Annotated in this window: 169 protein-coding genes and 2 pseudogenes (1 of these 171 only partly in view); 85 read left to right on the top strand and 86 right to left on the bottom strand. The window is 72.5% G+C overall.

Features of this window, described 5'->3' with window-relative positions:
- Positions 1-52 precede the first annotated feature (52 nt).
- Positions 53-532 (bottom strand): winged helix-turn-helix domain-containing protein, encoded by a 480-nt coding sequence (locus Voc01_RS33250; protein WP_203931564.1) that lies wholly within the window; start codon positions 530-532, stop codon positions 53-55.
- Here Voc01_RS33250 and Voc01_RS55105 point away from each other — a divergent pair.
- Both Voc01_RS55105 and Voc01_RS33245 read left to right on the top strand, forming a co-directional pair.
- Positions 474-890 carry a hypothetical protein gene (locus tag Voc01_RS55105; protein ID WP_507772765.1) on the top strand — a complete coding sequence of 139 codons (417 nt, stop codon included), beginning with the start codon at positions 474-476 and terminating at the stop codon, positions 888-890. The genes Voc01_RS33250 and Voc01_RS55105 overlap by 59 nt on opposite strands.
- Before the next feature lie 109 nt (positions 891-999).
- A complete protein-coding gene (locus tag Voc01_RS33245) occupies positions 1,000-3,024 on the top strand; it encodes an Hsp70 family protein (protein ID WP_203931563.1) in 2,025 nt (674 codons plus the stop codon).
- A 63-nt stretch (positions 3,025-3,087) separates the two neighbouring features.
- Here the strand turns inward: Voc01_RS33245 and Voc01_RS33240 are convergent, their stop codons facing one another.
- From Voc01_RS33240 to Voc01_RS33230, 3 genes are all read right to left on the bottom strand, one after another.
- Positions 3,088-3,450, bottom strand: a complete 363-nt coding sequence (locus tag Voc01_RS33240; protein WP_203931562.1) for a VOC family protein — start codon at positions 3,448-3,450, stop codon at positions 3,088-3,090.
- A gap of 86 nt (positions 3,451-3,536) precedes the next feature.
- Positions 3,537-4,076 (bottom strand): DinB family protein, encoded by a 540-nt coding sequence (locus tag Voc01_RS33235; RefSeq protein ID WP_203931561.1) that lies wholly within the window; start codon positions 4,074-4,076, stop codon positions 3,537-3,539.
- The gene (locus Voc01_RS33230; protein ID WP_203931560.1) at positions 4,073-5,653 is read right to left on the bottom strand and encodes a wax ester/triacylglycerol synthase family O-acyltransferase; all 1,581 of its coding nucleotides are present in this window, start codon (positions 5,651-5,653) and stop codon (positions 4,073-4,075) included. Before Voc01_RS33230 ends, Voc01_RS33235 begins: the two co-directional genes overlap by 4 nt.
- Positions 5,654-5,837: 184 nt before the next feature.
- Here Voc01_RS33230 and Voc01_RS54200 point away from each other — a divergent pair, with 184 nt between their 5' ends.
- Together Voc01_RS54200 and Voc01_RS33220 are read left to right on the top strand one after the other, a co-directional pair.
- On the top strand, positions 5,838-6,881 hold the full coding sequence (locus Voc01_RS54200) for a patatin-like phospholipase family protein (RefSeq protein WP_203931559.1): 1,044 nt from the start codon (positions 5,838-5,840) through the stop codon (positions 6,879-6,881).
- Positions 6,878-7,288: a helix-turn-helix domain-containing protein gene (locus Voc01_RS33220; protein WP_203931558.1), complete on the top strand. Its 411-nt coding sequence runs from the start codon at positions 6,878-6,880 to the stop codon at positions 7,286-7,288. Before Voc01_RS54200 ends, Voc01_RS33220 begins: the two co-directional genes overlap by 4 nt.
- Positions 7,289-7,345: 57 nt before the next feature.
- On the opposite strand, the gene Voc01_RS33215 is transcribed toward Voc01_RS33220, so the two are convergent.
- A complete protein-coding gene (locus Voc01_RS33215; protein WP_203931557.1) occupies positions 7,346-7,630 on the bottom strand; it encodes a hypothetical protein in 285 nt (94 codons plus the stop codon).
- Between the two features lie 207 nt (positions 7,631-7,837).
- Between Voc01_RS33215 and Voc01_RS33210 the strand changes: the two genes are divergently transcribed.
- The 3 genes from Voc01_RS33210 (at position 7,838) to Voc01_RS33200 (ending at position 9,628) form a co-directional block, all read left to right on the top strand.
- On the top strand, positions 7,838-8,656 hold the full coding sequence (locus Voc01_RS33210) for a universal stress protein (protein ID WP_203931556.1): 819 nt from the start codon (positions 7,838-7,840) through the stop codon (positions 8,654-8,656).
- A 401-nt stretch (positions 8,657-9,057) separates the two neighbouring features.
- Complete coding sequence (locus Voc01_RS33205; protein WP_239160635.1) at positions 9,058-9,423, top strand: sporulation protein; 366 nt, start codon at positions 9,058-9,060, stop codon at positions 9,421-9,423.
- Positions 9,424-9,466: 43 nt separating this feature from the next.
- A complete protein-coding gene (locus Voc01_RS33200) occupies positions 9,467-9,628 on the top strand; it encodes a hypothetical protein (RefSeq protein ID WP_203931555.1) in 162 nt (53 codons plus the stop codon).
- A 259-nt stretch (positions 9,629-9,887) separates the two neighbouring features.
- On the opposite strand, the gene Voc01_RS33195 is transcribed toward Voc01_RS33200, so the two are convergent.
- Together Voc01_RS33195 and Voc01_RS33190 are read right to left on the bottom strand one after the other, a co-directional pair.
- Positions 9,888-10,205: a hypothetical protein gene (locus Voc01_RS33195; protein ID WP_203931554.1), complete on the bottom strand. Its 318-nt coding sequence runs from the start codon at positions 10,203-10,205 to the stop codon at positions 9,888-9,890.
- A gap of 22 nt (positions 10,206-10,227) precedes the next feature.
- Positions 10,228-11,676, bottom strand: coding sequence for a DUF4389 domain-containing protein (locus tag Voc01_RS33190; protein WP_203931553.1), 1,449 nt, complete (start codon positions 11,674-11,676; stop codon positions 10,228-10,230).
- Between the two features lie 171 nt (positions 11,677-11,847).
- On the opposite strand from Voc01_RS33190, the gene Voc01_RS33185 reads away from it, so the two are divergent.
- The 3 genes from Voc01_RS33185 (at position 11,848) to Voc01_RS33175 (ending at position 14,097) form a co-directional block, all read left to right on the top strand.
- Entirely contained in the window at positions 11,848-11,985 is a 138-nt protein-coding gene (locus tag Voc01_RS33185; RefSeq protein WP_203931552.1) for a hypothetical protein, read from the top strand.
- Between the two features lie 37 nt (positions 11,986-12,022).
- Positions 12,023-12,886, top strand: a complete 864-nt coding sequence (locus Voc01_RS33180; RefSeq protein ID WP_203931551.1) for a universal stress protein — start codon at positions 12,023-12,025, stop codon at positions 12,884-12,886.
- 161 nt (positions 12,887-13,047) lie between these two features.
- Positions 13,048-14,097, top strand: a complete 1,050-nt coding sequence (locus tag Voc01_RS33175) for a magnesium and cobalt transport protein CorA (RefSeq protein WP_203931550.1) — start codon at positions 13,048-13,050, stop codon at positions 14,095-14,097.
- Positions 14,098-14,109: 12 nt separating this feature from the next.
- Here Voc01_RS33175 and Voc01_RS33170 read toward each other — a convergent pair whose 3' ends face one another.
- Together Voc01_RS33170 and Voc01_RS33165 are read right to left on the bottom strand one after the other, a co-directional pair.
- Positions 14,110-15,243 (bottom strand): site-2 protease family protein, encoded by a 1,134-nt coding sequence (locus tag Voc01_RS33170; RefSeq protein WP_203931549.1) that lies wholly within the window; start codon positions 15,241-15,243, stop codon positions 14,110-14,112.
- A gap of 5 nt (positions 15,244-15,248) precedes the next feature.
- Complete coding sequence (locus Voc01_RS33165) at positions 15,249-17,858, bottom strand: cation-translocating P-type ATPase (RefSeq protein ID WP_203931548.1); 2,610 nt, start codon at positions 17,856-17,858, stop codon at positions 15,249-15,251.
- A 134-nt stretch (positions 17,859-17,992) separates the two neighbouring features.
- Between Voc01_RS33165 and Voc01_RS33160 the strand changes: the two genes are divergently transcribed.
- Complete coding sequence (locus tag Voc01_RS33160) at positions 17,993-18,856, top strand: universal stress protein (RefSeq protein WP_203931547.1); 864 nt, start codon at positions 17,993-17,995, stop codon at positions 18,854-18,856.
- An 18-nt stretch (positions 18,857-18,874) separates the two neighbouring features.
- Here the strand turns inward: Voc01_RS33160 and adhP are convergent, their stop codons facing one another.
- On the bottom strand, positions 18,875-19,885 hold the full coding sequence (gene adhP / locus Voc01_RS33155; protein ID WP_203931546.1) for an alcohol dehydrogenase AdhP: 1,011 nt from the start codon (positions 19,883-19,885) through the stop codon (positions 18,875-18,877).
- A 180-nt stretch (positions 19,886-20,065) separates the two neighbouring features.
- The gene (locus Voc01_RS33150; protein ID WP_203931545.1) at positions 20,066-20,377 is read right to left on the bottom strand and encodes a hypothetical protein; all 312 of its coding nucleotides are present in this window, start codon (positions 20,375-20,377) and stop codon (positions 20,066-20,068) included.
- A 349-nt stretch (positions 20,378-20,726) separates the two neighbouring features.
- Here Voc01_RS33150 and Voc01_RS33145 point away from each other — a divergent pair, with 349 nt between their 5' ends.
- Genes Voc01_RS33145 through Voc01_RS33135 form a run of 3 tightly spaced genes read left to right on the top strand, consistent with a single transcriptional unit; the run spans position 20,727 to position 26,289 of the window.
- The gene (locus Voc01_RS33145) at positions 20,727-21,044 is read left to right on the top strand and encodes a hypothetical protein (RefSeq protein ID WP_203931544.1); all 318 of its coding nucleotides are present in this window, start codon (positions 20,727-20,729) and stop codon (positions 21,042-21,044) included.
- Positions 21,041-23,413: a PEP/pyruvate-binding domain-containing protein gene (locus tag Voc01_RS33140; protein ID WP_203931543.1), complete on the top strand. Its 2,373-nt coding sequence runs from the start codon at positions 21,041-21,043 to the stop codon at positions 23,411-23,413. Before Voc01_RS33145 ends, Voc01_RS33140 begins: the two co-directional genes overlap by 4 nt.
- Positions 23,410-26,289 (top strand): alkaline phosphatase D family protein, encoded by a 2,880-nt coding sequence (locus Voc01_RS33135; RefSeq protein WP_203931542.1) that lies wholly within the window; start codon positions 23,410-23,412, stop codon positions 26,287-26,289. The genes Voc01_RS33140 and Voc01_RS33135 overlap by 4 nt, the downstream gene beginning before the upstream one ends.
- An 8-nt stretch (positions 26,290-26,297) precedes the next feature.
- Here Voc01_RS33135 and Voc01_RS33130 read toward each other — a convergent pair whose 3' ends face one another.
- From Voc01_RS33130 to Voc01_RS33120, 3 genes are read right to left on the bottom strand one after another with little or no spacing between them, the layout of a single operon-like run.
- Positions 26,298-27,167 (bottom strand): universal stress protein, encoded by an 870-nt coding sequence (locus Voc01_RS33130; RefSeq protein WP_203931541.1) that lies wholly within the window; start codon positions 27,165-27,167, stop codon positions 26,298-26,300.
- 19 nt (positions 27,168-27,186) lie between these two features.
- Complete coding sequence (locus Voc01_RS33125; RefSeq protein ID WP_203931540.1) at positions 27,187-27,390, bottom strand: DUF1918 domain-containing protein; 204 nt, start codon at positions 27,388-27,390, stop codon at positions 27,187-27,189.
- Positions 27,387-28,232 carry a universal stress protein gene (locus Voc01_RS33120; protein WP_203931539.1) on the bottom strand — a complete coding sequence of 282 codons (846 nt, stop codon included), beginning with the start codon at positions 28,230-28,232 and terminating at the stop codon, positions 27,387-27,389. Before Voc01_RS33120 ends, Voc01_RS33125 begins: the two co-directional genes overlap by 4 nt.
- A 149-nt stretch (positions 28,233-28,381) precedes the next feature.
- Between Voc01_RS33120 and Voc01_RS33115 the strand changes: the two genes are divergently transcribed.
- Both Voc01_RS33115 and Voc01_RS33110 read left to right on the top strand, forming a co-directional pair.
- Positions 28,382-29,719, top strand: coding sequence for an alpha/beta family hydrolase (locus tag Voc01_RS33115; protein ID WP_203931538.1), 1,338 nt, complete (start codon positions 28,382-28,384; stop codon positions 29,717-29,719).
- Between the two features lie 15 nt (positions 29,720-29,734).
- Positions 29,735-30,235, top strand: coding sequence for a hypothetical protein (locus Voc01_RS33110; protein ID WP_203931537.1), 501 nt, complete (start codon positions 29,735-29,737; stop codon positions 30,233-30,235).
- 3 nt (positions 30,236-30,238) lie between these two features.
- Here the strand turns inward: Voc01_RS33110 and Voc01_RS33105 are convergent, their stop codons facing one another.
- On the bottom strand, positions 30,239-31,168 hold the full coding sequence (locus Voc01_RS33105; RefSeq protein ID WP_203931536.1) for a CE1 family esterase: 930 nt from the start codon (positions 31,166-31,168) through the stop codon (positions 30,239-30,241).
- Entirely contained in the window at positions 31,165-32,061 is an 897-nt protein-coding gene (locus Voc01_RS33100) for a universal stress protein (protein ID WP_203931535.1), read from the bottom strand. The genes Voc01_RS33105 and Voc01_RS33100 overlap by 4 nt, the downstream gene beginning before the upstream one ends.
- Positions 32,062-32,266: 205 nt before the next feature.
- Between Voc01_RS33100 and Voc01_RS33095 the strand changes: the two genes are divergently transcribed.
- A complete protein-coding gene (locus Voc01_RS33095; RefSeq protein ID WP_203931534.1) occupies positions 32,267-32,956 on the top strand; it encodes a DUF2202 domain-containing protein in 690 nt (229 codons plus the stop codon).
- A 47-nt stretch (positions 32,957-33,003) separates the two neighbouring features.
- Here the strand turns inward: Voc01_RS33095 and Voc01_RS33090 are convergent, their stop codons facing one another.
- On the bottom strand, positions 33,004-33,840 hold the full coding sequence (locus Voc01_RS33090) for a hypothetical protein (protein WP_203931533.1): 837 nt from the start codon (positions 33,838-33,840) through the stop codon (positions 33,004-33,006).
- A gap of 403 nt (positions 33,841-34,243) precedes the next feature.
- On the opposite strand from Voc01_RS33090, the gene Voc01_RS33085 reads away from it, so the two are divergent.
- The 10 genes from Voc01_RS33085 to Voc01_RS33040 all read left to right on the top strand — a co-directional run bounded on the left by Voc01_RS33085 (position 34,244) and on the right by Voc01_RS33040 (position 44,208).
- On the top strand, positions 34,244-34,747 hold the full coding sequence (locus tag Voc01_RS33085) for a hypothetical protein (protein WP_203931532.1): 504 nt from the start codon (positions 34,244-34,246) through the stop codon (positions 34,745-34,747).
- A 37-nt stretch (positions 34,748-34,784) separates the two neighbouring features.
- The gene (locus Voc01_RS33080; RefSeq protein WP_203931531.1) at positions 34,785-35,294 is read left to right on the top strand and encodes a hypothetical protein; all 510 of its coding nucleotides are present in this window, start codon (positions 34,785-34,787) and stop codon (positions 35,292-35,294) included.
- A gap of 92 nt (positions 35,295-35,386) precedes the next feature.
- Positions 35,387-37,480 (top strand): M48 family metalloprotease, encoded by a 2,094-nt coding sequence (locus Voc01_RS33075; protein WP_203931530.1) that lies wholly within the window; start codon positions 35,387-35,389, stop codon positions 37,478-37,480.
- Positions 37,481-37,630: 150 nt separating this feature from the next.
- A complete protein-coding gene (locus tag Voc01_RS33070; protein ID WP_203931529.1) occupies positions 37,631-38,590 on the top strand; it encodes an ABC transporter ATP-binding protein in 960 nt (319 codons plus the stop codon).
- Entirely contained in the window at positions 38,587-39,333 is a 747-nt protein-coding gene (locus tag Voc01_RS33065; RefSeq protein WP_203931528.1) for an ABC transporter permease, read from the top strand. The genes Voc01_RS33070 and Voc01_RS33065 overlap by 4 nt, the downstream gene beginning before the upstream one ends.
- 65 nt (positions 39,334-39,398) lie before the next feature.
- Positions 39,399-40,808 (top strand): ferredoxin reductase family protein, encoded by a 1,410-nt coding sequence (locus Voc01_RS33060; RefSeq protein WP_203931527.1) that lies wholly within the window; start codon positions 39,399-39,401, stop codon positions 40,806-40,808.
- A 19-nt stretch (positions 40,809-40,827) separates the two neighbouring features.
- Positions 40,828-41,289, top strand: coding sequence for an FMN-binding protein (locus tag Voc01_RS33055; RefSeq protein WP_203931526.1), 462 nt, complete (start codon positions 40,828-40,830; stop codon positions 41,287-41,289).
- Positions 41,286-42,092, top strand: coding sequence for an FAD:protein FMN transferase (locus tag Voc01_RS33050; RefSeq protein WP_203931525.1), 807 nt, complete (start codon positions 41,286-41,288; stop codon positions 42,090-42,092). The genes Voc01_RS33055 and Voc01_RS33050 overlap by 4 nt, the downstream gene beginning before the upstream one ends.
- A gap of 20 nt (positions 42,093-42,112) precedes the next feature.
- A complete protein-coding gene (locus tag Voc01_RS33045; RefSeq protein ID WP_203931524.1) occupies positions 42,113-42,820 on the top strand; it encodes a response regulator transcription factor in 708 nt (235 codons plus the stop codon).
- Positions 42,817-44,208, top strand: coding sequence for a HAMP domain-containing sensor histidine kinase (locus tag Voc01_RS33040; RefSeq protein WP_239160634.1), 1,392 nt, complete (start codon positions 42,817-42,819; stop codon positions 44,206-44,208). The genes Voc01_RS33045 and Voc01_RS33040 overlap by 4 nt, the downstream gene beginning before the upstream one ends.
- A gap of 63 nt (positions 44,209-44,271) precedes the next feature.
- Here Voc01_RS33040 and Voc01_RS33035 read toward each other — a convergent pair whose 3' ends face one another.
- Positions 44,272-44,934: a fasciclin domain-containing protein gene (locus tag Voc01_RS33035; protein WP_203931523.1), complete on the bottom strand. Its 663-nt coding sequence runs from the start codon at positions 44,932-44,934 to the stop codon at positions 44,272-44,274.
- 190 nt (positions 44,935-45,124) lie between these two features.
- On the opposite strand from Voc01_RS33035, the gene Voc01_RS33030 reads away from it, so the two are divergent.
- The gene (locus Voc01_RS33030; protein ID WP_203931522.1) at positions 45,125-45,970 is read left to right on the top strand and encodes an SAM-dependent methyltransferase; all 846 of its coding nucleotides are present in this window, start codon (positions 45,125-45,127) and stop codon (positions 45,968-45,970) included.
- Between the two features lie 271 nt (positions 45,971-46,241).
- Positions 46,242-50,708, top strand: coding sequence for a multicopper oxidase domain-containing protein (locus Voc01_RS33025; RefSeq protein WP_203931521.1), 4,467 nt, complete (start codon positions 46,242-46,244; stop codon positions 50,706-50,708).
- A gap of 37 nt (positions 50,709-50,745) precedes the next feature.
- On the opposite strand, the gene Voc01_RS33020 is transcribed toward Voc01_RS33025, so the two are convergent.
- Together Voc01_RS33020 and Voc01_RS33015 are read right to left on the bottom strand one after the other, a co-directional pair.
- On the bottom strand, positions 50,746-51,099 hold the full coding sequence (locus Voc01_RS33020) for a hypothetical protein (RefSeq protein WP_203931520.1): 354 nt from the start codon (positions 51,097-51,099) through the stop codon (positions 50,746-50,748).
- A 15-nt stretch (positions 51,100-51,114) separates the two neighbouring features.
- A complete protein-coding gene (locus Voc01_RS33015) occupies positions 51,115-52,512 on the bottom strand; it encodes a diguanylate cyclase domain-containing protein (RefSeq protein ID WP_203931519.1) in 1,398 nt (465 codons plus the stop codon).
- A 142-nt stretch (positions 52,513-52,654) separates the two neighbouring features.
- Here Voc01_RS33015 and Voc01_RS33010 point away from each other — a divergent pair, with 142 nt between their 5' ends.
- Entirely contained in the window at positions 52,655-54,085 is a 1,431-nt protein-coding gene (locus tag Voc01_RS33010) for an EAL domain-containing protein (RefSeq protein WP_203931518.1), read from the top strand.
- Between the two features lie 202 nt (positions 54,086-54,287).
- Here Voc01_RS33010 and Voc01_RS33005 read toward each other — a convergent pair whose 3' ends face one another.
- The 8 genes from Voc01_RS33005 to Voc01_RS32970 form a co-directional block, all read right to left on the bottom strand.
- Positions 54,288-54,560 carry a hypothetical protein gene (locus Voc01_RS33005; RefSeq protein ID WP_203931517.1) on the bottom strand — a complete coding sequence of 91 codons (273 nt, stop codon included), beginning with the start codon at positions 54,558-54,560 and terminating at the stop codon, positions 54,288-54,290.
- A 286-nt stretch (positions 54,561-54,846) separates the two neighbouring features.
- Entirely contained in the window at positions 54,847-56,838 is a 1,992-nt protein-coding gene (locus Voc01_RS33000; protein WP_203931516.1) for a hybrid sensor histidine kinase/response regulator, read from the bottom strand.
- Positions 56,839-56,880: 42 nt separating this feature from the next.
- Entirely contained in the window at positions 56,881-57,807 is a 927-nt protein-coding gene (locus Voc01_RS32995; RefSeq protein ID WP_203931515.1) for a sulfite exporter TauE/SafE family protein, read from the bottom strand.
- Complete coding sequence (locus Voc01_RS32990) at positions 57,804-58,382, bottom strand: rhodanese-like domain-containing protein (RefSeq protein ID WP_203931514.1); 579 nt, start codon at positions 58,380-58,382, stop codon at positions 57,804-57,806. The genes Voc01_RS32995 and Voc01_RS32990 overlap by 4 nt, the downstream gene beginning before the upstream one ends.
- Positions 58,379-59,716 carry an MBL fold metallo-hydrolase gene (locus Voc01_RS32985; RefSeq protein WP_239160633.1) on the bottom strand — a complete coding sequence of 446 codons (1,338 nt, stop codon included), beginning with the start codon at positions 59,714-59,716 and terminating at the stop codon, positions 58,379-58,381. Before Voc01_RS32985 ends, Voc01_RS32990 begins: the two co-directional genes overlap by 4 nt.
- A gap of 34 nt (positions 59,717-59,750) precedes the next feature.
- Positions 59,751-60,068: a rhodanese-like domain-containing protein gene (locus Voc01_RS32980; RefSeq protein ID WP_203931513.1), complete on the bottom strand. Its 318-nt coding sequence runs from the start codon at positions 60,066-60,068 to the stop codon at positions 59,751-59,753.
- Positions 60,069-60,182: 114 nt separating this feature from the next.
- The gene (locus Voc01_RS32975) at positions 60,183-60,467 is read right to left on the bottom strand and encodes a DUF302 domain-containing protein (RefSeq protein WP_203931512.1); all 285 of its coding nucleotides are present in this window, start codon (positions 60,465-60,467) and stop codon (positions 60,183-60,185) included.
- Positions 60,464-61,252 (bottom strand): universal stress protein, encoded by a 789-nt coding sequence (locus Voc01_RS32970; RefSeq protein ID WP_203931511.1) that lies wholly within the window; start codon positions 61,250-61,252, stop codon positions 60,464-60,466. The genes Voc01_RS32975 and Voc01_RS32970 overlap by 4 nt, the downstream gene beginning before the upstream one ends.
- 268 nt (positions 61,253-61,520) lie before the next feature.
- On the opposite strand from Voc01_RS32970, the gene Voc01_RS32965 reads away from it, so the two are divergent.
- Genes Voc01_RS32965 through Voc01_RS32955 form a run of 3 tightly spaced genes read left to right on the top strand, consistent with a single transcriptional unit; the run spans position 61,521 to position 63,559 of the window.
- Entirely contained in the window at positions 61,521-62,117 is a 597-nt protein-coding gene (locus tag Voc01_RS32965; protein WP_203931510.1) for a CBS domain-containing protein, read from the top strand.
- Between the two features lie 11 nt (positions 62,118-62,128).
- Positions 62,129-62,404 carry a GlsB/YeaQ/YmgE family stress response membrane protein gene (locus Voc01_RS32960; RefSeq protein ID WP_203931509.1) on the top strand — a complete coding sequence of 92 codons (276 nt, stop codon included), beginning with the start codon at positions 62,129-62,131 and terminating at the stop codon, positions 62,402-62,404.
- A gap of 3 nt (positions 62,405-62,407) precedes the next feature.
- Positions 62,408-63,559, top strand: coding sequence for an AI-2E family transporter (locus tag Voc01_RS32955; protein WP_203931508.1), 1,152 nt, complete (start codon positions 62,408-62,410; stop codon positions 63,557-63,559).
- On the opposite strand, the gene Voc01_RS32950 is transcribed toward Voc01_RS32955, so the two are convergent.
- The 6 genes from Voc01_RS32950 to Voc01_RS32925 are packed head-to-tail and all read right to left on the bottom strand — an operon-like array spanning position 63,485 to position 69,530.
- Positions 63,485-64,636, bottom strand: coding sequence for a lycopene cyclase family protein (locus Voc01_RS32950; RefSeq protein ID WP_203931507.1), 1,152 nt, complete (start codon positions 64,634-64,636; stop codon positions 63,485-63,487). The genes Voc01_RS32955 and Voc01_RS32950 overlap by 75 nt on opposite strands.
- Positions 64,633-66,126, bottom strand: coding sequence for a phytoene desaturase family protein (crtI, locus tag Voc01_RS32945; RefSeq protein WP_203931506.1), 1,494 nt, complete (start codon positions 66,124-66,126; stop codon positions 64,633-64,635). The genes Voc01_RS32950 and crtI overlap by 4 nt, the downstream gene beginning before the upstream one ends.
- Entirely contained in the window at positions 66,123-67,043 is a 921-nt protein-coding gene (locus tag Voc01_RS32940) for a phytoene/squalene synthase family protein (RefSeq protein WP_203931505.1), read from the bottom strand. Before Voc01_RS32940 ends, crtI begins: the two co-directional genes overlap by 4 nt.
- The gene (locus Voc01_RS32935; protein ID WP_203931504.1) at positions 67,040-67,498 is read right to left on the bottom strand and encodes a nitroreductase/quinone reductase family protein; all 459 of its coding nucleotides are present in this window, start codon (positions 67,496-67,498) and stop codon (positions 67,040-67,042) included. Before Voc01_RS32935 ends, Voc01_RS32940 begins: the two co-directional genes overlap by 4 nt.
- Positions 67,491-68,741 (bottom strand): hypothetical protein, encoded by a 1,251-nt coding sequence (locus tag Voc01_RS32930; RefSeq protein WP_203931503.1) that lies wholly within the window; start codon positions 68,739-68,741, stop codon positions 67,491-67,493. Before Voc01_RS32930 ends, Voc01_RS32935 begins: the two co-directional genes overlap by 8 nt.
- 9 nt (positions 68,742-68,750) lie before the next feature.
- On the bottom strand, positions 68,751-69,530 hold the full coding sequence (locus tag Voc01_RS32925; protein WP_203931502.1) for an SDR family oxidoreductase: 780 nt from the start codon (positions 69,528-69,530) through the stop codon (positions 68,751-68,753).
- Between the two features lie 216 nt (positions 69,531-69,746).
- On the opposite strand from Voc01_RS32925, the gene Voc01_RS32920 reads away from it, so the two are divergent.
- Entirely contained in the window at positions 69,747-70,628 is an 882-nt protein-coding gene (locus Voc01_RS32920) for a polysaccharide deacetylase family protein (protein ID WP_203931501.1), read from the top strand.
- A gap of 17 nt (positions 70,629-70,645) precedes the next feature.
- On the opposite strand, the gene Voc01_RS32915 is transcribed toward Voc01_RS32920, so the two are convergent.
- A complete protein-coding gene (locus tag Voc01_RS32915) occupies positions 70,646-70,813 on the bottom strand; it encodes a hypothetical protein (protein WP_203931500.1) in 168 nt (55 codons plus the stop codon).
- A gap of 193 nt (positions 70,814-71,006) precedes the next feature.
- Here Voc01_RS32915 and Voc01_RS32910 point away from each other — a divergent pair, with 193 nt between their 5' ends.
- On the top strand, positions 71,007-73,220 hold the full coding sequence (locus tag Voc01_RS32910) for an MMPL family transporter (protein WP_203931499.1): 2,214 nt from the start codon (positions 71,007-71,009) through the stop codon (positions 73,218-73,220).
- Positions 73,221-73,268: 48 nt separating this feature from the next.
- Here the strand turns inward: Voc01_RS32910 and Voc01_RS32905 are convergent, their stop codons facing one another.
- The 4 genes from Voc01_RS32905 to Voc01_RS32890 form a co-directional block, all read right to left on the bottom strand.
- Positions 73,269-73,655, bottom strand: a complete 387-nt coding sequence (locus tag Voc01_RS32905) for a hypothetical protein (protein ID WP_203931498.1) — start codon at positions 73,653-73,655, stop codon at positions 73,269-73,271.
- A gap of 96 nt (positions 73,656-73,751) precedes the next feature.
- Positions 73,752-76,118, bottom strand: a complete 2,367-nt coding sequence (locus Voc01_RS32900; RefSeq protein ID WP_203931497.1) for a glycoside hydrolase family 65 protein — start codon at positions 76,116-76,118, stop codon at positions 73,752-73,754.
- Positions 76,115-76,573, bottom strand: a complete 459-nt coding sequence (locus tag Voc01_RS32895; protein ID WP_203931496.1) for an SRPBCC family protein — start codon at positions 76,571-76,573, stop codon at positions 76,115-76,117. Before Voc01_RS32895 ends, Voc01_RS32900 begins: the two co-directional genes overlap by 4 nt.
- The gene (locus Voc01_RS32890) at positions 76,573-77,244 is read right to left on the bottom strand and encodes a hypothetical protein (RefSeq protein WP_203931495.1); all 672 of its coding nucleotides are present in this window, start codon (positions 77,242-77,244) and stop codon (positions 76,573-76,575) included. Before Voc01_RS32890 ends, Voc01_RS32895 begins: the two co-directional genes overlap by 1 nt.
- 201 nt (positions 77,245-77,445) lie before the next feature.
- Here Voc01_RS32890 and Voc01_RS32885 point away from each other — a divergent pair, with 201 nt between their 5' ends.
- From Voc01_RS32885 to Voc01_RS54775, 4 genes and pseudogenes are all read left to right on the top strand, one after another.
- A complete protein-coding gene (locus Voc01_RS32885; RefSeq protein WP_203931494.1) occupies positions 77,446-78,615 on the top strand; it encodes a hypothetical protein in 1,170 nt (389 codons plus the stop codon).
- 20 nt (positions 78,616-78,635) lie between these two features.
- Positions 78,636-78,920, top strand: coding sequence for a hypothetical protein (locus Voc01_RS32880; protein WP_203931493.1), 285 nt, complete (start codon positions 78,636-78,638; stop codon positions 78,918-78,920).
- Positions 78,921-79,236: 316 nt separating this feature from the next.
- Positions 79,237-80,055 (top strand): annotated as a pseudogene (locus tag Voc01_RS54780) (AfsR/SARP family transcriptional regulator); the annotation flags it as partial.
- Positions 79,947-80,402 (top strand): bacterial transcriptional activator domain-containing protein, encoded by a 456-nt coding sequence (locus Voc01_RS54775; RefSeq protein ID WP_373873902.1) that lies wholly within the window; start codon positions 79,947-79,949, stop codon positions 80,400-80,402. The pseudogene Voc01_RS54780 and the gene Voc01_RS54775, both read left to right, overlap by 109 nt.
- Positions 80,403-80,416: 14 nt before the next feature.
- On the opposite strand, the gene Voc01_RS32865 is transcribed toward Voc01_RS54775, so the two are convergent.
- The 7 genes from Voc01_RS32865 to Voc01_RS32835 are packed head-to-tail and all read right to left on the bottom strand — an operon-like array spanning position 80,417 to position 87,667.
- Entirely contained in the window at positions 80,417-81,808 is a 1,392-nt protein-coding gene (locus Voc01_RS32865; protein WP_203931491.1) for an NAD(P)(+) transhydrogenase (Re/Si-specific) subunit beta, read from the bottom strand.
- Positions 81,805-82,101 carry an NAD(P) transhydrogenase subunit alpha part 2 gene (locus tag Voc01_RS32860; protein ID WP_203931490.1) on the bottom strand — a complete coding sequence of 99 codons (297 nt, stop codon included), beginning with the start codon at positions 82,099-82,101 and terminating at the stop codon, positions 81,805-81,807. Before Voc01_RS32860 ends, Voc01_RS32865 begins: the two co-directional genes overlap by 4 nt.
- Positions 82,098-83,225: a Rossmann-fold NAD(P)-binding domain-containing protein gene (locus tag Voc01_RS32855; protein ID WP_203931489.1), complete on the bottom strand. Its 1,128-nt coding sequence runs from the start codon at positions 83,223-83,225 to the stop codon at positions 82,098-82,100. The genes Voc01_RS32860 and Voc01_RS32855 overlap by 4 nt, the downstream gene beginning before the upstream one ends.
- A 3-nt stretch (positions 83,226-83,228) precedes the next feature.
- Entirely contained in the window at positions 83,229-84,890 is a 1,662-nt protein-coding gene (locus tag Voc01_RS32850; protein ID WP_203931488.1) for an NAD(P)-binding protein, read from the bottom strand.
- The gene (locus Voc01_RS32845; RefSeq protein WP_203931487.1) at positions 84,887-85,885 is read right to left on the bottom strand and encodes a thiamine pyrophosphate-dependent enzyme; all 999 of its coding nucleotides are present in this window, start codon (positions 85,883-85,885) and stop codon (positions 84,887-84,889) included. Before Voc01_RS32845 ends, Voc01_RS32850 begins: the two co-directional genes overlap by 4 nt.
- Positions 85,882-87,120 carry a hypothetical protein gene (locus Voc01_RS32840; RefSeq protein WP_203931486.1) on the bottom strand — a complete coding sequence of 413 codons (1,239 nt, stop codon included), beginning with the start codon at positions 87,118-87,120 and terminating at the stop codon, positions 85,882-85,884. The genes Voc01_RS32845 and Voc01_RS32840 overlap by 4 nt, the downstream gene beginning before the upstream one ends.
- Positions 87,113-87,667, bottom strand: coding sequence for a 2-oxoacid:acceptor oxidoreductase family protein (locus Voc01_RS32835; RefSeq protein WP_203931485.1), 555 nt, complete (start codon positions 87,665-87,667; stop codon positions 87,113-87,115). Before Voc01_RS32835 ends, Voc01_RS32840 begins: the two co-directional genes overlap by 8 nt.
- Positions 87,668-87,867: 200 nt before the next feature.
- Between Voc01_RS32835 and Voc01_RS32830 the strand changes: the two genes are divergently transcribed.
- Positions 87,868-88,176 carry an STAS domain-containing protein gene (locus Voc01_RS32830; RefSeq protein WP_203931484.1) on the top strand — a complete coding sequence of 103 codons (309 nt, stop codon included), beginning with the start codon at positions 87,868-87,870 and terminating at the stop codon, positions 88,174-88,176.
- 151 nt (positions 88,177-88,327) lie between these two features.
- Here the strand turns inward: Voc01_RS32830 and Voc01_RS32825 are convergent, their stop codons facing one another.
- Positions 88,328-90,406, bottom strand: coding sequence for an MMPL family transporter (locus tag Voc01_RS32825; RefSeq protein WP_239160632.1), 2,079 nt, complete (start codon positions 90,404-90,406; stop codon positions 88,328-88,330).
- A gap of 626 nt (positions 90,407-91,032) precedes the next feature.
- On the opposite strand from Voc01_RS32825, the pseudogene Voc01_RS53355 reads away from it, so the two are divergent.
- Positions 91,033-91,362 (top strand): annotated as a pseudogene (locus tag Voc01_RS53355) (transposase family protein); the annotation flags it as partial.
- Positions 91,363-91,411: 49 nt separating this feature from the next.
- Here Voc01_RS53355 and Voc01_RS32815 read toward each other — a convergent pair.
- Together Voc01_RS32815 and Voc01_RS32810 are read right to left on the bottom strand one after the other, a co-directional pair.
- The gene (locus Voc01_RS32815; RefSeq protein ID WP_203931481.1) at positions 91,412-92,536 is read right to left on the bottom strand and encodes an amidohydrolase family protein; all 1,125 of its coding nucleotides are present in this window, start codon (positions 92,534-92,536) and stop codon (positions 91,412-91,414) included.
- Between the two features lie 567 nt (positions 92,537-93,103).
- A complete protein-coding gene (locus Voc01_RS32810) occupies positions 93,104-94,369 on the bottom strand; it encodes a ricin-type beta-trefoil lectin domain protein (protein WP_203931593.1) in 1,266 nt (421 codons plus the stop codon).
- Between the two features lie 772 nt (positions 94,370-95,141).
- Here Voc01_RS32810 and Voc01_RS32805 point away from each other — a divergent pair.
- The 16 genes from Voc01_RS32805 to Voc01_RS32735 all read left to right on the top strand — a co-directional run bounded on the left by Voc01_RS32805 (position 95,142) and on the right by Voc01_RS32735 (position 108,722).
- A complete protein-coding gene (locus tag Voc01_RS32805) occupies positions 95,142-95,471 on the top strand; it encodes a hydrogenase maturation nickel metallochaperone HypA/HybF (protein ID WP_203931480.1) in 330 nt (109 codons plus the stop codon).
- Positions 95,472-95,473: 2 nt separating this feature from the next.
- Positions 95,474-96,220, top strand: coding sequence for a hydrogenase nickel incorporation protein HypB (gene hypB, locus Voc01_RS32800; protein ID WP_203931479.1), 747 nt, complete (start codon positions 95,474-95,476; stop codon positions 96,218-96,220).
- An 88-nt stretch (positions 96,221-96,308) separates the two neighbouring features.
- Positions 96,309-97,364: an NADH-quinone oxidoreductase subunit B family protein gene (locus Voc01_RS32795; protein WP_203931478.1), complete on the top strand. Its 1,056-nt coding sequence runs from the start codon at positions 96,309-96,311 to the stop codon at positions 97,362-97,364.
- A gap of 34 nt (positions 97,365-97,398) precedes the next feature.
- Positions 97,399-99,195, top strand: coding sequence for a nickel-dependent hydrogenase large subunit (locus Voc01_RS32790; protein ID WP_203931477.1), 1,797 nt, complete (start codon positions 97,399-97,401; stop codon positions 99,193-99,195).
- A complete protein-coding gene (locus Voc01_RS32785) occupies positions 99,188-99,730 on the top strand; it encodes a NifU family protein (protein WP_203931476.1) in 543 nt (180 codons plus the stop codon). Before Voc01_RS32790 ends, Voc01_RS32785 begins: the two co-directional genes overlap by 8 nt.
- On the top strand, positions 99,727-100,317 hold the full coding sequence (locus Voc01_RS32780; protein WP_203931475.1) for a DUF5947 family protein: 591 nt from the start codon (positions 99,727-99,729) through the stop codon (positions 100,315-100,317). Before Voc01_RS32785 ends, Voc01_RS32780 begins: the two co-directional genes overlap by 4 nt.
- Positions 100,314-100,955, top strand: a complete 642-nt coding sequence (locus Voc01_RS32775) for a DUF6084 family protein (RefSeq protein ID WP_203931474.1) — start codon at positions 100,314-100,316, stop codon at positions 100,953-100,955. Before Voc01_RS32780 ends, Voc01_RS32775 begins: the two co-directional genes overlap by 4 nt.
- Entirely contained in the window at positions 100,952-102,358 is a 1,407-nt protein-coding gene (locus Voc01_RS32770) for a hypothetical protein (protein ID WP_203931473.1), read from the top strand. Before Voc01_RS32775 ends, Voc01_RS32770 begins: the two co-directional genes overlap by 4 nt.
- Entirely contained in the window at positions 102,337-102,456 is a 120-nt protein-coding gene (locus tag Voc01_RS54770) for a DUF6893 family small protein (RefSeq protein WP_373873898.1), read from the top strand. The genes Voc01_RS32770 and Voc01_RS54770 overlap by 22 nt, the downstream gene beginning before the upstream one ends.
- Positions 102,453-102,989, top strand: coding sequence for a hydrogenase maturation protease (locus Voc01_RS32765; protein ID WP_239160630.1), 537 nt, complete (start codon positions 102,453-102,455; stop codon positions 102,987-102,989). Before Voc01_RS54770 ends, Voc01_RS32765 begins: the two co-directional genes overlap by 4 nt.
- Positions 102,990-102,994: 5 nt before the next feature.
- Entirely contained in the window at positions 102,995-103,246 is a 252-nt protein-coding gene (locus Voc01_RS32760) for a HypC/HybG/HupF family hydrogenase formation chaperone (protein WP_203931472.1), read from the top strand.
- On the top strand, positions 103,243-105,528 hold the full coding sequence (gene hypF / locus Voc01_RS32755; RefSeq protein ID WP_203931471.1) for a carbamoyltransferase HypF: 2,286 nt from the start codon (positions 103,243-103,245) through the stop codon (positions 105,526-105,528). Before Voc01_RS32760 ends, hypF begins: the two co-directional genes overlap by 4 nt.
- Before the next feature lie 14 nt (positions 105,529-105,542).
- Positions 105,543-105,788: a HypC/HybG/HupF family hydrogenase formation chaperone gene (locus Voc01_RS32750; RefSeq protein WP_203931470.1), complete on the top strand. Its 246-nt coding sequence runs from the start codon at positions 105,543-105,545 to the stop codon at positions 105,786-105,788.
- Complete coding sequence (hypD, locus tag Voc01_RS32745; RefSeq protein ID WP_203931469.1) at positions 105,785-106,894, top strand: hydrogenase formation protein HypD; 1,110 nt, start codon at positions 105,785-105,787, stop codon at positions 106,892-106,894. Before Voc01_RS32750 ends, hypD begins: the two co-directional genes overlap by 4 nt.
- A complete protein-coding gene (hypE, locus tag Voc01_RS32740; RefSeq protein ID WP_239160629.1) occupies positions 106,887-107,960 on the top strand; it encodes a hydrogenase expression/formation protein HypE in 1,074 nt (357 codons plus the stop codon). Before hypD ends, hypE begins: the two co-directional genes overlap by 8 nt.
- Positions 107,961-107,963: 3 nt before the next feature.
- The gene (locus Voc01_RS32735; protein WP_203931468.1) at positions 107,964-108,722 is read left to right on the top strand and encodes a DUF6390 family protein; all 759 of its coding nucleotides are present in this window, start codon (positions 107,964-107,966) and stop codon (positions 108,720-108,722) included.
- 8 nt (positions 108,723-108,730) lie between these two features.
- Here the strand turns inward: Voc01_RS32735 and Voc01_RS32730 are convergent, their stop codons facing one another.
- Positions 108,731-109,273, bottom strand: a complete 543-nt coding sequence (locus tag Voc01_RS32730; RefSeq protein WP_203931467.1) for a helix-turn-helix domain-containing protein — start codon at positions 109,271-109,273, stop codon at positions 108,731-108,733.
- A gap of 233 nt (positions 109,274-109,506) precedes the next feature.
- Here Voc01_RS32730 and Voc01_RS32725 point away from each other — a divergent pair, with 233 nt between their 5' ends.
- The 5 genes from Voc01_RS32725 (at position 109,507) to Voc01_RS32705 (ending at position 113,610) form a co-directional block, all read left to right on the top strand.
- Positions 109,507-110,463, top strand: coding sequence for an NADH-quinone oxidoreductase subunit B family protein (locus Voc01_RS32725; RefSeq protein ID WP_203931466.1), 957 nt, complete (start codon positions 109,507-109,509; stop codon positions 110,461-110,463).
- A 14-nt stretch (positions 110,464-110,477) separates the two neighbouring features.
- On the top strand, positions 110,478-110,999 hold the full coding sequence (locus Voc01_RS32720; RefSeq protein ID WP_203931465.1) for a NifU family protein: 522 nt from the start codon (positions 110,478-110,480) through the stop codon (positions 110,997-110,999).
- Positions 110,996-111,649 (top strand): DUF5947 family protein, encoded by a 654-nt coding sequence (locus Voc01_RS32715; RefSeq protein ID WP_203931464.1) that lies wholly within the window; start codon positions 110,996-110,998, stop codon positions 111,647-111,649. Before Voc01_RS32720 ends, Voc01_RS32715 begins: the two co-directional genes overlap by 4 nt.
- 232 nt (positions 111,650-111,881) lie before the next feature.
- Positions 111,882-112,556 (top strand): hypothetical protein, encoded by a 675-nt coding sequence (locus tag Voc01_RS32710; RefSeq protein ID WP_203931463.1) that lies wholly within the window; start codon positions 111,882-111,884, stop codon positions 112,554-112,556.
- 100 nt (positions 112,557-112,656) lie between these two features.
- Positions 112,657-113,610 carry a DUF389 domain-containing protein gene (locus Voc01_RS32705; RefSeq protein ID WP_307781598.1) on the top strand — a complete coding sequence of 318 codons (954 nt, stop codon included), beginning with the start codon at positions 112,657-112,659 and terminating at the stop codon, positions 113,608-113,610.
- 12 nt (positions 113,611-113,622) lie between these two features.
- On the opposite strand, the gene Voc01_RS32700 is transcribed toward Voc01_RS32705, so the two are convergent.
- Genes Voc01_RS32700 through Voc01_RS32690 form a run of 3 tightly spaced genes read right to left on the bottom strand, consistent with a single transcriptional unit; the run spans position 113,623 to position 115,965 of the window.
- Positions 113,623-114,408, bottom strand: coding sequence for a MerR family transcriptional regulator (locus tag Voc01_RS32700; RefSeq protein ID WP_203931462.1), 786 nt, complete (start codon positions 114,406-114,408; stop codon positions 113,623-113,625).
- Between the two features lie 19 nt (positions 114,409-114,427).
- Positions 114,428-115,189, bottom strand: a complete 762-nt coding sequence (locus Voc01_RS32695; protein WP_203931461.1) for an ABC transporter permease — start codon at positions 115,187-115,189, stop codon at positions 114,428-114,430.
- Positions 115,186-115,965, bottom strand: a complete 780-nt coding sequence (locus Voc01_RS32690; protein ID WP_239160628.1) for an ABC transporter ATP-binding protein — start codon at positions 115,963-115,965, stop codon at positions 115,186-115,188. The genes Voc01_RS32695 and Voc01_RS32690 overlap by 4 nt, the downstream gene beginning before the upstream one ends.
- A gap of 148 nt (positions 115,966-116,113) precedes the next feature.
- Here Voc01_RS32690 and Voc01_RS32685 point away from each other — a divergent pair, with 148 nt between their 5' ends.
- Entirely contained in the window at positions 116,114-117,037 is a 924-nt protein-coding gene (locus Voc01_RS32685; RefSeq protein WP_203931460.1) for an NAD-dependent epimerase/dehydratase family protein, read from the top strand.
- On the opposite strand, the gene Voc01_RS32680 is transcribed toward Voc01_RS32685, so the two are convergent.
- Complete coding sequence (locus tag Voc01_RS32680) at positions 117,027-118,610, bottom strand: xylulokinase (protein ID WP_239160627.1); 1,584 nt, start codon at positions 118,608-118,610, stop codon at positions 117,027-117,029. The two genes, Voc01_RS32685 and Voc01_RS32680, sit on opposite strands and share 11 nt — an antisense overlap.
- A complete protein-coding gene (locus Voc01_RS32675) occupies positions 118,611-120,881 on the bottom strand; it encodes an aminotransferase class III-fold pyridoxal phosphate-dependent enzyme (RefSeq protein ID WP_203931459.1) in 2,271 nt (756 codons plus the stop codon).
- Positions 120,882-121,009: 128 nt separating this feature from the next.
- Between Voc01_RS32675 and Voc01_RS32670 the strand changes: the two genes are divergently transcribed.
- Both Voc01_RS32670 and Voc01_RS32665 read left to right on the top strand, forming a co-directional pair.
- Complete coding sequence (locus Voc01_RS32670) at positions 121,010-122,230, top strand: PucR family transcriptional regulator (RefSeq protein WP_203931458.1); 1,221 nt, start codon at positions 121,010-121,012, stop codon at positions 122,228-122,230.
- Positions 122,231-122,332: 102 nt separating this feature from the next.
- Complete coding sequence (locus Voc01_RS32665) at positions 122,333-123,160, top strand: AbfB domain-containing protein (protein ID WP_203931457.1); 828 nt, start codon at positions 122,333-122,335, stop codon at positions 123,158-123,160.
- Between the two features lie 156 nt (positions 123,161-123,316).
- Here Voc01_RS32665 and Voc01_RS32660 read toward each other — a convergent pair whose 3' ends face one another.
- From Voc01_RS32660 to Voc01_RS32640, 5 genes are all read right to left on the bottom strand, one after another.
- Positions 123,317-123,796: a hypothetical protein gene (locus Voc01_RS32660; protein ID WP_203931456.1), complete on the bottom strand. Its 480-nt coding sequence runs from the start codon at positions 123,794-123,796 to the stop codon at positions 123,317-123,319.
- Positions 123,797-124,026: 230 nt separating this feature from the next.
- On the bottom strand, positions 124,027-124,398 hold the full coding sequence (locus Voc01_RS32655; protein ID WP_203931455.1) for a hypothetical protein: 372 nt from the start codon (positions 124,396-124,398) through the stop codon (positions 124,027-124,029).
- 376 nt (positions 124,399-124,774) lie between these two features.
- Entirely contained in the window at positions 124,775-125,632 is an 858-nt protein-coding gene (locus Voc01_RS32650) for a ferredoxin (RefSeq protein ID WP_203931454.1), read from the bottom strand.
- A 19-nt stretch (positions 125,633-125,651) separates the two neighbouring features.
- Positions 125,652-126,404, bottom strand: coding sequence for a DUF4142 domain-containing protein (locus Voc01_RS32645; RefSeq protein ID WP_203931453.1), 753 nt, complete (start codon positions 126,402-126,404; stop codon positions 125,652-125,654).
- 310 nt (positions 126,405-126,714) lie between these two features.
- The gene (locus Voc01_RS32640) at positions 126,715-127,788 is read right to left on the bottom strand and encodes a hypothetical protein (protein ID WP_203931452.1); all 1,074 of its coding nucleotides are present in this window, start codon (positions 127,786-127,788) and stop codon (positions 126,715-126,717) included.
- Positions 127,789-127,913: 125 nt separating this feature from the next.
- Between Voc01_RS32640 and Voc01_RS32635 the strand changes: the two genes are divergently transcribed.
- Genes Voc01_RS32635 through Voc01_RS32625 form a run of 3 tightly spaced genes read left to right on the top strand, consistent with a single transcriptional unit; the run spans position 127,914 to position 131,941 of the window.
- A complete protein-coding gene (locus Voc01_RS32635) occupies positions 127,914-129,188 on the top strand; it encodes a sensor histidine kinase (protein WP_203931451.1) in 1,275 nt (424 codons plus the stop codon).
- Positions 129,181-129,843: a response regulator gene (locus Voc01_RS32630; protein WP_203931450.1), complete on the top strand. Its 663-nt coding sequence runs from the start codon at positions 129,181-129,183 to the stop codon at positions 129,841-129,843. The genes Voc01_RS32635 and Voc01_RS32630 overlap by 8 nt, the downstream gene beginning before the upstream one ends.
- 58 nt (positions 129,844-129,901) lie before the next feature.
- Positions 129,902-131,941: an MMPL family transporter gene (locus tag Voc01_RS32625; protein ID WP_203931449.1), complete on the top strand. Its 2,040-nt coding sequence runs from the start codon at positions 129,902-129,904 to the stop codon at positions 131,939-131,941.
- 6 nt (positions 131,942-131,947) lie between these two features.
- On the opposite strand, the gene Voc01_RS32620 is transcribed toward Voc01_RS32625, so the two are convergent.
- The gene (locus Voc01_RS32620; RefSeq protein ID WP_239160626.1) at positions 131,948-132,292 is read right to left on the bottom strand and encodes an Lrp/AsnC family transcriptional regulator; all 345 of its coding nucleotides are present in this window, start codon (positions 132,290-132,292) and stop codon (positions 131,948-131,950) included.
- Positions 132,293-132,319: 27 nt separating this feature from the next.
- On the opposite strand from Voc01_RS32620, the gene Voc01_RS32615 reads away from it, so the two are divergent.
- Positions 132,320-133,009: a hypothetical protein gene (locus tag Voc01_RS32615; protein ID WP_203931448.1), complete on the top strand. Its 690-nt coding sequence runs from the start codon at positions 132,320-132,322 to the stop codon at positions 133,007-133,009.
- On the opposite strand, the gene Voc01_RS32610 is transcribed toward Voc01_RS32615, so the two are convergent.
- From Voc01_RS32610 to trxA, 8 genes are all read right to left on the bottom strand, one after another.
- Positions 132,896-133,390, bottom strand: a complete 495-nt coding sequence (locus tag Voc01_RS32610; RefSeq protein WP_203931447.1) for a universal stress protein — start codon at positions 133,388-133,390, stop codon at positions 132,896-132,898. The genes Voc01_RS32615 and Voc01_RS32610 overlap by 114 nt on opposite strands.
- A complete protein-coding gene (locus Voc01_RS32605; RefSeq protein WP_203931446.1) occupies positions 133,390-133,902 on the bottom strand; it encodes a DsrE/DsrF/DrsH-like family protein in 513 nt (170 codons plus the stop codon). Before Voc01_RS32605 ends, Voc01_RS32610 begins: the two co-directional genes overlap by 1 nt.
- Before the next feature lie 13 nt (positions 133,903-133,915).
- Entirely contained in the window at positions 133,916-134,230 is a 315-nt protein-coding gene (locus tag Voc01_RS32600; RefSeq protein ID WP_203931445.1) for a TusE/DsrC/DsvC family sulfur relay protein, read from the bottom strand.
- 6 nt (positions 134,231-134,236) lie between these two features.
- Entirely contained in the window at positions 134,237-135,478 is a 1,242-nt protein-coding gene (sqr, locus tag Voc01_RS32595) for a type III sulfide quinone reductase, selenoprotein subtype (RefSeq protein ID WP_203931444.1), read from the bottom strand.
- A gap of 79 nt (positions 135,479-135,557) precedes the next feature.
- Entirely contained in the window at positions 135,558-135,827 is a 270-nt protein-coding gene (locus Voc01_RS32590; RefSeq protein WP_203931443.1) for a metal-sensitive transcriptional regulator, read from the bottom strand.
- A complete protein-coding gene (locus Voc01_RS32585; RefSeq protein ID WP_203931442.1) occupies positions 135,824-137,212 on the bottom strand; it encodes a HAMP domain-containing sensor histidine kinase in 1,389 nt (462 codons plus the stop codon). Before Voc01_RS32585 ends, Voc01_RS32590 begins: the two co-directional genes overlap by 4 nt.
- Positions 137,202-137,897, bottom strand: coding sequence for a response regulator transcription factor (locus Voc01_RS32580; protein ID WP_239160625.1), 696 nt, complete (start codon positions 137,895-137,897; stop codon positions 137,202-137,204). Before Voc01_RS32580 ends, Voc01_RS32585 begins: the two co-directional genes overlap by 11 nt.
- 71 nt (positions 137,898-137,968) lie before the next feature.
- On the bottom strand, positions 137,969-138,331 hold the full coding sequence (trxA, locus tag Voc01_RS32575) for a thioredoxin (RefSeq protein ID WP_203931441.1): 363 nt from the start codon (positions 138,329-138,331) through the stop codon (positions 137,969-137,971).
- Between the two features lie 176 nt (positions 138,332-138,507).
- On the opposite strand from trxA, the gene Voc01_RS32570 reads away from it, so the two are divergent.
- Both Voc01_RS32570 and Voc01_RS32565 read left to right on the top strand, forming a co-directional pair.
- On the top strand, positions 138,508-139,323 hold the full coding sequence (locus tag Voc01_RS32570; RefSeq protein ID WP_203931440.1) for a universal stress protein: 816 nt from the start codon (positions 138,508-138,510) through the stop codon (positions 139,321-139,323).
- Positions 139,324-139,543: 220 nt separating this feature from the next.
- Positions 139,544-139,708, top strand: a complete 165-nt coding sequence (locus Voc01_RS32565) for a hypothetical protein (RefSeq protein ID WP_203931439.1) — start codon at positions 139,544-139,546, stop codon at positions 139,706-139,708.
- Between the two features lie 289 nt (positions 139,709-139,997).
- Here Voc01_RS32565 and Voc01_RS32560 read toward each other — a convergent pair whose 3' ends face one another.
- From Voc01_RS32560 to Voc01_RS32550, 3 genes are all read right to left on the bottom strand, one after another.
- Positions 139,998-140,879, bottom strand: coding sequence for a class I fructose-bisphosphate aldolase (locus tag Voc01_RS32560; RefSeq protein WP_203931438.1), 882 nt, complete (start codon positions 140,877-140,879; stop codon positions 139,998-140,000).
- Between the two features lie 77 nt (positions 140,880-140,956).
- Entirely contained in the window at positions 140,957-142,372 is a 1,416-nt protein-coding gene (locus Voc01_RS32555; protein WP_203931437.1) for an MBL fold metallo-hydrolase RNA specificity domain-containing protein, read from the bottom strand.
- On the bottom strand, positions 142,369-142,923 hold the full coding sequence (locus Voc01_RS32550; RefSeq protein ID WP_203931436.1) for an SDR family NAD(P)-dependent oxidoreductase: 555 nt from the start codon (positions 142,921-142,923) through the stop codon (positions 142,369-142,371). Before Voc01_RS32550 ends, Voc01_RS32555 begins: the two co-directional genes overlap by 4 nt.
- Here Voc01_RS32550 and Voc01_RS54765 point away from each other — a divergent pair.
- Genes Voc01_RS54765 through Voc01_RS32535 form a run of 3 tightly spaced genes read left to right on the top strand, consistent with a single transcriptional unit; the run spans position 142,847 to position 146,807 of the window.
- Positions 142,847-143,662 (top strand): TetR family transcriptional regulator, encoded by an 816-nt coding sequence (locus Voc01_RS54765; protein ID WP_373873901.1) that lies wholly within the window; start codon positions 142,847-142,849, stop codon positions 143,660-143,662. The two genes, Voc01_RS32550 and Voc01_RS54765, sit on opposite strands and share 77 nt — an antisense overlap.
- Entirely contained in the window at positions 143,548-144,258 is a 711-nt protein-coding gene (locus Voc01_RS32540; protein WP_373873900.1) for an ABC transporter ATP-binding protein, read from the top strand. The genes Voc01_RS54765 and Voc01_RS32540 overlap by 115 nt, the downstream gene beginning before the upstream one ends.
- Positions 144,258-146,807, top strand: coding sequence for an ABC transporter permease (locus Voc01_RS32535; RefSeq protein ID WP_203931434.1), 2,550 nt, complete (start codon positions 144,258-144,260; stop codon positions 146,805-146,807). Before Voc01_RS32540 ends, Voc01_RS32535 begins: the two co-directional genes overlap by 1 nt.
- 97 nt (positions 146,808-146,904) lie before the next feature.
- Here Voc01_RS32535 and Voc01_RS32530 read toward each other — a convergent pair whose 3' ends face one another.
- From Voc01_RS32530 to Voc01_RS32520, 3 genes are read right to left on the bottom strand one after another with little or no spacing between them, the layout of a single operon-like run.
- Positions 146,905-147,324, bottom strand: coding sequence for a hypothetical protein (locus Voc01_RS32530; RefSeq protein ID WP_203931433.1), 420 nt, complete (start codon positions 147,322-147,324; stop codon positions 146,905-146,907).
- Positions 147,325-147,326: 2 nt separating this feature from the next.
- Positions 147,327-148,199 carry a universal stress protein gene (locus Voc01_RS32525; RefSeq protein ID WP_203931432.1) on the bottom strand — a complete coding sequence of 291 codons (873 nt, stop codon included), beginning with the start codon at positions 148,197-148,199 and terminating at the stop codon, positions 147,327-147,329.
- On the bottom strand, positions 148,177-148,665 hold the full coding sequence (locus tag Voc01_RS32520) for a hypothetical protein (protein WP_203931431.1): 489 nt from the start codon (positions 148,663-148,665) through the stop codon (positions 148,177-148,179). The genes Voc01_RS32525 and Voc01_RS32520 overlap by 23 nt, the downstream gene beginning before the upstream one ends.
- A gap of 143 nt (positions 148,666-148,808) precedes the next feature.
- Between Voc01_RS32520 and Voc01_RS32515 the strand changes: the two genes are divergently transcribed.
- Entirely contained in the window at positions 148,809-150,284 is a 1,476-nt protein-coding gene (locus tag Voc01_RS32515; RefSeq protein WP_203931430.1) for a CehA/McbA family metallohydrolase, read from the top strand.
- Positions 150,285-150,291: 7 nt separating this feature from the next.
- Here Voc01_RS32515 and Voc01_RS32510 read toward each other — a convergent pair whose 3' ends face one another.
- Entirely contained in the window at positions 150,292-151,701 is a 1,410-nt protein-coding gene (locus Voc01_RS32510) for a xylulokinase (protein ID WP_203931429.1), read from the bottom strand.
- Between the two features lie 113 nt (positions 151,702-151,814).
- Between Voc01_RS32510 and Voc01_RS32505 the strand changes: the two genes are divergently transcribed.
- Positions 151,815-153,005 carry a GNAT family N-acetyltransferase gene (locus Voc01_RS32505; RefSeq protein WP_203931428.1) on the top strand — a complete coding sequence of 397 codons (1,191 nt, stop codon included), beginning with the start codon at positions 151,815-151,817 and terminating at the stop codon, positions 153,003-153,005.
- A gap of 60 nt (positions 153,006-153,065) precedes the next feature.
- On the opposite strand, the gene Voc01_RS32500 is transcribed toward Voc01_RS32505, so the two are convergent.
- The 4 genes from Voc01_RS32500 to Voc01_RS32485 all read right to left on the bottom strand — a co-directional run bounded on the left by Voc01_RS32500 (position 153,066) and on the right by Voc01_RS32485 (position 156,428).
- Entirely contained in the window at positions 153,066-153,269 is a 204-nt protein-coding gene (locus Voc01_RS32500; RefSeq protein WP_203931427.1) for a hypothetical protein, read from the bottom strand.
- Positions 153,270-153,287: 18 nt separating this feature from the next.
- On the bottom strand, positions 153,288-153,851 hold the full coding sequence (locus Voc01_RS32495) for an RICIN domain-containing protein (protein ID WP_203931426.1): 564 nt from the start codon (positions 153,849-153,851) through the stop codon (positions 153,288-153,290).
- 148 nt (positions 153,852-153,999) lie between these two features.
- Entirely contained in the window at positions 154,000-154,650 is a 651-nt protein-coding gene (locus Voc01_RS32490) for a LuxR C-terminal-related transcriptional regulator (protein WP_203931425.1), read from the bottom strand.
- The gene (locus tag Voc01_RS32485; RefSeq protein WP_203931424.1) at positions 154,641-156,428 is read right to left on the bottom strand and encodes a sensor histidine kinase; all 1,788 of its coding nucleotides are present in this window, start codon (positions 156,426-156,428) and stop codon (positions 154,641-154,643) included. Before Voc01_RS32485 ends, Voc01_RS32490 begins: the two co-directional genes overlap by 10 nt.
- A gap of 7 nt (positions 156,429-156,435) precedes the next feature.
- On the opposite strand from Voc01_RS32485, the gene Voc01_RS54760 reads away from it, so the two are divergent.
- Complete coding sequence (locus Voc01_RS54760; protein ID WP_373873897.1) at positions 156,436-156,765, top strand: hypothetical protein; 330 nt, start codon at positions 156,436-156,438, stop codon at positions 156,763-156,765.
- Between the two features lie 127 nt (positions 156,766-156,892).
- Positions 156,893-157,381, top strand: a complete 489-nt coding sequence (locus Voc01_RS32475) for a hypothetical protein (protein WP_203931423.1) — start codon at positions 156,893-156,895, stop codon at positions 157,379-157,381.
- A gap of 196 nt (positions 157,382-157,577) precedes the next feature.
- Here the strand turns inward: Voc01_RS32475 and Voc01_RS32470 are convergent, their stop codons facing one another.
- The 4 genes from Voc01_RS32470 to Voc01_RS32455 all read right to left on the bottom strand — a co-directional run bounded on the left by Voc01_RS32470 (position 157,578) and on the right by Voc01_RS32455 (position 159,767).
- Complete coding sequence (locus Voc01_RS32470) at positions 157,578-157,973, bottom strand: HEAT repeat domain-containing protein (protein ID WP_203931422.1); 396 nt, start codon at positions 157,971-157,973, stop codon at positions 157,578-157,580.
- Positions 157,974-158,242: 269 nt separating this feature from the next.
- Positions 158,243-158,569, bottom strand: a complete 327-nt coding sequence (locus tag Voc01_RS32465; RefSeq protein ID WP_203931421.1) for a hypothetical protein — start codon at positions 158,567-158,569, stop codon at positions 158,243-158,245.
- A 35-nt stretch (positions 158,570-158,604) separates the two neighbouring features.
- The gene (locus tag Voc01_RS32460; protein ID WP_203931420.1) at positions 158,605-159,054 is read right to left on the bottom strand and encodes a DinB family protein; all 450 of its coding nucleotides are present in this window, start codon (positions 159,052-159,054) and stop codon (positions 158,605-158,607) included.
- Positions 159,051-159,767, bottom strand: coding sequence for a VOC family protein (locus Voc01_RS32455; protein ID WP_203931419.1), 717 nt, complete (start codon positions 159,765-159,767; stop codon positions 159,051-159,053). The genes Voc01_RS32460 and Voc01_RS32455 overlap by 4 nt, the downstream gene beginning before the upstream one ends.
- Before the next feature lie 83 nt (positions 159,768-159,850).
- Between Voc01_RS32455 and Voc01_RS32450 the strand changes: the two genes are divergently transcribed.
- Entirely contained in the window at positions 159,851-160,384 is a 534-nt protein-coding gene (locus tag Voc01_RS32450; protein ID WP_203931418.1) for a hypothetical protein, read from the top strand.
- Between the two features lie 7 nt (positions 160,385-160,391).
- Here Voc01_RS32450 and Voc01_RS32445 read toward each other — a convergent pair whose 3' ends face one another.
- Together Voc01_RS32445 and Voc01_RS32440 are read right to left on the bottom strand one after the other, a co-directional pair.
- Positions 160,392-161,000: a CBS domain-containing protein gene (locus Voc01_RS32445; protein ID WP_203931417.1), complete on the bottom strand. Its 609-nt coding sequence runs from the start codon at positions 160,998-161,000 to the stop codon at positions 160,392-160,394.
- 19 nt (positions 161,001-161,019) lie between these two features.
- A complete protein-coding gene (locus Voc01_RS32440) occupies positions 161,020-161,670 on the bottom strand; it encodes a CBS domain-containing protein (protein WP_239160623.1) in 651 nt (216 codons plus the stop codon).
- 206 nt (positions 161,671-161,876) lie between these two features.
- On the opposite strand from Voc01_RS32440, the gene Voc01_RS32435 reads away from it, so the two are divergent.
- From Voc01_RS32435 to Voc01_RS32410, 6 genes are all read left to right on the top strand, one after another.
- On the top strand, positions 161,877-162,563 hold the full coding sequence (locus Voc01_RS32435) for a CBS domain-containing protein (protein ID WP_239160622.1): 687 nt from the start codon (positions 161,877-161,879) through the stop codon (positions 162,561-162,563).
- A gap of 112 nt (positions 162,564-162,675) precedes the next feature.
- Complete coding sequence (locus tag Voc01_RS32430) at positions 162,676-163,236, top strand: DoxX family membrane protein (protein ID WP_203931415.1); 561 nt, start codon at positions 162,676-162,678, stop codon at positions 163,234-163,236.
- A 105-nt stretch (positions 163,237-163,341) separates the two neighbouring features.
- A complete protein-coding gene (locus tag Voc01_RS32425) occupies positions 163,342-164,451 on the top strand; it encodes a 4Fe-4S dicluster domain-containing protein (RefSeq protein ID WP_203931414.1) in 1,110 nt (369 codons plus the stop codon).
- A complete protein-coding gene (locus tag Voc01_RS32420; RefSeq protein ID WP_239160621.1) occupies positions 164,448-165,260 on the top strand; it encodes an FAD/NAD(P)-binding protein in 813 nt (270 codons plus the stop codon). The genes Voc01_RS32425 and Voc01_RS32420 overlap by 4 nt, the downstream gene beginning before the upstream one ends.
- Positions 165,260-166,027: an NADH-quinone oxidoreductase subunit B family protein gene (locus tag Voc01_RS32415; protein ID WP_203931413.1), complete on the top strand. Its 768-nt coding sequence runs from the start codon at positions 165,260-165,262 to the stop codon at positions 166,025-166,027. Before Voc01_RS32420 ends, Voc01_RS32415 begins: the two co-directional genes overlap by 1 nt.
- Positions 166,024-166,833: the 5' portion of a Ni/Fe hydrogenase subunit alpha gene (locus Voc01_RS32410; RefSeq protein ID WP_203931412.1), read on the top strand. It continues 489 nt past the right edge of the window; the window shows 810 of its 1,299 coding nt (coding positions 1-810); its start codon is at positions 166,024-166,026; the stop codon falls past the right edge of the window. Before Voc01_RS32415 ends, Voc01_RS32410 begins: the two co-directional genes overlap by 4 nt.

The following is a 166,833-nucleotide window of genomic DNA, read 5'->3' as shown; positions in this document are numbered from 1 at the left end:
CGAAAGGCCCGCCGCCCGAGACCGGCCCGCCGGCCAGCGTGGATTGGACGTGTCACCGTTCGTAGCGGTATCCGAGACCACGGACCGTCAACAGGTGCCGCGGCCGACGGGGGTCGGTCTCCAACTTCCTGCGAAGGTGGACGATGTACTGGCGGATGTAGGAGTCGCGGTTCGCTCCGGGCTCGCTCCACACGGCCTCCCGAAGCTCCTCGACACTGACCGTGCGGCCCGCGTTCCTCAGCAGAACTGCCAGCACCTGCCACTCGTTCGGGCTCAGCTGGAGCGACTGCTGCCTGCCCGCCTTCCAGACCCGTCGTTCGCGCCAGCTCACGGCGTTCTCGCCCAGCCACTCGACGGGTGCCAGCGCGCTGCCGGGCGCAGTACGCCGGAGGATCTTCCGGATCCGCGCCGCCAGTTCGACCATGTCGATGGACCCGTCGAGGAAGCCGTCGGCGCGGCTTGCGGGCTGACGGCTGGCCTGGCAGACCGTCGTACAACGGCAGATCGCCGGAATCGCCGCCTTCCTCGACATCACCCGTCAGGGAATGTCACTGACCGACGCCGACGACGATCGCGGCGACCGCATCCGGCAGGCACACGCCGCGTTCACATGGATTGGCCGACGTCTTCGAGTGCGCACCCACCATGATCAATGTGGCGGCGGCCCGGCTGGCTGGTTCGGGCAGCGCGCGGTTGGTGACCGAACCGCGTCTCCGCGAAGTTCCCCGTCCGGAGCAGGGCGATCCGTGACACCGGCCCCGACAGAGCAAACCCCACGAGAACAGCGGTCGGCCCCACCAGCGACAGTGCGATCACCCCGTTGCGGACTCTCCGGTCGGGCCCGGGCAGCACGTACTCGTCCATCCCACCCCCGTTCCGCGCCATCGTAAGGAGGTGCGGCGAGTCGGGCAGAGCGCGTCCTCTCGTCATCGCGCGCTCGCGCCGACCCGACGCCGCGCGGTGATGTCCGACCGGTCGGCCCGGCGTTACGGTGTGCGGGTGCATGGTCCGGTTCTGGGTATCGACTTTGGTACGTCCAACACCGCCGGCGTGCTCCGCCGCGCCGGGCAGCCGGCGGTGCCCCTGATCTTCGACGGGTCGCCGCTGCTCCCGTCCGCCGTCTTTCTGGACCTGGAGTCCGGCCTCATGGTCGGCCGCGACGCCGAGCGGAGTGCGGCGGTGGCTCCCGGCCGGTTCGAGCCGAACCCGAAACGACGTATCGACGACGGCACCCTCTGGCTCGGTGAGCGGGACGTGGCCGTGGCCGAGGCCGTCGCGGCGGTCCTGACGCGAGTGGTCCGCGAAGCGGAGCGGGTGGCCGGCGGGCCGGCCGAGAGGGTCGTGCTCACCTGTCCCGTCGGCTGGGGCGGGCAGCGCCTGCGGATTCTCGCCGACGCGGCGGCGCGGGCGGGTCTGTCCGACCCGCTGTTCGTCGCCGAGCCGGTGGCCGCGGCCTCGTACCTCGTCGACGTCCTCGACCAGCGGATACCGGTCGGTCGCAGTGTGGTGGTCTACGACCTCGGTGCCGGTACCTTCGACGTCGCCGTCGTCCGCCGTACCGGGGACGGATTCTCGGTGCTCGCCGCCGACGGCCTCGCCGATCTCGGCGGCCTGGACCTCGACGCCGCCGTCGTCGGCCGGGTCCGGGCAGCGACGGCCGGGTCCATCGACGCCTGGCAGCGACTCGAGCGGCCGGAGTCCACCGCGGACCGGCGCGCCCGGCGGTTGCTCTGGCAGGACGCCCGGGAGGCGAAGGAGCAACTGTCCCGCCATGCGACGGCAGCATTGCACGTGCCTCTGGTCGACACCGACTGGCACCTGACCCGCGAGGAGTTCGAGGCGGTTGCCCGCCCGCTGCTGGAGCCGACGGTCCGGGTGACCCTCGCGACCTTGCGGACAGCAGGTGTCGAGCCGGCAGCGGTCGGCGGGATCTTCCTGGTCGGCGGCTCGAGCCGGGTTCCGCTGGTCGCGACCCTGCTGCACAGTTCCCTGCGGATCGCGCCGACAGTGATCGAGCAGCCTGAGCTGGTGGTCGGCATCGGCGCCGTCTACGCCGCGACATCCGCGACCCCAGCTGCCCTGGTCCCCGATCCAGCGACGACGGAGCCGGGAGTCGTCGCGGAACGCCCCGCCGCCGGGCGGGCCCACGCGGCCGGCGCCGGGGTGAGCCGGGCGGCCCATCCCGTTGCCGCCCGCGGAACGGCCCCGGTGCGCTCGGCCGAGGCTCCTGCCCGTGCCGCTACAGGTCGCGGCGATCGGCTGCTGCGCTGGATCGGCCTGTGCGTCGCGGCGGTGGTGGCGGTCGGGGTGGCCGGGCGCGCTCTCCTGGTCCAACGGCGGGTCGAGGACGGCTACCTTCCCGGGGAGGATGCGATACGGATCGCCATCGGCGAGATCGCGTTCGACGTCGTCATCGCGGTGGCGGTCCTGTTTCTCACGTGGGTCGGCGGTACCCGTGCCCGCGCCGGGGCCGCCCTTCTCATCGGATATGCCGGGCTTCAGATCGCCGATCTGCCGACGTTCCTCGACGAGTCCACCGCTTTCGGTTCGATGAGCGCCGTGATCGGGATGCGGGCCGCACCGCTGCAGGGCCTGCTGCTCCTCACCCTGGCGGTACCGGCTCTGGTTGTCCTGCTGCGCACGCGATCACAGGGCGCACCGGCCCGCCGGCGCGACGGCCGGCTCACCACCGCGGTGGTGACCGGAGCGTTCGCGGTGGCGGTACCGCTCGCCGCGTACCGGGTCGACCCGGAGACCGCCGTCTCCGTGACGGCATGGGTCATGGTCGTCGCCATCGTCGTCGCGGCGCTGCCCGTGATCGCCGCGACCCGCCGATCGCGTGCGACCGTCACCGGCCTCCTGGTCGCATTCGCCACGCTCGTCCCGGCTCCGACGCTGTCTCCCCTGTTCCAGACCGGTGAGACCCCACCCGGTCAGGCACTGCTGATCGCCGCTGCGGCGACAGCTGTGGTGGTGACGGCCGCCCTTGCCATCCGCCGCCCGACCGAGCCGCAGAGTCCCTGAGAGAACGTCGTGGCGCACGCCCCCGGTGTGTAAGCAGAACGGGGCCAGACGGCGACGGGGCCGTCAGCCGGCGACCGGTCCGGTCGCCTGGAGCAGTCCGACGACGTTGCCCTCCGGGTCGCGGAACATGGCGAACGACGCCGCGTCGTTGATGGCCGTCGGTGCGACGAGCCGCGCACCACCGAGGTTCACGACCTGGTCGAGGGCGGCCTCCAGGTCGTCGACCTGGACGTAGACGGTGACGTACGGCGGGATGTCGGCGCGGGTCTGCATGAGTCCGCCGCCCAGGCCGCCCTCGACCGCCTGCACCAGGGCGTAGCGCGGCCCGGCGTCGTCGATCGTCCAGCCGAACGCCTTCGCGTAGAACTCGCGGAGCGCGGGCATGTCATGTCCGCCGATCTCCCAGTGGACCACGGGATGTGTCATGACAACCTCCGGAAAGCTCGACGCCTCCGACGCTAGGCACCCCCGCGGACGGCGGGCAGGGACCTAAGTCCCGCGGCCGGTCCGCGTCACTCGCCCACGCGGCCGTCGATGCGTTCCCGGAGCAGGTCGGCGTGACCGTTGTGCCGCGCGTACTCCTCGATGAGGTGCAGGACCACCTCCCGCAGCGTCACCGCGGCTCCGTGATGGTCGCCGACGACGTCGAGGTCCGCCGCGCGTGCGACGAACCCGTCGGTGAACGCGCACTCCGCGCGCCACACCCGCCAGGCCTCGGCGACCACGGCGTCGTCGGCCACGGCTCCGTCGAAGTCGCCGTCGTCGCGGGCGCCCCGGTACAGCCGGGGTGCGTCGAGCCCGGCCATGGTGCGCCGGAACCACGCCCGTTCGACGTCGGCGAGGTGGCGCACCAGTCCGAGCAGCGACATCGTCGACGGCGGCACCGACCGGCGGGCCAGCCGTCCGGCGTCGAGCCCGGCGCACTTGAGTTCGAGCGTGCGGCGTTGCCGACGGAGGAACTCCATCAGCGCGGCCCGCTCGTCACCGGGTGCGATCGCCGTCAGGCGCGGGTCCTCCGTCGGCTCGACGAAGCGGTCGGCCCGTCGGTTCATGCCGGGTTGGCACGGGAGGGCGCCTCGCCGCTCTGCTTCACCGGCCGGGCCCGTCGCGGCCGGCGGCCGGCGCCCGGACGCACCGCGGGCGACCGGGTCCGGGCGGCGGCCGGCGGCGCGGCGTCCGTGGGCGTCGCCGCCGTCGGGGTGCGGTCCGTCGGCGGCGCGGGCTCCGCGTCCGGTGGCGGCGGTTCCGGGACCGGCACAGCGGCGCCCAGCGCGGCGACCTCGTCGGCGATGACCGCGGCGAACAGGTCGGACTCGGGCACCGACGCGAAGTCGGTGGTGACCCCGAACACCGCCTGTCCCTCGAACGTGAACACCGACACGCCGATCCGCATCCGGCTGGCGATCGGCACCCACGGCAGGATCTCCCGGATGCGCCGGCCGAACGCGAACAGCGGCCCGGGCGGTCCCGGCACGTTCGTCACCACCGTCGTGAGCGCGCGTTGCGGCAACCGCAACCCCAGACGGACGCCGGCGTCGAGCACGGCGAAGGGCTCGTACGGGGCGACGGTGGTCAGGCTGGCGCCCGCCTCGATCTCGTGGCTCCCCTTGAGCTCGGCCACCCGCTCGTGCACCACGCGCAGCCGCTCCACGGGGTCGTCGACCTCGACCGGCAGGGTCGGCAGGAGCATCGACACGCGGTTGTCCAGCGCCGTCTGGTGGCTCCTGCGCACGTTGACCGGCACCAGCGTGCGCACGGAGTTCGCCGCGGCCGGTTCGCCACGTTCGATTAGCACCGCCCGGAACGCGCCGGTGACCGCGGCGAGAACCACGTCGTTGACGGTCACCCCGAAGCCCTTGGCGATCCGCACCAGCTCGGCGACCGGGACCCGGGCCACCGCGTACCGGCGGGCCTGTCCGAGCGGGCCGAGCAGCGACGTCGGGCGCAACGGGATCATGGCCGAGGCCAGCGCGGTGAGGCCCACCACCAGGTCGGCCACGTACCGGGACGCCCGGGCGGGCTCGCGCAGGGCCGTGGTGAACAGCCGCACCTGGTTGGCTGCCACGTGGGCGAGCTCGCCCATCGCGTCGCCGACGAGGGCGGCGTCTTCGGGAACGGCGCCCGGGTCCCAGGTGTCGGGGACCGCGTCGCGCGGCTCGGGCGAGGTGTCGAACATGAGCTGGTACAGCTTGTTGCCGGACAGGCCGTCGAGCATGCAGTGGTGCACCTTCGACAGCACCGCCCACCGGCCCTCGGGCAGCCCCTCGACGACCCAGTACTCCCACAGCGGGTGGTCGCGGTCGAGCCGCTGGGACATGAGCTGGGCGACCGTCCGGCACAGCGTCAGCTCGTCGCCGGGTGCGGGCAGCGCGACGCGGCGGAGGTGGAAGTCCAGGTCGATGTCGGGCTGGTCGACCCAGACCGGCCCGGCGAGGTCGAACGGCACGCGGCGCACCGTCTGCCGGTACCGGGGCACCAGCGGTAGCCGCTCCCGGATCGCCGCGACGAACTCCGCGTGGGTCGGAGCCGGCCCGTCGATGACGGCCAGCGACGCGATGGCGAGCGAGACGTGCGGGTCCTGGTCCTCCATGTCGAGGAAGGACGCGTCGAGCGGGCTGAGATGCTCCATGGTCGGCCTCTCCGGTGCGGTGTGCCTGGGGCCCTGCGACAGACTCTCGCGCGGGTGGCGACGCGCCCATAGGGACCAACGGCCCGGGTGTCGGGGTCCGGTGGCCCCGCGTGCATCCGGATCCGACGCTGGTCAACAGCGCCCTTGATCGGCACAATCGACGTAACGCCAGGGGGTGAACGGCATGGCACGCACGACCCCGGACCCGGACCGGCCGGGCCGACGTCGGCGCGTCGGCCTGGTGCTCGGCGCCGGTGGAACCCTCGGCGCGACCTGGATGATCGGTGCGCTCGGCGCCGTACAGGAGCGGATCGGACGACCGTTGGGCGAGGTCGACGTCCTGGTCGGCACCAGCGCGGGCAGCGTGCTGGCCGCGTCGCTGCGGTACGGCATGACGCCGGACGACCTCGTCGCCCATCAACGCGGAACGACGTCACCCGACCTGCCCGACCTGGAGGTGCTCGAGCGCGACTCGGGCCGGCTCCCGTCGGTGCCCCGGCTGCGGCTGGGTTCCCCGCGCCTGCTGGCCCGGGCGGTCAGGTCGCCGCACCTGGTCCATCCCCATGTGGCGATGAGTGCCTGGGCGCCGCGGGGTCGCAAGGAGCACCACGCGCTACGGCACTACATGCACCGCCTGGTGCAGACCCGCGGCACGCACGCCCACGCCCGGGTGGCACACGCCCACGCCGCGCACAGCACCGCGTCGCGGCTCTGGCCGGAACGGCACACCTGGATCATGGCGGTCGACTACGAGTCCGGCCGGCGGGTGGCGTTCGGGCGGCCCGGGACACCGGCGGTGCACCTTCCCGACGCGGTGGTGGCGTCCTGCTCGATCCCCGGCTGGCACGCGCCGAAGCGGATCGACGGGCGCGTCTACGTCGACGGTGGGGTGCGGTCGGCCGCCTCGGTCGACGTGCTGCACCGCGAGCGGCTCGACGAGGTGTACGTGCTGGCGCCGATGGCCAGCCACGAGACCGAGCGTCCGCGCTCACCGCTCGTGCGGGCCGAGCGGTTCGTGCGGCAGATGACCGCGCAGGCGCTGGAGCGCGAGGTCCGCCGGGTCCGCGCGGCCGGCACGACCGTCCACACGCTCATGCCCGGCCCCGACGACCTGGTCGCGATCGGCGCCAACCTGATGGACGGCCGGCGCCGCCAGCGGGTGCTGGAGACCTCGCTCGCCACGTCCGCGCATCGGCTGCGCGAGCCGGACACTATCCTCGACCGGTGACGAGCCGGCCGCACCTGCCGTCGCTGGGTGAGGTCATCCGGCGTCAACGCGAACGCGCCGAGCTGCCGATGCGCCAGCTCGCCGCGATGGTGGGCATCTCCAACCCGTACCTGTCGCAGATCGAACGCGGCCTGCGGGCGCCGTCGGACCAGGTGCTGCAGGCCATCGCCGCGTCGTTGCGTACCACGGCCGACGCCCTGGTCGACCTGGCCCACCGGCACGCCGAGCAGGCGCCACCGCGTCCGTCGGTGGTCGCGGCGATCGACGAGGATCCCGGTCTCACCGGACGTCAACGTCAGGCGCTCGCCGAGGTCTACACGGCGATGGTCGAGGCGACGGCGGCGCGTCGGCGCCGGGGCCGCGGCGGTGCTGGCAGTGCGGTGGCCGGAACACCCGACGGGGACTGATGTGCGGTGTCCGGCGCCGCCGTCAGCGACACCGGACACCGTGCCCGTACCGGACCGTCACCGCATCGCCGCGCGCGCCGTGCGCACGTAGACCGCGGTCAGGTCCGCGAGGAAGGTGGCGTGCAGGTTCAGCGCGGCCTTCGTCCGCTCCGAGGTGGTGACCTCGGCCGCCTTGTGCTCGAACTGGACGAAGTTCGCGACGGCCTGCTCGTACGTGTGGAGAGCCGCCTCGACGGCCTCGCCGACGAGCACCCGCCGGGTGTCGACGGCCGCCTTCTTCTCTGCCGGCTTGCTGATGGTGGTGGCGGGTCCGGTTTCCCGGGCCACCTTGGTGGCTGTCATGTCGTCCTCCATCGATCGACCCGTATTAGCAGATTAGCAGCTAATTAGCTACCGAACCGATGCCGGGCTCCTATGTCGCGCGCGTCACATCGACCCACGCCCGGCCCTGGATCGCGGGTCCCCTGACCGCTGCGACTCGGGCCATAAGCCCCTCCACGGCGCCCCTGCCGGTCCCTAGCGTTCGGGGTGGCACCGAAGGAGACGCACATGGAACGCACCCCGATCGTCGTCGGAGTCGACGGCTCACCGGCGAGCTGGGACGCCCTGCACTGGGCCGTCGGCGAGGCGCACCGGTGGCGGGCGCCGCTGGAGGTCCTGATCGTCGACGAGGGCCACGGCGCGTCCGGGGTCCGCACGAACGAGAGCCGTCTCGCGCAGATGGTGAGCGACGCGCGGCAGCTCGACCGGGCCGTCCGCATCACCGGCACGGTGGGCCACGGCCACGTGGTCCCGGCGCTGTGTGAGGCCGCCCGCAGCGCCCGGATGGTCGTGGTCGGTCACCGCGGACACCACGGGTTCGGCCGTCTGCTGGCCGGGTCGCTGAGCGGCCGGGTCGCGGAGAACGCGTCGGTCCCGGTCACCGTGGTCCATTCCGACGGGACCACCTCGGGCCCGGTCGTCGTCGGCGTCGACGGCAGTGCCGGGTCGGACACCGCCCTCGGGGTCGCCTGCGACGAGGCCGAACGGCGCGGCACCGGCGTCGTCGCCGTCCTCGCGTACTCCCACCCGGTCCACCCCTGGCTGACCAACGGTTTGGCGCCGCCCTCGGACCCGCAACTGCTGCACGCGTCGGCCTGCGCGGCCCTGGAGGCGACCGTCGCGCCATGGCGGAGGAAATACCCCGCCCTACCCGTCCGCACGGTGACGGCGGCGGCGCAGGCGGTGCCGTTCCTGACCGACCTGTCCCGACGGGCGCAGCTGGTCGTGGTCGGCGCGCACGGGCACGGTGGCCCGACCGGCCCGCTCGGGTCGGTGCCGGAGAAGCTGCTGGGCCGCGCCCACTGCCCGGTGCTGATCGCCCGCTGACCGCGCCTGCGCGCGGGAGACCTCCGGACGTCCCGGGGGCCGAACGGCCCTGCTGACCCGGGTGCGTTCCGGTGACCGTCGACTCGGACGGGTCGGCCGCCACCTGCCGGTCTCTGCCAACCCGAGGAGGCGATGGACATGACAGCGATCCACCATGAACCCGTCGACGAACCGACAGGGTCGAAGCGCCACCCTGCCTGTTGATCATCTGCTGGACGGGGCCGCAGGGCAGGGTCCAGGGTCCCGTGAACGGCCCGACGTCGGAGCCCGGGTCGATGGTCCCGTGCCCCGGGACGATCGACCCTGCGCCGCTCCACGGCGCGGTGTCACGGTGTGGGCGTGCACGGACAGCTTCTGCGCCCGAGAGGGGCGCGGGCAGGGAGCCGGACGGAGTGAGACCGATGATCGAGACGATGACCGGCGAACCGATGCTCGCCGACGCGATCCGCGACGTGATCGAGACCGCCGCCGTCGGCACGGTGTTCGGAACACCGGTGCGCCAGGACGGCGTCACGGTGATCCCGACGGCGGTGTTCAAGGCTTTCGGCGGCGGCGAGTCCACCGCGGAGGCGAGGGCGGGCCGGCCCGCGAGTGGGGTGCGGGTGATGACCCGGCCGGCGGGTGCCTTCGTGATCGCGGACGGTCGGGCGACGTGGCGTCCCGCCGTCGACGTCAACCGGATCATCCTGGGCGGACAGGTCGTGGCCGTCGTCGCGCTGCTGACCGTCCGCGCGATCATGCGTGCGCGCGGCGGGTGCCGCCGGTAGCCGCGCCTCCCCCACCGCCCACCATCGTCCCGTGGAGGATGCCATGTCGACAACCAGCTTCGACGCGTTCAACCGGGCCGGCCAGACCGCGCACAGCTGGCTGCGCGAGATCACCACCGCGCGCTGGACCTGTTGCCGCACCAGCTTCGCCGGGTCCTGCGGTACCCGGTCCTGCGGCGGCGCTCCGAGCTTGCCGGTTCCGTGAACGGCTGACGTCACGGCAGCGGTCCCACCGCCCACAGGGGCGACACGATCACGGCCGGGATGTCGTCGAGCGCCGGGACGCGGTCGACGACCTCGTCCCGGTTGATCGCCAGGCCGAGCGTCGCCAGCAGGAGGTCGGCGGAGGACGGTCACGATGACCGCTGCCGGAAAGTCCTGCGGCAGTGGAGCGAGCACCCGGGCTCACCGCGTCGAGTCCGCGGCCGAGCACACCAGCGCCACGACGGGGACCACCGGCGGGATCATGTCGAGCACCCGCCGGGGTCGTCCGGGAGCTGGACCGGCGGCGACGCGCCACCGGCCGCGAGGCCGGCCATGCCGGCACGGTAGCCCGCGCGGTCCAGCGTCCCGTCGAGGAGCTGCCGGACGAGTCGGCTCTCGACGGCGCACCGCTCGGCGTCGCGGGGGTCGGTGAACACCGGCGTGGTGGGCATCGGAGCCGAAACGGTGGGGCGGGGGTGTTCGGCCAGCGGCCCGTACCCCCGCTTCCCGGCCTGTTCGTAGCAGTAGACGACCCCCACCGGCACGAGCATGAGCACGATGGCAAGCACCACCCACATCGGTGTCACCTCCCCGCTGCGGTCACCCTCGGGTGACGACGGTCGGCGGTCCCACGTTCTCCGGTGCCGGACCGGGTGCGGGAGGCACGGGGCGGCGACCGCCGCCCGGGCCGCCGGCGAGACCGACGGCGCCCACGTAGATGAGCAGCAGGGCGACCAGGATGGCGACGACGCCACCGCCGATCAGTCCGTTGCCCAGCGGCCGCAACGCCGGGACCTTCGCACCGACGGTCGCCCCGGCGGTGACGCCGGTCGTTCCGTCGGCGTTGGTGAGCACCATGGCAAACCGTCCGTCACCGGGGGTCCAGCGCAGATCGAGCGTGCCGGTGCCGGTGGCCGACGCCAGCCAGAACGACTGTGCCGCCGGTCGGTCGATCGCCCGCACGGCGCCCGCCGAGCGCTGCGTCGTGACGTCGGAGGAGTCCTCGTAGACCCCGGTCACCTCGTCGTGCGCGGTCCCGGCGAGCCAGGCGTCGATCGCCGACTCGGGCCCGACGCCGACGAACATGGGCGAGTTGCCGGCGTCGATCCGGATCCGGACCGCGTCGAGCGCCGTCCGGTCCCGGCCGGGGAGGCGCAACGGATGGATCTCGATGCCCTCCACGGTGACCGCCGCCGTCGCCGTGGACAGCGACAGCTCGTCCGACGACACGAAGCCGGCCGAGTCGCGCGACGCGTGCACGGCCAGTGCGGTCACGCCGCCGGCCGCCGCGCCGAGACCGGCGACCAGCAGCAGCACCCCGGCCACGATGGACACCACCCGGCCCGCCGTTCGACCGGAGGTCCGCGGCGGGACGGGCTCACCCGCGGCCGGTCCCGACGGTGTCGGCGGAGGTGGCTGCGGCACCGGCTCCGCGCCGCCCTGGTCGAGGCGGAACGGCGGGTACCGGTCGGTGAGCAGCGCGACGTAGGCCACGGTGCGCACCGCCCACCGGTTGATGCCCACGACCAGGTTGAACAGGCCGCGCGGGTATCTGCCGGTGGCGAGCAGGACGATGCCGACGACGAGCACGAGGAAGCCGATCAGGCTCCCCCCGCCGCCATCGCGGTCGGGCCACCCGCCGCCGGTCAGCAGTCCGACGATGACCAGGTGCGGCACGGCGAACAGCCAGGCCACCAGCGGCAGCCAGCGGGGCAGCCGCTCCGGCCGGTCGGCTTCGATCCGGGCCGGGTAGTCCGGCACGTCGTCCAGCGTGAACGGCGGGTACCGGTCGGTGCCCAGCGCCGCGTAGCCGTAGTAGCCGACTCGCCACGTCCAGCGCAGCACGCCGACATTGAACTCGTGGATGCCGGCCGGGTACCGCCCGGTCAGCAGCACGGCGACATAGGCGACGAGCGTCAGCGCGACGAACGCCACCCACAGCACCGCCAGAACGATGTAGTGCGGGATCAGCAGCAGCCACTTGACCAGCCAGAGCCATCGCCCCGGTTCGTCGGGCCGCGCGGTCAACCGCACGGGGCTGGGTCGCATGTTCACCCTCCTCTTCCTTCCCCTCCAGCACACGGCCGGGACGACCGGCGGTAACGGGTCTTTCGGCCCGGTCGGGAGAGGAAAGCGGTCCTGATCAGTCGGGCCGTCCGGGCGCGAGCCTCGACACGTGCGGTACCTGACGGTGCCGATGTGGGAGCGAAGGAGCTCATCATGCGACGCCTACGCACACTCGCGTTGAGCTTCGACGATGCTCTCCAGCAGTGCGACACGGCGTTCGCTCCCGGCGGCGCGGACGGGTGGACCACCATCGCGGCGAACCGACGCCGGCACCGCGCCGCGATCGGCTGAGCCCGACACGGCCACACATCCACCAGAGGAGGTAGCCATGACGGCGGTTCAGCTCCCGGTGACCGTCCTCGTCACCGGGACGGTCGCGGACCGGACGGCGGTACGGCTCGCCGCGAACGAGGCTCTGCTCCACGAGCGTCCCATCCGCGTACTCACGACCTACACGCCACCGGATCCCACCGCCGGACCGATCGGCTGGGCGCCGCAGCTGACCACCGCCCAGCGGGCGATGGGAGCCGCGTTGAGATGGCTGCGAGAGTCGCACCCGGCACTGCCGGTGGACTACCGCGTGGCGCCCGGCGACCCGGCCGAGATCCTCATCGGCATGTCGCCGGATGCGGCGCTGGCAGTGGTCCCGGCGGTCACCCATGCCCGACCCGGGGCGGTCACCGGCGCCCCCACACTGCCAGAGCGGGTGGCCGCACACGCCCGATGTCCCGTTCTGATCAGCCACTCCGGTCTGGTCGCCGGCGGTGATGTCGTCGTCGGGGTCGACGGTGTCTCCTCCGCCGACCCGTTGCTGAGGTTCGGATTCCAGGCGGCAGCCGCCCGCGGGGTCCCGCTGCGGGCGGTTCTGGTGTGGGGCGCGCTGCCCGAGGCCGGGCTCGGCACCCTCGACCCGTTCGCGTTCAACCGTCCGAGTGCGAACGAGGACGCCGACCGCCTGCTGGCCGAGGAGCTGGCCGGCTGGGCGGAGAAACAGCCCGACGTGACGGTGCGCAGGCACGCGGTGTGCGGCTCCGACGTCGCGGCCACGCTCGCCCGCACCGCCTCCGACGCCGCGCTGCTGGTCGTCGGTGCCCGGAGCCGGCCGGCCCGCAGCGGCCAGGCGCTCGGTCCGGTCCCGCGCCGGTTGATCCGCGCCGCTCCGTGCCCGGTCGTCGTGCTCCAGCTGGACTGAGCACCCGGCCGTGCCATTGCGGTCCCGGGACCAAGGTCCCGGGACCGGCCGACTCCCGCCCCTCCCGCATGTGCTCCGCCGGCGCCACGATGGTCGTGCGGCAGCCCTCCCGGGTGCCGCCGCCCCGACGGCACAGGTACCGGCACCGAGGAGGAGAGCCGATGGACCGGACCGTGACGGCGCCGCACCCCGACGGTCTGGTCGCGGCGGTCATCTACCACGACGGTCGACGGGTGGAATGCCTGCCCACCGTCGCCGAGACCAACCGACGGCTGCGGCAACGCCCCGGCACCATGGCCTGGATCGGCCTCAGCCACCCCGCCGAGGCGCAACTGCTGGCGGCGGCCGACGAGTTCGGCCTGCACCACCTCGCCGTCGAAGACGCCATCAAGGCCCACCAGCGGCCCAAGCTCGACCGGTACCGCGACACGCTGTTCGTCGCCCTGCGCACCGCCCGCTACGTCGACGCCACCGAGGAGGTCCGCTTCGGCGAGGTGCACGTGTTCGTCGGTGACGGTCTGGTGCTCACCGTCCGGCACGGCGACGCACCGGACCTGGCGGCCGTACGCACCCGCATGGAGAACAACCCCGAGCTGCTTCGCCACGGCCCGGAGGCAGTGCTCTACGCGGTGCTGGACCACGTCGTCGACGGATACGCGCCTGTGGTCACCGGTCTGCAGAACGACATCGACGAGATCGAGACCGAGGTGTTCCGCGGCGACCCGAACGTGTCGCGGCGCATCTACGAGCTGACCCGGGAGGTCATCGGGTTCCAGCGCGCCACCCGGCCGCTGCTGGACGTCCTGAGCGCGCTGGTGGCCGGGTTCGAGAAGCACCGCATCCACGACGAGCTCCGCCGGTACCTGCGCGACGTCACCGACCACGCGACCGTCGTGGCCGAACGGGTCGACGGCTTCCGCCAGCTGCTCGACCACATCCTCACGGTCAACGCCACGCTGGTGTCGCAGGCCCAGACCGGGAAGATGGAACGGCTCACCGAGGCCAGCTACGCCCAGAGCGAGGAGATCAAGCGGATCTCCGCGTGGGCGGCGATCCTCTTCGCGCCGACGCTCGTCGGCACCATCTACGGGATGAACTTCCACCACATGCCGGAGCTGCTGTGGCGGGGCGGCTACCCGTTCTCGCTCGGGCTGATGGCGCTGATCTGCCTTGCCCTGTACGTCCTGTTCCGCCGGCGCCGGTGGCTGTGACCGTCCGGCCGGTCACGTCGCCGGTCGGCTCAGCGGGGCCAGCTCGACGGCGCGGTCCACGTCGTCGACGGTGACCACCCCGACCACCACCCGACCGTCGTCGACCACGACGAGCAGCGGGCTGCCCGGGCCGAGGGCCCGCGTCACGGCCGATGCCGGGTCCCACGGACGCACCGTGACCGACGCGGCGGCCGGCGCCGCGACGGCGGCGACGCGGAGCACCGCCCGGTCGGGCGGCGCGACGCGGGTCAGGCGCGCCAGGTGCAGGATGCCGACGAGCCGGTGCCCGCCGTCGACCACGGGGAACACGCGGTGACGGGCCGCGGATGCGACGGTGGCGACGAAGTCGTCGATGATCTGCCCGGCCGGTGCGCACACCGGCCGCGGGGTCATGATCTGCGCGACCGTCAGCCGGTCGAGCACCGCGCGGACGCGCGCCGACGCCCCTTCGGCGGTCGCCGCCCAGACCAGGTACCAGCCGAGCAGCACCAGCCAGAGCCCGGACAGGTCGCCGGCGACCAGGATCTGGACGATCCCGCCGACGGCCAGCAGGAGCCCCACCACCGACCCGGCCCGGTCGGCCGAGACCTGCGCGGCGTACCGGTCGCCGCGGATCCGCCACAGGACCGCCCGCAGGACGCGGCCGCCGTCCAGGGGTGCCCCGGGCAGCAGGTTGAACACCGCGAGGACCACGTTGACCCCGGCCAGCCAGGCCAGGCTCGCGACGACGAGGTCCCCGAGGCCGGCGGCGCGTGCCCACACCAGCCCCAGCGCGCCAGCGGCGCCCAGGAGCAGGCTCATCAGCGGACCGGCACCGGCGATGGCCAGTTCGGCCGACGGAGTCGGGGCCTCCTCGTCGAGCTCCGATACGCCGCCGAGCAGCCACAGGGTGATCCGCCGCACGCCGACGCCGAACCAGCGCGCCACGATGGCGTGGGCGAGCTCGTGGGCGAGCACGCAGCCGAAGAACGTGGTGGCGACGAGCAGACCGGCGGCCAGGTACGCGCCGGGCGGCTGCCCGGGAACGGCCGTCGGCAGCAGCGAGCCGGCGAGCCCCCAGGCGAGCAGCCCGACGATGACGAGCACCGACCAGTGGACACCCACCGCGATCCCGGCGACGCGACCCAACCGTATGGACTGACGCATCGTGCTCACCTCGTTTCCACGCGGCCGAACCGGCGCCGAAGGGCCGCTTTGAAGAGCGTGTCGGCCAGCAGGACCACCGGAACCGCCAGACCGGCGAGGGCCCAGCCGGACGCCGAGGGCCAGGCGCCGCCCAGCGCACCGGCGACCGGCCCCACCGCCAGGAACACGACGAGCAGCACCAGCTCGACGCCGACCGCCAGTGGCAGCAGGTGGTTGCTCCACAGCGGGATCCGGTACACCGGACGGACCTCGCTGCGGCACGCGAACGCGTTGGCGAGCTGGCCCAGGACGATGGCGGCGAACGCCGTCCCCGACGCCGTGGCGAGCAGGGCGCCGGACGGGTCGTCGCCCCACGTCCACCCGCCGGCCAGGAGCACGGCCGCGAACGCGCAGAGCGAGACGACCACCTCGGCGGGGCCGAGGACGCCGAACGCGCGGGTCAGCACCCCGGCGTCGATGAGCTGACCGGTCCGGGCCCTGCTGACCATGGTCCGCCGGCTCGGCGGCTCGCCACCGAGCGCGAGCGCGGGAAGCAGGTCGGTGCCGATGTCCAGGGCCAGGACCTGCAGCACGCCGATGGCGAGCGGGAAGCTGCCGCCGCTGAGCGCCCAGGCGAGGAACGGCGCCAGTTCGGCGACGTTGTCGGTGAGGTGGTAGGTCAGGAACCGGCGGATGTTGGCGAACGTGGCCCGGCCGAGCTCGACCGCCGACACGATGGTCGCGAAGCGGTCGTCGAGCAGTACCAGGTCGGCCGCCTCGCGGGCGACATCGCTGCCGGTCGCACCCATCGCCACGCCGATGTCGGCCTCCCGCAGGGCCGGTGCGTCGTTGACCCCGTCACCGGTCATCGCGACGACGTGGCCACGCTGCTGGAGGACGCGGGCGATCCGCAGCTTGTCCTCCGGAGAGACCCTCGCCAGGACGATGCCGTCCCGGTCGATCAGGTCGCCGAGCGCGTCGTCGTCACCGGGCAGGTCGGGTCCCTCGACCACCGGTGAGTCCACGGTGGACAGTCCGACCTCGAGGGCGACGGCACGGGCGGTGCCAGGGTGGTCGCCGGTCACCATCGCGAGCCGGATGCCGGCGCGGCGGCAGGCGGCGACCGCGCCGGCGGCGTCCGGCCGGGGCGGGTCGAGCAGGCCGACGATGCCGACGAGGGTCAGGTCGCGTTCGTCCCGGTCGCGGTCGCAGTCCGGGCCGAGCCCGCCGCGGTGCGCGACCGCGAGCACCCGCAGCCCGCGGTCGGCCATGTCGGTGGCGACCCTCGACGCGTCACCGGCGGACCGGCACCGGGCGAGCACGGCCTCCGGTGCGCCCTTGACGTACAGGTCCGGCCCGACCCGGGTGGCGGCGGTCAGCCGGCGCGGGTCGAACGGGAACCGGGCGGTCGTGGGTTCCGAGCGCTCCCGGCCGGTGACGTCGATCCTGGCGCGGCGGGCCAGGACGTGCAGCGCCACGTCCATCGGGTCACCGGAGGCGACCCAGCCACCGTCGCGCCGCGCGAGCCGGCCACTGGACGCCCGTGCGCCGGCGTACGCGACGTCGGCGACCGCCGCGCGCACCGGAGCGGCCGCCACCACCTCACCGGCGGGGTCGTACCCGACACCCGTCACCCGCGCGGAGCCCGCCGGCGTCCACACCTCGGTGACCGCCATCTCGTTGCGGGTCAGGGTGCCGGTCTTGTCGGTGCAGATGAAGGTGACGGAGCCGAGCGTCTGCACCGCCTCCAGCCGCTTGATCAACGCCTGCCGATCGGCCATCGTGTGCGCACCGCGGGCCAGCGACAGCGTGACGGTCGGCAGCAGCCCTTCCGGCACGAGTGCGACGGTGACGCCCAACGCGAACAGGAAGCCGTCCATCAACGGCATCCCGAGCAGCAGCGCGACGGCGAAGAACACCGTTCCCACACCGACCGCCGACGCGGCCACGATGCCGACGACGCGGTTGAGCCGCAGCGCCAACGGGCTCGTCGGCCGGCGGGTCCGCTGCGTCAGCGCGGCGATGGAGGCCAGCCGCGTCCGGGTACCGGTGGCGACCACCACCGCCTCGCCGGCGCCCTCCACCACGAAGGTGCCGGCGTGCAGCGGATCCCCGGTACCGGGGCGGCGGGGGACGGACTCGCCGGTCAGCAACGACTCGTCCACCGCCAGGCTCTCCAGCCGGACCGCGGTCAGGTCGGCGCTGACCCGGTCGCCGGCCTCGAGGATCACCAGATCACCGGGGACGAGGTCGGTGGCCGGCACGGTGTGGCGCCGCCCGTCCCGGCGGACGACCGCCGTGGCCGGCATGAGACCGCGCAGCCGGTCGGCGGCACGGTCGGCCCGGTACTCCTGCGCGAACGCGAACCCGCCGTTGACCAGCACCACGATCACGATCGCGATCGCCAACTGGGCCATCCCGGCGACCGCCGCAAGGCCGGCGGCGACCCACAGCATCAGCGCGAAGAAGTGGGTCAGCTGTCGTAGCAACGGCAGCCACACACCCGGACGCGACGCCTCGGGCAGCGCGTTGGGACCCACCGTCGCGAGCAGGTCCCGCACCTGTGCCGCGGTCAGCCCGGTGGCCGCCGGCACCTCGACGGCGGTCCCGGCCTCGACGCTGGAAGCTCCATCCACACCATCGACGCTGTCCCGACCGGCTGCGGACATGCAGGGCCAGGTGGCCCGTCGGTCCGTGCCGTCCGGCCCACCCGCCGCGCGGCCGCGGCGCGGTAGACATCGGAGAGTCCCCGATGCCTTCTGGAGGAGCCATGAGCACCGAGCAGATCGTCGTCGGCGTCGACGCCTCCGCGGTCAGCTGGCTCGCCCTGCGGTGGGCCACGGCCGAGGCGGTGCGGCGCGGCGTCAGCCTCCGCATCGTGCACGCGTTCCACGCGCATCTGCCCGATGTGGCCTACAACGTGCTGCAGGCTGAGGCGAACGCCCTCAAGCAGGCCACCGCGGTCGTCGACGACGCGGTCGAGGACGTCCGCCGGCGGGCGCCGGGGGTCGACGTGCGGACCGAGACGGTCTCCGGTGGCGCGGCGGCGGCGTTGCTGGAGGCGGCACGCCCCGGCGATCTGGTGGTCGTCGGCAACCGGGGTCACTCCGAACTCGCGGCGACGCTGGCCGGGTCGACGTGTCAGCAGGTCGCCATGCACGCTCCGGCGTCCGTCGCCGTGATCCGCCCGCAGATGAGGGCCGAGGCCGGACCGGTGGTCGTCGGCCATGACGGGTCCCGCACTGCGGAGGCGGTGCTGCTGACCGCGTTCGACCAGGCCGACGCCCGGGACTGCGGGCTGGTGGTGGTCCGGGCGTTCCGGCCCTCGACCCCGCCGTGGCCGGCCGGCGCGCCGTCACCGACGCTGTTCACCGCCGCGACGGCACAGGCGGCGCTGACCGTCGGACTCGAGCGGGTGGTCGCGCCGCTGACCGACAGGTACCCGAAGGTCAAGGTCGAGGTACGCGTTGCCGGTGGCGACCCGGCCCAGCTCCTCGTCGAGGCCTCGCGCACCGCGCGACTGGTGGTGGTGGGATCGCGGGGGCACGGTGGCTTCACCGGGCTGCTGCTCGGCTCGGTGGGACTGCACCTGCTCCACCACGCCCAGTGCGGGGTCCTGATCTCCCGCCCGTGACCGGCTGCGCGGCGGCCGCTACGGGGTGAGGACGACGCGTGCGGTCACCCGGCCGGCGAGAACATCGTCCATCGCGGCGTTGATCTCGTCGAGCTTGCGCACCTCGCACGCGACGCGGGTGCGGTTGTCGGCGTGCAGCCGGAACACCTCGGCGAGGTCCGCGCGGGTACCGACGATCGAGCCGACGACGGTGATGCCGCGCAGAACCGTCTCGAAGATGGGCAGCCGCATGACGTTGTCGCGCGGCAGCGCCACCAGCACCAGACGCCCGCCCGGGCGCAGGCAGGCGTGTGCCCGCTCCAGCACCGACGGGTCGGCGGCGAGGACCACCGCGACGTCGGCGCCGTCGAGGCGTTCCACCTCCGCGACGACGTCGTTGTCGGCAGCGTTGACCGCCCACCGTGCGCCGAGGTCACGGGCGAGCGCCAGTTTGTCGTCGGTGACGTCGACGGCGATCGTGTCCGCACCGAAGATCTGCGCGTACTGCAGCGCGAGGTGACCGAGTCCCCCGATGCCGAAGATCGCCGCACGCTCGCCGGGCCGGACGCCGGACACCTTGATGGCCTTGTACGTCGTGACCCCGGCACAGGTCAACGGTGCCGCCTCGACCGGGTCGATGCCCGCCGGAACGGCGACGGCGTACCGCGCATGCCCGACGGCGTACTCGGCGTGTGCGCCGTCGATGGAGTAGCCCGTGTTGAGCTGTGCGGGGCACAGCGTCTCGCGCCCGCTGACGCAGTAGCCGCACCGGCCGCACGCGAAGCCGAGCCAGGGCAGCGCGACCCGGTCGCCGACGGCGTGTTCGGTGACGCCGGGCCCGAGCGCCTCCACGATGCCGACCCCCTCGTGGCCCGGCGTGAACGGCAGCCGGGGTCGGACGGGCCAGTCACCGTGAGCGGCGTGGATGTCGGTGTGGCACAGACCGCTGGCCTCTACGCGGACCAGGACCTGGCCAGTGTCGGGCCGGGGAACGGCGACGTCGCGAAGCTCCAACGGTTCGGTGAACCCGGTGACAACGGTGGCACGCACGGGAACCTCCTCCACCTGTGGTCGGCTGGTGATCTGTCCGGTGATTGTGGGGAGTGTGCGCGCGTCGGTTCCCGTGCCGGCAGGCCGAAGCGCCCCACCGCGCCGGGACCTTCGGCCCGCGGTCGGCGGCCCGCACGGTTCCGCCGGCGCGTGGTCGCGCCGGCGGTGGCGGGACGGGCGTCAGTCTGTCGGGTAGAACTCGATCGGACCGGTCTCCGCGAATCCGGAGATCGCGCCATGGAAGCCGGCGTTGACATAGCTCAGGTTGACGGTGAGCTGGTAGACGCCGGGCTCGAACCGTCCCGGGGGCTCCAGGAACGTGTGGCTGTACTGCCGGGGCGTGGTCTTCGCCGACACGCTGTCCAGCGGAACGGACACCCTGTCGATCTCCCCGACGGTCGTGCCGACGCCGTCGGTGTCGCGGCACGTGAGCGTCAGCTCCCAGTCGCCTCCGACGTACGGCGCGAACTCACCGTCCAGTTCCCACACCACCCGCAGCTCCAGCGGGTTGCCGGTCCGGATGATGTGCGCGGTGGTGCCGCGGCCCCCCCGGGTCGAACGGTTCGACGCCGATCTTCCCGGTCAGGTTCCCGACCACGGCTTCGAAGTAGTTGTACGTGTACTCGGCCATGGCTCCTCCCAATGCCGATGCTGGCGGTGCGCCAGTCCTCTGAGTTCCACCATCCGCGCGGGTGGTTGTCCGATCTCGTCCGGTGACTTAACCGGCGGGATCCGCCCGTTAAGGCGACGGACCGGCCCAGCGCGCCGGGCCGAAGGACCCTCCCCGACCGTCCGGCACCCGTCCTAGCGTCCGGGGTGAACCGTTGGAAAGGGGTCGGGCATGTTCGCCTCACCACGCGACCGTCTCCTCCTCGGGCTCGTCGCCCTCACGGTGGTCGCCGGGCTGCTCGACGCGATCAGCGCCGGCATCTGGGATCTCGCCACAGTTCTGGCGTTGATCGCGGCGCTGATCGCCGCGGTGGTCCTCGGTCAGCGCACCGACCGCCGCGGCGTCACCGTCCGTCCCGACCTCGCGGCGTGGCTCCACCGGCACGCGGCGGCCACGGGTGAACCCGTCGACCGGGTCGTCGACCGGGCGGTGGCCGCCTACCTGACGGGCCTGACCGGCGCCGCCGACCGGGACGGGGACCGGCGGTGACCACCGTCGCACCCGCCACCGTGGTGATCCTCGGCGCCGGGGCGACGGCCGGTGCGGACACTGTCGGTGGCAAGGCCGCGATGATCGACCGGCTGGCGCGCGCCGGCTTCGACGTTCCACCGGCCGCCGCGCTCACCGCCACCGCCTACCGCGAGTTCGTCACCGATCCGGCCCTCGCCGACCTCGTCGGCCGCGTCGCGGGGGGCGTGCCGGTCCCGGCCGACGACGTCGACCGGGCGTTCCTCGACATCGCGATCCCCGACCGGCTCGCCACCGCGATCGTCGCCGCGGCCGTCCGGGTCGGCGCCGGCGGGCAGGTCGCGGTGAGGTCGTCGGCGACCGTCGAGGACCTTGCCGGGGCGTCGTCGGCCGGACAGTACCGGTCGTCGTTGAACGTGACCGGCCGCACCGCGCTGCTGCGGGCTGTCCGGCTGACCTGGGCGTCGCTGTGGCATCCCGCGCCGTGCGCCTATCGTCGTGCCTGGGGTCTGGCGCGGGCGGACCTCGCGATGCCGGTCCTGCTCATGCGGATGGTGCCGGCGCGGTGGGCCGGGGTGGTGTTCACCGTCGACCCCACCGACCCGGGGCGGTCGCGGGTGGAGGTCGTACCGGGACTGGGCGAAGCTCTGGTGTCCGGTGCCCGAACGCCGGAGGTCTGGCGCCCGGTCCGCGACGCACCGGACGCCGTACCGGACCGTGCCCTGCCCGTCGATACGGCGGGTGCGGCCCGCGCCGCGGTCGCGCTGGCGCTCCGGGTGGAGCGGTGGGCGGGACAGCCGCAGGACGTGGAGTGGGCGGTGGACGGCGACCGCCTGTGGCTGGTGCAGTCCCGGCCCATCACCACCGGATCCACTGTCGACGGTGATGGCTGCGACACCGCGGTCGACACCGACGAGCTCACCACGGCCGGGATCGCCGAGATGCTCCCCGGCGTCCTGCCACCGCTCGTCTGGGACATCGACGCGTTCCTCGTCGAGGAGGCACTGCGTACCGTGCTGGGCCAGCTCGGTGCGTACACCGCCGACCGGGCCGGCCCGCACGGGTTGGTACGACGGGTCCGCGGCCGGGCGGCGCTGAATCTCGACCTGCTGAAGACCGTAGCGGCGGCCCTGCCGGGCGGCTCGCCGGAGGACCTGGAACGCGAGTACTTCGGCGTCGTCGGCGCCCCGACGGACGACGCCACCCGGCCGGGGCGGCTGCGGCTGGCCCGCCACCATGCCCGGGTCGCCGCGGCGCGACGCAGGTCGGCCGCCGAGGCGGAGGTCGTCGTCGCCGCGGTGGAGGAGGTGACCGCACGGCCACCGGAACTGTCCACACTGGACGACGCGGCGCTCTCGGCGTACCAGCGCCGGCTCACCGACCTCGGCGCCCGCGCGATGGCCGCCGAACTCGCCGTCGCCGCCGCCGCTGCCGGGCTCTACCAACAGCTGGAGAGCATGTTGGCGGGCCATCTCGGCGCCGCCGAGGCCGCCACGGCCGTCCAACGGCTGACGACCGGTGCGGGACTCGCTCCCCCGCCGCCGGCCGGTGCGTCGCGATCGGTGTTCGCCGGCCCGACGTGGGCGGAGTCCGGTGGGCCGCCGCCCGTCGCGCCGACGACGCCGTCCGCCGACGACGCCGCCCGCCGCGCCGTCCGCAGACGTCTGCAGTCCGACCCGAAATGGCGACGGGTGCGGTGGCTCACCGGCCAGGTCGTCGACGTCCGGATCCACGTTCTCCAGCGGTTGGCCGACGACGTCACCGACGGGCTGAGCCGCCGGGAACGGGTCAAGGCCGCGGTGCTCGCGCTCGGCGGCGAGACCCGGCGCGTCCACCTGGACCTGGGACGCCGGCTGCACGAGCGTGGTCTGCTAAACCGGCCGGCAGACGTGGACCTGCTGCGCCGCACCGAACTCGACGCGGCGCTCAGCGGCTGTCCACCGGCGCCCGCCGAACTCGCGCGCCGACGCCGGTGGATCCGGCGGTGGACGGTCGATCCGCCGCTGCCGGAGCGGTTCGTCGGACGGCCGGCACCCGTGGAGGCCGTCGCGCCGTCCGGCGGCCGGCTCCGGGGCTGGGCCGCCGGCCCCGGCCGGTACACCGGCCGCGCCCACGCGGTCACCGATCCATTGACCACCTCCTTCGGCGACGACGAGGTCCTTGTCGCGACAGCGACCGACGCCGGCTGGTCGCCGCTGTTCATGCGGGCGGGCGCGGTCGTCGTCGAACGGGGCGGCCCGCTGTCGCACGCGGCCATCGTGGCCCGCGAACTCGGCGTCCCCGCGGTGCTGAACCTGCCCGGCGCCATGGCCGCCCTGGACGGCCGGCTCGTCACCGTCGACGGCACCGCCGGCGAGGTGACCGTCCACGAGGAGGCGCAGGCGCCATGACCGGGCAGCGGCACGAGAACTGGTACGCCGACTCCGACCTCGACCGCCTGCACATCTTCGTGCCGGCCGTCATGGGCGCCGGCATCGCGCTGTCGCTGTACACACTCGTCCGCGACGCGGTGCACGCCCGCCGGCGCCGCTCGTCGAGCCGCCGTGTCACGTTGGAGGCCCACGCCACCGCCCGGCAGGTGCTCACCGGCGGGCCCGCCGACGCCGGCCTGCTCGACGGGCTGCGACCCCGCATCAGCTACCTGGTGACCGCACTTGCGGCCGCGGGCCTCGCGGTGTACGTCGGGATCGGCGCCACCGCCAACTACCTGAACCCGGTCGGGTACATCCGGGACATCGCCTGGCTGTGGGCCGTGAGCCTGGCCGCCACGGCCCTGTTCGGGCTCGTCGCAGCCGTCGCCGGCATCAGTTTCGTCACGTGGCCACGGATCCCGCGATGGCAGCGGCCTCTGCTGGCGCGCACCCCGCTCGGACAACGCCCGCCGGCACCCCACGACGCCGACCTCCACCCGTCGTCGCTCCTGGGCTGGGCGGCCGCGACAACCGGCGCCACCGCCGCTCTGATGGTGCTCATGATGGCGCGGGCCCCCTACATGTTCGCCGCGGCGGACACCTGGTTCCACGACACCGCACGGGGATGGGACTGGGCCGACGACTTCGCGGCGCTGGATCTCTTCGGCCGCACCAGCGTGTCGGTGCTGCTCGTGGTCGTCATCGGCCTGGGCACGCTGCGGTGTGTGCCGTTCGCGCTGGCCTACCTCGGCAGTGTCGCGGCGGGGCTGCTGGTCGACGGTGCGGTCAAAGCGGCGATAGACCGGCCACGGCCGCCCAGCAGCGTTCTGGCGCACTGGACCGACTCGTTCCCCAGCGGCCACCTGATCCAGGCCACCCTGATCGCGGGCCTGGTACCGATGGCCGTGCTCGTGCTGTTCCGGCGACGGTGGCTTGCCTGGGGTGCGTTCGGGGTGCTCGGCTACGCCGTGGTGGCCACGACGGCGCTGCGGTTGTACCGCGGGGTGCACTGGTGGTCCGACGCGGTCGGCGGCGTCCTCATCGGCACCACGATCGTGCTGACCGTCCTGTGGATCCTCGGGCACGGACGCTGGCACCGGCACTGCGACGCCTGCCCGTGGCACCGGACGACCGGCCCGGCCGGGCAGCGGCACGCGCCCGCCGTGCTGCTGCCGATGCCGGTGCGCCGGCGGCTGGCGGTGCGCCGGGTCAGCCGGTTGTCGCTGCTGGCGGCCGTCGCCGTTCTGGCCGGGCTGGCGCTGACGGTCGGCGTGCCCCGCAACCCCGACGGCGACGGCCTGGTCAGCCAGCTGGAGCGGCCGGTGCAGCTGGGCCTGCTCCTGCTGGCCGCCGCGGCGTGGGCGGTGTCGTGGCGGTGGAACGCACCGGCCGCCGTCCTGCTGGCGCTGGTCGGCAACGCGTTGGGCGTGCTGTCGGCCCTGGCGTACCAGCCGCTTGTCAGCATGCTGGTCGCGGCCGCCTTTCTCCTGCCGGCGGCCGGGCTGTGGCTGGCGTGGCAGCACGGACGCACCCGCACCGCCCTCGCGGCCGTCGCGGCCGTCACCGTCGTGCTGTGCGCCGGGACCTGGGCCGGCGCGTCGGTCGCCTACGCACACTTCTTCGGGCCCGCGCATCCGGAGTCGACCGCGGCGGTGCTACCGGTCGACCGCGTGGTCTGGGTGTGGAGCGGAGGCGTCACCGGAACGTCGGCCACGGTCGTCGCGGAGCTCGCCAGGGGACACCGTTCGGCGCGGCTGGTCCTGCGCCCGGACCCCGGTGCCACGGAGGTGACCACGGAGGTCGTTCCCGCCGGACCGGGACGGGTGGTCCGGTTGACCGCTACCGGGCTACGGCCGGACACACCATACGCGTACGTCCTGGACGTCGACGGTTCGCCCGACCACAGCCGTGGCGTCGGGCGCCTACGGACGATGCCGACCGGCCCGGCCTCGTTCACCGTGGCACTCGGGTCGTGCGCCCGCACCGGGTCCAACGGGTCGGTGTTCGACGCGATCGCGGCGGTCCACCCGCTTCTGTACCTGCAGACCGGTGACCTCCACTACGGCAACCCGGCCGCGGCCGACCCGGCCCTGTTCGACGCGTTGTACCGGCGGGTGCTCACCGCTCCCGCCCAGGCGGCGCTGTACCGGTCGGTGCCCGTCTCCTATGTGTGGGACGACCACGACTACGGGCCGAACGACGCCGACTCCACCGCGCCGACGCGGGGCGTGGCGCGGGCGGCCTACCGCGGCCACGTGCCCCACCACCCGATGCCCGCAGGCGACAACGGTGCCATCTACCAGGCGTTCAGCGTGGGCCGGGTCCGGTTCGTGCTCACCGACACCCGGTCGGAACGCACCGCGACGACGATGCTCGGCGCCCCTCAGCTGGCCTGGCTGGAGAACGAGCTGGTGACGTCGGCACGCACGCACGCGCTCGTGGTGTGGGTGAACCCGGACCCGTGGATCGCCGCGCCGGACCCGGCCGCCGACAACTGGGGCGCCTACCCCGCCGAGCGTCGGCACCTCGCCGATGTGGTCGCCGGCGCCGGGATCCGCAACCTGGTCATGCTCGCCGGTGACGCGCACATGGTCGCGATCGACGACGGGAGTCACACCGGCTACAGCTCCACCGGGTCCGGTGGGTTCCCGCTGCTGCACGCGGCCGCGCTGGACCGGCCCGGCAACGTCAAGGGCGGGCCGTACAGCGAGGGCGCATTCCCGGGCGCGGGTCAGTTCGGGACCCTGTCGGTGACCGACGACGGCGGCCCGACGGTGGAGGTCGATCTGGCCGGCCGGAACTGGCGTGGCGAAACGCTCGTGGCCTACCACACGACGATCGCCGTGCCGACCTGAGCCGACCGTCAACTGTGGACGGACGGGTGGACGATCGCCACCGGGCACGGCGCGTGGTGCAGAACCTGCTGGCTCACCGATCCCAGGCGCAGGGCCTCGGCCCGGACGCGATGGGCACCGACGACGACGAGCTGTGCCTCGAACCCGGCGTCGACCAGGGCCGCGGCCGCACCCACCGGTGACAGGCGCTGCCGGACCGCGACCTCCGGGTGGCTGTGCCGCCAGGGCTTCAACGCGTCAGCCAGGTCCAGGCGCTCCGAGGTCTCCAGTTCCGCCACGTCAGCGACGAGCGGACGGACGTCGCTACGCCACGCCGGGGGCGGCGGCCGCCACGACCGGAGCGCCACCACCGACGTGCGACGCAGGCGCGCCTCGGTGAACGCGAAGTCCAGCACCGGCTCCAGGACAGGTGCCGGTGTTCCGTACGGCCCCGCTCCCACGACGACGGGCAGCGCGGACCTGTCGGGCGCCTCCGGGCCGGCCCAGCGCTCCCCGTGGTGGACCACGAGGACCGGGCATTCGGCGTGGGTCGCCACGTACGCACTGACCGATCCGAGCAGCAGGCCCGTGAACCCGCCGAGGCCGCGGCTGGCGACGACCACGAGCGTGGCGCCGGCCGCCGCCCGGCACAGCGCCGGTCCGGCGGGCCGGTCGTCGACGACGGCGTCGACCGCCAGATCGGGGCCCAGACCCCGGGCGAGCCGCAGGGCATCGTCGGCGACCTCCGCGGCCCGGTCCGGGTGCGCCTCCGACGCCGAATGCACCACCAGCAGCCGCGTGCGGCGGAACCGTGCCTCCCGCACCGCCCACCACACCGCCCCGCGACTGGCCGGGGACTCGTCGACACCGACCACCACGGGCTTCAACTCGCTGGACATCGGTTCCTCCCTCACGCGTTCAGGTACGGCTCTTCGCCCGTGGCGACTCGACCCTCGCCTCGGGTCCGGGGTAGACGAGCGTGACGTGGTCGTTGTCGAGCCAGCGGACCAGGTACGGCGGTGCACCGGCGATACCCCGGACCTCGGTGACGATCCCGACCCGCCGCGGGTCGCCGGCGTGGACGCCCTCCAGGACGAGCCGGTCTCCGGGTTGTGCCCTCATGACGTGCCTCCTTGAAGTCGGGTGACGGCGTTGGTGGGAACCACCATCACCGGGCAGGGCGCGTGGTCGACGAGCATCCGGCTGGTGCCGCCGACAAGCAAGCTGCGGAAGCCGCCGAGGCCCCGCGACCCCACGACCACGAGACCCGCGCCGACATCGCTGGCGAGCCTCGAGATGACCACCGCCGGTGGGTCGTCGGTGCGGACCTCGCGGTGGACCTTGACGTCCGGGTACCGCCCCACCAGGTCGGCGAGGTCGAGGTCGACGGGGTCACCGGTCGACCCGCCGACGCGGGCGTGAACGACGTACAGGTCGGCGTGGCGGCTGTCGGCCTCGGCGAACGCGTGCGCGGCGGCGGTGCGGGCCGGCGTCGATCCGTCGACCCCCACGACAACTGGCGCACCCGACGGTCCGGCGTCGCCGCGAACCACGAGGACGGGGCAGTGCGCGTGCGCAGCGACGTACACGCCGACCGAGCCGACGACGATCTCGGTCAGGCCGCCGAGCCCGCGGTGGCCGACGACAAGGAAGGCCGCGTGCCGGGAGGCGTCGACGAGCACACCGGCGGCGTTGCCGTCGACGGCGCGGGTGCCGATGGACAGGTACGGGTGGCGCTGGCCGACGGCCGTCGCCACGGTGCCGACGATCTCCGCTGCGAGCGGACGCGGGTCGAGGCCCTTGACGACCGACGGTGGCAGGAACGGCGGGTACATGGCCGGCCAGCTGAAGACGTGTACCACCTCCAGCGCCAGCCGGTGCCGGACGGCCAGCTCACCAGCGAGCTCGGCGGCGTGTGCAGCGGACGGCGACCCGTCCACTCCGACGATGACCGATGCCTCCATGACGGCACCTCCCACGTGCGGTTCCACCGTGATTGTGTGTCCGCGCCGGGAAGGGTCCCAGGGTCGACGGTCCCGCCGCGGTGAGTAGATCGGCCCTCCCCGACCCGGTCCTGCGGGCGCATGTTCTGCAGTACAAGGAGGTGACTGTCATGCGTTTCGTGAACCGGAGCGAGGCCGGCCGCCGCCTGGCTCGGCGGCTTTCCCACCTGCGTGGTCGCGATGTCGTCGTCCTGGGCCTGCCCTGTGGAGGCGTACCCGTGGCGTTCGAGGTGGCCGAGGTCCTCGAGGCGCCGCTCGATGTCGCCCTGGTGCGCAAGATCGGGGTGCCGTTCCAACCGGAGCTCGCGCTGGGAGCGGTGGGCGAGGACGGCGTGTACGTGTTCAACCCCGCCGTCATCCACGACGCGGGTGTCCGCACCGGCGAGCTCGACGCGCTGGACCGGGCGGCGCGCGCCAACCTGACCCGGCGTGCGGAGCGGCTCCGCAACGGCCGGCCGCGGCTGAAGCTGGCCGGCCGGACCGCGGTGATCGTCGACGACGGCGTGGCCACCGGTGCGACGATGCGGGCCGCGTGCCGGATCGCGTGGGCGCAGGGCGCCGCGGCCGTCATCGCGGCGACACCGGTCGCGGCGCCCACATCGCTGGAGGCGCTGCGACGGGTGGCCGACGAGGTCGTGTGCCTGGCGTCACCGCCGTCCTTCACGGCGGTCGGCGAGTGGTACGTCGACTTCACGCCGGTGTCGGACGAGACTGTCGGCGGCCTGCTGGCACGGGCCTCCGGCGAGCACGCCGCACCGCTGCCGGCGGTCCATCCACCGGGCACCGACGTCGACGTGACCGTCGACGCGGCCTCGGCCCGGTTGGCCGGGCACCTGTGTGTTCCGCCCGGCGCGGGCGGCCTGGTGGTGTTCGCGCACGGCAGCGGCAGCAGCCGGCACAGCCCCCGCAACCGGTACGTCGCCGGTCGGCTCTCCGACGCCGGTCTGGCCACTCTGCTGTTCGATCTGCTCACCCCGGCCGAGGAAGGGGACCGCGGCCGCGTCTTCGGCATCGGGCTGCTGGCCCATCGGTTGGCCGCGGTGGTCGACCACATCCGCCACCGCCCGGACCTCGCCGGCTTGCCGGTCGGGTTGTTCGGGGCCAGCACCGGCGCGGCTGCGGCGCTGCGGGCCGCGGCGGATCCGCGGTGCGGGCAGGTGGCGGCCGTCGTTTGTCGTGGCGGGCGGCCGGATCTCGGCGGGGAGCACCTGCGGGCGGTCGCGGCACCGACGCTGTTGATCGTCGGCGGCGCGGACACCGCGGTCCTCGACCTCAACCGCGCGGCGCAAGCCCGCCTGACCTGTCCGAACCGGCTCGTCGTCGTTCCCGGCGCCACTCACCTGTTCGAGGAGCCACGTGCCCTGGAGACGGTCGCCGACCTCGCGGTCACCTGGTTTTGGCGGTACCTGGTCCAGCCGGCGCGGTCACCGGAGTCGGTGGCGGCCTGACCGAAGGAGGTCACCATGGAAGACAACCCGTTCTTCATCGCCGTCTGGTTGGTGTGCGCCGCCGCGACGGTGCTCGCCGCGGTCTTCGCGCATCGCAGTGCGAGGGCCAGGTACGTCGGACGCGCCGCGGTGGCCGTCCTGTTCCTCGTCGGTGGCGCGCTGCTGCACGTCATCAACCTGGTGGACGGCGACGACTACTCCGGATTCGCCGATCCCGCCGTCTCCGGGTGGATCACCGACACCTGGGAGTCCGTCGTCGTTCCGAACGCTGTCGTGTTCATCGGCCTGCTGGCCGTGTTCGAGGCGGCGGTCGGCGTCCTGGCGGCCAGCGGTGGACGACGCACCCTGATCGCCTATGTCGCCGTCATCGCGTTCTACGGCGTCCTCTGGGTGTTCGGGCCGGAGATCCTTTTCGTGCTGGTGATGCTGCCGGCGATGGCGCTGCTGCTGCGGGCCGAGCACCGTGCCGCGGCCGCCGTGACGTCAAACGAACGGGAGCCCGCCGCGCGGGTGTGACCCTCACGGTCTGGCCCTGGCGAGGAGGAAGTCCAGCATCGCGGGCGTGAACGCCGGGGCCAGCCGGGGCACGTGCGCCCCACCGTCGATGGTCCAGGTGCGCACCGTGGAACCGCCGGCGCAGTCGGCGAATTCGCGTACCGCGGTCTCCGCACCCGGCAGGTCGGCGACGACGTCGAGCGCCGCCGTATCGGTGCCGGAACCCGTGCACCGGTTGAGGGTCACCCAGTCGGCGGCGGTCCGGTCGGCGGACGGGTAGGCACGGCTGAGGGAGCCGCCGCCGAACGCGATCGACTCGTCGTGGGTGCTGTGGATCGCGAGGACGCTGACCGGTGCCGACGGCCGGCACCTGGCCGTGTCCTGCCACATGGCGCCGTTGAACGCCGCTACCGCCGTGACCCGGTCGGCGTGGTCGCACGCCATGCGGAAGGCCATGAACGCGCCGTTGGAGTGCCCGACGAGATAGACGCGGCGCGGATCGACCGGGTAGGCGCCACGGAGCGCGTCGATGACGTCGCTGAGGTACCGGGAGTCGTCGACGCCGCTGCCGTAGAGGTCGCAGCAGGCGTCGGTGGCGTTCCAGAACCGGTCGCCGCGAACGTCCCGCGACCCGTCCGGGTAGGCGTACAGAAAGCCACGCCGGTCGGCCTCGGCGGCGATGTTCATGTACGACTCCATCTCGGCGCCGCTGGCGGTGTACCCGTGCAGGGCGATGACCAGCGGCAGCGCCGACGCGCCGGTGGACGTGTCCGGAACGTGGATGGCCACCGACCGGTCACCGACGCGCAGGGTCGTCGTTGCCGTGGGCGGTGCGGAGGTGTCCGCGGCGTCCCCGCCGCCCGGTGCTGTGCCGCAGGCTGCCAGCAGGAGGATTCCCGTCGCGATCGCCGTCACCCAGCGGGCCATGGTCGTCGACCCCTTCCGTGCCGTCATGCGGAGGGCACCACCACGACCGGTGGGACCCCGTTCCGGACCAGTGCGCCGCTGGTTCCGCCCAGCGCCGGCGTCAGCGGGCGGTGATGCCGACGGCCGACGACCACCAGTCGCGCGGCGGCGGTGGCCACGACGAGTCGCGCCGACGCGGACCCCGCGAGCACGCACAGCCGCACCGGCACGTGCGGGTGGCGGATCCGCAGCGGTTCCAGCACCCGGGCCAGCGTCGCGATCTGCGGCGGCTCGACGGCGAAGTGCGTCTCCAGGGTGTCCTCGTCGAACCAGAAGTCGCCAGGCCCCTCGGCGCTGACATGCACCGCGGCGACCGGCAGGTGATGGACCGCGGCGTAGCGCACCGCGAAGTCGGCGACCCGCGCGTCGCACGGCCCGCCACCCAGGGCGGCGACCACGTGACCGGCGAACGGGAGCCGCGGTTCGTCCTGGCCCGGTCGGACGATCACCACCGGGCGTCGGCAGGTGCCGGCGGTACGCGCTGCCGTCGACCGGGTCCCGCCGTGCAGGGGCGGGCCCACGACGACGAGGTCGGCGGCGGCGGTCTCGGCCGCCTCCGCGATCAGTCCCGCCGGGTCGCCGTCGGCGAGCCACAGGTCGACCCGTTCGCCGCCGATCCGCTGACGGACGTCGTGCACCGCGCGCGCCAACGGCGGATCGGCCAACGTCAGAGCGTCCATAGTGGACCCTCCGGCGGGTGGCGGTCCGGCGTGGCAGATCGTGATGCGCCCCGCGGTGGCGATCGCCTCGTCGCGGGCCCACGCCAGGGCCATCCATCCGCCGATTCCGCCGTCGACGCCGACCAGGATGTGCGGGCGTGGCTCGGTGGCGGCGCGTCCGACTCCAGGCGCGCTGCTGCCGGTGCTGGGTTGCGCCGTCATGGCGGTCACCCCTTCCGCTCGGCCTCCCCCGCACTGCATCATCCGCGCCGGATACCGGCGGATCAGGGGCCGTTGGTCCCACCGCCTACCGCCGTTCGGCCCCACGACCGCGGTCCGCGGCTCCATACCGTCTCCACATCACCTCCACCGCGAGCACACGGCACGGCGCGACGGTTGCCGGGTCCGATCGATGAAGGAGGACGCGATGGGGATCACGACACGACGGGCGGCGATCCTGGTGGCCGCCGGGGCGATCGCCCTCGGCGGGGTCGCGGTGGCCGCACCCGCGCTCGCCGGAGCGGGACCGTTCGGCGGTCCGACCGTCACCGCCACGTCCGGACCCGGCCCGGGTTGGCACGGCGGGATGGACGGTATGGGTGGCATGGGTGGCGGCGGCATGGGCACCGGGCACGGTGACGGCATGGGTCCCGGCGCCGGTGGCTGCCTGTCCACCGTGCCGGCCGGCACGTTGAGCGAGGCCCAGAAGACCACCCTGGCCGCCATGGCGCAGGAGGAGAAGCTCGCCCACGACCTGTACACCGCGTTCGCGACCCGGTACGACGCGGTCGTCTTCGACCGGATCGCCCGGTCCGAGACGCAGCACCTGGCCATGGTCCGCGCGCTGCTGGACCGGTACAAGCTGGCCGACCCGACCGCCGGAAAGGCCGCCGGCCAGTTCAGCGACAGCACCGTCCAGGCGACCTACGACCGGTTGCTCGCGCGGGGGTCCGCGAACCTGACCGCCGCCCTGCAGGTGGGTGCGGAGGTCGAACGCGCTGACATCGCCGACCTGCGCGCGGCCCTCGACGGCCTGACCGCCGCCGACGTCACGCATGTCTACACCATGCTGCTGCGGGCCTCCGAGCGGCACCTGGCCGCCTTCGGCGACCGGTGAGAACCGACGGCCGTGGACCCTTTCGGGGTCCACGGCCATGCCGTCGGTCAGGCTGCCGGCACGACGACGGTGACGTCCACGGTGTTGTCCGCGGGCGTCATGTCGACGATCGGAGGCGCGAAGTCCAGGGCCAACTCGGCATGGGCCTGAACGTGGTAGCTGCCCGCCGCGGTCTCCGGGGGCATGCGGACCAGCAGCGCGAAGTACCGAACCTCGCCCTTGACCAGCCACCGCTCGCCGGGAACCGGACAGACCGACGTGCACGGTGCGCTCGGATCGACGCCGGGAAGCACGCTCACCCCGTCGACAGTGGCTCCGACGTACGCGCCGTCGTTGGTGGCGTCGGTACGGTTCCGCGCGACGAGCGGGAGCCGGATGGTGACCGCCGAGGCGGCACGGGTCACCGTGTAACCGCCGTTGGCGGTCAGGGCCAGATCGTAGACGGTGGACGGCGTGTAGGGCCGTGGATGACGGACGGAGCCGAAGATCGAGCGGAGCACTCCGGCGTACCGGTCGGTCGCGCGGGCGTCCGGTGCCGCCTGGCCGTCGGTCACCGTCACGGTTGCGGCGGCGGTGATCCGCGCGAAGCGTTCCGGACCCGCGGACGAACCGAAGCTGAGGGTCACCGTCCGCCGCTCTCCCGCGGCGAAGGTACCCAGGCCGCAACCCCAGCCGTCGGACAGCACCAGGCACGGCACGCCGGCCCCGACAAAGCGCAGCCCGTCAGGCAACGTGACCTTCATGAAAGGGCTCGCCGCCGGATTGCCGCTGGCATTGCGCACGCTCACCGGCATCGTGCCCGTGTACCGTCCCGCGACGGACGACAGCACAAGGTCGCCGGTATGTACTACGAATCCCTTCGGCGCAGCGGACGCGGCGGCCACGCCACTCAGACCCACCACCGTCGCGAGTACCGTGCCGATCACGGTGCCGGCCCGCAGCCACGATCTCGACGCGCGTGAAGCGTTCATGACATTTCTCCTTCCTGGTCGCCCGACCGGCGGCGCGATGCGGCACACGCTCGATCGCGCCTCGATCGCGCGGAGAACCGTTCGGGTACGCGCCAAGTCGAGCGCTCCCGGCCTGCACCGGACAGGGACCAAAGTCCCGCGCTCGGAGACCCCGACCGCGTGTCGCCATGTGCAACTTCGGAAAACTGGACGGGACCAACGGCCCTGAACGCGTCATCGCCACGGCGGGAGTTTGACGGTAGCTGTTGTGAACAACGGATCCAGTGCGTGGGAGGTTCCCGTGCCAACACCGCGTCTGTACCTGTCACGGGTCGGGATGATTCTGCTGTCGGCCGCCCTCCTGCTTTCCGGGTGCGGCGGCGAGCCGTCCAGCGAGGGCGGTATCGACGGTGGCGGAGCGCCGGCCGCCACCGGCAGCGCAACCCGGCAACCTATCGCCAGGCCCAGCCCGACGGCCGGTACGACCGGCCGGGCGGACGTCGACATCGGCCGGGTCAACGCTGTCTGCCAACAGGCATTGGACTACTACCGGCAGAACAAGGACCGCGACGATCCGGTGCGCAGTCAGATCGCTTCGAACCAGGCGATAAGCGGAGCGGCGAGCGAGCTCGAGGCTCTGGGCTACGGTCCGCTCACGGCGCTGGTCGGTGCGCTCAACGACTACGCGGCGAACGGTGCGCAGCGGGCGGCCGCAATGGATCGCGGTGACTTCGACTCCGAGGACCGCCTGTACAAGGAGTCCCAAGGGATCGGGGCCCGGATCGAAGCCGCGGCGACCGAACTCGGTGCCACGACATGTGCCCAGCTTGCCGGTATCTGAAGCGACCGCCCCAATTCCGAGTCCGAAGGGCGTCATCATGGCTGTTCCTTCCGTTCCGCAACTGACCCGCGATCAGCGGATCCGGGCGGCGGAGTTGGCCCGGGCGGTCGTCGCCAGGGTGGATCCCGTCCAGGCGGAGACGCTGGAGGAGGACCTGGTCGACTACGTCCGCGATCCTGACCTGGTGCTGCGCCCGCCGCTGGAGCGGGACCATCGCGGCGGGTTCGACCTGGCGGAGATCGGTTCGGGGCTGGCCACCTTTGTGCTGCCGGTAGCGATCGCCGCCATCGAGTACCTCGCCGGCGCCGCGGTCGAAGCGGTTCAGCAGGAGACCCGGCCCCGGCTGATCGCATGGCTACGCCGGCTGTTCCATCGCGGCACCCCGGCGGCTGTCCCGGCCCGGCTGTCACCCGAGCAGATCGACGACGTATGGCAGAAGGTGTACGAGAACGCGCTTGCCCTGACCGGGAAGGACCGGAAAGCCCGAACGCTGGCGAACGCGGTCAAGGGCAGTCTGCAGCCATCCTCCGCCGGCGGCCGGCCATGACCTACGCCGGTCAAGCGAGTGTCGCGGCGCCGGGTCCGGACCCTCGTCCCCGCGTCCTCGCCTTTCCGGCACCGAGCCTGGCGCGGTTCGGAATGCTGGCCGTGGTACTGGTCATCACCGGTGCGTTCGCCGGGATCTGGCTACATCTGGAGTTGCGTCGCGACGCGTACCTGGCCCGCGCCGAGGCCTGCGAGCAGGAGGCCTCACGCACGCCCCTCACCCTGCCAGAGCCGCGGGCCACCGCACGCCGGATCCAGGTGGCCGACCGGTGCCGGGCACCGGCCGAACGGGAACGGGCCGGATACATGCTCGGCGGCGCGTTGACCGCCATGCTGGCCGGATCGGCGGTCGTGTTCCTCACCCCGCTCGTCGTCCGCCGGCGTTGGCGGCTGCGTCCCCTGACAGTCGCCTCGGTCGCGGTCGAGCGGCGTGCCGCCGAGCTTGCCGCCGGCATGGGCCTGCGCCGAACGGTGCGGCTCCGCCTTGGACGGTCGGATCTCGCCGACCCGTTCGCCTATGGTCGCCCGGGTGTGCACCGTGTCGCCCTCACTCGCGGCCTTTTGGCGGCGTACCGCAGCGATCCGGCCGTCTTCGACGCGGTGATGCGTCACGAGTTGGCGCATCTGCGGCACGGCGATGTCGCGTGGACGGCCGTGGCGAGTTCGGTCTGGTACGTCGTCGGACCCATGCTCGCTGTGCCGGTCGTGGTGGCGGTCACCGGCACCGGTCTCTCCCTGCTGCCGGGGTATCTGTGGCGGGTGACGGTCCTTGCCGTCGTCGTTCACCTGGTCACCGTGGCCACGCTTCGTACCCGCGAACACGACGCCGACCTCAGGGCCGCGGAAGGACGGTGGGAGGGCGCCCTTCGGTCCGCGCTCTCCCATGCGCGGGACGCCGGTGGCCGCCCCTGGTACCGGCGTGGGCCGTTGGCGCTGCACCCGTCCCCCGCCCGGCGCCTCGCCGTCCTGGATCGTCCGCAGACCGTCGCCTCCCTGTCGTTCGTCGATGCCCTCGTCGCCGGGTTCCTCGCCACCACCACCGTCGCGCTGGTCGTCGAGATCGGATGGACCGCGACGGTGGGGACCGCGGCGCAGGCCGGTGCGCGACTGGCGGGAGCCCTCGCCGCTGGTGCCCTGCTGGGGCCGGTCATCGGTCTGGCACTCATCCGCCAGGTTCTGGTCTGCCGCGTCGTCGGGCAGTCTCCGGTGCTGGCGCCAGCGGCGGTCGGCGTGGGGCTCGGCGTGGCGGTCGGCCAGATCGTGGCCGTTGCCGGAACCGGCACCGGCCGGCTCGCCGGGTTGGAGCAACCCGTGTGGCTGCTCGTCTCCGCCTCGTTCGCCATCGGCGCCACCATGGTCTGCGGCTCGGCCGCCGCCCTCCTGGCCGGGTACGCCGGCCGCACGCGACACGCACGAGCGGTCTGGATTCCCGCCGTGCTGGTGACTACGGCCGTGTACACCGTGGCACTCTGGATCGCCGGACAGGCGCAACTGCTGGCCGACGGTGCCGGTATGAGCTGGCTGCTGGCCTGGTCTGTCACCGGACTGGCCGCACCGGCGGTGCTGCTCGCCGGCGCGTCAGCCACCGCTGCGGCCGTCACCGCGCTGACCGGGCGCGGGTCGGATGTTCTGCCCGCCTGGCTGAGCGTCGGCCCGCCCGCCCCTGACCGGACGCCCGCCTCGCCGGGCGGTCTCACCGCCCTCGTCGTGGGACTGTCGGCGGGCAGCGGCGGCGCCGTTGTCCTGGCAGCGAACCGGGCACTGAGGGGTGCCGCGACCACCGAGGCGGCACAGGTCCAGCGGTTCTACACCGCGGTGTGGATCGCGGCTGTCGCCGCCGCCGCGGCGACCATGGCGCTGTCCGTCCGGTCGGCGTCGCGCGGCCCTGCCCTGGCGGCGGTGGCCGGACCGGTCGCGGTGGGTACGGTGGTGTGCGGCCTGGTGACCCTCAACCTCGTGCAGGGCACCATGCCGTCCTGGGACGCGATCTGGACGGTCAGCCGGCTCTCCGTCGCGCTGGGCGTCGCGCTCGGCCTGCTCGTCGCGGCCGCGGCGCTGTTCGGACACGAGGGCGGCCCGCGGCCGGTCGTCGTCGCCGGGGCGACGACGGTGCTCACCCTGGTCGTCGCGGCACTCATCGCAGCCTTTCCGGGCGCGATCGTTCCGACCATCCTGTTGACGGCATGACCGTGTCCGGCCGCCCGATGGTCGTGTCCGCCGGGACCAACGACCCGGACCGGTCGGACCAACGACCCGTCCCCTCGCGCACCGGCGCGGCCAGGCTCGGCATCGAAAGGGCCGGCCCGTCGGACCGGCGGCCCGGGAGGGGTGACAGCCATGGGCACGGGTACCGCGCTCGAGATCGTCGGCCTGCGTAAGCGGTACGGCCACCGGACGGCGGTCGACGGTGTGGACATCGTCGTGCCCGAGGGCGAAATCTTCGGCATCCTCGGCCCCAACGGCTCGGGCAAGACCACCACCGTCGAGTGCGCGTACGGGCTGCGCCGGTGCGACAGCGGCCGGGTGCGCCTGTTCGGAACGCTCGACCCGCAGGCACAACCGGACCGGGTGGCCGGGCTGGTGGGGGTGCAGCTGCAGGACTCCGCCCTGCCTGACCGGTTGCGCGTCGGCGAGGCGGTGCACCTGTTCGCGTCGTTGGCGCGTCACCGCGTCGACGAGGCCGCGGTGATGGCCGAATGGGGACTGACCGGCAGACGCGACGCGTCCTTCGGCAGCCTGTCCGGCGGGCAGCGGCAGCGGTTGTTCGTCGCGCTCGCGCTGGTCGCGCGGCCGCGGCTGGTGTTTCTCGACGAGATGACCACCGGGCTGGACCCGGCCGACCGGCGCGAGGTGTGGGATCTCGTGGGACGGGTCCGGGCCGAGGGCACGACAGTCGTGCTCGTCACCCATTTCATGGACGAGGCCGAGCGGCTCTGCGACCGGGTGGCGGTCATGGTCGGCGGCCGGGTGGTCGCCGAGGACACCCCAGGCGGGCTGGTCGACCGGTACGGCGGCGGGACCCGCGTGCGGTTCGCGTCCAACGACCTGGACGGCGACCGCACCGACGGCGACGGCATCGACCTCGACGGCATCGGCCGGCTGCCGGGCGTCGTGGAGGCCGGCCGGGTCGACGGGACGGTCGCGGTGCGCGGCACCGGCGCCTTCCTGACCGCGCTCGGACACCACCTCCACGTGACCGGGCACGCCGACACCGAGCTGTCCGTCGAACGGGTCGGGCTCGAAGAGGCATACGTCGCGTTGCTGGCGTCGGGCAACCACCCGGAGGAGGCGTCATGATCCGCGCTGTCCGGTCCGTGTCGTGGATCGAGCTCAAGCTCTTCCTCCGCGAACCGGTGACCGTCATCTTCACGCTCGCGCTGCCGCCCCTCGTGCTGTTCGTCCTGGCCCAGGTCTTCGGCAACACGCCGGACCCGTCGGTCTACGAGGGGGTCGGACCCATCACGTTCTACACCCCGGCCTACATCGCGTTGGTCGTCGCCTCGCTCGGGCTCATCGGGCTGCCCGTGCACCTCGCCTCATACCGGGAGCGCGGCGTCCTGCGCCGGCTGCGGGCCGCCCGCCTGCCGGTGCGGGTGCTGCTCGCGTCACAGCTGTTCGTGATGCTCGTGGGCGCGGTGGCGGGAGCCGTGGTCCTGCTCGCCATGGCCCGGGTCCGCTACGACGTGACGTGGCCGGAGTCGTGGGCCGGCGTGGGGTTCGCGCTCGTCCTCGGGGTGGTCGCGTTCGGGGCACTCGGCGTGCTCATCGGGGTGGCCGTCCGCACGGCGCGGGCCGCTCAGGGCATCGGCGTCCTGCTGTGGTTCCTGATGATGATGGTCTCCGGCAGCGGCCCACCGCCGGAGGTGCTCGGTGGCGCGCTCCGCGGGATCGCCACCGCGCTGCCGCTCAGGCACCTCGTCGTCGCGGTCCAGGACCCGTGGCTCGGACGCGGCGTCAACTGGGCCGAGACCGCCGTCCTGCTGGCGATCGTCGCCGTGGCGGGCGGTCTGGCCGTCCCCGCGCTGCGCCAACGGGCATAGCGGTTCTTACCGAATCCTTATCCTCCGCACCGGCCGCCCTTAGCCCGGCGGCCGATGGTGGACGCATGACCACGACCACCCACGCCCGGACGCCGGCCACGCACACCGGCGCTCCCCCGCGCCGGTCGACGCCCCGGTGGTGGGCCGACGCGGTCGGTGCCGCCGCCGGGGTCAGCCTGATCGTCGTGACCGCGCTGTGGGTGGCCAACGGCGGCCTGCGGCAGCTGTCCGCCGGCGGCCCGGAGGCGGTGACGGCGCTCGGTCGGCTGACCGGGCTGCTGGCGTCGGACCTGCTCCTCGTCCAGGTGCTGCTGATGGCCCGGGTCCCGGCGGTCGAGCGGGCCTTCGGGCAGGACCGGCTGGCCCGCTGGCACCGGTGGACAGGGTTCGCCTCGTTCCACCTGATGCTCGCCCACGTCGCCCTGATCACACTCGGCTACGCCGGGACGGCGCACACCGGACCGCTCGGCGAGCTGTGGGACATGATCGTGACCCTCCCCGGCATGCTGCTCGCCACGGCGGGCACGGCGGCGCTGGTGATGGTGGTGGTGACGTCGGTCCGGCGGGCCCGGCGGCGGTTGCGGTACGAGTCGTGGCACCTGCTGCACCTGTACGCCTACCTGGGCGTCGGACTCGCCCTGCCGCACCAGCTGTGGACCGGCGCGGACTTCGTCGCCTCGCCACTCGCCCGCGCCTACTGGTGGACGCTGTACACCGCCGGGGCCGGAGCGGTGCTGGTGTACCGGCTGGGGCTGCCGGCCTGGCGCAGCTGGCGGCACCGGCTCGTCGTCAGCCACGTGGTGCCCGAGGGCCCCGGACTCACCTCGGTGTACCTGACCGGCCGGCGGCTGGACCGGCTGCCGGTGCGTGCCGGCCAGTTCTTCCAGTGGCGGTTCCTGGACGGACCGGGATGGTCGCGTGCCCATCCGTACTCGCTGTCGGCGACACCGCGCACCGACCTTCTGCGCATCACTGTCAAGGACCTCGGCGACGGCAGCGCGCGGGTGGCCGCGCTGCGGCCGGGGACGCGGGCGCTGGTCGAGGGGCCGTACGGCAAGCTCACCGGCGAGCGCTACACGGGCGGGCCGGTGGTGATGCTGGCCTGCGGAATCGGCGTCACGCCGCTGCTGTCGCTGCTCGGCGAGCTGCCGTACCGACCGGGTGAGGCGACGGTGGTGTACCGGGCCCGCGGCGAGGCCGAGGTCGCCTTCCGCGACGAGCTGGAGTGGTTCGCCCGGCACCGCGGCGTGCGCGTCCGGTACCTGTACGGGCCGCGCGCCGACCGGACGTCCTGGCTGCCCGCCGGCCACGCCGGGCACGACGACGCCGCGATGCTGCGCCGGATCGTCCCGATGGTGCCGCACGCGCACGTCTACGTCTGCGGTCCGGACGGATGGGCCGCCGCCGCCCGCGCCGCCGCGGTGGCCGCCGGCGTACCCGAGAGGCGCCTGCACACCGAACAGTTCGCCTGGTAACCCACGGAAGGAACCCACAGTGCGACGGATCACCTGGTGGCTGCTGTCCACCGTCGCGGCGCTCACGCTGCTGTTCAGCTACCGCACCAGCACCATGGGCGCCGGGCCTGCGGTGGCCGGAGGCACCGCCGCGACGGATCCCGGTGCAGCCGTCGCGGCGGCGCCGTCCGCGAGTGCCGGATCCACCAGCGGCTCGGCGAACGGCGCCATCTACGAGGGCTCGGTCGTGCAGACCCGGTGGGGTGCGGTGCAGGTCACCATCACGGTGACCGACAGGAAGATCACCAGTGTGGCGGTGCCCCGGTACCCGACGGCCAACCGGCGCGACCAGGAGATCAATGCCCGCGCCCTGCCGATCCTCAAGCGGGAGACGCTCGACGCGCAGAGCGCCGACATCGACACCGTCTCCGGAGCGACCGTGACCAGCGACGGCTACATCGAGTCGCTGCAGGCCGCCCTCGACGCCGCCCACCTTTCGTGACGCCGCCCCACCGCGCCTGGGTCGAGCAGATCATGGGCCTGCCCGTCAGCGTCCACCTGCGCGGCACCGACCCGGACTCGCCCCGGGCCTACCGGCAGGTGGCGGCGGTGTTCGGCTACCTGCGGCACATCGACGCCGCGCTCAGCCCGTACCGCGAAGACAGCGACCTGTCCCGGTGGGAGCGCGGCGACCTCTCCCCCGCCGACGCCGACCCGGCGCTCGCCCGGGTCATCGCGTTGTGCGAGGACGCGCGCACCCGCACCGACGGCTGGTTCGACCCGCGCGGCCTGCCCGACCCGCGCACCGGTGCCCCGCGCTACGACCCGTCCGGCCTGGTCAAGGGGTGGGCGGTGCGGGAGGCCGCGGCCCACCTGGCCGACCTCGACGGGTACGGGTGGTGCCTCAACGCCGGCGGCGACGTCCTGGTGCGCACCCCGCCCGGACATCCGCCGTGGCGGATCGGGATCGAGGACCCCGACGACCCGGGCCTGATCCTGCACGTGGTCACCCTGCGCGCCGGTGCGGTCGCCACCTCCGGCACCGCGCACCGCGGCGCGCACATCCTCGACCCGCACACCGGCCGGCCGGCGACGGCGGTCCGGTCGGTGACCGTCACCGGGCCGGACCTGATGTGGGCCGACGTGTACGCCACCGCCGCCGCCGCCCGCGGACCGCACGCGTTGGCCTGGCTCGACCGCCTGGACGGGTACGACGCCCTGATGGTCGGCGCGTCCGGGCTGGTCCAGGTCACCGAGGGCTGGTCGGTCGGCGAACCGGGTCTCGCGGACGCGGCCGCGGGGTGATGCTGGTACCGGAGGCACGGATGCGGATTCTCGTGGTCGACGACGACACGGCGGTGCGCGACTCGCTGGCGCGCACGCTGCGGTTCGAGGGGTACCAGGTCACGGCGGTCGGTGACGGCCAACAGGCGCTCGACGCCGTCCACGCCGACGAGCCAGACCTGATGATCCTCGACGTCAGCATGCCGGTGCTGGACGGACTGGACACCTGCCGGCAGCTGCGCACCGAGGGGCGGCTGCTGCCCGTCCTGATGCTCACCGCCCGCGACAGCGTCGGCGACCGTGTCGCCGGGCTCGACGCCGGAGCCGACGACTACCTCGTCAAGCCGTTCGCGCTCCAGGAACTCCAGGCCCGGCTGCGCGCGTTGCTGCGCCGGTCCCTCATCGCCACGCAGCCATCCGCCGCGACGACGCCCGGCGACGACGGCTGGTTGGCCTTCGCCGACGTCCGGTTGCACCCGGATACCCGCGAGGTCCGGCGCGGCGACCGCCCGCTGCGGCTGACCCGCACCGAGTTCGCGATCCTGGAGGTGTTCCTCCGCCACCCCCGGCAGGTGCTCACCCGGTCGGTCCTGTTCGAACGGGTGTGGGGGTACGACTTCGGCGAGACGTCCAACAGCGTCCACGTCTACCTCGGGTACCTCCGTCGCAAGCTGGAGGCCGACGGCGGGCCCCGGCTGCTGCACACCGTGCGCGGCGTCGGGTTCGTCCTGCGGGAGGAGCCATTGTGAAGTGGTGGCACGGGCGGACGCTGCACGCCCGGCTGGCGTTGCTCGTCACCGGCGCGGTGGCCGTGGCGGTGGTGGCCGTCGCCGGGCTGGCGTTCGCCGCCGTCGCGCAGATCGAGCACCACCAGCAGGAGTCACAGCTGCGCACCGACGCCCGGGCCATTGCCGCGCACCCGGACCGTTGGCAGACCGCCGGCGCCGGGCGTCGCGACGACGAGGAGGACGACGACCATCACCACAACGTCGGTCCGCGCTGGCAGATCCTCGACCCGGCCGGCGCGGTCGTCAGCACGTGGGGCGGCGACCTGCCTGTCACCGATCAGGCCCGGCAGGTCGCCGCCGGCCGGCGGAGCCCGGTCCAGGAGACCGTCACCGTCGACGGCCACCGTCATCTCATGCTCACCGTCCCCGCCACCGGCGGCGGCGCGGTCCAGGTGGCGCTCGACCAGGACCCGGTCGAGGACACCCTTGCCCTGCTCGCGGTCCTCCTGGTCGTCGGCAGTGTCATCGGGATCTGCGTCGCGGCGCTGCTCGGCCGCGCGGTCGCCCGGGCCGGCCTGATGCCGGTCCAGCAGCTCACCGATGCGGTCGAGAAGGTCGCACTCACGATGGACCTCGACCGCCCGGTCCCGGTGCGGGGCGCCGACGAGATCGCCCGCCTGGGCCGCTCGGTCAACACGATGCTCACCGCCATCGGCACCGCCCGCCAGGCGCAGCGCGCCCTGGTCGAGGACGCAGGTCACGAGCTTAGGACCCCGCTGACCAGCCTGCGCACGAACATCGAGCTTCTGCTCGCCGTCGAGCGCCAGCCGGACCTGGCCCACCGCCTGCCCCCTGAGGAGCGGACCAGGCTCCTCGACGACCTCGACGCCCAGGTCGGCGAGCTTGCCACCCTCACCGCCGAACTTGTCGAGCTGTCACGTGAGGAGACCACCCGGGAACAGCTCGAGCCGGTCGAGCTCACCGACGTCGTCGATGCCGCGCTGGAACGGGTACGCGTGCGCGCCCCACGGATCGCCTTCGCGGCCGACCTGGACCCGGTGACCGTGCACGGCCGACCCGGCGAGCTCGAACGCATGGTCCTCAACGTCCTCGACAACGCCGCCAAGTGGAGCCCGCCCGACGCGACCGTCCACATCGGACTGCAGCTCGATGGTCCCGACCACTGCCGGCTGACCGTCACCGACACGGGCCCGGGAATCGACGCGGCCGACCGGCCGCACGTCTTCGACCGCTTCTACCGGGCGGCCGCCGCCCGCGGCCTGCCCGGCTCCGGTCTGGGCCTGGCGATCGTCGCGCAGACCGCCCACCAGCACGGCGGCACCGTCACCGCCACATCCCACACGCCACACGGGACCGTCATCACCATCCGGCTGCCCCGCCTGATCTGACGCATGTCGCGGCGGGTGCCGCACCGCCCGGGCGCCCGCGGGCGCCCGGGCGTGGAACGGTTGTTACGGCAGGTCGCTCGGGCGCAGTACGCGGTCGATGGCGTGGGCGATCTGCTTGTTGCCCTTGTTGATGTCGAAGGACGCGACCCGGGCGTCACGGTCGTTGGTGTCCTTGTCGACCAGGCGCACCACGTGCCAGTCCTTCACGTCGACCGTCACCGTCGATCCGGCGGCGGTGGTCAGGGCCGCGCCGTCGGAGCGGCGGGCGGTCTTCCCGTCGATGGTGGCGCCCGGCACGACGTGGTACAGCAGCACGGCTTCGACGGTGTCGATACCGAGTCCGGCGACGGCGGTGAAGGCCTGTTCCTCGGACGGGCAGCGACGCGAGTCGGTGATGTCCTGGACGAGGCGCTGGAACGCCGCGTCGTTCGGTACGAACGCGGTCAGTGCCACCGTCCCGTCGGTGAGGACCTTGACGGGCGAGGTCGGCTTGGCCGACAGGACCGCCAGGACGGCTGAGGTGAGGATGTCGAAGTCGTGCGGGCGGCGGTCGAAACCACTGGTGTCACTGGTGAGCACCGCCGCCAGCGACCGGGTGCCGGACGGGGCCGCGGAGCCGCCTGTGGCCCACGCGACGGAGGGTGTCGCTGTGAGGGTCAGGGTCGTGGCTGCGGAGGCTGCTACGGCGCCGACGAAGAGGCGGCGAGCCAGACGGGCAAGCTTCATGGCAGGGCCTTTCAGCGAAACGGTCAGGTGGGTGACGGCCGTCACGCCAGAAGATTCGCCGCGGACCCGCCCGACGGATGCAGAGGATGGCCATTCGGCCACCGCGCCCGGACTCCGCCGGGTCGCCAGGACACTCCACACAGGACCTTCGTCCCTCATCCCGGTCGCCGGACGGCGGTGGTATGTGCCCATGACGATGTTCACCCGGCTCAGGACAATGAACACCCGTCCACCGATCTTTGCCCACGACACCGTCGAGGAGCTGTGGACCGAGCCGCACCGCGCCGAACGCATGCTGCGGCATCATCTGGACGGGTCGAACGACCTCGCCTCGCGAACGACGGCGTTCATCGAGCGATCGGTGCGGTGGATGACCGGGACATTCGGGCTCGGTCACGGGACGGCGGTCGCGGATCTCGGCTGCGGCCCTGGCCTGTACACCAACCGCCTGGCGCGCACCGGTGCCGCGGTGGTCGGCGTCGACTTCTCGGTCGGCTCCATCGACCATGCCAGGAGGGTGGCCGACCGGGCCGGCCTCACCGTGGAGTACGTGGCGGCCAACTACCTGACCTACCGGACCTGTCACCGGTTCGATGTCGTCATCCTGATCTTCTGTGACTTCTGCGCGCTCGGTCCCGGTCAGCGCGGGCGACTCCTCTCGACCGTGCGCACTTTGCTCAAGCCCGGCGGATACTTCCTGTTCGACGTGTGGTCCCTGGCGGCCTTCGACGCCAGCCGGGAGTCGGCGACGTACGCCCCGATGCTCGACGACGGCTTCTGGTCGCCCCACCCCTACTTCGGCTTCCGCAACACCTTCCGGTACGAGCTCGAGAAGGTAACCCTGGACCGGTACGAGATCGTCGAGGAGAACCGGACATCGGTCTTCTGCAACTGGTTACAGCACTTCGACGACGCGGCGCTGATGACCGAACTGGAGGCGTCGGGGCTGCGATGCGACCGGTTGCTCGGTGACGTCGCGGGCACGCCCTACGACCCGTCGGCCCACGGCTTCGCGATCGTCGCCGGCCCCGCCTGAACGGTTCGGGCCACAAAGAGCGCAGACGCGGTTTGCGACTTCTCGCTTTCCGGTCATCGACGTCACTATCCAACTCCATCACCCATATGCATGGGTGGATATTCGGCACCAAACCGTCGATGTCGATTCCGGTAGGTCTTTGGTCCCGACGGCACAGGGCCGAACGTCTCTCCTTCACCCAACCGCTCACCCGGCGTACTGATGCCCACGACTCATCGCACCGGCCGGCGCGGAACTCCCTGCCCGGTCGGATGTCGTGGAGGGAGGAGCAGTGAACCGAAGACTCCTGGCGCTGTCGTCGGTGACCCTGATGCTGCCGATGCTGGCGGGCGCCGTCGTCGCGGGTCCCGCCGGAGCGACAGCACCGACGGGCGACGCCGCTGCCGCGGTATCCGCCGACCGGACCGACGGAACGGGCCTGGCCAAACCGACGCAAGGCGATGTCGCGGGCAGACCCGATCCCAAGGACCGGACCAAGCGCAAGCGTGTGACGCAGGCCGAACGCGAAGCGGCCGCCGCCCGGGCCGCCAAGCGCGGCTCGAAGCTGCCGACCAAGGGAACGCGTGCCGCTGTTGCGGGCCAGACCCCGCACTACTACGGGCCGTACCCGAACTACGCGAACAGCCCTCTGCCGACCGTCACCGGCGCCGTCCTCTCGGTCGGCAACCCGCTGACGGCGCGTACGTACGCGACCGACTACGCGAGCCCACCCGGTGAGTTGGCACCGGTGCTGGTCGTGGTGCCGGCCGCGCTACCCGACGGCCTCGTGCAGGGATTCCAGATCTTCAACCAGGCGACGGCGGGAGCGAGCCCGACGCCGTCCGCCGGCAACATGCTGCACGCCTACGTGCTGCGACCGACCGGCGTCGCCAACGAGTACCGGGTGGTGTTCGACAGCGGCGCGTTGACGGTGCCGTCGACCACCGATCCGGTGGGTCGGGTCGAGACGTTCGCGGTGCCTCCGGTCGCGGTCCAGGCCGGTGATGTCGCCGCATTCTACGGTCAGGGCGTCCCACTGGACATCGGTGCCGGAGCGGACGTGCTGAGCTACCCGGCGCCGACCGCGCCGACCGCCGACACCACCATCATGGTCGGTGGCACGGCGTACCCGCGGTACGACCAGCAGCGGACCTACTCGTTCGCGACCAGCGTGATCGACCTGTCGGGCAACGACCCCGTCGTCACCGGGGGCATCCGCAAGTTCGTCGACGGGTTGCCGATGCCGGACGCCGCCAACAACCTCGGTCAGTACATTCCGGTGGCCGTCCCGGACAGCACCACCTACCCGGGCTCGGACTACTACGAGATCGGGCTGGTGCAGTACCGCGAGAAGATGCACTCCGACCTGCCGCCGACGCTGCTGCGTGGTTACGTGCAACTGTCGACGGCCGCCGTTCCCGGACAGCGCGTCCCGTTGACCAACGCCGCCCTCGACGGCACCACCACACCCATCATGGACCAGGGGAACCCGGTGCTCGGTGTCACGCCGCCGCACCAGTTGGGTCCGCTGGTCTCCGCGACAAGGGACCGGCCGGTGCGCATCAAGTTCCGCAACCTGCTGCCGACCGGGCGCGGCGGTGAGCTGTTCCTGCCCGTCGACACCACCGTGATGGGCGCCGGCATGGGGCCGACCATGGGCGGTATGGAGGAGCCTGACCCGCAGAACCCGATGTGCGGCGCCGATCCGAAGCCGGCGGGCTGCTTCGCCGAGAACCGGGCGACCGTGCACCTGCACGGCGGAATCACCCCGTGGATCAGCGACGGCACACCACACCAGTGGATCACGCCGGCCGGCGAGAACACGCCGTACCCGAAGGGCGTCAGCGTCCGCAACGTTCCCGACATGCCGGACCCCGGACCGGGCGCGCAGACCTTCTTCTACACCAACCAGCAGTCGGCGCGGATGATGTTCTACCACGACCACGCCTGGGGCATCACGCGGTTGAACGTCTACGCGGGCGAGGCCGGCGGGTACGTCATCGCCGACCGCGCCGAACAGGCGTTGATCGACGCGGGCATCCTGCCCGGGGCCGCGGACACCCTTCCGCTGATCATCCAGGACAAGACCTTCGTGCCGGGACCCGCGCAGCTGGCCGCGCAGGACCCGACGTGGGACAGCGGGAAGTGGGGCGGCGAGGGCAACCTGTGGGCGCCGCACGTCTACATGCCGGCGCAGAACCCCGGTGACACGTCGGGCGTGAACCAGTTCGGCCGGTGGGCGTACGGGCCGTGGTTCTGGCCACCGACGGGCGGCATCAAGCACGGTCCGGTCGCGAACCCGTACTACGACCCGAACTGCGACACCGACACCGGCGCGTGGTGCGAGCCGCCACTGATCCCCGGCACACCCAACGTCTCCATGGGCATGGAGTCGTTCAACGACACCCCGTTGGTGAACGGCACCGCCTACCCGACGATGACCGTCGACCCGAAGGCGTACCGGGTCCGGGTGCTGAACGCGGCCAACGACCGGTTCTGGAACCTGCACTTCTACCAGGCCGACGCGACGGGTAAGGAGGTCGCGTTGAACCCGGCGGAGGTCGAGGCCGCGCAGACCGATCCGGCGGTGTTCCCCACCCCGGACCTCGCCCGCAGCCCGGCCGGGCCCAGCTGGATCCAGATCGGCACCGAGGGCGGTTTCCTGCCGGCGCCGGTGGTGGTTCCGCCGCAGCCGATCACGTGGGTGACCGACCCGACCGTGTTCAACGCGGGCAACGTCGACAAGCACTCGCTGCTGCTGGCGCCGGCCGAACGGGCCGACACCGTGGTCGACTTCTCGCAGTACGCCGGGAAGACCCTGATCCTCTACAACGACGCCCCGGCGGCGTTCCCGGCGCGGGACCCGCGCTACGACTACTACACCGGCGGTCCGAGCCTGGTGGACACCGGCGGCGCGCCCACGACTCTGCCGGGCTACGGGCCCAACACCCGCACCGTCATGCAGATCAAGGTGGCGGCCACGACACCGGCACCGGCGTACGACCTGGCCCGGCTGCAGGCCGCGTTCGCCCACAACGCCGGTGGCACCGGCGTGTTCGAGTCCTCCCAGGACCCGATCATCGTCGGGCAGGGTGCCTACAACTCGGCGTACGGCAGTGCGTTCCGCAACACCGCGCCGCGCGACGGGCTGGTGCGCATCAGCGACACGTCCCTGGCGTTCAACACGCTGCTCGGTCAGGGAGCGACGCAGACACTCACGATGCCGTTGCAACCCAAGGCGATCCAGGACGAGATGGGTGAGGCGTTCGATCCGGAGTACGGGCGGATGAGCGGCAACCTCGGGCTGGAGGCACCCAACGCGCAGGCGGGACAGCAGAACCTCATCCTCTATCCGTTCGTGAACCCGTCCAGCGAGAACCTGAAGGGAGTCGAACTGCCACCCGGTGCGTCGGTGACCCCGATCGCCAGTGCCGCCGACGGCACTCAACTGTGGAAGATCACCCACAACGGGGTGGACACGCACCCGATCCACTTCCACCTGTTCCACGTCCAGCTCATCAACCGCGTCGGCTGGGACGGCATCATCCGCAAGCCTGACCTGAACGAACTCGGCTGGAAGGACACCGTGCGGGTCAGTCCGTTGGAGGACACCATCGTGGCGATCCGGCCGATCGTCCCCCAGGCACCGTTCGGCATCGAGGACAGCACCCGGCCACTCAACCCGGCGATGCCGATCGGGTCGACGCTCGGGTTCAACAACACCGACGCCAACGGCAACCCGATCACCCCGCCGATCACCAACCAGGTGGTCAGCTTCGGCTGGGAGTACGTCTGGCACTGCCACATCCTCAGCCACGAGGAGATGGACATGATGCGGCCGATGGCCGTCAGCGTCTCGAAGACCCTCCCGCGGGCGCCGGTGGTCACCTACGCCCGGAACGGAGGTGTGGTCCTCAGCTGGACCGACGGCACACCCGTCACCCCCGACCTCGGCCCGACGTGGGGTGACCCGGCGGCGGAGGTGGGCTACCGCATCGAACGCGCCGACGTGGCGGCGGGTGGAACTGCCGGTACGTACGCCCAGATCGGCACCGCGTTGGCGAACGCGACGACGTTCACCGACACCGGGGCCGGCCCGACGACGCAGTACAGCTACCGCGTCACCGCCTACAACGCGGCCGGTGCCTCGGCGTCCCAGCCGGTTCTGGCCGGACCCGCCGGGGTAGCGGCGCCCGCGGCACCGACGGCGCTGACCTTCTCGTTCACCACCGGTGTGCGGTTGGTGTGGCGGGACAACGCCACGACGGAGACGGGCTTCGTGGTGGAACGGGCCACCAACGGCGGCGGTTTCCAGCCACTCGCCACGGTTCCGGCCCGCAACGCCACCGGAAACGTCGTGTACATCGACACCGCCGTCCAGGCCTCGGCCACGTACCTGTACCGGGTGAAGGCCGTCAACGGAGGCGGGTCGTCGGCGTACAACGGCCCGGTCCAGGTGACCGTGCCGGCGCCGCCGGTGGCACCGACGAACCTGGTGGGCAGCGCCATCGTCGGCACCACCGGCACCGACATCGTCAGTCTCACGTGGACGGACAACTCCCTCGACGAGACCGGGTTCACCATCCAACGCAGCACCAGCCCGGCCTTCACGACGGTCGTCACGTACACGGTGGCCGCGAACACCCCGACGTTCGAACAGACGGCCGCACGTAACCGGACCTTCTACTACCGCGTCCGCGCCAGCAACCCGGGCGGCGCGTCGGGATGGTCCAACGTCGTGGCGGTCACGACACCGTAGAACCACCTGTGACGGCGCCGGCCCAGGGTCGGCGCCGTCACGCCCGCGTCCTCGCCCGTGTGCGCTGCCACCGGGTGGAGCCCTGGATCCATGCGTGCCCGCTGTTGTCGATGACGATGACGCTGAGAACGTCCGGTGTGGACAGGCCGGGCAGGTCCCCTGTCGCCGCGGGCTCGGTCCACTCGTGCCCGATCCGGATCATCGCGCCGTCGTCGGGCGGAACTGTGACGCCGCGCGGAAGGACCAGCGGGAACCACCGGTCGAACTCGCGGTGCCGCCACTTGATCGCCAGGTCCTCGGCGTCGCACGTCGATCGCAGGATCACGCGGACCGGCAGGTTGCTGCGGTTGACCAGGTGGGCGTAGACATCGACCGACGGGTGGGAGGACAACCGGCTCCGGTGCTCTCACCCGGCGAATACCGGCCGGCCGTGCTCCTTCGCCACGTACATCGCGCGGTCGGCCGCGGCGAGCAACTGGTCGGGCCGGTGCGTTTCGGCGTCGGGGCGGCGCGCCACCGCCACTCCGACGCTCGGACGCACGGAGACGCTGTGGTCGCCGATCTCCATGGGAGCGCTGACGGACTCGACGATACGGTCGGCCACCATGCCGATGTTCTCATCGGTGCCGGCGTCCTCGAGGATCACCACGAATTCGTCTCCGCCCAGCCGGCCGATGGAGTCCGTCCGACGCACCGCTTTCACCAACCGTTGCGCGGTGATGATGAGAACGTCGTCGCCGACAGCGTGTCCGTACCGGTCGTTGATCGGTTTGAACCCGTCGAGGTCGATGAAGAGCACGGCCATCGTCCCCTCGGTGCGGCACGCGCGGGCGAACGCCTCGTGCAGCCGGTTGGTGAGCATCCGTCGGTTGGGTAGGCCGGTCAGCGCGTCATGTGTCGCGAGGTGCTCTTCGTGCCGCTGCGCGGTGATGTCGCGGTTGACCAGCACCAGGCCGCCGTGGTGCCCGCTGCGCCCGTCGGCCGCGCTGACCGAGGCCAGGATGACGAGCGGTGTGCCGGCCGCGTGGCGCTCATGCAGCTCACCGTCCCACCGACCGGTCTCGCTGATGGTTGTCAGCACGTCGTCCAGTGTCAGCGGCACCCCGTCGGTGGTGAAGTACTGCGAGGTGAGGAGCGCGGACAGGTCGCATCCGATGGCCTCACTCGCCGCGTAGCCGTAGATCTTCTCCGCCGCGGTGTTCCAGCTCAGAATCCGCAGATGCTCGTCGCAGGTGATGAGCGCGTCGGAGATCTGCTCGACGACCTCGGCCTGGGCCTGGAGCCCGTCCACGACGGTGGTGGTGTGCGCCAGCACCCGGCGGCCGATCGTGACGACTCCGACGATCGAGGCGACGACGGCCGCGAACGCGAGGTCCTCCCCGCTGAAGTCGGGACGGTCGGTGGTCCGGGTGACGACGAGTGCGCCGACGGACCGGTCGCTACCGGCGATGGGCACGACGGCGTACTGGCGCAGGCCGTGTTCGGGCAGCCAGTCGCCGAACGGGTCGTCTCCGGACACGACGATCTCGGTGGCGCGCGGCACGACGGTCGGATCCAGGGCGGCACGGTCGAGCATTGCCCGCACCGCGTCCGGGTGGCTGCTGACCCCGGTCCCGTCGGAGCCGTCGACGCCGGTCAGCCGAACGGTGCAGGAGTCTCCCCACTCGGCGAGAAAGAGGTCGACGACGGTTCGCAGGAGCCGATCGTCGGTCCAGCCGATGTCTATGGCTCCCGTGAGACCGGCGAGAGCGCGCAGTCTCCCCTCCGCGCCGGCGGACGGGGTTCGCGAGGCACCTGGCTCCACACCTCAATGTCGGCCGGCGCCGACCGGACCTGAGGACTCCACCGCCGCCACCCGGCGACCCGGTCGGGAAACCGCTCAGCTTCGCTCGGCGTCGGCCGATGACACCGATGGCCGGTAACCCGGGGGTGGGATGGAGGCGGCCATGGCGCGTCGATCAGGGTGGCTGCTGTGGTCTCGTGAAGGCTACGACGGCCGGGTGAACGAGCCGCAGACTCCGGAATCGCCCGGGCCGGCCGGCAACGGCTCCCGTGGCGTCACCGCGATCGCGGCCGCGGATCCTCACCACCGGTCGCGGCCGGCGCACCGGGGCGACACCCTGGTCGACCAGATCATCACCGACCGGGCGGTGGACGTCGAGTTCCAGGCCGTCGTCGATTCCCGACGGGACCAGATCGTGGCGTTCGAGGCGCTCGCCCGCGGACCGGAGGGTCCGCTGCGGTCCCCGCTGCAGTTGTTCAACGCGGCCCGTGCGGTGGACCGGCTCGGCGAGCTCGACTGGGTCTGCCGGGCCGAGGCCTTCCGCCGGATGCTGGCCGCCGACCTGCCGCCCGCGATGTCCCTGTTCGTCAACATCGAGGCCGACTCGCTCATCGAGCCGTGCCCCGACGACCTGCTCCCGGTGATGAAGAGCGCGGAGGACCGGCTGCGGGTCTTCGTCGACCTCACCGGACAGGCGCTGTCCCGCTATCCGTGCCAGGTCCTGGAGACCGTCCGCCGGGCCCGGGCGGCCGGCTGGGGGATCGCCGTCACCGACGTCGCCTACAGCAGTGCCGGCCTGACCCTGCTGCCGGTCATCGAACCCGACGTCATCAAGGTCGATCAGCGCATCCTGACCAACCGGGTCGGGCAGACCGCGGAGGCCATTCTCGCCTCGCTCGCCGAGAGCGAACACACCGGCGCGGCGCTGCTGATGGAGAGGGTGGAAAGTCGGGAGGACGCGATGACGGCGCGCGCGTTCGGCGCCACCTACAAGCAGGGACGGCTGCTCGGTCGCGAAGGTCCCCTTCCGACCACCGGGACGGTGCCGACAGCGCCCTTACCTCTGCTGCGCACCCACGAGATCGACGTGCCCCGTACCCCGTTCGAGGTGCTGCTGGACGGTGGCGCCCATCAGACCAGCGGCGTCACCCCGGAGGCGATGGGTCAGCTCATCCAGACGATCGCGAGCCAGGCCTGCGCCAGTCAGCGCGCACCGGTCGTCGCCGCGATCACCCCGGCCGGCTCGGCGATCGACGCCGCGACGGAGGCGATGTGGCGCATGCTGCTGGAGCGCTGTCCGCTGGTGGTCGTTCTCGGTCCCGACGTGTCGAGGTGGAACGACTGGCGGGTACGTGCCGCCGACGTACCGGAGGGCCATCCGTTCGGCCGCGAGCACTGTTTCCTGGCGCTGTCCCCGTCGTCGGCGATGGCTGTCGCCGCCCGGCCGCATCCCGGCGCCAACCCGCGCGATCCGACGTGGGACCTGGCAGTCAGCCAGCAGCAGTCGCTGTGCCGCGACGTGTTGCGTCACCTGCTGGCCACCGTCGACACGCTCGACGGTGGGGTTCACCACGGTCCGCGCGGCGCCTCCTGACATGTCCGCGGCCTGTCGTGGGGCGGCCCACCGCGTGGCAGCGCATGGCGCGCGCACGCCGACCCCCGTCCGGGAGCACTCCCGATTTCGCGTAACCCGCACGGCCGAGCCGGGTCGGGAATAGATTCGTGACACATCGGACGACCCTGTGTCGCCGAGCGTCCACGGGGGTTGACGTGTCTGGTGAACTCGAAATCCAGAGTCAGGGCCGTCGACGCCGCCCGGCCCGGGGAAGGACGATGCTGGCGAAGGTCCTGGTGACACTGGCCGGCGTGGTGAGGGCACCCGGGGCCGCCTTCGCGACGGAGCCGACCCCTGCACCGGGTGCCGCGAAGAGCGGCACGAGCACCAGGACCACGAAGGCGCCGGTGGTGACCACGGATCCGCCGGCCGCACCGCCGGCCGCACCGACAGCCGCACCGACAGCCGCCGCCGGCACCGGGGCCGCCGCAAAGACGACCGGCGGGAAGGTCATGGCCGGTCCGACGACGTCGGCGGGTCCGGGCGCCCGGCCTGCGCCGTCGACGGGCGTCGGCGCTGCGCGGACGCGCGTCCTCGAGGCCGCCACCCCGACGGTCACCTCGGTCTTTCCGCGGAAGTTCGCGTCGACCGACCCGGCCCCCAGTTCGTCATCAGCGGGACGGACCTCGCCTCGGTCACCCAGGTACGTTCCAACGGTGTAGCGATCCCGGGCAACACGTGGGAACTGCAGTCCGGCGACATCTATGTGACCCCGCCGAGCGCGAAACCGGGCGGCACCGTCAGTCGCGGGGCGTGTCGTCGAGGACGGCCCGGATCCGGTCGAGCAGATCGGGCTCGGTGAACGGTTTGCCGATGAGCACCACGCCCGGGTCGAGCGTGCCCTGGCAGGCAAGGACGGGTTGGGCGTAACCCGACATGAACAGGACACGCACGTCGGGTCGGCTCGATCGGAGCTGTGCGGCCACCTCTTTGCCGAGCATCTTCGGCATCACCACGTCGGTGAGGAGCAGGTCGATGTCGGCGGGGTAGGCGTCGGCGACCTTCACCGCTTCGGCTCCGTCGGCGGCGGTCAGGACGTGATAGCCGTTGCGGTCCAGGATGCGCCGGGTCACCTCTCGCAGCGCCTCCTCGTCTTCGACGACGAGTACCGTCTCCCCGCCCCGTCGGTCGCGCCGCTCCGGACACGGCGCCTCGGCTCTGGTGGGCTGGGCGTCGGTCACCGGGAACAGCGTGGTGATCTGCGTTCCAGCGCCCGGAACGGACGCGATGCGCATCGCTCCGCCGGCCTGGGACACGATGCCGTAGATCGTGGCGAGCCCCAGCCCGGTCCCCTCGCCCTTCGGCTTGGTGGTGAAGAACGGCTCACAGGCCCGTTCGATGACGTCCGGCGACATGCCGACGCCGGTGTCTGCGACCTGCATCTCGACGTAACGACCCGGTGGAAGATCGTGGAGCGAGGCCTCGCCGGTGGTCAGCGTCCGGTTCCGGGTCTGGATCTGCAGCGTGCCGCCGTCGGGCATGGCGTCGCGCGCGTTGACCGCCAGATTGACGATGACCTGTTCGATCTGGCCGGGATCCGCCAGCACCGGCCACAGGTCGACGGCCAGCATCGAATGCAGCCAGATGTGCTCTCCGAGCGTGCGGTGCAGCAGTTGTTCGACGTCGGAGAGCACGGTGTTGAGGTCCAGCACGATCGGGCGCACGACCTCCCGACGTCCGAACGCCAGTAGCTGGTGGGTCAGTTCGGTCGCACGCTCACCGGCACGGCGGATCTGGCCGATGTCGTTGAGAAGTCGCGTCCAGCGCTCGTGGGCGGTCTGCGACGGGCGGTCGTCGCCGGACCCGTCCCTGAGTTCGGCGACCTCTTCCGCGACGAACGCGGTGTAGTTGAGCATGACGGCGAGCAGATTGTTGAAGTCGTGCGCGACGCCACCGGCCAGCTGTCCCAGGCTCTCCAGACGTTCGGCCTGGTGCAGCCGGGTCTGCAGACGCTCGCGCTCCGCCTGGGCCTTGAGACGTTCGCGTTCAGCCTGCAACTCCAGTCGCTCCGTGATGTCACGGATGGCGGCTGACACGATCGTGTCGGGACCGGTGCCGAGTGCGGACAGGCTGATCTCCACGGGGAACTCCGTGCCGTCCCGGCGTCGGGCGGCCAACTGCAGGTGCGCACCCATGGGACGCGGCCGCGGGTCGCCGAAGTAGGCGTCCCGGTGCTGAGGATGGCCCTGACGGGCGGCCTCCGGCACCAGGATCTCGATGGGGCGACCGATCAGGTCGTCGCGACGGTAGCCGAACAGTCGGACCGCCTGGGCGTTGGCCATCACGATCAACCCCGCCCGGTCGACGCCCACGATCGCGTCCGGCGCCGCCTCCAACAACCCGACGAACCGGGCCTCGGCGCGCTCCCGGTCGGACACGTCACGCACCACGACGGCGGTCAGCCTGCCGGTGTCGGTCACCACCGGCGACAACGAGATCTCCGCGGGGAACTCGCCACCGTCCTTGCGACGACCCGCCAACTTGATGCCCGCGCCCATCGGACGCGCGTGTGGATCGGCCGCATAGGTAGCCCGGTAGGCCGGATGCCGATGCCGCGCCCCCTCGGGCACGAGGATCTCCACCGGTTGACCGATCAGTTCACTCAACGGATACCCGAACATCCGCACCGACTGCTCATTGGCCAGAACGATCGCGCCGCGCTCATCCACACCGAGAATGGCGTCGGGAGCCGCCTCCAGCAACGCCACCGACACCGACCAAACGGCGCTCATCACGTACCCCCGCGCCCACGAACGCCATAATTTGTCTCAACGCTACTCCGATGCTTCGGAGAGTTGGTCGGCTTCGCGGAACTGGTCAACCCGCTGACCAGCCGACCCGAACCGGCGGGCGGCGACGATGGCTGCCGTCCGGTGGTGCAGGAGCACGGCGCCGCCGGCCACGGCGATCGCGGACGTGCCGCCGACCGCCCACCACCAGGGGGTGCCGGGGAGTTGCTGCGCGAGGACGAGGACGCCCATGGCGAGGACGAACCAACCGAACGTCGCACGGAGGCGGTTCTCGGGGATACGACCGGCGAAGCGGGCGCCGACGAGGCTGCCGAGGATGGCGGCCGCGGTGACGGCGAGGGCGAGGGTCCAGTCGACGTGGACGTCGGCGAGGTAGCCGGCCAGGCCGGCGAAGGACTTCATCGCGATGACGAGGAGCGAGGTGCCGACCGCGACGGGCATCGGTAGGCCGCCGAGCAGAGCAAGGGCGGGGACCACGAGGAAGCCGCCGCCGGCACCGACGAGCCCGGTGACCAGGCCGACGACGACGCCGTCGAGGATGACGCGCGGAACCGGCAGCTCGTGCGGAACGGGCCGGTCGGGATCCGGGCGCCGGCCCCGGATCATCGCGACCGCGGTGGCGAGCATCATCAGCGCGAACCCGGCGAGCAGCACCGCCCCCGGGATGTAGGCGGCGAGCCGCCCGCCGGCGTACGCGCCGGTCATACCGGCCACGCCGAAGACCAGTCCGGTGCGCCAGCGGACCCGGTGGGCGCGGGCGTGCGGCAGCACCCCGACCGCGCTGGTGGCGCCGACGACGAGCAGCGAGGTGGCGATGGCCTCCTTGGCCGGCAGCCCGGCGACGTAGACAAGCAGCGGGACGGCGAGGATGGACCCGCCGCCGCCAAGCAGCCCGAGGCTGACCCCGATGCCGACGGCCAGCAGCACGGTCAATGCGACGGTGGTCGTCACGGGGTCGCCTCCCTCAGCTGACCGACGATGGTGTCGAGGTCGCAGCTGCCGCGGCGGTTGTACGGCAGCCTCGCCAGGAGCATCCCCATCGCGCAGGTGTTGGTCAGCGCCGCGACGGTGAGCCCGGCGCCCATCACGGCGGCGACCCACTGCAGGCCGGGAACGAGCAGCGAGGCCAGGACGCTCACGAGCACGATGCCGCCGGCTACGAGCCGGACCTGCCGTTCGAGGTCCCAGCGGGGCCGGCCCCGCGTGACCGGGGCGGCTGCCTGCTGCTGCCAGGCGAGCATCCCTCCGTCGAGCACCCGGACGTTGGGCAGCCCGACCTCAGCGAGCGTCTGCCCGGCCTGGGTCGCCCGGGCGCCGGAACGGCAGACCAGCACCACCTCGTCGTCGAGGTGGGCGCGCAGCTCGGCCCGGTGCTCACGGAGCAGGTCGAGCGGGACGTTGTAGGCGCCGGGAATGTGGACGGTCTCGAACTCGGCCGGGGTGCGCACGTCCAGCAGCCGTGGCCCGCGGCCGCCGGCGATCAGCTCGCGCAGGGTGGCCGCGTCCATGCCGGTTGGCGCGCTCATGCCACGGCTCCGGCGGGATACTCGTCGTCGACGGTGACCACGCGCCGGCCGGCGGCAGCCAGGATGGACGCGCCGATGGAGGACCGGTAGCCCGCGGCGCAGTGCACCCAGACCTCCCCGTCGGGGACCTCGTCGAGCCGGTCGAGGAGTTCGTGCAGTGGGATGTGCACCGCGTCGTCGAGGTGGCCGTCGGACCATTCCAGCCGGCGGCGCACGTCGAGCACCACGACGCGGCGGTGGTGGCGCACCTGGGCGAGGTCGGCGAAGGTGGCGCGGGGCAGCATCGCGGGTTCGCCGTCACCGACCCACTGCCACGGGCTGCCGGTGGCGTATGCGGCGGGACGGTCGATACCGATGCGGACCAGTTCCCGTTGGGCTTCGGCCACCTGCTCCCGCGTGTCGCCCAGCAGGGTGACCGGTGTGCCCCACGGGATCAGCCAACCGAGGTAGGTGGCGAAGCTGCCGTCGAGGCCGAAGTTGAGCGTGCCGGCCAGGTGCCCGGCCGCGAACGCGACCCGGTTGCGGAGGTCGACCACCCACTCGCCCGCGGCCAACCGTTTACGTAGCTGGTCCGCGTCCGCCCGCTCGGGCAGTGACAGGTCCGGCTCCTCCGGCCCGACGAGGTTCGCCGGGGCCATGTGCGCGTAGTACGCGGGCCAGGCGTCCAGGCCGGCCAGCAGTTCGGCGACGAAGGTCTCCTCGTCGCGCGTCAGCGCCGGGTTGCCGAGGCGTTCGGTGGCGATGGTCGAGGCGCTGGCCTCGGACTGGGTGGCCGAGCAGAAGCTGCCGAACCCGTGCGTGGGGTACACCGCGGCGGTGTCGGGCAGTTCGGTGGCCAGCCGCCGCGCGGAGGCGTACTGGTGGCGCACCAGCGCACCGGTGTGCGCGGGACCGAGCAGGTCCGGGCGGCCGACCGAGCCGTAGAGCAACGAGCCGCCGGTGAAGACCCCGACCGGCCGGTCGTCCTCGAACAGCGCATACGACAGGTGGGTGAACGTGTGGCCGGGTGTGGCCAGCACGCGCACGCGGATGGTGTCGCCGACGGCGATCTCGTCGCCGTCGCGCACGGCCACGCGCTCGAAGGTGACCGGGTCCTCGGCGTTGACGTGGTACGCCGCACCGGTCGCGCCGGCGAGTGCGGAACCGCCGGTGACGTAGTCGTTGTGGATGTGGGTCTCGAACACGTGGGTGATCCGCACACCCTCGGCGTCGGCCAGGGCCAGAATGCGGTCGATGTCACGCTGCGGGTCGACGACGAACGCCACCGACCCGTCGTGGACCAGATAGCCGCGGTCGCCGAGGGTCGGTGTGTCGATGGGCAGGATACGAAGCACGGACAAGCACTCCCTGTCGGAAAAGGTGTCGGTTTCAGCCGGCGTGCGGCCCGGTGACGACCGGGCGGCCGGCGCGCTGCCACGCGGCGGTGCCGCCGGCGACCGACCACGCGTCGACGCCGGCGCGGCCGAGAAGGTCCGCGGCGGTCAGGCTCCGGTTGCCGGTGGCGCAGATGACATACACCGGCCTGTCGCGGGGAAGTGTGGTCACCGTGGACCCGAGCCGAGCCATCGGAACCAACCGCGCGCCGGGCACGTGGCCGGCCGCGTACTCGAAGACCTCGCGGACGTCGATCACGAATGCACCATCGCGGTGGGCGGTGACGAACGTGCGCTGATCGACTTCTCGCATCGGTGTCTGCTCCTTCGGTTGCCGTATACCCCCGGGGGTATCTGGATCCGACGGTAGCGCACGTTTGCCGGTGCCGACAAGCGAGGTTCGTGTACCCCATGGGGTATACTCGGATCAAGCGGCAAGCCCGGCGAGGGCCTTCCGTAGCCGGGTTCCGGCTTCATCGGCGACCGGCTTGAGGTCGGACCGCACGGTCGCCTCCACCATGGTCTGCGGATCGAGCGCCTGGACGAGGCACACGTCGGGCCCGTCCGCACGCACGACGACATTGCAGGGCAACAGCAGCCCGATCTCCCGGTCGATCGTCAGCGCACGATGGGCCAGCGCGGCCCGCACCCTGTCGACGACGGCGACGGAGAACGGTTCAGCGCGATCGCACGGGTGGGCCACGCTGTTCACGACCCCTGTGGGACCACCGCGACCGGGCAGACGCCGTAACGGACCAGCTCTCCCGGCACCGGGCGGGTGGCGCCGGCATGCGGCATCCGGCCGACCACGAGCAGCTGGGCCGGGTGGGCCGCGGCGCGCAGCGCCGACGCCACCTCGAGGCTGTGCTTGGTGGTCCAGCAGACCTGCACCTCCGGGAACTTCAGCGACCACTCCTCCACGGCGTCGGCGAGCATCCGCTCGGCGTTGTCACGGGCCCGCGGGTAGTCGTACGCGGGCCGGTCGGACCGGGTGTCGGCCGGCCTCGACCAGACGTGGACCGCCAGCAGCGGCGCACCGCGCAGCGACGCCTCCTCGAAGGCGAAGCCCACCACGGGTTGCGAGCCGACGAGGTCCACCACCCCGACCACGACGGGCCTCGGCATGTCGTCCGGTGCCTCGCCCGCTCCGGCGTCGCGTGGATGGCGAACGACCACCGGAGCCGGTGACAGGTCGGCCACGCGGCCGGCGAACCGCGCGTCCGATGCGACGACCACCAGGCTGGCGCTGCCACCCATGGCGAGAATCACGTCGGCCTGCGGATCCGCGACCGCCGTGGCGGACACACTCAGGCCGGGGTGCTCGCACCGGGCCTCGGCCGCGAACCGGTCGGCCTCCGCGAGATCGCCACCCGTGTGGACGACGACCAACGGCGTCACCCGTCCCAGCGCCTCCTCGGCCGCCAGGTCGACGGCCGCCAGCGACCCGGGCGACCCGTCCACGCCGACGACGACGGGTCCGTTCGGCTGTGCGGACATCACGCACCTCCTTGTGTGGCCGGATCCGGGACGGCGTCGCCGCCCGCACCCGGTCACGTGCCGTTTCCCCCTCAGCTTTCGGCGCGCCCGCCGCGGATGGTCAGGGCCGAACGACTCGGGTGGACAAGGCCGGGCGACCCGACGGCCGGGCGACCGGTGCGCACGTCCCCGATGGGACCTTCGACCCTGTCAACGGACGGCGCCGCCGGGGAGGCTGGTCCTACGGCGTGGCGAGGAGTGTGCGTGGCGTCGGTCTGGAGGCCCTGCGATGGCCGTACCGCTGGTGCGTGACGTCATGTCCCCGAGCCACGTCGCGATCCGCCACGACGCCGCCCCGATGGAGATCATCGAGGCGCTGGTCAGACACGAAACCGCCGTCCTACCGGTCGTCGACGGGTCCGGGCGGGTCGTCGGGCTCTGCTGTGAGGCCGACGTCCTGCCGCACGTCGCCCGGACGGCACCGGCCGCCCGCATGCCCGTCAGGCAGGAGCGGCGCGCCTTGACCGTCCGGCCGGACACGCCGGTCACCGCGGCCGCGCAGCTCATGGACGCCGCCCGGGTGGACGGGTTGCCGGTCGTCGATCCGGCCGGCGGCCCCGTCGGTACGGTCGCGCGGCGCGACGTGCTGCGCGCGTCCCTTCAGCTGACCCCGGCGGTCCGCAACGAGCTCGCGGGGCCGCTCCTGCGGCGGGTACTGGCGCGCCGGGCCCCGCACGTACGGGTCGACGTCGCCGACGGAGTCGTCACGCTGACCGGGTGGACCGAGCGGCGAAGCACCGCCCGGCTGGCCGTCAACGTGGCCCGTGCCGTCCCCGGCGTCGTCGACGTGTCCGACCGGGTGACATACCGGCACGACGACGAGTGAGGTGGTTCGCCATGGAGATCTCAGGAATTGTCAGCGCCGTCTTCATCGGCCTCGTGATCGGCGGGTTGGGCCGGCTGGTGGTGCCCGGACGGCAGCGGATCGGGTTCTGGCTCACGCTCCTCGTCGGGGTCGTCGCCGCGCTCCTCGGCACGGTGGTCGCGGGCGTTCTGGGCGTGGCCGAGACCCGTGGCGTGGACTGGGTCGAGCTGATCCTGCAGGTCGGTTTCGCCGCCGCCGGAGTGACGATCGTCGACGGTATGCGCCACCGCCGTGCCCTGAGCAGGTAACCGGTGCGCGGGGACGCGGCGGAGTCCCGTCCGCTCGATCCGGGTTCGCGGGCGTGGACCGCGCTGCCGTGGGCGCTGCGCGTCGCGACGCTGTACGCGTCGTGCGTGATCGTGCTCGCGACCGGCGGATACCTGCTGCTCCGGGTTCTCGGGCGGATCGCGCCGCTGACCGTCGCCGTGATCGTCGCCCTGCTGCTCGCCGCCCTGGTGGAACCGCTAATGGGACCGGTTCTGCGGCTGGGCGCGTCCCGATGGCTCGCCGCGCTGCTCGGGGTGCTGGCTGTGGCCGTGGTCGTCGCGCTGCCGCTGATGCTGGGCTGGCGGGAGGTGATGGACCAGTTCGGTGAGCTCGGTGGCGCGGTCGGCAACGGGCTGGACAAGGTCGGCGACTACCTCGTCGACGGTCCGCCCGGGCTCGACCGCGCCCAGGTCGACCAGGCCCGCGACGGCCTCACCCGGATGCTGCCCACCTCCGGCGGCGATCTGCTGACCGGAGCGGTCACGGTGTTCGGAATCCTCACCCTCGGGCTGCTCACGGCGTTTCTGCTGTTCTTCCTCCTGAAGGACGGCCCGACGATGTGGGCGTGGCTGGTCGGGCGGCTGCCGGCCCGCAGGCAGGCCGCGATCGACGACGCGGGACGCGCGGGTTGGCGGGTGCTCGCCCGGTATACGCGGGGCATGGTCGTGGTGTCGTGCATCGACGCGGTCGGCATCGGGCTCGCGCTGCTGATCCTGCGGGTGCCGCTGGCGTTGCCGCTGATCCTGCTCACCTTCCTCGGCGGATTCGTCCCCTACCTCGGAGCGACCGTGGCCGGCTCGGCCGCCGTCCTGGTGACCCTCATGTCCAACAACCTCACCGACGCCCTGATCGTCCTCGCGACGGTGCTCACCGTGCAGAGCGTGGAGGGGTACCTGCTGGAGCCGTTGATCGTCGGGCGGGCGGTCCGGTTGCACCCCGTCGCGGTACTGCTCGCGGTGGTCGCCGGTGGTCTCGTGGGCGGTGTGGGCGGAGCGGTGATCGCCGTGCCGCTGCTCGCTTTCGGCTATCAGGTGACGGTGCGGCTCACCCGGTCACCGCAATCACCACCGACGCAGCGCACGCCTCGCGACGGAGCGCACATACGGCGCCTTCGGCATGGTGGCGATCAGCCTTAGCTGCTCGCCAGGCGGGCTGCACTCGTCGAGGAAACGCAGGACGCGGTCGGCCGGGTTGCCCAGGAACAGCCGGGCGAAGGTGCGTTCGATCTGGTGCGGATCGCGGTCGAGCACGTCCAGCAGCACGGAGTCGAGGAACCGGTACCACCGGGACGGCCGGGGCCGGTCGAACGGATGCCCGCCGCGGGCCAGCGAACGGGCGATCGCCGCGCTGTCGCGGTGGATGCGTTGGTAGGCATAGCCGGTGCTGGCCTTGACGATCCCTCCACAGGCACCGATGCGCAGCACGTGCCGACCGGACCGGGGCGGGGGCGACGCGCGGAGCGGCAGCACCGCCGACTCGGTCCGCCCGACCGTGTACCCGCTCCCGTCCAGCACGCCGGAGATGTACCCCGCGAGGAGAGCCGCGCGGCCGTCCGGCGGTGTGGGCCTCCCGTGGCGCGGCACGAACTCGGTCACCTCGACCAGGGCACGCCGGTCGCTGTGGGGAAGGACGTACACGAACCGGGCGGCGTCACCCTGCGGGACCCGGAAGTCGAACAGGGTGGGCACGTCGGGGTCGAACACGGGACGGGCGCACTCGATCTCCCATCCGGTGAACGCCAACCGCGCGTCCGCCGCACCGGTCGGCGGTGACGCGGAGACGCTGTCGAACACCCACCCCGCCCGGACCGCCACCCCATCGACGGTTATCTCCGCCTCGCGCTCCCCGTCGCGGACATCCCCGACGCGGCCCGGCGCCAGCGTGAAGGCCGGGCAGCGCCGTAGCAGCCCGGCGACGACGTGGCGCAGGTCCCGCCGGTGGACCACCTGGTACTCGAACGTGCGCAGAGCCACCACGGCGTCCGCACCGGCGGCGTGCACACCGAGCCGCCGGTACCGGTGCGAGACCGCCGCGTCGAGGAGAGCCGGAGCGGCCGCCCAGAACCCCCAGCACTGTGCTGCCGGACGCGCCACGGGATCGTCGACGACGAGCACCGAGCGGTTCCGCCACCCGGCGACGGCCAGATGGGCGGCCAACGACAGCCCGCTCGCCCCGCCACCGGCGATCACCGCGTCGAACCGGTCCGCGCTCATGACACGCCGGTGATCCGTTGCGCGGCGAGCTTGCCGGAGATCAGCACCATCGGTACACCCACGCCCGGCTGGGTCCCCGAGCCGACGAACACGACGTTGTCCAGGCCGGGGTGCAGCGTCGCCGGGCGGAACGGGCCGGTCTGCGCGAACGTGTGCGCCGCGGCGAACGGGGTGCCGGCCGCCATCCCCTCGGCCGCCCAGTCCGCGGGCGTGACCATCCGCGAGACCTCGATGCCCGCGCCGAACCCGACGTACCCCCGCTCCTCGAGCAGGGCCACCAGTTCGTCGGCGTAGCCCCGGGCCAGCGGACCGCGCCAGTCGAACGGGGCGACGGTCAGGTTCGGCACCGGCGCCAGCACGTAGTACGTGTGCCGGCCGGCGGGTGCGAGCCCCGGGTCGGCGCGGCTGGGGTTGCTGACGAACAGCGAGGGGTCGCTCATCAGCTGACCGTGGCGGATCACCTCGTCGAACGTGCGCCGCCACGACCGTCCGAAGTGGAGGTTGTGGTGCGCGATCCGGGTGTACCCGCGGGAGCTGCCGATGTGCAGCACCACCGCGGACGGCGAGGGCCGCAGGCGCCGGACCCGGCGCGGCGTGTGCGGCAGCAGGTCCCGGTACGCGACCGGCAGGTCCGGGTTCAGCACGACCACGTCCGCGGCGATGCGCTCGCCGTCGGTGGTGACGACCGCGGTGGCCCGGTCACCGCGGACCTCGACCCGCGCGACCTCGGTCGCGTACCGCAACCGCACGCCGTGCTTCTGCGCCGCCGCGGCCATCGCGACCGGTACGGCGTGGATGCCACCGACGGGGAAGTAGACGCCCTCGACCGAGTCGAGGTAGGCGATGACCGCGTAGATGCCGAGCGCGTCATGGGGCGCCAGCCCGGCGTACATGGCCTGGAACGAGAAGATGCGCCGGGTGCGCGGGTCGCGCAGGTGACGGTCCACTGTGGACTGCAGTCGCCGGAAGCCGCCGGCCGCGACGAGCCGCAGCAGGTTCACGGTGAGCAGGTCGCGTGGACTGTCGAGGTTACGCTCGACGAAGTCGGCCCGTTCCAGCCGCCAGAGCCGCCGCAGGTGCTCGACGAACCGCAGGTAGCGGTCGGCCTCCCGGGGCCCGCAGACCCCGCTGATCTCGGCCGCCATCCGTCGCGTGTCGGCGATGACGTCCACAGTGGACCCGTCGGGGAAGTGCGCGCGGTAGGCGGGATCGACCGGCCGCAGTGTGATCCGGTCGGCGAGCCGTTCACCGACGGCGGCCAGGCACTCCTCGACCAGGCCGGGCATCGTCAGCACGGCCGGGCCCGTGTCGAACCGGTAGCCGTCGAGGGTCAGCACGCCGGCCCGGCCACCGGGTACGGGTTGGCGCTCGACCACGGTCACCTGCCGGCCGGCACCGGCCAGGTGGAGCGCGCACGCCAGCCCGCCCAACCCGGCGCCGACGACCACGACCCGGTCGGTCGGACCCCGCACGGCCCGCCGGCCGGTCACCTCGACCCCTCCCCCGGCAGGCTGCGCACCGGGCGGCCCGGCGGTGTCAGCAGGCTCGTCGCCAGTCCCGCCACGCGTCGTCGCGTCGGCACCGTGGCGCGCCGCGAGAACACGTCGTACCCGGCGCGGACGACCTCGTTGAGAATCCCGCCGTACAGCCGGAACGCCGTGCGGATGCAGGCCTGCGAGGTGGGTGCCAGCAGCGGGATGCCCTCGGCGGCCAGGGCGTAGTGCCGCCGCGCCCGTCCGACCTCGAATGCGACGAGGTCGCGCACCGCCGGGGTCAGCGCCCGCGCGCGCAGCGTCCCGGGGGCGACGTGGAAGTGCGCCAGGTCCGCTATGGGCAGGTAGATCCGGCCGAGGTCGAGGTCCTCGCCGACGTCCCGGATGAAGTTGGTCAGCTGGAACGCCAGCCCCAGCTGGCGGGCCGGCTCCCGGGCCGCGTCGAGGTCGGACGCTCCCAGGATCGGCAGCATCAACGTCCCGACCGCGGCGGCGGAGCCGTCCATGTAGCCGAGCAGGTCGTCGTAGGTCGCATACGAGTCGATGGTCAGGTCCGCCTCCATCGACCGCAGGAACGCCACGAAGTCGGCCCGGTCCAGATCGAAGACCGCGATGGTGTGCAGGACGGCCGGAAGCACCGGGTCGTCCACCGGTGCGCCGTCGAGCGCGGCGAGGAACCGGTCGGTCCAACGCCGCAGCCGGTCGGCCCGGGTCGGGTCGTCGGGAGCGCCGTCGACGATGTCGTCGGTGCGGCGGGTGAACCCGTACAGGGCGTGCACGTGCCGGCGTTTCCACCGCGGCAGCAGGTGGGTGGCGAGGTAGTAGGTCCGGCCGTGCTCGCGGTTGACCGCCCGGCACCGCCGGTACGACCCGTCGAGATCGACGGCACCGGTGCGGGGCGGCCACACGGTCATGCCGCGGGCCCCGGCTCCAGCACCACCACGGCCGTCTCGGTCGGTCGCCGTGCGGCGAACGCGTCGAGGTTCCTGTCGATCTCCCGCCACCGGGCCCACAACCGCTCCCGTTCCGCACCCGTGGCGGCGTGACCGCGTACCCACCGGTGCGTGCCCGCGACGTCGACCTCCGCCTCCTCGTTCGCCTGGAGGTTGAGCCACCACGCCGGCTCGCCCGCACCCCACCCGTTCATCGCCATCGAGACCAGGTTCGGGCCGTCCTCGAAGTACCCCAGGATCACGCTTCGCGGCCGGCCGGTGCGCCGGCCCGTCGTCGTCAGCCGCAGGGCGCCCCAACCGTTCGGACGTGGCCGCCACAGTCCGACGCGGCCACGGGTGACGCGGTACAGGGCCCGGTGCACCGACCACGCCAGACGGATGAACCAGCGCGGCGGAAGCCGCGCGCTGTCAGTCATGACCAACCTCCTGCGCGGGGACGGGGGACGGCCGCATCGTGCGCAGCCAGGCCTCCAGCCGTGTGCGGTGGTGGCCCCGCACCACCACCACGTGGTTGCCCAGCGGCGCGGTCAACAGGTCGTCGATGGCGGTGGCGGGCAGCCGAACGGTCAGCTGGGTCCGGCACAGCCCTTCCCGGACGGGTCGTCGGACCGACTCACCCTCGGCGAGCCAGCACCGGTCCAGCCGGCGGCCACCGATGCGGACCAGGGTGACCGGGCCCGTGTGCAGGGTACCGTCGATCGCCGCGCCCAGGCCGGACTCGAAATGGGAGCGGATCCGGTACCCGGTGGTCAACGACCGGGCCACGGTGCAGTGGGCGAGTACCAGTTCGTGATCCGCGGTGTTCACCTGCGCGGGGTTGGCCATCCACGGCACCTCGTCGAGCAGCAGACGCGTCCAGACCATCGCGATGGTGCTGGGCAGGTCACCCTCGCAGCCCGCGGTGATCCCGGTGTCGTTGAGCTCGGCGAGCGCGAGGCAGCCGCTCGTCCGTAGTTCGCCGAGCAGGTCGAAGCAGCGCACGGTGACCGCGTCGAGACGATGGACCCGCACCAGGTCGGCGAGCGCGGGATGCACCCGGGCAGCGGCCGTGACCACCGCTCCGGACTCCCCGACCGCGGCCGCCCCGCCGGCCACGGACGCCGCCAGCGCGGCTGCCGTCCCGGGAGCGTCGCTGCGATAGGACGCCACCGCTTCCGCGATGTCGACGGGCACGACGCGCGGTCCCCACGCGTCGCGGACGACCTCCGGGGTCGGTGCACTGGCCACCAGCCAGTCCGAGGGCGAACCCACCAGCCCGATCCGCAGCCGGCGCAGCCGGCGGGCCACCGCCACGTCGTGGGCCGCCTCCGCGAGCGCCGTCTCCGCATGCGCCGTTCCGTCCAGGTAGATGACGCGGGCCGGGCGGCCGTCCTGATGCAGCCGCGCGACGGCCTCCAACGCGGCCGCGAGCGAGTTGTGCCACGGGTGGGCCGCGACGACCACCGGTTCGGTCTGCCGCCGCGCCGCCACCGCGTCGAGGACGAACCGCTCCGTCCCTCCGGTCAGGACGACAATGGCCAGGGGCGCATCGGCCGCTGGCGTGTCGGTGCGCCGCCCACCGGCAGCGGTCAGGGCGGTCGAGAGCCCGTCGAGCAGCCGCTCGACAGATGCCCCGTCGTGCAGAGCGGACGCGACCGGAAGGTAGGCGAAGCCGGACATGGGTCCACGTCACCAGACCGAGTCACCGCGGATGACCGCGTCGCTGCCGCCGTCGATGTAGATGACCTGACCGCACAGGTGGGTGTTCTCGACCCCGCCGAGCCAGGCCAGCAGGCGTGCCACGGTCACCGCCTCCGCGACGCCGTTGAGCGGCATCGGCACGATCTCCAGCAGTGCCGCCTTCTTCTCCTCGGTCGCGATCAGGTCAGCGGTCATCGGTGTCGCGATGACGCCGGGCCCGACGACGTTGAGCGGGATCGAGGCACCGGCCCACGCCGTGCCCGGCGCGTGGCGGCGTACCCATTGGGAGATCGCCCGCTTGCTGGAGCCGTAGATCCGTCCGGCGTGCTCCAGATCCTTCGCCAGCACCTCGGCGCGGGCGAGCGCCGCGATCTCGTCGCCCGCCGCGAGCGCCGCGACCAACTGGTCGTCGACCGGGTGCAGGGCGGCCATCGACGAGACCACCACGGCCCGCGGTGCCACCGAACCCAGCAGGAACGGGCGCAGCCCTTCGAGGGTGGCGACAGCGCCGAAGTAGTTCACGGCGACGGTCACCGGCGACGGCTGCGCGAGCCCGGCGACCGCGAACACCGCGTCGACGGTCCCACCGCAGAGGCGGCCCACGCCCTCCACCATCGCGACGCGACCCTCGGCGGTGGCCAGGTCGGCGACGACGTCCGCGTCGCGCAGATCCACCCCGATGACGCGCTCGCCGCGGCTCTCCAGCAGGTCCCTCGTCGCCCTGCCGATGCCTGACGCCGAGCCGGTGATCACAGATGTGCGTACCATGACAAGCCCTCATTCCCGACGCGATCCCCCGGTTGTTCCGATGGTCGTGCGACCGCGCACCGTCCGGCAGGGCCGAAGTCCCCGGTGCGCGCGGGACCGATGGCCGGGCCTTTCGACCCTGGCCGCCGCCTCGTCCACCGCGACGCTGGAGGTAGCGGTCACGTGCCGCCATCGCCGGGGTACCGGAGGTGCCGCCTCACGGGACGGGAGGTCGCCGTGCGCCGTCGTCTGCTCATCATCGGGGTTGTCGTCGCGATCGCGGCCGTGCTCGCAGGGGTGTACGTCGTCGCCCGCACGGCGGGAACCGGTTCGGACCGTGCCGGACGACCTGTACCGACCGCGTCGGTCGCCTCCTCCGTGTCCTCCGCCGCCGCGCCGGCGCCCGGCCCGGGCTCGCAATCCCCGACCCGGTCGGCCGCACCGCCCGCCCCCAGCCGGACACCCGGCGCGCCGGGTGTTCCCGCAGCCCTGCGCGGTAAGGACATCGAGGCGATTCCGACGTCGGACCGGGTGGTGGCGTTGACCTTCGACGCCGGAGGCAACGCCGACGGCCTGCCGGCGATCCTCGGAGCGCTCGCGGCCCGGGGCGCCCACGCGACGTTCTTCCTCACCGGAGACTGGGCCGGGCGGTACCCGGCCGCGGTGCGCTCGATCGCGGCCGCCGGACACCGGCTCGGCAACCACTCCTCGACCCACCCCTACTTCCGGCGCCTCACCGACGGACAGGTCCGGGCCGAGATCGCCCGGGGGGAGCGGGAGCTGACGGCCAATGGCGGAACCGACACCCGGCCCCTGTTCCGCTTCCCTTACGGTGACCGCGACGCCCGCACCATCGCGGCGGTCAACAGCGCCGGTTACGTCGCCGTCCGCTGGACCGTGGACACGGTCGGCTGGAAGGGAACCACGGGCGGCGTCACCGTCCAGCAGGTTGTCGACCGGTCGGTGGCGGGTGCGCGTCCCGGCGAGATCATCCTGATGCACATCGGCTCGCACCCCGAGGACGGCTCCACGCTGGACGCGGAGGCGCTGCCGACCGTCATGACCCGGCTGACGGCGCTCGGGTTCCGGTTCGTCACCCTCGACGCGCTGCTGCGGTGACGCCGGTCCGCTACGAGTCACAACCACAGCGGGGCGAGCCAGCCGAGCAGCACCGCACCGCCGGCGAGCATGCCCACCACGAGTCCGACGACCCGGCGCCGGGCGACCAGGAACAGGCCGGTGATCGCACCGACGCTGGTGCCCGCGCAAGTGACCAGAAAGGCGAGCGCCGGACCGGGGCCCATCCCGCCCACGCGACGCCGGGAGCGTCGCCTGCCACGGCCCTGATCTGACGGACAGACCCGAAGGTCCCGGGTCGGAGATCCGCTGCTGCCAACGTCGTTGCGGGACTTTCGGCCCGTGTCGGCACGGCCCGCGACCGCCAGCATGCGGGGGACGGCGACCGACGCCGGTCGCGGTCTCGGCTGGAGGTGTTCCATGGGCGACGGACGTAACATCGCGGCCGCGGTCGGCGGCTGGAGCGTGCGGCACCGGGTCGTCGCCATCGTCGGTTGGCTGCTGCTGGTCGTCGTGGCGACGGTGATCGGGTCCGCCGCCGGCCAGCGGCAGATGACCGTCGACGAGTACGCGCAGGGGGACTCGGCCCGCGCCATGCGCGTCCTCGACGACGCCGGGCTCACCCCGCCCGCCGGGGAGCTGCTGCTGGTCCACAGCGACCGCGCGACCGTCGACGACCCGGCGTTCCGCGCGGCCGTCGACGGGGTGGTGTCGGGGCTGCGCGCCACCGGTATCGTCACCGACCTCCGCGAGCCGTACGCCGCCGGCCTGATCTCGCGCGACCGGCACAGCGCGCTGGTGCGGTTCGCGGTGACCGGTGACTCGAATACGGCGTACGAGCGGGTGCAGCCGGTGCTCGACGCGGTCGGCGCCGCCCGGACGGCCCACCCGGACCTGACCTTCGACCAGTTCGGCGAGGCCAGTGCCAACAGGTGGTTCAACGACACGATCCTCGCGGACTTCCACCGCGCCGAGTGGACGGCGGTACCGCTCGCGTTGGGCATCCTGCTCGTCGCGTTCGGCGCGCTGCTGGCCGCCGTGCTGCCCGTCGGGCTGGCGATGACCGCGTTCCTCGCCGCCAACGGGCTTCTCGCGCTGGTGAGCCACCGCATGCACGTCGACAACTCGACCAGTTCGGTGATGCTCCTCGTCGGACTCGCCGTCGGCGTCGACTACTGCCTGTTCTACCTGCGCCGCGAGCGCGAGGAACGGGCGAAGGGGAACGACGCGGCCACCTCGCTGCGCATTGCGGCCGCGACCTCGGGACGGTCGGTGCTGGTCTCCGGTATGACCGTGGTCATCGCCATGTCCGGCATGTTCCTGTCCGGCATGCTGCTGTTCGACGGCTTCGCCGTCGCCACCATCATGGTGGTGCTCGTGGCCGTCGTCGGCTCGGTGACCGTCCTGCCCGCGCTGCTGTCCCTGCTCGGCGACCGGGTCGAGTTCGGCCGGATACCCGGCCTCGGCCGGCTGCGGCGGCCGCAGGGCGGGAGCCGCGTCTGGGGTGCGATCCTCGACCGGGTCCTCGCCCGCCCGGGTCTGTCCGCGCTGGTGTCCGGGGCCTTCCTCCTGGTGCTGGCCGTTCCGCTCCTTGGCATCCACACCGAGCGGCTGAGCCTGGACAAGCAGCTGCCCGCCGACTCCACGATCGTCCGGTCGTACGACCGCATCGCGGCGGCGTTCCCCGGTGGTCCGAGCCCGGCGCGGGTGGTGGTCCGGGCCGGCGACGTGCAGTCACCGGAGCTGCGTCGGGCGACCGAGGCGTTCCGCGCCGCCGCCCTGGCCACCGGGCTGGTGGCCGAGCCGATCCAGGTCACCACGCACGCCCCGCAGGGCATCGTCGAGATCGACGTGCCGTTGGCCGGCAACGGAACCGACAGCACGAGCCGGCGCGCCCTCGCTGCCCTCCGTGATGACGTGATCCCACGCACGTTCGGCTCGACGCCCGGAACGCGGACCTACGTCACCGGCGACCTGGCCTTCTCCGTGGACTTCAACGACCGGCTCCGGCGCGGGATCGCACCCGTCGTCGTGTTCGTCCTCGGCCTCGCGTTCGTGCTGATCCTGGTGGCGTTCAGGTCACTCACCATCGCGGCGGTGTCGGTCGCGCTGAACCTGCTGTCGGTCGCCGCGTCGTTCGGCGTCATCGTGGCGGTGTTCCAGCACGGCTGGGGCGCCGCGCTCGTCGGCACCGAGGGCGTCGGCGCGATCGAGTCGTGGCTGCCGCTGTTCGCGTTCGTCATCCTGTTCGGGCTGTCGATGGACTACCACGTCTTCGTCGTGTCGCGGATCCGCGAGGCGCACGACAACGGCGCGCCCACGCGCGAGGCGGTGTCGCAGGGCGTCCGGGCGTCGGCCGGCGTGGTGACGAGCGCCGCGGTCATCATGGTCGCCGTGTTCGCGGTGCTCGCCACCCTCTCGATGCAGGTGTTCAAGCAGATGGGGGTGGGCCTCGGCGTCGCCATCCTCCTCGACGCGACCGTGGTGCGGGCGGTGCTGCTGCCCTCGCTGCTCACGCTGCTCGGCGACCGGTGCTGGTACCTGCCGCGCTGGCTGTCGTTCCTGCCGCGGCCGGCCCCACCGCCGGGTGGGACCACGGCCCCGGTCCCAGAGACCGTCGACGCGCGGTCGTGAACACGCGACCGACCGGTCCGCTCCCGGACCGGTCGGTCTCGCGCGTGGTCACCCTTCGCCGTCGTCCGCGGGTGTGGGACCGGTGGCGGACGGCGTCCCGGTGCGGACCGCGACCCACACGCCGGCGCCGATGGCGGCCGCGACCGGCAGCGACACCGCGCCCATCGCCGTCAGGGCCGCCAGGCCTCCGAAGTAGACGACCCGCTCGCGACCCGACACCAGCCGCCCGAACGCATGGACGATCCTGCCGGCCCCGTCGAGCAGGTCGTCCGCGACGGCGCGCGGCTGCGGCAGGTCAGGGTGCGGGAGGTGCGGCGCGGCGAAGGTCACCCGACGCACGCCGACGGTCGGCACCGGCACCGTCACCTCCCACGTGCTCTCCTCCTGCGGTGCCTTGGCCACATCGGCCGCGGTCAGGTCGATCGTTCCGGTCATGGAGCTCACCCCTTCCGTCCCCCTGATGCTGCGCGCCGCCGGCCGCTGCGCCGCGAGCCGAAGGGCCCGTCCGGTGGGGTCCAACGACTCGTGGCGCTACAGCAGGTTCTGCCGGCGGATCGGCTCGCGTCCGGGCGGCTGCACCGGCTCCGGGGTCATCGGGGTCATCGGGGGGATCGGGAGGCTCACCGGCGCAGCGGTGGTCAGGACGAACGGTTTGCCGTGGTGCACCAGGTCGATGGTGGCGGCGCCGTCGCCGGTGCGCAGCGCGTAGACGGCCTCGTCGGGACCGACGGTGACCTGCAGGCGCAGACCGTGCCACAGCAACGAGAACGACAAGCGCCGGATGCGGGCGGGCAGCCGCGGCGCGAACGACAGCTGGCCGGTATGGTCCCGCATGCCGCCGAGCCCCGCGACCAGCGCCAGCCAGGCGCCGGCAAGCGACGCCACGTGGATGCCGTCGCGGGTGTTGCGGTGCAGGTCGTACAGGTCGGTCAGCGCCGCCTCGCCGAGGTAGTCGTGGGCCAGTTCCAGGTGACCGACCTCGGCGGCCAGCACCGCCTGCGTGCTCGCCGACAACGACGAGTCCCGCACCGTGCGGGCCTCGTAGTAGGCGAAGTTGCGCGCCTTTTCCCCGGTGCTGAACGCATCACCGCACCAGTGCATGGCGAGCACCAGGTCGGCCTGCTTGACCACCTGCGCGCGGTACAGGTCCAGATACGGGAAGTTCAGCAGCAGCGGGTACTCGTCGGGGCCGGTCGACGCGAAGTCCCACTCCCGCAGCCGGGTGAAGTCGCGGACCTGCTCGTGCACACCGAGATGCTCGTCGTAGGGCACGTGCATGGCGGCGGCCGCGGCCCGCCACGACGCGATCTCGTCGTCGCCGATGGCCAGGTCCCGGGCCCGGTCGGGGTGACGTTCGGCCGCGTCGGCCGCGGCGACCAGGTTCCGGCGGGCCATCAGGTTGGTGTAGACGTTGTCGTTGGCGACAGCCGTGTACTCGTCGGGACCGGTGACGCCGTCGAGGTGGAAGACGCCGTCGCGGTCGTGGTGGCCGAACGACACCCACAACCGGGCCGTCTCGGCCAGCAGCTCCAGGCCGCAGTCGCGTTCGAACGCCGCGTCACCGGTCGCGGTGACGTACCTGGTGACCGCGTCGGCGATGTCGGCTCCGACGTGGACCGCCGCGGTGCCGGCGGGCCAGTAGCCGGAACACTCGTGTCCGCGGATCGTCCGCCACGGGAACGCGGCGCCGCGCCAGTTGAGGGTCGCGGCCCGCTCCCGGGCCAGGTCGAGCGTCGCGTGGCGCCAGCGCAGGCCTTCGGCCACGGCCGCCGGCTGCAGGTAGGTCAGCACGGGGTGCACGAACCGTTCGGTGTCCCAGAACACGTGCCCGTCGTAGCCCGGACCGGTCAGTCCCTTGGCGGCGATGGGCCGCAGCTCCGCCCGCGCGCCCGCCTGCAGGACGTGGAACATGGCCAGCCGTACCGCCTGCTGGACCTCGGCGTCGCCGTCGATCTCGATGTCGGCGCCGTCCCAGAAGTCGTCGAGGTAGGCGCGCTGTGCGGCGACCAGCCCGTCCCAGGTCTCGAACCGGGCGCCCTCGATCGCGGCCGCGACCTGGTCGCGGACGGCCGGCTGCGACCGCCGGCTCGACCACCCGTACGCGACGAACTTCACCAGGGTCAGCCGCTCGCCGGGCGCCAGTCGGCACACCACCGTCGTGCGCGCCAGGTCGGGGTCGGCAACGCTGCCGCACCGCAGGTCCGACGGCCCGTCGATCAGGTGCTCCATCGCGGCGGCCATCCGCAGGCCGCTCTCGCGCGTGCGGTGCACGAGCAACGCGCCGGTGTCGTGGACCCGTCGGGCCTCGGCGACCAGCGGCTCGCCGAGCACCGCCGCCACCCTCGGGTCCTTGAGGGGACCGGGCAGCGCCTCGTTGGCGACCAGCGCGGACTGGACGATGACCCGCACCGGCGCGTTCACCGGCGTCACCTCGTACCGGATCGCGGCCACCGACCGCTGGTCGAACGAGACCAGCCGGGTCGAGCGGACCCGCACCGCGCGCCCGGCGCCGGACTCCCACTCGACCTCCCGGCGCAGTACGCCGGCCCGCAGGTCCAGCACCCGCTCGTGGTGACGCAGCCGTCCGTCGCGCACGTCGAAGGGCGCGTCGTCGACCAGCAGCCGGATCAGCTTGCCGTTGGTGACGTTGACGATCGTCTGGCCCGACTCGGGGTAGCCGTAGCCGCCCTCCGCGTAGGGCAGCGGCCGCAGTTCGTAGAACGAGTTGAGGTAGGTGCCCGGCATGCCGTGCGGGTCGCCCTCGTCGAGGTTGCCGCGCAGCCCGATGTGGCCGTTGGACAACGCGAAGACCGACTCCGACTGGGCCAGCAGGGCGGTGTCCAGATACGTCTCCCGGACCTGCCACGGCTCCACCGGGTACGCCGGGTGACGGATCATCCACGCCTCCGCTCGCCGGACGCCCGCGACTCCATGAAGGTCCTGAGGCCGACCCAGTTGCGACGCTCCCACGCCGGACCGACGACGGCAAGCAATGGAGACAGTATTTTCATCGGCCCGACCAGTGCGGTGTCCCAGTTCCAGCTCAGGCGGGTCCCACCCGGGACCTCCTGGAAGGTCAGAACCCCGTCGACCCGCAGGTAGGACGCGCGCACGGCGTTGTGCAGCCGCCGCGGCCGGTCGTACTCCAGGATGGTCATCGCCATCGCGCGCCGGTAGCCGCCGCCCCGCGGCTCGGCCATGAACCGGGCGCCCGGACCGACGGGTCCCGCGTTCACCTTGACGGCGCGGGAGATGCGGGGGTTGTAACGGGGTTCGTTGCGCTCGTCGGCGACGAGGTCGAACACGTCCTCCACCGGCGCGTCGATGGTGATCTCTCCCCTGATGCGCGTCATCACCGCACTCCGTTCCCGATGGCCTCACGGGTCAGCCGCTGGGCGGCGAACCCGGTGAGGACCGCCACGGTGCCCGCCATGAGCACACCGGCGAGTACACCGACCAGCACCGTCACGACCACCGGCTGGCCCGGTTGCCACAATGGGGTCGCGACGACCATGAAGACGCCGAGCCCGGCGAGCCACGCCGCCGCCGTGGTGAGGATCCACCACGGCCCGCCGTACCCGTGACGGCGCAGCACCAGCCACTGCGCCGTGCCGATGCTGGCCAGCAGCGCCAGGCCGCCGACGGTCGCACCGACCGCGACCACCGCGACCGGCAGCCGCGACAGGTCGCCCGCCGTCGACGGGAGCATGCCGATCGCGTACGCCACGACCGCGGCGCCGGCGGTGGCATGGGCGAAGGCCCTGCCGGACAGGCCGCGCAGCCGGCGACGCAGCACCCACTGCTGGGCGGAGCCGAGCACGTACCCCTCCACCCAGCCCGCCGCGAGCATCAGCGGGAACCCGACGGCGGGCGGCAGGTCCAGGCGGGCGGCGAGAACCCCGGTGAGGGCCGGGACGCAGAACCCGACCGACTCGCCCGCGGTCGTGACCAGGACCCACAGCCGCCACAGCGGCCAGTCGCGCCGGGTCCGCGGTGGTCGGACAACCGATGCCGTGTCACGCATGCCCTCAGCGTCGCCGCCGCGCCCACGGCGGCGGCAGTGCCGGGTGGCCGTCGGGCCGGGACTTTCGGCCCCCGCCACGCGGCGGCGGGCCCGGAGAATGGACGACGGGGTGGCCGGACGCCGTCATCCCGACTTCGACCGTCTCCTCAGGCCCACGAGCCGCGGAGCGCGTCACCGGTCACCTCCGCGAGGAGGTGTGTGATGTCCGAGTCGACGACCATCCAGTTGCCGCCCGTGCCTCCCGACGGTGGGTCACCGGAGCCGCCTCCGCACCGCCGCTGGATCCGGGTCGCTCTGATCACCGCGCTCGCGGTGCTTCTCGTCGCGGCGCCGCTCGCCCTGTACCTGCTGCTGAACGGGGAGGACTCCGGCGGCAGTGGTGGCGGTGGGCCGGTGCCGTCGGAGGTGCCGAGCGCCAGCGCTGTCCCGAGCGGTCAACCGTCGGCAACGACGGGTGTGCCCGCGCCCGACGGGCGCATCTCGCCGGATGTGCTCCGCAACGCGACGATCGACGTGCCGGCGTGGCCCACGGACAACCTGACCGGGCTGTCGGGTCGGGTCGCCTTCCACAACGGGCAGGTTCTGATCCCGCCCGACAGCAGGTTCCCGTTCGAGCGGCACATGGTCATCGGCGCCGTCACCTACGGCGACCTCGACCGCGACGGTGCCACGGAGACGGTCGTCCAGATCAGCGCCGTCATTCAGGGCGGCGGCGTACAGCTCGTCGCGCTCGACCGCAACCGGGCCGGCGCGATCGTCACCATGGGCACCGTGGTCGCGGCCACCGGTGCGATCAGGGACATCGACGGAGCCGCCGGCCGGGTGACCGGCGACGGTGTGGTCGAGGCCCGCGTCGCCGACTTCCAGCGCTGCTGCGGTGACGAGACCCCGCAGACCTGGCAGAAGCGCGGGTACACCTGGGACGGCAGCCGGTTCCGGCAGACCACCGGACCCGTCTCGTTCCCGCCCAACCCGTCGGTCACCGAGACCGGCTTCGACGCCGGTGAGCTCGTGTTCGGACCGGCCGTCGACGGTGTCCGGCACGGCACGCTCACGGTGACGGTCCGGCACGTGCGCGGAACCCGTCCGCACCACCTGGTGCTGCTGTTCGAACCGGCCCCCGGCATCGAGCGGGACGGCTCGTCCTGGCCGCCCGTCCAGGTGGCACCGAACGGGCACCTGACCGTCGAGCTTCCGACGCCCGCGACCGGCGCGAGCGCCACCTACACGTTCGCCTTCCGCCGCCCGGCGACCGCCACCGACGACGAGTTCGGCCTGGACCTGCGCGGCGCGACCGCCGGTGGCGTGCTGCTCAGCGAGTCGAACCCGTGGGACGGCCAGCACCGGGTCACCGTCCGGACGACCGACTGACCCGGCCGGTGGGAGACGGCATGTCCGCCGTGGTGAAGTCGCTGCCTCCCGCGGGTGACGCCCTCCTCGCCGACCAACCGTGGCTGCGCACGGCGGTGACCGGGCCGGTCAGCGTCGTCGAGGCGCCACCCGGATGCCTGCTGACCGAAGGGCTGGCCGGTGCGCTGGGCGCCGCTGGACGCCGTCCGCTGTGGCTCCGGCTCGACCCGGACCCGGTGCCGGCCTGGGCGGTGCCGCCGGTCGGCGGCGGACGTGCGGCTGTCCGGTCCGGCCGCCGCCCGGCTGGCCGGGGACGCGTGCGGTGACCCCGGGCTCCTGGACCGGTGCGGCGGGCGGGCCGCCGCGCTCGTCGCCGTCCGCGCCACCCGGGCGGCGTTCGGACCGGCGGCCGACCGCGTACTCGCCGCCGCAGGGTCGGTCGGGGACCTGCTCGTGCGGGCGGCCGGCCTCCTGCTGGCGACGGTGCCCGCCGACGGGCGGCGTCGGCTGGGCCTGGCGGTCTACCTGGAACACGGCGAGCGCGACGACGGGCCGTGGTGGCAGCACCTCACCGACGACGGGCACCCGGACGCGGCACCGGTCCGGCTGCGGATCGACGACCACGAGCGGGCGGCACAAGCCATGGCCGCGAACGCGGACCGGCTCATGGACCTCGGCCAGTGGCAGACGCTCGAGGGCTGGTTGGCCCGGCTGAACCGCGACGTGCTCGCCGACCATCCGGACCTGATCCGGGCCCGCGGCGAGATCGCCGCCGCGCGGGGTGACGCGCCGCACGCGCAGACCTGGTTCGACCTGGCCGCCGCGCGATCCGTGGCGCGCGGCGACACGGTCGGTGCCTGCTCCACGATGCTGGCGGCGAGCACCGTCGCGACCACGTCCCTCGACCTGGCCACCGCCCGCGTCCGGGCGGCCGGGGCCCGGTCGCTCGCCGACGTCGCCGACCGGCCAGCGTGCCAGCTGTGGACGGGCTGGCAGCTCGCGGCCGTGCACCTGCTCGGCGGGGACGACGCCGCGCTGCTCGCCTTCGCCCGCCTCGCCGAGGGTGACGGGCAGGGCGACAACGGGCAGAGCGACGAGGGGCTCATCGCCACGACGGCCCGGCTCAGCCGGCAGGTCCTGGATCTGCGACGCGACCGGGAACGGCACCGGCAGGCGCTGGCTGAGCGCGTCACCGGCCCTTCGCTCATCGTCCAGCTGCTCGGGCCGATCCTGGCCGCCGTCGGCGACACGCCGGTCGAGGAGCACCTCGGCAGCCGGGCGCGGTCGCTGCTGGCGTATCTGGTGACGCACCGCGATCCGGCGCCGGCCACCGAGGCGCTCGTGGAGGCCCTGTGGCCGGACGTCGCACCCGGCCGCGGCCGCAACAGCCTCCACGTCGCCGTACACGGTCTGCGACGGGCGATCCGTACGGCGACGGACGCACCGGTGGTCGTCCACGCCGGAGGCTGCTACCGCCTGCACCCGGCGGTGACGCTGTGGACCGACGTCGACGAGTTCGATTGCGGCTGGCACACATCGACGTCCTCGACCGGCTCAGCGGCCTGCAGTTCGCCGCCGGCCGGTATCCGCGGTGCGCGGACCTGTGCCGGCGGCTCATCGACGAGGACCCCTGCCGCGAGGACGCCCACCGCCGCCTGATGCGGTGCCACTGCCGGCAGGGACGGCCCCACCTGGCGCTGCTGCAGTTCCGCGCCTGCGTCCGCGTGCTGGCAACGGACCTGCGGGTGCGTCCCGACCCGGAGACGGTGGACCTGTATCACAGCATCCGCCGGCACGAGCGGGTGTGAGCGCGGCGTGCGCCTCACGACCCGACCAGGGTCTTGATCGCCGCGGCCAGCTCCGCCAGGCCCTTCTTCGCGTCGGCGAAGAACATTCCGGTCTTCGGGTCGGTGTACAGCTCGTTGTCGATGCCGGCGTAGCCGTGACCCATGGAGCGCTTGATGACGATGACGCCGCGGGCCCGGTCGACGTCCAGGATCGGCATGCCCGAGACGGGGTTGCCGGGCCGGCGCGCGGCCGGGTTCACCACGTCGTTGGCGCCGACGACCAGGGCCACGTCGGTGCGGGCGAACTCGGGGTTCACCTCGTCCATCTCCTTGAGCTGGCGGTAGGGCACGTTCGCCTCGGCGAGCAGCACGTTCATGTGACCGGGCAGCCGGCCGGCGACCGGATGGATGGCGTAGCAGACGTCCACCCCGCGCCCCTCAAGCAGTTCGGCGAGCTCGCGGACCTCGTGCTGGGCCTGCGCCGCGGCCAGCCCGTAACCGGGCACGATGACGACCCGGCCGGCGTAGGCCAGCTGGATCGCGGCGTCCTCCGCCGACACCGACCGGACCCGGGCGTCGGTCGAGACGGGACCGGCCGGGCCGTCGCCGGTCCCGAAACCGCCGACCACGATGCTGACCAGCGACCGGTTCATCGCCTCCGCCATGAGCATGGTGAGGATGCCGCCGGACGCGCCGACCAGCGCACCCGCGATGATCAGCACGGTGCTGCCGATGACGAACCCGGCCATCGCGACCGCCGTGCCCGTCAACGCGTTCAGCAGGGAGATCACCACCGGCATGTCGGCGCCGCCGATCGGCATCACCATCGCCACACCGGCGGCGAGGGCGGCGACGGCCAGCACGGCGAGGACGGCTGTGCCGCCGCGCCCCGCGACGAGCAGCCCACCGGCGCCGGCCATGACGACGGCGAGCGCCACGGCGAGGACGCGGGCGCCGGGGAACACCACCGGCCGGCTCGCCACCACACCCTGCAGCTTGCCCGCCGCGATCAGCGAACCGGAGAACGTGACGGCGCCGATCACGACGTCGACGGCGACCGCAAGAGCGGTGCCGGTCGCGCTGTCGTGGCGCATGAACTCGTGGACGGCCACCAGCATCGCCGCTCCGCCGCCCGCGGCGTTGAACAGGCTGACCACCTGCGGCACGGACGTCATGGCGACGGTGCGGGCCATGTACCAGCCGGCGGTGGTACCGACCATCGTGCCGGCGGCCAGCACTGTCCAGCCCGTCGCGGTCACCGTGCCCTCGCGCACGAGCACCACCACGGTCGCGGCCACCGCGGCGGCCATGCCGTAGGCCGACAGGAGGCTGCCGCGGCGGGCGGTCGGCGGCCGGTTCATCAGGTGCAGCCCCAGCACGAAGCACGTCGCGGCGGCCAGGTACACCAGTCCCAGGACGGTGGTCACGACGCGCCTCCCGTCGGCGGCCCGGGGCGGCGGTCGGCGAACATCGCCAGCATCCGGGCCGTGATCGCGTAGCCGCCGACCACGTTCATCGCGGCCAGCGTGACGGCGACGAAGGCGAGCAGGTAACCGATCCACGTGTCCGCGGTCACCGCGATCAGCGCCGCGCCGACCAGCACGATGCCGTGGATGGCGTTGGCCGCCGACATCAGCGGGGTGTGCAGCATCGCCGGGACCTTCGAGATCACCTCGTATCCGACGAGCACGCTGAGCAGGAAGATGGTCAGCTCGGTCACGACCGCACCTCACCGTTCCGCGTCGCCACGACGCTGGCGTGGATCTCGTCGGTCGGGTCGAAGGCGAGCTCGCCGTCGCGGAGCAGGTGGCCCAGCAGCGCGACCACGTTGCGGCTGTAGGCCGCCGACGCGGCCGCCGCCATCGACGAGGGAAGGTTGCCGGCGCCGATGACGGTGACCCCGTTGTCGGTGACGACCGTCCGGTCCGGCACCGACAACGCGACGTTGCCACCGAGCGGCCCCGAGGCCAGGTCCACGAGCACCGACCCGGGCGCCATCGCCTTGACGGTCTCCTCGTCGACCAGCAGCGGCGGGCGGCGGCCGGGAACCTGGGCGGTGGCGATCACGACGTCGTGCCGGACCACCCGGGCCGCCAGCTCGGCGGTCGCGGCGCGCTGCTCGTCGGCGGTCAGCTCGCGGGCGTACCCACCGGCGCCGGTCGCGTCGGCCAGCACGCCCGGGACGATCACCTCCGCGCCGACCGACGCCGCCTCCTCCCGGGCGGCGGCCCGCACGTCGTAGGCGCGCACGACGGCGCCGAGCCGGCGGGCCGTGCCGATCGCCGCCAGGCCCGCCACACCCGCGCCGAGGACGAGCACCTCGGCCGGCTTCGCCGTGCCGGCGGCCGTGACGAGCATCGGGAAGTACCGTTCGAACGCGTTGGCGGCCAGGATCACCGCCCGGTAGCCGGCGACGGTGGCCTGCGAGGTCAGCGCGTCCATCTCCTGTGCCCGGCTCAGTGTGCGCGGAACCAGGTCAAGGCTCACCGCGGTGACACCCAGCCCGGCGAGGTCCGCGACATACCCGTCGCCGGATCGACCGGCGAGCATGCCGACGACCACCTGCCCGGTCCGCAGCCGGTGCGGCGCCGGCCGCCCGACCGCCAGCACCAGGTCGGCCCGGGCGTCGAGCTCGTCGGCGGTGACGACATCGGCGCCCGCGGCGGCGTACGCGGCGTTGTCGTGCCGCGCGGCCCGTCCGGCATCGGCCTCGACCAGGACCACCGGCGGCGCGCCACCGCGCGCGGCCACCCGGGTGAGCCGGGCCAGATCACCGGGCACCAGCGCGACCCGGCGTTCGCCGGCCGCCCGTTCCCGTACCACACCCACGGTCAGCGGTGCCATGCCTCATCCCTTCGGCTCGGGAACTCTGCTCGATGCGCCCGCCTCCGCGGGCGCCGGCTCCGGGATCATGTCGATCGCGCCGGCGGGACACTCGGCGGCGCAGATGCCACATCCCTTGCTGTACTCGTAGTCGATGGCGAAGTTCGGTCCGCCGAGCTTGATGACGGCATTGTCGGGGCACACGCCGTAGCAGTTGTCGCACTCGAAGCAGTTGCCGCACGACAGGCAGCGGCGGGCCTCGAACAGCGCGGTCCCCTCGTCGAGGCCACCCACGACCTCGTCGAACGTCGACGTGCGCCGGGCGGCGGTCAGCTGCGGCTGCACGGTGGCCGGCGCGTCGCTGTAGTACCAGGTGTTGAGCCGTTCGTAGGTCGCTGTCGGCGGCACCGGCGCCGGCCCGTCGGTGTTGCCCCGCAGGTAGGCGTCGATCGCGCGGGCGGCGCGGTGGCCCTGACCGATCGCGTTGGTGACGGTGCGTTCGGCGCGCACGATGTCGCCGCCGGCGAACACGCCGGGGCAGCCGGTGGAGAGGTCCGGGCCGACGCGGACGTCGCCGCCGTCGAACTCCACACCGTCCACAGTGGACAGCAACGACAGGTCGGCCCGCTGACCAACGGCCAGCAGCACCGAGTCGGCGGCGAGCTCGGTGAACTCGCCGGTCGGCTGCGGGAACCCGGTGTCGTCGAACTCCATCCGCTCCACCATGACCCGTCCGCCGTCGAACGCGGCGATCGTCGACAGCCAGCGCACCGTGACGCCCTCGTCGAGCGCCTGGGTCAGGTCGGTCTCGTGCGCCGGCATCCGGTCCCGGGTGCGTCGGTAGACCACGATGGCGTCGGTCGCGCCGATGCGGCGGGCCGCCCGGGCGGCGTCCATGGCGGTGTTCCCGCCGCCGTAGACGACGACCCGCCGCCCCAGCTCCGGCGGGTCGTCGTCGGCCAACCGGTGCAGCACGGAGATGGCGTCGAGGATCCGGGCGGAGTCGCCGGCCGGGATGGCGGTGCGCTGGCCGAGCTGCTGCCCGACCGCCACGAACACCGCGTCGAAGCCGTCGCGTTCGGCGGCCAGGTCGGTGACGGGACGGCCCATCTCGAACGTGACCCCGAGCGCGCGGATCCGGTCGGTCTCGGCGTCGAGCACGTCGCGGGGCAGCCGGTAGGCGGGGATGCCGTACCGCATCATGCCGCCGGGCCGCTCCCCCGCGTCGCGGACGGTCACGTCGTGACCGAGCAGCCGCAGGTGGTACGCGGCCGTGAGCCCGGCCGGCCCGGCACCGACGACCAGGACGCGCCGGCCCGAGGACGGAGCGTCCACCGTGACCGTCCACTGTCGACGGATGGCCTCGTCGCCGAGGAAGCGCTCGACCGCGTTGATGCCGACCGCCTCGTCGAGCTGGGCGCGGTTGCAGACCGACTGGCACGGGTGGTAGCAGACCCGGCCGATCACCGCCGGGAACGGGTTGACCGCCATGACCGCCCGCCAGGCGTCCTCGTACCGGCCCTCCTCGGCGATGTACAGCCACTGCCGCGGGTCCTGCCCGGCCGGGCAGCCCTCCGCGCACGGCGGCCGGTTGTGGACGTAGACGGGGCGCTCCTGCCGCCAGCTGCCGGTGTGGTTGGCCAGGCTCGAACCCACGCCGAGCGTGATCGCGAAGGGCCGGTTCATGGTGTCGCCTCCAGCAGCCCGTACCTGTCGATGTTTCGTTGCGCCTCCGCCCCGATGCGGGCCAGCACGTCGTCGCGACGCTCGGGCTCGAACAGGTGCCGGTAGCGGGCCTGTGGCCGCAGGTACTCCTCGACCGGCACCCGGCGACGGATCGGGCGCACCCGCGTCACCTCGCCGTGTTCCGCCTCGAACACCGCGAACAGCCCCGACTCGGCCGCCAGCCGGGCCAGGCGCACGGTGTCGCGCGCGGCCGAGCCCCAGCCGAGCGGACACGGCACGAGCACGTGCAGGTACCGCGCGCCCCGCAACGACATCGCGTACTCGACCTTCGCCTCCAGGTCACGCAGGTCCGCGACGGTCGCCGTGGCGACGTACGCGATCCGGTGCGCCATCGCGATCTCCGGCAGGTCCTTGCCCTGGCCGAAGCTGTTGCCGGGGGCCGCACCGACCGCGGGGGTGGTCGCCGTCCTCGCGGCCGGCGGGGTCGCGCCGGACCGCTGGACGCCGGTGTTCATGTAGGCCTCGTTGTCGTAGCAGACGTAGAGCACGTCGTCGCCGCGCTCGAACATGCCGGACAGGCAGCCGAGTCCAATGTCGACGGTCCCGCCGTCGCCGCCCTGCGCGACGACCCGGACGTGTTCACGGCCCTGCGCCTTCAACGCCGCGGCCACGCCGCCGGCGACCGCCGGCGCGTTACCGAACAGGGAGTGCAGCCAGGCGATGCGCCACGACGTCTCCGGGTACGGCGTGGAGAACACCTCCAGGCATCCGGTCGCGTTGACCACGACCATGTTCCCGCGGGTCGCCCGGTTCGCGGCGTCGAGCACGTACCGCGCGCCCAGCGCCTCGCCGCAGCCCTGACAGGCGCGGTGTCCGGACGTGAGCGCGTTGGCCCGGTCGGGGTCGGCCTGCGCCGAGCGCTGCTCCGGACCGAGCAGCCGGTTGCCGACGGCCAGGCTGCCCACCTGGTAGAACTTCACCGGTTGCCGGGTCATCGCGCGCCTCCCCGCAGATCGGCCAGCACGTTCTCCGCCGTCGGTCCGCTCCGCCGCTGGGCCGCCACGCGGCCGAGCTCGCGGTCGACGAGCGGATGGTTGAGCCCCATGAACGTCAGTGCCGGCAGGTCGCCGCCCATCCCGGCGGTGAGCATCTCCTTCAGGCCGGCCGACGTCACCGGTCGGCCACCCAGCCCGGCGACCACCGTGTGCACCGGCAGGCCGGGCACCGCCGCGCGGAGGTCGGCGCTCACGATGCCACCGACACCGGTGGAGAACGCGCGCTCCAGCACGATGACGCGCCGGGCGTCGCCGAGCGCCTCGGCGACGTCCTCGACCGGGAACGGCCGGAAGGCCGTCAGCCCGAGCACGCCGATGCTGCCGCCCTCGGCGCGCATGCCGTCGACGGTGTCCGTCAGCGTGCCCAGCACCGATCCCAGCGCGACGACCACCGTGTCGGCGCCGGCGCTGCGGTACGGGTTCACGGCAGCGGGGACATGGTGACCGACGGCGTCGGCCCACTGGCCGGCGAGCCGCGGCAACGTGTGCAGCGCCTCGAGGTGACGGACGTGGGCGAGGTAACGCACCTCGGTGAACGCCTCGGGCCCGACCATCGCGCCGATCGACACCGGGTCGGCCGGGTCGAGGACCTGACGCGGATGGTACGGCGGCAGGTATCCGTCCACTGTGGACTGATCGGGCACGTCGACCGGCTCGACGGCATGGGTGAGCACGAAGCCGTCCATGCACACCATGACCGGCAGCGACAGCTCCTCGGCCAGCCGGAAGGCGACCACGTGCAAGTCGACCGCGGCCTGGTTGGAGTCGGCGTAGAGCTGGATCCAACCGCTGTCACGCTGGCTCATCGAGTCGCTGTGGTCGTTCCAGATGTTGATCGGCGCGCCGATGGCCCGGTTGGCGACGGTCATCACGACGGGCAGGCCGAGGCCGGCGGCGTTGTAGACCGCCTCGGCCATGAACAGCAGGCCCTGGCTGGCGGTCGCGGTGTAGGTGCGCGACCCCGCGGCCGACGCCCCGATGGCCAGCGACATCGCACCGAACTCGCTCTCGGCGTTGATGAACTCGCACGGCGCGACCGATCCGGTCCGCACCAGCTCGCTGAGCGCCTCCACGATGTGCGTCTGCGGCGAGATCGGGTACGCCGGGATGACCTGGGGCCGGCACCGGGCCACCGTCTCGGCGACGGCGCGGGAGCCTTCCAGCTGCCTACGCATGGGACGTCTCCTCCCGCTGGGCCCGGCCGAGCGCGAACGCCGCTCCGGCCGCGGCGATGTTGCCCGAGGCGAGCCGCCCCGGGAACCGCGTACGGATGGCCGTCTCGACCGACTCGAACCGCAGCATGCCGGTGAGGCCGGCGAAGGCACCGATCAGCGCGGCGTTGGGAACCGGCCGGCCGATGTGGCGCAGCGCCAGGTCGGTCGCGGGCACGGCCAGCACCCGGGCGGACGAGGACAGGGCCACCGGTACGGCGGAGTTCACCAGGACGCATCCACCGGGGCGCAGCCCGGCGAGCACGTCGACGTGGTCGCTGACCGTCGCGTCCTGGACGATCACACAGTCCGGTTCGGCGATCGGCTCCCGCGTGCGCACCGGTTCGTCGCTGATGCGGCAGAACGCGGCCACCGGGGCGCCGGTCCGCTCCGACCCGAAGCTGGGGAACGCCTGTGCCCAGGCGCCCTCGACGAAGGCCGCCATCGCGAGCAGCTCGGCCGCCGTGACGACGCCCTGGCCACCGCGGCCGTGGATACGGATCTGGTACACGCGGGTCTCCTTCCGCGCGGGGTACGACTCCGACCACGCTCGCACCGCCGGCCGCGTACCGGATGGGCCGAACGTCCCCCCTCCGGTGCCGCCCGGCCCCCGCCGGCCCGGCCCGGTCAGGGCCGAAAGACCCTTGCGCGCGACCCCGGGGCCGGTGACAGTCGGCCGGTACGCCCCACCAGCGACGGACGGTTGATGTGATGGACGGGCTGACCCTGCGGTACGAACTACGGGCGGGCACCACGACGGTGACCGTCGAAGGTTCCCTCGACGCGCGGAACTGCGAGACCCTGCGGGACGGGCTCGGCCTGGCGCGCATGCTGCGCCCGTCCGGGCCCATCGTCATCGACCTCGACCGGGTCGACGAGCTGGCCGTGGCCGCGCTGGTCATCCTCCGCGAGGCCAGCGCCGACGCCCGCCGCGACGGCCGCACGATGTCGCTGCGCAACCTGCACCAGGAGAACGTGACCGACCCCGGCAGCGTGCGGATCCTCGCCCGTACCGGGTAGTCGGCACGCCCGCTCCCGGAGCGCCGACCCCGTCCCGTGCCCGGGCGGGCCGGCCCGCCCGGGCACGAGCCCGGATCCCTGCACAGCACCGCAGTGGACCGGTCCGGGACGGGCCTGGGTCCCCGTCCCGGATCTCGTCCGTGCCGCGCGCTCACCGTTGCAGCACGAGCTCCTCGTCGTCGGGGAGCGAGTGTCGCCCGGTCGGCGGCTCCGCCGGCGCACGGGACAACCGACTCGGCCACCACATCCGCCGGCCGATCAGCAGGGTGAGGGCGGGCACCAGGACCGACCGCACCAGCAGGGCGTCGAGCAGCACGCCGAAGGCGACCAGGAACCCGACCTCGACCAGCATCACCAGCGGAAGTGAGACGAGGACCGCGAACGTGGCCGCCAGAACCACGCCTGCCGAGGTGATGACGCCACCGGTGGCCTTCAGAGCCTTGAGCATGCCCCCTGTGGTGCCCAGACGCACGGTCTCCTCCCGGGCCCGGCTGGTCAGGAAGATGTTGTAGTCCACGCCGAGCGCCACCAGGAACAGGAATGCCAGCAGCGGCACCGAATAGTCGATCCCCTTGAACCCGAGGATCGTGTCGAAGACGAACACGCTCCCGCCGAAGGCCGCGGCGAACGAGACAACCACGGTGGCCATCAGGATCAGCGGGGCCACGATCGCGCGCAGCAGCAGCCCGAGCACGATCAGGACGACGACGAGCACCAGCGGGATCACCAGCTTCTCGTCGCGCCTGGTGGTCACCTCGGTGTCGAGGTTCTCCGCACTCGGCCCGCCGACGATCGCCTCCGCCCCGCTCACCGCGTGCACGGCCGCGCGTACCCGCTTGATCGTGTCGTACTCCGCGCCGGTGTCCGGCGCGTCCTTCGGGAACACGGAGATGTCGACCCAGCCACCCTTGATCTCACCCGGGAATGCCTGCGCCACACCGGGGGTGCCCTTGACGACGTTGAGCACCCGCACCTGGTACGCCGGCCGCACGTAGATCGTCATCGGCATGCCGCCGAGCTCCGGGAAGTGCTGACGGAGAACGGTGAAGCCGGTGACCGACTCCGGCGCGGACAGGAACTGGTCCTGCTCCCGCAGGGGGCCGGTGTTGCCCGTCAGCCCGACGGTGAGCACGCCGAGGACTCCGAGCGAGGCGAGCGTCGCCACCCAACGTCGGCGGTTGATGGCGGCGCCGAGCCGTCCCCACAGGCCCGGCTTCTCCTGCTCGGTCGTGCTGAACCGCGGGATGGCCGGCCAGAAGATCCGCCTGCCGAGCACCACGAGCACCGCCGGGAACAGCGTCAGCATGGCCACCAGCGCGCACAGGATGCCCGCCGCACCGATCGGGCCCAACCCGCTGGTGCTGTTCAGGTCCGCGACGAGCAGGCAGAGCAGACCGGCGACCACGGTGGCCGCGGACGCGACGATCGCCGGCGCCGCGCCGCGCAGCGCGTGGACCATCGCGACCCGGACGTTCTCGTGGTGGTGCAGTGCCTCCCGATATCGAGCGATGAGCAGCAGCGCGTAGTCCGTGCCGACGCCGAACACCAGGATCGTCAGCAGCGCCGAGTTCTGGTTGTTGACCACGATGCCGAAGACCTTGACGAGCAGGTAGACCGAAGCCATCGCGGTCAATGCGGCCGCGCTCACGGCCATCAGCGGGATGAACCACAACACCGGACTGCGGTAGGTGAGGATCAGCAGGAGCGTGACGACGATGACGGTGGTGAGGAAGACCTGCAGGTCGATGCCGTCGAAGACGGCGTCCAGGTCGCCGTCGATCGCGGCTGGGCCGGTCACCTCGAGTTCCAGGCCGGCGGGGCGGTCCATCGCGGCGTCACGCAACGGGCCGACGAGATCCTCCGGTGCGCCGTAGGTCGTGCTCACGTCGAGGGTGAACATCATCGCCTTGCCGTCGGTGGAGCGGCTCGTCGGTGGGCCCTCGTCCTCCTCGTCGGCCGGGGCCTTCACCTTCGGCGGGTACCGCTTGGCAAGGGTGTCGTAGTGGCGCTCGACCGTCGCGCGGTCGGTGTCGGTCACCCCGCCGGCACGGTGGTACACGAAGACGAACGTGTTGTCCTCACCGCCGGGGAGCCTGTCCTCCAGCGCCGCCACCTTGGTGGACTCGGCACCTGCCGGCAGGAGGTCCACGGCTCTGTCGGTGGTGACCGAGCTCAACTTTGCGCTCAGCGGCATCATGAGTGCCGACAGCGCCACCCACAAGCCAATCACCAACCACGGTACCCACCGGCCTGCCAAGCGACCGGGCGGCGTTTCCCCGGTCGGCGCTGCGTTGACTTCCATCACTAGCCTCCTCGTGCGGGTCACATCGCTTATCTGATGACGAATTCGTACCGAGCGAATCTGAGAGGACCGTTAAAACCCGCTCAGGCTGGTTGGCCGAACCAGGTGCACGTACACACCGCTCGGCGGGTAGTGAATCCTGGCCGCGGCTTCTGACCGCAGCAGTGGCGCGCCGACGGTGCGGAAGCGTTGGTGTCACAGGGCCCAGATTCGGCCGCGTGAGCTTGATGCGATCGGTGAAACTCGCCAGGGGGTTCGGCCGGCCGTTCGACAGGACGGCGCCCGGCGAGTACGTCACCGACGCCCACCGGCCGGCGCTCACGCTGGCATAGGCGGGTTCGCAATGATCGATCTCCGGTATCGCCCGTGGCGACAGCGGTGGCGATTGGGCTCTCAGCCGGAAGCGGGGATCGAGCCGATAGCCGATGTCCGGTGTTGGCCCATCCCGGTTGTCGGCGCTTCACGCTGGCAAGGGTCTGCTACCGGGCCCCGCAGCAGACCCTTGCGAACCGCGCCGTCGATGAGCCGTTTCCATCCCGATGACGCTGGTCAGGATGGGCCTCTCGCATGCTGTCCCACCCGTAGGTGATCTCGTTGTCCCCCACAGTCTCCACCGCCTCGGCGATCTCATCCGGGCCCGCGGCACAGAGGTGCGGTCATGCTGGCGTCGCCGCTCAGCCGGCCAGCCGGCGCTGCTGGTGTTGGCACGCCTACGAAACGGCGACACCCCGGCCCAGTTGGCGGCCGGATTCGAGATCGGCGCGACAACGGCGTGGCGCTACGCCCGCGAGGCGTCCGATCTCCTCGCCGCGACCGCGCCGGCTCTGGCCCAGGCGGTGGCCTCGATCGCCCTGCTGGCGTACGCGATCCCGGACGGCACCCTGGAGCTTCGGCGCGCCACCTAGCAATGACAATTCTGCCCGCCGGGAGGTGTCAGACCTTTATCCCGAACAGCTTCTCCGCATTTCGGAATGCGATCTTTTCCTTGTCCTCGCGTGGCAATCTGACAGCCCGGAACCAGTCGGTTTGAGTTTTTATGTTCGCAAATGGGTAGTCGGTTGCGAACATCACTCGATCCACACTTATGCATATCAGAAGGAGGTCGAGCAGTTCGTCCTGGGGAAATGCGCTGGTGGTGAACCAGAGGTTGTCGTGGATGTACTGCTCGAACGGCTTCTTCAGGCTACTCTCGGTTACTTCGCTCATCTTCTCCACAATGCGCTTGTAGAAGAACGGAAGGCCTTCACCCATATGGCCGACGATGATCTGGAGCCTGGGATACCGGTCGAACACACCTGAGATGATCATTCGGACGCACTGGGTAACAACCTCCTGGTGCCATCCATACGCAGAAATGCTGAGAACCTGGTCCTGGAACTCCCTCTGATACTCCGGCCGCATGTTGCTGTAGTAGATCTGGAAAACCTCGTCGGGCGGCAGGCCCGGATGGATGTATATCGGCACATCAAGGGCTTCGGCGCGCGCCAGCAAAGGCTCGAAATCGGGATGGTCGAGGAACTTCTTCCCGATGATTCCGTTGGTCAGACATCCCAGGAAGCCATCCTCCCGAACCGCGCGTTCCAGTTCGTCGGCCGAGGCCTCCGGATTCTGCAGCGGCAAGGTTGCAAATGCCTTGAACCGCCCCGGGTAGGTAGCCATAGGTCCATCGACAAGCATCTTGTTTAGGCGATACGCGAAATCGATGCCCTTGTTGCCTGGGACATTCTGCACACCTGGCGTGTGTGCGGAGAGGATCTGGACGTTGAGTCCCCCCTCATCCATTGCGCCGATGCGGCGCGGGCCCATCTCGGCAAGGCCGGTGTCCTCGAGAAACAGCCTGTCGTTCAGCACCATCAGCTCACGGGTGGAGAAGGTCTCTTCCGTGCCGATGAAGGGCAGGTCCTGATCTCGCCGGAAAACATCCGAAGTCTCGTTCGCTGCCGCACGGGAGCCAATGGCATGCGTGGACAGGCCGGCGCCAATGCCAAGTGCCGTGCCGGTGAGGAAACCTCGGCGTCCCGTGGTGAGGTGCTTCAGAGGATGTGCGACGGACTTCATGTCGGTCTCTCTTCAGGTGTTTGTTCGGTGCGGTACGCCATCACTGGCCACCTGCACACGGGTTGCCTCCCTTGTACGGGCCACCCGTTTATCTGACGCCAACTTTGTACCGAGCGAATCTTAGAAGAACGTTAATGCGGCGGCTCGGGCCGTTTGCCGGCAGCAGTCCGCCGACCGGGTCACCGCGGAGACGATGTCCGGGTCGGACCGGTGATGCATGGTGGTGGCCGCTCGGTGTCCGTCTTCAGCGAAGCCTGAGCGGCGGTCAGGACGGGGCATCGCGTCGAGCCGGTGAGGACCGAACGGGCTTCCGTGTCGGTCCACCGCTGAAGGTCCCCACACTGCGGCGACGCAGCGTGGACGGGCCGCGCCAGGCGATCACCCCGCGTTGGACGGCGGCGGACAGCGGTCCTGTCGGCGGCCGTGCCCGGCTGACGGCCGAGGGGTTCCCGGCCGCCGACCGGGCCGGGAACCGCACGTCGGGATACGCATTGTCGGCAGGCAGTGACCACGCGGCGATCGCGGCCGCAGCCGTCGTCCGGACGGGCCCGTGAGCTCCGCCGTCGGTCAGGAACGGGTCCAGCGCTGGTTGCTGCCGCCGTTGCAGCCCCACAGCACCACAGCGGTTCCGTTGGCCGTTCCACCGCCGGTCACGTCCAGGCACAGGCCGGACTGGACACCGGTGACGGTGCCGTCGGCATTGAGCCGCCACTGCTGATTCGCTCCGCCGTGGCAGGACCAGATCTGAACCCGGGTGCCGGTGGCGGTACTTGACGCGTCGAGGCACTTCGTGCCGTAGACGGTCAGCTGGTTGCTCGACGTCGCCGTCCAACGCTGGTTCGCGTTGCCATGGCAGTCCCAGATCTGCACGAGCGCCCCGTCGGACTGGCTCTGGCCGCTGACGTCCAGGCAGCGGTTCGAACCCAGCCCGCGAAGCTGGCCGGTCTGATTCGGCGGTGCGCTGCTGGACGGCGGATCGCTCGGCGGGGTGCCGTCGAGCGTGAGGTTCTTCTGCTGCACCTGCCACTGGGTGCGGCACAGTCCGCAGTTGGACCCGACGAAATTCGTCCCGGCCGTCGTGTCACCCTTCAGGCGCCACTTGAGGTAGAGCACCGCCACACGGCCGAACTCGCCGCCGTTCGTCTGGCCGTACGTGCCGCCGTGCCCGACGTTGAGATTGCCCATGAACGCGGGCAGCCCGGCCGGCAGCTTGTTCCAGTCGTCGATGGCGTTGCCGTAGGCGATGTCGCTGGGACCGCCGATGAAGTAGGCGATCGGCTTGGTCAGCCGCCGGAGCTGGTAGTCGTCGGCGTCGTTGAGCAGGCCGCTGCTGAAGATGGCGGTGGTGGTGACCCGTGAGTCGTTGGAGACGGCGTAGGCCTCCAGCCCACCGCACGAGAAACCGGCAACGGCGATCTTCGAGGTGTCGATCTTGCCGTAGTACTTGCTACCTGTTCGGCTGTTCTCGGCTACGGCCCAGTCGATGGAGGCGGTGAGCATCGTCGAGTTGGTGCTGCCGGAACCACCCGGGGCGCCGTTCGCGATGGCCAGGAAGCCGTGCGAGGCGATCTCGCGCAGGAAGTTCTGCTGGTCCAGCCCGTTGCCCGAGCAGCCGCCATTTCCCCAGACGAACACGGGCAGGCGTTCGGCCGGAAGGTTCTGCGGGCGGTAGATGGTGTGGTTCGGCAGAGTGCCCGCCGTTTCGTAGTCGGCCGGGTAGGGCCCGGATCCGCCGACCGCGGCATCTGCCGAGGTCGGACCGAGCGCGACGACCGCGGTGGTGACCGCGACGAAGACGGCGACGAGCCCGGCGCCGGCTGTTCGTTTGCTCATTCCACTCTCCATGGTCATGCCGATGCGGCGATTCCTCGGGTGGGCGCATCGGCGGCGGCCCGTGCCGTCCGGGTGGCGGCGGCAGGCTACGGGCTCGGCGGTGGCAGCTCGACCGCATGGCTGTCGGCCACGGCGCCGACGGGAGCGATTCGCATCCACTCTTGTCAATACGGCGAAGATTGTCAATGTGGATACCATTTCCGGGCCGGAAAGGGCGTGGATACCATGCGCAAGATGGTGTCTTCCATCGAAAGTTTCCGGCAGGTTGTCAACTGCTCCGTCGCAATCAGTGCGTCCGCTTGCGCCCTCCCGGTTCGACAATCCGAATGCGGGTGCGTGACCGCGTCGGTGGTGGGAAATGGCGTAGACACGCCCACCGACCGGCGGCCTTCGAGCCGAGTTTCCGGGCCATGGTCAGACGTAGAATGTCGGACGCGGAAGAAACGCCGACGAACGGGACGACGACATCGTGGGCGAGGCGCTGATGATGCACGTCCGCGCGATGCTCGGCGGCACCACCGACGCCCGGCCGGCAGAGGATCGGTCGGGACGCCGGCGGTGTGGCGGAACGTGTCGGCGCGGAGGCTGCGGCGGTGGTTGTGAGGATCACCCTCCCGGGGGACCGGGAACGGGTCCGGGGTTTCACATCGTTGCCTCCGGTGCGGTCGGGCTCTAGCGTGGGTGCACGCCCGGTACCTCCGGGCGCATCGAGTCCGGGGCCCGAATCGGGCTCGAGTCGGGGCACGGGTCGGGGCACGAGTCGGGGCCACCGTTGCACGAGTTGTCGATCACCCAGAGCATCGTCGACGCCGTGACCGATCACGCGGCCGGCTCCCGGGTGGTCAGCATCCGTCTGACGGTGGGTCGGTTGTCGGGCGTGGTGCCGGACGCGATGCGGTTCTGCTTCGAACTGATCACCGAGGGGACGCCGTTGCAGGGTGCCCGACTGGACATCGACGAACCGGCGGGACGGGCGCACTGCGACTCGTGCGGTGCGGACTTCACCCTGCCCGACCTCGTTCTGTTGTGTGCGTGCGGCAGCGCCGACGTGAGACTCCTCGCCGGACGGGAACTGACGATCACGTCGCTGGAGGTGACCTGAGCATGTGTGCCGACTGCGGCTGCGGTGACACCGGTGCCCGGCTGACGGTGCTCGGCCGGTCCGAACGCCATAGTCACCCCGACCACGACGACCACGGCCACCCGCACACCCGGACGATCGCCGTCGAACAGGCGGTCCTCGCCGGCAACGACGTTCTGGCCGCGCGCAACCGGGAGTGGCTCGCCGCGCGCGGCATCACGGCCGTCAACCTGATGAGCTCACCGGGCTCCGGCAAGACCACGTTGCTGGAGCGCACGATCCGCGGGCTGCGCGGACACCGCGAGGTGTCGGTGGTCGAGGGTGACCAGGAGACGGTTCTCGACGCCGAGCGGATCCGCGCCGCGGGATGTCCCGTCGTACAGATCAACACCGGCGGCGGCTGCCACCTCGACGCCGGGATGCTCGCCGGTGGTCTACGCGCGCTCGACCCACCGGTCGGGTCGCTGCTTTTCGTCGAGAACGTCGGCAACCTGGTGTGTCCGGCGCTTTTCGACCTCGGCGAGACCGGGCGGGCGGTGATCGTTTCGGTGACCGAGGGGGACGACAAACCACTGAAATATCCGCACATGTTCGCGGCGGCGGATGTGGTGCTGATCAACAAGATCGACCTGCTGCCCTACGTGGAGTTCGACCCCGACAACTGCGCCGACCGGGCCCGGAGCATCCGGCCCGGCGTCGAGGTGCTGTCGGTTTCGGCCACGACCGGCGCGGGACTCGACACGTGGTTCCAGTGGCTTTCGCGGCGGTAGCGGATCCACCGTCGACGGACCACGTTGACAGTGTTCGGGCCGGAAGCGTATACCGAGATGTGCGTCACATCGGGTGAAGGTGGTGACGATGCCTGCTACCGAAGCGCTCGCGGCGGAAGAGACCCTCATCCACGTTCTGTGGATCAATGCCGGTCTCAGCTGCGACGGCGACTCCGTATCGCTGACGGCGGCGACCCAGCCGAGCATCGAGGAGATCGCGCTCGGCGCGCTTCCGGGGCTGCCGAAGGTCGCCGTGCACTGGCCGCTGATCGACTTCGAGTGCGGTCCCCGCGGTGGGGCCGACGACTTCCTCGACTGGTTCCTCAAGGCCGACCGCGGCGAGCTCGAACCGTTCGTCCTCGTCGTCGAGGGCTCCATCCCGAACGAGAGCCTGAAGGACGACGGCTACTGGTGCGGGTTCGGCAACGACCCCGACACCGGCCAGCCGATGACCACGAGCGAGTGGCTCGACCGGCTCACGCCGAAGGCGACGGCGGTCGTGGCGGTGGGAACCTGCGCGACGTACGGCGGCATCCACGCCATGGCCGGCAACCCGACCGGCGCCATGGGGGTACCGGACTACCTCGGGTGGACCTGGCGGTCCAAGGCCGGCGTTCCGATCGTGTGCGTACCCGGGTGCCCGGTGCAACCGGACAACCTCTCCGAGACGTTGACCTACCTGCTCTACATGGTCACGGGACAGGCGCCGATGATCCCGCTCGACGAGGCGCTGCGGCCGACCTGGCTGTTCGGCGCCACCGTCCACGAGGGCTGCGACCGCGCCGGATACTACGAACAGGCCGACTTCGCCACCGAGTACGGGTCACCGACGTGCATCGTCAAGCTCGGCTGCTGGGGTCCGGTCGTCAAGTGCAACGTGCCGAAGCGGGGCTGGATCAACGGGGTCGGCGGCTGCCCGAACGTCGGCGGGATCTGCATCGGCTGCACCATGCCCGGCTTCCCCGACAAGTTCATGCCGTTCATGGACGAGCCACCGGGCGGGCACTTCTCCACCGGTGCGATCGGCCTGTACGGCACGGCGATCCGCAACCTGCGGCGGATCACCACCCGCACCGTCGACAGGGAACCGAAGTGGCGCCGCCCCGGAAAGAAGCTCACCACCGGAGCCACGCGTACCTGGTGAGTCCGTTCACCGCACAGCGCTCGGAAAGGTTGCCATGACGTCGACCCGATCCGGTCCCTCCCACCGTGCCGCCGGAAGCGACGGCCTGGTCGAGATGGCCTGGGATCCCATCACCCGCATCGTCGGCAGCCTGGGGATCTACACGAAGATCGACTTCAAGCAGCGCGAGGTGGTCGAGTGCCGCAGCACCTCGTCCATCTTCCGTGGCTACTCGATGTTCATGAAGGGCAAGGACCCGCGCGACGCCCACTTCATCACCAGCCGGATCTGCGGCATCTGCGGCGACAACCACGCCACCTGTTCCTGCTACGCGCAGAACATGGCGTACGGGGTGAAGCCGCCGCACCTGGCCGAATGGATCGTCAACCTCGGCGAGGCCGCCGAGTACATGTTCGACCACAACATCTTCCAGGAGAACCTGGTCGGGGTCGACTACTGCGAGAAGATGGTCGCCGAGACCAACCCCGGGGTGCTGGAACGGGCGAACACCACGGAGTCTCCGCACGCCGGCGAGCACGGGTACCGCACGATCGGCGACATCATGCGGGCGCTCAACCCGTTCACCGGCGAGTTCTACCGCGAGGCCCTCCAGGTCAGCCGGTACACGCGGGAGATGTTCTGCCTGATGGAGGGGCGTCACGTGCACCCGTCGACGCTCTACCCCGGTGGCGTCGGCACGGTCGCCACCATCCAGCTCATGACCGACTACCTGACCCGCCTGATGCGCTACGTGGAGTTCATGAAGAAGGTCGTCCCGATGCACGACGACCTGTTCGACTTCTTCTACGAGGCGCTGCCCGGCTACGAACAGGTGGGCCTGCGGCGCACCCTGCTCGGCTGCTGGGGGTCGTTCCAGAATCCGGAGTTCTGCAACTTCGAGTACAAGGACATGACCGACTGGGGCCGCAAGATGTTCGTGACCCCGGGCGTCGTCGTCGACGGCAGGCTCGTCACCACCAACCTCGTCGACATCAACCTGGGCATCCGGATCCTGCTCGGGTCCTCGTACTACGAGGACTGGGACGGGCAGGAGATGTTCGTGCGCCGCGACCCGCTGGGCAACCCGGTCGACCGCCGGCACCCGTGGAACCAGCACACCAACCCGCGTCCGCAGAAACGCGACCTCGACGACAAGTACAGCTGGGTGATGTCACCACGCTGGTTCGACGGCACCGACCACCTGGCCCTCGACACCGGCGGCGGCCCGCTGGCCCGCCTGTGGACGACCGCCCTCGCCCAACTGGTCGACATCGGGTACGTCAAGGCCACCGGCACGAGCGTCCAGATCAACCTGCCGAAGACGGCGCTGAAGGGCCCGGTCACTCTGGAGTGGAAGATTCCACAGTGGAGCAACACGCTCGAACGCAACCGGGCCCGCACCTACTTCCAGGCCTACGCGGCGGCGTGCGCGCTGCACTTCGCGGAGAAGGCGCTGGCCGAGATCCGGGCCGGTAACACCAGGACATGGGAGCCGTTCGAGGTTCCCGACGAGGGCATCGGCTGCGGGTTCACCGAAGCGGTGCGCGGCGTCCTGTCGCACCACATGGTCATCCGCGACGGAAAGATCGCCAACTACCACCCGTACCCGCCGACCCCCTGGAACGCGAGCCCCCGCGACAGCTTCGGCACCGCCGGGCCGTACGAGGACGCCGTGCAGGGCCAGCCGATCTTCGAGGAGAACGACCGGGACTCCTTCAAGGGCATCGACATCATGCGCACCGTCCGCAGCTTCGACCCGTGCCTGCCGTGCGGCGTCCACATGTACCTCGGCGGCGGAAAGACGTTGGAGAAGCTCCACTCCCCCACCCAGTCGGTCACCGGCGATGGATGACGGCGTCGACCTCCGGGCGGTCGGTGAGCGCATCGACGCGCTGCTCGTCGCGAGCGCGGCGCACGGCGTCGTGGCCCGCGAACGGGCCGAGGAGCTGGTGCGCCTGGTTACCGACCTGTACGGCGCGGGCCTGGAACGCCTGCTGGAGATCCTGCACGACGCCGGCCGGCTCGACGCGGGCGTGCTGGACGAGATCGCCGGCGACGACGTCGTGGCGAGCCTGCTGCTCGTGCACGGGCTGCACCCGTACGACCTGCCGACCCGGGTGGAGCGCGGGCTGGACGCCGTACGACCGGACCTGCGGGCGCAGGGCGTCGACGCCGAACTGGTGTCGGTCGACGACGACGGGACCGTGCTGGTGCGGCTCGTCGGGTCCGTCGGCGGATGCTCCGTCGCCGCGCTGCGGCAGGCGGTCGAGGCCGCCGTCGACGCCACCGCGCCGGACGCGGCCGCCGTACGGGTCGAGGCCGCACCGACCCCCGCCGTGATTCCCGCGTCGGCGCTGCGGAGCAGGCTCACGCGGGTCCCCTCATGACGCCCTACGCCACGTTGCGGCGGATCGTCGCCTCGCGCCCGGCCCCGGTGACCGCCGAGCGGTGCGAGATGTGCGGGGTGACCGTCGAGGGGCGGCACCGGCACGTCGTGAACCTGCACAGCCGGGCGCTGATGTGCGCCTGCCGCGCCTGCTACCTGCTGTTCACCGACCCCGCCGCGAACCTGCGCTACCGGGCGGTGCCCGAGCGGTACCTGTCCTTCCCGGACCTCCGGCTCGACCCCGCGCGGTGGGACGAACTGCAGATCCCGGTGGGCCTGGCGTTCCTGTTCACGAACTCCACAGTGGACCGTACGGTGGCGTTCTACCCCGGGCCGGCCGGCGCCACCGAATGCACGCTGCCGCTGGACGCGTGGGAGGCGAACCCGGCGGTGCGGATGCTCGTCCCCGACGTGGAGGCGTTGCTGATCCGCGCGACCGACTGCCATCTCGTGCCGATCGACGTCTGCTACGAGCTCGTCGGGGTGCTGCGGCGCACCTGGCGTGGGTTCGACGGAGGGCAGGAGGCCCGCACCCGCATGACGGAGTTCTTCGCGATGGTCGCCGCCCGCAGCCGGCCGGCGTCATGACAACGTTGAGATTCGGCGTGCGCGACATCGTCGCGGAGCCCTACGCGGTCGCCCCGAACCTGTTGGCACGGCTGCGGATCGAGGAGACCACCGGCGCCACGGTCCACGCGCTGGCGCTGCGGTGCCAGGTCCGGATCGAGCCGAACCGGCGCCGCTACGACGACGCGGAGGAGCAGGCGCTGCTCGACCTGTTCGGGCCCCGCGAACGGTGGGCACAGACGCAACGGTCGTTCTCCTGGCTGCACACCACCGCGATGGTGCCCGGATTCACCGACGCCACCGACGTGGACCTGGTACTGCCCTGCACCTACGACGTCGAGGTGGCCGGTGCGAAGTACCTGCAGGTCCTCGACGACGGCCAGGTGCCCTTGACGTTCCTGTTCAGCGGAACCGTCTTCACCCGCGGCGCCAGCGGGTTCACCGTCGAACAGGTTCCCTGGCAGCACGAGGCGCGCTACCGGCTGCCGGTCCACGTGTGGCGCGGTCTCATGGACGTGCACTTCCCCGACCAGGGCTGGCTGCGCCTCGGCCGGGACACCCTCGCCGCTCTTGCCCGGTACCGCTCGACGCACATGCACACGAGCTGGGAGGAGACGGTGACCGCGCTGCTCGCCACCGCGACGGAGGTCGTCGAATGACCGACGCGCCCGGCGGGGTACGCGCGGTGGCCGACGCCGTGCTGTACGAGGGGTACCTGCTGTACCCGTACCGCTCGACCGCGACCAAGAACCAGGTCCGCTGGCAGTTCGGGGTGCTCGGGCCGCCGGGCGCCGCCGAGGCGGGGGTGGGCGAGGAACCCGGGCTCTCCGTACAGTGCCTGCTCGACCCGGCCGATGGTCCCGGGTCGGAGCTCACCGTCCATCTGCGGTTCCTGCACCTGCAACGGCGCGACGTCGAGCGCGTCGACCCCGCCGGTGGGTACGTCCCGGTCACGGACCTCACGGTGGCCGGGCGCACCTGGCTGACGTGGGACGAGGCGGCCGAACGGGAGGTGGCGCTCGGCCCGACCGCGTCGACGCCCGGGTCGCACCGGGAGCACCGGGTCGAGGTGGCCGGCGGCGAGGACGTCGAGATTCTCCGGGATCCGCACGGGCGTACCGTCGGCCGGCTGGTGCGCCGCCGGCGGCCGCTGTCGGCGCTGGTGACCGTCTCCACGCGGCCGGCCGGTCAGGGCCTGCTGCGCCTGGAGGTCGACGTCCGCAACGTGACGGCGTGCGCGCTCGACGGCCGCGACGACGCCACCGCGGCGTCCCTCCTCGGCGCGCACCTCATCCTGGTGGCCGACGGCGCGACGTTCCTGTCCCAGACCGACCCGCCGGACCGGGCGCGGGAGGCCGCCGCGGCCTGCGTCCAGCACCGCTGCTGGCCCGTGCTGGCCGGCGGCGCCGTTCTCGCGTCACCGATCATCCTCTACGACCACCCCGAGGTGGCGCCGGAGAGTGCCGGCGGCCTGTTCGACTCGACCGAGATCGACGAGATCCTGACCCTGCGGGTGATGACCCTCACCGACGGGGAGAAGGCCGCCGCCCGCGCCACCGACCCGCACGCCGCGGCGATCATCGACCGCTGCGACCGGCTCACCCCGGCCGACCTGCAACGCCTGCACGGCACCCTCCGCGACCCGCGCGCCGGCGGCGGAGGTCCGCGCCCCGCCGCGCCGATAGGCGGCGGGCCGTCGTGGTCGGGCCCCGCGGCGCCCGGCGCCGACAGCGGCGTGCCGTGGTGGGACCCGGCGGCCGACGCGTCGGTCGACCCGGCCACCGACCGCGTCGTCGTCGACGGCGTCGAGATCGGCCGCGACAGCCTCGTCCGCCTGCGGCCCAGCCGGCGGGCCGACGCCCAGGACCTGTTCTACGCCGGGCGGGTGGCCCGGGTGACCGCGGTACTCGGCGACGTCGACGGCGGCTGGCACGTGGCCGTCGTGCTCGTCGACGACCCGGCCGCGGACCTGCACGAGTGGTACGGCCGCTACCTGTACTTCGCTCCCGACGAAGTCGAGCCCTGGAAGGAAGGGCGATCGTGCGAACCATCGGAACCCTGACCACGATCCTCGGTGGGCTGCTGCTGGTCGCGGCCGTCGTGCTGGGCCTGAAGTCGATTCCCGACATCCAGCGGTACCTGCGGATCCGCCGGATGTGACCGGCGGCCGCACCAACCGAAGGAACCGACGACCCGGAGGCACGACCCTGAGAATCCTGATCGCCGGCACCGGCAACCTGTTCCTGCGCGACGACGCGTTCGGCACCGAGGTCGTGCGCCGGCTGGCCGCGGGCGGCCTGCCGCCGCACGTGCGCGCGGTCGACTACGGCATCCGGGGCACCCACCTCGCCTTCGACCTGCTCGACGGGTGGGACGCGCTCGTCCTCGTCGACGCGCTGCCGGACACCGGCGAGCCCGGCGCCCTGCGCGTGCTCGAGGTCGGCACAGACGACCTCGGCACAGACGACCTCGGCCCGGGCGGCCTCCCGGACGCCCACGGCATGGATCCCGGCTCCGTCCTGGCCGGACTCGGCGCCCTCGGCGGCCGGCTTCCCCGCACGGTCGTGGTCGGGTGCCAGGTGGCCGACGTCACCGAGGGGATCGGGCTGTCGGCGCCGGTCGCGGACGCGGTCGACCGCGCCGTGACCACCGTGCGTGCCCTGCTGCGGTCCATGGTCGTCGGGACGGGGTGAGCCACGTGTGCCTCGGAATCCCCGGACAGGTCATCGAGCTGATCCCCGGCTACGGCGGTCAGCTCGCGCTGGTCGACGTCCACGGCGCGCCCCGCAAGGTGAACATCGGCATGCTCGACGACGACCCGCCCGGGCCCGGGCAGTGGGTGCTGATCCACCTGGGTCTCGCCGTCGACCGGCTGAGTCCCGAGGCCGCCGCGGAGGCGCTGCGCGGCCTGGAACTGATGGGCCGCGGCACAGATCCGGAGGCGCCATGACGCGCGAGCGGAGGCGGTTCGACGTCAGCGGAGTGGTGCAGGGCGTCGGGTTCCGGCCGTTCGTCTACGTCACGGCGTCGGCGCTGTCACTGACCGGGTCGGTGTCCAACGACTCGGCCGGCGTCGTCGTCGAGGTCGAGGGCGAGGCCGACGCGGTCGCCGAGTTCGCCGTGCGGCTGCGGACGGACGCCCCGCCGCTCGCGGCGGTCGACTCGGTCCGGTCCCGGTCGCTGCCCGTGCGTGGCGGCACGGGGTTCACGATCGCGGCCTCCCGCCACGAGCCCGGCGGCACCCGCACCCTGGCCGCCCCGGACGTGGCGACGTGCGCCGACTGCCTGGCCGAGCTGACCGACCCGGCCGACCGCCGGTACCGGCACCCGTTCGTCACCTGCACCAACTGCGGTCCCCGGTTCACGATCATCACCGGCCTGCCGTACGACCGGCCGGCCACCACGATGGCCGGCTTCCCCATGTGCCCGGCGTGCGCGCGCGAGTACGCCGACCCGGCCGACCGCCGGTTCCACGCCCAGCCGATCGCCTGCCACGACTGCGGACCGACCGTATCCCTGGTGCGGCCGGGCGCGCCGGCGCGCACCGGTGCCGACGCGATCGCCGCCGCCCGCGCCATGCTCGCGGCCGGCGCGGTCCTCGCCGTCAAGGGTCTCGGCGGCTACCACCTCGCCTGCGACGCCGCCGACGGACGGGCGGTGGCGCTGCTGCGCCGGCGCAAGCGCCGCGTCGCCAAGCCGTTCGCCGTGATGGCGCGCGACCTCGACACCGCCCGGACGCTCGTCGCGGTCGGACCGGCCGCGGAGGCGTTGCTGTCGGGACCCCGCCGGCCGATCGTGCTCCTCCCCCGCCGGCCCGCCGACGGACTCGCCGACGCGGTCGCGCCGGGGAACCCGGACCTCGGCGTCCTGCTGCCCTACACGCCGCTGCACGTGCTGCTCTTCGGCCTGCCCGGTGACCCGGCCGGCCCGCCGGTCCTGGTCATGACGTCGGGCAACCTCGGCGGCGAACCGATCGTCACCGACGACGTCGACGCCCGGGAACGGCTGGCGCCACTCGTCGACGGCTGGCTCACGCACGACCGCCCGATCCACGTGCCGTGCGACGACTCGGTCGTGCGGATGGTCGGCGACGAGGAACTGCCGGTCCGCCGCTCGCGCGGGTACGCCCCGCTGCCGGTGGCACTGCCGGTGGAGGTGCCGGCGACACTGGCCGTCGGCGCCGATCTGAAGAACACCTTCGCGCTGGCCCGCGGCCGGTACGCCTGGCTCGGCCAGCACATCGGCGAGATGGACGACCTGGCCACCCTCGACGCGTTCACCCGGGCCGAGCGGCACCTGGAGGTGCTCACCGGGGTCGACCCGGCGCAGCTCGCCGCCGACGCCCACCCCGCCTACCGGTCCGCCGCCTGGGCCCGCCGCCACGCCGACGGACGGGCGGTGCATCCGGTGCAGCACCACCACGCCCACGTGGCGGCGGTGATGGCCGAACACGGCCTGTCCGGCGGCTCGCCGGTCATCGGCATCGCGTTCGACGGCACCGGATACGGCCCGGACGGCGCGATCTGGGGCGGCGAGGTGCTGCTCGCCGACTACAAGGGCTTCCACCGGTTCGCGCGGCTGCGCTACGTGCCGCTGCCCGGCGGCGACGCCGCGGTGGAGCGGCCGTACCGGATGGCGCTGGCCCACCTCGCCGCCGCCGGGGTCGCCTGGGACGCCTCGCTGCCGCCGGTCGCCGCCTGCCCGCCCGCCGAGCTCGCCGTGCTGCGCCACCAACTGGACACGGGTCTGAACTGCGTACCGACGTCCAGCATGGGCCGGCTGTTCGACGCGGTCGCCTCGCTGGCCGGCGTCCGGCATGTGGTCGACTACGAGGCGCAGGCGGCGATCGAACTGGAAGGGCTCGCCCGTGGGGCACCGCCCTGCGACGGCTACCGGTTCACCGTCACCGACGGGTGCGCCGACCCCGGTCCCGTGATCCGCGACGCCGCCCACGACGTGGCCGCCGGCGTCCCGGCGGCGGTGATCGGAGCCCGCTTCCACCGCGCGGTGACCACGCTCGTCGTCGACCTCGCGGTGCGGGCCCGCGACCACGGCGCCGGGACGACGGTGGCACTCACCGGCGGGGTGTTCCAGAACGCTCTGCTGCTCGCCGGTGCGCGCGACGCGTTGCGGGACAATGGTTTCACGGTGCTCTGCCACCGGCAGGTGCCGCCCAACGACGGCGGGCTGGCCCTCGGCCAGGTGCTCGTCGCGGCCAGCGGGCCGACATAGGAAGGGGACGCGGCATGTGCCTCGCCGTACCCGGCCGGATCATCAGGCTGGACAACCGCGACGACACCCTCATGGCGGAGGTGGACTTCGGCGGTGTCCGCAAGGACGTCTGCCTGGAGTACATCCCCGACGCCACCGTCGGTGAGTACGTCATCGTCCACGTGGGCTTCGCGATCCAGCGCCTCGACGAGGCGTCCGCAAAGAAGACGCTGGAGGAGTTCGAACGGATGGGCATCCTCGAGGAGGAGTTCGGGACATGAAGTACCTGGACGAGTTCAGCGACCCCGACCTGGCCCGGCACCTGCTCGACCAGATCCACGCCGTCACGACGAGGCCCTGGGCGATCATGGAGGTGTGCGGCGGCCAGACGCACTCCATCATCCGGCACGGCATCGACCAGCTGCTGCCCGAGGGCATCGAGATGATCCACGGCCCCGGTTGCCCGGTCTGCGTCACGCCATTGGAGATCATCGACAAGGCGTTGGCGATCGCGGCCCGTCCCGACGTGATCTTCTGCTCGTTCGGTGACATGCTGCGGGTTCCGGGCAGCGGCAGCGACCTGTTCCGGGTGAAGAGCGCGGGCGGCGACGTCCGCGTGGTCTACTCGCCGCTGGACGCCCTGAAACTGGCCCGGGACAACCCCGACCGCCAGGTGGTCTTCTTCGGCATCGGCTTCGAGACCACCGCGCCCGCCAACGCGATGACCGTCCACCAGGCGAAGCGCCAGGGCATCGGGAACTTCTCGCTGCTGGTCTCGCACGTCCTGGTGCCGCCCGCGATCGCGGCGATCATGCAGGCGCCGGCCTGCCGGGTGCAGGCGTTCCTGGCCGCCGGCCACGTCTGCAGCGTGATGGGTACGGCCCAGTATCCGCCGCTCGCCGACCGGTACGGCGTGCCGATCGTGGTCACCGGGTTCGAGCCGCTCGACATCCTGGAGGGCATCCGGCGAACCGTGCTCCAGCTCGAGAGCGGCCGGCACGTCCTGGAGAACGCGTACCCGCGCGCGGTCCCCGCCGAAGGAAACCCCACCGCGACCGCGATGCTGCGCAGCGTCTTCGAGGTGACCGACCGCACCTGGCGCGGCATCGGGACGATCCCCGCCAGCGGGTGGCGCCTGTCCGACGCCTACCGCGACTACGACGCCGAGGCCCGCTTCGACGTCACCTCGATCCGGACGGCCGAGTCGTCGGTGTGCCGGTCGGGCGAGGTCCTCCAGGGTCACCTCAAACCGCACGAGTGCCCGGCGTTCGGCCGCGAGTGCACGCCCCGCAACCCGTTGGGTGCCACGATGGTCTCCTCCGAGGGCGCCTGCGCGGCCTACTACCTGTACCGGCGGCTGGAGCTCGTGGAGGCCCCCCGTGGTTAACCTGCTGCCGGACCCGATCGAGGCCGAGGGCTGGGTGTGTCCGGCGCCGCTGCGCGACTCCCCCACCATCGTGATGGGCCACGGCGGCGGCGGGGCGCTGTCGGCCGAGCTGGTGGAGCACCTGTTCCTGCCCGCGTTCGGCGCGGCCGCCGCGGGCGCCGGGCTCGGTGACGCCGCGGTGGTGCCGGTCGGTGGCGTACGGCTGGCCGTATCGACCGACTCGTACGTCGTCAGGCCGCTGTTCTTCCCCGGCGGCTCGATCGGCGAGCTGGCCGTCAACGGCACCGTCAACGACCTGGCGATGGCCGGTGCGCGGCCGCTGGTGCTGTCGACCGCGTTCATCCTCGCCGAGGGCACCGCGCTCACCGAGCTGGCCCGGGTGGCAGAGGCGATGGGACGCGCCGCGGCGGCGGCCGGCGTGCGGCTCGTCACCGGCGACACGAAGGTGGTCGACGCCGGCTCCGGTGACGGCGTGTTCGTCAACACCACGGGTCTCGGCGTCGTCGACGACGGTGTCGACATCCGGCCGGAGCACGCCCGTCCCGACGATGTCGTGATCGTCAGCGGCGACATCGGGGTACACGGCGTGGCCGTGCTCAGCTGCCGCGAAGGGCTGGAGTTCGGCACCGCGGTGCGCAGCGACACGGCGCCGCTGCACGGCCTGGTCGCCGCGATGCTGGCCACCGGCGCCGACGTGCACACCCTGCGGGACCCGACCCGGGGCGGGGTGGCGGCCACCCTCAACGAGATCGCGCGCGCCGCCGGGGTGGGGATCGAGGTGACCGAACGGGCGCTGCCGATCCCGGCGGAGGTCCGCGACGCGTGCGGCCTCCTCGGTCTGGACCCGCTCTACGTGGCCAACGAGGGCAAGCTGGTGGCGTTCGTCGCGCCGGAGCACGCCGACCGGGTGCTCGCCGCGATGCGGGCGCACGAGCACGGGCGCGGCGCCGCCGTCGTCGGGCGGTGCGTGGCGGAGCATCCGGGGATGGTCGTCGCCCGGACCGGACTGGGCGGCACGCGCGTGATCGACATGCCGCTCGGCGAGCAGCTGCCCCGGATCTGCTGACCGGTGGACACCCCCGGCGACGTCCTGTTCGCCCGCTACGCCTTCCCGCCCAACGAGCTGGGCTACTGCGGACCGGACGATCCTGACGTGCTGCTGCGGCACGCGACGGCTGCCGGTGGAACAGACGGTGGGCCGGCGGACGAGATCGCCCGGCGGGCCCGGCTGTTCGACGGGGCCTGGGTCTACCTGGAACTGATCGCCGCGGCCGCGGGGATCACCGACCCGCTGGACGCCCGCGTCGTCGAGGCGTACTGGATCGGCAACGACCTGCTCGACGCCGTCGACCCCGACGTGTTCCTGTCGACGCTGCGCCAGCGCTTCGCCGGGCAGCTCGGCGGGCCGGTCGCCCACCGCTGGCGGGCGATGCCGCACGCGCACGCCCTGGCCCATCACAGCTTCCACGTGTTCGCCGTGTACCCGTGGACGGGCCTGCTCGCCGTCCGCAGCGCCACCGCGCTGTCCGTCCTGGACAGCTGCCGCATCCGCTGGGGAACGGTCACCGGCGTGGACGGCGCGCGGGTGCGGGTCCGGTCGCGGCCGCTGGACTGGGACGGCCGCCGGCTCCGGCTGGGCGCCGACCGCGTCGAGTCCGTCCGCTGGTCCACCGGCCCCGACTTCACGGATCCCGCCATTCGGCACCCGCCCGCGCCCGGCGACCTCGTGGCCTGCCACTGGGACTGGGTCTGCGACCGGCTGACGGCCGCCCAGCTCGCACAGCTCGCGACCCGCACCGAGCACCAGCTACGCGCGGCCGGCGGCTGACACCCGTCTCACGGAAAGGGCAGCTCCCCGAGCATCTCGCGGATGCGGGACAGGTCACGCAGCCGCGGCTCGGTCGACCCGCCGACCCACCGGCTCACCGTCTTGACCGACACCTGCAGGTGGCGGGCGGCAGCCTCCAATGTCATGCCCCGGGCCCGGAGCGCGCCGGCGAACCACTCGGCGAAGGGGACGCCGCCCGACCGGTCCGGCGCGGGAGCGGACGCACCGTTCCCCGCGACGGGTACGGACGCGCCGCCGCCCTCCGCCGTCACCGTCACCGGCGACGGGGCGAGAACCGCCGGGACCACGTCGATCTCGGCGTGTTCGGGGAAGATCCGCAGCGACACCTGGATCGCACCGGTCGGACCGGCGGCCTCCAGGAGCACGTCGAGCACCTGCTCGCCGAGCAGGCGCAGGTCCTCCTCGGAGAACGGCGTCTGGTTCAGCCGCTGGCGGACGAAGTCGCGGATGTCCGGCAGCGACGACGGCCGGGCCGGAAACTCCCGCACGACGACGACCAGCGGGAAGACCTCGATCGCTCCACCGTCCATAGGGCGAAACGCAGGCATCGCGCTCCCTTCGGCCGGCAGGCGGAAGCCCGCTGCCCCGAGCCTACGGGCGTAACGAACCACGGACGGTCCGGCGCCGGACAGCAGGTGCGACCCGCCTCATCGCGCACGCATAGGTTGGGTCGACATCACCCGGTAGGTCTCCCGATCGGGTGTTCGACGTGCGATTGGCGGGTTCGGTGTCCCCGGATGGCGAGGTTCTGCACATCCTCTGGATGAACGGCGGGCTCAGCTGCGACGGCGAGTCGGTCGCGCTGACCGCGGCTACCCAGCCGAGCATCGAGGACATCGTCCTCGGCTCACTGCCCGGCCTGCCGACGGTCGCCCTGCACTGGCCGTTCTTCGACCCCGAGTCCGGCCCCGACGGCGGCCCGGACAGCTTCATCGAGTGGTTCCACCGGGCCGCCCGCGGCGACCTCGACCCGTTCATCCTGATCGTCGAGGGCTCGGTGCCGAACGAGGCGAACAAGCCGGAGGGGTACTGGTCCGGGTTCGGCAACGACCCGGAGACCGGCCAGCCGGTCACCACCACGGAGTGGCTGGACCGGCTGGCGCCCAGGGCCACCGCGATCCTCGCCGTCGGCACCTGCGCCACGTACGGCGGCATCCACGCGATGGCGGGCAACCCCACCGGGGCGATGGGCGTTCCCGACTACCTGGGCTGGGACTGGCGGTCCAAGGCCGACCTGCCGATCGTGTGCGTCCCCGGCTGCCCGACCCACCCGGACAACCTCTCCGAGACGATCCTGCACCTGCTCTACCAGATGGCCGGACAGGCACCGATGATCCCGCTCGACGAGGCGCTGCGGCCGCGGTGGCTGTTCGAGGTGACCGTGCACAACGGCTGCGACCGGGCCGCCTACTACGACCAGAGCGAGTTCGCCTCCGCCTACGACGCGTCGACCTGCCTGGTCAAGGTCGGCTGCTGGGGGCAGGTGGTGCGGTGCAACGTCGCCAAACGTGGCTGGATCAACGGCGTCGGCGGCTGTCCGAACGTCGGCGGCATCTGCATCGCCTGCACCATGCCCGGCTTTCCCGACCGGTTCATGCCGTTCATGGAACCGCCGACGGACGCGGCGCCGGTCGCGACGGACCCCGGACTCGGCGGCATGGTCCGCACGCTGCGCGGCTTCACGGTGCGCAAGCAACGCGCGCCGGTCCCGACACCGTAAACGGGGGTGATCGCATGGACCCGACCCCGGACGCGCACGCGGCGGCCGCACGGGTGAACCGGCTGCTGGACCAGTTGCGCTCCGGGCCCGACCCACGCGCCGCCCTGGTCGCCGAGGAGCTGGTCCGGTGCCTGGTGCGGCTCTACGGCGCCGGGCTGGAGCGGATCATGGCGACCGTCGGCGCGGAGTACGGCGCCGACCTCGCGGCCGACCCGCTGGTGGAGAGCCTGCTGCTGGTCCACGACCTGCATCCGTCCGGTCCGGACGACCGGGTCCGGATGGCCATCGACCGGGTGCTCGCCGGATCGGCTTCCGGTGAGGCCTCGGGGGAGATCGAATACCTCGGCATCGACGGCGACGGGACCGTGCGGGTGCGCCTCGGCGGCGGCCGGGGCTGCGCGGCCCGGGCGCTGCGGCAGGCGATCACCACGGCGGTCCGGGACGCGGCACCGGAGACGACCGGCGTCGCGTTCGACGTGGCCGCCGCGCCACCCGTGCTGCTGCAGATCTCGCGGAGACCGGGCGCGGTCGCGTGAGCCTGGAGGGCCTGCGGCGGTTCACCCGCCCGGCGTCCGGCCAGGTCCCCGGCCCGCCGGCCGCGACGGAGCCCGCCGGGGAGCGCTGCGACCTGTGCGCGGTGCCGCTCGCCGCCCGGCACGGACATGTGGTCGCCCTGGACCAGCGCTCGCTGCGGTGCGCCTGCCGGCCCTGCTACCTGCTGTTCACCCGCGACGGCGCGGGCGGTGGCCGGTTCCGGGCCGTGCCGGAGCGCTACCTGCACGACCCGGCCCGTCCGCTCACCGACGCGGACTGGGACGCGCTGCGGATCCCGGTATCGACGGTGTTCTTCTTCGACAACAGCGAACTCGGCCGGATGGTCGCGTGCTACCCGAGCCCGGCCGGGGCCACCGAGTGCCTGCTCGACCTGGGCTCCTGGGACCGGCTGCGGCGCGCCCACCCGCTGCTGGCGGCACCGGCGCCGGACGTCGAGGCGGTGTACGTCACGCGGACCGGTACCGGGCCGGAGGCGTTCCTCGTGCCGATCGACGCCTGCTACACGCTGGTCGGCCGGGTCCGGATGGGGTGGCGCGGGATCGACGGCGGACCGGCGGTGCACCGCGCCCTGGCCGAGTTCGTCGCCGACCTCCGCCGGCGCAGCCGGCCACTGCCGTCCGGCCGGGCGTAAGTCCTTCTCGCGACCGGACAGATCTGTCCGGTCGCCCTGGTGGGGACCGACCTGACCGGCCCGCCGATCATGCATGACGGGGTCTCCGGGCCAGAACTGGCCGGACAGGACTGGGGCTGGTGGAGCGTCCCCATTCTGCGGCACGCTGAGTCACCGGACGGGTGCACCAAGCCGCCAGGCGCGATACCCCGCTGTGTAGCGCGGCACCCTCGACCACGGATGGATCACAACCATGACGTCTCTCGTGACTGAGCAGCCCCCTGTGCGCGCCGACGCCCCGGCACGCCGGTCGCCGGCGGCGGAGTTCCTCCACACGCTGGGCCACCGCACGATGCGGCGACTCGTCGCGGCGTTCGCTCCGCATGTCGGGCGGCGGCGGGCGGGCCGGGCGGCCGGGCGCGGACCGCTCGACAGCCGGCCCGAGCCACGCTGGTCACAGCTGCTGATCGGCACCACCACGACGGTGATGACCATCGTGGTCGTCGACGAGCGGGAGGCCCGCCAGAACGCGGCAGCTGTGGTGACCCGCCTGGCCGAGCTGGCCATCAACGACGAGCTGATCGTGGTCTGCGGATCGAACGAGCGCCGGTCCGGCCCCGACACGCCCCTCGTGACCGGCGGGCTGCGCACCCTCCTGCCGCGGCACGACGTCGTCGCGCTGCATGTCGCGGCGAACACCGGAACGCTGCGGCGCGACGCGGCCCTCGTCGGAGAGTTCCTGGAGATCGGCAGCCTGCCGGTCGTGGTGACGCCGACGGCGGCCGCCCGCGAGGTCGCCGGGCGCCTGCGCGCCGAGCTGGGCGCCGACCGCATCCTGACGGTCTCCTGCACGAACGGCGGCGCCGACCTGTACCCCGCGGCCGCGGCCGTGCCGGTCGCACCGCGTCCCGCCTGCCTGGTCCCCTGAGACCCCCGCCGGCCGGCCACCGCTCGGCCGGCCGGCGGTCCCGCTGTCCACGCCGGCCCGGCGCGGCCCGGACAACGGAGACGGCTGCGAGGATTCCGGCATGGACATGCTCCACGTGCGGGTCCTCGCACCTCCCGCCTCGACGGCGACCATCGAGGCGCTCCTGTGCGACGACGAAGCGGTCATCCACCTCGTCGTCCTGCCGGGCGCCGCCCGGTCGCCCGCCGGCGACCTCGTCGAGTTCGACGTGGTCCGCGAGGGCGCGACAGCGGTGCTCGACCGGCTGCGGTCCCTCGGCCTGGAGCGCGACGGCGCGATCGTGATGGAACACGTCGACGCGGCACTGTCGCAGTCGGCCCGGCGTGCCGCGAACCGCGTGCCCGGCCTCGGCGTCGACGCCGTCGTGTGGCACGAGCTCGAGGAGAAGACGGGCGAGGAGACCCGGCTGTCCTGGTCGTACCTGGTCTTCATGATCGTGGCCACCGTCATCGCGAGCATCGGCGTGCTCCTCGACCAGCCGATCCTCATCGTCGGCGCGATGGTCGTCGGCCCGGAGTTCGGCCCTCTCGCCGCGCTCTGTGTCGGCCTCGTGCGGCGCCGGCCCCGCCTCGTCGGCAGGTCCGCCACGGCCCTGCTCGTCGGCTTCGCCGTCGGGATGGCCGTCACCGTCGTGACGACGTGGCTGCTGACCGCCGCCGGCCTCGTCGACGAGTCGATGCTGCTCGCCAAGCGGCCGTTGACCGACTTCATCTGGCGCCCGGACGCCCTGTCCTGGGTCGTGGGCTTCCTCGCCGGCATCGCCGGCATGCTGTCGTTGACCTCGGCCAAGGCGGGCACCCTCGTGGGCGTCCTGATCTCGGTCACCACCGTGCCGGCCGCGGCCAACGCCGCCGTCGCCATCGCGTACGGCGTCGCCAACGAGGCCGTCGGGTCGACGGTGCAACTGGGCATCAACCTCGCCGCGATCGTACTCGCCGGCGTGCTGACGCTCCTCACGCAGATCGCGCTGGGGCGTCGCGCCGAACGACGCCGCCCCGACCGGGCCCGCACCTGACGCACGACGTCCTCAGGCCGGGGTTTCCGGCAGCCGGTCCAGTCGGGTCCACCGCGCCCACCCCCGTTCGCGCATCAGCTCCATCAACCGGCGCACCCGCGGGTCGGTCTCCAGAGCGAGCGCGTCCAGAAGGTCGAACGGCAGGTCGTCCTGCGCCGTCGTCTCCTCGACGGTCAGCTCGCCCGCGTCGTAGGCCTGCTGGGCCATGCGGGCCATGGTGTCGGCGAGCTCCTCCAGACGCGGGTCGTCGTCGTCCGGTTCGCACTCGCCGATCTCGGAGATCAGGCGGTAGAGCCGGGCGACGTGCGGATCGTCGAGTTCCGCGATCTTCCCCTGGACCCACTCGGCGACGTGCTCGGGCCAGCGGGCCGCGATGAGGATCCAGCCGTCCCGCTGGGCCAGCACCATCCGCTCGGACATCCCGATCCCCCGGAGGCGGTCGAGGTAGACGGCCACCTCCGGCGCGAGCCCCAGGCCGTCCCCGGCCGCGAGTTCCGCGATCTGCCGGCGGCTGGTCTCCAGCCGTTCGATCTCCTCGCGCAGGTGGGTGTCGATCCGGTGCACCGCCTCGGCGAAGGCCGACGCGTCGGCGTCGAGCAGCAGTGCGATCTGCGCCAACGGCACGCCGGCGTTGGCCAGGGTGCGGATCCTGATCAGGGACACGACAGCCTTCGCGCCGTACCGCCGGTACCCCGAGGCGTCCCGTTCCGGCTCGGGCAGCAGCCCGATCTGGTGGTAGTGCCGCACCGCCCGCACCGTGACGCCGGCGTACGCCGCCAGTTGGCTGATCGTCAGCATGGTCCGATCCTGCCGTGCCTCAGGAGATCTTCCGCCGGTACACGAGGGTGGCGACGGCGTAGGCGACGACGAGGATGCCGACGCACCAGGCGAGGGCGGCCCAGATGCCGGTGCCGACCGGTTGCCCGGTGAGCAGGTTCCGGATCGTGTCGACGATGGAGGTCACCGGCTGGTGCTCGGCGAAGGCCCGCACCGGACCTGGCATCGACGCGGTGGGCACGAACGCCGAGCTGATGAACGGCAGGAAGATGAGCGGATACGCGAACGCGCTCGCGCCGTCGACCGTCGTGGCCGTGAGGCCGGGAATGACCGCGAGCCAGGTCAGCGCCAGGGTGAACAGGACGAGGATGCCGGCGACCGCCAGCCAGTCCACCACCGGTGCGCCCGAGCGGAAGCCGATGAGCACGGCGACGCCGACGACGGCCACGAGCGAGACCAGGGTGGCGGCCAGCGACGTCACGACGTGCGCCCACAGCACGCCCGACCGGGCGATCGGCATCGACTGGAACCGCTCGAAGATCCCGCCCTGGATGTCGCCGAAGAGCCGGTAGGCGGTGTAGGAGACGCCCGACGCGATCGTGATGAGCAGGATGCCTGGCAGCATGTAGGTGACGTACGGGTCCGGGCCGGTGTCGATCGCGCCGCCGAACACGTAGACGAACAGCAGCATCATCGCCACGGGCGTGACCGCGGTCGTGATGATCGTGTCCGGGCTGCGGGTCACGTGGCGCATGGTCCGCCCGGTGAGCACGGCGGTGTCGACGAGGTGGTGTGCGCTCATCCCCGGTCCCGACCCTTCGCGCCGACGACGGCGAGGAAGACGTCCTCCAGCGTAGGCTGCTTCTCGACGTACTCGACCGTGGCCGGCGGCAGCAACCGCCTCAGTTCCGCCAGGGTGCCGTCGACGATGATCCGGCCCTCGTGCAGGATCGCGATCCGGTCGGCGAGGTGTTCGGCCTCCTCCAGGTACTGGGTGGTGAGCAGGACCGTCGTGCCGCCCTCCGCCAGCGTCCGTACGGCCTGCCACACCTCGAGGCGCGCCTCCGGGTCCAGCCCGGCCGTCGGTTCGTCGAGGAAGATCACCGGTGGACTCCCGATGAGGCTCATCGCGATGTCCAGCCGGCGCCTCATCCCACCGGAGTACGTCGCCACCCGCCGCGCTCCCGCCCCGGTCAGCGAGAACCGCGCCAGCAGGCCGTCCGCGACGGCGCCCGGCTCCCGCAGGTGCCGCAGCCTGGCGACCAGCACCAGGTTCTCGCGTCCGCTGAGGATCTGGTCGACGGCCGCGAACTGACCCGTCAGGCTGATGGACGCGCGGACCTCGGCACCCTGCGTCGCGACGTCGAAGCCGTCGACCCGCGCCGTTCCGGAGTCGGCCCGCAGCAGCGTGGACAGGATCCTGACGATCGTCGTCTTGCCGGCGCCGTTCGCGCCCAGGAGCGCGAAGATGCTGCCCGCGGCCACGTCGAGATCGACGCCGCGGAGCACCCGCAGGTCCTTGTACGACTTCTCCAGGCCCCGCACGTGGATCGCCGGGCCGGTCGAGGGAATGCTCATGCCGGCCAGCATGAAAGGTTGACGCTGCGTCATGGTCAAGCCGCCGTGCCCGGTGGACGCGTGTGTGGGCCGCCACACCGGCCGGCTGTCACACGGCCGGCCGGTTCGCCGTCTGCGTGTGGTGGAACCGCACGAAAGGGGAGAACGCATGAGGGTCCTGCTCGCCGGCGCCTCGGGCGCCGTCGGTACGCCGCTCACCCGTCAGCTCGTCGCCGCCGGCCACGAGGTCGTCGGCATCACCCGCAGCGCGGCGACCGCCGGGCGGCTGCGCGAGGGCGGCACGGAGGCCGTCGTCGCCGATGTCATGGACCGCGACGGCCTGCTCGCCGCGGTGCGCGGCGTGCGCGCCGACGCGGTCGTGCACCAGCTGACCGCGCTGGGCACCACGAAGATGCGCCAGGCGATGCGGGACACGAACGCCCTGCGCACCACGGGGACCGCGCATCTCCTCGCCGCCGCCCACGCGGTCGGCGCCCGCCGGTTCCTCACCCAGTCGATCGTGTTCGGGTACGGCTACCGCGACCACGGGTCGCACGTGATCACCGAGGACGACCCGTTCGGCGAGCCGACGACCGGCCTGGTCGGGCCGGCGGTCGCGGCCATCCGCTCGACCGAGGAGCAGGTGTTCGCGGCCGACGGGATCGAGGGTGTCGCGCTGCGGTACGGGTTGTTCTACGGCCGGGACAGCTTCGTCCGGATGATCGTCGACCTGGTCCGCAAGCGCCGGCTGCCGGTGCCGTCGTCGGGCGGCGGGTTCGCCGCGTTCGTCCACCTGGAGGACGCCGCCGCCGCGACGGTGGCCGCCCTGGAGAAGGGACGCCCCGGCCAGGCGTACAACATCGTCGACGACGAACCGGTGCGGTGGGCGGACTTCCTCGACACGCTCGCGGCCGAGCTCGGGGTTCGCCGGCCGCGGCGGGTGCCGACCTGGACGCTGCGGGCTATCCCGTACGTCCACACGCTCATGACCACCTCGATGCGCGTCTCCAATGCCAGGGCCGGGCGGGAGCTGGGCTGGACCCCGACGGTGCCGACCTACCGCGAGGGGATCCCGCTGGTCGTCAGCGGTTGAGGCGCCGGTACACCGGGGCGAGCCGCTTGTGCAGGTACCGGTAGACGTCGAACAGCTCGTCGTAGACGGCCCGGTGGGCGGCGGTGGGTTCGAAGACGTGGTCGCTCTTCATCAGGTCCGGCAGGTCGGCGAACGAGACCAGTCCGGTGCCCACCGCACCGATCCAGCCGGCACCGCGCACGTTGACCGCGACGGGACGGGCGTCGCGGCGGATCTCGACACCGAGGACGTCGGCGAAGATCTGGCACCACGAGTCGGACTGCGCGCCACCGCCGGTGATCGCCATCGACGTCACCGGTGCGCCGAGGAACCGGTCGACCGCGCGGGCCAGCCACCGGGTGTTGAGCGCGACGCCCTCGAAGACCGCCCGCAGCAGCTCCGACCGGGTGGTGTCGAGGGAGATGTTGACGAAGCCGGCCCGCAGGTTCGGGTCGTCGACCGGCGCCCGTTCGCCGTACAGCCACGGGGTGTAGAGCACGCCGCCGGCGCCCGGCGGCACGGTCGGGATGATGCGGTCGAACGCGTCGAAGATGGTGCCCTCGTCGCGGCTGATGTGGCCGGCGCTCAGCAGCGGGTCGTCGTACTCGACGACCTTGTCGCGCAGCCAGGTGAGGTTGGCGCCGGCCGTCGCCTGCAGCGCGGTCATCAGGTAGCGGTCCGGTACGGCGCACGGCACCGACGCGATCTGCGCGACCACGTCGGTCTTCTTGCGCGGGACGTGCGCGGCGATCCACGAGGACGTGCCGACGTACAGGTGCGGCTGGTTGTCGCCGGTGGTGCCGGCGCCGACGGCGGCCGCGGTGTTGTCGATCGCCCCGGCGACGACGCGCACCGACGCGGGCAGCCCGAGGTGCCCGGCGGCGGCGGGCGAGAGCGTGCCGATCACCTCGGTACAGGCGACGATCGGCGGCAGCTTGTCGCGGTCGATGCCGCAGTCGGCCACCAGCGCGGGCGAGTAGCGGATGTCGCCGGGGCGCCGGTTGTCGGTCACCCACGAGGTGAGGATCGAGTCGACCGTCGCCACCGTCCGCCCGGTCAACTTGAGGTTGATCCAGTCGAGCACGTTGAGGAAGGTCGCGGTGCGCTCGTAGACGTGCGGCAGCTCGTCGCGGACGAACAGCATGTGCGCGGCCGGGTCCTTGCCGGTCACCGACGGCATTCCGCCGGTGAGACGCAGCCAGCGCGCGATCCGGCGCACGGAGAACCCGCCGTGGGACGGGAAGCCGCCGAACTGCCGGCGCAGGTTGGCCGCCCCGCGCATGTCGAGCCAGCTGATGCAGCGGGTCAGCGGCTCGCCGTGGGCGTCGACGGCGATGGTCCCCTCGCCCTGGGTCGAGGAGCAGACGGTGGTGACCGCGCGCAGGTGGTCGGGGTGGGCGCGGCCGAGGTCGGCCACGACGGCGGCCAGCGCGTCCCACCACTCCACCGGGTCCTGCTCGGCGCCGCCGCGCGGCAGCACGTGCAGCGCCACCGCGCGTTCGGCCCACCCGGTGACCGTTCCGTCGGCCGCCACGAGGGCGGCCTTCATCCCCGAGGTGCCGAGGTCGATCGCGAGTATCTGCTCCGGCGGCAATCAGACTCCCTCGACGAGCGCGAACACCTGGTCGAACCGGTCGAGCGCCGTGTCGACGACCTCGTCGGTGTCGGCCATCGAGGTGTACATGCGCGAGCCCGCCAGCGTGATGATGCCGTGCGCGGCGTACGCGGCGCCCATCTGCTCCATCAGGCGCTTGCGGGCCTTGTTCTCCTTGAACAGCTTGATGGGGTTGCGCATGTCGAGCAGCATGACACCGCTGCACTCCAGGTGGACGATGGAGCCCTGGTTGTACGTCACGTACGGCAGGCCGTGCCTGTCGATGAGGCGTTGCAGGCCGCGGGTGAGCCGGTCACCGGCCCGGCCGGCGATCACCGGGGCGTTGGTGCGCGCCATCTCCTCGATCGCGAAGTAGCCGGCGGCGCATGACAGCGGGTTGGCCGACAGCGTGCCGCCCACCTGGATGTGCGCGCCGTTCTTGCCGTCGAGGCCGGATCCGAACACCGCCATGACGTCGGCGCGCCCGCCGACGCCGCCGGCCATCGGGTACCCGCCCGACACGGCCTTGCCGAACACGGTCAGGTCGGGGGTGACGCCGAAGTACCCGGCGGCGCCGCCGAGCCCGACCCGGAAGCCGGTGACCACCTCGTCGAAGATGAGCAGCGCGCCGAACTCGTCGCACAGCGCGCGCAGTCTCCGGTTGAAGTCGCGCGGTGCCGGGCGGGTGCCCGACTCCGGTCCGAGCGGTTCGACGACGACCGCGGCGGTGCCGCCGCGGGCCCGGTTCTCGACGAGCTTGCGCCGCAACGCGCCGAGGTCGTGCGGGAACGCCTCGCGGGTGTTGAGCGTGGCGCCGAACGGGATGCCCTTGGCGTTCATCCGGTACGTGCCGGGCACCCGCAGCCCGTAGACGAGCGTGTCGGACCAGCCGTGGTAGGCGCCGCCGACCTTGACCACCATGTTCTTGCCGGTGAAGGCGCGCGCGCCGCGCACGGCGGCCATCACCGCCTCGGTGCCGGAGCCGAGCGAGCGGTACATCTCGATGTGCGGCATGTACCGGTGGATGATGTCGGCGAGCTTCAGCTCGTACTCGTGGAACATGCCGGTCACCGGTCCCGACTCGCGGATCACCTCGGCGACCCGCTCGTTGACCGGCCCGTAGTTGCTGCCCAGGATCGTGGGCCCGCCGGCCTGCAGGAAGTCGATGTAGGTGTTGCCGTCGCGGTCGGTGAGGTAGGCGCCGTCGGCCCGGTCGATGGCGAGCGGGAACGGGTAGTTGAACGCGAGGTTGTGCTGGACCCCGCCGGGGATCCGCTTCTTCGCCCGGTCGGTCAGCTCCTGGCTGGCCCGGCACTTGGTGTCGAAGTAGCCGAGCACGTCGAGCAGCGCGTCGTGGCGCAGCCCGCGCACGGGTTGGGCCACCAGCGCCGCCAGCCGGCGCATCGTGTCGGCGACGTCCGGGTAGGCGCTGATGGCGTATCCGAGCTGGGCCGCCTCGCTGCCGGCCACCTCCGCGGTCGCGGCCACCGCCGGGGGCGAGGCCGCGATCTCGGCGGCCTTCGCGTCGGCGCTGGGAAGGTCCTCGGTGACCGGGACGCGCACCGGCGGCACCGACAGGCTGACCTGCGCGCCGATGCGCTTCTCGTCCTTGCGCAGCTTCGCGAACGCGATCTCCCGGATCGGCGCGGGAATCGTGTACACCTTGCCGGCCTCGGTCGTGAGCGCCATCAGGTAGGCGATGGACACCTTCTCCAGCAGCGCCATGTTGAACACGGCTCGGTCGGGGTCGGTGCCCAGGGCGACGATGCCGTGGTTGGCGATGATGAAGGCGTTGTCGCCGCCGGCGACCTTCTTCTGGACGTTGCGCGCCAGGAACCCGGTGCCGGACGGGGCGTAGTCGACGATGGCGACCTGCCGGCCGAGGAAGCGCACCTGTTCGTCGGTGAGCGGCGGGATCGGCTTGCGCAGGAAGGCGAGCGCCGAGGCGTAGGGCTGGTGGGTGTGCACGATCGCGTTGACGTCGGGGCGCTGGCGGTAGATGTTGGCGTGCATGCCGCACTCGATCGACGGCACGAGGCCATCGGCTGAACTGCCGTCAGGCCCGTCGGGGACGTGCTTGCCGGCGAAGTCGACGATGCATACGTCCTCGACGCGCATCCGGTCGTAGTCGTAGTTGCTCGGCGTCACCGCGTAGAGCCTGCGGCCGGGGACGCGCACCGACACGTTGCCCTCGGTGGCCTTGAGGTAGCCGCGTTCGAGCATGGTCCGGCACATGTCCACGACGTGTTGGCGCGAGGCGCGGTGCTGCATCACAGGTTCCCCCAGTCGGTGTCCCGCTTCCGAGTAGACCAATCGTCGGCCGCTGCGCGGGACGAAACACCGTCACCCGGCTCGTGGGAACCGGCCGCCTTTTTAGCACGACGTGACAAAATCGCGGGATGAACCCGGCGCCACTGCTCCCGACCCCGTGGCAACGCCTGCCCGTGGAGCTGTCCGAGGCGATGCTGCCCGACCTGCCGGCCACCGTCCGGACGGTCAGCGGCGCCGTCGCCGAGGCGGCACCGGCGTTCGCGTCGATCACCGACGCCAAGTTCGAACGCGACGTGCGGGCGGCCGCGCGGGTCGCACTCGAACGGTTCATCGAGCTGGTCGGCACGGACGCGGCGGCGCTGCCGCCGCGGCTGCGGGAGTTCTTCGTCGCCCTCGGCGCGGCCGAGGCGCGGGAGAACCGGGGACCCGATGCGGTGCTGGCCGCCTACCGCACGGCCGGCCGGTGCCTGCTGCGGGCGGCCTCGGAGGCCCTGGCGACGGTGCGGCCGCTCGACCCGGACGTGCTGATCGACCTGTCCGACGCGGTCACCGCGTTCGTCGACGAACTGGCCGCCGCGAGCACCGACGGGTTCGCCCGCCAGGTGCAGGAGCAGGCGGGCGAGGGTGACCGGCGCCGGCGGCTGGCCGAGCTGCTGCTGCGGGGCGGCGCACCGGAGACGGTCGTCGCGACGACGGCGGCCGGCATCGGGTGGAGCGGGTTCACCACGGTGGTCCCCATCGTGGTGCCCCTGGACCACGCCCGGGACGCGCGGTTCCGGTTCGGTGCCGACGGCGTCCTCCTTGAACGCCCCCGCGACGCGGTGCTGCTGGTGCGCGACGGCCCGCGCGCGACGCGGCCGCACCTGGCCGACATGCTCGCCGGCCGCGGTGCCGTGGCCGGTCCGGCGGTCGACTGGCCCCGGGTGCCGGAGGCGGTGCGGCTGGCCGAGCTGACCGCCGAGCTGGTGCCCGCTGCGGCCGGTCCGGTCTTCGCCGACGACCACCTCGGCACGCTGGCGCTGCGGGGTGAGGCCGGCGCGCTGGCGGTGCTGACGGCCCGCCGGCTGGCGCCGCTGGCCGACCTGCGCCCGGCCCAGCGGGAGACGCTGCTGGCCACGCTGCACAGCTGGCTGCGGCACTGGGGCGCGCGTTCGGAGGTCTCGGCCGAGCTGTTCGTGCATCCCCAGACGGTGAGCTACCGCATGGGACGGCTGCGGGAGCTGCTCGGCGCCGACCTCGACGATCCCGCCGGCAGGTTCGAGCTGCTTCTCGTGCTCGCCGCCCGCTTTCCCCGCCAGTATCCGCGCCCGGAATCGACGCCCCACCTTGCCGACATGCGGTTGGAGTGACAAGGTCTATCCGGTTCGTCTGTTTCCACTGTTTCCACTGATCGCGCAGATTCCGCAGATTCGGCTGATTCTTCCGCGACGGAGCGATGACGGGAGGGCCCGGTGCCTGGTGAGGGTCCCGCCGGGAGCGGACCACAGACGGGTACGCAGACGCAGACGCAGACGGCCGACGCGCCCGGGACCGTCATCGGGCCTGTCATCGGGCCGGGTGACGACCCGCCGCGCCGACGCCGGCTCCTGGTCGGCGTGGTCGCGGCGACGGTCCTGCTGCTGCCGGTCAGCGTGCTCGCCGGACAGTGGGGCGACGACCCGACCGCCACCGGGCTGCCGGCGGCCGTCCCGCCGCCCGGAGCCGTCACGCCGAGCCCGCCGGTGCCGACGGCGACCGTGCCCGGCGCGTCCGGCTCCAGCGCCCCCGCATCCGACGCTTCCGCACCCGGAGCCGGCGCTGCTCCCACGACGACGGCGCCGGCGCGCCCGCCGGAGGTGGCCGTCGGCATCCGGATCGGGCTGGAACCGGTGTCGGCCCCCGGTTTCCTGGTGCGCCACCGCGACTTCGTGGGGCGGATCGACCGCATCGGGCCGCACAGCCCGGGTCTCGACCGGGCCGACTCGTCGTTCATCGTGCGCACCGGCCTGTCCGACGCCCGGTGCGTCTCGTTCGAGGCGGTCAACTTCCCCGGGTTCTTCCTGCGGCACCAGGACTTCGCGATCCGCCTGCACCGGCGCGAGAGCACTCCACCGTTCGCCGCCGACGCGACGTTCTGCCCGGTCGCCGGGCTCAGCGGCCGCAACACGTCGTTCGAGTCGGTCAACTTCCGCGGTCGCTTCCTGGTCCACCGCGAGCAACGGCTGCAAATCGCGCCGGTCGACGGCACCGCCGCCACCCGGGCGGCGATGACCTTCGCCGTCCGCGCCGCCCTCGCCTGACCGGTGGCGGCCCCGTCGGTAACGAGCGCAAGGGATGCCGGTGGCGGCGAACACGGCGAGGATCTGTTGGCAGGCGGGACTCGTAAAGCATCGTGGACGCCCGCGGGGCGGGCCGCATGAGCGGCCCGCCCCTGGGCGTCGCACGGTGTGCAGGTGCTACTGGACCTGCAGCGAGTCCGAGGTGACCGGGCCGGTGTTGCCGACCCACGCGGTCGCCTGGTAGGCCCCTCTGGTGCGGGGGTACGCGCACTCGGCCGTCGGCGTTCCCTTGACCCCGCCGGCCGGCACTACGATCATCTCGTTGTCCTGCCAGCCATAGTCCTGCAGGCACCAGGCGTTGAACGATCCGGCGTGGTAGAAGCCGAGGTAGATCCCGGCCATCCGTTTGGCACTGGCCGTCGGGTTCTTGAAGTTGACGGTGAAGTAGACCTCGTTGTCGTCCGCCCACGCACAGGTCTGGAACCGCACGCCCGACGCCTGGTGGAGCAGGTATCCGGAACAGATGTTGCCCGAGCGGCCGGGCGGGACGATGACGTCGGCACTGGCCGGTGCGGCGACACCCAACATCGCGGCCAGGCCGACGAGGGCGGCGGCCGCCGCTCGCAGCAGTGTGTTTCTGCCAATTCGGTCAGACATCGATGCTCCCTGATGGTAGGCGGATCCGAAAGACGGGCCATGAGCCGCGATCGATCCTGCGCCATCGGATGCGTGCCGGTCGCGGATTCCATACGAATCCAAATGGCGGTGTGAGCCTCGGCGTCACCAGTCGAAAGCCGGGCGCCGAAGCCCACCCACCCCGCCGACTTCGGCGACGCGGTCACCATTGGCGGCGCGGGCAGCCGCCGCCGCGACAGCGTCCAACTCCGTCAGATGTCCAGGTGCTCCTCGATCAGGCGCAGCTGCCGGCGGGCCAGTGCGAGGTTGCCGCGGTTCTTGGACAGGGCGAGGTACAGGAACAGCCCCTTGCCCGACCGGCTCGTGATGGGCCGGAGGAGGTGGTACTGGCTGTCCAGCGTGATCAGGATGTCCTCGATCGCGTCCTGCAGGCCGAGCAGCTCGATGGTGCGCAGCTTCGCCCGCACCACGTCGGTGTTGCCGGCCGCCGCCACGCTCATGTCGAAGTCCCGGCCGCCGCCCGCCGTGCCGAGCGCCATCCCGCTCGTGTAGTCGACCAGCGCGACGCCCAGCGCGCCGTCGATCTGCATGGCGTCCTTGAGCGCGATATCCATTTCCGGCATGGCTTCTCCTTTGACGTTCCTCGATTCGAAGGCAGGCGGAACCCCGCGGCGGCCGGCTGCCGGGGACCCGCGCGAAGCATTGGCTTCTTCCGATGCGTTTAGGCAGCTCAGGCCGGGGACGGACCTGCGGCTGCACATACCCTAAGGACGCCCGGCGGCAACCGGCCCACCCCCGGACAGCCCGATCCCCCGGCTCAACGTCCATCGCGACCCCGCCCGGACGGACGATTCTCGACCCGTTCGGGTCACCCACTGGCTGCCGACCATCGCAGTTGCTAAAGTGCGCAACTGCGATCAGCAGCGATCCACGAAGGGACAGCGCAGTGGGTCAATTGCGACCACATCGTCGCCGAAAACCATTCCGGAGGGCATTTCCTCAGTATCCGCGGTGACCGTAATCCGACCGCTGATGCGGCGCCGGGCCAACCGGGTCGGCGGTCATGCGGAGCGGGATCACCCGCGGGTCACCGACGCGCCCGCCCTGCGCCACGGCGATGGCGCGGGCCGGACAGGCACGCGCGGCCCGCACGACCGCGTCGAGGTGTTCGTCGTCCACTGTGGACCGGTAGGCCAGCTGGCCGTCGCCCCGCAGGGTGAAGGTCTCCGGCGCCTCCTGCTCGCAGAACCCGAACCGCACGCACCGCACCGGGTCCACCTGAACCGAGGTGGTTCTGGCGCGGCTGCGGGCGAACATCGCGTCCTGACCGCGACCCCCGTCGCGCGGGCCCTTCAGCCACAGCACCATGGCGGCCGCCCACGGGGCGACGACCACGATCTGCACCCAGGTGAACCCGGTCTCGGAGCCGGAGACGAGCACGTGCACGGTCATCGCCGTGTAGGCCGCGTACACCGTGGCGTGCAGGGCCCGCCAGCGATGGAAGCCGATCAGCTTCTGGAACGACAGCGACACGGCCGCGGCGGTCATGACCTCCAGCGCGATGACCCCGGCGCCGATCCCCCACGGATCCACCTCGTTGGTGAAGGGAACGACGACGTCGACGAGCTCGACCGTTCCCGTCGGCGGGGTGAGCTGGGCGAAGCCGTGCACCGTGCCGAGGGTCAGCCCGAGCACGGCGAGGACACCGTGGATGGTGAGCATGGTGGTGTGCTTGAGCCGGGTCATGGTCCAGCCGCGGGCCACCATGAGCCCCGCGATGAGGGCCAGCCACAGCAGCGCGGCAGAGGAGAAGCCGACGGTCGCGGCGAGGACGTGGATCGGGTCGATGTCGTTCATCGTCGGTGCGGCTCCCGGGTCAGGCCGTGCCACGCAGGGCGCGGGTCACACCGACGACGCCGATGGCGCCGGTGAGCGCGAACAGGGCGATCATCGTCAGCGGATGGTTCTTCATGTCGGCGGCGCGGAGGTTTCCCTTCGGGACGTTGACCGGCGGCAGGCCGTCGAAGTCGACCTCGCCGGTGCTCTCCAGCAGCGACATGTGCCGGTGCACGAAGATCTCGCACTGTTTCGCGAACAGCCGCATCAGCGCGTTGCGGCTGTTGGCGCGGACGTTCGCGATGGCTCCGTACACCACGCCGTGTGCGTACCGCAGCCGTTGCGCGAAGGTCGCGTCGTAGTCCCGGCCGGTCGTCGCGTTCAGCTCCTTCAGCCACTCGCGCTGGTCGACGTTCGGCTCCGTCGGAAGGCGGTAGCCGAAACGCGCCGCGACGCGCTCGACGTCGTCGTCGAGCACCTTGTGGTCCGACGCGATGAGCCCGCCGACCTCCCTGACCCGCGGGCCGAGACCCTTGCGCGATGCCTGGTCGCCGGCCGGCATCTCCCAGAGGCCGGCCTGTTTCACCTTGTCCAGGAACACCTTGTCGGCGTCGGTGAAGTTGCGGAGGTCGACCTGCTCGGGCAGCACGAACCCGGGTGGCGCGGGGTCGTCCTCCGGCGCGGCCGGCGCGGGTGCGGCACCGAGCAGGACACCGCCGAGCACTCCCAGCGCGAGTACGGCGATGACGCGCCTCAGGGCGTTCCTCCGACGGGCCGTCGCTGAAACGGGCACTGTCGCATCCTCTCGTCGCGCGTGTCGTGTCAGGAGAAATGAATACGACACTTTCAGCGGACAAATCGGATGGCTGCACCGAACTTAAGGCGAAGAAAAGCACCCGTTGACGGCCGGAATCCGAGGTGTACCAACGGTTCCGGTCGGTGCGCGGGTTCGGGACTTTCGGCCCTGGTGGCATCCGCGCGGTGGCGATGGGATGAAGGGTCCCGGTGCGGTGTGTGGTGCCTGTCGTCGACCACGACAGAACGACGACCGCACGGCGGCGGGGCCTGCCGCCGTGCGGTCGCTCACCGGTCGTCGCTGGCCGTCAGACCCCTGCCCGTGGCCGCCACAGCATGATGTGCGGAAGGTAGTCGCCGGACACCGTCGCGGTTCCCACGATCTCACCGCGGTCGTTGACCGCCGCCGCGGACGAGAAGGAGGTGGAGGCGTCGGCCGGCAGCGGCAGCCGTTGCGGCAGGGCCGTGGTGCTCGTCCAGACGGACGGGTACGAGTCGCCGTACACGCTGCCGCAACTGTGCATCCCCACGACGACACCGGAGTTGTTGACGTCGACGGGTCTCGTGGCGCCGTCGAAGGCGGGCAGCGACCGCATGCCCGTGGCGGCGCTCCAGATGAAGCCGGTGCCGAATCCGGACGCGGTGATGGAGTCACCCACCACCTGTCCACGGTCGTTGATGCCCTGCGCCCGCGAGAAGTTGCCGCCGAGGGTGCCCAGGTCGGTCACCACGCCGTCGCGCCAGACGAAGGCGCGGTCGGTGCGCGTCCACGTACTCGGGAAGCCGTCGGGCGTCCGGTACGTGCCGGCGACCCGGCCGGTCGCGGTCACGTCCACCGCCCGGCTGGCCGGAGGCAGGTCGAGGCGGACCGCCCCGCCATCACGCCAGACGACCGCCCGGCTCGCCCCGTCCGCCGAGGACGCGCCGCTGACGAGCGTGTACCCGACGACGAGCGGCCCGTTCACCGCGTTGGCGAACCCGGCGTACCCACCTCCCGTTCCCAGGTCCTGGATCTGACCGTTCGTCCAGCGCACGGCGTGGGCCCCGTCTGCCGCGGTCGAGTAGCCCACCACCGTGCCGGCAGCGTCGATGCCGTACGCCGCGGAGTACCCGCTTCCCAGCGCCGGCAGGTCGGTCACCACGCCGTCGTGCCAGATCGCCCCGACCCGGTCATACGACACCGTCCTCGTGCCCACGACGTGTCCGTCGTCGTTGATGTCCGACGCCCATCCGGCGCCGAGGTCGACGACCTCCCACCGGTTGGTCACCGCGTCGCAGGCCTGCTGGACCGCCGCGGCAGGCACCGCCGTGAACCCGACGATCGCCGGCGCCGCGAGCAGCACGCCCGCCAACGCCCTCAGAGTGCGTCCCCTGTCCCCCATATACGCCTCGTTCCCTCGCATCGGTGTGCATCGACAAGGCGGCCCGCCAGGGATCACGGTAGGAGACGCGCGTCCGCGACGGCCGTCCCGGCGGCTTACGAACCCATTACGGCGCACCCTCCATCGTGAGAGTGAGGCCGGTCGACCTCCGGTGGCCGATACTGACCGCGTGGCGCGGTGGGCCGGGTCTGGAGGGCGGCGCGATGGTCGGCAGGTTCCGGGCGGTCGGCCGCCGGTGGGAGACGCTTCCGCCGACGACGGTCGACGCGCTGACCGCCGTGCTGTGCTTCCTCATGACGGTGGCGGTGCCGGTCAAGGTCCCCTGGTACGGCGGGCCGTCGCTGTTCGTCCTGGCCGCGCTGGCGTCGCTGCCGCTGGTCTGGCGGCGTCGGCAGCCGGTCGTCGTGGCGGCGCTGGTCGGCGCGGGCACGATCGGGCTCGCGGTCACCGACGCCATCCGCAGCATCCCCCTGCCGTACGGGCAGCTGATCGCCACGTACACGGTCGCGGCGCTCGCGGGGCCGGTCTGGCGGGTGCTGACGATGGTGTGTACCGCGATCGGGGTGCTCGTCACGGTGCTCGTGGTGCTCGACCTCGGAGTCGGGCCGGCCGCGGTCGGCACGGCCGCGTTGCCGTTCGTCGTCGCGTACGCGCTCGGCGTCGGGGTCCGGGCCCGACGGGACCGGATCAGCATGCTGGAGGAGCGCACCCGGCGCCTCGCGGAGGCGCAGGAGGCCACGGCCGCCCGCGAACGCGAACGGATCGCCCGCGAAATCCACGACATCGTGGCGCACTCGGTGAGCCTCATGGTGGTGCAGGCCGAGGCCGGCATCGTCCGGGCCGCCGGGCAGGCGCGCACGACCCGCACGTTCGAGACGATCGCCGGCACCGGGCGGGAGGCGCTGTCCCAGCTCGACCGGGCGCTGGGCGTCCTCCGGGACGACGGCGCGGCGCGACGGCCGGAGCCGGGCCTGGACGATCTACCCGAGGTGCTGGAGCGGGCCCGGCTCGCCGGACTGGACGCCGACCTCGTCGAGTCGGGGACGCGTCCGCGGGTACCGGCCGACGTCGCGGTGGCGGTCTACCGGCTGGTGCAGGAGTCGGTCACCAACGCCGTCCGGCACGCCGACGCCACCCGGCTGCGGGTCGCTCTGGACTGGCGCGACGGCGCGCTCGACGTCCGGGTCCACGACAACGGACGCGGCCCGGCGCCGGACACGGCACCGGGCCCCGCGCCGACGCCGACCGCAACCAAGCGCGGGCTGATCGGCATGCGCGAACGCGTCCACGCGTTCGGCGGAGACCTGCACACGGGACACGGTGACGACGGCACCGGGTTCGTGGTCGTGGCCCGGCTGCCGATCACCCCACCGCGGCGGGAGGCGGACCCGCATGGGTGAACCGATCCGGGTCGTCGTCGCCGACGACCAGGCGCTGGTGCGCGACGGGCTCGTCGAGATCCTCGACGCCGAGCCGGACATCACCGTCGTCGGTGAGGCCGGTGACGGCCACGCCGCGGTCGCGGCCGCCGGGAGCCTGTCGCCCGACGTGGTGCTGATGGACGTGCGGATGCCGGGTCTGGACGGCATCGCGGCCACCGCGGCGATCTGTGCCGGCACGTCCGTGCGGGTCCTGATGCTGACCACCTACGACGTCGACGAGCACGTCTACGCCGCGTTGCGGGCCGGCGCGAGCGGCTTCCTGCTCAAGAGCATGCGCGGCCGGGACCTGGCCGACGCGGTGCGGGTCGTCGCCGCGGGCGAGGCGCTGCTGGCCCCGAGCGTGACCCGTCGGCTCATCGCCGACCTCGCCGCGAGGCCGGCTCCGGCTCCGTCGCAACGGATTGCCGGCCTGAGCCCGCGGGAGACCGACACCTTGCGGGCGCTGGCCCGCGGGCTGTCCAACGCCGAGATCGCCGCCGAACTGTACGTCACCGAGCACACCGTGAAGACCCACGTGAGCAACCTGCTGGCGAAGCTCGGGCTGCGCGACCGAGTGCAGGCCGTGGTCCTCGCCTACGAGTCCGGCCTGGTGACCGCTCGTCCTCAGGAGTGAGCCGGCTCCGTCTCCCGGGCGTTCCGGCCGCCCGGTCCCGGCGCCGACCATCAGCGGCATGTCTGTCGTCGTACGTCGTCCTCTGCTCGTCGTCGCTGTGTGGCTGGTGGCCGTCGTCGCCTCGTTCGCTGTCGGGGTCGGGGTGTTCGACCGGCTCGTCAGCGACGTCGGCGGTACGCCGGGAAGCGAGTCCGAACGCGCCGGGGCGCTGATCGAACGGGCCGGCCCGGAGCCGGTCGACCTGACGGCCGTGGTGCACGGCGACGCCGCAGACCCGGCCGTCCGCTCCGCCGCCGACGCGACGGTGGCGGGGCTGCGCGGCGTCCCCGGTGTGCTGGAGGTGACCGGCCCCGTGCCGTCGACGCGCACCGGGAGGGCGCTGCTGGTCCGGGTCCGGCTGGCGCCGGGCGACGGTGTCGACGCCACCGCGCGGGAGGTCGCGCGGCGGCTGGACGGCGTCGCGCCGGGCCGGGTCGTCGTGGCCGGTGGACCGCTCACCGACGACGAGTTCAACGCCCAGGCCCGGTCCGACGTGCAGCGGGCGGAACTGCTCACCACCCCGGTGCTGCTGCTCCTGCTGCTGGTCGTCTTCGGTGGTTTCACCGCCGCCGGCATCCCCCTCGTCGTCGCGGTGGTGGGCGTGGGTGGCACGCTCGCCGTCCTGTACGGCTTCAGCCTGGTCACCGACGTCTCGGTGTACGCGATCCAGGTCGCCACCATGCTGTCGGTCGGTCTCGCGGTCGACTACGGGCTCCTGATGGTCAGCCGGTTCCGGGAGGAGCGCGCCACCGATCCCGATGTGCGGCGGGCGGTCGGGCGCACGCTCGCGACCGCCGGGCGGACGGTGACCTACTCGGGGCTGACCGTCGGGGCCGTGCTCGCCGGGCTGCTGGTGTTCCCCGAACCGTTCCTGCGCTCGATGGGCCTCGCCGGCATCGGGGTGATCGCCGTCGTGGTGCTCGCGGCGCTGACCCTGCTGCCGGCCATCCTGGTCCTGTTCGGCCACCGCATCCGACCGACCGCGGCCGTGGTGCCCGGCGCCGGGGTGTTCGCCCGCATCGCCCGCGGCGTGCGGCGCCGGCCGCTGCTCACCATGCTCGCCACCGGTGGCGCGGTGCTGATGCTCGCCGTGCCGGTGCTGGATCTGCGGCTCGCCCAGGTCGACGCGCGGCTCCTCCCCGACGCCACGGCGACCCGCCAGCTCCACGACGCCATGGCGGTCCACTTTCCCGAGCTCGCGCGGCCGGCGCACGTCGTGGTCGTCGTCGCCGCGCCGGTCGGCAGCGTCGAGGTGAGGGACCTGCGTGCGCGCATCGCCGGCATCGCCCACGTGACCGGTGTCGAGACCACCCCGCTGGGACCGGTGACCGTGCTGCGGGCCGCAATCGACCGTCCGGCGCACACCGCCGCCGCCCGCCGGACGGTGGAGGCGGTGCGGGCCCTGGACGCACCGGTCGAGGTCGCGGTCACGGGTCACACCGCGCTGCTCGTCGACTACGAGCGGACCATCACCGCGCACCTCCCGTACGCGGTGACGATCATCGCCGTCGGCACCCTGCTCCTGCTGTTCCTGTTCACCGGTTCGGTCCTGCTGCCGGTCAAGGCCGTGCTCACCAACGTGCTGAGCATCGGTGCCGCCCTCGCCGCGGTCGTGTGGGTGTTCCAGGAGGGCCATCTCGCGGGCTGGTTCGGCACCGGGCGGCTGTCGGCCACCCACGTCTCCGTACCGGTCCTCGTGGCGACGATCGCGTTCGGGCTGTCGGTGGACTACGAGGTGTTCCTGCTGTCGCGCATCCGGGAGCGGTGGCTGGAGACCGGCGACAACGACCGCGCCGTGGCCGACGGGCTGCAGGGCAGCGGGCGCATCATCACGTCGGCGGCGCTCCTGCTCGGCGTCGTCTTCGCCGGGTTCCTGACCGCCGGCTTCGTACCCGTACAGGCCATCGGGCTCGGGCTCCTGGTCGCCGTCGCCCTCGACGCCACGGTCGTCCGGCTGCTGCTGGTCCCCGCGACCATGACCCTCGCGGGCCGGTACAACTGGTGGGCACCGGCTCCGCTGCGCCGCCTGCATGCGCGTCTCGACCCGCACCCGCGCTGAACCGGCTCACGGTTGCCGGCGACGGGGGCGGGCGCGCACCGTGCCGTGGACGGGGCCGACCGGAAGCGGGCGGTCCTCGACGATGCGCTTCATGACGATGGTCGAAGTCATCCGCTGTACCCCGGGGAGCGTCGCCAGCTTCTCGTCCCGCAGCACCGCGTATCCGGCCAGGTCGGCGGTGACCACCCGCAGCAGGTAGTCCGGGTCGCCGAACAACCGCTCCGCATGCCGCACCTCCCGCACCGCCGCCAGCGCCGTCTCGAACTCGCCGATGGTCGCCGAGTCCTCGCGCTCCATCGTGACGTTGACGAGGACCTCGAAGCCGAGACCGACGGCCGCCGGGTCGACCACCGCCCGGTACCCCCGGATGTTCTGCCGGTGGCCGCCGCGGTGTTCGCCGCACCGCAGTTCCTGCCGCAGCTCCGCGGCGTGTGGCGGACCGGTGACCTCGCCGGCGTCTCATGGTTGTGGGCCGCGCTGACCAGCGTCAGCAACGCCGCATGGACGGGGTACTTCGCGCTCTCGGCGATGCGGACCGCATTGGTGCCGTCGATCTCGGCGACCGTGCTGGCGGGTGTCCTCGCCGGGATGCTCGGCCGGGAGAGGCTCCGGCTCCGGCCGGCCGCGACGGTCGCCGGTTGGACCGGCCTTCTGGCCGCCGCGTGGGCGGTGGGTGGCCGGGCCGGCCTCGGTACCGCACTCACAGTGTCGTTCGTGCTCCAGGTCACGCCGTCGGTCTGGACCGCCTACCGCACCCGCCGACCCACCGGCATCTCCCGCGGCACCTGGCTGCTGATACTCGGCGAACTGGGCTGCTGGGGCTGGTACGGACTCGCCGAGTCGGACCCGCGGCTGGCCGTCCTCGGCTGTACCGGCGTGGCCGCGAGCGTGCTCATGCTGGCCCGCGCCCGACGCCGGCCACGCGCCGGCGGAGACGACGGCACGGTTGCGGGGTCAGCCCTGTCGCTCGATGTCACGGATGAGGGTGCGGACGGAGAACGGCCGGTCCACCGCCCGGGCCAGCTCCGGTGGCGGCACGACCGTGACGGGACAGATCGCCCGGCGTAGGCATGAACGCACGACCCAGCTCGTCCACCGGAAGCCGCTCCGGCCGCCGAGGACGAGCAGGTCCTCCGGGTTCTCGGCGAACCGGAGCAGGGCCCGGTCGGCGCGTTCGCCGGCGGAGACGACGGCGACCGGAACATCTGCCGGAACACCACCGAGCGCGGCGTCGAACGCCGCCCGTATGGTGTCGGCCGCCTCGGCGGCCAGGTTCGTGCGCAATGCCCGGTACTCGGCGGTCTGGCACGACGGATGCAGGTACCACGCGCGGACCGCGTACAGCCACACCTGCCGACGTCGGACCTCGGCCACGGCGAACCGCAGCGCGGCGAGGCCGGCGATCGACGTCGAGACGCCGACGACCACGCGTGGCAGGTCGCCGTCCATCAGATGAACAGCAGCTGGGCGCCGTCGGTCTTCTCGATGAAGTCCGCGGCGCTGATGATGCCCTCCACCGCCTCGTACAGGTCGTCCTCGGCGAGGTGCATCATGTCGGCCGACATCCGGCAGGCCCACAGGTGGCCGCCGGACGCCACGATCTGCTCCAGCAGCTCGGGCACCTCGGGCACCCCGATGTCGGCGATCTGCCGTCGCATCATGCGGGTCGCGACCGCGGTCATCCCGGGCAGACCGCCGACACCCTGCGGCAGGTGCGTCGCGGTGTTGCCGAGCGGGGTGAACTTCAGGTGTCCCATCCGCGACTTCGTGATCATGTCGAAGCCCCAGAACGTGAAGAACAGGTGGGTCTCGACGCCCTCGCCGAGCGCGGCGTTGGCCAGGATCAGGCCGGGGTAGGCCATGTCGAGGTTGCCCTTGGAGCAGATGATCGCGAGCTTGCGGCCGGTGGTCGCGTCGTCGTCGAAGTTCGGCACGATCGTGGGTGCCGTGTCGGTGGTCATGTCGGGAGCCTCCTCACACGCAGCCATGCGGCTTGGGCAGGCCGGCGATGTAGGCCATCTTCTTGGCCGGCTTCTTCGGGAACAGGGTGAACAGCTCCTTCGTCGGGATTCCGGCGAGCGTCGAGACGCGGCGGATCGTCGCGGTCTCGCCGCGGGTCCGGAAGTCGGCCCGCAGGAACCGGATCGCCTTCCAGTGCGCGTCGGTGAGGGTGACCCCGATCTGTGCGGCGAGCCGCCGCCCCAGGTCCTCGTCCCACTCGTCGTAGACGGTCAGGAACCCTTCGTCGTCGACGTGGACGGTCCGGTCGGCGATGGTGGTCACGGGCATCGCGGCTCACTCCTCTGCGGTGGGTACGCGCTTGCCGGCCATGGACATGTGCGCCGGCAACGGAACGGGACGCCCGGGCAGCAGGGCGTGCCAGTACACGGGGCGGAACGCGAGCTTGCCCCAGTGGTTGACCGCCGTCTCCGCCAGCAGGCTGAACGGGCCGAGCCGGGGAACGGGATACCTGCCCGGCAACGGCTCGGTGTCGTAGTTGAAGTCGATGAGCAGCGCCCTGCCGCCGCCGGACTCCACGAAGCAGTTGGCGTGCCCGTCGAAGCGTCCGGTCATCGGCTGCCCGGCGATGTGCCGCAGGAAGTTGCCGACGAACACGTCGACCGCGAAGTGGGCGACGGACCCGGCCTTCGACGCCGGGATGTCGTTGGCGTCGCCGATGGCGAAGATGTTGCGGTGACCGGTGGCCAGCAGCGTGTACCGGTCGACCGGGACGAGGTTCAGCTCGTCGCCGAGCCCGGACCGGGCGACGAAGTCCGCGCCCATGTTCAGCGGCACGGTCACCAGCAGGTCGAAGCCGATCTCGCGTTCGTCGTAGGAGACCAGGGTCCTGTCGTCGACGCGCTCGACCAGGAAGTCGGCCTCCAGCGAGATCTTCCGGTCGTCGAGCATCGCCCCGAGGGTCCGCGAGGCGATCGGTTTGGTGAAGGCGCCGGGCAGCGGCGTGGCGTAGACGAGCTCGACCCGGTCGCGGATGCCGCGCTCGCGCAGGTACGCGTCGGCCAGGAACGCGAACTCCAGCGGGGCGACCGGACACTTGATCGGCATGTCGACGATGTGCACCACCAGCCTTCCGCCGTCGAAGGCCTTCAGGGCGTCGGCGAGCGCGACCGCTCCGTCGTGGGTGTAGAAGTCGAAGATGCTCCTCCGCCACTGTCCGCCGTCGAGCATGCCGGGCGTCTGGTCGGGGCGTGGGGTCACGCCGGTCGCGATGACCAGTTGGTCGTACGGCAGCGCGCGTCCGTCGGTGAGGACCACCGTGTCGGTCTCGGTGTCGACGCGGTCGACGGTCCCGCGGACGAGGTCGACCCCGGCACGCAGCGACCGCCTCCGTGGCCTCACCACGTCGTCGGGAGCGTAGGTGCCGAACGGGATGAACAGGTACCCCGGCTGGTAGAAATGCTTGTCGCTCTCGTCGACGGCGGTGATCCGCCACTCGTCGCGAGGGAGGCGGCGGCGCAGCCGGTTGGCCACCATCGTGCCGGCCGTGCCGGCTCCGAGCACCAGTAGTCGTTTCATGACGACGACCTCCTCTATACCCCCTAGGGTATGGAGGAGGTCGGTGCCGACGTAGGGCCGAAGGTCCCGGGTCAGCCCGTCACGCGAGGGACAGGAACAGCTTCTCCATCCGCTCGAGGTTGGCCGTCTGGTCCTCGCCGTCCTCGGCCGCGGTCAGGCACTGCTGCAGGCCGCTCGCGATGATTTTGAAGCCGGCCCGGTCGAGGGCCCGGGACACCGCGGCGAGCTGGGTGACCACGTCGGCGCAGTCGCGCCCGTCCTCCAGCATGGCGATGACACCACGGATCTGCCCCTCGGCCCGGCGCAGCCGCTTCACCACGTCACCGGTGACATTCTCGTCGACCTTCATCGGCGCATCTCCTCGTTGATCGTGGGCGCAACTGTACCTCCGGGGGTATGCGTTCCGTGCGGAAGCCGCAGCGCGATCGCCGTGCCGCCGCCCGGCGGCGACGTCGCGGTCACCGTGCCACCGTGCGCGGTGACCAGTTCCCGCACCACGGCCAGGCCGATACCGCTACCGGCGACCCCGGCGGCGTCGCGGCCGCGCCACAACCGGTCGAAGACGTGCGGCAGCTCGTCGGCCGGGATACCCGGACCCGTATCGGTGACCAGCACCTCCGCGACGCCGTTCCCGGCGCGCACGCGGACGGCGACGTGGTCTCCGGGGCGGCAGTAACGCACGGCGTTGGCGAACAGGTTGACCAGCGCCTGGTGGATCCGGTCCGGGTCGACCAGCACCGGCGCCACCGGCGCCAGGTCCGTCTCGACGCGCAGTCCCGCCGCGTCGAGCTGGGGACGCTGCGCCGCGAGCGCCCGACGGGTGATGTCGACGAGGTCGCCGTGGACCGGGCGCAGCGACAGCGCCGCCGACTCCGCGGCGGACAGATCGGCGAGGTCCTGCACGACGCGGCCGAGCCGCAGCGACTGGTCGTGCAGGGCGGTCAGCCGCTCCACGTCGGGCTCGCGCAGCCCGTCACGCAGTTCCTCCAGCCCCGCCTGCAGGCCGGCCAACGGCGTCCGCAGCTCGTGCGCGACGTCGGCGGCCAGCCGGCGCCGGACGGCCTCGGCCCGCACCACCTCGTCGGCCATGGTGTCGAACGCCCGCGCGACGTCGCCGACCTCACCCGGCGCCTCGGCGCGGGCACGGGCCGACCGGTCCCCGGCGGCGAACCGCCGGGCCGCGTCCGCGAGGGCCGTCAACGGCCTCGTGAGCCGCCGGACGACAAACCCGCTCACGGCGAGCGCGACAGCCAGCGCGACGGCGGCCGCGCCGAGGACCCACGACCAGGCGACCGGGCGTCCCGCCGCGACGGCGGCCGGAAACGTGAGCCGGACGGAGCCGACGCGTCCGCCGCCGGCCACGACCGCGACCTCCACGCCGCCGTTGGCGTACATGCCGTCCATCCCGTGTCCCCGACCGTGTCCGGGCCAGACCATCGCGCCACTCGCGTCGAGGACCACCAGGCGTGCCCCCGCGGCGTCGGCGATCGCCTGCGCCGCGTCGAGGTCCGCTCCGGCCCACCCACCCACGCCGGTGTAGGCGCGGCCGGCCTCGGCCGCGACCCGCTCCGCCACGTGCTGCCGCTCCGCGCGCTGGGCGCCGGCCAACCCGCGGTCGGTCCCGACCAGTGCCGCGACCGTGAGCACCACCACCGACGAGAGGGCGACCAGCACGAACGCCGCGAGCAGCCGCCGACCCAACGGTCCCGCCAGACCAGACCCGTCACGTGTCACGCGACCACCCCAACCGGTAACCGGCACCGAGCACCGTGGCGACGATGTCGCCGCCGTCCGGGCCGAGCTTGCGGCGCAGGTTCTTCACGTGCGAGTCGACGGTGCGCTCGTATCCGGAGAACTCGTATCCACGGATCCGGTTCACCAGCTCGTACCGGGAGAACACCCGACCGGGCACCGACGCGAGCGCGAGCAGCAGCCCCCACTCGGTCGGGGTCAGGTCGAGGACCGCTCCGTCGAGCGCGGCCTCGTGCCGCGCCTCGTCGATCCGCAGGCGTCCACGACCGAACGCCGGGGCGCCGGACGCCGTTGCGCCTCCGCGGGTACGGTGCAGGACCGCCTGGACCCGCAGCACCAGCTCGGTCGGGCTGAACGGCTTGGTGACGTAGTCGTCGGCGCCGTGACGCAGACCGTCGATGCGGTCCTGCACCGCGCTACGTGCGGTCAGCACCACGACCGGGACGTCGGAACCCGGGCCGTGCGCCGCGTCGAGCAGCTCCATGCCGTCGACGTCGGGCAGGCCGAGGTCGAGGATCATGAGGTCGATGCCGCCGTTGGCGAGCATTCCCAGGGCTTCCGCGCCCGTGCCGGAGGTCCGCACCGCGTGCCCGGCCCGCTCGAGGTACCGGCGGACCAGCTCACGCAGTTCCCGGTCGTCCTCGACGATCAGCACACTCGCGGACATGTGTTCACCGTCGCCGCCGTGTCACCGCTGCCGACAGGGCCACTCGACCCGCGGGCGCGGTACGAACGCCCTCACGACCGCTGGGCAGCCAGTCTCGACCGGACACCGTCCATGTCGAGACCGCGCACGCCGGTGATCACCTGCTCCAGGGCCGCCGCGGGCAGGGCACCCGGTTGGGAGAACACCACCACTCCGTCCCGGATCGCCATCAACGTCGGGATCGAGTAGATGCCGGCCGCCGCCGCCAGGTCCTGCTCCGCCTCCGTGTCGACCTTGCCGAAGACGATGTCCGGATGCCGCTCGCTGGCCTGCTCGTAGACCGGCGCGAAACGCCGGCACGGGCCGCACCAACCGGCCCAGAAGTCGACCAGCACGATTCCACCGGCGGCCACCGTCGGTTCGAACGTCTCCTTCGTCAGCGCCGTCGTCGCCATGTCGCTTCTCCGATCGTCCGTGGATCCTCGATCGGGGAAACATACCCCGGGGAGTATCTATTCCCGTGGCGACCCGGGTCGAAGGTCCCGCCCGGGTCCTGCGGCCCGGCCCTGTCGCAGCGGTCGCGGTCGGTAGCACGCTCGACCGTGACCGCCGCCAGCGGAGGGAGAGCGCCATGAACAGGACCGACGTGGTGGTCGGCGTCGACGGCTCGGCCCCGAGCCGGCGGGCGCTCCGGTGGGCGGCCGCCGAGGCGGCCCGGCGCGGGTCGCGGCTGCGGGTCCTGCACGCCTACCGCCCGCCGTGGCTCGTCGGTGAGATCGCCGCCCGCGCCGATCTCGACAGCGTGGCCCGCGCCCGTGCGCAGAGCGTCGTCGACGACGCCCTCGACGAGGCGCGGGCGGCGGCACCGGGCACGCCGGTCTCCGGTACCGCGGTGTGCTGCCACCCCGTACCGCTGCTGATGGAGAACGCGGGAGCGCTGACCGTGGTCGGCTCCCGGGGACACGGCGGCTTCGGCAGCGTGCTGCTCGGGTCGACCGGCCTGCAACTGGCGACGCACGCGAGCGGACCGGTAGCCGTGGTGCGGGGGCGCACCGACCGCGACACCGCGCCGGTGGTGGTCGGAACCGACGGCTCTGCCGGCGCGGACCTCGCTGTCGGAACCGCCTTCGAAGCGGCCGCGGCACGCGGGTGCTTCCTCACCGCCGTCCACGCCTTCACCGGCGCGGCCGACGCCCGATCGCGCGCGGACGCGGACGCGGAACTGCACGGCTGGCTGGAGCCGTGGCGGGACAAGTACCCGGAGGTCTCGGTCGAGACGGTCGCGACACCGGGCGACGCGGCCAGCGTGCTGACCGCGCTGTCCAGCACCGCCCACCTCGTCGTCGTCGGCACCCGCGGCCGGGGCGGGTTCACCGGGCTGCTGCTCGGATCCGTTGGCCAGAAGCTGGTCCACTACGCCCACTGCCCCGTCCTCGTCGCCCGCTGACGGTCGACCGACCGGGACCTTGGTCCCGACCCGCCGGGACCAAGCGACGTATCACCCACGGCCATGACGAGAGATGGTTCAGTCGACACCCGCCGACGGAAACCGGCGGCCCCGGAAGGACCCGAACGGCAAGGACGCCGCTAGACCCGTCATCGTCAAGATGATCGCGTGCCGTCCGCGATCCGCCGGCGGGTGTCCCGTCAGGCCCAGGGGGTGGACCATGACTTTCATCTGGCTGGTCGTGTGGCTGCTGTTCCGCACGCCGGACGTCGAGCTGTTCGGTCCGTGGAACGACTGGGGCGTGGCACTGGCCGTGTGCGCCGCGATCGACCTTCTGGGTGCGCTGAAGGTCCGACCACGCAGCCGTCGCCGATCCCGCACCTAGTGTCGTGAGTCGTTGGCTCGCGTGCAGCAGCGCGACCGATCTGCTTCCGGGCGCCGGGGCCCGACACCGTCGACGCCCGACATGCCGGTTCCGGAGCGTGGAAACGCCTCAGTGATCAGCTTCTCAGGAAGAAGAGTGAAATGGCGCTTCACCTTCTTCCAGAGAAGCTGATCTTCCGGGTTCGGCTGCCATGTCGGTGCGGTGGGTCGCCGCATTGACACGACTTCAGGCTGCCTGCTCAGCCGTGAGCGGGTGCGGGCGAACCGTCCGCACCCGCCGTCGTGGTCAGCTACCGCGGGTACTTCGCGAGGACCTCGCGTAGCCGCGACACGAAGCGCAGCGACTCGTCGTGCGGGCGCTGCCAGACGTTGCGGCCGAAGATGAGACCCGTCGCGCCGGCCTCCATCGACTGTCGCGCCTTCTCCACCATCGCCTCGTCCCCGGCCTTCTCGCCGCCCGAGATCAGTACGAGCGTGCGGTTGGCTGACCGGACCACGGCCTCGACGGCCTGCTGGCTGGAGAACTCGGCGTCGTACTCGGCCCTGACCCCGGTGCGCCGGTCGGGCTTCGGGAAGTTCACCTTCACCACGTCGGCGCCGAGCTCGCTCGCGGTGCGCGCGGCGTAGTCGACCGCGTAGAAGGAGCTCTTGCCGCCCTTGGCCTCGATGGCCGACCCGCGCGGGTAGGCCCACACGATCAGCGGCATCCCGAGCCGCTGGGCGTCCTCACGCACCGTCCGGTACTGCGCGAAGTCCTGCTCCTGCGCCGGCGTGCCGACGTACATCGTGTAGCCGACGGCGTCGGCGCCGAGCCGCACGGCGTCCTCGACACTCGCGTGCAGTGGCGACAGGGCGGCGTCGTCGGATGGGATCTCGGTCTTGCCGTTCAGCTTGAGCACCAAGGGCACCTCGCCGGCATAGTCCCAGTAGAACTTCTCCGCGAGACCGATCTGGATCGCGATGCCGTTGAACGCTCCCTCGACGGCCAGATCGATGATGTAGCGCGGGTTCCCGGACGCCGGGTTGGCGAAGAAGTCCCGCGGACCGTGCTCCAGCCCCTGGTCGTAGGGCAGGAACAGCGCCGTGCCGTTGCACAGCCCGTGCTGGAACAGGATCCGGTACAGGCGGGCCTTCTTCCCCGCGTCGAGATGGCGCAAGCGGTGGCCTTTCATCACAGTGCCTCCTTGTCGGCTGTCTCTCCCGAGCGTCCGGCCGCGCCCGGCCGGTGGTCAGGGGCGAAGGTCCCGCCTCAGACGAGCACCTGTTCCCCGAGCCGGGGTACGACCGCGCACCAGCCGAGATCGCCATCGATGCGCGCGGCCAGGGCGGCCGACGCCGCGGGTTCGCCGTGGACGACGAAGCACGCCGACGGGCGGGCCGGAGCCGATCGCAGCCATCGCACCAGACCGTCGGAGTCGGCGTGTGCCGACAGGTCGTCCAGGCCCGCCACCTCGGCCCGCACGCGGACGTACCGTCCGAAGATCTTGAGCGCGGTCGCCCCGTCGAGCAGCTCACGTCCGCGGGTCCCCGCCACCTGGAACCCCGGGAGCAGGATCAGGTTGCGCGGGTCGGGCGCCATGTGGACGAGGTGGTGCAGCACGCGGCCACCGGTCGCCATCCCCGACGCCGAGATCACGATGGCCGGACCGAGGTCACGGTCGAGCGTGGCCGACTCCTGCGGCCCGGGCACCACGTGCAGCGTCCCCGGATCGAACGGGTCGCCCGGGTCGGCGGCGATCTCCGGCCGCACCTGCGGATCGCGGGTGCGCACCGCCGTCCGGTACACGTCCAGCGCGGCCAACGCCATCGGGCTGTCGACGTATACCGGCACCGACGGCACCGCGCCGCTGCGCATCAGCGACCGCAGCTCCATCAACAGCACGGGCGTCCGGTCGACGGCGAAGGCCGGGATCAGCACCACCCCACCGCGGTCCAGTGCGCGCACCACCCGCTCCGCCAACCGGTGCGGGGTGCGCGGTGGATGGGTGGTGTCGCCGTAGGTCGACTCCACGACCACCGCGTCGCAGGCCGGCGGCGGGTCGGGCGGAACCAGCAACGGATGGTCCTGCCGGCCGAGGTCCCCGCTGAACACCACGCCGCGGCGGCCGGCCCGAAGCTCCACAGTGGACGATCCGAGAATGTGACCGGCGTTGCGCAGAACCACCGACACGTCCCGACCGAACGTCCACGGCTCGCCGATCGGCACCGGCGTCAGCAACGCGATCGCCTTCTCGGCGTCGGAGGAGTCGAACAGCGGCAGCGGCGGACGGTGGCGGCTCGATCCCATGCGGCCGGCGTGGTCGGCGTCCTCCTCCTGCAGGTGGGCCGCGTCCCGCAGGACGATCGGCGCCACCCGCGCCGTCCCCGGTGAACACAGCACCGGACGGCTGTAGCCCGACCGGACCAACCGGGGCAGCCAACCGCAGTGGTCAAGGTGGGCGTGGCTCAACACGACGGCGTCGAGAGTGCCCACCGGCACCGGGAAGGGCTCCCAGTTGCGGCGGCGCAGCTCCCGCCGGCCCTGGTACATCCCGCAGTCCACCAGGATCCGCGCTCCCGACGGAGCCGTGACGAGGAACCTGCTACCGGTCACCGTTCCGGCCGCACCCAGGAAGCGCAGGGTCGTCTCGCCGGAGCCCGGGACGCCCGTGGAGGTGTTCGTCATGGTCGCACCATGCGCGCCGGCCGTGCGCCCGGGCAGGGTCGAAGGTCCCGCCGCTCGCGCTCCGCGCTGTCGGCGACGGGACGGGCGCCCATCGACTCGGCACCCGGCCAGGTCGCCGTGAGCCCCGGGCAGACGGCGTTGACCAGGATGGTGGTGTCGGCCAGCTCGGTGGCGAGCGTGGCGGTCAGGGCGTTGAGGGCGGCCTTGCTGATGCCGTAGCTGGCGGCCATGCCGCCGCGCGCGGTCAGCCCGAAGCTCTTGTCGCCGTGCGAGCCGCCGCCGCTGCTGACGTTGACCACCCGCGGTGCGGGGCTTCGGCGCAGCAGCGGGAGCAGGGCCTGCGTCAGGCGCCAGGTGCCGAACAGGTTGGTCTCCATGACGCGACGGGCGGCGTCGAGGTCGGCGTTGGTGGCGGTCTCGGTCCAGTCGACGAACGCCGCCGCGTTGTTGACCAGGACGTCCAGGCGGTCCGGCGTGGCGGCCAGGGCGTCTGCGGCGGCCCCGACGCCGGCGGGGTCGGTGAGGTCGAGGCCCACCGGCAGTGCAGACACGTGGGGACCGAGGGAGGCGGCGATCGTCCTCGACGTCGCCGCCCGGCTGTTCTACGCCGGCGGCGTGCACGAGGTCGGCATGGACGAGCTGGTCCGCGAGACCGGCCTGGGCAAGGCCACCGTCCCGGCTTCCGCGGCTGCGCGTTCAACAACGCCAGCATCGAGTACGCCGACCCGGACCACCCGGCCCGCAGCGCCGCCCGCGACTACCGGACCGCGCTGCACGACCGTCTCCACCGACTCGCCGAACGACTCGTCCCGGCAAACCCGGCCGCCGCCGCGGCGCTGGCCGGCCAGCTGGCGGTCCTCATCGACGGTGCCTACACCAACGCCGTGCACCTCGGGCCGGGCGGCCCGGCCGCGACCGGTCTCGCGCTGGCGCACGAGCTCGTCGACCGGGCCGCCCGATGAGCCACGTCGCCGGTGGCGGCTGACCGGCCCCCGCCGGGCGGGACCAATGGCCCTCCGCCCGCGCCGGCGGCCGCGTCACGGTGGTCGGCGAGAGCACCGGTCCGTTCGCGGGCCGATGCCGTACGACGCGGACGGAGGTGTCCCGTGGACTCCACAGTGGACAGTGTCGGGACCGACGCCGCGCCGGCCGCCCGCGCGGTCGGCGTATGGAAGGTGTACGGGACGGGCGCGGCGGAGGTGGTGGCACTGCGCGACGTCGACGTCGACATCGCCAGCCACCGGTTCACCGCGATCATGGGACCGTCGGGGTCGGGCAAGTCGACGCTGATGCACTGCCTGGCCGGTCTCGACTCGGTGACCCGCGGTGAGGTGTGGGTCGGCGGGACCCGGTTGACGGGGCTGTCCGACGCCGGGCTCACCCGGCTCCGGCGACGGCAGATCGGCTTCGTCTTCCAGCAGTTCAACCTGCTGCCGACGCTGACGGCGGAGGAGAACATCCTGCTGCCGTTGGCGATCGCCGGACGGAAGCCGGATGCCGCCTGGGTCCGCACGGTCGTCAACGCGGTCGACCTCGCCCCGCGGCTCAAGCACCGGCCGGCCGAACTGTCCGGCGGTCAGCAGCAGCGGGTCGCCTGCGCCCGGGCGCTGATCACCAGGCCCGACGTCATCTTCGCCGACGAGCCGACCGGCAACCTCGACTCCCGGTCCGGAACCGAGATCCTGGGCTTCCTGCGCGAGTCGGTCCGTCGGTACGGACAGACGATCGTCATGGTCACCCACGACCCCAACGCCGCCGCGTACGCCGACCGGGTCGTGTTCCTCCTCGACGGCCGGATCGTGCGGGAACTGTTCGAACCGACCGCCGAACGGATCTTCGAACAGCTGAGGCATCTGGAACCGGAACTGGCGACAGGAGCGGGCTGATGCTGCGCGCGACGGTCAAGAGCCTGCTCTCCCACAAGCTGCGGCTGCTGCTGTCGGGGCTGGCGGTCGCTCTCGGCGTGCTGGCGGTGTCGGGCGCCCTCGTACTGACCAGCACCCTGAGCCGCACCTACACCGACATGTTCAGCACCGCGTACGACTCCATCGACGTCAGCGTCACGGCCCGTCCGAAGGTCGACCTCGGATACAGCTCCGCGCCCACGACCCTGCCGGCCGACCTGGTCGACCGGCTCCGCGCCGTCCCCGGCGTCGCCAGGGTCACCGGCAGCGTCTCGTCCGTGGACGGTGCCCGCGTGGTGGGCCCCGACGGCAAGGTGCTGACCTCCTTCGGCGCGCCGCGCTTCGGCGTCAACTGGACCGGCGAGGACGACTTCGTCGCGCTGCGGACCGGGCGCGGCCCACTCACCGACGACGAGGTCGTCATCAACGGCGAGCTGGCCGACGCAACCGGGTCCACCGTCGGCGACCGCATCGACGTGGTCACGCTCGAGCCCCGGCGCGGCTTCACGATCGTGGGGGTGTTCGGATACGCCGGCGACCGGAACTCCCTGGCCGGGGAGACCATGGTCGCCTTCACCACGCCGGCCGCGCAGAGGCTGCTGCTCGGCGAGGAGAACGTCTTCACCTCGGTCGACCTGCGGGCGGCGGCCGGGGTGACCGAGGCACAGTTACGCGACCGTGTGACGGCCGAACTCGGCGGCGCGTACCGCGTACAGACCGGCGCGGAGCTGACCGCCGAGGCCGGCCGGCAACTCGACGAAGGACTGCGGTTCTTCAACTACATCCTGCTGGGTTTCGCCTTCGTGGCCCTGTTCGTCGGCGTGTTCCTCATCGTCAACACGTTCTCCATCGTCGTGGCCCAGCGCGTCCGGGAACTGGCCCTGATGCGGGCGATGGGTGCGAGCCGCGGCCAGCTCCTCGCCTCGGTCGAGTTCGAGGCCCTGCTGGTCGGGGTGGTCGCCTCGGTCGTCGGGCTCCTGCTCGGCATCGGAACCGGGCGCCTGCTCGCCTGGCTGTACGCCACCTATCTCGGCGGCGGGGTGACGCTCGCACCGCTCGCCGTGCCGCTGTCCGCGGTGGTCGGTGGTCTCGGCGTCGGCATCGGCGTCACGGTGGTGGCGGCGCTGCTTCCTGCTCTGCGCGCCGCCCGGGTGGCGCCCGTCGCCGCGATGCAGGAGTCCGCGGCCCCCGGCGTCAGGCTCTCGCGGATCGCGGCGGTCGGCGGCGCGGTGACCGTTGTCGGCGCCGCGACCATGCTGGCGGGGCTGACCGACCGGGCCGGTGAGGGCAACTCGCTGATCGCCCTCCTGGTCGGGCTGCTGGTCACACTGGTCGGGATCACGGCGCTGACCCCGGCGCTGGCCCGCCCCGTGGTCGCCGCCCTCGGCGCCGTGTTCCGGCGGTGGACGCCGGGACGGCTGGGCGAGCGCAACTCCACCCGCAACCCGCGTCGCACCGCGATCACCGCGGCCGCGCTGATGATCGGCATCGCCCTGATCACCGGCATCAACGTGATCCTCACCTCGGTGACCCGGAGCGTCGAGCACGTCATGGACGACCGGATCAGCGCCGAGCTCATCATCGCCGGCGACCCGGTCAACGGGCTGCGCCCGAACTTCGACACCGCGGTTCTCGACCGCGCCCGCGCGCTGCCGGGCGTCGACGCCGTCCTGGGCACCTACGCCGACGTCGCCCTCGTCGACGGCGAGCAGACCCTGGTCGTCGCCGTCACCGACAGCACGACGATGCACTCCATGTTCGGCATGACCGTCACGGCGGGCTCGCTCGACGGGCTCGGCGCCGGCGAGTTCGTCATCGACGAGAAGACCGCCGCCGGCAAGGGTCTGCACGTCGGCGACACCGTCCCGGTCCAGTTGACCAAGGGTGCGGCCAGGACCTTCACGGTCAAGGGGATCTACGAGCAGACCGCAGCCGGGTCCGGGTGGATGACCAGCGCGGCGGAGGCGGCCAACTTCCGGGCCGCCGACCCCAGCATGGGGTTCGTCGATGTCGCGCCGGGAGCGTCGGTCGCGACGGTGAAGGCACACGTCGCAGACCTGCTGGCCGACAGCCCCGAGGTCAGTGTCGCCGACCGCAGCGGCTTCGTCCGTCAGCAGACCCGTGTGCTGGACACCGTGCTCGCGATGGTCCAGATCCTCATGGCGTTGTCGATCGTCATCGCGGTCCTGGGAATCGTGAACACCCTCGCCCTGTCGGTGATCGAACGCACCCGCGAGTTCGGGCTGCTGCGCGCGATCGGGCTGGGTCGTGGCCAGATGATGGAGATGGTCGGTGCGGAGAGCGTGCTGATCTCCGTCTTCGGCGCGGTGCTGGGTCTCGTGGTCGGCGTCGGACTGGGTGTCGCGGTGGTGCTGGGCCTGCGCGACGAAGGAATCACCACCATCGCACTGCCCTGGTCGCAGATGGCGACGTACCTGGTGCTGGGCGCGGTGATCGGCCTCGTCGCGGCCGTGCTGCCGGCCATCCGCGCGGCCCGTCTCGACGTCCTGAACGCCATCGCCTACGAGTAGACGAACACCCCGGACGGCAGGAGCCGGTTCCTGATGAGTGCACCGGGGCCGGAACGGCCGCGTGATCCAGCGGATCACGCGGCCGCGCCAACCGGGTTCACCTCGCGTCGTCGGCCTCCGTCCGGCCGGTGACGGGCGGAACGCCCTCACCGGAGAGCTCCTGCAGGTGCGTCAGGAACCGCGCGAACGCCAGGTCGAGCATCGCCCGCCTGGTGTACCGCTCCTCCCGCCGGCGCAGCCGTTGGGCCTGCGTCGACTGTGCCCACCGGATCGTTCCGATCGTCGTCAGCTCGCGGTCGTTGCGGCCCCGGAACCGGCGGTCGCCGGTGTGGGCCAGTTCCTTGACGTGGTCGATCTCCGACTCCCGTCCGGCCTCCCACTGCCGCTGGCACTCCTCGGCCCTGCGCCGGCAGTACTGAGCCTCGCGGAAGTCGTCGATCGCGGATCGGAGCTGGTCGGCCGCGACCACCGGCCCGGAACCCGGGCGACGGATCGAGATCACGCTGTGCCTTCCCATGACTACCTCCGTGGTGTGTCGGTCCCGTGTCCGACCGTCTGTCGTCCCGCGGCGTGCGGGACGACCAGGACGGGTCGGTACGCGTGGTGCAGGGTGGCCATCGCGACGCTGCCGAGCAGAATCTCCGCGACCGCCGAACGGCCCCGGGAGCCGACCACGAGCACCGCCGCATCCCGGTTCCGGGCACATGCGGCCAGCGCCGCGGCAACGGCCCGGCCGTGCACGCCGTGCCCGGCGGAGATCCGCAGCGGGGTCGGGTCGCCGTCGTCGTCCCCCTGCCGGTCGCCGTCGACGGTGACCGGCAGCAGGTCCCGTGCCGGGAACAGCCGCCGCGCGGCGGCGTGTGCCGCGCGGGCACCGGCCGAGCCGTCGGTCGCGACGAGCACCGGACCGGCCACGAGGGCGTCCTCCTCGGCGGCCAGCAGCGGATGCGGGACGACGAGCACGGGTCGGGACGCGTAGTGCACGACCATGTCGGACACGCTGCCCAGCACCGCCGGCGCCCCGCCGAGCCCGCGCGAACCGACCAGCACGAGGTCGGCGTCCATCTTGCCGGCCAGCTCGGCCAGTTGCAGCCCTTCACCGCTGTAGCAGCGGACCACCAGCGGTTCGGCGTCCCACCCGGCGGCCGTCGCCAGGGTGACTCCGGTCGCCGCGATGCGCTCGGCCTCGCGCCGGCCCTCCCGCTCGACCGCCGCCACGAACTCGTCGATCTCGCTCGTACCGGTCCACAACCGTCCGCGCAGGGCGGAACTGGCGAACGGTGGCGTCCACAGGTGGGCGATCCACGCGTGGGCGTGCGGGAACAGAACCGCACCGGCCTGGAGCGCGACGCTCGCCGCTGGCGAACCGTCAAACCCGATGAGCACCCGCATGGCTGCCTCCTTGTGATCGCAGGTCGACTCGGCAGGCGGCCACGATCGAGCGGACCAGTGACACGGCGTGGGCGATCAGGCCGATCGCACCGCCGGCCAGACCGATGACGAGAGCGACGCGCGTCCACAGCTCCCAGTCGGTCGTGGCGTCGCCGAAGTCGAACGGGAACACCCGCCACAACCGCGCGAGCGTGGCGATGCCGAGGGCGGTGGTGACCAGTCCCGTCGCGGCACGCAACCAGGCCGGGTCGGTGAACATCAGCACGAGGCTGGCCACCGCACCGGCGATCAGGGACACGTTGACCAGTCCCAGCACCTGACGGGTCTCGTCGGTCAGGAAGGACAGTTCCTCCCAGCCGGGACTCACATTGACCAGATAGATGACGACCGCGTCGACGACCGCGGCGGCGGCGTATCCGACCCGGCGGGTCGCCGCGGACGGGCGGGTCGGTGTGGTGGTGACCATGGCACTCCTCCCGGGGTCCTCGGCTCCATCGTCATCCCGCGGTGCCGGGGCACCAGGGACCTTGGTCCCGGGTCATCGTGCGGACGGCCGCGTCATAGTGGGACGCGGCCGGGGAAGGCCGGGAGATCCGGGGAGGTTCCAGGGTGTCCGCCAACGACGGGTTCGCTCCACCGCCGGGGCCGGCCGCCGTCATCAGGTGGGGGATGCGGCGGATCGGCGGCCGTCCGGCCGATGCCGGGCAGCTGACCCACGTCGTCCGGCACACGGCTGCCGACGGCGCCGGGATCACCACGTTCACCGGCCGCTCACCGTTCGGCATCGACCAGTGGGTGTACCTGCCGTTCGAGGTGCCGGCGGGAACGCGGCGGATCACGGTGGCGGCCGCGCACCAGCGGTTCACCGCCGTTCCGTGGGTGGCCCGGAACGTGCTCGACCTCGGCCTCTTCGGTCCCGACGCCGACCTGCGCGGGTGGTCCGGCGGCGCGCGCCTGCGGTTCACGGTGTCGGCCGGTGACGCGACGCCCGGCTACGTTCCCGGGCCGGTGCCGCCGGGCACCTGGGCCGTCGCGCTCGGACCGGTCGTCATGAACCCGGCCGGCATGCCGTGGAAGGTCCGGGTCCGCGTGGAACGCGGTGACGATCCGGCGCCGCAAGCGGCGACCGGCCCCCTCCCGACGGCCGTCGCGGGGCGGGGACCCGGCTGGTACCGCGGCGACATGCACGTGCACACCGTCCACTCCGACGGCCACCGGACCGTGCGGGAACTGATCGGTGACGCGCGCGACGCCGGTCTCGACTTCATCGCGTCCACCGACCACAACACGGTCTCGGCGAACCGCCACCTGGGTGGTCTGGACCTGGCCGGGCTACTGGTCATCCCCGGGACGGAGGTGACCACCCGGCACGGGCACTGGCTCGCGGTGGGCCTGCCGGACGGGCAGTGGATGGACTGGCGCTACCGTCCCGTCGACGCGGTCTTCCCCGCCGTCGCCGCACGGCTGCGCGCGGCCGGCGGCGTGGTGGTGGCGGCGCATCCGAAGGTGCCGGTGCCCGGAGCGGCCTGGGAGTTCGGGTACGACGACGTCGACGCCGTCGAGGTGTGGAACGGTCGGTGGAGCCTGGACGACCGGGCGTCGCTGTGGATGTGGGACCGGTTGCTGCGTCAGGGTCGGCGGCTCGTGGCCGTGGGGAACAGCGACTGTCACACGCTCGTCGACGCCGTCGGCTCGCCCCACACCGTCGTTCACGCCACCGGGCTGTCCGCACGGGCCGTTCTCGACGGCGTCCGCGCGGGCCGGTCGTACCTGGCCACCTCCCCCGGCATCAGCCTCTCGCTGGTGGCGCGGTCGCGCGGCCGCGGCGCCGCGATCGGCGGGACGTTGCACACCCGGGGGGACATCGAGGTGACGGCCACCGTGCGCGGCGCGCCGTGGACGGTGCTGCGGCTGCACACGGCCCGTGGAGTCGTGGCCCGCACGCTCGTCGACCACCGTGGCCGGTGTCGGCTCGTGTGGCGGGGAGACGCGTCGGCGGACCGGTTCGCGCGCGTGGAGGTGCGCCGCTGCCGGCCGGGGCGGGCCATGGTGGCGATGAGCAACCCCGTCTGGTTCGTCGCGTAGGCCGGTCTCACGGTTCGAGGATGTGGTTCCGGGCGGCGGCGTACCGTTCGCGGATCGCGGGGACGGCGTCGGCCTCGTGCGTCTCGACCTGTCCAGCGGTCCAGGCGGGTGGCTGCGGCCCGCCGGACAGCACCCACGCCGCCTGCCGGGCGGCGCCGTCGGCGACGTGCTCACCCAACGGCGGGACCAGCACGGGGCGGCCGAAGACCGTGGGCGCGATCCGGCGCACCGCTTCCGAACGGGCTCCCCCGCCGACCAGGATGATCCGGTTGACCGTCGTACCCCGCGCGGTCATCGCGTCCAGCCCGTCGGCGAGCGCGCACAGCATGCCCTCGACGGCCGCCCGGGCGACGTGGGCCGGGGTCGAGGTGCGCAGCGTCAGTCCGTGCACGGATCCGGTCGCGTGTGGACGGTCCGGTGTGCGCTCGCCCTCCAGGTAGGGCACCAGGACCAGCCCGTCGGCACCGGGCGGGCCGGACAACGCGAGCACGGACAGCTCCGCGTGGTCCACCCGCAGCATGGTCGCGGCGGCGTCCAGCACCCGGGCGGCGTTGAGCGTGCACACCAACGGCAGGAACCGGCCGGTCATGTCGGCGTATCCGGCCACGGTCCCGGTCGGGTCGACCGCCGGCGCGTCGGCCACGGTGGTCACGATGCCCGAGGTCCCGATCGACACGACCACGTCGCCCGGCCCGGCGCCGGCTCCCAGGGCCGCCGCGGCGCAGTCGCCGCCACCGGGGCCCAGCGGTGCGCCGTTGCGCAGCTGTCCGGCCCGACCGGTCGGCCCGAGCACCTCCGGCAGCAGCACATCGTCGCGTCCCAACGCCAGCCCGACCAGGTCGCGCCGGTAGTCTCCGGCGGCGGCCGACCAGTAGCCGGTGCCGCTGGCCTCGCTGCGGTCCGTGCGCAGCGAGGCCAGGCCGGGCGCGCCGGCCAGCCGCCAGGTCAGCCAGTCGTGCGGCAGGCAGACCGCCTCCGTGCGCGCGGCGTTGTCCGGCTCCGCCGAGGCCAGCCAGCGCAGCTTGGTGACGGTGAAGCTGGCCACGGGTACCAGACCGACGGCGTCGGCCCAGGCCCGCCGTCCGGCGTCTCCGCCGCCGAGCTCCGAGATGAGGTCGCGGGCGGCGCCGGCCGATCGGGTGTCGTTCCACAGCACGGCGTCGCGGACCACCGTGCCGTCCGCGTCCAGGCACACCATGCCCTGCATCTGGCCGGCGACCGAGGCCGCCGCCACGTCGTCCAGGCCGCCGGCCCGCTCGACCGCCTCGGACAGCGCGGCCTCCCAGGCGGCCGGCGGCACGGCGGTGCCGGCGGGGTGGGGCACGCGGCCCTCACGCACCAGCGTCCCGGTGTCGGCATCACGAACGACGACCTTGCACGACTGGGTCGAGGAGTCGACCCCGGCGACGAGCGGCACCCGATCCTCCCGGAGTTTGTTAGAAACATTACCCAACCTCCCGGCCGGCACATTGTCAACCACGGATCCGCCAACCGGCCGGGGCCGGCGGGGCGACCTGGCAGGATGTCCGGGTGACGTACCAGGTGCGCCCGCTCGAGCCGGGAGATCAACGGTTGGCGTGGGAACTCGGCAGCCTCGCCTTCGGGTACCACGAGCGGCCCGTGCCCGAGGGCTGGACCTCCGACTCCTCCGGCCGGCGCACGCTCGGGGTCTTCGACCCGGCCGGGCGGCTGGTCGCCAAGGCGGTGGACCGGGAGCAGGGCCAGTGGTTCGGCGGCCGCATCGTGCCGACCTGCGGGGTCGCCGGCGTGGCGACCGCGGCCGAGGTGCGCGGGCGGGGTCTGGGCCGGCTCGTGCTGACCGAGCTGCTGCGCGGTGCCCGCGACCGCGGCGCGGTGATCAGCACCCTGTTCGACACCACTCCGGGGCCGTACCGGGCACTGGGCTGGGAGGAGGTCGGCGCGCTGGTCGACCACACGGTGCGGACCCGGGTGCTGGCCGAGATCCGCCCCGATGCCACGACGACGCTGCGACCGGCGACCGAGGCCGACATCCCCGCCGTCGAAGACGTCTACCGCGAGGTGGCCCGGGCGGGCACCGGCATGATGGAACGGACCGGGCCCACGTTCGACATCACGGCCGCGCAGTTGCTGGCCGACTACGACGGCTTCACCGTCGCCGTCGACGACACCGGCACCGTCGTCGGGTACGCGGCGTGGAACCGCGGCCCCGGCTACGACGCGGGCGGCAGGCTCCTCGTCGACGAGCTGATCGGGCTGACGCCCGGTGCGACGCGCACGTTGCTGGCCATGGTCGGCGGCTGGGCGAGCGTCGCGCCGACGGTCGTGATCCGGCTGGGTACCGCCGACCCGGTCTGGTCGCTGCTGGGACGGGCCGACGCCACGCCCGAGTCGACCCAACCGTGGATGCTGCGCGTCGTCGACGCGGCCGGCGCGGTCGCCGCCCGGGGCTGGCCGCGGCACCTGACCGGCGAGGTCGACCTGGAGCTGACCGACGACGTCTGCCCGTGGCACCAGGGCCGGCACCGGCTGGTCCTCTCCGGCGGGACCGGTCGGCTGGAGCCGGGCGGCGTGGGCACCGTCCGGCTGACACCGCGCGGCCTGGCCGCGTGGTACGCCGGCGCCGCCACGCCGCACCAGCTACGCCGCAGCGGTTTCCTCACCGGCGGGGACGCCGGCACCGACGAGGTGCTCTCCGCCGCGACCGCCGGCCCCGCGCCGACCCTGCACGACTACTTCTGACGACCGGCCCCGCCCTTCGCGGACGGGGCCGGCGTGTTCACCGGGGTGGACCCTGACCGGTCACCAAAACAGGACCACCATGGCGACCAGCCACAGCAGGACCGCGACAACCGCTGCCCATCCCCGAAGGCCCTGTCCCCCGTTGTCGTAGTAGCGGCGCATCCGTTCGTTCTGCTCTGCGGCGCGCTGCTGCTGTTTCCGCTGCTCGTCGTACCGGTTGAGGCGCTCCTGGTGTTCGGCCAGGCGCCGGCGGTGGTCATCCATGGATCCGTGCCCCGCCGTTCAGACGTTCGCCCAGAACCATCGCTGCTGCGGCTGTCCGTTGCAGTCCCACATGTGCACGATCGTGCCCAGGCGGTACATCGTGTGGACGTCCGCGTCGAGGCAGCGGTTCGGCGCGAGCGAAGTCTGCAGACTGTCGGGATGGCGGGCCGCCCCGGAGCGGTTCCACTGCTGCTGAAGCGCGCCGTTGTACGTCCACAGGTGCACGTACCCGCTGTTGGCGCCGTTGGAGTGCACGTCGACGTCGAGGACCCGGTGCGGCGGGTGCATGCTGACCAGACCGATGGCGCCGGTGACCGGGTAGGAGAAGACCAGCCAGCGTTGCTGCGGCTCTCCGTTGCAGTCCCACAGCTGGACCCTTGTCCCGTCGGCTCCCATCGTGCCGGTGTCGGCGTCGAGGCAGCGGTGGGGTGCGTGGCCGTTCCAGATCTTGATGATGGACCCGGACGCGGGCTGGTTGACGCCCCACACCAACGGATGTGGGGCACCCGCCCGGGCGGGCGAAGGGCTGATGGCGACGGCCACCAGGCTGACGAGTGCCGTGGCGATGGCGCGGATGCGCATTCCGGGGTCCTCCCTGTCCGACGGTTCGACCGTTCGACGGTTCGACGGTTCGACGGCTACGCCGTGCGATGGGACGACGATGCCCGTCACGTCGGTGGTCGCGCGTCGCGGAAGACCGTGGTTCGGCCTCACGGAAAACCGTGAGTTGTCAGGTCCGGCTCTGCAGCGCGGCGAGGACCGCGAGGACCCGACGGTTGCTCTCGGTGCCGTCGGACAGTTCCAGCTTCCGGAAGATGTGACGGACGTGCGTGCCGACGGTGTTCAACGACACGTACATCCGCTCGGCGATGCCCCGGTCCGACAGGCCCTCCGCCATCAGTTGAAGCACCTCACGTTCCCGGGCGGTCAGGGAGTCCAGCGGCTCCTTGCGGTGCCGGGCCGCGAGCAGCTCCCCCACCACGTCGGGGTCGACGACCGTTCCACCGGCGCCGAGACGATGGAGGGTCTGGCTCAGCTGCAACGGTTCCAGCACCCGGTCCTTGAGCAGGTAGCCGGTGTACGCGGCGCCGGCGGCCAGCAGCCGGGTCGCGTACTCGGGCACCGCGTACTGCGACAGCACCAGGATCGCGAGATCCCCGCGACGCGCCCGCAGATCCGCCGCGACCCGGATACCCTCGTCGGTGAACGACGGTGGCAGGCGGATGTCGAGCACCACCGCGTCGACCGTCGGGTCGCCGACGAGCCCGGCCACCGGATCGGGGCGGCTGAGCGCGGCGGCCACCTCGTGGCCCTCGACCTCCAGCAGCCGCCGCAAACCCTCCCGGACGATCACCGAGTCGTCGACCACGATCACGCGCACGGCAGGTCCATCCGTAGCGCCGTTCCCGCGCCGCGCGGCGACTCGATGCGCAGCGACCCGCCGACCGCGTCGACGCGGTCGGCGAGCCCGCGCAGACCGGTGCCGGAGCCGGGTGCCGCGCCGCCGCGCCCGTCGTCGGCGACATCGACCCTTAGCCGGCCGTCGATGTGTACCGCTGTGACGCTCGCGGACGCGGCCCGCGCGTGCTTGACGACGTTCTGCAGCGCCTCGCTGACGACGTAGTACGCCGTGGCCTCGACCACGGGGTCGAGCCGCCCGGAAAGGCGGACATCGAGGTGGACGGGCACCGCGGCGGCCCGGGCCAGGATCGCCAACGCCGGCTCCAGCCCCTGGTCGGTGAGCACCGCGGGGCGGATGCCCTGGGCGACGTCGCGCAGGTCGCCGATGGCTCCGCGCAGCTCGCGCTCCATCTCGTCGACGAGGCCGTGGTGCGCGTCCCCGAGCTCTGCCCGGAGCACCCCGAGCGCCAGACCGACACCGAGCAAGCGCTGCTGGGCGCCGTCGTGCAGGTCCCGTTCGAGCCGTTGCCGTTCGGCGTCGGCCGCCGCGGCGATACGCAGGCGGGAGGCGCGCACCTCGGCCAGCTGTGCCCGTACCTCGGCCTGCAGGCGTGCGTTGTCCAGCGCGAGGCGGGCCGCCGCGGTCGCCGCGGCCAGCAGCTCCGCGTCGGCGCGGACGTCGACGTCGTGCTCGAGGAACGCGGTCGGCGGGTCACCGACCGGGGTACGGACGCGGCCGGGGTCGAGGTCTGCCGGCACGCTCCGGCCGGTGACGTCGACCGGGCCACCGGGAGTCGGGTAGACCACCCGCAGCGTCGGATCCCGCAGGATCTGTCCGAGCATGACGCTGAGCGTCTCCGGACCCGCCTGCTGCAGGCGGCCGACGAGGCTGCCGATCGAGGCGAACGCGAGCCGCTGCCGGAGCAGACCGAACAGGAACGCGATCGGCACACCGATGGCGGCGCCGGCCTGCGCCCCCGTGCCGAGCACGATGTCGTACACCGTGAAGTCCCGGGGCGGCTCGTCCACCCAGTAGAACGTGACCAGCAACGTGTGCGCCGCCGCCAGCGACGCGACGCACACCACGCCGCCGGCCACGAACAGGGTGATGATGCGGCGTTGCCGCCGACCGGCCCGCCCGATCCGGCGCACCAGCAACACGAGGACGCAGCCCGCGAGCACCAGCCACCCGACGATGACGGCGGTCCGCAGCCCCAGGTACAGATCGACGTCGTCGACGAGCTGTACCGGGCTCGGCCCGCACCACCCGTCGCAGATGAACGGGACCGGCGTCTTGGTCACCAGCAGCAGCGGCCCGGCGACCGCGGCGAGGGCGAAAGCGGCCCGGACCACGACGCGCTCCGGCCCCGCGGTGAGCCGGCCGCTGGGATAGGACAGGAACAGCTGGGCCCCGACCGCGAACACGAACCAGTGCGCCGGCACCCCCACCAGGGTGATCAGGCCGCGACCGGGCAGGTCCGTCGGCAGCATCATCTGGTTCGGCAGGTCGACCAGCATGACGCCGGCGAGCGCGAGCATCCACAGCCCTGACCGGCTACGCGGCCGGACCGCCCACGCGCCGACGCCGCATCCGGCGAAGACCACGGCCGTCGCGACCCCGAACACCACCATCGACGGCGGGCCCACCGTATGGCGCAGGCCGAGCCACAGCTCCGCACCCGCCACCGCGACGACCGTGACGCCGACCGCGCCCACGAGCCGCATCGACGGCGCATCATGGCGGGGCGGCCGGACCATGGCAGTGATGATGGCATGTACCGGCGGTAGCGAACCAGCCACCCGGCGGCTGCGCCGGTACCGCGAACTGATACAACGACGGCTGGCGCAGATCATCGTGGGCAGTTTCGCGGCACGCAACAGCAGCCACTTCGGCGGTCCCGCGCTGGGCGGTCACGCGGCGGAGTGCTGGCGAAACTTCGCCTACGCCGGCACGGCCGACGAGGCCCTGGAACACGAGCCGATGGCGATGCTCGTGCTGCACGTCAACCGCGAGGTCATCCACCACGGCGCCGAGATCGCCCTTCTGCGCGACCTCTACCGCGTCCGGCACGAGTTCGTCCGGCCCCCGGCGTAAGGCCCGGGCGTCAAGCGCGGAAGCCTGTTCCACCGGCGACCGGACAACGTTCCAGCCGTCTGTCTGGCATGCTGTCGCACCGACGTAGGGAGTGCCCATGCCGTCGGTCCGGATTCCGTCAGCCCAGGTGACAGCGGCTCGTGACCTGCCGCGGGTCTGTGCCCGCCACGGCCGCCCGGCCGATCAGCTGAAGTCGTTGCGCTTCTCGTCGCGACCACCGGCGTGGACCTACGCGCTGATTCCGCTCGGGCTGCTGTTCTTCCTCATCGCCATCGTCGTCATGCGCAACGACGTCTGGGCGCCGAGCTGGCCGTGGTGCGACCGCTGCGGCCGGCTGCGCGTGGTGCGGCTGCTGACGGGCCTGGCCCTGTTCGCCGGGGCGCTCGCCGTGCTGCCGTCGGTCGCCGACCGGCGGGAGACGGCCGCCACCGTCGTCACCGCCGTTGTGGTGCTGGCGCTCGCACTGGCCGCCGTCCTCCTCGCCCGGAGCTACGCCACCGCGATCGTGGGCGCCCACGTCACCCGCGACTCCCGGTGGGTGCGGATCCCCCGGGCCCACGAACGATTCGCCGCCGAGGTGCGACAGGACGTCGCGTCAGCGCCAGGCGCGGCGTAGCGCCAGCACGATCCGGACGCCCACGAACGCCGTGAGGGCCAGCAGCAGGACGAACGCGATCGGGGATCCGGAGGCCAGGTACAGGACCAGCGGCGCGGCGATCAGGAAGACCCCAGGACGGCGACCCGTCGGCGGACGGACGGGTCGGGGTCGCCGGTCAGCCGGATCAGCAGGTGCTCGCCCAGCGCCGCCGGTCTCACCGTCGTGACGACCGCGCTGACCGTTGCCGCGCGCGCTGCAACGGTTCCGGGTCGGAGGTCATGGCGAGCAGCGCGTCGACCGCCGCCGGCCCGCCCACCCGGCCGAGCGCCTGCACGGCGCGTTCCCGGACGTGTCGGTACGGGTCGTCGGCAAGGCGCAGGAGGGCCGGGGTCGCGGACTCGTGCGCGAGCCGGCCGAGCGCGAACGCGGCCGCCGCCCGGACCCGCGGCGTCCGGTCCCTGACGAGACCCGTGAGCGGCACGACCGCCTCGACCCGCCCACTGTCTCCGAGCCGGCCCACCGCCAGGGTCCGCACCTGTGCGTCGACGTCGCGCAGCCCGACCAGCAGCACGTCGACGCCTTCCGGCAGCGGCAGCGACGTGACCGCCACGGCGTCGGGCCCGTCGAGGGTGGCGAACTCGCGGGCGGTGGCCCGGCCGGCGCCCGGTCCGACCGCAGCAGAGCGACGATCTCGCTGCCGAGGTCGTCGTGGTCGTCGTGCGGAACGCTGGCGGACGCCCGCAACAGCACCGGCAGCGCCGGCGGGCCCGCGATGCCGGCGAGCAGCCGGACATCCAGGGACGCGCGGGTGCCGGTCACCCGGTCACGATGCCACAGAGTCACCGTGTACGGCCGCTACGGCATCCCGACCCGGAGGGGTCACAGGCACCTGCGCCCTTCCGGCGTGATGTGGGCAGCCAGGACCGGCGTCGCTCCGGGCGACCACGCGTCGAGGCGCCGGCAGTACCGGAGCAGGTCCTCGCCGGCCATCGGGCTGCCCCGGTCCCATGATTGCGGCCAGCCGTCGAAGCGCCGCACCTCGATGAGACCGCGGGCGGCCAGCGAGGTGAGGCCCGGCACCAGGTACGCCTCCAGCCGCCCGGTCGTCACATGACCGCCACGGATCTCCCAGAGCGGCAGCGGCGAATCCTCCAGTGGGCCGAGCAGCTCGTCTTCGGCATTGGTGAGCCATCCGTCGTCGTCCATGTCGGCAATGGTCCCGCACCGGGCATGCACGCGGGTCAACGGCCGGTACGACCGTCGATCTGCTCGCGGATGATGTCGGCGTGCCCGGCGTGGCGGGCCGTCTCCTCGATGACCGCCAACAGCACGGACCGCAGGTCGCGGGTTCTACCGTTCCGGGTCACCGACGCGTCCGGGTCACCGACCGCGGCGATGATGACGTCGCTGGTCGCGCACGCCGCGCGGTACTCGGCCCGCAGCGTCCGCAACGGGACCGACGCGTCGACGTCCATCGACCGGTGGCCCCTGGCGGCCATCAGGTCGGGCCTGATCTCGCCCAACCACGAGGATTCCACGAACGTGAGGTGCTGCAGCAGCCCGGCGAGGTTGGTGCCCGAGCGCACCGTGCTGCGCCGTGCGTCGTCCTCGCTGAGCCCGGCGAGCTTCCGGAGCACGGCGGCCCGCAGCCTGTCGAGCGTCTCACGTAGCTCGTCGACCTCCCGCGTCATCCCGCGGACTGTAGCGGCCGCACGCGGAACCCGTTGCCGTCCGGGTCCGTCAGCTCGACGGTGCCGTCGTCGCGCGCGTCGGCGCGGGTGGCGCCGAGGGACACCAGCGCGTCGACCGCCGCCCGCTGGTCGCCGTCGACCGGGACCAGCTCGAAGCGCTGCCGGGTCGGCTCCGCCTCCGGCGCGTCGTCCCACGTGTCCCAGGAGACCTTCGTGCCGCCGCGCGGCGACTGGATCGCGATCTGCTCGCCCTTGTCCCAGACCAGGGGCCAGCCCAGCGCCCGGCTCCAGAACATGCCGGCCCGCCGGCTGCCCGCACAGGTGACCTCGCCCAGCGGGCCGCACCCGGCGAGGTAGGCGTCTCCGGGCTCGATCACGCAGAACTTGTAGTCCGCCGGGTCGGCCAGGACGACGTGCCCGTCCTCGGGTCGCTGCCCGACGTCGACGTGACGGGCGCCGAGCCCGACCGCCGTGGCCACGGTGTTGCGCTGGTCGTCGGGGTCGGCGCTGGTGAGGTGCAGGTGCATCCGGTTCCTGCCGGGGCTGCCGGGCCGGCCGGGTACGAACCGCAGGCCGAGCTGGGTGTCGCCGCCGGGCAGCAGCAGACCGTCGGCGTCCTCGACGATTTCCCGGCCCAGCAGGGCCGCCCAGAAACGCGCCGGCGCGGCCGGGTCCTCCGCCTCGAAGGCAACCGCGAGCAGTCGCGAACGCATCTCCGGACCGTAGACACCGCCCGGCGGAAGCGGCAACGCAATATCGAAACGCCACGACGCGGGACGCGGGTGATACTGGGCGCATGGACGCGACCCTGGAGTGGTGGGCCAACAGCTCGTTCATGCTGGGCCCGTTCGACGTCGTCGTCGAGGATGTGCGGGTCGGACGGCTGCGTGACGTGGCGCGGCTGGAGGAGCTGCGGCAGACGCACGATCTCGGTCCGGAGTTCACGCTCCGGTTCGGCGCGGACGACACGGTCGAGGTCGTCGTCGGTCGCCCCGACGACGACGGACGGTTCGGGCTCGGCGCGCTGGAGGACAACGCCACCGGCGAGTACACCGAGACCGACGACGTCGCGCTCACCGCGGCCTGGCTCACCGGCGCGGGGTTCGTCAACACCGAGTCCACGTCCGGTACGGGAGGCAGCGGATCCCGCCTGTTCCAACGCGACGACGGCTGGGAGATCCGCTACCAGTGCGTCCGCGGCACCTGGACGCTCGAGCTGAAACCCCCGCACGGCAGGTACATCAGCTTCCCGCGCGCCCGGGTCCGGACCACCGAACCATGCTGGCGCGAGGAGGTACCCGAGCTCGTCACGATGCTGACCCGGCCGTGACGGGGGTTCAGCCGACGGTCGCCCGCACCTCGACGGTCGCGACACCGGGGACGGTGCGCGCCAGGATCTCCACGACCCGGCGTTCGGCCTCGTCGTCGAGCGAGCCGTCGACGCGCACCACGCCGTCGGTGACGGTGGCGGTCCAGCGGGCTGCTCCGCCCGCGTAGGCGTCCAGCCGCTGCTGGACCTCGTGGGCGAGCACGTCGTCGGTGCGCAGCACCGACCGCAGCAGGTCCCGTCGGCTGACGATCCCGACGACGTGGCCGCCGTCGAGCACCGGCACGCTGCGCACGTCCCGGTCGAGCATGGTCCGCGCCACGTCGGCGACGTCCTCCAGCGGCCAGGCCGTGACCACCTCGCGCGTCATCACCTCGGCGACGAGGTGGGGGCGGTGCGACGGCGGCTTCGGCGCGATTCGCAGGTGCGCGGTCGGGTCCTCCGGCACCCGGCCGCGGAGCAGGTCCCCCTCGCTCACGATGCCGACGAGCCGGTTACGGTCGTCGACCACCGGAGCGGCGGTGATCCCCCGGTCGGCGAGCAGCGCGGCCGCGCCCTCGACCGGATCGGTCGGCTGCAGGGTGAACACGGGTCGGGTCATGATGTCGCGCACACGCATGGCGATCTCCTCCTCGCTGTCAGACCGGCATCGCGCTGGCGATGTCGTCGACGGTCCACACGACGCGGTTCTCGACGGACACGACGCCGTCGACGGCCGCGACGCGGGCGGTCAGGCCCTCGGCGACGGAGCGGCGTTCGACCTCGCCCGTCACGAGGACGGTGCCGTGGAAGACCTCCACCGCGACCCCGGTGTCCACAATGGACCGGACTGCCACGGCGACGGCCGCGTCCGGGCGCAGAAAGACCTTCAGCAGGTCCCGGTTGGTCACCATGCCGATGAGGCGGCCGAGGTCGTCGACCACCGGTAGGCGGCGCACGCCGGCGGTCTCCATGATGCGCGCCGCCTCGGCCACCGTCGTTGCCTGGAACACCGTCACGGCGGGCGTGGTCATGAGCTCGCCGGCCACCATCCCCGCCGCCTTGCGACGGTTCTGCCGGTGCCGGCGGTTCTCGAAGATCCGCGGCGGGTCGGCACCACCGGCGAACTCGATCTTGTGGAGGAGATCCGTGGCCGACACGACGCCCACCACGCGGGAGAACCGGTCGACGACCGGTACCGCGTTGACCGAGCGCATCTCGATGAGATCCACCAGCTCCCGGTACGGCTCGTCGGCGGTCACCGACACCGCGCCGTAGGTCATCACATCCGCGACCGTCATTCCGTTCATCGCCGCATCCCTCCGGGAGACTCCGTCCCTCGTCATCACCGTACGACCGTGGTCCCGCGTCCCACAGGGCCGATCGGCCCGGACCGTGCCCGGCCGGCCCGCCCCGCGTGGGACCTTCGCCCCATGCGCACGGCGGCACCCGCCGGTGACACTCCGGATGCGAACACCTGGGAGGAGTCATGAACACCCGAACAGTGAGATCGGTGATGACCCGGAACGTGGTCACAGCACGTCCGGACACCACCTTCAAGGACCTGGTGACGACACTGGCCGATGAACGGGTCAGCGCGGTGCCGGTCGTGGACGACGCGGGCCGGGTGGTCGGAGTGGTGTCGGAGGGCGACCTGCTGCACCGGCTCGACCTTCCACCCGACAGCCCGCACCGGCGGCTGCTCCACCGCCATCGGACCGAGCCGCCGAGCGGGCCGCTCGCCGACATGGCGGCCGGCCTGATGAGCCGGCCCGCCGTCACCATCGGCCCGGAAGCGACGGTCGCCGCGGCCGCGCGACTGATGGAGAGGCACCTGGTCAAACGGCTGCCCGTCGTGGAGAACGACCGCCTCGTCGGCATCGTGTCCCGGCGTGACCTGCTGTCGACCTACCTCAGGCCCGACGGCGAGATCCGCGCCGAGGTCCGCGACGACGTCCTCCAGCGGGTGCTGGTGACCGATCCCGCCGCCGTCGGCATCGTCGTCACCGACGGCATCGTGACCCTGACCGGGTCGGTCGACCGCCGGTCGACCGCCGAGATCGCCGGCCGGCTCGCCCGGGCAGTGCCCGGGGTGGTCGACGTCGTCACCCTGCTCGACTGGCGTTACGACGACCGGGCCGAACTCAAGCGCCACTACGTGTTCGACGCGCAGGTCGGCCCGACCGTGCGGTGGCCCACCTGAGGGACTTTGGTCCCAGCGAACGGAGTGCCTCCGGCACTGACCGTGCCGGTCGACTCCAGTGGAAAGTATGGATGTCAGCACTGGAGACCAACCGAAAGGACCAGTGAGTGAAATGGCGAGCATCGCCCACGGCCGCACCCCGGCCACCACCCGCCCCGGCGGCGAAGCCGTCGCGACCACGGAGACCGCCTCCGCGAAGGCCGCCCGTTACGTCCTCGCCGGAATCCGGCTGGCGCTCGGCTGGACCTTCCTGTGGGCATTCCTCGACAAGACGTTCGGCCTCGGACACGAGACCGCCGAAAAGGCCGCCTGGGTCAACGGTGGCAGCCCCACCGAGGGCTTCCTGTCGCACGCCGCCACCGGTCCGTTCCAGGGCATCTACAACGACATCGCCGGCCAGGCCTGGGCCGACTGGTTGTTCATGCTCGGCCTGCTCGGCATCGGCCTCGCGCTGATCCTCGGCATCGGCGTGCGCATCGCCGCGGTCGCCGGCGGCCTGCTGCTGGTGCTCATGTGGACCGCGGTCCTGCCCCCCGAGAACAACCCCTTCATGGACGACCACCTCATCTACGCCGCCGTCCTGGCCGTGCTCGCCCTGACGAACGCCGGCAACACCCTCGGCTTCGGCTCCTGGTGGTCGAGGATCGTCGGGAAGTACACCTGGCTCCGGTAACCGGCCGGAACGAACCTCCACGGGCGGCGGTCACCCCGCCGCCCGTCAGCATGTCCGGGACCTTCGCCCCTACGGCAGGGCGTCGACACGCGTTCCGATGTATGTATGACCGGGTCCCACGCCGTCGTACTGGAGTCCCTGGAACCGCTGATCGCCGTCCTGCGCGCCGACGGGCGTCAGGTGATCGGTCCGACCGTCCGGGACGGCGCGATAGTTCTGGCCGAGATCTCCTCGGCCGCAGACCTCCCCCACGGCTGGGGCACCGCCCTCGCTGCCGGCGGCTACCGGCTCCGCCGCCGGTCCGACGGAGCGGCCTTCGGGCACTCCGGCGGGCCCACCTCCTGGAAGAGGTGGCTGCATCCGGCGCGGATCCCGCTGTGGAGCGCGCGCCGCGCCGCGGACGGGACGGTGACCGTCACCGCGCCGCCCCCACCGCGCGAACGCTACGCGTTCCTCGGTGTCCGACCGTGCGACCTGCGCGCGATCGCGGCGCAGCACCGGGTGCTCACCGGTGGACAGTTCCCCGACACCGACCACGAGCGACGGGTCCGGGACGCGTTCGTCGTGGCGGTGCACTGTACGGAGCCGGGTGAAACGTGCTTCTGCGTCAGCGCCGGTGGCGGCCCCCGGGCCGGGTCGGGGTTCGACCTCGCCCTGACCGAGGTCGCCGGGCCCCGGTACCTCGCGGAGGCCGGATCCGCCGACGGGGAAAGGGTTCTCGCCGCCCTGCCGCAGCGACCGGCCGACGACGCCACCGTGCGCGACGCGGACGCCGCGGTCGACGCCGCGCGCGCCCGGATGGGCCGGTCGTTGCCCGGCGGCGACCTGCGCCGGATGCTCGCCGACCGCGTGGGATCGGCGGCCTGGGACGACGTCGCCAGCCGCTGCCTGTCGTGCGGCAACTGCACGATGGTCTGCCCGACGTGCTTCTGCACCTCGGTCGAGGACACCACCGACCTCGACGGGACGACCGCCCACCGGTCCCTGCGCTGGGACTCCTGCTTCGACCTCGACTTCTCCTACCTGCACGGCGGACCGGTACGGTCGTCCACCGCGTCGCGGTACCGGCAGTGGCTGACCCACAAGCTCGGGACGTGGCACGACCAGTTCGGCAGCGCCGGCTGCGTAGGTTGCGGGCGCTGCGTCGTGTGGTGCCCGGCCGGCATCGACCTCACCGCCGAGCTGACCGCACTCGCCGCGGGTGACCCGCCATGACCACCATGCTGCCCCTCTGGCACACCGTCGTCGCCCGGGAACCGGAGACCGTCGACACGGTCACGCTGACCCTGCGGCCGCTCGACGCGTCCATCCCTACGCCGGCGCCGGGCCAGTTCACCATGCTCTACGCGTTCGGCGTCGGCGAGGTGCCGATCTCGGTCAGCGGCACCCGGTCCGGCGACCTCGACCAGACCCTGCGGGCGGTCGGTGCGGTCACCCGGGCGTTGCACGACTGCCGCACCGGCGACGTCGTCGGTGTCCGCGGACCGTTCGGCGCCGGCTGGCGCCTGCCTGCACCGGCCGGACGCGACCTGTTGCTCGTCGCCGGCGGCATCGGGCTCGCGCCCCTGCGGCCCGCGCTCGACGCCGCCCTCCGCGACCGCTCACACTACCGCCGGGTGACCGTCGTGGTCGGCGCCCGCACCCCGGCGGATCTGCTGTTCACCGGCGCGGTGGACGGGTGGGTCGCCGCCGGCGCGCGGGTGGAGACCACGGTGGACCGGGCGACCGACGGCTGGACCGGCCGGGTCGGCGTCGCACCGGCTGTCCTGGACGACGTGCCCATCGACCCGGCCACCACGACCGCCCTGGTGTGCGGACCCGAGGTGATGATGCGGTTCACCGCCGCCGCCCTGCGGCGTCACGGCGTGCCCGCCGCCGACGTCCAGGTCTCGCTGGAGCGCAACATGCGCTGCGGGGTCGCCTGGTGCGGGCACTGCCAGCTCGGTCCGCTGCTGCTGTGCCGCGACGGCCCCGTCGTGGGCTACGACCGGGCGGCGCCCCTGCTCGCCGTGAAGGAGCTGTGATGGGCACCCCGACGCTCGCCGTGTGGAAGCTCGCCTCCTGCGACGGCTGCCAGCTGACCCTCCTCGACTGCGAGGACGAGCTGCTCGCGCTGACCTCCCGCGTGCACATCGCGCACTTCCTCGAGGCATCCAGCGCCACCGAACCGGGCCCCTACGACGTGTCCATCGTGGAGGGATCGGTCACCACCGAGGCCGACCGGCGGCGGGTCCTGCGCATCCGGGCCGGGTCGCGGCTGCTCGTCACGATCGGCGCCTGCGCCACGGCCGGCGGGATCCAGGCCCTGCGCAACCTGGCCGACGTCGACGAGTTCCGATCGGTGGTCTACGCGCGGCCGGAGTTCGTGTCCACACTGGACACGTCGACGCCGGTCTCCGACCATGTGGCGGTCGACTACGAGCTGCACGGCTGCCCGATCGACCGCGACCAGCTACTGAACCTGCTCGGCGCGCTGCTCGCCGGCCGGCGGCCCGACCTGCCCGCCCACAGCGTCTGCTTCGAGTGCAAGCGGCGCGACACCACCTGCCTCCTGGTCACCGGTGCCGCTCCCTGTCTCGGTCCGGTGACCCGGGCCGGCTGCGGGGCGCTGTGCCCCGCGTTCGACCGGGCGTGCTTCGGGTGCTTCGGTCCGGCGGATCCCGCCAACCTGCCCGCGATGACGGACCGGTTGCGCGCCAACGGAGTACCCGACCGGGACGTGGTACGGCTGCTGCGCACGTTCAGCGTCGGCGCACCCCGGTTCGCCGAGGAAGCCCGGAGGGTCTCATGACACACCGGTCCCGTTCACTGCGCGTCTCCGAGCTGAGCCGGGTCGAGGGTGAGGGCGCGATGCGCGTCACCGTCGACGGCGACCGGGTCAGCGACGTACAGCTGACCATCTACGAGCCGCCCCGGTTCTTCGAGGCCCTCCTGCGCGGTCGCCGGTACACCGAACCGCCGGACATCACCGCCCGCATCTGCGGCATCTGCCCGGTCGCCTACCAGATGTCGGCGTGCCGGGCGATCGAGGCAGCCTGCGGCGTGACCGTCGACGGCCCGCTCGCCGACCTGCGTCGCCTGTTGTACTGCGGGGAGTGGATCTCCAGCCACGCGCTGCACATCTACCTTCTGCACGCGCCCGACTTCCTCGGCTACCCCAGCGCGATCGACCTCGCCCGCGACCACCGGCCGCTCGTCGAGCGCGGGCTGGCCCTGAAGCGGGCGGGCAACCAGATCATGACGACGGTGGGCGCGCGCGCGATCCACCCCATCAACGTCCGGGTCGGCGGGTTCTACCGGACTCCCGCGCCGGCCAACCTCGCCGCGCTCGTCGAACCGCTGCGCCGAGCCCTCGACGACGCGTACGCCACGGCGGTGTGGGTCGGCGGGTTCGACGTCCCCGACTTCACCCACGACCACGAACTGCTGGCCCTCGTCGATCCCGGCCGCTACGCGATCGACGCCGGCACGCCGCGCACCGACCGCGGGCTGGCCTTCGAGGTCGCCGACTTCGAGCGGCACGTCGTCGAGGAGCAGGTGCCGCACTCGACCGCACTCCACGCGCGGCTCGCCGGACGGCCGGGCCACTACCTCACC

This window comes from Virgisporangium ochraceum, assembly GCF_016863655.1.
Lineage (GTDB): Bacteria > Actinomycetota > Actinomycetes > Mycobacteriales > Micromonosporaceae > Virgisporangium > Virgisporangium ochraceum.
This window is presented reverse-complemented; position numbering and strand designations above follow the sequence as displayed.

Coding starts and splice junctions, on each gene's coding strand:
- Voc01_RS32980 (WP_203931513.1), bottom strand. CDS start 60,068: ATGCGAGAAGTCGATCAGCGCACGTTCGTCACCGCCCACCGCGATGGT.
- Voc01_RS32810 (WP_203931593.1), bottom strand. CDS start 94,369: ATGAGCAAACGAACAGCCGGCGCCGGGCTCGTCGCCGTCTTCGTCGCG.
- Voc01_RS33010 (WP_203931518.1), top strand. CDS start 52,655: ATGGCGCGTCGATCAGGGTGGCTGCTGTGGTCTCGTGAAGGCTACGAC.
- Voc01_RS32915 (WP_203931500.1), bottom strand. CDS start 70,813: ATGGGCCCCGGTCCGGCGCTCGCCTTTCTGGTCACTTGCGCGGGCACC.
- Voc01_RS33205 (WP_239160635.1), top strand. CDS start 9,058: ATGATCGAGACGATGACCGGCGAACCGATGCTCGCCGACGCGATCCGC.
- Voc01_RS33125 (WP_203931540.1), bottom strand. CDS start 27,390: ATGAGGGCACAACCCGGAGACCGGCTCGTCCTGGAGGGCGTCCACGCC.
- Voc01_RS33235 (WP_203931561.1), bottom strand. CDS start 4,076: ATGAACCGACGGGCCGACCGCTTCGTCGAGCCGACGGAGGACCCGCGC.
- Voc01_RS32430 (WP_203931415.1), top strand. CDS start 162,676: ATGGCGAGCATCGCCCACGGCCGCACCCCGGCCACCACCCGCCCCGGC.
- Voc01_RS33005 (WP_203931517.1), bottom strand. CDS start 54,560: ATGACCTTCCCGCCGGTCGTCTTTGCGGCGGCCCCGGTGCCGGCGGCG.
- Voc01_RS32990 (WP_203931514.1), bottom strand. CDS start 58,382: ATGAGCGCGCCAACCGGCATGGACGCGGCCACCCTGCGCGAGCTGATC.
- Voc01_RS33080 (WP_203931531.1), top strand. CDS start 34,785: ATGGCTGTTCCTTCCGTTCCGCAACTGACCCGCGATCAGCGGATCCGG.
- Voc01_RS32625 (WP_203931449.1), top strand. CDS start 129,902: ATGTCTGTCGTCGTACGTCGTCCTCTGCTCGTCGTCGCTGTGTGGCTG.
- Voc01_RS33230 (WP_203931560.1), bottom strand. CDS start 5,653: ATGGAGCATCTCAGCCCGCTCGACGCGTCCTTCCTCGACATGGAGGAC.
- Voc01_RS32895 (WP_203931496.1), bottom strand. CDS start 76,573: ATGACGCGCATCAGGGGAGAGATCACCATCGACGCGCCGGTGGAGGAC.
- Voc01_RS32830 (WP_203931484.1), top strand. CDS start 87,868: ATGGACGGGCTGACCCTGCGGTACGAACTACGGGCGGGCACCACGACG.
- Voc01_RS33045 (WP_203931524.1), top strand. CDS start 42,113: ATGCGGATTCTCGTGGTCGACGACGACACGGCGGTGCGCGACTCGCTG.
- Voc01_RS32700 (WP_203931462.1), bottom strand. CDS start 114,408: ATGCTGACGATCAGCCAACTGGCGGCGTACGCCGGCGTCACGGTGCGG.
- Voc01_RS32780 (WP_203931475.1), top strand. CDS start 99,727: ATGACGCCCTACGCCACGTTGCGGCGGATCGTCGCCTCGCGCCCGGCC.
- Voc01_RS32905 (WP_203931498.1), bottom strand. CDS start 73,655: ATGACCGGAACGATCGACCTGACCGCGGCCGATGTGGCCAAGGCACCG.
- Voc01_RS33240 (WP_203931562.1), bottom strand. CDS start 3,450: ATGACACATCCCGTGGTCCACTGGGAGATCGGCGGACATGACATGCCC.
- Voc01_RS33195 (WP_203931554.1), bottom strand. CDS start 10,205: ATGTGGGTGGTGCTTGCCATCGTGCTCATGCTCGTGCCGGTGGGGGTC.
- Voc01_RS32845 (WP_203931487.1), bottom strand. CDS start 85,885: ATGACCCGGCAACCGGTGAAGTTCTACCAGGTGGGCAGCCTGGCCGTC.
- Voc01_RS32840 (WP_203931486.1), bottom strand. CDS start 87,120: ATGCGTAGGCAGCTGGAAGGCTCCCGCGCCGTCGCCGAGACGGTGGCC.
- Voc01_RS33065 (WP_203931528.1), top strand. CDS start 38,587: ATGATCCGCGCTGTCCGGTCCGTGTCGTGGATCGAGCTCAAGCTCTTC.
- Voc01_RS32685 (WP_203931460.1), top strand. CDS start 116,114: ATGAGGGTCCTGCTCGCCGGCGCCTCGGGCGCCGTCGGTACGCCGCTC.
- Voc01_RS32650 (WP_203931454.1), bottom strand. CDS start 125,632: ATGAACGACATCGACCCGATCCACGTCCTCGCCGCGACCGTCGGCTTC.
- hypB (WP_203931479.1), top strand. CDS start 95,474: ATGTGTGCCGACTGCGGCTGCGGTGACACCGGTGCCCGGCTGACGGTG.
- Voc01_RS32425 (WP_203931414.1), top strand. CDS start 163,342: ATGACCGGGTCCCACGCCGTCGTACTGGAGTCCCTGGAACCGCTGATC.
- Voc01_RS32925 (WP_203931502.1), bottom strand. CDS start 69,530: ATGGTACGCACATCTGTGATCACCGGCTCGGCGTCAGGCATCGGCAGG.
- Voc01_RS33060 (WP_203931527.1), top strand. CDS start 39,399: ATGACCACGACCACCCACGCCCGGACGCCGGCCACGCACACCGGCGCT.
- Voc01_RS32710 (WP_203931463.1), top strand. CDS start 111,882: ATGACGTCTCTCGTGACTGAGCAGCCCCCTGTGCGCGCCGACGCCCCG.
- Voc01_RS32930 (WP_203931503.1), bottom strand. CDS start 68,741: ATGTCCGGCTTCGCCTACCTTCCGGTCGCGTCCGCTCTGCACGACGGG.
- Voc01_RS33030 (WP_203931522.1), top strand. CDS start 45,125: ATGACGATGTTCACCCGGCTCAGGACAATGAACACCCGTCCACCGATC.
- Voc01_RS33075 (WP_203931530.1), top strand. CDS start 35,387: ATGCTGGCCGTGGTACTGGTCATCACCGGTGCGTTCGCCGGGATCTGG.
- Voc01_RS33200 (WP_203931555.1), top strand. CDS start 9,467: ATGTCGACAACCAGCTTCGACGCGTTCAACCGGGCCGGCCAGACCGCG.
- Voc01_RS32850 (WP_203931488.1), bottom strand. CDS start 84,890: ATGAACCGGCCCTTCGCGATCACGCTCGGCGTGGGTTCGAGCCTGGCC.
- Voc01_RS32570 (WP_203931440.1), top strand. CDS start 138,508: ATGAACAGGACCGACGTGGTGGTCGGCGTCGACGGCTCGGCCCCGAGC.
- Voc01_RS33100 (WP_203931535.1), bottom strand. CDS start 32,061: ATGACGGCGCAACCCAGCACCGGCAGCAGCGCGCCTGGAGTCGGACGC.
- Voc01_RS32450 (WP_203931418.1), top strand. CDS start 159,851: ATGGACGCGACCCTGGAGTGGTGGGCCAACAGCTCGTTCATGCTGGGC.
- Voc01_RS32675 (WP_203931459.1), bottom strand. CDS start 120,881: ATGCAGCACCGCGCCTCGCGCCAACACGTCGTGGACATGTGCCGGACC.
- Voc01_RS32420 (WP_239160621.1), top strand. CDS start 164,448: ATGACCACCATGCTGCCCCTCTGGCACACCGTCGTCGCCCGGGAACCG.
- Voc01_RS33160 (WP_203931547.1), top strand. CDS start 17,993: ATGAGCACCGAGCAGATCGTCGTCGGCGTCGACGCCTCCGCGGTCAGC.
- Voc01_RS54760 (WP_373873897.1), top strand. CDS start 156,436: ATGATGGCATGTACCGGCGGTAGCGAACCAGCCACCCGGCGGCTGCGC.
- Voc01_RS32445 (WP_203931417.1), bottom strand. CDS start 161,000: ATGCGTGTGCGCGACATCATGACCCGACCCGTGTTCACCCTGCAGCCG.
- Voc01_RS32660 (WP_203931456.1), bottom strand. CDS start 123,796: ATGTCTGACCGAATTGGCAGAAACACACTGCTGCGAGCGGCGGCCGCC.
- Voc01_RS32695 (WP_203931461.1), bottom strand. CDS start 115,189: ATGAGCGCACACCACCTCGTCGACACCGCCGTGCTCACCGGGCGGACC.
- Voc01_RS32455 (WP_203931419.1), bottom strand. CDS start 159,767: ATGCGTTCGCGACTGCTCGCGGTTGCCTTCGAGGCGGAGGACCCGGCC.
- Voc01_RS33175 (WP_203931550.1), top strand. CDS start 13,048: ATGGACCGGACCGTGACGGCGCCGCACCCCGACGGTCTGGTCGCGGCG.
- Voc01_RS33000 (WP_203931516.1), bottom strand. CDS start 56,838: ATGAGCGCCGTTTGGTCGGTGTCGGTGGCGTTGCTGGAGGCGGCTCCC.
- Voc01_RS32440 (WP_239160623.1), bottom strand. CDS start 161,670: ATGAACGGAATGACGGTCGCGGATGTGATGACCTACGGCGCGGTGTCG.
- Voc01_RS33135 (WP_203931542.1), top strand. CDS start 23,410: ATGACCGGGCAGCGGCACGAGAACTGGTACGCCGACTCCGACCTCGAC.
- trxA (WP_203931441.1), bottom strand. CDS start 138,331: ATGGCGACGACGGCGCTGACGAAGGAGACGTTCGAACCGACGGTGGCC.
- Voc01_RS32940 (WP_203931505.1), bottom strand. CDS start 67,043: ATGACCGTGTGGCCGCCCCGCACCGGTGCCGTCGATCTCGACGGGTCG.
- Voc01_RS33095 (WP_203931534.1), top strand. CDS start 32,267: ATGGGGATCACGACACGACGGGCGGCGATCCTGGTGGCCGCCGGGGCG.
- Voc01_RS33035 (WP_203931523.1), bottom strand. CDS start 44,934: ATGAAGCTTGCCCGTCTGGCTCGCCGCCTCTTCGTCGGCGCCGTAGCA.
- Voc01_RS32770 (WP_203931473.1), top strand. CDS start 100,952: ATGACCGACGCGCCCGGCGGGGTACGCGCGGTGGCCGACGCCGTGCTG.
- Voc01_RS33215 (WP_203931557.1), bottom strand. CDS start 7,630: ATGACAGCCACCAAGGTGGCCCGGGAAACCGGACCCGCCACCACCATC.
- Voc01_RS32705 (WP_307781598.1), top strand. CDS start 112,657: ATGGACATGCTCCACGTGCGGGTCCTCGCACCTCCCGCCTCGACGGCG.
- Voc01_RS32610 (WP_203931447.1), bottom strand. CDS start 133,390: ATGGACGGCGACCTGCCACGCGTGGTCGTCGGCGTCTCGACGTCGATC.
- Voc01_RS32605 (WP_203931446.1), bottom strand. CDS start 133,902: ATGACCACCGACACGGCACCCACGATCGTGCCGAACTTCGACGACGAC.
- Voc01_RS32785 (WP_203931476.1), top strand. CDS start 99,188: ATGGATGACGGCGTCGACCTCCGGGCGGTCGGTGAGCGCATCGACGCG.
- Voc01_RS32465 (WP_203931421.1), bottom strand. CDS start 158,569: ATGGACGACGACGGATGGCTCACCAATGCCGAAGACGAGCTGCTCGGC.
- Voc01_RS32960 (WP_203931509.1), top strand. CDS start 62,129: ATGGAGATCTCAGGAATTGTCAGCGCCGTCTTCATCGGCCTCGTGATC.
- Voc01_RS32855 (WP_203931489.1), bottom strand. CDS start 83,225: ATGGCACCGCTGACCGTGGGTGTGGTACGGGAACGGGCGGCCGGCGAA.
- Voc01_RS32910 (WP_203931499.1), top strand. CDS start 71,007: ATGGGCGACGGACGTAACATCGCGGCCGCGGTCGGCGGCTGGAGCGTG.
- Voc01_RS33185 (WP_203931552.1), top strand. CDS start 11,848: ATGCGACGCCTACGCACACTCGCGTTGAGCTTCGACGATGCTCTCCAG.
- sqr (WP_203931444.1), bottom strand. CDS start 135,478: ATGAAACGACTACTGGTGCTCGGAGCCGGCACGGCCGGCACGATGGTG.
- Voc01_RS32565 (WP_203931439.1), top strand. CDS start 139,544: ATGACTTTCATCTGGCTGGTCGTGTGGCTGCTGTTCCGCACGCCGGAC.
- Voc01_RS32590 (WP_203931443.1), bottom strand. CDS start 135,827: ATGAAGGTCGACGAGAATGTCACCGGTGACGTGGTGAAGCGGCTGCGC.
- Voc01_RS32580 (WP_239160625.1), bottom strand. CDS start 137,897: ATGTCCGCGAGTGTGCTGATCGTCGAGGACGACCGGGAACTGCGTGAG.
- Voc01_RS32720 (WP_203931465.1), top strand. CDS start 110,478: ATGGACCCGACCCCGGACGCGCACGCGGCGGCCGCACGGGTGAACCGG.
- Voc01_RS33170 (WP_203931549.1), bottom strand. CDS start 15,243: ATGCGTCAGTCCATACGGTTGGGTCGCGTCGCCGGGATCGCGGTGGGT.
- Voc01_RS32750 (WP_203931470.1), top strand. CDS start 105,543: ATGTGCCTCGCCGTACCCGGCCGGATCATCAGGCTGGACAACCGCGAC.
- Voc01_RS32560 (WP_203931438.1), bottom strand. CDS start 140,879: ATGAAAGGCCACCGCTTGCGCCATCTCGACGCGGGGAAGAAGGCCCGC.
- Voc01_RS32535 (WP_203931434.1), top strand. CDS start 144,258: ATGCTGCGCGCGACGGTCAAGAGCCTGCTCTCCCACAAGCTGCGGCTG.
- Voc01_RS32485 (WP_203931424.1), bottom strand. CDS start 156,428: ATGGTCCGGCCGCCCCGCCATGATGCGCCGTCGATGCGGCTCGTGGGC.
- Voc01_RS33085 (WP_203931532.1), top strand. CDS start 34,244: ATGATTCTGCTGTCGGCCGCCCTCCTGCTTTCCGGGTGCGGCGGCGAG.
- Voc01_RS32795 (WP_203931478.1), top strand. CDS start 96,309: ATGCCTGCTACCGAAGCGCTCGCGGCGGAAGAGACCCTCATCCACGTT.
- Voc01_RS33115 (WP_203931538.1), top strand. CDS start 28,382: ATGCGTTTCGTGAACCGGAGCGAGGCCGGCCGCCGCCTGGCTCGGCGG.
- Voc01_RS33070 (WP_203931529.1), top strand. CDS start 37,631: ATGGGCACGGGTACCGCGCTCGAGATCGTCGGCCTGCGTAAGCGGTAC.
- Voc01_RS32725 (WP_203931466.1), top strand. CDS start 109,507: ATGAACGGCGGGCTCAGCTGCGACGGCGAGTCGGTCGCGCTGACCGCG.
- Voc01_RS32730 (WP_203931467.1), bottom strand. CDS start 109,273: ATGGACGGTGGAGCGATCGAGGTCTTCCCGCTGGTCGTCGTCGTGCGG.
- hypD (WP_203931469.1), top strand. CDS start 105,785: ATGAAGTACCTGGACGAGTTCAGCGACCCCGACCTGGCCCGGCACCTG.
- Voc01_RS32520 (WP_203931431.1), bottom strand. CDS start 148,665: ATGGTCACCACCACACCGACCCGCCCGTCCGCGGCGACCCGCCGGGTC.
- Voc01_RS32790 (WP_203931477.1), top strand. CDS start 97,399: ATGACGTCGACCCGATCCGGTCCCTCCCACCGTGCCGCCGGAAGCGAC.
- Voc01_RS32885 (WP_203931494.1), top strand. CDS start 77,446: ATGTCCGAGTCGACGACCATCCAGTTGCCGCCCGTGCCTCCCGACGGT.
- Voc01_RS32640 (WP_203931452.1), bottom strand. CDS start 127,788: ATGGGGGACAGGGGACGCACTCTGAGGGCGTTGGCGGGCGTGCTGCTC.
- Voc01_RS33190 (WP_203931553.1), bottom strand. CDS start 11,676: ATGCGACCCAGCCCCGTGCGGTTGACCGCGCGGCCCGACGAACCGGGG.
- Voc01_RS32525 (WP_203931432.1), bottom strand. CDS start 148,199: ATGCGGGTGCTCATCGGGTTTGACGGTTCGCCAGCGGCGAGCGTCGCG.
- Voc01_RS33130 (WP_203931541.1), bottom strand. CDS start 27,167: ATGTCCAGCGAGTTGAAGCCCGTGGTGGTCGGTGTCGACGAGTCCCCG.
- Voc01_RS32435 (WP_239160622.1), top strand. CDS start 161,877: ATGACCCGGAACGTGGTCACAGCACGTCCGGACACCACCTTCAAGGAC.
- Voc01_RS32935 (WP_203931504.1), bottom strand. CDS start 67,498: ATGACTGACAGCGCGCGGCTTCCGCCGCGCTGGTTCATCCGTCTGGCG.
- Voc01_RS33145 (WP_203931544.1), top strand. CDS start 20,727: ATGTTCGCCTCACCACGCGACCGTCTCCTCCTCGGGCTCGTCGCCCTC.
- Voc01_RS32900 (WP_203931497.1), bottom strand. CDS start 76,118: ATGATCCGTCACCCGGCGTACCCGGTGGAGCCGTGGCAGGTCCGGGAG.
- Voc01_RS32655 (WP_203931455.1), bottom strand. CDS start 124,398: ATGCCGGAAATGGATATCGCGCTCAAGGACGCCATGCAGATCGACGGC.
- Voc01_RS32600 (WP_203931445.1), bottom strand. CDS start 134,230: ATGCCCGTGACCACCATCGCCGACCGGACCGTCCACGTCGACGACGAA.
- Voc01_RS32970 (WP_203931511.1), bottom strand. CDS start 61,252: ATGTCCGCACAGCCGAACGGACCCGTCGTCGTCGGCGTGGACGGGTCG.
- Voc01_RS32880 (WP_203931493.1), top strand. CDS start 78,636: ATGTCCGCCGTGGTGAAGTCGCTGCCTCCCGCGGGTGACGCCCTCCTC.
- Voc01_RS33210 (WP_203931556.1), top strand. CDS start 7,838: ATGGAACGCACCCCGATCGTCGTCGGAGTCGACGGCTCACCGGCGAGC.
- Voc01_RS32530 (WP_203931433.1), bottom strand. CDS start 147,324: ATGGGAAGGCACAGCGTGATCTCGATCCGTCGCCCGGGTTCCGGGCCG.
- Voc01_RS32775 (WP_203931474.1), top strand. CDS start 100,314: ATGACAACGTTGAGATTCGGCGTGCGCGACATCGTCGCGGAGCCCTAC.
- Voc01_RS33180 (WP_203931551.1), top strand. CDS start 12,023: ATGACGGCGGTTCAGCTCCCGGTGACCGTCCTCGTCACCGGGACGGTC.
- Voc01_RS32630 (WP_203931450.1), top strand. CDS start 129,181: ATGGGTGAACCGATCCGGGTCGTCGTCGCCGACGACCAGGCGCTGGTG.
- Voc01_RS32415 (WP_203931413.1), top strand. CDS start 165,260: ATGGGCACCCCGACGCTCGCCGTGTGGAAGCTCGCCTCCTGCGACGGC.
- Voc01_RS32460 (WP_203931420.1), bottom strand. CDS start 159,054: ATGACGCGGGAGGTCGACGAGCTACGTGAGACGCTCGACAGGCTGCGG.
- Voc01_RS32815 (WP_203931481.1), bottom strand. CDS start 92,536: ATGAAGTCCGTCGCACATCCTCTGAAGCACCTCACCACGGGACGCCGA.
- Voc01_RS32670 (WP_203931458.1), top strand. CDS start 121,010: ATGAACCCGGCGCCACTGCTCCCGACCCCGTGGCAACGCCTGCCCGTG.
- Voc01_RS32950 (WP_203931507.1), bottom strand. CDS start 64,636: ATGAGCGCGGACCGGTTCGACGCGGTGATCGCCGGTGGCGGGGCGAGC.
- Voc01_RS32965 (WP_203931510.1), top strand. CDS start 61,521: ATGGCCGTACCGCTGGTGCGTGACGTCATGTCCCCGAGCCACGTCGCG.
- Voc01_RS32890 (WP_203931495.1), bottom strand. CDS start 77,244: ATGCGTGACACGGCATCGGTTGTCCGACCACCGCGGACCCGGCGCGAC.
- Voc01_RS32500 (WP_203931427.1), bottom strand. CDS start 153,269: ATGGATGACCACCGCCGGCGCCTGGCCGAACACCAGGAGCGCCTCAAC.
- Voc01_RS32690 (WP_239160628.1), bottom strand. CDS start 115,965: ATGAGCATTCCCTCGACCGGCCCGGCGATCCACGTGCGGGGCCTGGAG.
- Voc01_RS32555 (WP_203931437.1), bottom strand. CDS start 142,372: ATGACGAACACCTCCACGGGCGTCCCGGGCTCCGGCGAGACGACCCTG.
- Voc01_RS54200 (WP_203931559.1), top strand. CDS start 5,838: ATGGCACGCACGACCCCGGACCCGGACCGGCCGGGCCGACGTCGGCGC.
- Voc01_RS33110 (WP_203931537.1), top strand. CDS start 29,735: ATGGAAGACAACCCGTTCTTCATCGCCGTCTGGTTGGTGTGCGCCGCC.
- Voc01_RS32495 (WP_203931426.1), bottom strand. CDS start 153,851: ATGCGCATCCGCGCCATCGCCACGGCACTCGTCAGCCTGGTGGCCGTC.
- Voc01_RS33105 (WP_203931536.1), bottom strand. CDS start 31,168: ATGACGGCACGGAAGGGGTCGACGACCATGGCCCGCTGGGTGACGGCG.
- hypF (WP_203931471.1), top strand. CDS start 103,243: ATGACGCGCGAGCGGAGGCGGTTCGACGTCAGCGGAGTGGTGCAGGGC.
- Voc01_RS33250 (WP_203931564.1), bottom strand. CDS start 532: ATGTCGAGGAAGGCGGCGATTCCGGCGATCTGCCGTTGTACGACGGTC.
- Voc01_RS33120 (WP_203931539.1), bottom strand. CDS start 28,232: ATGGAGGCATCGGTCATCGTCGGAGTGGACGGGTCGCCGTCCGCTGCA.